The sequence below is a fragment of the Patulibacter minatonensis DSM 18081 genome, assembly GCF_000519325.1.
GTDB classification, from domain to species: domain Bacteria; phylum Actinomycetota; class Thermoleophilia; order Solirubrobacterales; family Solirubrobacteraceae; genus Patulibacter; species Patulibacter minatonensis.
Window position 1 is genome coordinate 3,019,234 of sequence record NZ_KI912613.1, and the last position, 228,469, is coordinate 3,247,702.

Below are 228,469 nucleotides of genomic sequence, written 5' to 3' on the forward strand. Positions count from 1 at the left end.
CCGGGTGTACGCCCTGCGGCGGGCCGGGCGACCGTCGTGTCGGGGTCGGCACGTTCCCGGCACCCGTCGGGCGCGGTCCGGCACCGTCCCGACGCGGAGGTGGCGCGCCGCCGTGGTCGCAGGCGCCGTGCCGCCGGGCGGATTTGGGGTACCCTCCCCGTCTCGCCGTCCGATCCCGTGCCGCCGGATCCGGAGCCGAGGACCCCCGAGAGACGAAGCCGGTCCCCATCAGGGCCGTCGGGAACCAAAGCAACCGCGAAGGACCACCATGGCTGTTCAGACCGCATCGACGATCGACCGCGTCACGGAGCTGCTCGGCGACGACGCCGACACGCTCCTGGGCCACAAGTCCACGACGATCGACGCCTCGCAGCTGCACCTGCCGGGCCCGGACTTCGTCGACCGCATCTACTCCGCGACGGACCGCAACAACCGCACGCTGGTCAACCTGCAGCGCCTGTTCGACTCGGGTCGCCTCGGCGGCACCGGCTACGTGTCGATCCTGCCGGTCGACCAGGGCATCGAGCACTCCGGCGCCGCGTCCTTCGCGCCGAACCCGGCGTACTTCGACCCGGCGAACATCGTCGAGCTCGCGGTCGAGGGCGGCTGCAACGCCGTCGCGTCCACGCTCGGCGTCCTCGGCTCCGTCTCGCGCACCTACGCGCACAAGATCCCGTTCGTGGTGAAGCTCAACCACAACGAGTCGCTGACGCTGCCCGAGACCTACGACCAGATCCAGTTCTCGTCGGTCCAGCGCGCGTACGACCTCGGCGCGGCCGCCGTCGGCGCGACGATCTACTTCGGCTCCCCCGAGTCGGACCGCCAGATCGTCGAGATCGGCAAGGCGTTCGAGGAGGCCCACCAGCTCGGCCTCGCGACGATCCTCTGGTGCTACACGCGCAACTCGGCCTTCAAGGCCGACGGCGTCGACTACCACACGGCCGCGGACCTCACGGGCCAGGCCAACCATCTCGGCGTCACGATCGAGGCCGACATCATCAAGCAGAAGCTGCCGGAGCTCAACGGCGGCTTCAACGCCATCAAGGTCGGCAAGACGCACCCGCTCGTCTACTCCGAGCTGACGACCGACCACCCGATCGACCTGACCCGCTACCAGCTGGCCAACTGCTACATGGGCCGGGCGCCGCTCATCAACTCCGGCGGCGCCTCCGCCGGCGAGAGCGACCTCGCCGAGGCCGTCAAGACGGCCGTCATCAACAAGCGCGCCGGCGGCGCGGGCCTGATCTCGGGCCGCAAGGCGTTCCAGCGCCCGCTCGCCGACGGCGTCGCGCTGCTCCAGGCGATCCAGGACGTGTACCTGGATCCGCAGATCACGATCGCCTAGCGGGCCGATCGCATGTGCTCCGGGGCCCTCCGACGGCGCAACCCGTCGCCGGATCCGGCCCCGGGGCGCGGGTCGCGCAGAATCCTTCGAGGTTCTCCGCACCCCCGACCCGCCGTCGGCCTACAATCGATCTGATGGCGGGCCAGGCAGAGCTGTTCACGGTGTGCAGCAGCTGCGGGCAGCAGGTCTCGACGTTCGTGACCGAGTGCCCGTACTGCGGCACCCGCCTGCGCCAGCGCGCCCCGCGCCTGGACCGCAAGGACGGCGACCTCGAGGCGCTGCTCCGGCTCCCGACGCACGAGCCGGACCGCACGCTGCAGGGCGACGACGGGGACGACGACGTCGTCATCCCGCTGAAGAAGCGCCGCAAGCCGCTCGGCGGTCGGGTCCCGAAGTCGTCCACGACGAAGCCCCGGAAGACCCCGAAGCTCAGGGCGCCGAAGCGCAAGGCGCCGAAGCGGCAGAGCACGTACGCCACCGAGGGCAAGGCGTACGCCACCTTCACGATCGTCGTCCTGGCACTGATCACCCTCCCGCTGGAGTCGATCCTCGAGCTCAACGACCTCGCGCTCTACGGCGACTCGCCCGTCTGGCGCTCCTTCACCGCCGCCCTCACGTACGACAACGTCTGGAACGCCCTGGCGGTCCTGACGACGTTCGGGGTCTTCGGCTGGCTGTGGGAACGGCGGGCCGGGTGGACCGGCACCGCGGTGGTGCTGGTCGCGTTCCTCGGGGCGGGCGTCGGCGGCCTGCTCGTCGACCGCGCCGCGGACGGGGACGTCATCGCCTTCGGCGGGGCGGGCTCCGCGATCGCGCTGGCGACCGCCTGGATCGTCTGCGAGATCCGCGACCGCCGGGCCGGCCAGTCGCTCGACGGCGACCTCCTGGGCGCCGCGACCCTGCTCGCGGTCCCGATCGCCACGACGGCGCTGACGGCCGACACGGTCCCGACGTCGATCGCCGTCGGGCTCGCCGTCGGTGGCGTCCTCGGCCTGGCGCTCTCGCTCGCGAAGAAGTAGCCGGGCTCCTGGGGGCGGGGGCGCCCGGCGGGCGCCCGTATGCTCAGGGACGTGTCCGAACGCCCCTACACCGCGGAGCAGGTGGACGTCGCCGTCCGCGAGATCAGCGAGCCCGGCCGGCTCCGACGCGCCGAGGAGATCGTCACCCACGCGGTGCCGAACCTGCAGCGCATCATCGACGGGGCCCTGCACGACGGGGGCTGGTTCAGCCAGGGCCACGAGCAGCAGGTGGGGCAGGCCGCGGCCGAGCCCGACCCGCAGCTCCGCGAGGCCCGGCTGCACGCCCTGGTCGCCGACGAGTCGCGCCTGGCGATGCTCGTCGGGGTGACCGTCGGGTTCGCCCTCGCCCGCGAGCTCGCGGCGCCGGGGACCGCGGCCGCCGAGGCCGATCCCGCCGACGACGCCTGACCCGACTCCGCGAGCCCCGGTCGGGGAGCCGATCGGGCGCGGCTCGCCCCGCTTCACCGGGTACCGGTCCGCAGGACCGGGCACCGTCCCGAACACCACCGACAAGGAGCACCCCCGATGACCACCCTGACCTTCCTCGGCCAGTCCGCGATCCTCCTGGAGAACGGCGGCTTCAACGTGCTCGTCGACCCGTTCCTCGAGGGCAACCCGAAGGCGACCGCGTCGCCCGACGACGTCCCCGCCGACCTGATCCTCCTCACGCACGGCCACGGCGACCACCTCGGCGACACCGTCCGGATCGCCAAGCGCACCGGCGCGCCGGTCGTCGCCGTCGTCGAGGTCGCCAACGAGCTGGCGGGGGAGGGGCTCGACGTCGTCGACCTCAACCTCGGCGGCACGCACGAGTTCGACGGCGGCTGGGCCCGCCTCGTCCCCGCGTGGCACACCGGCCTGACGCCGAACGGCACCCCGCACACCCCGGGCGGCCTCGTCATCAACCTCGGCGGGAAGACCGTCTACCACCTCGGCGACACCGCGCTCTTCAGCGACCTGGCGCTCCCGTCCAAGCGGGACGCGATCGATCTGGCGCTGATCCCGATCGGCGGCCACTACACGATGGACCGCCACGACGCCGTCGAGGCCGCGCGCCTCGTGGCGGCCTCGCACGTGGTCCCGGTGCACTACGACACCTTCCCGCCGATCGAGGCCGACGCGGAGGCGTTCAAGAAGGACGTCGAGGACGCCGGCATCGCCAAGGTGACCGTCCTCCCGGTCGACGGCACGCTCGAGGTCTAGGCTTCGCGGATGCCCTCCACCGCCATCGTTCTCGTCCAGGCCGATCGCCGGTTCCTCGGGGACCTGGGGGAGCGCCTGGCGGACCTCGACGGCGTCGCGGAGGCCTACTCGGTGACGGGCGACTGGGACTTCGTCGCGATCGTCCGGCTGGCCGACGCCGAGCAGCTGGCGAAGGTCGTCACCACCGGGATCGCCCGCGAGGAGGGCGTCGAGCGCACGCAGACGCTGATGGCGTTCGAGGCGTTCTCCCGGCACGACCTCGACGCGTTCTTCGACGTCGGCGGCTGACCCGGCCCGGCGTCGCCGGCGTCGGCGGCGCCCCGCCGGCGTCGTCGTCCGGCGGACCCGGGCGGCGGCTCGTCCCGGGGGCGGGGTCGGTACGCTCGCCTGCGTGCCGATCGCGCGCCCCGAGTACGGACCGTCCCTGAAGGACGTCGCCGGACCGCGATTCCGTGCCCTCAGCCGGGGTCGCAGGCGTCTCGTCTACGCGCTCCCGGTCGTCGTCGCGCTCCTGGTGATCGCGGTCCTGATCATCCGCGCGACCCCGCTGACCCAGGCCGTGATCCGCGGGCCGCTGACGTTCAACACCCGGTACGACGACCGCATCGCGCGCGTCGCGGCCGGTCCCGGCGAGCTCCTCCACCTCCGCACGAAGCCCGGTCCCGGTCGCGGCGAGGAGAACCTCGTGTTCCGCGACGCCGGCCCGCCGCCGACGCGGTCCGAGCCCGCCGGCGGTCCGGTGGCCCAGCTCGCGCTCCGCATGGTCCCGCTGGTGCGCGAGATGCGGGCGTCGCTCACGGGCTTCCAGGTCCGCTCGAAGGGGCGCGTGAAGATCGGCCGGGACTACGCCGGCTGGCTCGTGCGGTACCAGTTCCGCCGCAAGGTCGACGGCGCCCCGGCGTCCGCGCCCGCCCGCACGTTCTTCGGCGTCCGCGTGCTGCTGCTCCCCGACGTGCCCGGCACGACGGAGCGCGTCCTCGACATGTCGCTCCAGAGTCAGACGTCGCAGGTCGTCAGCAACATCGCCGAGGCCGGCGGCAACGGCCCGATGCGCACGCCGTTCTACGGTGTGGCGTTCGGCACCGAGAAGCCCTGACCGGGCGCTACGGGGTCGTGGTGCTCGGGAGCGTCTCGACCGGCAGCTGACCGTTCGCGCCCGGCGTGGGGGCCGGTGCGGGCGGGGCCGGGGTGGTGGCCGTCGGCGTGGGCGCCGGCCTGACGGGCTGCTTCTTGCCGGGCTTCTTCGCGCCCGGCTTCTTCGACCCGGGCTTCGACGGCGACGTGGTGGTCGACGGGGTCGTCCCCGTGCCGGGCGTCGTCGTGGTCGACGGGAGGGTCACCGTCTCCTCGCCCGTGTCCGCCGGGACCGTCGTGGTCGTCGCCGGCGGCGCGGTGGTCGTCGGGGCGGTGCTGGGGACGGTGGTCGGCAGCGTCGCCGTCCCGATCACCGTCGTGGTCTCCGTCGACGAGGTGGTCGTCGACGTGGTGGTCCGCGGCTTGGCCTTCGTCTCCGTCGTCGTGGAGGCGGTGGTCGTCCCCGCCGGGGCGCCGGACGCGGCGACGGCGGCGGGAAGGCCGCCCGTCCTGGTCGGCGGCGCCTTGGGGGTCGGCGTCGACACGCGCACGCTCGGGGCGGCGACGGGGGCGGCGGCCCGTGTGGCGGCCCGGACGTTGATCGACGCGCCCGCCGTGTCGTAGCGGCTGCGGGCCGAGTCGACCTCGACGGCGCCGGCGGTGACGATCGCGGCGGCGGCCAGGCCGGCCGCCGTCTTCGAGGCGATCGCGCTGACGCCGGTGGTGAGGACGCCGCCGGTGACGGACGTCGCGGCGACGCTCGAGACGGCCGCGCCACCGGAGGCGCCGGCGCCGGCCGTGGCGTGCGCGAGCAGCTTCTTGGCGAGCACGAGCGGCCCGATCGGGAAGATCGCCTGCAGGGTGCGGTTGTTCGCCTTCAGGTGCGTCTGGAACGCGGCGCAGCGCTCGCACTCCTTGACGTGCCGGCGGACCGGCGGGGAGACCCGGGCGAGCGACTCGGCGACGTGGCCGAGCTCCTCGCGGACCTCCTCGCACGTCAGGTTGCGGGCCTCGGAGGCCTCGGCGAGCGCGACGCGGGCCCGGACCAGGAGCGACTTGACGCTGGGCACCGTGGTGTCCATCGCCTCGGCGATCTGGTCGTAGGAGAGCGCGTCGATCTCGCGCAGGAGCAGCGCCGTGCGCTGGGTCTCGGGCAGTGCGCGGACGTCGCCCAGGAGCTCGCGGAACTCCTCGCGGCGGTGCGCGGTGTCGGCCGCGGAGATGCCGTGGTCGGCGACGCGATCGTCGAGCGTGTCGACGCCGATCGGCTGGATCTTCCGCAGGTGGTTCAGGCACCGGTTGCGCGCGATCCGGTACAGCCATGGCCGCACGTTGATCGTCCGGTCGTCGCCGATGATCGCGTTGAACGCGTTGGCGAAGACCTCCTGCAGGACGTCCTCGGCGTCCTCGCGGGAGCCCAGCATGTGCCGGCAGAACGCCAGCAGTCGTGACTGGTACCGCTGGACGAGCGTCTCGTACGCCGCCTGGTTGCCGCGACGGGTGAGCGTCACGAGGCGCTCGTCGCCCTGCAGGCGCAGGAGCGTCGAGGGGCCGCGGAGGGCGGGGGCGGTGTCGAGTGCGGAGACTTCCATGGCGATCGGGACGTGGGGAGACGTCCTCTCGGATGGTGGAACACGACGGATCCCCGGGAGTTGCGCCGCAGCCCCGCGAATTCGTCGTGATTGCACGTCCGACGTCCCAGGACGGTAGCCGCCGTGGCTAAAGCGCCCGCAAACGCGCCGGGTCGTCGGCGCGCCGGCCGGGGCCGGTCGATGCGCGGCCGGCGGCGGGCGGGGCATCGCGGCGCGCCGCCGTCGTGTGACCGCGGACCCCGGGCGGGATGCCCACGCCTGGGACACTTCGGGGGTGGTCCGCCGTCCACTCCACGAGCTGCACCGTCGCCTGGGCGAGCGCTACCCCGCCGTCGCCGTGCTGCTCGTGCTCGTCCAGGCGCACGTCGTGGTCCTGGCCTCGATCCTGATCCTGATGCGGTTCCTGACGCTGCCCACCGGCGGGTGGCTCGTCCTGATCGGCACCTCGCAGCTCCTGACCCTCGCCGAGAACGTGCTGGTGATGGCGACGGCGTGGTTCCACCTCCGGCCCCTGCGGGCGTGGGAGCAGCACGGCGAGGGTGCGGCCGAGCAGGGCCTCGCGACCTCGGAGCGCGCGACCGAGGCGTGGCGTGCGCTCACCCGCCTGCCGCTGCGGCTCGTCGGCGTCGGGGCCGCGGGCCGGACGTTGGTCTGGGCCCTCGTCATGATCGTGGCGATCTGCCTGGTCGCCGACCTGCAGGTCTGGCCCAGCGGGATCGTCCTCGTCCTCGCCGCCACGGTGGTCCTCCTCGCGGGCGTGCTGATCCGCTACCTCGAGCTCGAGCTCGTCCTGCGACCGGTCGTCGAGGCCGTGGCCCGGGGGCTGGACGACGACGCCGTGCTCGACCGGTCGCTCTCGCTGCGCTGGCGCCTGATGGTCGGCGTGCCGCTGATCACCGTCGTCACCGGCGGGGTGGTCGCGAGCTTCAGCACGAGCAACCGGGGGCTGTCGGACTTCGGCGTCGGCATCGCGATCGCGCTCGCGTCGTCGGCGACGATCGCCCTGATCCTCGCGGCGCTGCTCGTCCGCAGCTTCGTGGCGCCCCTCGACGAGCTGCGGGCCACGACGACCGCGATCGCCGACGGCGACCTCGACCGGCCCGCCGCGATCCTCGCCGGCGACGAGATCGGGCGGCTCGCCCGGCAGGTCAACATCGGCCTCCGCGGCCTCCGCGAGCGCGACCGGCTGCACGAGGCGTTCGGCACCTACGTGGACCCGGCGATCGCCTCCCGCGTGCTGGACGAGGGCCCGCAGCTCGTGAGCTCGGTCGTCGAGGTCACCGTCGCGTTCATCGACATCCGGGGGTTCACGGCCTTCGCCGAGGGATCGACGCCGACGGAGGTCTTCGGGGTCCTCAACGAGTTCTACGGCGTCGTCGTGCCGGTCGTGGAGCGCTACGGCGGACACGCCAACACGTTCCAGGGCGACGGCCTCCTCGCCGTCTTCGGCGCGCCCACGGAGCTCGAGGACCACGCCGACAAGGCGGTCACGGCGTCGATCGAGGTCGCCCGGGCCGTCCGCCAGCACTTCGCCGGCGACCTGCGCCTGGGCATCGGCGTGAACTCCGGCCCGGTCGTCGCCGGCACCATCGGGGGCGGCAGCCGCGCCGCGTTCACCGTCATCGGCGACCCCGTCAACACCGCCAGCCGCGTGGAGCAGATCACGCGGCAGACCGGCGACGTCATCCTCTTCACGGAGGAGACCCGGCGCCGACTGAAGCGCGACCACGGCACGATCTCCGCGCGTCCGCCCGCACCGGTGCGCGGCAAGCGGATCCCCGTGCGGCTCCACGCACCCCTGCTCGGTGGGCGCGTCGAGGATCCGCTCCCGACGCTCGAGGACGGCCTCGGGCGCCTGCTGGACCGCCCGGACGACCTGCCGCCCGGCCGCTGAGGAGGCCTCCCCGGGTCAGAACCGCCCGGTCGCGGCGGCGATGATCGCGCCGCGGAGGATGTCGTGCTCGCTGACCTCGCACTCGTCGACGCCGAAGGCCCGGAGGACGACGGACAGGAGCACGCACCCGGCGACGATCGTCGGCGCGCGGTCCGGGTGGAGCCCCCGGACGCCGCGACGCTCCTCGTCGGTCATCTGCGCCAGACGGGCGGTCAGCTCGTCGACCTCGGCGAGCGTCAGGCGGTACCCGTGGGTGCTCGCGGGGTCGTAGGCGTCGAGCTCGAGCAGCATCGCGGCGCAGGACGTCGGGGTGCCCGCGACGGCGATCACGGTGCCCACGCGGCCACGGACGTCGGCGGGCAGCGCGCCCGCGACGATCGCCCGGCCGTCCTCCGCCAGGGCGTGCAGCTCGTCGGTCTCCGGCGGGTCGTGGTGCAGGTGCCGCTCGCCCTGGCGCACGACCCCGGCCTGGGTGGAGACCGCGAAGTCCGGCTCGTGCCCGACGCGCCCGACGATCATCTCGGTGCTGCCGCCGCCGATGTCGATCACCGCGACGGGACGCTCCTCGGCGGACCGCCCGCTCGTCGCCCCGAGGAAGCTCAGGGCGGCCTCGCGCTCCCCGGCGATCGTGCGGGCGTCGATCCCCGTCGCGCGGACCCGGTCGGTGAGGTCCGCGCCGTTCTCCGCGTCCCGCACGGCGCTGGTGAGGACCCCGACGGTGCGCTGCACGCCGTGCTCGTCGAGGAGCCCCCGGACGACCTCGAGCTCGTCGAGGACGCGGGTCACCGCCGCGTCGTCCAGGCGGCCGGTGCGGTCGACGCCGTGCCCCAGGCGGGTCACGGTCGCGCGGTGGACGATCTCGGTGAGCGTCCCGTCGTCGTCGATGTCCGCGATCAGCAGGCGGGTGGAGTTCGACCCCAGGTCGACCGCGGCGAGGCGCATCGCGCCAATGTACCCGCGTGGGGCCGCTCGACAGGCATCGCGGCCGCTGCCACCATCCGGTCATGGCGACGCTCTACACCTGCCCGGCCAAGACCGCGAGCCCCTTCATGCACCCATGCGGCCGGGCCGCGAAGGCGCTCACGACCCACGGCCACGCGTTCGAGGTCGAGGCGGTGGCGGGGTTCAAGGCGCTCCCGTGGACGCGTCGCGGGAAGCGCGACGCGATCCGCGAGATCTCCGGCCAGGAGGACGTCCCGGTGTACGTCGCCGACGACGGCACGGTCGTCTCCGGCAACCGGGCGATCGTCGCCTGGGCCGCCGAGCACCCGGCGGGCTGAGGGCCTCGCGTCGGGGCCCGCCCGCGGCCCGCGACGGCGTCCGACGGTGTTCCGGTCACACGCATCGGGTGGGTCCCGTGTGGTGTGACCCCGTCGGGGGAGAGGCGCTGCTCGAAGGGGAGAACCGCGGGTAGGAACGACCGGCCGGTCGGGGGGGAGACGGTCCGCATGGCACCTGACAGCCGCGGTTACCGCCGGTAGGATGACCCCCGCCGACCCCACCTCCCCGGCACCAGCGATGACCAAGCCCTCCCTCCCCTCCTCACTCCCCAAGTCCGCCAAGACGGCCCGCAAGGCCGTCGTCAAGGCCGGTGCCAAGGCCGGCAAGGCGGCGGGACGCGCGGGTCGGCAGGCGTCCCGCGGGCAGGCCCGGCCGCGGGCCGCGCACCTGGGGCCCGAGCGGCGTCGCCCGATGATCCTCGACGCCGCGTTCGACGTCTTCCTCGAGAAGGGCTACGAGGGCGCGTCGATGGAGGAGATCGCGCGCCGCGCCGGCGTCAGCAAGCCGGTCGTCTACAGCTCCTTCGCCGGGAAGGACGCGCTCTTCGGAGAGCTCCTGCGGCGCGAGGAGGAGCGGATCCTCGCCGCCATCGGCCAGGCGATCCCGACGGAGCTCGACGAGGACGACCTCGAGCCCCTGATCACGGAGGCCGTCTGCGCGTTCCTGCAGGCCGTCGTCGAGTCGCCCGAGTCGTTCAAGGTGGTGTTCCTCGGCGCCGGAGGGTCCGACGCGAACATCACCCGTCGCGTCCAGCGCGGCCGCGAGCGCCAGATCGACCAGATCTCCGCGCTCGCGCAGGCGTGGATCGAGCGGCAGGGCATCCCGAACGCCGAGGAGCAGGGGCGACTGCACGGCTACATGTTCGTCGGCATGGCCGAGAACGCCGCCCGCGCGCTGGTCGCCGAGCCGGACCGCTGGACGCCGCGCCAGCTCGCCGTCCAGATCGCGACGATGATCATGAGCACGTACCGGCAGCTGCCCTCGTCCGGGCGGTCCTAGCCCGGACCGGGCAGCGGTCAGGACCGCGGCGGCAGGCGCCGGATCACGCCGAGCCCGCGCTCGATCCAGACCGCGAGACCGTCGTCCGTGGCGACGTCGTCGCCACGCGCCCGCACCCAGTTGTGGGTCGGACGCCCCCGCATCACGACGGTCGACACGCCGGGGAGGTCCAGCAGGGCGTCGGACTCCTCGGGGTCGACGCGCACCATGATCCCGCCCTCTCGACTGGCGGCCAGGCCATGTGTCCGTCCACGAGGAACGCGAGCCCACCGAACATCCGGCGCTCGACGACGTCGGCCTCGGACGACAGCGCGGTGCGGATCCGGTCGGCGAGGTCCTCGTCGTACGCCACGGGCGCACCCTAGACCGCGCCGCACGGCCCGGCAACGGCACGCGACGTGGCGACGACCGGCGACGGCGCCCCACGGCCCGGCGTGCGTCCTCGGGCACCGCGCGGCCGACCGCCGGCGATCGGGGGCGCGGACGCCGTATGGACGTTCGGTGGAGATCGGCCGCCTGCGGAACCCGCGCCTGCGACCCTGCCCCGGCCCATGCGCCGCCCACGCCTCCTCGCCCTGCCCGTCACGACCCTCGCGCTGCTCGCGCTCCCGGCGGTCGCCGCCGCCGACGCCGTCGTCCCGGACGACCAGATCGTGCAGGGCAGCGCCTGCGTCGGCCTCGACTGCGTCGACAACGAGTCGTTCGGCTTCGACACCCTGCGCCTGAAGGAGAACAACACCCAGATCGGCTTCGACGACACGAGCTCGACCCCGGGCTTCCCCGCCAACGACTGGCACCTGATCGCGAACGACTCCTCGTCCGGCGGGCGGAACGTCTTCAAGCTCGAGGACACGACGGCGGGACAGGTCCCGTTCGCCGTGATGGCGGGAGCGGGCACGAACGCCCTGTTCGTCGGAGCGACCGGCAACACGGGCCTCGGGACCGACAGCCCGGCGTCGAAGCTCGACGTCCGCGGCACCGCACGCGCGAGCGAGAGCCTGCTCCAGGGCGCCGACCCGGCGAAGGCCACGGGGGCTACCGCTGCCGACGGTCAGGCGCTGCTCGCCGGGCTCCGGACGCTGCCGCTGACCACGCAGCGGTACACGTCGGACGCCGGGAACCTGCTGCATCTCTGGCCCACCGCCCACGACTTCACCGCCGCGTTCGGCCTCGGCGCCGACGATGGCACGATCGCACCCGGCGACATGGCCGGCGTCGCGCTCGCGGCCGTGCAGGAGCTCGACGCCCGCGTGTCGGCCCTCCCCGGCGGGACTCCGGGGGCCGCCGGCGCGAAGGGCGATACCGGGGCCAAGGGCGACGCCGGGGCGACCGGGGCCCAGGGCGAGGTCGGCGCCGCGGGCGCGGCCGGTGCCGCGGGGACCACGGCGTCCACCGCGGTGCTCCTGAAGCGCGTGAAGGCGCTCGAGCACGCGAACGAGCGCCTGACGACGCGCCTGACGGTGCTGCGGCGGAGCGGGAAGCGGACCACCGCGCGGGCCTCCGCCCGCGTGAAGGTCGTCGAGCGCCGGTCGAGCGCCCGGTACCGGAAGCTCGCCTCCCGGGTCGCGGCCCTCGAGCGCCTCGCCGAGGACGCCGCGAAGTAGCGTCCGCCCGGCCGCCGGCCCCGACCCGCGCGTCAGCGAAACGGGCAAGTCGCTATCTTTCTGTGTCCGCCGCGGGGTGGAGCAGTCAGGTAGCTCGTCGGGCTCATAACCCGAAGGTCGCAGGTTCGAATCCTGCCCCCGCTACTCCGGAAAAGCGCCTCATTGCAGGCGCTTTTCCTGTTTCTGGGGTGTGAGACGCAGTCTCAACAACTCGGGAGTAGCCAGCGGGAGTAGCCAACTGCTCCCGAAACCTGCAGGGCGTAGCCATCACGCGCCCGGAGCGGGCGGAAGCGCGACAGTCCGAGGCCGAGCGACCACCGGTCACTCGACCACGGGCCCGAGTGACCACCGCGGGCGAGCTCATGAGTCCCGGGTGAGCGGGGAGGGGTCACTTGTGACCCTTGGTTTTGTAGGGCCGCCTGGCCTAGAACGTCGCTGTGGCCGAGCGAAGCCTCACTCGCGACGACGTACTCACCGCCGACGAGGTTGCGGCCATGCTGCACTGCTCGCGCCGACACGTCTACAACCTCGCCCGCCGTCGTGAACTCCCCGGTGCACGCCAGATCGGCAGGAGCCTCGTGGTCGTCCGACCCGTTCTGGAGACGTGGCTGCGGACCGGTCGGCGAAGTGATGGCTGAGCCAGGTCGCGGCCTTCGGTGGACGAGACCGTCGGGGTGCGCCACAATTGTGGCCATGAGCACGGAACCACTTCGTAGCGTGCGGGACCACCTCTCGGAGGTCGTCGACCGCGTCGAGCGCCACCACGAGCGCGTCACCATCACCCGCAACGGGCATGACGCCGCAGTCATCATCAGCCCGGAGGACCTCGCTCAGCTCGAAGAGACCATCTCGGTCCTCAACGACCCCGAGGCCCTGGCAGACATCCGCGAGGCCGACGCGGCGTACGAGCGTGGTGACGTCCTACGCGGAGTCGATGCGGTCCGCGCGCTGAAGCGGTGAGCGCGGGGGAGGACTACGAGCTCGTCCTGACGCCGCCCGCACGGCGGGCACTCACCGACGACCTGCCCGAGGCGGTCGCCGCCGCCGTGATCGACCTCCTCACGACCGCGATCGTGCGGGAGCCGCGCCGGATCGGCAAGCCGCTGCGCGGCCAGCTCGTCGGCGTATGGTCCGCCAGGCGCGGGACGTACCGGATCCTCTATCGCGTGGTCGACGAGGAGCGGGAGGTCGTCGTGCTGCGGATCGAACACCGACGCGACGTCTACCGGCCGCGCTGAAAAGGGTCCGCCTCCCGGGTCGATCGGCTCACAGGTCGACGTCGGCCGGACCCGGTGGTCGAAACGCGGGGTGGCGAGACGCTACGCTGCCGACGTCCGGCCATCCTGGTGTGCCGGACGGGACAACGGTCGTGGACCCGGGACGGTCCACGACCACACCACACACGCCTGCGAGCGCCTCCGGAATCTCCGGGGGCGTTCGTGGTCCGGGAAGGCCCGAGGATCGGGTCGCCGACGTTCGTCCCCGGCCTCGACCGGTCTCGGGACCCTCGACCGCGGGTGGTGACCGGTGGGCATCACCTCGCCCGAAGTTTCGGGACAGCCTTCCTCCGCTGGAGCCGCTCGGGCTCCGGAAGACGAACCCTGGTGCGCGGAAGTCGTGCAGATCAAGGCAGCGGTGGTGCGTGAGGCCGACGGTCCGTTCGTCATCGAGGACGTCGAGCTCGACGAGCCCGGGCCGGGGGAGGTCCGCGTCGAGATCCACGCAGTCGGCCTCTGCCACACCGACATCGCGATCCAGAAGCAGTGGATGCCCGTCCCGCTCCCGCCCGTCCTCGGCCACGAGGGCTCGGGGATCGTGGAGTCCGTGGGCGAGGGCGTCACGAAGCCGGCGGTCGGCGACCGGGTCGCCCTGACCTACGGATCGTGCGGGGCGTGTTCCGCGTGCTCGGCGGACCGTCCTGCCTACTGCTACGAGTTCGCGCCGCGCAACGTGTCGGGCGGCCGGGCCGACGGGACGAACGCGCTGCACGGCGTCAACGGGTTCTTCTTCTCCCAGTCCTCGTTCGCCACGTACGCCGTGGCGACGGAGCGCAACACGGTCAAGCTCGACGACGATGACGACCTGCTGATCGCCGGCCCCCTCGGATGCGGGTTCCAGACGGGCGCGGGAACAGTGCTCAACGAGCTGCGCATGGAGGCGGGCCAGAGCGTGACGGTCTTCGGGGCAGGCGCCGTGGGCCTGTCGGCGATCATGGCACGATGTACGACTTCGCCGACATCGATCAGGCGGTCCAGGACGCCGAGGAGGGAACGACGATCAAGGCGATCCTCCGCGTGAAGTCGTCCTGCGCCCGACGGCTTCGACCGTGCCGCAGGCGGAACGATCCGACCGCGGCACCGGACCCGCCCCGATCCGGCTCCACGTCGCTCCTGCGGTGGGAATCCACGACGCGAGCGATGCCGATGTGTGATCGGGGTTGCACTCCCTCTGCACGCCGGATCTACTGTCGTCATGGATCTCCGTCACCTGCGGTTCTTCCTCGCGGTCGTCGACGAAGGCGGGTTCCGCCGGGCCTCCCACGCGCTCTACGTCGGACAGCCGGCCGTGTCGCGGACCCTGCGGCAGCTCGAGCACGAGATGGGCGTGTCGCTCTTCAACCGGAGCGCCCGCGGCATCGAGCTGACGGACGCAGGCGTGGAACTCGTCGAGCACGCGCGTCTCGTCGTGGCGACCGCCGACCTGGCGCGCGACGCGATGCGCAAGCACGCAGCGCGGCGGTCGGTGCTGCGGATCGGGGCAGGTCCGCTCTGCGCGGGTGAACTCACCGACCCGATCGTCCGGCGGTTCCTCCACAGCCACCCCGATCTCGAGGTGACCGTGGACGGCGTCGCCTTCCGGGACCAGATCGGGGACGTCCTCGCCGGCGACACCGACGTCGCGATCGTGCGGGGGCCGATCGTCCACCCGGACCTCGACGTGACCCCGATCGCGACCGAGCCCCGATCCCTGATGGTCGGACTGGACCACGACTTCGCCGGCGATGAGGAGGTCGACATCGAGGACGTCCTCCTGCACCCGACGGCCCCGCTCGACGCGCCCGCGGACTGGGCCCCCTTCTGGCAGCTGGACGAGCGTCGGGGCCGCCCGAACCACCTCCGGGGCGCGGATCCCGCGACGTCCATCCGCGCGTTGCGGCACACCGTCGCGGGGGGATCGAGCGTCATCACCGTCCCCGACTCCATGCGGCGCCTCGCACCGAGCCCGCTCACGGCGTACGTCCGTGTCAGGAACCTCGAGCCGTCGACGATCGCGATCGTCCGGCGACGTCGCGATCGTCGCGACGTCACGACGGAGTTCGTCGACCAGGCCGCCGAGACCGCCGAGCGGCACATCGATCTCCTCAAGGGCGCCGAGGTGGTCCGATGAGCACCCGCGAATCCACCGCGATCGATCATGCACTGTCGCTCCCGTCGCTCTCCGCGGCATTCGTCGAAAAGGCGCGTTCGAACCCGGACGCGACCGCGCTCTCGATGTACGGGACGGACGAGCGCCTGACCTGGCGCGAGTGGCACGACCGCGGCGTCGCCGTCGCCGGTGGACTCGCCGCCCTCGGCCTCGAGCGCGGTGACCGCGTCGGGATCCTGCTCGGGACCCGCCCGGAGTTCAACATCGTCGACGTCGGCGCGCTGCTCCTCGGTGCGATCCCGTTCTCGATCTACACCACGTCGGCCGTCGGGCAGATGCGGGAGATCATCGACAACGCCGCTCCGCGCGTCCTGATCACGGACGCCTCGCTCGTCGGCAAGGCCCGCGAGATCGTCGCGGCCGGCGACACCACGATCGAACGCGTGATCGTCGTCGAAGATGACGCCGTGCAGGGCGACGAGCTGTCGCTCGCGGGCCTCGAGCGCCTGGCCACCGGCGACTTCGACGTCGAGGCCTCGGTCGCGGCGACGACCCGCGAGGACATCGGCACGCTCGTCTACACCTCCGGCACGACCGGGGCGCCGAAGGGCGTGCAGTTCCGGCACGGCGGCATGATGGACTGCCTCGACTCGATCCGGCAGCGCTTCTCGACCGACGAGAACGACCGCGCCATCGCCTACCTGCCGATGGCGCACATCGCCGAGCGGATCTTCGGCCACTACGCCGCGTTCGTGTACGGCTACGAGGTCACGTCGCTCGCCGACCTGACGAAGCTCGGCCCGGCGCTCCACAGCGTTCAGCCGACCCGCTTCTTCGGCGTCCCGCGCATCTACGAGAAGCTCCTCGCCGCGGTCCACCGCTTCGCCAGCGAGTCCGACGACCGCGAGGTCCTCAAGGCCGCGTGGGACCGGCGGCTCGCCCGCGTCCGCGAGGGCCACGGATGGATCGCGGTCGACGACGACGACGCGAAGGACCTCGAGACCCTGAAGCCGCTCGCGGCGCTCACGGGCCTCTCGAACGCGCACTTCCTCGCCGTGGCCGGGGCTCCGAGCTCGCTGAGCATGCTCGAGGAGCTCACCGCGCTCGGCATCGCGATCAACGAGTTCTACGGCTCGTCCGAGGCGATCATCGTCTCGTGCAGCCCGCCGGAGGACATCCGCCTGGGCACCGCCGGCAAGGCGCTCGCCGGCGCGACGTTCGCGCTCGCCGAGGACGGCGAGGTCCTGATCAAGGGCCCGACGATCACCCCCGGGTACTTCCGCGACCCGGAGCGCACGGCCGAGGCGTTCGACGACGACGGCTGGTTCCTCACCGGCGACATCGCCGAGATCGACGACGACGGCTACATCCGGATCGTCGACCGCAAGAAGGCGCTGATCATCAACAGCGCCGGCAAGAACATGTCGCCCGCGAACATCGAGCAGGCGATCAAGGGCGGCCAGCCCCTGATCTCCCAGATCTTCGCGATCGGCGATCGGCGTCCGTACAACGTCGGGCTGGTCGTGCTCGATCGCGACGGCCTCGCCGTCTTCGCGAAGGCGAACGGGCTGGACCCCGAGGAGGACTTCACGACGCTCAGCCAGCGCCCCGAGGTCGTCGAGGCGGTCGAGGCCGCCGTCGAGGCCGGCAACCAGAAGCTGTCGCGGGTCGAGCAGCTGAAGAAGGTCCGGGTCCTCGACCACGACTGGCTTCCCGGCGGACCGCAGCTGACGCCGACCAACAAGGTCAAGCGGCGTGAGGTCGCGGAGCAGTACGCCGACATCACCGACGAGCTCTACGCCTGAGTCCCTCGCCCGCCCGGGCGCCTCGCGGTGCGATGGGCGGGCACCCGAAGTCCCCACCAACCGCCCGCGGCGTCCCGCGGGCAAGAGAGGTCACGTCCGATGCCGAAGGTCATCTACGAGAAGCGCGGCGAGATCGCGTACATCACGCTGAACCGCCCCGAGAAGCACAACGCCATCGACACCGAGACCGACGAGCTGCTGCACGAGGCCTGGACGTCGTTCCGCGACGACGACGAGGTCCGGCTCGCGATCCTCACGGGCTCCGGGGAGAAGACGTTCTGCGCGGGCGCGGACCTCAACGACCACGTCGATGGCTGGCTCGACCGGGGCCCCGACCTCGCCAAGAGCGTCATGGACAAGGGCTTCGCCGGCGGCATCACCCGCGGGCTGCACCACACGAACAAGCCGATCATCGCTGCGCTGAACGGCTGGGTCATCGGCGGCGGCATCGAGCTCGCCCTCGCCTGCGACATCCGGGTCGCGGTGGACGACGCCCAGTTCGGCTTCTTCCACGTCCGTCGTGGCATGCACTTCGCCGACGGTGGCATCGTGCGCCTCGTGAACACCTGCGGCGTCGGTATCGCCATGGAGCTCGAGCTCATGGGCGAGCCGATCTCCGCCCAGCGGGCGCTGGAGTGCCACCTCGTCAACCGGCTCGTCCCGCGCGATCAGCTGATGGCGACCGTCGAGGAGATGGCGTCGAAGATCCTGCGCAACCCACGGATGGCCGTCGAGTCCGCGAAGGAGACGATCCTCGAGGTCGTCGGCCGGCCGCTCGACGACCAGCTGAAGATCGAGTGCTTCAACGGCTACGCGACGATGGTCAACCCCGAGATCCACGACCGCAAGGACCAGTTCCTGGCGCGGCAGGACCAGGACCGGGCCACCACGGCCTGAGGAGGCACCGTGGCGTACGTCATCGCACAGCCGTGCATCGGCACGAAGGACAACTCGTGCACCGAGGTCTGCCCGGTCGACTGCATCCACCCGACGCCGGACGAGCCCGACTACGACACGGTCGAGCAGCTCTACATCGATCCTGAGGAGTGCATCGACTGCGACGCGTGCGTCGAGGCGTGCCCGGTCGACGCGGTGTTCGCCGAGGATCAGATCCCGGACGAGTGGGCGTCGTTCGTCGACAAGGGCGTGCAGTTCTACGCCTCCCGCGACTGAGGTCGGGCCCGCTCAGGCGTAGAGCGCCTCGATCTCGGCCGCGTACCGGGCGACGATCCCGGGGCGCTTGAGCTTCGCGGTCGGGGTCAGCTCGTCGCCGCCCGGCGCCCAGTCGTGGTCGAGCACGTGCCAGCGCTTGAGCTGCTCGACCCGCGCCAGTCGTGCGTTCCCGGCCTCGACGGCGGCGTCGATCGCGGCCCGGACGGCCGGGTCGCCGGTGAGCTCCTCGAACGAGCGGTCGCCCAGACCGTGCTCGTGGGCGAAGCCGGCGACGCCGTCGCGGTCCAGCACGACGAGACCCACGACGTAGGACCGGCGGTCCCCGATCGCGACGACCTGCGAGATCAAGGGCTGCCCGCCCTTGATCGCCTGCTCGATGTTCGCGGGCGACATGTTCTTGCCCGACGCGTTGATGATCATCGTCTTCTTGCGGTCGACGATCCGCAGGTAGCCCTCGTCGTCGAGCGTCCCGACGTCGCCGGTGCGGAACCAGTCGTCCTCGTCGAACGCCTCGGCGGTCCGTTCCGGGTCGCGGAAGTACCCCGGCGTGATCGCCCCGCCCTTCAGGAGGATCTCGCCGTCGCCGGCCAGGCGGAGCTCGACCCCCGGCAGCGGTGTCCCGACGGTCCCGAAGCGCACGCGATCCGGCGGACTGCAGCTGATGATGATCGCCTCCGACGCGCCGTAGAACTCGTTGACCGGCAGACCGATCGCCGCGAGCTCCTCGAGCATGTCCGGCGAGCTCGGGGCCGTGGCGACGGCGGTGAACCGCGTCCGCTCGAGCCCCGTCAGCGACGCGAGGGGACGGAGGGTCTCGAGGTCCACCGCGTCCTGCGGTCCGCCGTCGACCGCGTCACCGCGCTGCTCCGCACGGACGACCTCGAGCCGGCGTCCGAGCGCGGCACGCAGCGCGTCCCGGTCCGGTGACTCCGCGACGTGGCGGTGCACGGCGGCGACGAGCTTCTCGTAGATCCGCGGCACGCCGAAGAACCGGGTCGGGCGGACGGCGTGCAGCGCCGCCCCGAGTCGCGACATGTCCGGCAGTGCCGTGACCTCGTAGCCGTAGATCAGCGCGGCGTAGAGCCCGAAGATCCGCTCCCCGATGTGGGCCATCGGGAGGTACGACACGGCGCGGTCGTCCTCGGAGACGGGGAACCGCTGCTCCATCCCGGCCAGGTTGTCAAGCATCGAGCCGTGGCGGAACTCGACGCCCTTGGGCGGACCCGTCGTGCCCGAGGTGTAGACGATCGTGCAGAGGTCCTCGCGTGCGGTCCCGGCCACCGCCGCGTCGAGGTCGAAGTCCGCGGCGCAGCGCTCCTCGAGCGCGGCGAGGGACAGCTGGCCGTCGCGGACAGCCTCGGGCTCGACGACGACCAGCGCCTCGATCGACGGGGTCGCGGCGGCGACCTCCCTGGCGCGATCGACCAGTGCCGCCTCGGTGATCAGCACACGCGGTTCGGCGTTCGCCGCGATCTCGACGAGCTGGACGGCGGGGGAGGTCGCGTAGAGCGAGAACGGGACCGCGCCAAGGAGCAGCGCCCCGATGTCGCAGACGTAGAAGTCCACGCACGTGGTCAGCAGCATGGCGACGCGATCCCCGCGCCGGACCCCGAGCGCCTCGAGGCCCCCGGCGACGCGCCGGGAGCGATCGAGCCACGCCTCGAACGTCAACGAGACGTCGCGCTCGAACGCGCGGAGCGCGACCCTGTCCGGCGTGCTCGCGGCGCGCGCGACGAACGCCGCGGCGATCGACGCGTGCTGGGTCGCGGGCGCCGAGGACGGTGAACGTGGCGCGGCGGGAGTCATGGCCCATTCAACCGCACGGCGGCCCGGGAAGGGCGCGCCGGGCGATTCCCATTCGTGATCACGAATGGAGCGGCCACGTGCATAGAGTGGACCGTGAGCTCCGGTCCCGGCCCTGTCCCCACCGAACCGGGACCCGGTAGTGTCGTCCTGCTCGGCGGCTCGGCCGGCGTCGGCCTCGAGGCCGCCTGCCAGTTCGCCGAGCGCGGCGCCACAGGGATCGTCCTGATGGGGCGGAGCGCCGAGCGCGGCGCGGCGGCGTGCGACACCGTGCGGCGGCGCGCACCGGAGGCCGACGTCTCGTTCGTCGCCGTCGACGCCACCGATCCCGTCGCCGTCGCGGAGGCCGCCGGCCAGGCGGAGGAGCGCCTCGGTGGCGTGGACGTGCTCGTCACGAGCGTCGGGCCGAGCAAGCCTCCGCGGCTCCTGCACACGATCCCGCTCGACGACGTCGCGCCGACCCTGGACGGGCTGATCCTCCCGCCGCTCCTGATGATGCAGGCGCTCCTGCCCGCGATGCGCGAACGTCGATCGGGAGCGATCGTCAACGTGGCGTCGGACGCGGCGAAGACGGCCACGCCGGGCGAGACCCTGATCGGTGCCTCGATGGCGGCGATCCTTATGTACTCGCGGGCGGCGGCCCTCGAGGTCAAGCGCGAGGGGGTGCGGATCAACGTCGTCACCCCGTCCCTGATCGCCAACACGCCCGGGGCCGACCTCATCGCCGCGGACCCCTTCTCCAACCGGATGTTCGAGAAGGCGGCGAAGCTGGCGCACCTGGGCGTCGCCGAGCCGGAGGACCTCGCGGACGCGATCCTGTTCCTGGCCGGGCCGGCGGCGAAGCGCATCACCGGTCAGGCGTTGAGCGTCAACGGCGGGATCAGCGTCGGATGAGCGTCGACCCCCCGGTCCGCTTCGAGCTCGAGGACGGTGTCGGGCACGTCGTGCTCGCCCGGCCGGACCGACGCAACGCGGTCGACGTCGAGGCCGCCGTCGCCCTGCGCGACGCCCTCGGCGCGTGCGCCGACACCCCCGGCGTGCGTGCGGTCCTCATCCGCGCGGAGGGCGAGCACTTCTCCGTCGGTGGGGACCTCGCGTTCCTCGCTCGGGACCCCGATCGCCTCGGCGTGGTGGTCCGCGAGATCCTGCCGCCGGTGCAGGAGGCGTCGGCGCGGGTCGCGGAGCTCCGCGTGCCGGTGGTCTGTGCGGCCCGGGGCGGCGCCGCCGGCGTCGCGCTCGGGCTCCTCTGGGGTGCGGACGTCGCGATCGTCGCCGACGACGTGCGGATCGCCACGGGCTTCGCCGCGGTCGGCCTCAGCGGCGACGGCGGCAGCTCCTGGCACCTTCCGCGGCTGTGCGGCCTCCGCCGCGCCCAGGAACTCCTCATGCAGAACCGCCGCATCGGCGCGGAGGAGGCCGTCGAGTGGGGGCTCGTCTCGCGCGCCGTACCGGCCGCCGACCTGGAGTCGACGGCCCGCGCCGCAGCGCTCGAGCTCGCCGCGGGGCCCACCGTCGCGCTCGGGCGCATGCGCGCGCTCCTCCGCTCGGGATCGCCGTCCCTCCGCGAGCACCTGGCGGCGGAGTCCGAGGCGATCCTGGCGTGCGCCGCGACCGACGATCTCCCGGCCGCCATCGTGGCCTTCTCCGGAGGCCGGGCGCCGGTCTTCACCGGCACCTGAGCGGCGCCGGCCGGGTGGGATGCGGCGCCGCATCCCGGCCGGACGCAGCCCGGCGGGAACGGCGATCGTCCGGCCGGCGGCCGCGACCTACGCGATCGCGCCGGGCAGCCGGACGCCGCCGAGGCGCAGCGCGCCGAGCGCCGAGCGGGCCATCAGCTGATCCTCGGGGGCCCCGATGATGTCGAGGCCGGTGAGGGTCCGCACCCGTCCGAAGCGGTGCCGGACCGTGTTCTCGTGGACGCCGCACGTCCGTGCCGTGACGCGGATGCTGGATCCGGAGACGAAGAACGTCTCGAGGGTCGCGAGCAGGTCGCGGATCGAGGGATCGTCCTCGAGCAGTGGACCGAGGAGGTCCTCGCCCAGCGCACGGGCGTCCGCGGCGTCGGTGAGGAGGAGGCGGGCCGGGCCGAGCTCGTAGGTCGTGACGGCGGTGATCGGCCGTCGGTCGTCGTCGACGTCCTGCAGTGCGGCGACCGAGGCCGCGAGCGACCGGGCCTGGGCCAGGCTCCGGCGCAGGGCGTGCAGGTCGCTGCAGGCGGTCGAGACGCCCACGGTCGCGCCGGCGGCACCGAGCTCCTCGAGGGTCCGGGCGAGCTCGTCGCGCACGGCGGTGGCACCCGCGGGCCCGTTGACGTCGGGGGGCAGGTCGACGAGCACCGCGACCGTCCCGTCCTCGAGCTCGGCGCTGGACGCCGGCCACGGCGCCGATGCGGCCGGGAGCTGCGGGTCGGCGTCCGCGGGCAGGCCCGTGATGACGGCCACCACGCGTGTCGCGTCGGCGCGGAACCCGGCACGGGCGGCCATCGCGGCGACGTCGTCCGGTGTGGGCCGCGTGCCGAGGAGCGTGGCGACGAGGAGGGTCTCGGCGTCGGTCCTGCTGGCCATCGCGCTCGGTGCCCGCCGGTCGGCCGCCTCGATCGCGGTCCCGGCGCGCGCGGCGATCAGGTGGTCGACGTGGCCGAGCTGCGTCGTGGTCTCGAGCAGGACGAGCTGGCACCGCTCGCCGGGCCGGGGCTCGAGGGGCACGACGACGCACCGGTGGGTCAGACCGCTCGCGAGGTCCGGCTCCAGGAGCCGCGCGCGTCCGACCGCGTCGTTCCGGACGGTCCGGGCGATGTGGCGTGCGGCCTCGCGCCCGAGGGCGACGACGGATCCCGCGTCCGGCGGTGCGGCCCGCGCCACGGCCGCGCCGGCGACGCCCAGGATCTCGGCCGGCCGACCGGCGACGTCGGCGATGACCGACAGGATCTCGTCGACGGTCCCGTCCCGGACCTCGCAGATCCGGTCCTCGGCGACGGCGAGACGGGCGAGCGACGCCCGCTCCCGGGCGAGCTCGTCGCGGCAGGCGGCCAGTTGGAGGATGCGCAGGGTCCGGTCCATCCAGCCGCCCACGAGGGTGGCGAACGCGACCACGGCCTCCTGCTGCGCCGGCGTGGGCGTCCGGCGCCGGTCCTCGTCGTCGAGGAACGCGAGACCGAGGACCCGTCCGTCGTGGAGCATCGGGACGGCCAGGATCGACCGGACCCGGAGGTCGCGCACGGCGCTCCGTGCCGTGCGTGGGTCGCGCGTGACGTCGGGGACCATCACCGGCCCCCGCGTCCGCAGCACGTCGGCCGTCAGCGTGTCCGACGGGCCGCCCATCGTGAGCCTGCGGAGCGGACGGTCGAGCGTCCGAGGGTGCCCGAGACGCCCGCGGAAGCGGCCTGTCCGCCGGTCCACGAGGAAGAGGCTGCACCGGCCGACACCGGCCAGGCGGGCCATCGCCGCTGCCGCGGGACGCAGCACCGCGTCGAGCTCGGTCGCGCCCGCGGCGGCCGCGAGGACCTCCCCGAACGCGCGGGCGGCGCGGACGTCCGGCCCGACGGGCGGGTGCTGGTCGTCCGCGTCCTCCCGCAGCGCGGGGGCGGAACGGTCGGGCCGCCCGGCCCCGGCCTGCGAGGTCGTCGCGGACGGTCGTCGCGTCCCGTTGCGGCCGGTTCCTCGCGGACGGCCGCCCTCGAGCGTGCCGGACGGCATGCTCGGCACCGCGTTCCCGCCCGCACCCCGAGGGACCGCGGTGTCGGGCGTCGCCATCAGCCCGCTGTGCGGCCGGAGAGCGCGGCGCGCCCCGCGTCGGTGAACTCGCGGACCATCGACGGGTCCGCGTAGTACGGGTCGCCGTCGCCGGTCTCGTACCGGCGGCGTCCGTACTCGAAGAGCACGGCGAGGCGCCACAGGGCGAACGCCCCGTACCAGGGCAGCTGCGAGACGTCGCGACCGGTCTTCTCGGCGTACCGCGCCGCGAGCTCGTCCGGGGACGGCCACCCGTCCTCCGTCGTGACCATGCAGAGCCGGGTCAGCGGATGCACCGGGGCGCCCGGGAACGCCCAGGTGCCCACGAGGTAGCCGACGTCGGCCAGCGGATCGCCGATCGTGGCCAGCTCCCAATCGAGGATCGCCGCGACGGGCTGCTCCTCGTCGGGCCGGACCATGAGGTTGCCGATGCGGTAGTCGCCGTGCACGATCGTCGACGGTCCGCTCTCGGGCATGGTCTCGCGCAGCTCGTTCCCGAGCTCCTCGAGCCCGTCGGGCTGGACGCCGCCGTCGATGAGCTTCCCGAGCCTCCGGAGTTGACGCTCGAGGTAGCCGTCGGCCTTGCCGTAGCCCTCGAGCCCCTGCGCACGCCAGTCGACGGCGTGGAGCGCCGCGAGCCCGTCGATGAGACCGTCGGCGACGTGCTTGCGCGTCTTCGGGTTCGCGTACGGCTCGGGGGTGTCGTCGGTCAGGACGACGCCGCCGACGTGCTCCATGACGTACATCGGCACGTCCGCGACCTCCGGCACGTCGTCGACGCCCAGGACCTTCGCGACGGGAACCCCGGTGTCCTCCAGCGCCTGCAGGACGCGGGCCTCGCGGAGCACGTCGTGCGCGCCGGGCGGCAGCGGGGGCGGGGGCGGGCGGCGCACGACGACGCGCCTGGTCCCGTCGCCGACGAGCAGCGTGATGTTCGAGTGACCGTCACCGATGCGATGCAGGTCCTCGATGGCGCCGTCGAGCAGACCGCGGGCGATCAGCCACTGCGCGAGCGCCTCCTGGTCCACGTCCGTGTTGGTCGGGGAGGCGCTCACGAGGACCTCAGACCGTCCAGGTGGCCGGCAGGTGGCGCATGTTGTTGAAGAGGTTCGAGAACCCCTCCATCGGCTCCTGCAGCTCGAAGTCGGGCAGCTGCGTGTAGACCTCGCGCAGCGCGCACTTCAGGAGCTGGCGGCCCAGGGCGTTGCCGAGGCAGAAGTGCAGGCCGCCGCCGCCGAAGGCGAGGTGCTTGTTCGGCTTGCGGGAGAGGTCGAGCGTGAACGGGTCCTCGAAGACGCCGTCGTCGTAGTTCGCCGACTCGTACCAGAGCACGACCTTGTCGCCGGCCTTGATGTCGGCCCCGCCGAGCGTGTAGTCCTCGAGCGCCGTGCGGCGGAAGTGGATGATCGGCGGGCGCCAGCGGAGGAGCTCCTCGACGGCGTTGTCGATGCGGCCCTCGAAGTCCTCGAGCAGCCACGCCTTCTGCTCGGGGTGGCGCTGCAGCTCCAGCAGGGAGTGGGCGATCGCGTGGCCGGTCGTGTCGTTCGACGCGCCGGAGAGCATCACGAAGAACGACGCGATGTCGGCGTCGGTCATCTTCTCGCCCTCGAACTCCGTCTGCGTCAGCCACGTGACGACGTCGTCGCCCGGCTCGGTGCGGCGCAGGGCGGCGAGCTCCATGGCGACGGCGCCGAGCGTCTGCGCGGCGAAGCCGAAGACCTCGATCGGGGCCATCGTCTCGGTGTACTCGGGGTCGTTCCACGAGCCGAGCATGTCCGCGGCGTGGACGGTCTTGTCGCGCATCGCGTCGTCGGTCACGCCGACGTAGTGCGCGAAGATCAGGCCCGGGAGGACCTTCGCCAGCTGCGGCACCATGTCCGCCTTGCCGTCCGGCTTGATGCCGGCGACGACGTCGTGGGCGTGCTGGCGGATCCAGCCCTCGATCTTCTTGATGCGCGCCGGGCTGAACGCGGACTGCACGATGCCGCGCAGCTCGGTGTGGCGGGGCGGGTCCTCGACGAGGAAGGACAGGGCGCCCTTGATGACCTCGACGGGCATGTCCTCCATGAACACGCCCTTGCCCGACTGGAAGTTCTTGCTGCGCGACGCCTCGACCACGTCGGCGTGGCGGGTGATGGCCCAGAAGCCGGCGAGGTTGGCCTCGGGCGGCAGCAGGAGGGACTCCGCCGGCGGGTGCCAGGAGACGGGGTCGTTCTCGCGCAGCCACTTGAACGCGGCGAGGCGCTCGTCACGCGAGCGCTCCCAGAACGCGAAGGTCTCGATGTCGGTGGGGACGGGGCTCTCGGCGGTACTCATCTCGGACTCCTGGATCAGGGCGATGGCCCTATTAAGCCCGCTGGAGCGACCGACGGTGATCACAAAGAGGCATCGGCCTCGGAATCCGCGGCGTCCTAGGCTTGCCCTGTGTCCTCGACGTCGCCTGCCCCGCCCGGAATCGGCATCAACATCCTGAGCCCGCGGCTCGCGGACCGGACGCCGGAGGACCGGCGCGCGGTCCTGCGGTCGATCGGAGAGTCGGGCATCGACCACATCCACATCGGCGACCACGTCAGCTTCCGCAACGGGACGGGCTGGGACGGCCTGATCTCGGCCGCGATGCACCTGCACCTCCAGGACCTCGTCCCGGTGCACCTCGGGGTGTACCAGCCGGTCCTGCGCCACCCGGTGCTCGTCGCCCGTGAGCTCTCGACGCTGATGGAGCTCGTGCCCGGACGCCTCGTGCTCGGCGTCGGCGTCGGCGGGGACGACCCGGCCGAGGTCCGGATGTGCGGCGTCAACCCGAAGACGCGCGGTCGTCGGATGGACGAGCACCTGCCGATCCTCCGTGCGCTCCTGGCCGGCGAGCGCGTCACGCACGACGGCGAGTTCTTCCAGCTCGACGACGTCTTCATCGGCCCGCCGCCGGACCCGGCGATCCCGATCCTCATCGGCGGCCGCTCGGACAAGGCGATCCAGCGCACCGGCCGTCTCGGCGAAGGCTGGCAGGGCATCTGGGTCTCCGCGGACCGCTTCGCGCAGACGATCGAGCAGGTGGAGCAGGCCGGTGCGGACGCCGGCCGCGGGGACGTCGCCTGGCGGCACCAGATGATCATCTGGTGCGGCCTGGGCAAGGACAAGGCGGCGATCCGCGAGTCGGTCGCCCACGAGATGAAGGCGATCTACGGGATCGACTACGAGAAGTTCGAGAAGTGGTCGCCGGCCGGCACGCCCGAGGACCTCGCGGAGTTCATCGCCCCGTACGTCGAGAAGGGCTGTCAGGACATCAGCCTCATCGCCCACGGCGAAGGCCTCGAGGAGACCATCGAGAGCGTCGCGCACGTCAAGAGGCTGCTCGCCGGGGTGCATGCATGAACCTCGACTACACGCCCGAGCAGCTCGCGTACCGCGAGGAGGTCCGGGCCTGGGTGGACGCCAACAGGGCGGACGCGCCGGCGCTGCACGGCCAGTGGACGGACACCGCCTGGATCGCCGGGCGCCGCGCCTGGCAGGGCGCGCTCGCCGACGGCGGGTACGCCGGGGTCACGTGGCCGCAGGAGTGGGGCGGCCAGGGCCGCAGCCCCGTCGACCAGGTGATCGTCGACGAGGAGCTCGTCCGCGGCGGCGTGCCGAACATCCTCGACTACATCGGGCTGGGCATGCTCGGGCCGTGCATCATGGCCCACGGCACGAGCGAGCAGAAGCAGCGCTACATCGGGCCGATGCTCCACGGCGACGAGATCTGGTGCCAGATGTTCTCGGAGCCCGCCGCCGGCTCCGACCTCGCCGCCCTGCGCACCTCGGCGAAGGCCCAGGACGACGGCACGTTCGTCCTCGACGGCCAGAAGGTCTGGACCACCAACGCGCAGTTCGCCGAGTTCGGCCTCTGCCTCGCCCGCACGAACCCGGACGTCGTCAAGCACAAGGGCCTGACGATGTTCGTCGTGCCGATGGACACCCCGGGCGTCTCGGTCGTCGGCCTGGAGCAGATCTCCGGCGACGCCGAGTTCAACGAGGTCTTCCTCGACGGTGTCGTCCTCGGCCCCGAGCACGTCGTCGGCGAGGTCGACGGCGGCTGGGCCTGCGCCCTGACCGTGCTCATGAACGAGCGCCTCTCGATCGGCCGCGACGTCACCGGCTTCCGCATGGACGTCGACCGCTTCCCGCCGCCGATCGCCGCCGACGCCCACGCGCGCCGCGACCCGGAGGTCCGCCACCGCCTCGGTGACGCGAGCGTCGACCTCCTCGCCGTCCGCTTCAACGGCCTGCGCGCGCTCACCGCGCTCCAGCAGGGCCAGGTGCCCGGTCCCGAGGCCGGGCTGGCGAAGCTCACGATGGTGGAAGCCGCCACGCGCGCCGCCGACCTCGTCGTCGATGTCCTCGGCCCGTCCGCGCTCGATCCGACGAGCGAGTGGTACCACGTGGTCTCGTACCTCCCGGGCTTCCGCTCCGCCGGCGGCACGGCCGAGATCGTCCGCAACACCGTCGGGGACCGCGTCCTCGGCCTGCCCCCCGAGCCGCGCTCGGACAAGGGCGTCCCGTTCTCCCAGACCCGCTCCGACGGTGCGGTGGAGGCCCGATGAATCTCGATCTGACCGACGAGCAGCGCCTCCTGCGCGGCTCCGCCCGCGACCTCCTGGCCGGGCGCGGGACGATCGCCGCGGCCCGCGAGGCGATCACGGACCCGACGAAGCTCCCCGATCTCTGGTCCGTCGCCGGGGAGATGGGCTGGGCCGGCCTGCTCGTGTCCGAGGACCACGACGGCGTCGGGCTCTCGGCCTTCGACGCGATGCTCGTGTTCACCGAGCTCGGCCGGGTCCTGGCCTCGGTCCCGCTGCTCGGTCATCTGACCGCGTCGGTGCTCGCCGACCGCGCGGACGGTGCGCTGGCCGCCGTGCTCGCGGACGGCACGCGTCGCGCTGCCTTCGTGGCGGCCCGTCCGCCCGGCGACGTCGTGGACGGCTGGACCGTGGAGCGCGAGACCGGCACCGGGCGCGTCCCGGCCCCGGTGCTGGCCGCCGACGGCACCCTCACCGGCGCCACCGCCTGGGTCCCCGACGCTCCCGGGGCCGACGTCCTGATCGTCGCCGCCACGCGCGAGGACGGCAGCCCCGTCGTCGTGGTCGTCGAGGCCGGCGACGCGTCGGTCCGCGAGGAGCGCACCTACGACGCGACCCGCAGCGTCGGGCACTTGACCTTCGACCACAGCTCGGCGCGCGAGCTCGACGGCCTCGGTGCCGGAGACCTCGCCGGCGCCTGGTACCTCGCGCAGTCGCTGCTGGCCGCAGAGGCGCTCGGCGCCGTGGAGACCGCGCTCGAGATGGCGGTGACGTATGCGAAGGACCGCATGACGTTCGGCCGGCAGATCGGCTCGTACCAGGCGGTCAAGCACCAGCTCGTCGACGTGCTGAAGGCGCGCGAGAACGCCTACTCGCTGATCGTCTACGCCGGTCTCGCGCACCAGGATCTCCCGGAGGAGCTGGCGCTGGCCGCCAGCGCCGCCCGCGCCGGGGCCGGCAAGGCGCTCGACCTGGCGTCGCGCACCTGCATCGCCGTCCACGGCGGGATCGGCGCGACCTGGGAGCACGACGCCCCGCTGATCTTCCGCCGGGCCCAGATCAGCCGCCGCCTGCTGGGCGGGACCGACGACGCGACCGACCGCGTCGCCGAGCGCGTCCTCGCCGGCGCCACGACGTAGCCCCGACCACCGACACCGAGGACCACCGATGAGCACCGCCACCGAACTCGACCTGACCTACGACACGCTCTACATCGGCGGCGAGTGGGTCGCACCGTCCGGGAACGACCGGATCACCGTCACGTCGCCGTCGACCCTGCAGACGATCGGCGTCGTGCCGGACGGGACGACGGCGGACATCGACCGCGCGGTCGCCGCCGCGCGCGCCGCGTTCGACGACCGCACGGGCTGGTCCTCGTGGGAGCCCGAGGAGCGGCAGGTCGTCCTCAACCGGTTCGCCGACGAGATGGACGCGCGGCTGGAGGACACGGCGGTCCGCACCTCGTCGCAGAACGGCATGCCGATCGCGATCGCCCGCCAGCTCGAGGGCGGCTTCCCCGGGATGCTCCTGCGCTACTACGCCGACGTCGCGGTGAAGCAGGAGCGCGAGGAGCACCGTCCCGGGCTTCTGGGCGGCACGTCCGTCGTCCGTCGCACACCGCTGGGTGTGGTCGGCGCGATCGTGCCATGGAACTTCCCGCAGGCCCTGACGTTCCTGAAGTTCGGTCCGTTGCTGGCCGCGGGCTGCACCGTCGTGCTGAAGCCGTCGCCCGAGACGGTCCTCGACGCCTACACGATCGCCGAGGCCGCCGAGGCCGCCGGCGTCCCCGCCGGCGTCGTGAACATCGTGCAGGGCGGCCGGGAGGTCGGTGCCTACCTCGTCGAGCATCCCGGCGTCCAGAAGGTCGCCTTCACCGGCTCGACGGTCGCCGGCCGCAAGATCGGTGAGGTCTGTGGGCGCCTGCTGAAGCCGGTCACCCTCGAGCTCGGCGGCAAGTCCGCCGCGATCGTTCTGGACGACGCCTCCCTCACGGACAAGATGGAGCAGCTCTTCGGCTGCATGCTCATCAACAACGGCCAGACCTGCTGGCTCAACAGCCGGATCCTGGCGCCGAAGTCGCGGTACGACGAGGTCGTGGACACGCTGTCCGCCCTCGCGAACGGCGTCACGATCGGGAACCCGCTGGACGACGGCACCCAGATCGGGCCGGTCGTGTCGCAGGTCCAGCGCGACAAGATCGAGGGCTACATCCAGAAGGGCAAGGACGGCGGCGCACGCGTCGCCGCCGGTGGTGGCCGTCCGGAGGGGCTCGACGGGTACTACGTCCAGCCGACCGTCTTCGCCGACGTCGACCCGAACTCGGTCATCGCACAGGAGGAGATCTTCGGGCCGGTCCTCTCCGTGATCCCGTACGACACCGTCGACGACGCCGTCGAGATCGCCAACGGCACGGAGTTCGGGCTCGGCGGAACCGTCTGGACCGAGGACAAGGAACGTGGTCTGGCGGTCGCCCGCCGGGTCCAGACGGGCACGATCGGGATCAACTTCTACGTCAACGACCCGGGCTCGCCGTTCGGGGGCGTGAAGGCCAGCGGCCTCGGCCGCGAGATGGGTCCGGAGGCCCTCGGGTACTACCAGGCGATCCAGACCGTCTACCTGGATCCGCCGAGCCTCGGATGATCATCGGTCGCCGCCCGGTCGTCCGTGGCTGATCCCCGCCCGGGCCGGACCGCCTCGCCCGCGGAGATGCTCGGCGGGCTGCTGGTGGACGGGTTCGGTCGGGTGGTGCGGGATCTGCGGGTGTCGGTGACGGACGTGTGCAACCTGCGGTGCACGTACTGCCTGCCGGAGTCGGGGATCTCGTGGCTGCCGAAGGACGAGCGCCTGGACGACGACGAGACGGTCCGCCTGGTCGAGGTGCTCGCGGGTCTGGGGGTCCGGACGGTCCGGATCACGGGTGGTGAGCCGCTGGCGCGGGCGCACCTGCCGGCCCTGGTCGAGCGGCTGGACGCGGTCGACGGGATCGAGGAGCTCTCGATGACCACCAACGGCGTGCTGCTGGCGCGGCACGCCGACGCGCTGGTGGCGGCGGGGGTGTCGCGGTTCAACGTGTCGATCGACTCCGTCGACCAGCGGCGGTTCGCCGAGCTGACGCGTCGCGACCGGCTGCCGGCGGTGCTGGAGGGCATCGCGGCGCTGGACCGTCACGACGTGCTCGTGAAGCTCAACGCGGTGGCGTTGAAGGGGATCACGGAGCACGAGTGCGTCGACCTCGTCGCGTTCGCCCGCGCGCGGGGCCTGCAGCTGCGGTTCATCGAGGTGATGCCGCTGGACGCCGACGGTGCGTGGACGGAGGACCACGTGTTGACGGGTGAGGAGGTCCGGGCGCTGATCCACGAGCGCTGGCCCGTCGACGCGCTCGAGCGCGAGCCCTCGTCGACGGCGCGGGTGTTCCGGTTCCGGGACGGTGGTGGCGAGGTCGGGTTCGTGTCGTCGGTGACGCAGTCGTTCTGTGGTGACTGCGACCGGTTGCGGTTGACGGCGGACGGGCAGCTCAGGACCTGTCTGTTCTCGCACGACGAGACGGACCTGCGCGGGGCGCTGCGGTCGGGGGCGTCGGACGCGGAGCTGGTGGCGATGATCCGGCGTGCGGTGGCGGGGAAGCAGTGGGGGCACGAGATGCACAAGCCGGGGTTCCGGCCGCCGGACCGCCCGATGAGCGCCATCGGCGGCTGACACGCACTGCGGAGAACCCGAGACCCGCGGAGCGCGTCCTGCGTCCATCCGCCGACCGATGCCGATCCGTGATCACCCTTGCGTGCCTCGTACGCGAGGCGTAGAACAGCCCATGGTCGAGAAGCGCGTGTGGTGCGGCATCTGCGAGGCGTCCTGCGGTCTGGTCGCCACCGTCGAGAACGACGAGATCGTGAAGATGCGGCCCGACCCGGACCACCCGCAGTCCAAGGGCTTCGCGTGTCCGAAGGGCATCCTCTTCCCCGAGGTCCTCAAGGATCCCGACCGCCTGCGCGACCCGATGAAGCGCCAGCCGGACGGCACGTTCGAGAAGGTCGGCTGGGACGAGGCGCTCGACGACATCGGCCGGCGACTGAAGACGATCATCGACGAGCACGGCACCGAGTCCGTCGGCTGCGGCCTGGGCAACGCCAACGCCTGGAACTACGGCGCGTTCCTGACGCTCTTCGGCATGGCCACGGCGCTGAAGACGAAGCACTACTACACGGCCTCGTCGATCGATATCAACGGCTACTGGGTCGTCAGCCAGCTGCTCTACGGCAACAACCTCACCAACCCGTTCCCCGACTTCGCACGCACCGACTTCGCGCTCGTCGTCGGCGCCAACCCCGTCGTCTCGCACGGCTCGATGGCGACGATCGGCAAGATCCGCGAGGCGATGCTCGACATCACCGAGCGCGGGGGCCGGGTCGTCGTGGTCGACCCGCGGCGGACCGAGACCGCGCGGCTCTTCGAGCACCAGCCGATCCTCCCGGAGGGCGACGTCTGGCTCATGCTCGGCCTGCTCCACACCATCGTCGACGAAGGGCTCGAGGACCGCGCGCGCATGACCGAGCAGGCCTCCGGGGTCGCGTTCGCCCTCGACCTGGTCCGCGACGTCGACATGGACCGCGTCGCCGCCGAGACCGGGATCGCGGCCGACGACGTCCGGCAGCTCGCCCGCGACTTCGCCGGTGCGCGGTCCGCCAACCTCTACGGTCGCTGCGGCGCGTCGCTCGGGCGCTTCGCCTCGCTGACGAAGTACCTGATGGACGTCATCAACGTCGCGACCGGGAACCTCGACCGGCCCGGCGGGATGGTCTTCGGCCGGCCGATGGTCGACCTCGAGTTCATGACGAAGATCCTCGGCGCCAGCGGCTACGACCGCTGGCGCACCCGCGTCGACGGCATCCCCGAGGTCATCGGCAGCTCCCCGTGGGCCACGTTCCCACGGGAGGTCGCGACGCCCGGGAAGGGCCAGTGCCGCGCGATGTTCTGCGTCGCGACGAACGCCGCGATGACCTCGCCCGACACGGAGGCGATGGAGGCCGCGTTCGAGAGCCTCGACCTCTTCGTCTCGCTCGACCCGTACATCACCGAGACGAACAAGCACGCGGACTACGTGCTGCCGCCGAAGATGCTCTACGAGCGCGAGGGCTTCCCCGTCTTCACCCAGTCCCACAACGCGGTCCCGCACGCGCAGTGGACCGAGGCGATCGTGTCCGGTCCACCGAACGTCCGCGACGACTGGCGGACCCTCGACGACATCTGCAAGCGCGTCGGGATCGTGCCGTCCGGCGCACCGGGTGCGCAGCTGATGGGCAAGATCGGCATCCGGCTCCCGCCTAGTCTGGGCGTCGACCTGTTCATGCGGATCGGCCCCGACGGCGACCTCTTCGGTCTCCGTCGCCGGGGGATCAGCCGCAAGAAGCTGATCGAGCGGGGTGGTCCGATCACGTTCTCCGACCACTGCCCGACCGGCGTGATCAGGAAGAAGATCCACCACAAGGACAAGCTCGTCCACCTCGAGCAGCCCATGTTCGCTGGCGAGCTCGAGCGGCTGAAGGCGATGCGGACCGCCGACCCCGAGCACCCGCTCCGGATCTTCTCGATCCGCGAGCTGCGGTCGCAGAACTCGTGGCTGCACAACGTCGACAAGCTCATGACGGGAAAGCGCTCCTGCCGCCTGCGGATGAACCCCGCCGACGCCGACGAGCGCGGGCTGCAGGACGGCGCCGAGGTCCGCATCACCTCGCGCTGGGGCGCGATCGAGGTGCCGGTCGAGGTCACCGACGAGGTCATGGCCGGCTCGGTCGGACTCAACCAGCACTGGGGCCACAAGGGTGGCTGGCGGCGCGCCAACGCCGCCGGCGGCGCCCGCTACAACGACCTCGTCCCGAACGATCCCGCGCTGATCGACAAGGTCTCCGGCAATGCCTGGATCAACGGGATCGGTGTCAGCGTCGTTCGCGCCCCGGCGGCGCCCGACGCGGCCGAGGCCGGGGGAGAGGTCGACGTCGTGCAGGTTCCGGCGAGCGTCGGGCAGGGCACCACGACCTGAGCGGACTCCGCGGACGGCGGTGAGCCGTCCGCGTCCTGGCATCCTTCGAACAGGACTGCCATGAACCTCGAGGATCTCCGCAAGCGCGCGAAGGACCGTCTGCGCGAAACCCGCAGGACCGACCCCGGTACGCGGCTGTCGCAGGCGCAGCGCGAGATCGCCCGGGAGCAGGGGTTCTCGAGCTGGCCGCGGATGAAGGCGTACGTCGACCGGCTGGCCGCGAACCCCGAGGTGCTCGAGCTCGCGTACCACGACGAGCCGGACTACTACGCCGAGCGCGCCGAAGGGCTCCTCGCCTCCGCGCTGGACGCCACGCCGCGCGCCGTCGCGGCGTTCGACCGGGCACGGATGCCCCTGAGCGTCGACGGTGCGCGAGCGGTCGTCGCACGGGCGCACGGATTCCCCAGCTGGCCGGCGCTGCGCCGCCACGTCCGCGGGCTGCGGACGTCGGGCGAGCCGTTCCACCGGGCGTGGGTCGCGATCGAGTCCCACGATCCGGACGGACTCCGGAGCGTGCTGGAGCGCTGGCCCGACGTCGCCCGCGCCGAGGGCACCAACGGCAACGACCTGGTGGCCATGGCGACCTCGACCTGCGACGAGCGCACGGTCGGGCTGCTGCTGGAGGCCGGGGCGGACCCGTCGCACCAGAACGCCCACGGCTGGACGGCGATGCACCAGGTCGGCTCCTCCAACGCGGTCCACCTCCTGCAGCTGCTCCTCGACGCGGGCGCCCGGACGGACCTCTCCGGTCGCGGCGACGGCGGGACCCCGTTGGTCGCGGCGCTGTTCTGGGGGCACCGCGAGATCGCCGACGCCGTGGTCGCCGCGCGGGGTGTCGAACCGGTCAACCTCCGCGCCGCCGCCGGAGCCGGCGATCTGGCCCTGGTGGAGCACCTTCTCGGGACGCCGGCGGCGGGCGAGCACCGGGGCTTCTACCGGCCGCACTCGGGATTCCCGGCCTGGCGACCGACGAACGACCCGCAGGAGGTCCTGGACGAGGCGCTGGCCTACGCCGCGCGCAGCGGCCGCGATCACGTGCTCGAGCCGCTGGTCGACGCCGGCGCCCGGGTCGACGCCGACGTCTATCGCGGCACCCCGCTGATCTGGGCCGCGTCGTGCGGGCGCGCCGGCGCCGTCCGCCGGCTCCTCGACCTCGGGGCGGACCCCATGGGCCTCGGGAGCTACGGCGGTGAGCGCCACGGCCGGGACGTCACGCCGCTGCACCTCGCCGGCGCCGGGGGCGACGAGGAGACCGTCCGCGTGCTGCTCGACGCCGGCGCACGGACGGACGTGCTGGACGGCCACGGGTACGGCACGCCCGCGAGCTGGGCGCGCCACGACGGACACGCGCAGCTCGCCGAGCTGATCGAGAGCGCCTGACGGATCGCGCGCCGAGACCGGGCGGTCCGGCGCCGAACGGTCAGCCGAGCCAGGCGGAGAGCTCGTCGAGCGCCTCGGGGAGGACGTAGTAGTAGGCCCAGAGGCCCTGGCGCTCGCTGTCGACGATGCCGGCGGCGCGGAGCCTCTTGAGGTGATGGGAGAGCGTCGGCTGCGCGATGTCGAAGAGCGGGACGAGCTCGCAGACGCAGACCTTGCCGGCGTGCCGGCGCAGGACGTCGACGAGCTGCATCCGGATCGGGTCGCCGAGCGCCTTGGCGACCTCGGCCAGGCGCGCGGCCTGCTCGCGGTCGATGTCCGGGAGCACGACGGGCTCGCAGCAGCGCTCGCCGGCGGCGCGCTTGGTCTTCGGTGCGAGCTGCAGATCGACCGTCATCGAGCCGACACGCTACCCGAAAGATCGACGAACATCGATTGCATAGATGCTCGTCGATGGATACGGTGCGCGGCCCATGAGCAACGTTCTCTTCGTCTGCCTCCAGAACGCCGGTCGCTCCCAGATGAGTCAGTCGCTCTTCGAGCGCGCCGCCGACGGCGCCCACGAGGGCCGGTCGGCCGGCACCACGCCGGCGGACCACGTCCATCCCGAGGTCGTCGAGGTCATGGGCGAGCTCGGCATCGATCTCCGCGACCGCACCCCGCAGCTGCTCACCCGCGAGACGGCCGAGTGGGCCGACGTCGTCGTCACGATGGGCTGCGGCGACGCGTGCCCGTTCGTGCCCGCAGTCCGCTACATCGACTGGGAGCTGCAGGACCCCTCGGGGCAGGACGTCGACCGCGTCCGGCGGACCCGCGACGAGATCGATCGGCGGGTCCGCGCCCTCCTCGACGAGCTCGACGCATGAGGTCGAGCGGCGGCGTCCCCACGACGCGACCCCGGCGACCAGCCGTCCGCCGAGGCGCGGAGACCCGCTGATGCTCGTCCTCGCGATCGCCATCTTCCTGGCGACCCTCGCGTTCGTGATCTGGCAGCCACGCGGCCTCCCGATCGGGTTCAGCGCGCTGGCCGGCGCCGCGGTCGCGATCGCGGTCGGCGTCGTCTCGTTCTCCGACGTCCCGACGGTCTGGGACATCGTCTGGAACGCGACGATCACGTTCGTCGCGGTGATCCTGATCTCGCTGATCCTCGACGAGGCCGGGTTCTTCGAGTGGGCGGCCCTGCACGTCGCCCGCTGGGGGAGGGGCGACGGCAAGCTCCTCTTCACCCTGATCATCGTGCTCGGCGCCGCGATCGCGTCCGTGTTCGCGAACGACGGTGCCGCGCTGATCCTCACGCCGATCGTCATCAACATGCTCGTCGCGCTGCGGTTCTCGCCCGCGGCGTCGCTCGCCTACGTCATGGCGTGCGGGTTCATCGCCGACGCAGGGTCGCTGCCCCTCGTGGTCTCGAACCTCGTCAACATCGTCGTCGCCGACTTCTTCGACATCACCTTCGGCCGCTACGCCCTCGTGATGGTCCCCGTCGCGATCGCCTCCCTCCTCGCGTCCCTGACCGTCCTGCGGCTGTGCTTCCGCAAGGCGATCCCCAGGACCTACGACATGGGCCTCCTCGGCGACCCGACCGCCGCGATCGAGGACCCGCTCGTGTTCCGCGCCGGCTGGGGCGTCCTCGGTGTCCTGCTCGTCGGGTACTTCGTCGCCGATCCCATCGGGGTCCCGATCGCCGCCGTCGCCGGCACGTGCGCGGTCGTCCTCGTCCTCGTCGCCGCCCGTCGGCCGACCACGCTCTTCGCGCGTCCCCGGAGCCCCGCCGACGCCGACGCCGACGCCGACGCCGTCGCCGACGTTGCCGCGGCCCCCGCAGTCCTCACCGCAGGCGGTAGCCGACCGACGCCCACGATCGACGTCGTCTCGATCGTGCGCGGCGCGCCCTGGCAGGTCGTCCTCTTCAGCCTCGGCATGTACCTCGTCGTCTACGGCATGCGCAACGAGGGCCTCACCGACGATCTCGGCGACCTGTTCCGCACGTTCTCCGACTCCGGGTCGTTCGGCGCCGCGTACGGCACCGGGTTCGTCGTCACCGGGATGTCGTCGGTCGCGAACAACATGCCGACCGTCCTCATCGCCTCGCTCGGCGTCGACGCCGCCGGGGCCTCCGGCCTGCCGCACCAGCTCATGGTCTACGCGACCGTCATCGGGGCGGACCTCGGCCCGAAGATCACCCCGATCGGCAGCCTCGCCACGCTCCTCTGGCTCCACGTCCTGGACCGCAAGGGCATCCGCATCGGCTGGGGCACCTACTTCCGCGTGGGCATCGTCCTCACCGTCCCCGTCGTCGCGATCACGCTCCTGACGCTCGTCGGGTGGCTCACGCTCATCGGGGCCTAGCCGACGGGCCGTCTTCTGCCTGCGCGGGCCGTCCCGGTGGGCGGCGGACGGTGGCGGCGGAGCCCTTCACACGATCTTGATGGCGGCGCGCGCGTCCCCACACGGGGTTGACGGCGGCGGGCGCACCGTGGATGAATGGATCTCCTCGCCGTCGGCATCGCAGTGGCGTTCTTCGCCGCGATGCTGCTCCTCATCGAAGGGCTGGACCACGCATGAGCGGTTCAGCCGTCCTCGGCCTCGTGGCGGCCGTGATCGTCGGGGCGTACCTGCTGTACGCCCTGCTGCGCGGGGAGGAGCTCTAGATGGCCTGGGTGCAGCTCGCGCTGCTCCTCGCCGTCGTCATCGCCATCACGCCGCTCCTGGGCGGCTACATGGCGAAGGTCTTCGCCGGCGACCGGGTCGTCCTCAGCCCGGTCCTCGGGCCGCTCGAGCGCACGCTGCTGCGGCTCATCAGGGTGCGTCGGGACGAGGACGGCCCGATCGGCCAGGACTGGAAGGCGTACGCGAAGAGCGTGCTCCTCTTCTCGCTCGGGTCGTGGCTCGTCCTCTACCTGCTCCTGCGCCTGCAGGGCTCGCTGCCGGCGAACGAGACGGACCTCGGCGCCGCGCCCTGGGACGTGTCGTTCAACACCGTCTCGTCGTTCGTGACCAACACGAACTGGCAGTACTACGCGGGGGAGACGACGCTGTCGAACCTCTCGCAGATGGTCGGGCTGACCGTCCAGAACTTCGTCTCGGCCGCCGTCGGCATCGTCGTCCTGATCGCCGTGGTCCGCGGCATCGCGGCTCGCTCCACCGATCCGGCGGACCGGCGCGCCGGCAGCCTCGGCAACTTCTGGGTCGACCTCGTGCGTGCCGTGGTCTACGTGCTGCTGCCGATCTCGATCGTGGGCGCGCTCGTCTTCGTCACCCAGGGCGCGCTGCAGACGCTCGGCGGGCCGACCGAGCTGGCGAACGTGACCGGCGGGACGCAGACGCTGTTCCGCGGCCCGGTCGCGTCGCAGGAGGCCATCAAGCTCCTGGGCACCAACGGCGGCGGCTTCTTCAACGTGAACTCCGCGATGCCGTTCGAGAACCCGACGGCCTTCGCGAACTTCTTCTCGATGGTCCTCGTGCTCGCGATCCCCGCGGCCCTGACCTCGACCTACGGGCGGATGGTCGGCAACCGCCGGCAGGGCTGGGCCGTGTTCGGCGCGATGGCGCTGATGTTCGTCGTCCTCGCCGTCGTCATCACCGTCGCCGAGCAGCACGGCTCCCCGGCGCAGCACGCCGCCGGGCTCGTGACGTCGTCGGGCGACGGGACGACCGGTGGCAACCTCGTCGGCAAGGAGCAGCGCTTCGGGATCGGCGGCTCCGGACTGTTCAACACCGTCACGACGGCGACGTCCACCGGGGCGGTGAACAGCTCGATGGAGTCGCTGACCGGGCTCGGCGGGCTCGTGCCGATGATCGGGATGGGGACCTCCGAGGTCATCTTCGGCGGGGTCGGCTCCGGCCTCTACGGGATGCTCCTCTTCATCATCCTCGCCGTCTTCATCGGCGGGCTGATGGTCGGTCGCACCCCCGAGCTCCACGGCAAGAAGATCGAGGCCCGCGAGATCAAGCTCGCGATGCTCGGCGCCCTCTACATGCCGTTCACGGTCCTCGTGACGACCGCGCTCGCGGTCGGGACGGACCACGGGAAGGTGTCGAACTACAACGGCGGTCCCCAGGGGTTCTCCGAGTCGTTCTACGCCTACCTCTCGCAGGGCAACAACAACGGCTCCGCGTTCGCCGGCTACACGGGCTACGTCCAACCGAACGGTGATCCGGACGGGTCGTTCGGCATCACGTTCGCCGACCTCCTCGGCGGCCTGGCGATGCTCTTCAACCGGTTCTTCCCGATCCTCGTCGTCCTCGCGATCGCCGGGTCGCTGGCCCGGAAGAAGGCCGCCCCGGCCGGCCCCGGCACCCTGCGCACCGACAGCCCGACCTTCGTGGTCCTCCTGATCGGCGTGATCGTCCTCGTCGGCGCCCTGACGTTCTTCCCGGCCTTCCTGCTCGGCCCCGTCGTGCAGTCGCTGACCGGCCACCTCTACTGATGCCGTCCCTGCCGCCCACCCCCAACCACCAGGAGCCCTGACCGCATGCGCAAGGACGCCATCACCTCCCTCCTCGCCGTCGTGGTCCTCACGGTCCTCCTCGGCGTGCTCTACCCCCTCGCCGTCACCGGGATCAGCCAGGTGACGATGAAGGACCGCGCCGACGGGTCCGTCCTCCACCGGGACGGCCGGGCCGTCGGCTCCACGCTCATCGGCCAGGACTTCCGCCGGCCGGCGAAGGACCCCGACGGCTCCGCGAGGAAGGACGCCGACGGCGAGCCCGTGCTCGTCGCCGACCCGCGGTACTTCCAGTCGCGCCCGTCGGTCACCGGGTACAAGCCGAACGCGACGGCCTTCTCCAACCGCGGCCCCAACGGGAAGGACACCAAGGAGGCCATCGACGTCAACGTCGCGGCGTACCTCGCGCTGGAGCGCCCGTACGACGCGGGCCTGACCGTGGCCCGGATCCCGGTCGACGCGGTCACCGACTCCGCATCGGGCGTCGACCCCCACATCTCGCAGGCCAACGCCCGCATCCAGGCGCGCCGCGTCGCGAAGGTCCGCGGCCTGCCGCTGCACCGCGTCCTCGACGCCGTCGACGACCACACCGCCGGCCGAGGGCTGGGCGTCCTCGGCGAGCCCGGGGTGAACGTCCTGGAGCTGAACCTCGCCCTGGACGGCCTGCGCGGCACCGCCGCCCGCGCCGGCGGCACCTCATCCAGCACGACCACCACCGAGGGCACCCGATGACCGAGCGCCGTGACCGCTCCCTGCTCGACCCGAGCATCCTCCGACCCGCACTGGTCCAGAGCCTCGTCAAGCTCGATCCGCGGGTGCAGGTCCGCAATCCCGTGATGTTCGTCGTCGAGCTGGGCGCCGTCGTCACGACGGCGATCTGGATCGGGCAGGCCACGGGGATCTCGGCGAACGACGGCGGCGCGGGGGCGGGGGGCGGGAACGGGGCCCAGCCCGCCTGGTTCGCGTTCGTCGTCGCGCTCTGGCTGTGGCTCACCGTCGTCTTCGCCAACGTCGCGGAGGCGCTGGCCGAGGGCCGCGGGAAGGCCCAGGCCGACGCCCTGCGCGCCATGCGCACCGAGACGAGCGCCCGCATGCGCGACGGCTCGGAGAAGGCGGCGGCGGACCTGCGCCCCGGCGACGTCGTGGTCGTCGAGGCGGGCGACGTGATCCCCGGCGACGGCACCGTGGTCGAGGGCATCGCGTCGGTCGACGAGTCGGCGATCACCGGCGAGTCCGCGCCGGTGATCCGGGAGGCCGGCGGCGACCGCAGCGCGGTGACCGGCGGCACGCGCGTCCTCTCCGACCGCATCCTCGTCGAGATCACGCAGGAGCCCGGCGGGTCCTTCCTCGACCGCATGATCGCGCTCGTCGAGGGTGCCGCACGGCGCAAGACGCCGAACGAGGTCGCCCTCGGGATCCTGCTCGCCGGTCTCTCGATCGTCTTCCTCATCGTCGTCGTGACGCTCCGGCCGTTCGTGACCTTCTCCGGCTCGACCGTGTCGGCGACGACCCTGATCGCCCTGCTCGTGGCGCTGATCCCGACGACGATCGGCGCGCTCCTGTCGGCCATCGGCATCGCCGGCATGGACCGCCTGGTCCGCCGCAACGTCCTCGCGCTGTCGGGCCGTGCGGTCGAGGCCTCCGGCGACGTCGACGTCCTCCTCCTCGACAAGACCGGCACGATCACGCTCGGCAACCGCCAGGCGACGGCGTTCCTGGCGATGCCGGGGGTGGGCATCGACGACCTGGCCGCCGCGGCACGCCTGGCGTCGCTGTCCGACGAGACCCCCGAGGGACGATCGATCGTCGTCCTCGCCGAGGAGCAGCACGGCCTCGCCGACGCGCCGTACCCGGACGGGACCATGGAGTTCGTGCCGTTCACGGCGCAGACCCGCATGAGCGGCGTCGACGTCGAGGCGCTCGACGGCGCGGTCCGGTCCCTGCGCAAGGGGGCCGGCGACGCCCTCGTCCGCTGGGTGGAGGACGCCGGCGGCGCCGTCCCGGACGACCTGCGGTCCACGCTCGACCACGTCTCGGGCGAGGGCGGCACCCCGCTGGCCGTGGCGGAGGGCGACCGCGTCCTGGGCGTCATCTACCTGAAGGACGTCGTCAAGCCGGGCATGCGCGAGCGCTTCGACCGCCTGCGGGCGATGGGCATCCGCACGATCATGGTCACGGGCGACAACCGCCTGACGGCGGCGAAGATCGGCGAGGAGGCCGGCGTCGACGACGTCCTCGCCGAGGCGACACCGGAGCGCAAGCTCGACCTCATCAAGGAGCAGCAGGCGGGGGGTCGGCTCGTCGCGATGACCGGCGACGGCACGAACGACGCCCCGGCGCTCGCCCAGGCCGACGTCGGGGTCGCGATGAACACGGGCACCCAGGCGGCCCGCGAGGCCGGGAACATGGTCGACCTCGACTCGAACCCGACGAAGCTCATCGAGATCGTCGAGGTCGGCAAGCAGCTCCTGATCACCCGTGGCGCGCTGACGACGTTCTCGATCGCCAACGACATCGCGAAGTACTTCGCGATCCTCCCGGCGATCTTCGCGGGCGTGTGGCTCGCGAACCCCGGTGACGGCGAGGGGCCGCTCGCGAAGCTCAACATCATGGACCTCGGGACCCCGGAGTCGGCGATCATCTCCGCGATCGTCTTCAACGCCGTGGTGATCCCCCTGCTGGTGCCGATCGCGCTGCGCGGCGTCCAGTACCGGCCGGTCGGGGCCAACGCGCTGCTGCGCCGCAACATGCTGGTCTACGGGCTCGGCGGCATCGTCGCCCCGTTCATCGGCATCAAGCTCATCGACCTCGTCGTCCACGGGCTGCTCGGCGCGTAGGCATGCGACCCCCGGACGAGCACGGCGGCGTCGGGCCCGGGGACCCGGGGGCCCGCACGTCCTCGTCCGGGTCCGGCCCGGACGCCGACCGGGGACGGCACACCGTCCTCCTCGGCATGGCGCCGGGCGTCGGGAAGACCTACCGCGCGCTGCAGGACCTGCGTCGTGCCCGGGACGCCGGCCGCGACGCGATCGTCGCGGTCGTCGAGACCCACGGCCGCGCCGAGACCGCGCTCCAGGTCGAGGGCCTCGAGGTCCTGCCCCGGCGCACGATCGAGCACCGCGGCATCGTCCAGCACGAGCTCGACCTCCCCGGACTCCTCGCCCGGGCCGCCGGCGGTCGGCTCCTCGCGCTCGTCGACGAGCTCGCGCACACCAACGCGCCGGGGACCGAGCACGCCAAGCGGTGGCAGGACGTCGACGACGCACTGGCCGCCGGGATCGACGTCGTCTCGACGGTGAACGTCCAGCACCTGGAGTCGCTGAACGACCAGATCATGGAGCTCACGGGCGTCCGGGTCCGGGAGACGGTCCCCGACCGCGTCCTCGTCGACGCGGACGACGTCGTCGTCGTCGACCTCCCGCCGGAGGCCCTGCTGCAGCGCCTCCGCGACGGGCAGATCTACCCCGTCGAGCGCGTCCCCGCGGCGCTGAACAACTTCTTCCGCGTCGAGCGGCTGACCGCGCTCCGCGAGACCGCGCTGCTGCAGGTCGCGGAGGAGGTCGGCGCCCGGCGGCTCTCCGCCCGGCCGGCCCGCGTCCGCGACGACGGCACGGGACCCGTCGGGACGCGGCACGACCACGCCGACCAGCAACGGCTGGGGGACGACGTCGTCGACGCGGTCCGGGAGCGCGTGCTCGTCCTGGTGTCGGCCAACGGCAGCGGGCAGCGCGTCCTCCGACGGGCGTGGCGCTCCGCGCGGCGCCTGCGCGCCCACGTGGACGTCCTCCACGTGCAGCGCCCGGGACGGGTTCCGACCGCCGCCGAGAAGGACCGGCTGAAGGGGCTGCGCAGCCTCTGCGGCCTGCTGGGCCTCGAGCTCCTCGTCGTCGAGGACGACGACATCGACGTCGCGGCGGCGCGCGTCGCCCGGGAGCGGGGGACCACCTACATCTTCGTCGGCGTCCCCCGCCCGCCCAGCGGCCTCCGCCGCGCGGCGGGCCTGCTGCCCCCGGCGTTGACGCGCACCGCCGATCCGCTGCCCGTCCGGCTCTGGCAGCGGCTCCCGGGCGTCGACGTCCGCATCGTCGCCGACCGCCGCGACCGACCCGAACACCCCGAACGGTGACCACGACCATGGACCTCCTCGCGTTCTCCTTCCTCTCCCTGCCGCCGCTCGCCGAGGCGGGCGCCGTCCTCGCGACCCTCGTGCTCGGCGGGGCCGTCGGCGCAGGCGTCGTCGCCTGGCTGACGCGCCGCCGCCGGGCGCGGGGCACCACCCCGCCGGGGCGGATCCTCCTGGCGCTCACCGGCGACGGGCTCCCGTGCGCCGCGATCGACGCCGCCGCCCGCCTGGCCAGGGCCGACCACGCCGTGGTCGTGCCCGCCGTCCTGCTGCCGACCCCCTACGGGCTCGCGCTCGACCGGCCGTCCCCGGACTCCGGCTCCGACGCCATGGATCTGCTCGAGGCCGTCGAGCGCCGTCTGACCAGCGCGGGGGTGCAGGTCGACGGGCGCGTCGTCCAGGGACGGACCCGCCGGCACGCCATCCGGCGGCTCGTCGAGCAGGAGCGCCACGACCGCCTGGTCGTCCCTGCCGGCGGGGCCGACGACGGAGGCCTGTCGGCCGACGACGTCGGATGGCTGCTCGGCCACGTCGACGGCGAGGTCCTGGTCCTCCGCGCCGACGCGCAGCACACCATGCCGGCGGCGATCTCACCGGCGCCGGTCGCCCGGCGCGGGCGGTCCGCCGCGACCTCCCGGCGGGCCCCGGCGTAGTGCCGTCGGCCGGGAGCCGGCCGACGAGCTCCCGGGTGCTCAGTGGAAGGGCGTGATCATGCCCAGGGCCGCGCACGCCGCGTCGGCGGCGTCGTGCATCGTCCGCTCCGTCGTGCCGCAGTACGCGCCGATCGCGTCGTCCGAGACGATCCGGGTGACGAGCCGCTCTCCGCGGCGGAGCACGGGGATGCCGGAGCGCAGGACGTTCTCGATGTCGGTCAGGCGGCCGGCCGCGGCGCGGATCTGCATCTTGTGGGCGCGCTGCGGGGCGGTGTCGCAGTGGCGCAGGTGATCGGCGTCGAGCAGGAGCGCGTGGATCCGGTCGGCGAGTGCGATCCGCTGGCGCGGGTCGAGCTCGCCGGGGACGCGGTCGACGGCCTGCACCCGCGGGCGGGGCTGCGTGAGCAGCAGGCGCTCGAGCGCGTCGTCGTCGTCGATGAGGAGCGGGGCGGTCGTGCTCATGGACCGAGGATGCGCCGGGGGTCGCACGGACCGGGTCGAGATCGGGCCGGTCGCTGTGAAGGACCCGTCAAGAGCGGTTCGGCCCGCCCCGGCACGCGTGCCGGCCCCGGAGCCTCAGTCGCCGGGCACGTACGGAGGCGCCTCGCCCCAGCCCCACCGCGGCACCGGGGCCTCCGGCGGCGGGGTCGCGCCGGGCCGGGAGTTCTGGACGGCGAGGCGCGAGCCCCACTCGACGTAGGCGAGGAAGGCCGAGCGGAACTCGGGGTCGTCGGGCAGGCCGGCGGCGTCGGCGGCCTGCCCGATCGCCTGGACCCAGCGGGCGCGCTGCGTCTCGGTGAGCCCGAGGCCCAGGTGCTTGCCGAGCATGTGCGGATAGCCGCCGTGGTGCTCGGTGTAGACCGGAGGGCCGCCGAAGACCTCGCCCAGCCACGCGGCGACGTGCCGGGCGTGGTGGGCGTCCATCCCGCGGAAGACGGGTTCGAGGATCGGGTCCGGATCGCCGAGGATGCGGTCGTAGAAGACCGTCGTCAGCCGCTCGAGCGCCTCGGCTCCGCCGGCCCAGGCGTACAACGTCGGCGGGGCGTCCATCGCCGCATCGTGGCGGCCGGTGGCCCGGGGCGCAACCACCTCGTCGAGGACCGTCCCCGCGCGGGCCGACGGCGGGCGCGGGAGGACCCGCGTCACCCTGCGGGGGCGCAGCGGGCGAACAGTCGCGCGACCTGCTCGGCGTCCGGTCCGACGTCGCCGGGCAGCGGCCGCCGGGCCAGGAACGTCCCGGCGGCCGGGCCGTCGAACGAGAAGGCGGAGAGGAAGAGGGTCGCGGCCCCGCCCCCGCCGGCGGGCGCCACCTCGACGCCGGGCACCCCGACCGACGTCGCGGTCGGGACGTCGTCACCACCGCAGACGGTGACCGGGTCCGCGCGCGGCGCCGGGCCGCGATCGAGGAGCACGAGGCGCCAGGTCGAGAAGTCGCCCTTGCGTCGCTGGGCCTCGATCAGCATCCACTCGCGTCCGCCGGCGCGGAACGAGGTGCGCCTGCCGTGGCTCGCGGGGAACCCTGCGTCGGTCAGGGTCGCGTCGAGCGCCTCGTCCGGCTCCGCCGTCCAGCGGCGGAACGCCCGCAGGGTGCCGACGCCCTGCCGGTCGATGCCCTTCGCCCCCGCGTTGAAGTGGAAGCGGAGCGTGATCGTCGAGGCGTCGGGCGAGCCCGCCCAGTCGACGTCCTCGATCGACGGGGTCCCCTCGTTGTTGGCCGAGAGCGTCGCCGGCAGCACCCGCTGGGTCGACCAGGTGTTGCTCAGGAGCCGCGCCCGGTCGGCGTAGGCACGCACGCGGATCCTGCTGATCGCGTTGCCCTTCACCACGCGGAGGTAGTCCTCGTAGGCCAGCAGGAACCCGCCGTCCGGTGTGCGCCGGAGGACCGGCATGTTGCCGCCGTCGGCGTCGAGCTGGGCGACGTTCCTCCAGTGCAGCAGGTCCTTCGAGGTCGCCACGCCGACCGCGAAGTCCGCGGGGCCCTTCCCGGTCTGCCAGTGGTAGACGCCGAGCCACCCGTCGCCCTCGGGGTCCGGGACGACGGAGAGGCCGGTCAGCTGGTGCCCCAGCTGGTCGGTGGCGTGGGTCCGGGTGCGCCTGCCGTCGTCCGACCCGCGGGGGAGCAGTACGACGACGAGGAGGACGATCGCGAGGAGCGCGACCGCACCGGCCGCGAGGAGCCGGGGGCGCGCCACGGCGGAGGACGATGACCGGTGGGGCGGACGTGGTCAACCGGGCCACGCCGATCGCCCCGGATCCGTCCCGCGGGCCGTCCGGGCACGTCCCGGCGCCCCGATCCCCCCGCAGCGCCTGCCGGCCACGCCGCCCGGGTACTGTGCGCCCGTGGCAAGAACGTCGACCTCATCGCACCCAGCCGTCGCCGTCCGCGGGCTCGAGCGGGCGTTCAAGGGCGGCATCAAGGCCGTCGACGGGCTCGACCTCGAGGTGCGGGAGGGGGAGATCTACGGGTTCCTCGGACCGAACGGCGCCGGCAAGACGACGACCGTCCGGATGCTCGTGACGCTCCTGCGACCGACGGCCGGGCAGGCCCTCGTCGCCGGCCACGACGTGGTCACCGAGGCCGACGCCGTGCGCCGGAACATCGGCGTGGCGCTCCAGGAGGCCGCGATCGACCCTCTGATGACCGGCCGCGAGCTGCTCCGCATGCAGGGGGCGCTCCACGGGATGCGCGGCGGCGAGGCCCGCCGACGCTCGGAGGACCTGCTCGAGCGGGTCGGCCTGACCGACGCCGGCGACCGTCGGGTCGGCCAGTACTCGGGCGGGATGCGCCGGCGGCTCGACCTGGCGATGGCGCTCGTCCACCGCCCCAAGGTGCTGTTCCTCGACGAGCCGACCACCGGCCTCGACCCGACGAGCCGGAACGCGCTGTGGCGCGAGGTCCGCGGCCTCAACGCCGACGGGACCACCGTCTTCCTGACGACGCAGTACCTGGAGGAGGCCGAGCAGCTCGCCGACCGCGTCGGCATCATCGCCGGCGGGTCGCTCGTCGCCGAGGGCACGCCCGGGGAGCTCAAGGCCCGCGTCGGCGAGCCCACGCTCAACGTCCACCTCGCGGAGGGCGCGGACGTCCCGGCCGCCCGCGAGGCGCTCGCCGCCGTCGGGCCGCTGGTCGAGAACCAGGACGGCGGGTGCGTCGCCATCCGGGCCGCCCGCGGGCAGGCCACCGTGCCGGTCGCCGTCCGCGTGCTCGACGACGCCGGGATCGCAGTCGAGTCGCTCGAGGTCGTCAGCCCGACGCTCGACGACGTCTTCGCCGCGGTCACCGGCTCGACGCTCGAGGGCGCCGCGCAGTCGCGCGATCCCGACGCGTCCGCGGAGGCCGTCGCGTGAGCGCCCGATCGAGCCGGTGTCCACGGCGCTCCATGGCGGTGTCCTCGTGATCGCGGTCGCGGCACGGGAGGCACGGGTCGTCGCCGCCCTCGGCCGACGGGCGCTGAGCGTCCAGTTCCGCCGCGCGCAGCTCCTGATGCCGACCTTCGTCCTGCCGCTCCTGCTGCTCGCGGTGATCGCCTCGGGCACCAGCGCCGGACGCAACCTGAAGGACTTCCCGGACGTCTCCTCCTACCTCGGCTTCGTCGTCGCGGGCACGCTGCTGCAGGGCGCGCTGCTCGCGGGGCTGACGGCCGGGATCGCCCTGGCGTCCGACATCGAGGGCGGGTTCTTCGACCGGCTGCTCGCGGCGCCGGTGCGCCGGTCGAGCCTCGTCTTCGGGCGGCTCGCGGGCACGCTCGGACTGGCGGTGCTGCAGATGACGTGGTTCCTGCTGGTCGCCCTCCTGTTCGGTGCCTCCTACCCCGGCGGGGTCCTCGGCGCGGCCGGGGCCGCGGTGCTCGCCGCGCTGACCGCCGTCGGCATCGGCGGCCTCGCGTGCGCGATCGCGATCCGCACCGGCTCGATGAACCTCATGCAGTCGATCTTCCCGCTCGTGTTCGTCCTCCTCTTCACGGCGCCGGCGTTCTTCCCGCGCGACCTCCTGACCCCGACGCTGCACGACCTCTCGGCGTACAACCCGCTGACGTACGTCGTCGAGGGTGCGCGCGGGCTGCTGCAGGACGACGCGGGCCTCGGCGACCCGTGGCTCGGGCTCGCGGCCGCGGTCGGGCTCGCGATCTTCTCGACGGCGCTCGCCACCCTCGCCCTCCGCGACCGGGCACGGCGCACGTGAGCTCCCGCACGAACTCGCCGGCCGGGCCGGTCGCGTGGGCGTTCTGGATGCGGTCCTTGGGCGAGGTCACGCGCGTGCGGGGCGCGCTGATCGGCACGTCCATCGCGCCGCTGATCTTCCTGCTCGGCACCAGCGGCCAGTTCGGCAAGCTCGTCGGGCTCCCGGGGTTCCCGACCGACTCCTACCTGTCGTGGATCGTCCCGCTGTGCTGCCTGCAGGGCGCAGGGTTCGCCGGGGCCGCCGCGGGCGCCAACCTCGCACGCGACATCGAGCAGGGGTGGTTCGACCGCCTGCTGGTCGCCCCGGTCGCCCGGCCGCTCCTGGTGCTCGGGCCGGTGCTCGGCGCGATCACCCGCTCGATGATCCCGGTGACGCTCGTGCTCGTCGTCGGGGTGCTGATCGGGGCCGACGTCACCGGCGGCGTCGGCGGCATCGTCGCGCTCTACGCGGCGTCGGCCGGATTCTGCACCGTCGCGGCGCTCTGGGGGATCGCGATGGCCGTGCACTTCCGCACGCAGCAGGCCGGTCCGCTGATGCAGATGGGCGTCTTCCTGGGGGTCTTCCTCTCGACCGCCTACACGCCGCAGCCCCTGCTCAAGGGGTGGCTGGAGGACGTCGCGCGGATCAACCCGGTCTCGCACGTCCTCGAGCTCGGCCGCCAGGCGACCGTCTCGGGGATCGACGCGAGCCTCGCCCACACGTGGCCCGGCCTCGCCTCGCTCGCGGGGATGGGCCTGGTCTTCGGCGCGCTCGCGCTCTTCGGGCTTCGCCGGATGGGTCGCTGACGGTCCGGGACATCGATCCCCACCCGAGGGCGTACGGTGGTAGCCTCCATGCGCTAACAGTGTGAGCCAGTTCGGCGACGAGGCCCCGTCGTCGCCGGGACGTGTGAGGAGTACCGATGAACCACCATCTGACCGGGGCGATGGTCCGCGCCCGCCACGACGATCTCGACCGGGCGGCGGACGCGAGGCTGCGCCGCACGGAGGCGCGGGAGGTCCGCGGGGCGGCGCCGCCGTCCGCCGTCCCGCGGGCCGGCGTCGCCGACCGTCCGGGCGTGCTGGAGCGCCTGCGGCTCCGCCGTCGTCGGGCGACGGACCCGGTCCGCGGCGCGGGGGTGGCCGCCGCGGGGGCGGTCTCGAGCGCGGTCGCCGCGGTGGGGGACGCCGCGGGCGCCGTGCCCGACGCGGTCGAGGGCGTCGTGGCGACCGTCTCCGCGGCGGTCGACGGCGCCGAGCGGGCGCCCGACGTCGCGACGTAGCGCGGCCGGCCTGGTGCCGCCGGAGGCGGCGTCCGCCCGGACGCGGTCTCCGGTCGGTCGCCCGCGGGCGGCGGCCTCCGGTCAGGCGCCCGTGCCCGCGAAGTAGTGCCCCGCGCCGAGGTCCGCGAGCAGCCCCGGCCCGGTCGGGTGCCAGTCGAGCAGGTCCTGCGTGCGGGAGGCGGAGACGACGTTGTCCATGCCGACGAACGGCGCGAGGAAGCCGAAGTGCCCGGCGTCCTCGGGGGCGATTCCCGCCGTCGGCAGGTCGAGCCCCCGCCCGATCGCCTCCGCGATCTCGCGGGTCGGGACCCCGGTGTCGTCGACCGCGTGCAGCCGGGTGCCGGCGGGGGCGGACTCGAGCGCCAGGCGGTAGATCCGCGCGGCGTCGAGGGTGTGGACGGCGGGCCAGCGGTTGGCGCCGTCCCCGAGGTACCCGGCCACGCCGGTGTCGCGGGCGATCCCGGTCAGCGTCGGGAGGAAGCCGTGGAGGTCGAGGTCGCTGTGGACGAGCGGCGGCAGCCGGACGACCGACGAGCGCACGCCGCGATCGGCCAGCGCCACCACGGCGTTCTCCGCATCGATCCGCGGTCCCGCCTCGCCCGCGTCCTCCTCGGTCCCGGCTCGGCCCGTGATCCCGGCGAACGCCAGCATCAGCGTCCCCGAGGTGCTGACGAACGGCTTGCCGGAACCCTCGAGCGCGTCGCCGACCGCGAGGATCGCCCGGAGGTCGGAGGCGACGGCGCCCTCGAAGTCGCCGGACTGCATCGCGTCGTGGCGGAACGCGAGGTGCAGCACGCCGTCAGCGGACGCGGCGGCGCCGCGCAGCCCGTCGAGATCGTCGAGGTCGCCGCGCAGCGCCGTGGCGCCGGCGGCGTCGAGCCGGGCGGCGGACGCGTCCGAGCGGGCGAGCCCGACGACCTCGTGGCCGGCGGCGAGCAGCTCGGGGACGACGGCGGAGCCGATGTGGCCGGACGCACCGGTGATGAAGACGCGCATGGGAGACCTCCTGGGGAACGGGAGCCGGTCGTGCTGTGGCCGACGGACCCGTGATGGCACTTGGTGTCATCACCGTAGCACCGATGGCACTCGGTGTCATCGGGTAGGCTCGCCGGGTGGCGCGATGGCAGCCAGACGCCTGCGGGCGGATCCAGGAGGCCGCGTACGCGCTCTACGCGGAGCGCGGCTACGACGCGACGACGATCAGCGACATCGCCGAGCGCGCCGGGCTGACGAAGCGCACGTACTTCCGGCACTTCCCGGACAAGCGCGAGGTCCTCTTCTGGGGGTCCGAGGCCCTGGAGGAGCTGTTCGTCGGCGGGGTGACGGACGCGCCGCCGTCGGCCTCGCCGCTCGCGGCGATCGGCATCGCGCTCGACGCGGTGGGGGAGATGTTCGCGGAGCGCCGCGAGTTCGCCACGGTGCGGCACGGGATCATCCAGGCGACGCCGGAGCTGCAGGAGCGCGAGCGGATCAAACTCGCCCGCCTGGCGGAGTCCGTGGCCGTCGCCCTCCGCGGCCGCGGGGTCGGCGACCCCGCGGCGATCCTCGCGGCCGAGGCCGGGATGGCCGTGTTCCACGTCGCCTTCGCGCGCTGGATCGCGGACGCCGACCGGTCGCTGCAGGACCTCGCGCGCGAGGCGCTGGCGGAGCTGCGGGCGATCGCGTCGGCCTGAGTCCGCGGCCCCCGGGACGGCCCGGGCCCGGCGCGGTGCCGCCGGCACCGGGCCGCCGGCACCGCGCCGGATCGCTCAGTCCGCGGCCCCCGCCGCGATCGGCGCGTCGGCCTTCGGGGACCGCGAGCCCGGTCGCCGGCGGGCCGGCGTCGTCGTCGCCGCGGCCGCCGCGTGGTCGGCGACGTCGACGGGATCGGCGGGGTCGGGCTCGCGGACCGGGAGCCGCAGCAGGTGGAAGCCCGCGCAGACGACGGCCAGGAACACGTAACCCAGGACGGCGTCGCCGTTCGTGAACACGTGGACCTTCTCCCCGTGGATCAGGCCGATCGACGACATCAGCGCGCCGAACAGCGCGTAGCCGGCGGCCCAGAGGAACTTCCGGTCGATGAGGAACACGGCGACGGCGCCGAGGATCATGCCCGCGAGGACGGCTCCCTCGCCGAGCGTCTTCAGCCCGTCGTAGACCAACCCGGCACCGGCGAGCGCCTGCGGGCCGACGTCGCCGGCGCTCGTTCCTGCCGCGGCCAGGGCGTTGTCGATCTGCCCGGCGCCCCAGGCCGCGATGTTCGGCACGAGCGCCAGGACGACGGCGGCGTAGTGCGCCTTCGGGACCTCGCGGAAGCTCTGCGCGCCGATCACGAGGCCGATGTAGAGGAGGACCGGGACGATCGCCGGCACCGGCAGGATCGCGTCGAGCAGCGGGAACAGCCCGAGCAGGCAGAACAGGAAGATCGCCACGCCCGTGACCAGGGAGTACGAGATTCGCCCGCCGGCCTGCTTCCACCCGGGCTGCCCGACGTAGACAGCGGGCGGGAACGGGCACCCGAGCGCCGAGCCGACGATCGCGCCGCTGCCGTCCGCGACCAGGATCGCGCGCAGGTTGTAGTCGTCGCCGGCGGTCGCCGCGCTCTCGACGTTGCTCATCGCCTCGGTGAAGTTGTAGATCCCGAGCGGGATCGCGGTGGCGAGCAGCGGCGAGATGTCCTTCAGCCCGTCGAACAGCCGGTCGAAGTTCAGCGACGGCAGGCCGACGGCGATCGAGCTCGCGGCGTCGGAGACCTTCGCGGTGTCCATGAAGCCGCCGGTCCACGCGATCGCGGAGCCGACGAGCAGCGCGGCCAGGCCGATCGGCATGTTGCCCGGCAACCGGACGCCCGAGACGAAGCCGACGAAGATGATCGCGAAGACCGGGAGCGCGACCCACAGGGTGCTCCACATGTTCGCCGCGGGGTTCATCGCGATGAACGTCACGGAGATCCCGGCGAGCGTCCCGAGCAGCGCGGCGCGCGGGGTGTACTTCCGCACGGCCGGCCCGACGAACGCCCCGATCAGGATGATGATCCCGATGATGAAGGCCCACGCGAGCCCGGCGGACCACGCCGCGATCGGGTCCTTCGTCGCGAGGTACGTCGGCAGCATCACGACGAACGTGACGATGAACATGTGGGGCACGCTCGGCCCGTAGGGCATCGCGGTCACGTCGTCGCGCCCGCTCTGCATCGCCATCCGGCGGGCGAGCCAGAAGTAGAACACGTTGCCGACGAGGAGGCCGATGCCGAGTCCCGGCAGGATCGTGCCGAAGACGTCGTCGGCCGGGATCTTCACGACGCCGGCGGCCAGGCCCGAGAGGACCAGGACGTTGACGAGCATGTTGATGCCGAACCCGAACGAGGCGTTCAGATCGCCGCGGGTCCAGAAGGGTGGCGCGGCGGAGGCCGCGGTGCTCGGGGTGCTCATGGTCAGACCTCGGTGGTGACGGGTTCGGGGCGGGCGGCCGACGGGGCGGACGCGGTGGCGGCGGCGTCCTGCGGGAGGGCGCCCGGGTCGATCGCAGGCAGGAGCTCGGCTGAGGTCGCCGTCCAGCCGAAGATCCCGTTCTGCGCGGCGATCATCCGGAGCGCGGTCTCGTGGAACTCGGGGACGTAGGAGCCGCAGCCGTCCTCGACGACGAGGCACTCGAAGCCGCGGTCGTTCGCCTCGCGCACGGTGGTGTGCACGCAGACCTCGGTGGTCACGCCGCAGACGAGCAGGTGCGTGATCCCCGCGGTGCGCAGCAGCAGCTCGAAGTCGGTGGCGTAGAACGCCCCCTTCCCGGGCTTGTCGAGGACCGGCTCCCCGGGGATCGGCGCGAGCGCGTCGACGAGGTCGTGGCCCTCCTCGCCGCGCACGAGGACGCGACCACGGGGTCCCTCGTCGCCGATCCTGAGCGTCGGGTTGCCGCGCAAGCGCTTCGACGCGGGCAGGTCGCCCAGGTCGGGGCGGTGCCCCTCGCGGGTGTGCACGACCGTCATCCCGGTGCGGCGTGCGGCGTGCAGCAGGGTCCGGACGGGGGCGACGACGCGGGTCAGCAGCGACACGTCGTTGCCGAGCGACTCCCCGAACCCGCCGGGCTCCAGGAAGTCCCGTTGCATGTCGATGATCACGAGGGCCGTCGAGGCCGGCGCGAAGCGGTAGGGGTACGGGCGGGCGTCGACCTCGCGGGTCGCGTCCGTCACCGTCGGTGTGTGGGAACCCGGGTCCATGCTGTGCCGTCCGTCCGTTGTATGCAATGCGGTCGACCGGACCGCAGCCGACGCCGTCAAGGTACTTCGGGTCCGGCGGGGTGATCGTTGGCCCGATGTCCCCAGAATCACCGGCGTGGACTGCCAGATGTCCAAGTGCTCGCATTGGATGTCTGACCGACGGGCCACCGGTCGGTGGTTGCACGCGGCGGTACGGTGGTCCGCATGTACACGGCATTGCATACACCTGACCCTGCGGTCCGCCGGCTCGCCGCCGCCCGACCGCTGCTCGTCGACGTCGTCCCCGCGCGCGAGCTCGTCCCGCACCTGGCCGCCGGCGGCGTCTCCCACGCCGGTCCGCCCATCGCGAGCACCGACATGTGCGCCCCGATGCGACGGGCCGTGGGCGTCGCGCTCGCGATCGAGGGCGTGGCCGCGACCCCGGAGGAGGCGCTCGAGCTCGTCGATGCCGGGCGGATCCCGCTGCGGACGAACCACGACCTCGGCGGGGTCGGCCCCATGAGCGGCGTCGTCACCGGGTCGATGCCGCTCCTCGTCGCGCGCGACGAGGCGACGGGCACGGTCGCCTGGTGCCCGCTGAACGAGGGCTCCGGCGCGGTCCTGCGGTACGGCGCCGACGGCGAGGAGGTCGTGCGGCGCCTGGAGTGGATGCGCGACGAGCTCGGTCCGGCGCTCGCGGCGGCCCTGCGCGCGCACGGCCCGCTCGACCTCGTCGACCTGCAGGAGCGCGCGCTCCTGCTCGGCGACGAGTGCCACCACCGCACCGACGCCGGGACGGCCCTGGTCGCCGACCTGCTCGGCCCGCATCTGCCGGAGGACGCCCGGGCGTTCGTCGCCGGCAACTCCCAGTTCTTCCTGAACCTCGCGATGGTCGCGGCGAAGCTGGCGACCGTGTGCGCCGAGGGTGTCCCCGGATCCGCGCTCGTCACCGCGATCGCCCGCAACGGCGTCGAGGTCGGCATCCGCCTCTCGGGCACGGGCGACGCGTGGTTCGTCGGGCCGGCGGCGCTGCCCGACCCCGCCCGGCTCGAGCCGGGCCACGGGCCGGCCGACATGAACCCGGACCTCGGGGACTCGGCGATCGTCGAGGTGTACGGGCTGGGGGCGCTGGCGATCGCGAGCTCGCCGCTGTCGGCACCGTCGGTCGGGCTGGACCCGGGGGAGATCGACGCGATCGACGCGCGGCTGCGCGGCATCGCGGCGGCGGACCATCCGCTGCTGCAGCTGCGGCGCACCGACGGCACCTCCGCACCGGCGATCCTCGGGGTCGACGCGCGCGCGGTCGTCGAGCTCGGGATCCGGCCGCCCGTCCACACGGGGATCGCGCACCGCCGCCCCGGCGTGGGGCAGATCGGTGGCGGCGTCACCCATCCGCCGGAGAACGCGTTCCACGCGGCGGTCGCGGCCCTCGACGGGGCGTCCGTGCCGGCGGCGACGTGACCCCGGAGCTCGGGAGATCCGGGCGCGGGATGGACTAGACTCGCCGCCGCACGTGGACGACGAGACGCCAGACCACGCAGGTCCGCGGCGGAGCTCCGGCCGCGGCACCGGCACGTCGGCGCCCCCGCACGCCGAGCGCGTCTACGAGGCCCTCCGCGACGAGCTCCTCCGCGGCGCGCGTCCGGCTGGCGAGCGCCTCGTCGAGCAACGGCTCGCGGAGCAGTACGAGACGAGTCGCACACCGGTGCGCGAGGCCCTCCGCCGGCTCGAGGGCGACGGGCACCTCGTGCGGGACCCCTCCGGCGGCCTGCGCCCGCGGGTGCCCGACGTCCGGTCGATGCAGGAGCTCTACGACGTGCGGCTCGCGCTCGAGGACCTGGTCGTCCGTCGCGCGACGACCGCCGGCGACCCCGCGGTCCTCGCGCGGCTGCGCGGGGAGTGGGAGGCCCTGCGGGACGAGCGGACCGCCGACCCGTCCGTCCCCCCGACGTCGTTCGTCGGGGCCGACGAGGCGTTCCACGCCGGGGTCGCCGAGGCCGGCGGCAACCGCCAGGCCCAGCGCTTCCTCGCCGAGATCACGGCCCGGATCCACGTCCTGCGCGTCCAGGGGTTCACCACCGAGGAGCGCGTCGACACCACGATCGCCGAGCACCTCGAGATCCTGGACGCGATCGACGCGGGCGACCCCGACGTCGCGGCGGCGTTCATGCGCTCGCACATCCAGCGCTACGGCCGCGTCGTCCGCCAGCAGGTGGGCGAGGCCCTGGCGCGGATGTTCGAGGCGCCCTGAGCGGACGCGCGCCACCACCCCGCACGACGGCGCCGGCGCCGTCGTGCGGGGGTCGATCCACCCCCGGGTGATCCTTTCCCCCCCCTATTCGTGACCAAATCCCCATCTAGGGGGGAGGTCGGGCGACGGCCGCCGCCATACGGTCTCCTCACAGTCGAATCGGTACGGACACGCCTCGCCCACGCGGGGCGCCGTCGGTGCCGGGAGCCAACGGAGAGGGACAGCTGTGAGCGACGAGAACGCGTTCAAGGACGCCGACGAGGTCTACAAGTACATCGGCGGCATGTTCGAGACGGCGACCAAGACCCCGGCGTTCATCGAGGAGACGCAGGGCGGGAACCTGGTCATCCTGATCAAGCAGACCAAGCCCGATGCGGCGATCCTCGTCGACTTCCCGAACCAGACCGTCGTCACCGGCGACGAGGCGCTCGCCGGCAAGTCGACCGTGCAGCTCCGGATGTCCTCGGACAACGCGAACAAGTTCTGGCAGGGCAAGCTGAACTTCACGCTCGCCATGGCGCAGCGCAAGGTGAAGCTCGACGGCAAGCGCTCCGTCGCGCTCAAGCTGCTGCCGCTCACCGAGGGCCTCTTCGACTCCTACAAGCAGACGCTGAAGGACGACGGCCGCGAGGACCTGCTCGTCGCCTGACGTCCGCGGCCGCCACCGCGGCCGTACCCCTGATCGTCCGTGCCCCACGTCACGGACGGTGTACCCACCCGCACCCGCACCCGCATCGACGAAGGACCACGAACCATGGCCTCCACCCAGACCGACGACTACCAGGCACCGACCTCCGACAAGTCCTTCGACGCCGCGCTGAGCGACGAGGACTTCGACACGCTCTTCGAGCAGGCCGAGGAGCTCTCCGAGTACTTCCGCGAGATCGGCCCGGAGTACGACAAGAAGAACACCTTCGCGTTCCCGACGATCGAGAAGTACAAGGCGACGGACCTCCTCGCGCTCTCGATCCCGAAGAAGTTCGGTGGCCACGGCGGCAGCCTCCTGCAGACGTCGAAGGTCGTCTCCGAGCTCTCCAAGGGCGACTCGGCGATCACCCTCGCGTACAACATGCACTACATCATGGTCGGCATCGCCGGCGGCCTGATGAGCGACGAGCAGAACGAGTACTGGCTCGGGCGCGTCGTGAAGAACAAGGAGATCATGTTCGGGCCGTTCTCCGAGAAGCGCGCCGGCTTCTCGGGCCTGGCGGACATGAAGGCCATCCCGCAGGAGGGTGGTGGCTGGAAGATCTACGGCACCAAGACGTGGGGCACGCTCTGCGACGCCGCGTCGATCATCACGACCAACGCGACGATCACGGACAAGGACGGCAACCTGCCGGACACGTTCGAGGAGCGCGTCGCCGCGGAGTCGTTCTTCATCGCCGACTTCGAGTTCGACAAGGACACGCTGCAGGGCGACGGCTTCCACGTCGAGCGCACCTGGGACTCCCTGGGCATGCACGCCACGGGCACGCACACGATCGTGTTCGACGGCTTCTTCGTCCCGGAGTCGGGCTTCATCTGCGAGTGGCGCTCGGGCGCCTTCGGCGTCCTCGAGTGGGCGTCCCTGATGTTCGCCTCGATCTACCTGGGCATGCAGTCGCGCGTCCTCGAGGAGTCGATCAAGGTCCTCTCGAAGAAGACCCTCGGCGCGGTCTTCGGCGCGACAGTCGCCTCCGACGTCAAGGTCTCCGGCGTCGGCCACATCATCGACGGCGTCGGTGACATGGCCTCCCGCTACGAGATCTGTCGCAGGACGCTCTACCGCACCTGCGAGGAGGTCACGCTCGGCCTCGACGACAACTGGCCGATGGAGCTCCGCTTCCCGTACATCGGGCTGGCCAAGACCTTCATCGCCGAGAACGTCATGGAGATGACGAAGCACGCGATGTCGATGGTCGGCGGCATGTCGTTCCGCCGCGGCATGATCTTCGAGCGCCTGTACCGCGACTCGGCCGCGTCGCTGTTCCAGCCGCTCAACGGCGACCAGGGCCGCACCTACATCGGCGAGTACCTGCTCGCTCCGGAGGAGCTCGAGGACTGAGCCCCGCCGCTCCGGCGGCACCGCAGGGCCCGACGGCCCCGTCCTCCTCGGAGGGCGGGGCCGTCGTCGTTCCTCAGCGGACCGTCACCGTGGCGCCGGAGGAACCCGGGGCACGCACCGCGGGTGCGGCGCGCGCCCCGTGGGTCAGACGCGGGGGCTGCGCCCGACGCCGGAGCCCACGCCGATGAGGATCGCGCCCTCGCCCGAGGCGTAGGCCTCCTCGCCGTGGTGCGTGAGGTCCATGCCGAGGGCCTCCTCGGACTCCGGCCCGCGGAGGGCCATGACGAGGCCGAGGCCCTTCAGCAGGAGGAACGTCACGCCGAACGCGTACGCCGGGCCGGCGAGGACGGCGACGACCTGCGACCAGAGCTGGCCCGCGTCGCCGTAGAGGAGGCCGTTGCCGGCACCGTCGTTCCAGCTCTGCTGCGCGACGAAGCCGATCGCGAGCGTGCCGGTCAGGCCGGCGACGCCGTGGGCGCTCAGCACGTCGAGGGTCTCGTCGACCCGCGTGCGGGGCCGCCAGAGGATCGCGAAGTAGCACGGGAACGCGGCGACGGCGCCGACCGCGAGGGCCCAGCCCGGGCTGACGTACCCGCCGGCGGGGGTGATCGCGACGCATCCGACGACGACCGCGGTGGCCGCGCCGATCGCCGTCGCCTGGCGTCCACGGACGAGGTCGATGAGGATCCAGACCACGAGCGTCGCGGCCGGCGCGAGCAGCGTGTTGACGAACGCCAGGACCCCGGGCTTGCCGATGCCGAAGCCGCTGCCGCCGTTGAAGCCGAACCAGCCGAACCACAGCAGGCCGGCGCCGACGAGCACGTACATGGCGTTGTGGGGGACGAGCGCCTGCCGGCCGTAGTCCTTGCGGGCGCGGACGACCAGCGCGGCCGCCAGCGCCGAGAACCCGGAGCCCATCTCGACGGCCACGCCGCCGGCGAAGTCGAGCGTCCCCTGCTGCATGAGCCAGCCGCCGCCGAACGCCCAGTGCGCGAGCACCGCGTAGACGAGGACGGACCACACGGCGGAGAAGAGCAGGAACGGCACGAACCGCATGCGCTCGACGACGGCACCGGCGACGAGGGCCACGGTGATGATGCAGAATGTCGCCTGGAAGGCGAAGAAGACGATCTCCGGGATCTTCGTGCCGGGGTGCGGTTCGAACGTGATGCCGCGCATGAACGCGTGGTCGAGTCCGCCGAGGAACTTGGCGGTGCCGTCGAACGCCAGCGAGTAGCCGACGACCGCCCAGGTGACCATCGCGACGCCGATCGCCGCGAGGCACATCATGAACGTGTTCAGCGTGTTCTTCTCGCGGACGAGGCCCGCGTAGAAGAGCCCCAGCGCCGGCGTCATCAGGAGGACGAGCGCCGTCGCGACGAGCATCCAGGCGGTGTCGCCCGTGTCGATGCCGGGCATCAGGTCGTCGGGCTCACGGCGTTGACGTCCCGCTCGCCGGTGCGGATGCGGACCGCCTCGGCGAGGTCGTGGACGAAGACCTTGCCGTCGCCGACCTCGCCGGTCCGCGCGGCGGCGCAGATCGCCTCGATCGTGCGCTCCACCGCGTCGTCGGAGACGGCGACCTCGAAGCGGACCTTGTCCTCGAGGCCCATCTTGACCTGGGTGCCCCGGTAGGTCTCGACGCGGTCGAGCTCTCCTCCGTGGCCCTGGATCCGGCTGATCGAGACGCCCCGGATCTCGGCGCGGTACAGCGCCTCGAGCACGTCGTTGGTCTTCTCCGGCCGGACGATGCCGATCACGAGTTTCACGCGCGGGACACTAGCTCCCGAGCGCGGCGTCCGGCGGTCCGGCGTCGGCTCCGGCGGACGGCGTCGACCCGGTCGTGGCGCGTCGCCGCTACTCGCCGGTCGTGACGCTCGGGGCCAGCAGAGGGGTGGACACCAGGAGCTCCTTGAGCTGCGCGACGTGCCGGTCGAGCATCGGGCCGTCGCCCTGGATCACCCACTTCAGCAGCATCCCCCGCAGGATCGCGAAGACGAACTCGGAGGCCGTGTCGAGGTCGACGTCCGAGAGCTCCCGCGCCTGCGGGTGGTGGTCGAGGAGGAAGTTCCGGATCAGGCTGACGTACAGGGCGTCGAGCTCGTCGAGGGCCTCGCTCGTGGCGGCGACGCGCTGTCCGCCGGTCAGCGCGAAGTACGCGGGGACGAGCGCCGGCTCCGCGGTCACGGCGGTCCAGAGGGCGTCGACCCACGCGGACGCCGCGTCCTCGGGCGACGCGTCGTCGTCGGCGGCCTCGGTCAGGTTGCGGGCGATCCGCTCGCCGATGCGCTGGACGACGCGCGTCAGCAGGCCGTCCCGCGACCCGAAGTAGTAGGCGATCATCCGCTTGGCCATCCCGGCCTCGTCGGCGATGCGGCCCACGGACGCGCGCCCCACGCCGTCCCGCGCGAGGACCCGCGTGGCGGCCTCGAGGAGCCGGGCGGCGCCGGCCTCGCCCTTGGTCGTCGAGCCGGGTGATGCGTGGACGGGCACGGGCGCCAGCCTAGATCATCCGTCCCGCGCCCTAGCGGCCTGATGCGGCGCGGCGCGTCCGTGACCGCGGACACGGAGGATCCGTCCGCACCGCGATCTACATTGCACGCAATGCGCAGGAACGGCGAACGACTCCGCGTCGGCGACCGCGTCCACCTCCCGCACCGGGAGGTCCACGGCGTCGTGGTCGAGGACCTCGGCCGGCAGGTCGCCCGCATGTTCCGCGACGGCGTGCTCGAGGTCCACGAGGTCGCGCGCTTCTGCGTGCGGCTCGACTGCGGCCGACGGGTCGTCGTCAACGACCGCGCGGGGCAGGTCGTGCGGGTGCCGCAGCCGCGTCCGCTGGGGACGCCCGCCCCGGCGCGCTGACGGTCCGCGTCCGGGCGCGGTTCAGCCGAGCACGCCCGCGACGTGCAGGACGACGGCGGCGACCACGACCAGCCAGCCGGCGCCCATGCCGACGGTGACGCGCTCGATCGGCGTCCACTTCCGCGGGTGTCTCATGCGAGGGGATACGACGCGGGGGCCGCAGGAGACGCCCACGACCCCGCCGCTCACCGCGGGATCTCGGCGTAGAGGTCCGCGTGGGCGTCGCGGACGACGTGCTTCTGGACCTTGCCCGTGGACGTCTTCGGCAGGGCGTCGACGACGACCACGGCCTTCGGCACCTTGTAGGCGTCCAGGTGCTCGCGCATCGCCGTCCGGATCGCCTCGGGGTCGAGCTCGGCGCCGGGCGACGGGACGACGAACGCGGTGATCGCCTCGCTCCAGTGCGCGTGGGGGAGCCCGACGACCACGGCCTCCGACACCCCGGGTTCCGCGGCGTAGAGCGCCTTCTCGACCTCGATCGACGCCACGTTCTCGCCGCCGGACTTGATGACGTCCTTCGAGCGGTCCGTGAACCACAGGAGGCCCTCGTCGTCGAGGCGCCCGACGTCGCCGGAGTGGAACCAGCCGTGCGCGAACGCGGCCTCGGTGGCCTCCGCGTTGCCGAGGTAGCCGGTCATCGTGTGCGGGCCGCGGTAGACGATCTCGCCGGTCTCCCCCCGCGGGAGGATCGTGCCGTCCTCGCCCATGATCTCGACGTGGACGTTGGCGACCGGCGTGCCCGCCGCGCCGGGGTGCGAGAGCTGGTGCTCCGGGCGGAAGATCGTGGTGGTCGGGCTCATCTCGGTCTGCCCGAAGAGGAGGTAGAAGCCGCAGCCGAAGACGTCGAGGCAGCGCCTCAGCGTCTCCTGCGGCATCGGCGCCATCGCGTAGAGCGCGCGGCGCAGCGTCGAGAGGTCGCGGTCCCCGACCGTCGGGTGGTCGAGCATCGCCCGGTACATCATCGGCAGGCCGAAGATCTGCGTCAGGCCCTCCGCCTCGATCAGCCCGAGGAGGACCTCGGCGTCGAAGCCGCGCAGGACGTGCAGCGACGCGCCGACCATCACCGCCGTCGTGCAGTGGCAGTTCAGCTGCGCCGTGTGGAACATCGGCATCATCGCGGCGAAGCGGTCGTCGCCCCGGAACTGGCCCTCGATCGCCATCGTCATCGACTCGAGGTACACCGCGGCGTGGTTGCCGATCACGCCCTTCGGGGCCGAGGTCGTCCCGCTCGTGTAGAGGTAGGTCAGCGGGTCGCGGTCGCCGATCAGGTGCTCGGGCTCGGCCGCGTCGTCGTGCGCGGCGAGCGCCGTGAAGGGCTCGGTCGGGCGCTCCGCCACGTCGCCGGCGTGGTCCCCGACGACGACCACGCGGGTGACGTCGTCGGCGTCCGCGAGCGACGGGGCGATCACGTCGATGAGCCCGGCCTCGACGACGAGCGCCTTCGCCGCCGAGTCCGCGAGGACGTGGGCGACCTCGTGCGGCCGCCAGCCGAGGTTGATCGGCACGCAGACCAGGCCGGTCTTCGCGCACGCGTAGTAGGTGACGAGGAACTCGGTGCTGTTGCCCGACGCCAGCGCGACCGCGTCGCCGTGCTCCAGGCCGCGCGCCGACAGGGCGTTGGCCACGCGGTTGACGAGCGCGTTGAGCTCCACGTACGTCAGGCGTCGGTCGCCCTCGACGACGGCCTCGGCGGACGGGGTCCGCGACGCGCTGCGGGTGAGGCTGTCCCCGACGTTGATGCGGTGGATCAGGTTGTCGGTCAGCGGGTCGACGGGCATGGGGCACTCCGGGACGGGGGTCGGACCGATCATAGGCAGGGCGGCGCGCCACGCGGGACCGGTGCGAGCGCCGGTAGCGTCCGGGGCATGAGCACCTCCGAGAAGCCCGTCGTCGAGATCCCCGACGGCTCCCCGTCCTTCCAGCTCGAGCTCGAGGACCTCGTCGTCGGCGACGGCGCCGAGGCCCAGGCCGGCCACACCGTCGAGGTCCACTACGTGGGCGTCGCGTGGTCCGACAAGCAGCAGTTCGACGCGTCCTGGGACCGCGGGCAGACCTTCAAGTTCGGCCTCGGCAAGGGCATGGTCATCCAGGGCTGGGACCAGGGCGTCGCCGGCATGAAGATCGGCGGCCGCCGCCGCATCACGATCCCGCCGATGCTCGGCTACGGCAAGCGTGGCGCGCCGGGCGCGATCAAGCCCGACGAGACGCTGGTCTTCGTCGTGGATCTCATCGGCGTCCGTTAGGGAGGGGGCCGGGCCCCTCCCCGAGCGTTCCGGGGCCGGAGCGTGTCGGACTTCGGCGGGGCTCGGGGCACCCGGAGGGGGCCGGGCCACAGATGCGGCCCATTATCGGCAGCTGCGGACCGGACCATGAGTCTCGCCCGGCCTCTTCGTCGCCGGGTGCGAGCGGCCGTCCGACATGCGTCCACCGACCGCAGCGGGGACGCCCTCCGAGCGGTTACGGTGCACACCCCGCGTCGCCTCGCGGGCGAGAACGAGGAGCACCATGCGCAGAGGTTTGTTCGTCGCGGGCGTCACGGCCGGCGTCCTGGGGGCCGGTGGAGCAGCGACCGCTTCCGCGACCCCGTTGCCGATCACGGTGGACTTCACGGCCGGCACCGTGAAGGTGGGCGATCTCGCGAAGACCACCCAGACGGAGACGTCGCACCTCGTCGGGACGATCGAGACCGACACGCTCGTCGCGACCTTCCCGGCCTCGGGCGTCACGTTCGGGAAGACGACGGTGGGCACTCTGAGCGTCACGCCGAAGGCCACCGGGACGATCACGGGCCGCCCGAACGCCGCCACAGGCACGCTGGACCTCAGCGGCACCGTCTCGTACGCGATCCAGGGCGACCTCGGGGCGTGCACGATCGCGCCGACGGCGCCGATCACCCTTGCCGGGTCGGGCATCAAGCCGGCCGACGGTGCCTACGGTGCCGCCGGCTCGGGCTCGAACGCGGTCGTCGGGATCCCGAGCGCCGGATGCGTGCCGTACCTCGCGTCGGCCGGCCCGCTGACGTCCACCGCGTTGTCCTATTCCGGCAAGCTCGCGATCCCGGGCGTCATCCCAACGCCGAGCTCGGTCGCCGTGATCACCCCGCCGTCGACCCCGTCGACCCCCGCCACGCCGACGACGCCCACCCCGGCGGCGAAGGGCGCGCTGAGCCTCACCGTCTCCAAGCCCGCCACCGTCAGGCGCGGGAAGAGCACCGTCACGAAGGTCGTGCTCACGAACACCGGTGCGGGGACCGCTCGCTCGGTGACGGTGAAGCTCGCCGCCTCCGGCAAGGGCGTGACGCCGCGCTCGAAGACCGCCACGTACGCGACGATTGCTGCGGGCAAGTCCCGCACGATCAACGTCCGCCTGCGGACCACGAAGAAGACGGCGAAGAGCTCGGCGATCAACGTCACGGCGAAGGGCGCCGGTGGGCTGTCTGCCTCGAAGTCCACCACGCTGCGCCTGCGCTGAGCGGTCTCCGACGGGCCGGCGAATGTCGTCCCGCATGCCCCGTGCGCCGGCGGACGTCGCCCGTCGCAGAGGAGCCCACCCCGTCCGAGGTGATCCGGCAGGGCTCGTCGCGAGGGCCCCGATGTGGAACACGTCGTCCCGCATCGAGCAACCGGTCGGTCGGTCTCGACGTATCACCGTGGATGCCCCCGAACCAGGCCCCCGCCGACACCGCCGCCCGCAGCCTCGCCCACTGGAGCGAGGACGGCCGGCGCACCATGGAGGCCTTCTACGCCCTGGCGCGACTCGACTACCGCCTGCTGGCCGCCGAGCTCGACTACCCGGCGCTGCTCCGCGGTGTCGCCGACCGGGCCGGCGACCGCCCCCTAACGCTCCTGGACGTCGCCTGCGGCTCGGGCAAGTTCCCCGAGACCCTGCTGTCCGACACCGGTGTCGCGTCGCTCGCCGACGAGGGCCTGCGGATCGACTACGACCTGCTCGACCCCGCGCCCTTCTCGATCGTGGAGGCGGCCGCCGTCCTGCGCCCGCCGTTCCAAGAAGCCGCCCGGCACGAGGTGACGCTCGAGGGCCTCGACCCCGCCGTCGGCCCGTTCGACGTCGTCTGGGCCACCCACGCGCTCTACGCCCTCGAGCCCGCGCGCATCGAGGATGCCGCCCGGCGCTTCGTCGCCGCCCTCGCGCCCCACGGCGTCGGGCTGCTCGCCCAGGGCACCCACGACGGCCACTACCTCGCGTTCTACCGCGCCTTCCTCGAGGGCGTCCGGGGAGGGCAGGGCACGGAGTACGTCTCGTGCGAGCGGTTCACCGACGCGCTGCGCGAGGCCGGCGCGGGGGCCACCCACGAGGTCGACGTCCGCCGGCTCTCCTACGAGCACGTCGTGGCCGACGACGACCGCGACGTCCTCGAGGGGTTCCTTCAGCGCTGCGCCTTCGACGACACCGTCTCGCTCGAGGAGATGCGCGCCGCGCCGGTCCTCGGCGACTACCTCGCCTCCTGCCACGACGCCGACGCCGGCGTCCACCGCTTCCGCCAGGAGGTCGACCTCGTCCTCCTCACCCCGAACGACGGGACGTCCGCATGAGCACGCAGGACAGCCGCATCCTCACCGCCGAGCACGCCCGCGAGTCCGGGGTCGACAAGCCCTGGGAGGAGAGCAACGGCGCCTGGTGGGACTGGTACCTGTCGCTCGCCGCCGACGACGGCACGCCGCAGGAGCTCGTCGAGGTTGACCCGCCCGCGGCCGTCGACCCGCTGCCGCTCGCCGAGCTCGAGGAGGAGCTCCGGACGCCCTACGCCCTGACGGACGCGCAGCGCGACGGGTTCCGCCGGAACGGCTACGCGAAGCTCCAGCGGGTCCTCAGCCCGGGAGCGCTGGCGGCCGGCCGGCTCGAGGTCGAGCGGCTCGCCGCCGCGGGCGACGGCCCCGGCGCCTCGGGCTTCCTGAGCCTCGACATGATGTGGCAGGGCGACTCCGAGGTGCTTCGCCTGTTCGCGCTCTCGCCGCGTCTCGGCCGCCTCGCCGCCGACCTGCTCGGCGTCGACGACGCCCGGATCTACCACGACAACGTCCTGTCGAAGCAGCCCGGCTGTGGACGGACGCCGTGGCACTTCGATGCCCACCACTTCCCGATCGCGTCGAAGGACATCGTCACGAGCTGGATCCCGCTGCAGGCGATCCCGGCCCCGATGGGCCCCTTGGCGTTCGCCGCCGGCGCGGAGACCTGGCGGGTCGCGGAGGGCGTCGACTTCGACAGCGCCGGCGACTCCTACGACCGCGGCGTGGCCGAGGCGTTCGCCGCCGAGGGCGTCGAGGTCGACGACACGCCCTTCGAGCTCGGCGAGGTCTCCTTCCACCACGCCTGGTGCTTCCACTTCGCACGCGGCAACCGCACGACCCAGCCGCGCCAGGTGATGGCGACGACGTACTTCGCCGACGGCGCGAAGCTCGTCGACCAGCCGACGATGGTCTCCGGCGACTACGAGCAGTTCCTCCCCGGCGCACGTCCCGGTGAGCGGATCGACACGCCGCTGAACCCGATCGTGTCGCGGTGACCCCGGTGGCGGACGGCACGGACGGGGTCTCCCCGTCCCCGCAAGCCGGCACGGGGACGACCGCCGTGGCCACCGCCGCGGCGGGCGGCACGCCGGTGGCGGAGCCCGGCGTCGCCTACTGGCGCGACCGGGCACGCGAGCTCGGCGCCCGCGCCGTCGTCAACCTCGACCACCCCGCCGAGGACGACCTCGACGCCGTCTCCGCCGGGCACCGCGCGGCGCTCTACCCGCTGTTCTCGAAAGCCCTCCACGGCTCGGAGCGCTCCGTCCTCGACCTCGGCTGCGGCGTCGGGCGGTTCACGTCCGACCTCGCGGCGCTGGTCGGCGGCCGTGCGATCGGGGTGGACCCGGTGGCCGAGCTCCTCGCGATGGCGCCCGCCGACGAGCGCGTCGACTATCGCCTGCTGGAGGGCGACACCCTCCCGCTGGCCGACGACGAGGTCGACGTGGTCTTCACGTCGCTCGTCCTCGGCGGGATCCCGGGGGAGGCGCTGACGCGGACGGTCGCCGAGCTGCACCGGGTGCTGCGGCCCGGCGGTCTCGTGTTCCTGTCGGAGTCGGTGGCCGACCGTCCCGAGCCCGGGCACTGGGCGGCCCGGACGCCGGCCGACTACGTGGTGCTGGTGCCGTGGGCGGGGCTCCGCGAGATCGGGCGCTTCGACGACGCGGGCGACGGGATCGCCGTGCTGGCGGGGCGCGCGGAGTGACGTCGCGGCCGGGGGCGTAGGGCTTCGACGCGGGACCCGTCGGTCACGGCGGCCGCGTCCGTCGCCCGTGCCGCGGCAGGGCCGTCCGGTTCTGCCTGCCGCGCACACATGGTCCCACGGGCGTCTGTCACAGTCCTAATTCGCCGCGCTGCGTCGCGGTCCGTGATCGGAGCCACCGGCTCCCGTCGTACCCAAGGTTTCGACCTCCGTGGGACAGGGCATCACCCGGAGCGCCACAACGCGCCTCCGAAAATGCCGGATCTTCGTGGACGAGACCGCTCTTCCCCGAAGGACCACATGAGCGCATCCGCTCCGGACGGCCAGGCCGTCACCGCTGCACCCACGACCGAGGTCACGGTCGACCCGACCGACGCCGTCGTCGCCCCGGAGTCGTCCGTGGCCGTCGCCGAGCGCGACGAGGACACCACCGTCGCCGTCGACGACGCGGCCACCGTCGCCGCCGACCCGACGGCCGACGCCGCCGACCACGTCGCCGACACCGCGGTCGCCGCGCCCGTCGCCGACGCCGCCCCGGCCGAGGCGACCCCCGTCGCCGTGTCGGAGCCCACCCCCGAGTCGGCGGCCGCCGACGCCCAGGAGCCGCTCACCACCGGCTCGAAGCCCGATCCGCGGACGCGCGATCGCCCGAAGCAGGAGACGCCCGTGAGCACCGACGAGACCACCGTCACCTTCGCCGACCTCGAGCTGCACCCGGAGCTCCTGAAGGCCCTGACCGGCCTGGGGTACGAGGAGCCGACCCCGATCCAGCGCGAGACGATCCGTCCGCTGATCGAGGGCAAGGACGTCCTCGGTCAGGCCGCGACCGGCACCGGCAAGACCGCCGCGTTCGCGCTGCCGATGCTCCACACGTTCGGGCACTCCAGCCAGAGCAAGGCCCCGCGCGGCCTCGTCCTCGTCCCGACCCGCGAGCTCGCCACCCAGGTCGCCGAGGCCTTCTGGTCCTACGGCAAGGGCCTCGGCATCAAGGTCCTCGCGGTCTACGGCGGCGAGCCGATCGTCAAGCAGCTGAAGACGCTGCACCGCGGCGTCGACGTCGTCGTCGCGACCCCGGGCCGCGCGAAGGACCTCATCGACCGCGGGGCCCTTCAGCTCGGCGAGATCCGGATGGTCGTCCTCGACGAGGCCGACGAGATGCTCGACATGGGCTTCCAGGACGACATCGAGACGATCCTCGGCGCCACGCCGAACGAGCGCCAGACCGTCCTCTTCTCCGCCACGATGCCCTCGCGCATCGACCGCCTCGCGCGAAAGCACCAGAACGGCGCCGTCCGCATCCAGGTCGCACGCGAGACCACGCCCGACGGCGAGGCCCCGAAGGTCCGCCAGGCCGCCTACGTCGTCGCGCGGCACCACAAGGCCACGGCCCTCTGCCGCGTGCTGGACCAGGAGCAGCCGAAGGCGGCCATCGTCTTCTGCCGCACGCGCGCCGAGGTCGACGAGGTCGCCCAGACGCTGAACGGCCGCGGCTACACCGCCGAGGCCCTGCACGGCGGCATGGACCAGACCCAGCGCTCGCGCACGATCGACCGCCTGAAGAACGGCTCGACGCAGCTGATCGTCGCCACCGACGTCGCGGCCCGCGGCCTCGACATCGACAACCTCACGCACGTCGTCAACTACGACGTCCCGTCCGCCCCCGAGGCGTACGTCCACCGGATCGGCCGCGTCGGCCGTGCGGGCCGCGAGGGCGTCGCGATCACGTTTGCCCAGCCGCGCGAGCACCGCAACCTGAAGAACATCGAGCGGCTCACGCGCCAGCAGATCACCATCGCGCACGTGCCGACGGTCGCCGACCTCCGGGCCAAGCGGCTCGACGAGACGAAGACGGCGCTGCGCGAGAGCCTCGCCCAGCCCGGCGACCTCACCGAGCTGCGAGCCGTGATCGACTCGCTGTCCGGCGAGTTCGACGTCGCCGACGTCGCCGCCGCCGCCCTGAAGCTCGCCCACGCCGCGCTCAGCGGCCCCGTGGACGAGGAGGACATCCCGCAGGTCGCCGCCGGCAGGTCGAAGGAGCACCGCGGCAGCGGGTTCCGCGAGGGCTCGCGTCGCGACCCGCGCGGAGAGGGGGGCTCGGGCAACCGCCGCGAGCGCCGCGGCTCCGGCGTCGGCACGACGCGCATCTTCGTCGGCGCCGGCCGCGAGGCCCGCATGCGCCCGCAGGACCTCGTGGGCGCGATCGCCGGCGAGTCGCAGCTCTCGGGCCGCGACATCGGCGCGATCCAGATCAACGAGCGGTTCTCGCTCGTCGAGGTCCCGGACGCCGCCGCCGATGGCGTCATCGAGGCGCTCCGCGCGACGACGATCAAGGGCCGCAAGCCCAAGATCCGCCGCGAGGTCTGATCGGCCGGCGGGCCACGCGGGCCGCCCCCGCGTGGTCCGCCGAGGGTCAAGACGGTTGGTGCGTACAATCGATCGGCGGGGTCTGGCGACCGGCCGGTCCTGTGCCTTTCCACGGGGGACGGTGCCGCAGGCGACGTCGCCGATCGGTGAGGATCACCACCATGCGCGTGTCCATCGTCCCATCACCACGTCCCTGAAGTGCGTCGTATCGTCCGAGACTCCTGGGCGTGGCGCGGCGGCCTCGCCGCCGACGAGGTGACCTACGAGCCGGTGCTCGCCGACGCGACGGCCGGACCGCTGACCGGGCCGCCCGTCGAGCACTGGCCGGTGCTCACGTCCCAGCTCGAGGCGGCGTGGAGCATCCCCGACGCCGAGCGGCTCGGGATCCACACGCTCGCCGGCCCGGCGGCCGCGCACCTCGCGCTGACGGCCCGGACGGGCGGCGTCCACGCGACGCTCCCCGCGCGGCTGCCGGAGCTCGTCCCGGTCTTCGAGGAGATCCGTGGGGGCGACGACGCGGTCCCCGTGTGGGACGAGGCGCTGGACCTGCTCGAGGCCGGCGGGGTGATCGAGCGCACCGCGACGCGACTGGCGCTGCTGCGCCCACCCGCGCCGTCGGTCGAGCGGATGGTCCTGATGCGCGACGTCCTGGACGACCACGAGCACCGGCATCCCGACGATCCGGTGACGAACCGCCTGCTCCGGGCGGTCTGGAAGCAGACCTACGCCGGCATCGGGGTCGCCGGGTTCCGCGGCCTCTCCGCGGCCGGGCGCCTGCGGGTCGTGGTCCGCGAGCCCGCCGCGGACGAGCCCCCGCCGGACCCGTTCTTCGAGGTCGGGCAGGCGTCCCTGCCGGAGTTCCGCAACGAGCCCGGCGCCGTCCTCGACCACGGCTTCCCCGAGCGGTCGTGGGTCGCGCTCGCCCAGATCGTCCCGGGGCCGCAGGGCACCTCCTCGCCGCTCTGGGGCACCGCCCCGGAGGTCCTCGCCGTCCTGCTCGGCGCCGGCCGCGGGTTCAACGCGGTCCGGCGGGCCCTGCGGGGCACGGTCGTCTGGCTGCTGCTCGCGCGGTGGTCCGGCGGACGCACGGGGCTCGTCGAGACGTCGACCTCGACGGTGGCCCGCGCACTGGCCGAGGTGCTCGGGCTGAAGACCGACGCCGACCACCGCAAGCTCTCTCGGGCGCTGCTCGCGGATCTCGAGCGCACCGGGCTCGCGCGGTCGGTCGACGGGCCGGTGCAGGGCGTCGAGCTGCTGTCGGTGCCCGCACCGGACCGCGCGACGGTCCGCCACGCGCTGGCGCAATGGATGGCGTGGCGGGTCTCGGCGGCGTCCGAGGAGCCGCTCGAGGGCACGCTGCGGATCTCGGCCGAGCACCGCGAGCGGTTCGTCCGCGGTCCGTGGGCCGAGGCCTTCACGGAGCGCCGGATCTCGGCGCTCGTCGTGCCGGGCGACCCGGAGCATGGCGGGCCGTCGCCGGCGCGTCCGCTCGCCGCCGGCGTCGGCTGATCGGCGGCTACCCGCCGCGCCCGAGTCGCTCGCGGTCCCGTCGTTCGAGCTCCCGGCGCTCCCGCCGGGACCGCTTCGGCCCCCGCTCGACGTTGGAGCCGCCCATGACGGACACGAGGTGCAGGTGCAGCGTCGGGCCGCCCGGGTCCGGCTGCGCGTGCCCGACCCGGACGTCGTTGCCGCCCATGAACCCGAAGTCGGAGACGACGACGTTCATGTGCTCCGGCACCCGGATCTCGGCGCCGCCCATGACGCAGACGACGCGCAGGTGCACGTCCTGGTCGTCGAACTCCACGTGCGTGAGGTCGAGCTCGCTGCCGCCCATGAGCGAGAGCGAGGTGCAGCGCCGGCCCAGGCGCCACACGCCGGCGCGCTCGACCCCGCTCATGATCGCCACCAGCCAGCGGGAACCCCCGTCGCCGCCGCGGACGGCGACGCGGCCCGGAGCGGGGTCCGCGCCCGCGGCGACGCTGTGCGTCCCGGCCGGGACGAGGTCGGCGACCAGCGCGTCGAGGTCGTCGCGCGTGACCGCGGCGTAGGCGGCGTCGAGGCGCCCGTCGAGCTCGTCGACGGTCAGCCGCCCGTCGCCGCCGGCGTCGCGCAGCACGGTGGCCGTGCGTTCGCGGTCCGCGTCCGACGCCCGGAGGGCCGGGGACGACCGGTGCGCGGGCGGGGTGGGGGCGCCGGGGGTCTCCCGGTCCTCCGGGGGAGCGGGGGCGGGGTCCGGCTCGGGGGCGGCCATGCGCAGGACGCTACCGCCGGGCGGTCCCCGGATCGACCGCGGGTCCGGCCGGGGCGCATCGTCCCCCGCCGGTCCTCGGCCACGGTCCGCCCGGTCCTGCGGCGCGTGTGCCGTGCGTCCGGTTCTGGACATCGGGCACGATCCTGCCCACGCGATGGACACATGCGCTATGTTCTGTCCAAGCACTTGACATCCAGTGCGTCGTTGTACAAAGGAGGAGCACGATGGGTACCGCAGCGATCCCCGGACCCCACGGCGCCGCAGGCGACGGGGCCGACGACCACCACGACCACGGGCACAGCCATGGGGGCGGCGACGCTCCCGAGGTCACGCCCGCGTCCTGGACCGACGGCAAGCGCTACGCGTGGCTGCTCGGGCTGATCGTCCCGATCTCGCCGTTCATCGCCTACGGGCTCGTCGAGGCCACCGGTCTCGGCGTCCTCTGGTGGCTCGGGCCGCTCCTCGTGTTCGCGCTGATGCCGGTCCTCGACACCCTGATCGGCACCGACGCCGAGAACCCGCCGGACCGCGTCCTGGCCTGGCTGGAGCAGGACCGCTACTACCGCTGGTGCACGTACCTCTACGTGCCGCTCCAGTACGCCTCGCTCGTGTTCGCGTGCGTCATGTGGGCGTCGGGCGACCTCTCCGTCGTCGAGTCGATCGGCCTGGCCGCGACCGTCGGCTGCGTCTCGGGCTTCGCGATCAATGCCGCCCACGAGCTCGGGCACAAGCGCGACGCCGCCGAGAAGTGGCTGTCGAAGATCGCCCTGGCGCAGACCGGCTACGGCCACTTCTTCGTCGAGCACAACCGCGGCCACCACGTCCGCGTCGCCACGCCGGAGGACCCCGCCAGCTCGCGCCTCGGTCAGAGCTTCTGGGTCTTCCTCCCGCGCACCGTCTACGGCAGCGCGACGTCGTCCTGGCACCTCGAGCGCGAGCGGTTCCGCCGGCTCGGCACGAGTCCGTGGACGTTCCGGAACGACCTGCTCAACGCCTGGGCGATGACCGTCGTCGGCTTCGTCGTGCTCGTCGCCGCGTTCGGCGTCGACGTCGTGCCGTACCTGCTGCTGCAGGGCGTCATCGGGTTCTCGCTGCTCGAGATCGTCAACTACCTCGAGCACTACGGGCTCGTCCGACAGCAGAAGGAGGACGGCCGGTACGAGCGCACGCGTCCCGAGCACTCGTGGAACAGCAACAACGTCGCCTCGAACGTCTTCCTCTTCCACCTCCAGCGCCACAGCGACCACCACGCGCACCCGACCCGCCGCTACCAGGCATTGCGCCACTTCGAGGAGGCCCCGCAGCTGCCCTCCGGCTACGCGACGATGATCCTGCTGGCGCTCTTCCCGCCGATCTGGCGCCGCGTCATGGACCACCGCGTCCTCGCGCACTACGGCGGCGACGTCACCCGCGCGAACATCCACCCGCGCCGCCGGGGGCACGTCCTCGCGAAGTACGGCCCCGGCACGAAGCCGGCCGAGGAGGGCGCCCGCGTCTTCGCCGTCCGCGAGGCCGCCGACGAGCGCGCCCGACTGCAGGCCGAGGCCGAGGCCGCGGCGGCCGCCGCCCAGGCCGAGGTCGTCGCCGACGCCTACTCGTGCCCGATCTGCGACTACGTGTACGAGGTCGCCGCCGGCGACCCCCGCAACGGCGTCCCGGCGGGCACCGCGTGGAGCGGCGTCCCGGACGACTGGAACTGCCCGGAGTGCGGCGTGCGCGACAAGGCCGACTTCGTCCCCGTCACCGACGGCCGCACCGCCGTGGCCGCCGGCGGGGCATCGCGGACGCAGGACGACTAGCGTCGTGCGCTCCGTGCTGCACCCCGACCCCCGGACCACCTCCACCGACGCCCGCACGACCGACGAGCCGACCTTCGCGGACGCGTCGCGGTCGCTACTGCGCCGGACGCTGCTCGAGGCCGCGCGCGACCTCGCCGCGGACCGGCCCTGGCGGTCGGTCACGATGGCCGCGATCGCGTCGCGGGCCGGCGTCTCCCGGCAGACGGTCTACAACGAGTTCGGATCCCGCCCGCAGCTCACCGAGGCGCTCGTCATGCACGAGCTCGAGGAGTTCCTGGCGGCGATCGAGGGTGCGATCCGGAGCCGCGCGGACGACCCCGCCGCGGCGCTCACGGCCGCGCTCGGCGTGTTCCTCCAGGCGGCGGCCGAGGACGCGCTCGTCGCCGCCGTGATCCGGGAGGACGGCCGGGACGACCTGCTCCCGCTCGTGACCTCCGAGGGGCGTCCGCTGCTCGAGTTCGGTGGCGCCCGGCTCGCGTCGATCATGCGCGAGACCTGGCCCGTCCTCCCCGGACCGGAGGCCGCGTTCCTGGCCGGCACCGTGATGCGGCTCGGTCTCAGCTACGTCGTCCTGCCGGTGCCGGACGACGAGCGGGACGCCACCGCGTCCGGGGTCGCCGAGCTCGTCCGCCCGTACGTCGCGATGCTCCTGGAGCGCCACGGTGCCTGAGTCCCGCGAGATCCGCCGGTCCGTCGTCCGCACCTCCGACGGCGTCGGCCTCGCCGTCCGCGAGCACGGCGACCCCGCGGACCCGACCGTCGTCCTCGTCCACGGCTACCCGGACACCCAGGAGCTGTGGACCGCCGTCGTCGACCTGCTCGCGGACGACCACCACGTCGTCACCTACGACGTCCGCGGCGCGGGGGAGAGCACGGCGCCCGGCGGGCTCTCCGGCTACGCGATGACCCGCCTCTCCGACGACCTGCTCGCGGTCGTCGAGTCGACCACGACGGACGACCGGGGCGTGCACCTCGTCGGGCACGACTGGGGCTCGATCCAGAGCTGGGAGTCCGCCGCACGGCCGGCGACCGCCGCGCGACTCCGGTCCTTCACGGCGATCGCGGGCCCGAGCCTCGACCTCACGGCGCACAAGGCCCGGAAGGGCGGTCCCGTCGACGGGCTCCGGCAGCTCGTGAAGTCCTGGTACATCCTCGCGTTCCACCTACCGCTCGCCGCGCCGCTGGCCTGGCGCGCCGGCCTCGGTCGCCGCTGGGCGCGGACGTTCCAGCGGACGGAGGGCACGCCCCCGCCGGCGGGCCATCCGGCGCCCACGATCACGACCGATGGCGTCCAGGGCATCGGGCTCTACCGTCGCAACATGCTCGACCGGCTCCTGCGGCCCCGGTACGACCGGGTCGAGGTCCCGCTCGTCCAGGTCGGCATCACGCTCCGCGACGCCTTCATCGACCCGGCGACGTACGACGACCTGCCGGGCCGGATGCCGGAGCTGTGGGTCCGCCGCGCCGCCGCGACGCACTGGATCCCGGTGCTGCGCCCGGACGTCGTCGCCGGGTGGATCCGCGACGCGGTGGACGCGACCGAACGTGGCGGCGACGCCCCGACCGACGCCGAGATCCACCGGGAGGGCGACCCGCCCGCGGCCGACCGGCGGCCACGGACGGCGACGCGCTGAAGCGCCGATCCCGCCGCGCGCTCCGTCGCCCGACGGGCCGCCACGCCCCGCCGGGGCCGACGGCGTACGCTCCTACCGCCGGTAGGGCCGCGCGGGTACGATCGACGCGACCCGGCACCGGCGGAGGATCGCGCCGCGGATGAGGACGAGCATGCAGCCAGAAGCCACGCCACCCACGACTCCCGGGGCGCTGCCTAGGCCGGCCCGCACGAGCACCCGGGCGGACGCATGAGGCTCCTCCCGAGGGCCGTCGCGCGCCGGACGAACCACATCACGTCGGTCGCCCAGAACGCGATGGAGGTGCTGCTCCTCGGCGGACTGGAGACCGGCGACGAGCCCGCGCCGTTCGAGGTCGTGACCGAGCAACGCGTCTACCGCCTGCGCCGGTACTTCGCCGAGACCCTGGCAGCGGACGCCGATCGTCCCGTCGTCCTGCTGGTCCCGCCGATGATGCTGGCGACGGAGATCTACGACGTCTCGCCCACGTCGAGCGCGGTCACCGAGCTCGAGCGCCAGGGCATGGCGCCGTGGGTCGTCGACTTCGGCGCCCCGGAGCACGAGGAGGGCGGCCTCGAGCGCACCCTGACCGACCACGTGCTCGCGGTCTCCGACGCCATCGACCGGATCCGCGCGATCACCGGCCGCGACGTCCACCTGACGGGCTACAGCCAGGGCGGCATGTTCTGCTATCAGGCGGCGGCGTTCCGGCGCAGCGAGGGGATCGCCAGCCTCGTCACGTTCGGCAGTCCCGTGGACTTCACGACGCTCCCGCTCGGGATCCCGGAGCGCTTCGCGTCGAGCGCCGCCAACGTGCTCGCCGACCACGTGTTCGCCGAGCGTGCGCTGCCCGGCTGGGCGAGCGCGGCGGCCTTCCGCGCGCTCGATCCGATCAAGACGATGCGTCAGCGCGTCGACTTCCTGCGGCGGCTCGGCGACCGGGAGGGGCTGCTCCCGCGCGAGGGCCAGCGGCGCTTCCTGCAGGGCGAGGGCTTCGTCGCGTGGTCCGGGCCCGCGATCGCCGAGGTGCTGCGGCAGTTCGTCGCGCACAACCGGATGATCTCCGGCGGGTTCGTGATCGAGGACCGCCTCGTCACGCTGGCCGACCTCACGTGCCCGATCCTCGCGTTCACCGGTGACTTCGACACGATCGCCCGCCCCGAGTCCGTGCGGGCGATCCAGCGCGCGACGCCGCGGACGACCTCCTGGGAGGTCTCGGTCCCGACCGGGCACTTCGGGATGGTCGTCGGGTCCTCGGCGGGGGAGACGACGTGGCCGACCGTCGGCCGCTGGACCCGCTGGGTCGAGGCCGGGGACGACGCCGTCGCCCCGCCGCCCGAGAACATGGCGCGGATCGTCGACGACGCCCCGCGCGAGCTGCCGTCCGGCCCGACGATCGGGGCCAGCGTCGAGCTCGCCGCCACGACCGGGGCCGGCGTCGCCCGCTCCGTCGTGCGCAGCGCCCGCCGCTCCGGCCGCAACATGCTGGGGCTCGCCAACGAGGCCGCCGCGCAGCTCCCGCGGATCTTCCGGCTGGAGCAGATCCAGCCGAGCACGCGCATGTCGCTCGGACTGCTGCTGGACGAGCAGGCGCGCCGGGCGCCCGACGGCGTGCTCTTCCTCTTCGAGGACCGCGCGATCACGCACGCCGCGGCGAAGCACCGCATCGACTCGATCGTCCGCGGCCTGATCAGCCTCGGGGTGCGCCAGGGCCAGCACATCGGGCTCGTGATGGAGACCCGGCCGTCCGGGCTCGCGGCCGTCGCGGCGCTCAGCCGCCTCGGCGCGGTCGCGGTCCTGATGCGCCCCGACGGCGACCTCGCCCGCGAGGCCGAGCTCGGGCAGGTCGAGGCCGTCATCGCCGACCCGGAGCTCGCGGCCGGCGCGGCCGAGGCGCTCGGCGTCGACGTCTTCGTCCTCGGCGGTGGTGCCGACCCGCGCGACCTCGGGCCGGGCGTCACCGACATGGAGCGCATCGACCCCGACGCCGTCCAGGTGCCCGCGTGGTACCGGCCGAACGCGGGGCGCGCCGTCGACGTCGCCTTCGTCGTCTTCTCCGGCGAGGGGCGCAGCACCCGCGCCAAGCGGATCACGAACCACCGCTGGGCGCTCTCCGCGTTCGGCACGGCGACCGCCGCGTCGCTCTCGCCGACCGACACGGTCTACGCGGTCACGCCGCTCCACCACCCGTCGGGGCTCCTCACGTCCGTCGGCGGCGCGGTCGCCTCCGGCGCCCGGATCGCGCTGGCCCGCGACTTCGACACCACGACGTTCTGGGACGAGGTCCGGCGCTACGGCGTGACGGTGGTCTCGTACACGTGGACGCTGCTCCACGACCTTGTCGAAGCACCGTCGCACCCCGCCGAGGCCCACAACCCCGTCCGGCTGTTCATCGGCTCCGGCATGCCGCGCGGCCTGTGGCTGCGGGTCCTCGACCGCTTCGGGTCGGGCGGCGGGTCGGGCGCGCGGGCGCGCGTCCTCGAGTTCTACGCCTCGACCGAGGGCGACGCCGTGCTCGCGAACGTGTCGTCGCGGCCGGGATCCAAGGGCCGCAGGCTGCCGGGCAGCGCCGAGATCCGGCTCGCCCGGTGGGACGCCGAGGCCGGTACCCTGCTCGAGGGCGCGGACGGCTTCGTCCTGCCCGCGGAGGACGGCGAGGTCGGCATGCTCCTGGCCCGCGTCCGCAGCGCCGTCGAGGTCGCCCCGGGCGCCCCGCTGCGCGGCGTCTTCGCGCGGGGGGACGCCTGGCACGTGACCGGGGACCTCTTCCGCGCCGACGAGCGCGGCGACCTCTGGCTCGTCGACCACGCCCAGGCCGCGATCCACACGGCCGGCGGCATCGTCTACGCGTTCCCGATCCACGACGCGCTCGGCGGCGTGCCGGCCGTCGACCTGTCCGTCGTCTACGGCGTGGACGGCCCCGGCGGCACCGTCCTCGCGATCACCGTCGTGACGGTCCGGGACGGCCACGAGCTTCGCCCGTCCGACCTGACGGCGGCGCTCTCGACGCTCGAGGCCGGGTGCCGTCCCGACGTCGTGCACGTCGTCGACGAGATCCCGGTCACGACGTGGTACCGGCCGATGACGGGGGACCTCCGGGCCGCGGGCGTGCCGAAGGTCCGGCGGCCGGCCCGCGCCTGGGCGCTGGACCGCACGACCGACGCGTACGTGCCGTTGACGGCGGCGGTCCGCAAGCGGCTCGCGTCGCCGGCCCCGGTGGCCTGACGCTGGACGCGTGCGAAGATCCCGCGCGTGTCCGACCGACCAGCACACGCGCCCCGCCTCCGGACCGTCGCCCGGGGGGACAGCGCCCGGGTCACGCCGCTCGAGCTCTTCTTCGACCTCGTCTTCGTCCTCGCGCTGACGCAGTGCACCGCGCTGATGGCCCACGACCCGTCGTGGGAGGGCATCGCGCGGGGGCTCCTCGTCCTGGCGGTGCTGTGGTGGGCGTGGGTCGGCTACTCGTGGCTGACGAGCGTGATCGACCCGGAGGAGGGGGCGGTCCGGATCGTGATGTTCGCCGCGATGGCGGCGTTCCTGATCGCCGCGCTGTGCATCCCGAAGACGTTCGAGGACCTCGGCCTGCTGTTCGCGGGGTCGATCCTCGTGGTCCGCGCGCTGCAGATCGTGCTGTTCGTGCTCGCCAGCCGCGACGATCCCGACCTGCGCTCCTCGGTGATCGGCCTGGCGGCGAGCACGGCCGTGGGCGTCGGCCTGATCGCGGCGGCGTCGGCCGCGGACGGGTTCCTGCAGGGCGCGCTGTTCGCCCTGGCGATCGTGCTCGACATGGGCGGGCCGTTCTTCTTCGGGATCGCCGGGTGGAAGCTCGTCCCCGGCCACTTCGCCGAGCGCCACGCCCTGATCGTGATCATCGCCCTCGGGGAGTCGATCGTCGCGATCGGCATCGGGGCGGAGGAGCACGTCGACGCCGGGGTCGTGTTCGCGGCGGTTCTCGGCGTCGCGATCGCCGCGGCCCTGTGGTGGATGTACTTCGACGTCGTCGCGCTCGTCGCGGAGCGGCGGCTGGAGCAGGCCGAGGTCGGGCGGGAGCAGAACGGGATCGCCCGCGACTCGTTCTCGTACCTCCACCTGCCGATGGTCGCGGGCATCGTGCTGCTCGCGCTGGGCCTGAAGAAGTCGCTGGGCCACGTCGGGGACCACCTGTACGTCGAGCCCGCGGCCGCGCTGCTCGGCGGGGTCGCGCTCTACACGCTCGCCCACGTGGCGTTCCGCTGGCGCAACCTGGGGCGCTTCAGCGTCCACCGGCTGATCGCCGCGGTCGTCGTCGTGGCGTTCCTCCCCGTGGCCACCCACGTCCCGGCGACCGCCACCCTGGCGTACGTGCTCGCCGTCCTCGTCGCGCTGATCGTCTACGAGACGATCCGCTTCGCGGAGCTCCGGGACCGCCTGCGGCACCAGGCCGCGGGCGCCCACGGGGTGGACTGAGCCCGCCGCGGGCGCCCACGGGGTGGACTGAGCCCGCGGCCGCCCGGGGCGGTCGCGTCCCCGCGCCGGGCTCAGGCGGGGTCGGGCGCGAGGTTCCGGGTCTCCACCGGCTCCTCTGGCGGCGTCTCGAGGCCCCGGGCGATGAGCGCCGGTCCCGGGATCGCCTTCACGCTCCAGGCCGAGAGCGGCTCGCCGCACCTGTCGCACATGAGGTGGACGTCGGGATGCCCGCCGCAGCGCTTGTGGACGATCACGCGGGGCGGCCCCTCCGGCTCGGGGTAGTGCTCGTCGCCCCACTGGCGGAGGTGCTCGATGACCGTCCACAGCCCGAGGCCCTTCTCGGTCAGCACGTACTCGAACCGCGGCGGGCGGTCCTGGTACGGCCGGCGCTCCAGGACGCCCTCGTCCACGAGGCGACGCAGGCGCGCGGTGAGCACGCTGCGCGTGACGCCGGTGTGCGACTGCAGGTCGTCGAACCGCCGCACGCCGAGCATCACGCTGCGGACCAGCAGCAGCGTCCAGCGCTCGCCGACCACCTCCAGCGACCGTGCGACGGAGCAGACCTGGGTGTCGTAGTCCCGATGCAGCACATGTCCACCGTAACACGGTCCAGTGATGCGACCTGCGGACTCCCACCCACTACACCGGGTACAGTGCATCGCATGAAACAACTTATGCAACCCGCGTCCCCGCCGGCGCCCGGGCGCGTCCTCCTGATCGTCGCGTCGGCGGTCTTCCTCGCGAGCCTCGACCTGTTCATCGTGAACATCGCCTTCCCGGACATCGAGGACGCGTTCTCGGGCAGCTCGGTCTCGGGCCTCTCCTGGGTGCTGAACGGCTACGCGATCGTGTTCGCGGCGCTGCTCGTCCCCGCCGGACGACTCGCGGACCGGTTCGGGCGGCGCCGGGCGTTCCTGCTCGGTCTCGGGGTCTTCGTGGGGGCGTCGGCGGCCTGCGGCCTGGCGTGGTCGGTGCCGTCCCTCGTGGGATTCCGCGTCCTGCAGGCGGCCGGCGCGGCGCTCCTGATGCCGAGCTCCCTCGCGCTCCTCCTCGACGCGTTCCCGGCGGAGCGGCGCGCGAAGGCGATCGGCGCGTGGGCCGGCGTCGGTGGTGTCGCGGCCGCCCTCGGGCCGCCGCTCGGTGGCGTGCTGGTGACGCTGTCGTGGCGCTGGGTCTTCCTCGTCAACCTGCCGGTGGGGGTGGCGGCGATCGTCGCCGGTCGCCGCGTCCTGCGCGAGTCGCGCGACGAGTCCGACCTCCGGCTCCCCGACGCCCTCGGCGCGGCCCTCCTGATCGCCGGCGTCAGCGCGCTGTCGTGGGCGCTCGTCGACGCGCCCGACGTCGGCTGGGGCAGCACGAGGACCGTCCTCCTGCTGGCGGCCGGTGCCGCCCTGCTCGTCGGCGTCGTGCTCCGGTCCAGGAGCCTCGACCGCGCGCACGCGCCGATCCTGGACCTCGAGCTCTTCGGCGCCCGGGCGTTCTCGCTGGCGTCGCTCTCGGCGTTCCTGTTCTCGGTCGCGTTCGCCGCGATGCTGCTCGGGAACGTCCTCTTCCTGACGGGGCCGTGGGACGAGTCGGTGCTCGTCGCCGGGCTCTCGCTCGCACCGGGGCCGATGCTGGCGGCCGTGGTCGCGGTGACGTCGGGCCGCCTCTCGGCCCGGATCGGTCAGGGGCCGACTGCCGTGCTCGGGAACCTCGTCTTCGGCGTCGGCGTGCTCTGGTTCCTCTGGCGCGCGGAGCTCCGCCCGGACTACGTCGGCGCGATCCTGCCCGGCATGGTGCTGACCGGCATCGGCGTCGGCCTGCTGCTCCCGAGCGTGTCCACGGCGGTCGCGTCGACGCTTCGGCCGTCGCGGTTGGCGAGCGGCTCGGCCGTGCTCACCGCGTCGCGGCAGCTCGGGTCGGTGCTCGGCGTCGCGGGACTCGTGGCCGTCTACGGCGCGCACGCGGGCCCCGACCCGCTCGACGCGTTCCGGGCCGGGTGGATCTTCATGGCGCTCGCCTGCGTCGTGGGCGCGGTCGCCGCAGCGGGGATCGGTGCCGCCCACCCGCGCGCCGCCCCGGCGCAGGACGGTGCGGCGCCGGCGGTCGCGCAGTCCTAACGGCCGGACGCACGACGGGCGCGACGGGCGACCGTCGCGCCCGTGGCGCGGAGCATGTGACGGGCGGCGTGGCCGCCCGCGGGTGGCGGTCCGCCGACGCGCGGCGGACCGGGCTCCGACCGGGCTCAGCGGCCGCCGCGGCCGCCCTGGCCCTGGCGCCCGCCGGACCGGCCGCCGCGGCCACCGGAGCCGCCGCGACCGCCGCCGGAGCCCTCGCCACCGCGGGAGCGGCCGCCGAAGCCGCCGCCCTGGTGGTCCGAACGGCTCTGGCCGTGACGCCCGTTGCGGCCGCCCTGGCCGCCGCGGCCCTCGCCGCGCGGCTCGCGCGGCTGACGGGAGCCCTGCTTGCGCTGGACGCCCGGGCCCTTCTCGCCGGGGGCGCCGACGCGCATGCCGGCGGCCTCGAGCTGCGGGCCGAGGTTCAGGTCACGGGCCATGACGCCCATGTCGAGCCGCTCCTCCGGCTCGACGAACGTGACGCCGATGCCGGTCTTGCCCGCGCGGCCGGTGCGGCCGACGCGGTGCGTGTAGGTCTCCATGTCGACCGGGATGTCGTACTGGATGACGTGCGTGACGTCCTCGACGTCGAGGCCGCGCGCCGCGACGTCCGTGGCGACGAGGGTCGTGACCTCGCCCTCCTCGAAGGCGGCCAGGGCCTTGCGCCGCTGCGCCTGCGAGCGGTTGCCGTGCAGCGCGACCGAGGGCACCTTGGCCTGGGCGAGCTTGCGGACGAGCTTGTCGGCGCCGAACTTCGTCTTCACGAAGACGACGGCGAGGCCGCGGTCGCGGTCCTTGAGCTGGTCGACGAGGTGGTCGACCTTGTCGTCGCGCGTGACCTGGCGGAAGCGGTGCTCGATCTTGCCCTGGTCCTTCTTCTCGTGCTCGTACTCGATGAGCAGCGGCTGCTTCGTGTACGCGCGGGCGATCTCGCCGACGCGGCCGTCGAGCGTCGCGGAGAGGAAGAGCGTCTGGCGCTCCGTGCGGCACTGGGAGACGATGCGCTTGACGGCGGGCTGGAAGCCCATGTCGAGCATGCGGTCGGCCTCGTCGAGGACGAGCATCTTCACGTCGGCCAGCGAGACCGCGCGGCGCTGGAGGAGGTCCTCCAGGCGGCCCGGGGTCGCCACGAGGATGTGCGAGCGCGTGGCCAGGCGGGCCTGCTTCTCGATGCCGGCGCCGCCGAACACGGCGGTGATGGCGAGCGCGCGGGAGTGCGCGATCTCGCGGATCTCGTCGACGATCTGCGTCGCGAGCTCGCGCGTCGGGACGAGGACCAGCGCGCTCGGGCGGGGATCCTCGGCCTCGATGCCCTCGACGAGTGCGACGCCGAAGGCGATCGTCTTGCCGGAGCCGGTGGGGGAGGCCACGAGCACGTCGCGGCCGGAGAGGGCGTCCGGGAGCACGAGCTCCTGGATGGCGAAGGGGGACTCCATGCCGCGGTCCGCGAGTGCGGTGGCGACGGCGTTGGACACGCCGAGGTCGGCGAAGGTCTGGGACATGATGCTCCTCTGAGAGGACGTGGCGAGCTGCGATGCCGGCCGGTGGGAGCGCTCAGCTACCGGCCGCGACCGTGCCCGTCCACGAAGGGGGAGCGGGGCGTCGCGCGTGGAGAGAACGCGGGAACAGGTGGGTTCGGGAGCGACGCGGAGGAGCGGACTCCGTCGGCGTCGGCGCACGAGCGCACTGGACAAGAGACTACATGGCGGGCCCCTCGACTGCGTGAGGGGGGACACGGCGATGCGCCGGGAATCCCGCGAGGTGCAGGGACGACGCGGAGGACCTCGGCGCATCCCCGGCGCGCTTCGTTACGGTCGACCGCGTGAGTCTCCTCTCGACAACCGCACCGATCCTGGCGCAGTCGTCCACGAAGTCGGCCGCCGCCGTCCAGGCCGCCGCCGACCGCAAGCTGGACCGCGCCGAGAAGGCCTGCGGCGAGGCCGGCAGCTGGCAGGGCGACCTCTGCAGGCACATCTACGACGGCTCGACGGGCCAGCCGTGGAACAAGCTGGCCGCCGACGTCGTCCACTGGCTGACGACGAGCTTCCTCGACATCCTCGTCATCTTCGTCGTGGCCTGGATCGTCAACCGCGTCGCGCGCCGGATGCTCGTCAAGGTGGGCCGCGCCGGCACGGGCGGCCGCCTGACCCGTGGCTTCTCGAAGGTGAAGAAGCTGACGCCGAGCGTCCTGCAGGAGACCCAGGAGATCGGGGTCCGGGGCGAGCAGCGCCGCGAGGCCGTGCTCGGGATCCTCAAGAGCATCGTCAGCGGCCTGATCTACGCCACCGCCATCTTCATGGCGCTCGGCAAGGTCGGGATCGACCTCGGGCCGCTGCTCGCCGGTGCGGGCGTCGTCGGCGTGGCGCTCGGCTTCGGCGCGCAGACGCTGGTCGGCGACTTCCTGTCCGGGATCTTCATCCTCGTCGAGGACCAGTACGGGGTCGGTGACGAGGTGACGTTCCGCCCGAAGTCCGCGTCGGGCGAGCCCGTCGTCGGCGTCGTGGAGGCGCTCAGCCTCCGCAACACGCGGCTGCGGGCCATCAACGGCACCGTGTGGCACGTCCCCAACGGCGAGATGCGCGCGGTCGGCAACACCAGCCAGCACTGGTCGCGCGCCGTGCTCGACGTCCCGGTCGCCCACGGGGTCGACATCCAGCGCGCCAAGGAGGTCATCGCGCGGGCCGCCGAGTCGGTCCGCGAGAACGACCCGGCGATCCTTGAGCCGCCGGCGGTCTGGGGCGTGCAGTCGATGAGCCCGAACGGGATCACGATCCGCCTGGTGATCAAGACGACCCCGTCGCAGCAGTGGCGCGTGACCCGCACCGTGCGCGAGGCGCTGATCGCGGCGTTCGACAAGGAGGGCATCGAGATGCCCGTCGCCGAGTCGCCCACCGGCGTGGACATGCCCGCCACCTGACCGACCCCCGGGGCCGCGCGGGCGACCGGCGCCGCACCCGGCCCGTGCGGGGGAAACCGCGTGCGGCCCTGCACGCACGGTTGCCCCGTGGGGCCGGACGCGGCGTAGCATCACGGGGACGTGATCGCCCCGGACCACCGACGCGATCCACCGCCTCCGGCGGCGGCCCGGAGCCACGCCGACCGGTGGAGGATCGCGGTCGTCGGCGTCGCCGTCCTCGTGGTGGTCGCGGTGGTCGCCGCGGCGCTCGGCCACGACGGTGGCACCGGCCTCGTGGAGAGCCCCGTCCTGCGGCTCGCCGAGGCGCTCCTCCTCGCAGCGGCGCTCGTCGGGGTCCTCGGTCGCCGGACAGGCCCTGCGACGACCGCCGGGCGTGCCGCCCGGCTCGCCGTCGCCGTCGTCGGCGTCGGCATGCTCGCGGTGCTCGCGGCGTTCGTCGTCGATCCAGGGACGGGCGGCCGGCTCTACGGCCCGTTCCCCACCGACGTGCTCCAGATGACCCTGGCCCCGCTCGTGGCCGGCGTGCTGCTGACGCTCGGCCGCCCCGTGCAGAACCGCGCGCAGGCGCTGCGGATCGTGATGGACGGCGCGGCGATCGCGTGCTCGACGATCGTGCTGGGCTGGTACGTCGCCGTCCGGCCGCTCCGCGACGTCGCGCTCGGCTCCGACCTGACCGCGACGGGCGCGATGGCCTACATCGTCCTCGACGCCGTGGCGTTCGCCCTGGGGCTCCTCGTGCTGTCGCGGGCGTCCGCCGACCTGCGGCGGACCGTCGCCGTCGCGGTCGTCGGGCTCGCGGTCCTGCTGTTCGCCGACGTCGCCCGCATCGCGCACTACCTCCCGGGACCGCAGGGGTCGAGCGTCCTCAGCGAGCTCGGCGTGATCGCCGCGCTCGCGTGCTTCGCGGTCGCCGTCGTGCTGCCGCGCCGCGCTCCCGCCGGCGGGCGCGAGGTCGTGACCGAGGGCTGGCCGTGGTGGCTCACGATGCCGTACACGTTCCTCATCCCCGTCGCGGTCGTGCTGATCGTGGCGGCCCGCCGCGGCGACGCCGACGAGCCGATGGTCGTGGGCGCGGCGGCGATCATCATCGTGCTCGGCTTCCGGCACGTCGTGGCGGTCCGCGAGAACGAGCAGCTCAACGGCCGGCTCCGGCGCTCGGTGCAGCAGCTCGCCCACCGGGCGGAGCACGACGAGCTCACGGGGCTCCTGAACCGCAGTGGCCTGATCGACCGGCTCGACCGGCTGCGGGCCTCGCACGACGAGGACGCCGGCCGGCCGCTCGCGCTGCTGTTCATCGACGTCGACCGCTTCAAGGGCATCAACGACACGCTCGGTCACACGGTCGGCGACGCGGTGCTGCACGCGATCGGCGGGCGGCTCGAGGAGCTGGTGACGGGGACGGGCGGGATGGCCGCGCGGTTCGCGGGCGACGAGTTCGTGCTCCTCTTCCCGGGCATGGCGACGGAGGACGAGGCGCTGCGGATCGCGCAGGACGCCCTCGACGCCGTCGAGCGCCCGATCGCCCTGGCGGACGGCGGCGAGGTCGTCGTGACGGCATCGGCGGGCGTCGCGATCAGCCCCCGCCTGATCGACGGCGAGACGATCGTCCGCGAGGCGGACCTCGCGATGTTCGAGGCGAAGTCCGGCGGCCGCGCCCGGGTCGAGCTGTTCGAGGAGGACCTCCGGGCGCGCAGCCACGACCGGATGGAGATCGAGCAGGAGATGCGCCGCGCCCTGACCGACTGCGCAGGCTCGTTCGAGGTCCACCTGCAGCCGCTGGCGCTGCTGGACGAGGACCGCCTGTGGGGCGCGGAGGCCCTGATCCGCTGGCGCCACCCCGACCACGGGATGATCCTCCCCGGACGGTTCCTGCCGGTGGCGGAGGAGAGCGGGATGATCATCGCGCTCGGCGAGCACATCCTCGCCGAGTCGTGCGCGGCGGCGGCCGCGATCCCGGGGCTCATCGTCTCGGTCAACCTCTCCCCGCGCCAGATCCACGATCCGCTGCTCGTCGCGACGGTGCGTGAGCAGCTCGCGCTCCAGGGCCTGCCGCCGACGCGGCTCTGCCTGGAGGTCACGGAGGACGTCCTCGTGGACGCGCGGACGATCTCGGTGCTCGAGGACCTCCAGGGGCTCGGGGTCCGGGTGGCGATCGACGACTTCGGCGTCGGGGCGTCGTCGCTGCGCCAGCTCCGCCGGATCCCGGGCGCCGTCGTCAAGATCGATCGGTCGTTCACGGAGCGGCTCGACGGCGACCAGGGCGGCGACGACCGCGTGATGATCAAGGCGCTGGTGTCGATCGCCGAGCAGCTCGAGCTCGAGATCGTCGCCGAGGGCATCGAGCGGCAGGCGCAGCTCGAGATCGTCCGCGACCTCGGGGTCACGATCGGGCAGGGGTGGCACCTCGGGGTGCCCCAGCGCTCCGCCGCCTTCGTCACCGCCCGCGGCGGCCGACCGCTCGTCCGGCGGACCCGGCGCTGACGAGATAGCGTCGGTGCCATGACGAGCACCGACAGCACGGACGTCCTGATCATCGGAGGCGGGGTCGCCGGCGCGGCGGCCGCCAAGACGCTCCGCGAGGGCGGCTTCGAGGGCCGGATCGTGCTCGTCACGCGCGAGCTCGACGCCCCGTACCACCGGCCCCCGGGCTCGAAGGAGCACCTGCGCGGCGAGGCGTCCCACGACGACGCGCTGGTCGTCCCCGCGGCGTGGTGGACGGAGCACGACGTCGACCTGCGGCTCCGCACGAGCGTCCTGTCGCTCGACACCGACGAGAAGGTCGCGAAGCTCCAGACGAAGGAGCTCCTGTCCTACGACCGGGCGCTGGTCGCGACCGGCGCGATGGTCCGGCGCCTGAAAGCGGAGGGCACGGGGCACCACGGCATCCACTACCTGCGGTCGCTCCGCAACGCCGACGCGATCCGCGAGGACCTCGCCGAGGTCGGGAAGGACGCGAAGGTCGTGCTCGTCGGCGGCAGCTACATCGGGACCGAGGTCGCCGCGAGCCTCGCGTCCGAGGGCTACGCCGTGACCGTCCTGATGCAGGAGGACGAGCCGCTCGAGCGGTCGTTCGGCGCGGAGGTCGGCGCCTGGGTCCGGGCGCGCCTGACGCAGCACGGCGTCGAGGTCCGCGGCGGCGTCGAGGTCGAGGCGTTCACGGGCGAGGACCCGGAGGACGGCAAGAGCCGCGTCACCGCCGTCCGCCTCGCCGACGGCAGCACCGTCGACGCGTCCGTCGTGGTCGTGGGCGTCGGCGCGACGCCGGACGTGATGCTCGCGAAGAAGGCCGGGCTGGAGCTCGGGGAGTCCGGCGGCGCGATCGCCGACGACCGCCTGCGCTCGTCGGCCGAGGGCGTCTGGCTCGCGGGCGACGTCTGCGAGTACGCGTCGTCGCTCCACGGCGGCCGGGTGCGGATCGAGCACGAGGACGTCGCCGAGCAGCAGGGCGCGTTCGTCGCCCGCCAGTGGCTGGGCGAGGACGAGCCGTACGCGGTGGTCCCGTACTTCTTCAGCGATCTCTCCGACTGGCTCTCGCTCGAGTCGGTGTCGGTCACGCACGGCAGGCCGTTCGACGGCACCCGGATCGAGGGCAGCCTCGACGACGACGCGTTCGCCGTCTGGCTGCTCGACGGCGACCGCGCCGTCGGCTACGCGTCGTTCAACGGGGCCGGCGACCTCGACGCCGCCCGCGAGGTCCTGCGGTCCGGCGGGCCGGTGCCGTCGGCCTGAGTCCGGCCCGGGAACGACGACGGGCCCCGTCGGGGCCCGTCGCGAAGCTCGGGATCGGCGGCCTGCCGGCCGCCGGGCGCTCAGACGTCGACGACGACCTTGTCCGGGTCCTCGGGGCGCGCGCCGCGCTCGTACTCGAGGTTCTCCTTGCGCTCGCCGGCGACCTGGGCGATCGCGTACATGACGGGGATCACGGCGAAGGCCGGGATGATGATGCCCCACAGGACGATCAACCAGATCGTGAACGTGGACGCGCTGGTGCTGGCGAGCAGGGTCATGACCGGTGCAGCATATCCGACGGTCCCGGCGTCGGCCACGCCGCCCTTTCCTACTGCGCTGGTAGGGTTTGAGGCCGTGATCTTCACGACCAAGGCCGAGTACGGCGTCCGGCTCATGGTGCGGCTGGGCGAGCTGCCGGGCGACGAGCCCGTCTCCCTGAAGACCGTCGCCGAGACGGAGCGCCTCCCGCTCGCCTACCTCGAGCGGATCGTGGCCCTGCTGCGCAAGGCGGAGCTCGTCACGAGCACCCGCGGCGCGCACGGCGGCTACCGGCTGGCGCGGCCGGCGTCCGAGATCCGGATGGACGAGGTCATCATCGCCCTCGAGGGCGCGGTGGCCCCGATGTCGTGCTTCGTCGACGACCGCGAGGGCGAGCGCGATCCGGACCGCGTGCTCTGCTCGCACCTCGACGACAGCGGGTCGGGGTGCGCGACCAAGCTCCTCTGGACCCGCGTGCAGGGCGGCGTGTTCCGCGCCCTCCAGCAGACGACGCTCGCGGAGCTCGTGTCGTTCCAGTCCCCCGGTGACGCCGACCACGACCGCACCGGTCCTGCGCCGGTGCTCTCCGTCCGTCCGCCGGCCGCCACCGTCTGACGTCCCTCCGGCCGGCCTCCTCACGGGTCGGCGGAGCACGGTGCGTCGCCCCGGCGCCGCACCACGAACACCCACCCCTCCACCCCAACACCCGGAAGACCGATGGCTGACCTCGAGATCAAGAACCTGCACGCCCGAGTCGCGGACGGCGAGAAGCAGATCCTCAAGGGTCTGAACCTGACCGTGAACCGCGGGGAGATCCACGCCCTGATGGGCCCGAACGGCTCGGGCAAGTCCACGCTGGCCAACGTGATCATGGGCAACCCGCAGCTCGAGGTCACCGAGGGCCAGATCCTCTGGAAGGGCGAGGACATCACCGAGCTCGACCCGGACGTCCGGGCGCGCAAGGGCCTCTTCATGGCCTTCCAGTACCCCGTCGCGATCCCGGGCGTGACGATCGTGAAGTACCTGCGGATGGTCCTGAACGCGCACCGCGAGGAGCGCGGCGAGTCCGAGATCAAGCTCAAGGACTTCCGGCAGCTCGTGCAGGGCGAGATGGAGCGCGTCAACGTGCCGAAGGAGTTCGGCTCGCGCTACCTCAACGACGGGTTCTCCGGTGGCGAGAAGAAGCGCCTCGAGATGCTCCAGCTCGCCCTGCAGCGGCCCGAGGTGGCGATCCTCGACGAGACCGACTCCGGCCTCGACGTCGACGCGCTGAACATCGTGTCGCAGGCGGTCAACGCGGTGAAGGCGGAGTCCGAGCTCGGCGCGCTGATCATCACGCACTACCAGCGGATCCTGCACCTGATCAAGCCGGACCGCGTGTCGATCCTCGTCGACGGCCGGATCGTCAAGGAGGGCGGCCCCGAGCTCGTCGAGCAGATCGAGACCGAGGGCTACAAGGCCATCCGCGCCGAGGCCGAGGCGCTGGGCGCCGACGTCTCGACCGTCGCCTGATCCACGCCTGACCTGTGAGCCCCGCCCCGCGACGCTCGGGGTGGGGCCCGTACTCCCTACGGGTGCCCCGAGCCCGGTCGTCGTCCTGTGAGACCCGCCCCGCGACGCTCGGGGTGGGGCCCGTACTGTTCCCCGGGTGACCACCGGGATGCACACGTGGGAAGCCGCGATCCTCGGGGCGGTCGAGGGGCTCACCGAGTTCCTCCCCGTCTCCTCGACCGGGCATCTCACGATCACCGAGAAGCTCATGGGCTACTCGATCGACGACCCGGACGTCACGGCGTTCACGGCGATCATCCAGATCGGCGCGGTGCTGGCGACGGTGATCTACCTCCGCGCCGACATCATCCGGCTGCTCTCCGCGTTCTTCCGCGGCGTCGCGAGCCCCGAGCAGCGGCAGACGCGCGACTTCCGGTTCGCGATCTACGTCCTGGCCGGCTCGATCCCGATCGGGATCATCGGCCTGGCGTTCAAGGACCAGATCGAGACGACCCTGCGCTCCCTGTGGTTCGTCGGCTTCGCCCTGATCCTCTTCTCGGGCGTCATGTACTGGGCCGACAAGGTCGGCACCCAGCGTCGTCAGGAGGGCGACATCACCCTGCGCGACACGCTGACCATCGGCATCGCCCAGTGCCTCGCGCTGATTCCGGGCATCTCCCGCTCCGGCGCCACGATGTCGACCGGCCTGCTGCTCGGCATCGACCGGGTCGCCGTCACGAAGCTCTCGTTCTTCCTCGCGATCCCTGCGCTGGCCGGCGCGACGGTCCTCCAGTCGGTGTCGGAGTTCGACAACATCGCGGACGGCGTCGGCTGGGGTCCGACGCTCCTGGCCACGGCGGTCTCGTTCGTCGTCGGCTACGCGGCGGTCGCCTGGCTCCTGAAGTTCATCTCCAGCCACGGGCTGGGCATCTTCATCAAGTACCGCGTCGCGCTCGGCACCGTCGTGCTGATCCTGGTCGGCACCGGGGCGCTCAGCCCGACCTGAGCGTCCCCGGACCGCCTGTCCCCCGACCGCCGGCCGACGACGGGAGCGAGGTCCCCCTCGTCCGTTCACCGCTTCGCGGCTCGGACGCCGGACACGGGGTCGACGGTCCCGGTCGTCCGGGAGCCTGCTCCTCGCCTCCCGTTCGCGGCGCACCACCAGCCACAGGACCGCCAGCGTCCCGGCCAGCAACAGACCGTTCTGCGCGAGCTTGGCGCCGATCGGCACCCCGTCGGGGACGGGGGCGAGGAAGCCGACGAGGGTGCGGCCGACGAGCGCCCCGCCCGCCAGCGCACCGATCTCGCGAGCGCCCCAGCTCCGGGTGGTCGCGCGACGGCGCGCGAGGAGCGCCGCCGCGACGAGCGCCGGGGCCAGGACCGCGACGCCGGGCCACGTCCACGGCACCATGTCGAGGAGGCCCACGCCCGCGAGGCCCGCCAGGACGAGCCACCGCGACCGCGATCGCCGGTGGCCGCGAGGGACGACCGGCCGGCCGGCCCGCGAGAACGCGAGGGCGACGAGCGCGGCGACGACCCCGAGGACGACGACCGTCTGCGTCGCCGTCGGACGCGAGTCGTAGATCCGGACCCCGTCCGCGCGGATGAAGGCCGCGGCGACGAGCCAGAGCCCCACCGTCACCGCGACGCCGCAACGCCCGAGCAGGGGCCGGCCCCGGTGCCGCGGCGCGAGGGTCGCGAGCAGGGCGAGCGGTGCGCCGATGCTCATGACGACGTGGCCGACCGTCCAGGTGAGGGCGGTGTAGGCGCTGACCCCGAGCGGCGCGATCAGCGTGCCCTGCCGCATCTCGTCCCAGTAGTCGACGTCGTCGCGGTGCGCGCCGAACAGCGCGAGGTCGACGACGCCGCTCATGAGCAGACCGAAGCCGCCGGCGAGCAGCAGGATCCCCGTCCATCCGAGTCCCCGGCGCGCGGCGACCTCGCGGATCAGCAGGGCGGCGCCGCCGTAGAGGGGCGCGAGGATCAGCAGGGAACCGGCCATCACGGGGAGATCGCCCGTCGAGGGCAGGTAGGCCTGTAGGTACTCGGCACAGATGGGGGCGCCGACGACGAGGAGCAGCACCGCGCATCGGCGCTCGCGGAAGGGGACCATGCGGCCACCGTAGCAGTTAATGGAGTGCGCACTCTAGTTATGATGGGGTCGATCCATGGCCCGCCCCGTCGACCCCGAGCGCCACCTCCGGCGCCGCCTGCACATCATCGACGCGGCCCTCACGCGCTTCGCCGCCGACGGCTTCGACGGGGCCTCCACCGCGGCGATCTGTCGCACCGCCGGGATCGGCTCGGGCACGTTCTTCCACTACTTCCCGACGAAGGTCGACGTGCTCCTGGCGATCCTCGAGCTCGGCACCGACGAGGCCTCGGCGTTCTTCCGCACCCAGGACGGACGCGACGACCCGGTCGAGGTCCTGCTGGCCTACGTCGATCACGAGGCCGACAGCCTCCGCGACGAGCGGGCCGGCGGCTTCGTCCGCGCGGTCGGCGCCGTCGCGACCCACGAGCGCGTCGCCGTCGCCCTGGCCCGACACCAGGAGGTCGTCCGGGACGCCCTGGCGCCGTGGGTGCAGCGTGCCCGGGACGCCGGGGCGATCCGCACCGACCTCCCGGCGGCCCAGACCATCCGCTGGGTGCTCGCCCTGATCGACGGCTTCGCCACGCAGACCGCCGAGGGCCCGGGGTTCGACGCCCGCGCCGAGAGCGCGGTCCTGCTCGACACGGTCCGGCGGTTCCTCCGGCCGGCCGACGGGGGGTGAGGGGTGGCACGGACGACCGCGTGCGGGGCGTCCGAGGGATTCCCGTCCGCAGGAGTAGGGTTTGGCGCGATGTCCGACGTCGCCGCCTCCACCGCACCCGCCACGCTCGACGTCACCGCGGTCCGGGCGCAGTTCCCGTACCTCGAGCGTCCCGAGGGGATCGTCTACCTCGACAGCGGCGCGTCGGCCCAGAAGCCGCGGCCGGTGCTCGACGCGATGTACGACTTCGGGGGCTCGCACTACGCCAACGTCCACCGCGGCGTGCACCGCCTCGCCGTCGAGGCCGACCGCGGATACGACGCGGCGCGGGCCACGATCGCCGCCTTCGTCGGGTCGACGCCGAAGGAGACGATCGTCGTCAAGAGCGTCACCGAGGCGATCAACCTCGTGGCGCAGACCTGGGGTGCGACGAACGTGGGGGAGGGCGACGAGATCGTCATCACCCAGATGGAGCACCACGCGAACCTCGTGCCGTGGCAGCAGCTCGCCATCCGCAAGGGCGCGACCCTGCGGTACCTCGAGGTCGACGGGGAGGGCCGCATCGACCTGGGCCAGCTCGACGGGTTCCTCGCCTCCGGGCGCGTGAAGCTCGTCGCCGTCGCGCACGTCTCCAACGTCCTGGGGACCCGCAACCCGGTCGCCGAGATCGTCCGGCGGTCGCACGCCGCACGGGCCCGGGTCATGGTCGACGGGGCCCAGGCCGTCCCGCAGGAGCCCGTCGACGTCACCGCGCTCGGCGCGGACTTCTACGGCTGGACCGGCCACAAGCTCTACGGCCCCACCGGCATCGGCGTACTGCACGTCCGACGCGACCTGCTCGCCGACATGCCGCCGTTCCTCACGGGTGGCGACATGATCAACATCGTCGACTTCCACGAGACGAGCTGGGCGGGCGGCATCCAGCGCTTCGAGGCCGGGACGCCGCCGATCGTCGAGGCCGTCGGCCTCGCCGCCGCGTGCGACTGGGTCGACTCGATCGGCGGGCCGGCCGCGGTCCTCGCCCACGAGGAGTCGATCACGGCCTACGCCCTGCGGCGACTCGCCGAGGTCGAGGGCCTGCGGGTCGTCGGTCCGCCGGAGGCCCGGGACCGCGGGGCGCTGACCTCGTTCGCCCTCGACGGGCTGCATCCGCACGACGTCGCCGAGATCCTCGCCCGCAACGAGGTCTGCGTCCGCGCCGGCCAGCACTGCGCCGAGCCGCTGCACCGCGCGATCGGCATCCCGGCGACGACCCGCGCGAGCTTCGGTGTCACGACCACGCGCGAGGAGATCGACGCGCTGATCGACGCGCTGGCCGAAGCGCGCCGCATCTTCAGTTGAGCGGCGCCAGGCGTCCGCGGACCTCGGTCCACGAACGCCCGGTATCGACTCAACGGCGGAGCCCCGGCACGTCGACCTGGATCAGCTCCGTGTCGTCGGCCTTGCCCGGCTGGCGGCCGGCGTCGAACGGGAAGTTGTTGTCGTTGGCGACGAGGACGCGGTCGCCGCCGATCGGCAGCACCGACTCGACGGAGACGAACGGGAACTTGAACGGCTGGCCCAGACCGAAGGTCCCCGGGGTCTCCTGCGTCACGCCCGGGTTCCTCAGGTCCAGCAGGTCCGCGACCTGCCGCTTGACCAGGGCGCCCGAGGCGTCGGTGCGCCGGAGGTCGACGACGTAGAGCCGCTTGACGACGGCCTGCGGGCCGCCGAAGTTGTCGCGCTCCAGCACGAGCAGCCGGTTCTTGTCCAGCGCCTGGGCGTCGGCGACGAACGTGTCGGCGCGCTCGGTCCGGTAGACCCAGGTGCGGCCCGTGTAGCGCGAGCGCCGCGCGTCGAACTCGTGGACGACGTGGCGGGTCTGGTCGGCCTCGGTGGTCAGCGCCTTCTCGGTGATCGGCAGGAGCGTCCGGCCGTCGGGCAGCGCGGCGGTGGCCTCGAAGCCCCCGCTGGCCGGCAGGTTCGGCGTCTCGCCGGCCGCCAGGTCGGGGCTCTGCGGGCTCTTCACGCCCGGCAGCGGCACCGGGGCCTCGAGGACCTTGCCGGTGCGGTCGACGTGCAGCAGGTACGGGCCGAACTCGTCGCCGATCCACAGGCTGCCGCGGTCGCCGCGCTGGATCGACTCGACGTCGAAGTCGGCGCCGGTCAGGCGGCGGTCCGCGCGGGTCAGCGGGAACGGCACCTTGTGGTCCGTGTCGCGGAGGGCGAGCGTCTCCTTCACCGCGACGCTGCCGGTGCCGCCCCGGGCGGTGTGCCAGCTCGGCCGGACGCGGTGGACCGCGAGCAGGAAGTCGGCGGAGTTCGTCTTCGCGCCGAACCCGTTGTCGGGGAGGCCCAGGACGTCGCCGTCGCGCTCGGCGAGCACGCCGGAGAACCCGGGGACCGGCTGGCCGGGGAACGGCGGGGTGACGCCGTTGATCGTGGCGGTGCCGAGCGCGGCGCCGGACGGCCCGCCCGGCAGGTACGTGGTGGCCGGCAGCGCCGCGCGGGCGATCAGCGTCGGCACGGCCGGCGGCTTGGGCGGCTTCGGCCCGCCGGGGCGGCCGTGGGCGTCGGCGGCGGCCGGCGCGGCGAGCACCGCGGCGGTCGCGAGGAGGGGGAGGATCGGGCGTGGGGAGCGCATCCGCGCCAGCCTGTCGCGGCCCGGGCGTGACGGTGTCACGCGTCCGTGAAGTGGGCGGGCGGCCGCTCAGCGCACCCAGAGGTACCGGTGCTCCGGGCGCCCGGAGCTGCCGTACCGCATCGAGAGCTCGGCGCGCCCCTCGCCGACGAGGTGCTCGAGGTACCGCCGCGCGGTGACGCGGGAGACGCCGGTGCTCGCGGCGACGTCGACGGCGGAGCACTCACCGTCGGCACCCTGCAGCGCTCCGGCGACGAGGTCGTAGGTCGGGCGCGAGAGGCCCTTCGGCAGCGCCGGTGCCGCCGACCCGCGGAGTCCTGCGAGCAGGGCGTCGACGCCGTCCTGGTCGGCCTCGCGGGCGCCGCCGGTCACCGCGCTCCGGAACGCCGCGTAGCGCTCGAGCTTGTCGGCGAACGCCGCGTACGCGAACGGCTTGACGAGGTACTGCACGACGCCCGAGCCGATCGCCCGGTGGACCGTCGCGACGTCCCGCGCGGCCGTGACCGCGATGACGTCGGGCCGCGGGCCGGCCGCGGCCTGGATCCGCCGGCAGACCTCGAGGCCGTGGAGGTCGGGCAGGTAGAGGTCGAGCAGGACGAGGTCGATCCCGCCCCGGGCGACGGCCTCGAGCGCCTCCGCTCCGCGGTGGGCGACGCCGACCGCGGCGAACCCCGGGGTCCGGTCGACGAACCCGCGATGGACGTCGGCGACGTGCGCGTCGTCGTCGACGACGAGGACCCGGACCGTCACCGGGCCCCCGCCCCGTCGGGGGCCGCGTGCCGGACCGGCAGGAGCGCGCGGACCAGCGCGCCGCCGCCCGGCCGGGGCTCGGCCGCGACGGTCCCGCCGAGGCGCTCGGCGGCCCCCGCGACGAGCGCCAGGCCGACCCCGCGGCCGCCGGGCCCCGACCGCTTCGTCGAGAACCCGGCCGCGAAGAGCCGGTCGTGGTCGCCGGCCGGGAGCCCGGCCCCGTCGTCGTCGACCTCGATCACGAGCTCGCCGTCGACGACGCCCAGGACGAGGCCGACGTGGCCGCGGGCGCCGGACGCGGCTCCCGTGGCGTGCGACGGCGTGCGGTGATCGTCCGCCCCGTCCGACACCGTGCCGCCGCCGTCCGCGCCGTCCGCCGCCGCGTCGATCGCGTTGTCGAGCAGGTTGCCGACGATGGTCACGAGGTCCGCGGCCGGGATCCCCGTCGCCGGGACGCGGCCGTCCTCGTCGACGCGGAGCGCCACGCCGCGCTCGCGCGCGACGGCGACCTTGCCGAGCACGAGGGCCACGAGCGCCGGCTCGTCGATCCGGGCCTCGAGGTCGCGCAGGAGGTCGGACGCGAAGGCGGCCTCGTCGCTGCCGAAGCGGACCGCCTCGTCGGCGCGCCCGAGCTCGACGAGCCCGACGATCGTGTGCATCCGGTAGGCGGCCTCGTGGGCCTGCGCGCGCAGGGCGTCGGTCATGCCGCGGACGGCGTCGAGCTCGCGGCCGAGCGCCTCGAGCTCCGTGCGGTCGCGCAGGACGGTCACGTCCCCGGTGCGCCGTCCGCCGACGACGGTCGGCGTGCGCGAGACCACGAGGACGCGGCCGCCGACGGCGAGCGTCGCGTCCCGGATCGTCCCGTCGGACGTCAGCAGGTCCGCCGCGCCCGCAGGGAGCCCGAGGTCCGCGACCCGGCGTCCCTCGGCGTCGGCGGGGAGCCCGAGCAGCCCGCGCGCCTCGTCGTTGACGAGCGTCAGGCGGCCCTCGGCGTCGGACACGAGGACGCCCTCGCCGATCGCGTGGAGCGTCGCGTCGTGGTGGCGGTAGAGCGCCGTGATCCGCTCCGGCTCGAGCCCCAGCGTCTGGCGCTTGATGCGTCGCGCGAGGAGGAGGGACAGCGTCCCGCCGATCGCGAACGTCGCGAGCGCGAGGAGCAGGAGTCCCGGGACCTGCTTGCCGGCCAGGGCCCCGATCCGGTCGAGCGTCACGCCGACGGCGACGAGCCCGACGATCCGGCCGCTCGCGTCGCGGAGCGGCGCGACCGTGCGGACCGACGGCCCGAGCGTCCCGCGGTAGCGCTCGGTGAACTCGCGGCCGGCGAGCGCCGGGGCGATCCGGCCGACGAACGGCTTGCCGATCAGCGACGCCGTCGGGTGCGTGATGCGGGTGCGGTCGGGGCGCATGACGGTGATGAACGACATGCCGCTGCCCCGCCGCATCCGCTCGACGAGCGGCTGCAGGGTGCGGGTCGGGTCGGGGCGGGTGAGCGCGCGGGGCACGGTCGGGTCGATGGCGAGGATCCGGGCGATCGCGCGCGTCTCGTCCCGGTGCTGGTCGTACGTGCGGTCGCGGGCGGTGAGGAGCGCGACGACCGCGCCGACGGCGACCACGACCGCGACGACCACGAGCTGCAGGCCGAGCAGCCGGGTCGCGAGGCTCCGGTCGGTCAGGAGGCGCCGCGGCACCGGCTCATGCTTCCACGCCCGGCGCCGCTCCGGGCGGCACCGGTCGTCGCCGCGCCGCGCAGCACGTCGCGACCCCGCCTCAGGCGACGCCGCCGCCGACGAGGTCGGGGGTCCGGCTCCCGACGGGCGACGGGCGCCGCTCCGGGTCCCCGGCGACCGGGGCCGGCGGGCCGGCGGGTGCCGTGCCGTGGGCCGGGACGTCGCCGGCGACGGGCTCGGCGTCCTCGACCGGCGCGACGTACGGCAGCTCCCCGGCGAGCACCTTGCGGGCCCGCTCCTCGTCGAAGAGCCCCTCGGACCGCGCGACGACGATCGAGGCGACGCTGTTGCCCACGACGTTCGTCAGGGCGCGGCACTCGGACATGAACTTGTCGATGCCGAAGATCAGCATGATCCCGGCGACCGGCACGGTGCCCAGCGACGAGAGCGTCGCGGCGAGCACGATGAACCCGGAGCCCGTGACGCCGGCCGCGCCCTTGGAGGTCAGGAGGAGGATCCCGACGAGCCCGAGCTGGGCGCCGAGCGACAGCGTGATGTCCTGCGCCTGGGCGACGAAGAGCGCGGCGAGCGTCAGGTAGATCGCGGTCCCGTCGAGGTTGAACGAGTAGCCGGTGGGGACCGTGAGGCCGACGACCTGCTTGGACGCCCCGAGGTGCTCGAGCTTGCGCATGACGTTCGGCAGCACCGACTCCGACGAGCTCGTGCCGAGCACGATCAGCAGCTCGTCCTTCATGTACCGCAGGAGCTTGAAGATGTTCACCCCGTTCTTCCAGGCGATGCCGCCGAGGACGACGAGGACGAAGAAGAGGGACGTCCCGTAGAAGATGAGGATGAGCTTCAGGAGGCTCGTCAGCGCGTCGGTGCCGTACTCGCCGACCGTGTAGGCCATCGCGCCGAACGCGCCGATCGGGGCCGCGTACATGACGAGGCCGACGATCTTGAAGAAGACCTGGGCGATCGTGTCCACGCCCGCGGCGATCGGCTTGCCCTTCGCGCCCATGAGGTTCAGCGCGACGCCGAAGAGGATCGCGAAGAACAGGACCTGGAGGATCTCGCCCTCGGCGAAGGCCCCGACGACGCTCGACGGGATCATGTGGGTGATCACCTCGTACCAGCGCTGCGACTCGCCCTGGCCGATGTAGCCGGAGACCGCCTCGCTGACCTGGATCTTCGACGGGTCCGCGTGGACGCCGACGCCGGGCTGCAGGACGTTCATGACGACGAGCCCGAGCACGAGCGCGATCGTCGTGACGACCTCGAAGTAGAGGAGCGACTTGCCCCCGATGCGGCCGACCTTCCGCAGCGAGTCGAGCGAGCCGATGCCCGCGACCACCGTGCAGAAGATGATCGGCGCGATCACCATCTTGATGAGGCTCACGAAGGACGAGCCGACCGGCTCGAGGCTCGCGGCGAAGCCGGGCGCCAGCGCGCCCAGGATCCCGCCGGCGAGGATGCCGACGAGCACCCAGAAGTAGAGCCGTCTCGTCCAGGGCTTCCGGGCGGTCGGCGTGGCGGTCGTGTGCGGTACGGGGGTCGTCGTCATGTCCGTGGCTCTCTCGAGGGATCCGGATGCCACGACGGACGTCGTGGCGCTGATCGAGGAACCTAGGACGGTCTGTGACCCCGGTCACGCTTGTGGTCGTTGTGGTCGTAGGCGGCGTTGCGGTCGCGACCGGAAGACCGGGCGCGTCGCCCCACCTGCGACGATGTAGGGGTCATGGACGAGCTGTACCGCGAGAACATCCTCGACCACTACAAGCGCCCGCGGAACTGGGGCGTGCTCGATCCCGCGGACCTCGAGTTCGAGGACAAGAACCCCTCCTGCGGCGACCAGCTGAAGGTGATGATGCGCGTCGACGACGACGGCATCGTCACCGACGTGAAGTTCGACGGCCACGGCTGCGCGATCTCCCAGTCCTCGGCGTCGATGGCCTCCGAGGAGCTCGTCGGCAAGTCGGTGGACGAGCTGCGCGCGCTGGACCAGGACTTCATCCTCGACCTGCTCGGCATCGACATCTCGGCGACGCGCATCAAGTGCGCGCTGCTCTCCCTGAAGATCATCAAGTCCGCCGCGATCGGCGCCTCGGTGGACTGGGAGGACGACACCGAGGCCGTGCCGCCCCCGAGCGGCACGGGCCCCGCCGCCGGGTTCTAGTCCGCGGCGCCCATCGACGCCCGGCCGGTCGGCCGCGCCGCCGCACGCGCGCGCTCCCCGGAGGGCCGGAGGAACGCGACCGTCGCGACGGCCGCGAAGACCATCAGCAGCATCATCACGTGGAACGCGGCGGTGAAGCCGTCGGTCGCGGCCAGCGCCGGCGCCGTGCCGCGGGCGAGCTCGTCGCCCGTGCGGGTCGTCGCGATCGTCACCATCGCCGCGATCCCGATCGCCGCGCCGATCTGCTGGCCGGTCGTCAGCATCGCCGACGCCAGGCCGCCGTCGCGGTCCTCGGCGCCGCCGGTCGCGATCTCCATCACGACGACGAACGCGGTCCCGACGCCGTAGGCCGTGAGGACGAGGCTCGGCGCGAGGTGGCCGACGTACGAGCTCTCCGGCGTCAGCGTGCTCATCAGGTACAGGCCGACGGCGGCCAGCAGCATGCCGCCCGCCACCGGCAGCCGCGGGTCGACCCGCGTCAGGAACCGGCCGGTGACGACCGACGCGAGCCCCATCGACACGCTGAACGGCAGGAACGACAGCCCGGTCTGCAGCGCGCCGTAGCCGAGCACGCGCTGCATGAAGAGCGTCTGGAAGAAGAACATCGCCATCAGCCCGCCGGCGGCGAGCAGCACCAGGCCGTTGGCGATCATCGGCTGCCGGCGACGCAGCAGGGTGCGGGGGAGCAGCGGCGAGGCCGACCGGGCCTCGGAGACCGCGAACAGCGCGGCGAGCACCAGGACGCCGCCGAACCCCGCGAGCGTCCGGGCGGACGTCCAGCCGGCGCCGTCGGTCTCGACGACGGTGAAGACCAGGAGCAGGAGCGACGCCGTGCCGAGCAGGGCGCCGAGCACGTTCGGGGCCGTGCGCGCCGCGGACAGGTCGTCCTTCGGGATCACGCGCGGCACGAGCGCGAGGGCGATCGCCGCGACGGGGAGGTTGATGAGGAAGACCCAGCGCCAGTCCAGGGCCTCGGTGATCGCGCCGCCGGCGAGCAGGCCGGTCGCCGCGCCCAGGCCGATCAGGCTCGCCCACGCGGCCAGCGCCCGGCTGCGCCCGGGGCCCTCGGCGTAGGTCGCCAGCAGGATCGCCAGGGCGGCGGGGGAGAGCATCGCGGCGGCCAGGCCCTGCACGGCGCGGGCGCCCACGAGGACCTCGGGCGACCACGCGGCGCCGCAGACGGCGGAGGCGGCGGCGAACGCGGCGAGGCTGACCGTGAACATCCGGCGCGCCCCGACGCGGTCGGCGATGCGCCCGCCGATCAGGAGGAACCCGCCGAACGTCAGGAAGTACGCGTTGACGACCCACGAGAGGTCGCGCTCGGAGAACCCGAGGTCCTCGCCGACGGTCGGCAGCGCGACGTTCACGATCGTGTCGTCGAGGATCAGCATGAACTGCGCGACGCACGCGAGCAGCAGGATCACCACGGGTGCCACGGCGCGGGTGGTGGGGGTGGGCGAGGACATCGTGGGCTCCGGGAGGCGGGGGTTCTACAGTTGTAGAAGAGAATTCTTCTACAGTTGTAGAAGAACCGTCTCCGGTCGTCAAGACCCGCTGCGATACTCGCCCTGTGGCCCGCAGATCCGACCAGCCCGACCGCCGCGACCTGCTGCTCGACGAGACGATCACGCTCGTCGTCGAGGGCGGGCTCTCCGCGGTCACGCACCGCGCCGTCGAGCGGGCGGCTGGCGTCCCGCACGGCTCGGTCACCTACCACTTCGGCACGCGCGACGACCTGATCGACGCGCTCGTCGACCGCATGGTCGCCGTCTGCTCCGCCCAGGTCGCCGAGATCGCCCGGCAGGTGACGATGGCGCTCGCCGGCCCGGCGGGTCGCGCGAGCGCCGCGGGGCTCGACGTGGACGCGGTGACCGACGCCCTGATCCGGTGGATGGACGAGTCGCGGAACCTGCAGCTCGCCCGTCTCGAGCTCGAGCTCGCCGCCGCCCGCGACGCGCGGCTCCGCGCCCGCATGACCGAGGCCGCGCTCGTCTTCTGGCGGATGTGCGAGCCGATCGTGCTGGCGATGGGGTCGGCCGACCCCGAGCTCGACGGCCGGGCGATGGGTGCGGCCGTCGACGGATTCCTGCTGGACCACCTCTCCCACGACCCGCCGGACCCCGCCGTGGTGCGTGCCGGTGTCCGTCAGCTGCTCCGTTCGTGGGCCCCGGATCCCGGTCCCTGACGAATGTTCGTTGAAAACCCCCGAAACCCGACGGGATTAAAACACTTAAACCCCGACCGATTTGCTACCTTTCGATGCGTGAGCACCGCGACCGACCTGCACCAGCACGCATGGCCGGAGCCGTTCCTCGCCGCGCTTTCGGCGCGCACGGATGGCCCCCGGACCCGCGTCGACGCCGACGGCAGCTGGAACCTGCTGCTGCCGGGCGAGCCGGACTGCGTCCTGGGCGAGAAGGAGATCGACCTCCACCGTCGCGAGGGCGCGCTGTTCGCTGCGGACCTCGACCGGGCGCTCCTGGTGCCGCCGCTCGCGATCGGCATCGACGGGCTGCCCGCCGACGACGCGCGGGCGCTCCTGACGGCGTGGCACGAGGGCGTGCTCGCCCACGGCGGCCCGTTCGGCGTGTGGGCGTCGGTGCCGTCGCAGGACCCGCGGCCGTCCGACCTGCGGGCCGCGCTCGACCGCGGCGCGATCGGGCTGGCCGTGCCGGCCGCCGCGCTCGCGGACGCCGATGCCCTGGAGCGGTTCGGACCGGTCCTCGAGGAGCTCGCCCGCGCCGACCGGCCGCTCTTCGTGCACCCGGGCGCACCCGCGAACGGCGCCGTCAGCGGTCGCCCGGACGACGCCGCCTGGTGGCCCGCGCTCGGCGACTACACCGGGCAGCTGCTGCGCGCCTGGGCCACGTGGCTCGACCGCGGGCACCGCGACCACCCGACGCTGCGGGTCGCGTTCGCCGCGCTCGCGGGCGGCGGCGCGCTGATGCTCGAGCGCCTCGCGGCCCGTGGCGGCCCGGTCGACCTGGCCCGCTCGGAGCACATCGCCTACGAGACCTCGTCGTTCGGCCCGCGGACGATCGCGGCCGCCGCCCAGTCCGTCGGCGCCGACCGCCTCGCCTTCGGGAGCGACCGGCCCGTCGTCGCGCCGGAGGAGCAGCACGTCCCGCGCGTCGCCGGCGTCGACGCCCGGCGTCTCGCGACGGTCGCGGCCGCCCGCCTGCTCGGCGAGCCGGTCCCGTCGGCGGAGCAGGACGCCGACGTCGTCGCGGCGCCATCCGTCGTCGCGGTGGCGGCATGAGCGTCGTCGCACGGCCGGCCGAGGAGTTCGAGGGCACCTACCCCGTCCGCCGCGGAACGCTGTCGAGCGGCGAGCTCGCCGAGTTGGCGCGGACCATCGCGGACGACCCGTCCCGGTGGGAGGACGCGGTCCGCCACGACCCCGACCAGCGCACCTACGCCCTGCTGCACGAGGACGACGACGTCACGATCTGGCTGATCTGCTGGAGCGCCGGGCACGACACCGGCTTCCACGACCACGACGTCTCGAGCGCCGGCGTCGCCGTCGCGTCGGGCACGGTCGTCGACGAGCGGCTGACCGCGTTCGGCGACCCGATCCGGCGCGAGCTCGACCCGCGTCACGGCGCGACCATCGAGCCGACGGAGATCCACCGCATGCGCCACGGCGGCGGCGGCCCGGCGGTCTCGATCCACGCGTACTCCCCGCCGCTCCTGCGGACCGGCGCGTACGAGATCGCGGCGGACGGGCAGCTGCTGCGCCACGCCCAGCCGGGCGAGGACGCGCTCGTGCCGGCCGGCGGCGAGTAGGCGCACCGGGCCGCTCCGGGTAGGCTCGCCGCCGGTGAGCACCCCGCCCCGGATCCACCACCTCGACTGCGGCACGATGTGCCCGCACGGCCTCGTCGCCCTGGGGCTCGCGCCACGCGACCCCGGGCACCTGGTGGCCCACTGCCTCCTGATCGAGGCACCAGACGGGCTGGTCCTCGTCGACACGGGCTACGGCACGGGCGACGTCGCGACGCCCCGCCGCCTCGGGCCCGCCCGGCACCTCCTCGGGGCCCGCCTGGACCCCGAGCAGACCGCGGTGGCGCGGGTCCGCGCACTGGGGCTCGACCCCGCGGACGTCCGCCACGTGCTGATCACCCACCTGGACCTCGACCACGCCGGCGGCCTCGGCGACTTCCCGAACGCGACGGTCCACCTGCACGCCCCGGAGCTCGAGGCCGCCCGCGCGCGCCGGGGGGACGCGAAGCTCCGCTACCGGCCCGCCCACTGGGCGCACGGGCCGCGCTGGGCCCCGCACGCGACTGGGGACGGCGACCCGTGGCGCGGCTTCGAGCGGGCGCGGCTGCTCGAGGACGTCGGCGTCGAGATCGCCCTCGTGCCCCTGCCCGGCCACTCGGCGGGCCACGCCGGCTACGCGATCGACACGGGGGCCGGCTGGATGCTGCACGCCGGCGACGCCTTCCTCCACCCCGACGAGATCGCGTCGCCCCCGCGGCGCAGCCGGGGCCTGCGCGCCTACCACCGGATCAACAGCGACGACCACCGCCTGCTGCGGGAGAACGCGGGCCGCCTCGGGGAGCTCGCGCGGGACCACGGGGCCGACGTCGACGTCTTCTGCTCGCACGACGCGGTGGCGCTGCGGCGGCGCCAGGGCGCCTGAAGCGGGGCGTCCCGGGCGCCCTTAGGGCGCCCTAGTTTGTAATCCCTTCAATTGCGGGGAGAGATCGGGGCCCGGTCGCGATACAATCCCGTCCATCGGCATCGGACATGACCGCGGAGCGCGACGTGCGCCCCGAAGCCGTCCGATCCACGATCGCCCGCCGCCCTTCCTGTGCCCCTGATCGACGTCTGCCCGCTGAACGAGCTCCCCGTAGGGGGGCGCGTCACGCTGGAGCACGACGACGTCGAGGTGCTGGTCGTCAACTGCGGCGGCACGATCCTGGCGATGGAGGACCGGTGCAGCCACGACGACGGCGACATGTCGGACGGCGAGCTGGACCCTGAGGCGTGCACCATCGAGTGCCCACGCCACGGCTCCGTGTTCGACCTCCGCACCGGCCGACCGAACACCCTTCCGGCGTACCAGCCGGTTGACACCTTCCCCGTCGTGATCGACGGGGACACGATCAAGTTGGAGATGGACTGACATGCCCACGCCTCCCGAGACCACCGGCTCCCTCCTGAACGAGGAGGAGTCCTCGCTCGTCGACCTGAACGCTGACTACACGGCGAAGTACGGCTTCCACGACGCCGAGAACTACCTCTACAAGGCGCCGAAGGGCATCAACCGCGAGATCGTCGAGAAGATCTCGGAGTTCAAGCAGGAGCCGCAGTGGATGCGCGACTTCCGCCTGAAGGCGCTGGACTACTTCCTCGCCCGTGAGCAGCCGACCTGGGGCAGCCCGATGCTGGCCGAGGTCGACTACGACGACATCCACTACTTCGTGCGCGCCTCCGAGCGCTCCGAGCGCTCCTGGGACGACGTCCCCGAGGACGTCAAGAAGACGTTCGACCGCCTGGGCATCCCGGAGGCCGAGCGCAAGTTCCTCTCCGGCGTCGGCGCGCAGTACGAGTCCGAGGTCGTCTACCACCAGGTGAACGAGGAGCTCGAGAAGCAGGGCGTCATCTTCACCGACATGGACACCGCGCTCCGCGAGCACCCGGAGCTCGTCCGCGAGTACTTCGCCACGGTGATCCCGCCGAACGACAACAAGCTCGCCGCGCTCAACAGCGCCGTGTGGTCGGGCGGCTCGTTCGTCTACGTCCCGCCGGGCGTGCACGTCGAGATGCCGCTGCAGGCCTACTTCCGCATCAACACGGAGAACATGGGCCAGTTCGAGCGGACGATCATCCTGGCCGACGAGGGCTCCTACGTGCACTACGTCGAGGGCTGCACCGCCCCGACGTACTCGAGCTCGTCGCTGCACTCCGCCGTGGTGGAGCTCATCGCCAAGCCGGGCGCCCGCATCCGCTACACGACCGTGCAGAACTGGTCGAACAACGTCTTCAACCTCGTGACGAAGCGCGCGATCGCCGAGAAGGACGCGACGGTCGAGTGGGTCGACTGCAACCTCGGCTCCAAGCTGACGATGAAGTACCCGGCCGTCTACCTGATGGGCGAGCGGGCGCACGGCGAGGTCCTCTCCATCGCGTTCGCCGGCAACGGCCAGCACCAGGACGCCGGCGCCAAGATCGTGCACGCCGCGCCGAACACGACGTCGAACATCTTCGCCAAGTCGATCTCCAAGGACGGCGGGCGCTCCAGCTACCGCGGACTGCTCGAGGTCGGCAAGGGCGCCTACGGCTCCAAGTCGAAGGTCGTCTGCGACGCCCTGCTGCTCGACGACAAGTCGCGCACCGACACGTGGCCGACGATCCGCATCGACGAGGACCAGGTCGACATCGGCCACGAGGCCACGGTCTCGAAGGTCGGCGACGAGCAGCTCTTCTACCTCCAGTCCCACGGGATCGACGAGGAGGAGGCCGCGAAGCTCATCGTCAACGGCTTCATCGAGCCGATCGTCAAGGAGCTCCCGATGGAGTACGCGGTCGAGATGAACCGGCTCATCGAGCTCCAGATGGAAGGCAGCATCGGGTGAGCACGACCACCGCGCCCGCCCCCGTCTGGCTCTCCGCGCTGCGCTCCGGCGCCGCCGAGGAGCTCCCCAACATCGCGATGCCGCACTTCCGCGGCACGCCGGGGTGGGAGTTCACCGAGATCCCCGAGCTCGACCTCGACGCGTTCCCGACGGCGCAGACCGCCGACGCGTCGATCGTGTCCACGGTCGTCGACGACGCCCCGCGCGTCTTCGACCACCTGCCCGAGGGCACGATCCGCCTGACGCAGGTCGACCACGCCGTGGTGCGCGAGTCCGCGGCGCTGCCGGACCCGACGGCCGCGGGCAAGCAGGCCATCGTCCTGCCGCTCGAGACCGCCGCCGCCGAGCACCCCGACCTCGTCGAGCGGTACCTCGGGAGGATCGAGACCGCGCGCACCCCGTTCACGGCCCGCAACGACCGCGACTGGGTCGGCGGGTTCTTCGTGTACGTCCCGCGCGGTGTCACGCTCGACGCCCCGGTGCTCCTGACCCTGATCCAGGACCAGGCGGGTCGCAGCGTCGCCCCGCGCACCCTGATCGTGCTCGAGGACGGCGCGTCGGCCGAGGTCTGGTCGCAGACCACGTCGAGCTCCCCCGAGCTCGAGGCGCTCGTCAACGGCGTCGTCGAGATCCACGTCGGCGCGAACGCCCGGCTGCGCTTCGTCGACGTCCAGGACCTCTCGGAGAAGTCGTGGATCTTCGGCGCCCAGCGCGCCACGATCGATCGCGACGGCTGGGTCGACTGGATCACGCTCGGTCTCGGCTCCGCGAAGGGCAAGGTCTTCCAGGAGACCTCGCTCGACGGCGCCGGCGCCCACGGCCGCGTGACCGGCGGCTACGCCACGCACGGCAAGCAGCACCTCGACTTCGACACGCTGCAGACGCACATGGCGCCGAACACGACGTCGGACCTCGCGTTCCGCGGCGTCCTGGCGGAGAAGAGCTCCACCGTCTGGCGCGGCATGATCAAGGTCGACGAGAAGGGCCAGCAGACCGACGCCTTCCAGGAGTCGCGCAACCTACTGCTGGGCCGCAAGTCGCACGCGGACAACATCCCGGGCCTCGAGATCGCGGCCAACGACGTCCGCTGCACCCACGCCGCGGCGATCGCCCAGATCGACCCCGAGCAGCTGTTCTACCTCCGCTCGCGCGGCCTCGGCCTGAACGCCGCCCGGCGCCTCGTGATCGAGGGCTTCCTCGCCGAGCTCGTCACGCGGTTCGAGGAGGGTCCGGTGCGCGAGGCGCTCGGCGAGATCCTGCAGCGCCGCATGGACGCCGTCCTCGGCTGACGGCCCTGGCGTCGCCCCCTGCGGGCGACGCCGCGATCGAGCTGCGCGGCGGACCGGTCGGTCTGCCAGCATGGCTCGCGTGTCACGGGTCACGCACGCAGCCGTCCGCGCACCCCGGCCGGGGCGCCGATCACGCTCCGGGTCGACGCTCGGCGCCGCGGTGCTCACGGCCGCCCTCGGCGGCGCGCTCCTCGCCCCGACGGCGGGTGCCGCGCCCCGGCTGAAGACCGACGGGAAACCCCGGGCCGGGTCGTCGAAGACCGGCGCCGTCTGGGCCGAGCGGGCCCGGGCCGCCGCCGGCGACGTCCCCGGGCCGTTCGTGGCCTCCGACGCCCTGAAGGTCGCGGCGGCGCCGGACGGCAGCCGGATGCTCGAGACCGCCTCCGGTCGCCGCGTCCTGCTGCGTGGCGCGAACGTCAACGGACTCGTCGACTACGGCGGCGTGCACGGCGCGGTCGGCATCACGTCGGTCGACGGCGAGCAGGCCCGCGCCGTCGGGCTGAACGTCGTGCGGCTCGCCGTCTCGTGGTCGCGGATCATGCCCGCGCCGAACAGCGTCGACCAGGCGTACGTCGAGCAGGTCCGGTCGGCCGCGCGGGTCTTCGCGGACCGTGGCATCTACGTCCTCATCGACATGCACCAGGACCGCTACGCGGCGAACCTCGGGCAGCCCACCGCGACGGAGTCCGACGGCGCGCCGCGCTGGGCGGTCGACACGCAGGGCGCCAGCTGCGACTTCGCGGCGAGCACCCTCATGGGGTACGCCAGCTACTACACGACGGCGTGCGCGGCGAAGGCCGCCGAGGGCCTGTTCCAGAACCGCACCGTCGCGGGTCGCCCGCTGCAGGACGCCTACGGCGACGCGGTCACCGCGATGGCCGGCGTCGGCAAGACGCTGGGCCCTGCGTTCGCCGGCATCGAGCTCTACAACGAGCCGCGGAGCGAGGACCCGTCGCTGCCCGACGCCTGGGTCTCGCGGGAGCTCTGGCCGATGTACACGAAGCTCATCGGCCGCCTCCGGGGCGCCGGGATGCAGGCCCCGATCTGGTTCGACAGCGTCGGCGCCCTCGCGTCCCGGTTCAGCGACGACGGCAACCTCGTCTACGCGCCGCACCTCTACACCGACGTCTTCGGGCGGTTCCCCGACGACGGCACCGCGGAGCGGCAGCGGACCGACTACGCCAAGGAGGTCGCCCGCGCCCGGACGTTCGGCGCCGCGATGGTCGTCGGCGAGTACCCCGGCGCCCGCGGCGGCGTCTGGGAGGCCTACCGCCAGACCGGGCTCCAGGCGCAGGACAAGGCCCTCATCGGCGGCATCATGTGGGTCTGGAAGCAGCACCCGACCAAGGACTACGGCTGGGGGCTGCTGCAGCCCTCCGGTGCCCTGCAGCCCGAGGGGCAGGTCGTCTTCGACCTCGGACGGCCTCGGATGGTCACGTCCGCCCCGACGGTCGTGAGCCAGGGCTACGACGGGACGACGATGACGCTCGTCACCCGCGGCGCCGGGATCGTGGAGCTGTGGAACGGCGTCGCGTCGGGCGCCGCCGCCGGCCGTGGTCGCGCTCCCGTCCTGACGGTCGACGGCGCCCGTCCGACCGCGCGGATGACGGTCAAGGCGCGGACGCTCCGGGCGACGCTGCCGTCCGGTCCCGTCGGCGGGCAGCGGATCCGGCTGCGGCTCCCTGCCGGCGAGCACACGCTGCGGCTGAAGCCCTGACGCGGCCGATCGGGGACCGCACCGGGCGGTCCCCGTGCGAAGGTGGTCGGGTGGCCCTCGTCGACGACCCCACCGCCCGCGCGCTCCTCGACGCCTCCGACGCGGTCGCGTCGATCGCGGGCGACCTGATCGGGCCCCTCGTGGCCGTGTCGTCGCCCTCCGGCGACGCCCCCGCGTTCGAGCGGTGCGTCGACCTCGTGCTGGCCGCGCTGCCGGACGACGCCGAGGTCGAGCGGATCCCGTGCTCGACCGCCGGCAGCGCCCCCGACCTGCTCGCCCGCGTCCGGGGGACCGGCACCGCGCGGGTCGTGCTGCTCGGGCACCTCGACACCGTGATCCCGCACGACCGGCACCGGCCGGTCGAGCAGGACGGCGACCGCTGGACGGGGTCGGGCACCTTCGACATGAAGGGCGGCGACGCCCTCGCGATCGGCCTCCTCGACGCCGTGGCCCGGACGCCGGGCGCACGCGACCTGTTCGCGGAGGTCGCGCTGCTGCTCGTCGCGGACGAGGAGTGGCGCACCGAGGACTTCGCCCACGGCCCGCGCTTCCGGGACTGGGACGCCTGCCTCTGCTTCGAGGGCGGCGAGCGGACCGCCACGGGCGACGAGGCGGTCGTCGTCCGCCGCAAGGCCGCCGCCGCGATCGCCGTCACGGGCGCCGGGGTCTCCGCCCACGCGGGCTCGAGGCCAGGCGACGGCCGGAACGCGCTCCTGGCCCTCGCCGAGGTCGCCCGGCGCGCCGCCGCGTCGCACGAGCCGTCGGGCCCCGAGCTCCTGAGCGTCGTGCCGACGATGATGCGGAGCGGGACCGCGCTGAACGTCGTGCCGGACGACGGCGAGCTGATCATCGACGTCCGTGCGGCCGAGATCGCGTCGCTGGAGCGCGTGCTCGCGAGCCTGCCGGACGACGTCGACGGGGTCGGCATCTCCTCGCGGTTCAGCCGGGTGTGGCCGGGCATGGACCACCGCGCGGCGGCGGCCCCGGTGCTCGATCGCGCCGCGGCGCTGCTGGGTCGCCCGATCGCGGCGTCGAGCCGCGGCGGTGCGTCGGACGCCAGTCACCTGGCGTCGTGGACCCGCGTCGCGATCGACGGCCTGGGCCCCCTCGGCGGCGGCGCCCACGCCGTCGACGAGCACGTCGACGCGGGCACGCTGCGGGAGCGCGCTGCGGTCGCACTGGCCGTCCTGGCGGGCGTTCTCGTCTCCTGAACGACCACGGATCCGGCGGCCGTTAGAGTCGCGGACGTGACCGATTCCGCACGTCGTCCCGGGTCCGCCGACGAGGAGCTCCTGAGCGCCGAATGGGCGCAGGTCGAGACCGAGCTCACCGATCCCCAACGGATCGACCGGATCGCCGCCGAGCTCGACATGGCGTTCGGGCAGCTCGCCGACGTCCGTCGCGGGATCACCGTCTTCGGCTCCGCCCGGCTGGGCGAAGGCACCCCGCAGTACGAGCTGGCCCGCGAGCTCGCGCGGCGGCTCGCGACCGAGGCCCGCGCCGCCGTCATCACGGGCGGCGGACCGGGGATCATGGAGGCCGCCAACCGCGGGGCGCACGAGGGGGAGGCCCGCTCGATCGGCCTGCTGATCGACCTGCCGTTCGAGACGGGCAGCAACCCGTACGTCGAGCTCGCGGTGCCGTTCCACTACTTCTTCACGCGCAAGGTCTCGTTCGTCCGGTACTCCGACGCGTTCGTCGCGATGCCCGGCGGGTTCGGCACGCTCGACGAGCTGTTCGAGGTGCTCTGCCTCGTGCAGACCAAGAAGATCCGCTGGTACCCGGTGGTCCTCGTCGGCACGGACTACTGGGGCGGGCTCGTCGACTGGATCCGCGAGCGCGTCCTCGCCGAGGGCCTGATCTCACCCGGCGACGAGGACCTGATCACGTGCACCGACGACCTCGACGAGGTCGTCCGGATCTGCACCGAGGCCTGCGACCTGCGGTCCGGGCCGGTCAACGCCGCCTAGGAGCAGAGGCCGGGAGGACGGACCAGACGGAAGTCAGACCGACGTCCCGCCGGCCGTCGTCCGGTCGGCCGGGGCGCCGTCGGCGGGCGCCGGCTCGAGCTGCTCCCAGCCCGGCCACGCGAACGGCTGCGCGTCCGACCGCAGGCGCGTCGTGCACGCCGCCGCCGCTGCCGGGTCGACGGCGAGCGCCCGGAGGAACGCGCCCCGCGGCGCGCCGTCCGCGGTCCGGCCGTGGACGAGCCGCAGGACGCCCGGCTCGTCCAGCGCCGGCAGACGGCGCCCGTCCGCGGGCACCGGGCCCACCGCGACGGGCGCCCCGGCGTCGGTCAGCGCGCCGTGCAGCGACACGTAGGTGCGGAGGTCCCGGCACGGGCTGCCGTCCGCCCACGTCGCGCGTGCGCCGCGGAGCCGCCCGAGCGCGTAGTTGCGCCCGAGGCTCTCGCTGGCGTTGACCACGCCGAGCTCCTCGTCGGTCAGGAGCAGCGCCCACGCCCGCAGCACCGTCCCGGGGGAGGGCGCGATCGTGGCGGGCACGTAGCCCGCGTGCACGTGCGCCGACCACACCGCGTCGACGTCGTGGAGGGCGAGCGCGAGGACCGGCACCGCGACGCCGCGGTCCGGCGCGGACCGGAACTTGCGGGCCAGGGTCTCCGGCGCGGGGTTCGACCCGTAGCCGAGGACGGCGTGGCGCGGGACGTCGGCGGCCCCGGCGGCGTCGCGGACCCCGGACCACGTGGTCGTCCGCCCGCCGTCCCGGAGCAGCGTCCCGGGGCCCCACGGCGCCGCGGGGTCGACGAGCGGCAGGTCGCCCGCCCGGGTGTGGACGTACGACCCCGCCGGCTGGGCGAAGGGGTACCGGGCGGCGCGCTCCTCCGGAGGCTCGGCCGGACCGGCGGTGCTCAATGGTCGGCGACGGTCCCGCCGGCCGGGACGAGCGGGTGCCCGGCGCGGTCCCAGTCGAGGATGCCGCCACGCAGCGACCACGCGTCGTACCCGGCGTCGCGCAGCGCCTGGGCCGCGATCCCGGACCGCCCGCCGATGCGGCACTGCACGACGATCGTCGCCTGCCGGTCGAGCTCGCCGATCCGTGCGCCGAGCTCGCCCAGGGGCACGTGGAGCGCCCCCTCGATGCGGCCGGCGTCCCACTCGTAGCCCTCGCGGACGTCCACCAGCAGGACGCTGTCGCGCTCGAGCTCGGCGGCGAGCTGCGCGGCGTCGACCTCGAGGCCGGGCTGGTCGAACACGGGGGAGGGCATGCCCGCACGCTACCGTGCCGCCCGGCCCCCGACCGACGGTCGGGCGGTGCTCCTCCGTGCCCGCCCGTCGCGCGCGGCCCGCGCAGATTGCGGGACCTCTAGAATGCTGGTATGGAGCCGACCTCGACCCCCGCAGACGTGGACGCCGTGCTGGTCTCCCGCCTCCGCGGAGCCGGGTTGCGGGTCACGCCCCAGCGCCTCGCGCTGCACCGGCTGATCGCCTCGAGCAACCGGCACCTGACGGCCGAGGCCCTGCTGCGCGAGGCCGCGCAGGAGCTCCCGGGCCTCGCCCTGCCGACGGTCTACTCGACGCTCGAGCTCTTCGCCGAGCTCGGGGTCGTCCGCCGCGTCGCCGCGCCCGGCGCCGCGCGGTACGACACCGACCCGACGCCGCACGACCACTTCACGTGCGTGCGCTGCGGGCAGCTCTACGACCTCGACACCAGCGCCGGTCGCGCCGCCGCACGCCGTGCGGCCGAGGGCGCGGGCCATCGCGTCGAGAACGCGACGGTCGTCGTCAGCGGCGTCTGCGCCGGCTGCCTCGCCTGACGCCTCCGTCGCGGTCCGCCGGTCCGCCGTGGCGCGGGACGCACGAGGACCTCGCCCCATCGCGGACGGGGTGCACCGGTGTCCCGCCACACCGGGCCCGATGTGTCCGCGTCATAGGATCGAGCCATGTCCGAGCTCGGGTCCGACCTCTACGACATCCCGGAGGAGTTCCGGGACCTGCGGGCGGCGATCCGCCAGATCGCCGAGGAGCAGATCGCACCCGGCGCCGCGGAGCGCGACGACAAGGCCGAGTACGCCTGGGACGTCAAGAAGCTCCTCGGCGAGCAGGACATCCTCGGCCTCGCCGTCCCTGAGGAGTACGGGGGCAACGCGATGGGCACGCTCATGCTCCAGATCGCGGTCGAGGAGATCGCCCGGGTCGACGCGTCCTGTGCCCTGATCCTCATGGTGCAGGAGCTCGGCTCGCTCCCGATCCGCCTGTTCGGGTCCGAGGAGCTCAAGCAGCGGTTCCTGCCGAAGGTCGCCACCGGCGAGTGCATCCCGGCGTTCGCGCTGTCCGAGCCCGAGGCCGGGTCCGACCCGTCGTCGATGAAGACCCACGCCGTCCGGGACGGCGACGAGTGGGTCATCAACGGCTCGAAGAACTGGATCACGAACACCTCGGTGGCCGACGTCTACGTCGTGTTCGCGAAGACCGACCCCGAGTCCGGGCGCATCACCGCGTTCGCCGTCGAGTCCGACCGGGAGGGCTTCTCCTACGGGCCGCTCGAGCACAAGATGGGGATCCGCAGCTCCCCGACCGGCTCCCCGGTCTTCGACGACGTCCGCGTCCCGCACGAGAACGTGATCGGCGAGGTCGGCCGCGGCATGTCGGTCGCGCTGGGCACCCTCGAACGCACCCGCCTCGGCGCCGCCGCGCAGGCGGTCGGCATCGCCCAGGGCTCCATCGACTACGCGGCCTCCTACGCCAAGGAGCGCATCGCGTTCGGCCGCCCGATCGCCGAGTTCCAGGGCCTGCAGTGGAAGCTCGCCGACGCCGAGACGAAGGTCGCGGCCGCACGCGAGCTCCTCTACAAGGCGTGCGCGGTGTCGGACCGGACCGACCGCGACGGCGGCTTCGGGAAGTGGAGCTCGATGGCGAAGCTCTTCGCGTCGGACACCGCGATGGGGGTCACCGTCGACATGCTGCAGATCCTCGGCGGCTACGGGTACGTCAAGGACTACCCGATGGAGCGCTTCATGCGCGACGCGAAGATCACGCAGATCTACGAGGGCGCGAACGAGATCCAGCGCGTCGTGATCTCCCGCGCGATGCTGGGCTGATGACGACCAGCGGGCTCCGTCCGGGCGTCCGCGGACGTCCGATCCCCAGTCCGTACCGGTCCGCCCCGCGCGTGGCGTAGATTGGGCGCATGAACGCTCGTACGCCACTCGTCGTCGCCGTGGTCGGCGTCTGCCTGGCGTCGACGCTCACGTACCTCCTCATGGGCGACTGGACGAGCCAGCCGCTCGTGAAGGTCGTCCAGCAGGTCGGGGTCGTCGCGACCGTCGTCGGCGTCATCGTCGGCGTGCTGGCGCTGATCACCGGACGGCTCGCCGACTACCGCGAGCCCGCGACCGACGAGGAGTTCGAGAAGGTCGTCGCGCGGTCCGAGTACCTGGCGGCCCAGGGCCTCGCGGTCGAGCCCGACGAGGACGAGTTCCTGGCCAAGGACCCGTACGACGACACCGACTTCGCCGAGCTCGTCCGGGACGCCCTGGACGACCTGCCCGACCTCCTGATCGGCGTGCTGCAGGGCAACGTCGCGGTCGTGATCTCCGATGACGGCCGCAAACACCACGCGTACGGGCTCTACATGGGCGACGGCGCCACGCGGGACGACCACTCCGACCGCATCATGATCTTCCGCGACACCCTGCGCCGCGACTTCGGGCACGACGCGGACCTCCTGCGCGAGCAGGTCACGATCACCGTCCGGCACGAGCTCGCCCACCACGTCGGCTTCGACGAGCTCGGCGTCCGCGACCTCGGGCTCTAGCCCGGCCGGCCCCGCCGGCGCTCAGTCCGCCCCGGGGTCGCCGCCCTGCCCCAGCGCCGCGAGCTGGTCGGCGGAGGCGTCGATCGCGTCGGCGAGCGCCGCCAGCGCCCGGGCCCCGGCCGCCCGGTCCTCAGGCGCGACCGTCTCGGCGATCCCCCGCCGCCACGAGAGCACCTTCGCCCGGCGCCCGCCGGCCAGCGCGCGGCCCTCGTCGGTGAGCGCCAGCCGGACGACCCGGCCGTCCGCCGGATCCCGTGACCGGACGACGAGCCCCTGCGCCTCCAGCTTGCGCACCATCGTCGTCGCCGTCGGCGCCGCGGTCCCCGCGATCTCGGCGAGCGTCCCGACCGGCAGCGGCTCCCCGGCGTCGAGCAGCGGCTCCACGAGCAGGTACTGCGGCATCGAGAGCGGGCCCAGGTGCTGGTTGCCGTGCCCGCGGACCCGGCGGAGGGCGCGGGTCAGCCGCCGGAGCTGGAGCTCGAGCTCCCGCCGGCCGGCGGTCGCCGCGTCGACGTCGTCGGGGAGCGCAGGAACGTCGTCGGCGGCGGTCATCGGTCCCGCGGATGATGGCGGGTCGGCAGGCCGACCGCCCCCGTCCGCATCTGCCGGGGACGCGGGCGCGTAGGTTGCGGGAGATGGACCGCCTCCGCCTCCCCGTCCTCCGCAGTGGCGCCTGCGCGCTCGTGGCCGCCGCCGGGCTCGCGGTCGCGGGGTGCGGTGGGGACGACGGGGGAACGACGAGCACCGTCGCCTCCACCCCGCGGACCACGAGCACGGCCACGACGACGGAGGCGACGACCGGCGGGACGACGACCACCACCCCGTCGCCCGGCGGCACGACCACGCGGCGCGACCCGTCGCCGGAGCCGGAGGCCCCGCTGACGGAGAAGCAGGCGTTCCCGGACCTCGTGCCGCTGCGGAAGGTGCCGCAGGCGGGAGACCGGAGCCCCGACGCGCGGACGGTGGCGATCGCCGAGCGCTGGTTCGCGGCGATCCGGCGCGGCAGGGCCGGCGAGGCCGCCGACCTGATGGCCGACGGGACGCGCTACTCGAACGTCTACACCGCGCAGCTCTCCGACCGTGCCGCGCGGCTCGCGGTGTCGGACGACCTGCCGTGCGGGGCCGTGCCCACCGAGGTCGCGGGCGCGCGGGGCGGCTACGTCGTCCTCACCCTCAAGCTCGTGGACAAGGCCGGCGAGCCGCCGTGCGACGGTGCCGGCGCGCCGGTCGCGGTGTCCCTGCACGTCACGGACGGGAAGATCGACGACTGGGTCCGGGTCGTGGCTGCCGACGCCCCGATCAACAAGGGCGCCCCGGCGTAGCCCGGACCGACGCCGCCGGGGCCCTCCGCGGTCGCCGTCGCCCGGGCACCGGACGCCGGAGTGCCGCTCGCCACCCGTCCGTCGTGGCACCCCGATCGTCGGGTGCCTCCGACGCCGGGAGGGTCGGCGGTGCCCCCGGCGGCCATAGGGTCGGTCCATGCGCATCGGGATCCTGACCGCCGGCGGCGGCGGTCCCGGCCTCAACGCCGTCATCCGCGCCGCCGGGCGCAAGCTCCTGCGCGAGGGCCACCAGCCGGTCGGCCTGCTGCGCGGCTACCGCGGACTCGCCTACGGGGACCATCGCGAGCTCGACCACGACGCGCTCTCCGGGCTGCTGCCGCTCGGCGGGACGATCCTCTCGACGTCGAGCTACGACCCGTTCCGCCACGACGACGGCCCGCAGCTCGTGCGGGAGGCGATGGCGCGTGGCGACGTCGACGGCGTGATCGCCATCGGCGGCGAGCACACGATGGAGATCACGGCCCAGCTGCACGCCGAGCTCGGCGTCCCCGTCGTCGGGGTGCCGAAGACGATCGACAACGACATCGTCGGCACCGACCGCACCTTCGGCTTCGACACGGCCGTGCACGTCGCCGCCGAGGCGATCGACCGCCTCCACTCGACCGCCCAGTCCCACGACCGCGTGATAGTCGTCGAGGTCATGGGCCGCAACGCCGGGTGGATCGCCGTCACGGCCGCGATCGCCGGCGGTGCCGACGGGGTGCTCGTGCCCGAGGTCGACGTCCCGGTGGAGAAGATCGCCGCCACCATCCGCCAGCGCCACGACCGCGGCAAGGACTTCTCGATCATCGTCGTCTCCGAGGGCGCCCGGCTCGCCTTCGAGGACGGCCGCAGCCACAAGGTCGTCGCGAACGCCGAGACCGACGAGTACGGCTACGAGCGCCTCGGCGGCATCGGGAACGCCCTGGCCGCCGAGCTCGAACAGATCACCGGCTACGAGACCCGCACCGTCGTCCTCGGCCACATCCAGCGCGGCGGCACGCCGACGGCCACCGACCGCGTGCTCGCCACCCGCTACGGCGTCGCCGCGGCCGAGACCGTGCTCGCCGGGACGTTCGGCACGATGGTCGCGCTCCGCGGCGCCGAGATCGAGCCGATCCCGCTCACCGACGTCGTGGGCGTCAAGGGCATCGACCTCCGGCTGCTGGAGCTCGCCGAGGTCTTCTTCTAGACGAGGGAGGGGAGCGGGCCCCGGTCCGGACGTCGCGGAGCCCTGCCGCGCCGGGCTGCGGCGAGGTCCGGACCACCCGCAGGGCGCCGGGGCACGCCGACCCGCGAGGTGCGACCATCGGCGGCGATGCGGATCGTCACCGTCGTGGGCAACCGCCCCCAGTTCGTGAAGGCCGCCGCCGTGTCGCGGCGGCTGCGCGAGCGGCACGAGGAGGTCCTGATCCACACGGGCCAGCACCACGACGACGCGCTGTCGGCCGTGTTCTTCCGCGAGCTCGACCTCCCCGCCCCCGACCACGAGCTGCGTCTCGGCGGCGGGACGAACCTGCAGCAGACGTCGCGGATGATCGCCGAGCTCGAGGCGCTGATCGTGGGGGCGGGGGAGGCCGGCGTGGTCGACGCCGTGCTCGTCTACGGCGACACGAACACGACCCTGGCCGGGGCGCTCGTCGCCGCCGACCTCGGGATCCCGATCGCGCACGTCGAGGCCGGCATGCGCTCCTTCGACCGCCGGATGCCCGAGGAGCGCAACCGCATCGTCACCGACCACCTCGCGCAGCTGCTGCTCGTGCCGACGGAGACCGCGACCCGCAACCTCGAGCGCGAGGGCCTCGCCGACCTCACCGTCGACGTCGGCGACGTGATGACCGACGTCACCCTGCTCGTCCACCCGAAGGCCCGCGAGCGGGCGGACGCCTGGCTCGCCGAGCGCGACCTCGAGCCCGGCGGCTACCTGCTGGCGACCGCCCACCGCGCCGGCAACGTCGACGACCCCGAGCGCCTGACCGCGCTCGTCGACGTCCTGACCGCGGCCGCGACCACGGAGCGCCCGCTCGTCCTCCCGCTGCACCCGCGCACCGCCGCCCGACTGACCGAGCACGGCCTCGACGAGCGGCTGCGCGGCGCGCCCGGGGTCCGGCTCGTCGATCCCGTCGGACCGCTGGACTTCGCGACGCTCCTCGTGGGCGCCGCGGCGGTCCTCACCGACTCCGGCGGCGTGCAGAAGGAGGCCTACCTCGCGGGGGTCCGCTGCGTCACACTGCGCGACACGACGGAGTGGGGCGAGACCGTCACGGCCGGCTGGAACGCCCTCGTGGACCTGAACGCCCGCGCGGCGGTCGACGCGATCGACGTGCCGCTGCCCCCCGTCCGCCCCGACGTCTTCGGCGACGGGCAGGCGGGGGAGCGGGTCGTCGTCGCGCTCGAGCGCGCGTTCGCCTGAACGGATCGGCTCCCGCCGTGGCGTCGGGCGGAGGAGGCAGGCCCGGACCGCGCCCGCGCCGTCCGGGACGGTCCTACTTCGGCGCCATCCGGATCGCGCCGTCCAGGCGGATCGTCTCGCCGTTGAGCATCGTCTGCTCGACGATGTGCGCGACGGTCGACGCGTACTCGTCCGGGCGGCCGAGCCGGGGCGGGAACGGCACCTGGGCGCCGAGCGACGCCCGGGCCTCCTCCGGGAGCGCCCCGAGGAGCGGGGTGTCCATGAGGCCCGGGGCGATCGTCACGCACCGGATGCCGTAGCGCGAGAGATCGCGCGCGACGGGCAGGGTCATGCCGACGATCGCGCCCTTCGAGGCGGAGTAGGAGACCTGGCCGATCTGGCCGTCGAACGCGGCGACCGACGCCGTGTTGATCAGCACGCCGCGCTCGCCCTCGGCGTCGGGCTCGTTCTGCTCCATCGCCTCGGCCGAGAAGCGGATGGCGTTGAACGTGCCGAAGAGGTTGATCCGCATCACCGTCTCGAAGGGCTGCATCGGGTGCGGGCCCTTCTTGTGGTGGAACACCTGCTGCGGCCAGCCCGTGCCGGCGCACGAGACCGTCGCACGGAGCGGGGCCTGCCCGGCGGCCGCGGCGACCGCGGCCTTGACGGCGTCCTCGTCGGTGACGTCGGTCTTCACGAACAGGGCGCGCTCGCCGAGCTCGGCGACGAGCGCCTCGCCCTTGTCCTCCTGGACGTCGGCGATCGTCACGAACGCCCCGTCGGCGTGGAGCCGGCGGGTCGTGGCGGCGCCGAGGCCCGAGGCCCCGCCGGTGATGAGGGCGCTGTTGCCCTTGAGGTCAGCCATGGGGCCACCCTAGCCGTGCGACTGGCCGGCCGGCCAGGCGGACGGCGCACGCATCCGGTGGTTCCCACGAACCCTCGGCGCGGCGCTCAGGCGTTCCAGCGCACGAGCGCCGGCCGGCCGCGCTCGGCGCCGAGCACCGAGACCGTCGCCGTGCCGAGGACGAGGTGCGCGCCGAACCCGGCCGGCTGCTGCAGCCACCGCGCGGCGAGGATCCGCAGCAGGTGCCCGTGTGCGACGACGAGCACCGCGGCGCCCGGCGTGTCGTGCGCCTGTCGATCCTCGCCGGCGGTCGCCCGACGTCCCGCGGCCACCGCGCGGACGATCGCGCGGTCCGCCCGCGTGCCGACCTCGTTGATCGTCTCCGCGCCGTCGACGACGCTCGTCCACGAGTTCCACCCGGGGTCGGTCTCGCGCATCGCCGCGGTGGTGATCCCCTCGGCCGCGCCGTAGTCGCGCTCCTGCAGGTCGTCGTCGAGCTGCGCCACCGACCCCGGCAGCGCGAGCTCCAGCGTCTCGCGGGCCCGCGACAGCGGGGAGCACCGGATCGCCGCGAAGCGCTGCGAGCCGAGGTGCTCGCCGAGCGCCGCCGCCTGCTCGCGGCCCTTCGCCGTCAAGGGCAGATCGGTGCGGCCGGTGTGCCGACCGTCGCGGGCCCACTCGGTCTCGCCGTGGCGGACGAGCCAGAGCCGGACCGTGGTGGCCTCGGCCGAGCCCGCCTCGGCGCCGGGGGTACCGTCCGGACCCGGGGCGTGCGGCGGCGGAACCTGCGGTGCCGACATCAGACGCCGGAGCCCGTCGACGCCGCACCGCGGCGTGCTGCCGTCGACCTCGACATCAGGCGCCCGCGCCCGGCGTCGCCGCTCCGAGGGGTGCTGCCTCCCGCACCGACATCAGTCCGTGAACGCCCCGTCCGACCTGGCCTCCGCGAGCGCGGCCTCGTCGGCGATCACGGTCAGCGTCTCCGGCCGCAGCAGGCTGGCGGGGGCGTCGGGACCGACGGTGCGCAGGGTGCGCGACAGGGCCTCGGCCTTGCCCTCGCCGGTCACGAGCAGCAGGATCCGTCCCGCGGCGCGCAGGGCCGGCACCGTCAGCGACACGCGCTCCGGCGGCGGCTTCTTCATGTCGAGGACCGCGACGGTGACGCCGTCGGCCTCGAGCGACGGGTGACCGGGCTCGAGCGACGCGGTGTGGCCGTCCTCGCCGAGGCCGAGCAGGACGACGTCGAGCGGGGCGGCGCCGAGCTCGTTGGCGTACGCGCGGGCGCGGTCGCCGGGGGAGCCGTTCTCGTCCAGCCGGTGCAGGACGTGCCCGCGGTCGGTGCCGAGGGCCTCGTCGATCAGCCGCGCGTTGGAGTCGTCGTCGCCGTACGGGACGCACCGCTCGTCGGCGAGGAAGACGTCGACCGACGGCCAGTCGTCGATCAGCGTCGCCAGGCGCTCGTAGGCGCCGACGGGCGTGCCGCCGCCGGACAGCGCGAGCCGCACGCGCGCCGCGGCCTCCGCCCGGACCGCGGTGATCGCGTCCGACAGCGCCCGCGCCGTCACGTCCTTCGCGGCCTCGGCGTCGGCGACCGGGACGACCCGGAACCCGTTCTGCGCGGTCAGGTCGGTCGGACGGGGCGCGGCGTCGGCCATCAGCGGGCCTCGAGAATCGTCGGGAAGATCGACATACGTCCCATCCCTACCCGGTTCACAGCGGCTGACGGTGCGATCGGCGGTGCGGCGTGCGGCCGGCCGGCTGCACCGGGAGGATCGGCGGATCGAGGTGCACCAGGGGACGGACGACCGGCACGCCGGCGACGAGCTCGAGCTCCTCGTCCTCGTGCACGATGGTGACCGGGGTGAGACCCGACTCGTCGCCTCCGTCCTCCACGGAGGTGAGCGAATACGTCGCGCGTCCCGGTTCGATGACGACACGGATGCGCTGACCGCGGAAGATGACCGGGAACGCGACCCGGGTGAGGCCGTCCGGAATGCGGGGCCGGAAGGCCAGACGGCCCCCGATGTCCCGGAACCCGCCGAGGCCGAACATCACGGCGCCGAGCACTCCGCCGAGGGAGGCGATGTGCAGGCCCTCCGCGGCGTCGCCCTTGAGGTCGTGGAGGTCGGTGAACGCCCCCTCCGCCAGGTAGTCGTAGGCGAGGTCGACGTGCCCGACCTCCGCCGCGACGATCGACTGGACGCCGGCGGAGAGCGAAGAGTCGCGGACGGTCAGGCCCTCGTAGTAGGCGAAGTTCTGCTCCTTCTCTTCCGCGGTGAAGACGTCGCCGCGGACGAACAACGCCATCACGAGGTCGGGCTGCTTGACGACCTGCTTGCGGTAGAGCTGGAAGTACGGGAAGTGCAGGAGGAGCGGGTAGCGCTCCTGGTCCGTCCCCTCGAAGTCCCAGCGCTCCTGCAACAGGAAGTCCTGGTCCTGCGGGTGGATGCCCAGCCGCTCGTCGAACGGCACGTGCATCATCGCCGCGGCGACGCGCCAGCTCGCGACCTCCTCCGGGTTGACCCCGAGGCTGTGGGACACGTCGAGGTGCGCCTCCGCCGCGTCGGCCGCGGCCGTGAGGTTCAGCTGCGCCATCAGGTTCGTGTAGACGTTGTTGTTGACGATCGCGGTGTACTCGTCCGGACCCGTCACGCCATCGATGCGAAACTCGCCGTCCGTACCGTGGTGGCCGAGACTCGACCAGAGCCGGGCCGTCTCGACGAGGAGCTCGAGTCCGTGGGCCCGCTCGAAGGCCACGTCGCCCGTCGCGAACACGTAGCGCTGGACGGCGTGGGCGATGCTGGCGTTGACGTGGAAGGCGGCGATGCCGGCCGGCCAGTACCCGGAACACTCCTCGCCATGGATCGTGCGCCACGGGAACGCGGCGCCCCGCAGCCCGAGCTGCGCGGCGCGGTCCCGCGCCTGCCGCAGCGTCGCGGCCCGCCACATCAGCTGATCACGCACCAGTGCGGGCTTCGTGTACGTCAGCGGCGGGAGCATGAAGCTCTCGGTGTCCCAGAAGGCATGCCCGTCGTACCCGGTCCCGGTCAGACCCTTCGCGCCGACGGCGCGCGTCTCGGCGCGCGCGCTGGCCTGGAGGAGCTGGTACTTCGCGAAGCGGATCGCCTGTTGGAGCTCGGGATCGCCGTCGATCTGGAAGTCTGCGACACGCCAGTACCGGTCGAGGTAGTCCCGTTGCGCCGCCGCCAGGCCCGCGAATCCTGCGCCGATGGCGTTCTCCAGGCTCGCGTCCACCTGGTCCCGCAGCCAGTCCATCGACTGTCGGCCCGACCAGTGGTACGCCAGGAACTTGACGATCCGCAACGGCTCGCCGGGCTTCAGGAGCGCCGAGATCGTCACGCGCCCGAGGTCCTCGTCGATCTGCAGCAGCGTCTTCGGCGTGCCGTACGTCCGGTCGATGACGTGGTCCATGCCGGCCGCGAGTGCCAGTCCGGACCGACGGGTGCGGTGCCCGAGGACCACGCGTAGGTCGTGCCCCGTGTGCAGTTCGCTCTCGAGGACGGTGCCGAGAGCCGCGGCCTTCCGGGGGTCCATCGTCTCTGCCTCCTGGACCTGGTTGGCCAGGAGGTTCGACTGGAGGGCGATCCGCACATCCTCGTCGACGGCCTCGACCTCGTACTCGATGGCCGCGACGCTCCGTTGGGTGAAGGACACGAGCCGCCGGCTCTTCACCCGGACCGACCGCCCCGCCTGCGACCGCCACGTGACGTTGCGCTCGAGGATGCCCGTGCGGAAGTCGAGGAACCGGTCGTGCTGCTGCAGCCACCCGCGGTGGACGTCGAACGGCTCGTCCTCGACGAGGAGGCGGATCAGCTTGCCGTCCGTCACGTTGATGATCGACTGGCCGTCCTCCGCGAAGCCGAAGCCGCGCTCGCCGTAGCTCAGGGGGTACAGCTCGTGGAAGCCGCCCAGGTAGGTGCCGGACTGCCCGCGGGGCTCACCTTCGTCCAGATTGCCACGCAGGCCCAGATGTCCGTTCGACAGCGCGAAGATCGACTCCATCGCCGGCAGACGGTCGAGGTCGAGTCCGTGCTCCTGGATGCCCCAGGGCTCGAGAAGGGAGTGCTGGTGATCGGTCACGAGTGACCTCCGATCGTCAGGTTCAGGTCGGTGAGGCGGGACACGACGAGATCGGCCCCGGCAGCGCGGAGGGCATCGGCGTGGTCGGGCGCGTGACGGTTCACGCCGATGACCATGCCGAAGGCGCCGTCCCGACCGGCAGTGACACCGGACACGGCGTCCTCCACGACGGCGGCACGGGCGTGGTCGACGGACAGGTCGGCGGCGGCAGCGAGGTAGCTGTCGGGTGCGGGCTTCCCGCGGAGCCCGCGCGGTACCAGGTCGGCCCCCGACACCACGACGTCGAAGAGCCCGCGCGTGCCCGAGAGCTCCAGGATTCGTTCGGCGTTGGCGCTCGACGACACGAGGGCGGTTCGGACACCCGCGCCGCGGATCGCCTCGAGCGTCGTTCGCGCGTCGGGGTAGACGACGATGCCTCCGGCGTCGATGCTCTCACGCAGCAGCGCGTTCTTCCGATCGCCGAGGGCGACGATGCGCTCCTCCTCGGTCCCGTCGCCCGGGGGGGCGATCCCCCGGGACGCCAGGAAGCTGCGGATGCCGTCGAGGCGGGGGCGGCCGTCGACGTGGCGTTCGTAGTCCATCCGGGTGTCGAAGGGCACGAACGCCGGACCTCCTCCGGAGGCGGTCGTCCGCAGGACGTCGTCGAACATCGACTTCCACGCGGCGGCGTGGAGCCGCGCGGTGTCCGTCAGGACACCGTCCATGTCGAACAGGTAGGCGTCGATCTCGCCGAGATCTCGGGGTCCGGCCATGTCAGTCTCCGTCGCTCGCGCGGGGGAGCTCGCCCTCGGGACGAGGGACGAGCCGCGGCTGTTCGTGGTGGGGGGAGGAGGGGACGTCCGGTGCGCCGACGCCGCGGTCCGAGTCCTCGGGTTCCGGGACCGGAGGGGCGGAGGGGAGGGTGGTCGTGTCGATCGCGAGCCGGGGGGGCGCCGCGCTGCGGTCGAGGCCCTGGTCCCACTCCCGGCCCGCGGTGGTGCGCAGGATGAACCGTGGTGTGAGGAACACCGTCCGCCGGCTCGCGGCGAGCCTGCCCCGACGTTCCTGCGTCAAGAGCATCGCGGCTTGGACCCCGAGCTCCTCGGCGAGGATGTCGACGGTCGCGTCGACAGCGTGCCACGCGACGACCGGAACCTGGCCGGAGTCGTCGGGCGTGCCGTTGCAGCCGACGATGAACATCCTCGCCCGGAGTTCTGGGGCCTCTTGCAACGTCAGCATGTGCAGGGCCATCGCGTTCTCGTCGTCGGCACAGTAGACGGCCGTCACCCCGGCGCGGCCCCGGACGTCCTCGAGCGTTTCGCGGCAGCGTTGTGCGTCCGGCGTCCAGGAGTCGATCGGCCGGAGCGTGCACCGCCCGAGTTGCCCCGCCCGGGCGACTTCGTAGAGGATGTTCCTGCTGCGCTCCTCACCCGGGTAGCTCGACTCCGGTCCGTTCCAGAGGATGCAGCTCCGCGAGCTGTCCGCCGCGAGCCAGCGTCCGAGGAACTCTCCGATGACGAGCCCGCTCGCGTCGAACTTGGGCGAGACGAACCGGGGCGGCTCGACCCCGATGTCGCGGAAGACGTGGTTCGGCGGCTTGGTGTCCGCGACGACTACGAACGTCCCGTCGCGGATCAGGCGGGCGACGACGTTCCACAACGCTGGGGAGTTGCCCGCCGGGATGAGGATCAGGGCGTCGAGGTCCTGCTCCTCGGCGCGCTCGAGCTGGCGGATCTGCCAGTCCAGAGCGCCGTCCGCGGACTGCGTCCCGGTGTTGCGGAACTCGGTCTTCCAGCTCCGCGGGTCGATGTTCAGGTGGCGCTCCACGCCTCGGCCGATGGCCTTCCCGAACTGGTGGGCCCGGTAGTCGAGGAGCAGGACCTCGCGGGTGCGGCCCTCCCTGGACCGGACCTCCGCGCCCCAGGCGAGCACCATCGCGAGGACCAGGCCGACGACCATCGAGTTGGTGCCCGAGTCGACGCCTGCGACGGCGAGGATGGTGAAGAGGACGAGGCCGACGCCGGACGTCGCCCCGAACAGGAGGAAGAGGCTCAACCGCCGCTCCCGCACGCGGGACGCGCCGCTCGTCCGCCATTGCGCCAGGCCGACGCCGATGCGGCGCAGCGAGACGCCGGGTGGACGCCCCGCCCCATCTTCGGGTGTCGAACGTTTCACGAGCACGAGAGCAGCCTCCGGGCTGTGGCGAGGGCGCCGATGTAGCCGTCGTCCGGGACGAGGGTACGACGGAGCGCCCTCCCGAGCACCCCGGCCTCCCCGCGGGAGGCCCCGAGGACGGTCCACTGACGTTCGGTGGACGAGTGCTCCAGGGCGGCGGAGTACACGTCGGTGCGGGCGGCGCGCAGCCCCCCGCGGCCGCGGTCCAGCGCGAACGACGCGCCGTCCCGGGTGGTGAGCGTGGCGCCGGCCAGCCCCTGGACGCCGACGTCGGCGGGGCTGAGCCGCAGGCCGACCTCGTCCCCCGTCGCGTCGCGCGTGCGGCCGTGCTCGGGGACCCACCCCAGGCGGTCGCCGAGCCAGCCGAGGAACAGCCACGCGGCGGCCTCCGACCCGGGCTGGTGGCGGACCTGCACGTCGGAGATCCGCCACAGCTCGGGACGTCGTTGCACGGGCTCGAAGTGCGCGGCGAGCCGCTGCCGCCACGGCGTGGCGCGCAGCCACGACAGGTCGACGATCGAGAGCGCGTGCTCGTCGATCAGGTGCTGCGCGTCGTTCAGTCCGCTCGGCACGTCCGCGGCGTCGCCGGAGTCGAGCAGCACCGTCTGGCCGAGCTCGCCGAGCGCCTCGACCGCGACGTGGTGCCCGTGCGGGGCCCAGAGGAGCGTCGGGACGTCGGTCATCACCATCGGGTCGACGATCGACGCCAGCCGCGTGAGGTGCCGTTCGGCGATGTCGACGGTGACCTGCTCGGTGGACGACTCCTCGGTGGTGCCCTCCTCGACGGTGGCGACCGTGACCCGGGCGCTCAGGCGCGCGCGCCGGACGTGGACGCGGACGAGGATCGTGCGGGACGGGGCGTTGCGGCCGACGCCGTCCAGGCGCCGCGCGACCTCGCCGGTGAAGGCGGCGTCGACGACCACGACGAGGTTCAGCGCCCGCGCGGGCAACGCGCTGCGCCGCCGCCGGAAGCGCTCGTGCTCGAGCGCGCGCATCGCCTCCTCGACGGCGCCGGGGTCGACGTCGTCCTGCTGCCAGACGGTGTGCTCGACGGCGGTGGCGGAGCCGGGGACGGGCGGCGCCGCGCCGGTGCTCTCGGCGCCCGCCATCAGATGGCCCGCCAGCGGTCGCCCGGGAGCAGGATCCGCCGAGCGGTCCGCGGCCCGGACGACCCGGCGGGGTACTCGTCCGGCGGCGCGGAGCTGCGGCCCCAGGCGGTCAGGATCGGGTCCATCACCGTCCACTGGGCCTCGACCTCGTCGGCACGCGTGAACAGCGTCGCGTCGCCGCGCATGGCGTCGGTGATCAGCCGCTCGTACGCCTCAGGGGACGCCGACAGGAACGCGGTGCCGTACGAGAAGTCCATCGTCACCGGCCGCAGGTTCATGCCGGAGCCCGGGACCTTCGCGGCGAGCTTGATCGAGACGTGCTCGTCCGGCTGGATCGAGAAGACGATCTGGTTGGGCTCGACGACCGCCCCGTCGAACGCGTTGTGCGGGACGGGCTTCAGCGTCACCGCGATCTCGGTCAGCTTGCGCGAGATCCGCTTGCCGGTCCGGATGTAGAACGGGACGCCCGCCCAGCGCCAGGTGTCGACCTCGAGCCGGAGCGCGACGAACGTCTCGGTCGTCGACGTCTCGGGGACGTCGGGCTCCTCGAGGTAGCCGCGGACCTCCTCGCCGCCGATCGACCCCGGGCCGTAGCGGCCGCGGACGGCGATCTCCTCGATGCGGTCGGGGTCGATCGGGGTGATCGCCCGCAGCACCTTGACCTTCTCGGTGCGGATGTCGTCCGCGGTGAAGGTCGTCGGGGGCTCCATCGCGAGGTTGCAGAGCAGCTGGAGGAGGTGGTTCTGGACGAGGTCCCGCAGCGCACCCGAGGTGTCGTAGTAGCCGGCCCGACCGCCGACGCCGACGGACTCGCCCGCGGTGATCTGCACGGACTGGATGTGGTTGCGGTTCCAGATCGGCTCGAACAGGCCGTTCGCGAAGCGCAGCGCCAGGAGGTTCTGGACCGTCTCCTTCCCGAGGTAGTGGTCGATCCGGTAGACCTGCTCCTCGCGCAGGACCTTGAGGATGCGGGCGTTGAGGGCGAGGGCCTCCGCCTTCGTCGTGCCGAACGGCTTCTCGACGATCACGCGGACGTCGGAGCCCGAGCGGTCCGACAGGCCGTGGACGCCCAGCTGCTCGATGATCGTCCCGAAGAACCGCGGGGCCGTCGAGAGGTAGAAGATCCGGTTCAGCCGCTGCCCCGCGCGGTCGTCGAGGGCCTTCAGCCGCGGGGCGAGCTCCGCGTAGGCGGCGTCCTCCTCGAAGCCGCCGGAGACGAACGAGATCGTCGACAGGAACGTCTCCAGCACGAGCTCGTCGCACGGACGGCGCGAGTTCCTCGTGACGGCCTCGCGGACGAGCTCGCGGTACTGCTCGTCCGTCAGGTCGTCCATCGCGACCGCGACGAGCCCGAACCGCTCCGGCAGCGCCCCGTCGTGCGCCAGGTTGTAGAGCGCCGGCAGGAGCTTGAGCTTCGACAGGTTCCCGGTGCCGCCGAAGATCACGAGGACCGACGACGGCGGGGGCAGCTGGTCGAGGCCCTCGCCGAGGGGGTTGTCGTCGGGCGGGGAGGCGGGCGTCATGCGGGCGGGGCGGCCGAGCCGGAGCGCTCAGTCGTTCCGCTTGACGGCGTGGCCGCCGAACTGGTTCCGGAGCGCGGCGAGCACCTTGGAGCCGTAGTCGTCCTCGGTCCGGGACGCGAACCGGGAGTACAGCGACGCGGTGATGACCGGGAGCGGCACGCTCTCGTCGAGCGCGGCCTCGATCGTCCAGCGGCCCTCGCCGGAGTCGTCGACCCACGGCTGCAGGGCGTCGAGCCCGGTGCCCTCCTGCTCGAACGCGCGGGCGGAGAGCTCGTTGAGCCACGACCGCACGACGGAGCCCTGCTCCCAGAGGTGCGCCACGCGGGCGAGGTCGAGCTCCGGGTTGTTCTTGTGCAGGAGCGCGAAGCCCTCGGCGAACGCCTGCATCATCCCGTATTCGATGCCGTTGTGGACCATCTTCACGTAGTGGCCCGAGCCGGAGCCGCCGACGTGCTCCCAGCCGCGCTCGCCGATCACGTGGCGCGACTTCTCGGACGTCTCGGGCGCCAGCGAGTCGAGCACGGGGGAGAGCGTCTCGACGGCCTCCGACGGGCCGCCGACCATCATGCAGTAGCCGACGTCGAGGCCCCACACGCCGCCGGAGGTGCCGACGTCCAGGTAGTGGATGCCCGCGCCGGAGAGCTCCTCGGCGCGCGCGGCGTCCTCGCTCCAGCGGCTGTTCCCGCCGTCGATGATGACGTCGCCCTTCGACAGGAGCTTCCCGAGCGCCTGGACGGTCGAGATCGTCGGGTCGCCGTGCGGGACCATGACCCACACGTGGCGCGGGGCCTCCAGCCCGGCGACGAGGTCCTCCAGCGAGGAGACGGCGCGCGCGCCGGTCTCCTCCGCCAGGGATGCGGCGAGGTCGGCGTCGCGGTCGTATGCGACGACGTCGTGGTCGTCGCGGCGGAGGCGGCGGACCATGTTGCCACCCATCTTGCCGAGTCCGACGAAGGCGATCTGCATCAGGAGTCCTCCTTGATGGCGGTGGTGAGGTCGGCGAGGCTCGTGAGCCAGTCGCTGCCCAGGCTGACCCGCAGCACGGGCCGGTCGTGGGCGCCGAGGGTGCGCAGGTCGCCCTGCGACTGGGCGTGGAAGAGCGTGCGGAACGACGTCGTCGGGTTCGTCGGCTCGTCGTCGGACGCGGGCGCCGGGATCGTGCGCTCGGCCCGCGGGTCGTGCTCGAGGATCAGGTACCGGCCGACGGCCGGCCCGCCCTTGTGGAGCTGCCCGGTGGAGTGCAGGTAGCGCGGCCCGAAGCCGGTCGTGATCGCGGCGTCGGTGCGGCCGGCGAGCGCGGTGCGCAGGCGCCCGACCTCGGACGCCGCCGAGGCGCTCGGGGGCAGGTACGCCAGGATCGCCAGGTACTCGGGCGCGGCGAGCCCGTCGACGAACGCGAGCACCGCCTCCGGGTCGACGTCGTCGGCGCCCGGGATCGGGGTGCCCGCGGCGACCTCGGCGAGGACCTCCTTCGTGGCGTCCTTCGCCGCCTGCACGTCGGGCTGGTCGAACGGGTTGATCCCGAGGCCCCAGCCGACGACCGCGGTGGCGACCTCCGCGATCGCGAAGGCCGCGCCCAGGGCCTCGTCGCCCTCGACGACGAGTTCCAGCACGGGGACCCCGGCGTCCGTGGACTCGGTGATCGCGGCCTCGAGGTCCGCGTCCTCGCCGCTGCCGCGCAGGACGAGGAGCTGGCGGTCCTTCGCGACGGTCGGCAGGCGCCCGAGGTCGGCGGCAGGGTCGTCGACGACCGGCAGGACGCCGTGCCCGTGCTTGCCCGTCGACTCGGCGACGAGCTGCTCGAGCCACAGCCCGAACGAGCCGAGCCGCTCGTCCTGGACGCGGAGCGCGAGCTTGTCGCGTCCGGTCTTCGCGAGCGCCGAGATCGCGGCGCCCAGGCGGACGGCCGGGTTCTCGTCGACCGGGGCGTGCGAGGACTCGATCGCCCGTGCGCCGCCGTGCAGCAGCGCGCCGAGGTCGGCCCCGGTGAGGGCGGCCGGGACGGTCCCGAACGGCGAGAGCGCGCTGTAGCGCCCGCCGATCTCGGGATCGCCGTGGAAGATCGCGCGGAAGCCGTGGACCTGCGCGATCGCCTCGAGCCCCGACCCGGGGTCCGTGACCGCGACGAACGCCTTCCCGTCGGGGTTCAGCGACCAGTAGTGCCGGAACAGCGACAGCGTCTCGAGCGTGCCGCCGGACTTCGTCGAGACGAGGACGAGGGTCCGCTCGGGCTCGATCGCGGCGTCGACGGTCGCGACCGCGTCGGGGTCCGTCGAGTCGAGCATCCGCAGGCGCAGCCGGCCGTTCTGCGGGCCGCTCCAGTGCCAGACGACCTCCGGGGCCAGCGACGAGCCGCCCATGCCGACGAGGACGACGTCGGTGTAGCCCTCCGACGCGACGGTGGCGGCGAGGTCCTCGAGCGTCGTCCGGTCCTCGAGGCCGTGCCCCGGTGCGTCGAGCCACCCCAGGCGGTCGGCGACCTCGGCCTGCCCGGCGGGACCCCAGAGCGTGTCGTCGCGGTCCCGGAGGCGCTCCGGCACGCGCTCCTCGGCGGCGCGCCGGACCTCGGCGTCGACGGCCTGGCGCTGGTCGTCGGTGAGTCGCCAGCGGAGGGCGGGGGGCGTCGGGTCGCTCATCGGGACGGGACCTCCTCGAGTCGGGCAAGCAGTGCGGCGCCGCGGAGCCCGGCCTGGGGGCCGTGAACGGCGACGCGGATCTCGGTCTCGGTGCCGAGACCGGGGAGCAGGAGCCGGTGGGCGGCCTCGCGGGCGGGGCCCACCAGGAGCTCGCCGGCGCGGGACACGCCCCCGCCGACGACGACGGCCTCGGGCTCCAGCAGCGTGATGACCGCGGCGATGCCGACCCCGAGGCGCTCGCCGAGGATCCGCAGGCCGTCGATCGCCTGCTCGTCGCCCCGCTCGGCGGCGTCGGTCAGCGCGGGACCGTCGGCGAAGCCGCGCTCGCGGGCCAGCCGATCGAGCGCCCGGCCGCTGGCCCAGTGCTCGAGCGAGCTGGGCAGCGGAGCGTCGCCGGCGGCCGGCGCGCCGGCGGTCAGGTCGGCACCGACCGTCAGGTGGCCGAGCTCGAACGCCGAGGTGCGCGCGCCGTGCAGGGGCCGACCGTCGAGCACGGCGCCGCCACCGATGCCGGTCCCGACGGTCACGCAGACGAGCGAGCGGTGCAGGAGCTGCAGGTCCTCGTCCCAGGCCTCCGACAGGGCGGCGAGGTTGGCGTCGTTGTCCACGTGGACGGGAACGCCGAGGCGATCCGCGAGCTCGTCGCGCAGCGCGACGTCGCGGAACGCCGCGATGTTCACGCTCGAGACGACGCGGCCGTCGGAGATCCGCACGACCGACGGGACGCCGATCCCGACGCCGTCGACGGGGCCGAGCTCCCCGACGAGCCGCACGATCTGCGCGAGCAGGGCTTCGGGCTCGTCGACCGCGGTCGGTTCGAGCCCCCGGGGGGTGAGTGTGGTGCCGTCGAGCAGGCCGACGGCGACCTTCGTGCCTCCGACGTCGACTCCCGCGGTACGGGCCGTGCGATCCATCCCGGCGAGGTTCGCACATCACCGACGCCCTTCCGGTGTCCGCGGGTGAAGATCCCCGACGACCGGCGTTGGACGCTCGCGCAGGACCCGGCCCCGGCGGACGCGCTTGCCGCGCCCGGCGAGCGGGAGCGCGCCGGACGGGTCCGGCGACCGGACGACAACCTTTCCGCGCGGTCGCGCGTACTCTGCGGTGATGGTGTCACGCACGGTGCCCGACCGGATCCTCCTGACCGGTGCCACCGGTTCGATCGGGGGACGACTGCTGCCCGGCCTGCTCGGGGACCGGCAGGGCGGCGCGGCGATCCGCGCGCTCGTGCGCGACCCGGCGCGCGCACGGCTGCCCGAGGGCGTCGAGACCGCGAAGGGCGACGTCTTCGCCGGCGAGGGTCTCGACGCCGCGCTCGAGGGCGTCGACGTCGCCTACTACCTGATCCACGCGATGGGCCGCGGCAACAAGGGCGACTTCGCCGACCTCGACCGCCGCGGCGCCTGGGCCTTCGGCGAGGCGGCGGAGCGGGCCGGGGTCCGTCGCATCGTCTACCTGGGCGGCCTCGGCGGGAAGCAGGCGGAGGAGTCGCACCACCTCCAGAGCCGGGCCGAGGTCGCGAAGATCCTGGCCCGCCACGTCCCCGAGCCCGTGCACGCCCGCGCGGCGATGGTGATCGCCCCCGACAGCCAGTCGTTCGTGATCCTCAAGCACCTCGTCGACCGGCTGCCGGTGATGGTGTGCCCGAAGTGGGTCTCCACGCGCAGCCAGCCGATCGCCGCGCGCGACGTGACCGCCGCGCTGCTCGCGCTGAGCACCGTCGACGACGTGCCGGGCGAGGTCCAGCTCGGCGGCGCCGAGGTCCTCACGTACCGCGAGATGATGCTGCGGACGGCCGACGCGCTGGAGCGCCGCCGTCCGCCGATGGTCCCGGTGCCGTTCATGACGCCGCGGCTGTCGTCGCTCTGGGTCAGCCTCTTCGGCGGGGTCGAGTACCCGCTCGTCCGACCGCTGGTCGAGGGCCTCCGCGCGGAGATGATCGTCACCGCCCCGCCGCCGGACGGGGTCAACGACGCACCGCTCGGCTTCGACGCCGCGGTCGCCGAGGCGCTCGCGGACGACTGATCGGGCCGCCGGGCGTGCCCTGCGCGTCCGTGGCTGCTTGACTCCATCCCGATGCCGTTCGTCCCCCTCGTCGCGGTCGTGATGATGTTCACGACCTGGCTGGCGCTGAAGATCGTCCGGGCCCGGCTGCGGGCGCAGGAGCGGCGGGAGAACATCACGGTCGGCCGGCTCGTCAACCACACGGGTCTCGACGCCGCCACCGGCGCGGTGTACTCGATCCAGACGGCGTCGATCACGACCCCGACGGAGCGGCTCGACAGCATGTGGTCGACCGAGGACCTCGAGCGCCTCGCGCGGTCCTACTGGCTGTACATGGAGAAGTTCTCGCTCGGCCTGGTGCGGGTGCACTACGACGACCGTGGGCGCTACGTCTGCTTCCTGACCCGGCACCTGCCGCTCCTGGGCTTCAAGGAGCCGGAGTACGAGTTCGGGGAGACCCTCGGCGTCGTGCGCTGGCCGATCGACCGCGGACTCCTGATCTCGCGCAAGGGGCGGGGGAGGGGCTACCTCGAGATCGAGGTGCACCGGCGCGACGGCGTCGGGACCGACGAGACGCCGCTCAGCCGGGCGTACGTCGAACTCGAGGTCTCCGGCTTCTACCCGACCATGAACTCGGGGCTCGCCTACCTCGTCTACAAGCACACGCAGTCGCGGTACCACGTGCTCCTCGCGTACGGCTTCATGCGCTCGCTGGCCCGCGCGGACCTGGCGCCGTCGAAGACCGGGCGGTTCGCCCGGGCGGTCGAGGGCGGCGGGGGCGGCGGATCGCCGGAGCCGATGCCGCGGGCGGGGACGGGACGCGCGCCGACGGACATGACCGAGGACGAGGCGTCCTCGGGCAAGACCCCGCGCGGCGCGGCCGGCTGACCGGCCGGTCCGGGGCCGGCACGTCCGAGGGTGCGCCGAGCCCGGTCGACGACCGCCGCGATCCGCCCCGGACGCTCGGGGCGGGGGCCGCACGGCCTCCCTAGGAGATGCCGTAGCCGGGCATGTCCGCCAGCTTCAGGCGGCGGTGCCGGGCGTGGACGCGGCGGACGGTGTCCGAGCCGGCGCGCATGACGACGGACTCGGTCGTCGCGCCACCGCGCGGCGTGCGGCGCACGCCCTGGAGCAGCTCGCCGTCGGTGACGCCGGTGGCGGAGAACATGCACTGGTCGGCGTTGACCAGCGTGTCCTGCGTGAGCTGCTGGTCGAGGTCGTACCCGCCGGCGACCGCTGCCTGGCGCTCGGCCGCGTTGCGCGGGTAGAGCCGGCCGACGAGGGCGCCGCCGAGGCACTTGATCGCGGCGGCGGAGATCACGCCCTCCGGCGTGCCGCCGATGCCCCACAGCAGGTCGACGGCGGACTCGTCCATGACGGCGAGCAGCGAGCCCGCGACGTCGCCGTCGGAGATCAGGCGGACCTTGCCGCCGGCCTCGCGGATGGCCTCGATCTGCTCCTGGTGGCGCGGACGGTCGAGCACGACCGTCAGGACCTCGGAGACGTTCTTCTTGCGACGCTCGGCGACGAGGCCGATCGTCTCGACGACCGGGCGGTCCAGGTCGAGGAGGTCGGCGATGTCGCGGTCGCCGGCGAGCTTCTCCATGTAGACGCACGGGCCCGGGTCGAACATCGACCCGCGGGGGGCGATGGCGATGACGGCGAGCGCGTTGGGCTGCCCCTTGGCGGTCAGCGTCGTGCCCTCGAGCGGGTCGACGGCGATGTCGACCTGCGGGCCCTCGCCGTTGCCGACCGACTCGCCGTTGTAGAGCATCGGCGCCTCGTCCTTCTCGCCCTCGCCGATGACGACGACGCCGTCCATCGCGACGGACTCGAGCACGTGGCGCATGCCGTCGACGGCGGCCTGGTCGGCGGCGATCTTGTCGCCGCGCCCGGCCAGACGGGAGGCCGCGAGCGCGGCCGCCTCCGTCGTGCGGACGAGCTCCATGGCGAGGGTGCGGTCGGGCGTGGTGGTCATGCGCTCTTCGTCGTCAGAGGTTGGTGCCCGTCCAGCTCGTCCCGTCGTCGACGGGGGCCGGACCGGCACGGCGATCCGGGCAGCTTAGGCCGTCACCGGCGGCCGGGGCGGGCCGGGGCGACCGGGACCCGCGGGTCCCGCCCGCCGACGGGCCCCGCTCAGCGCTGCGCGGGGGCGCTCGACGGCGTCTTGACGACCGGGAGGTCGTCGCGCTGCACGAACGAGACCGGGTTGACCCCGTCGACGCCGATCTGGTCGGCGACGTTCTTCGTCAGGTCGAAGTCGGCGTCGTTCGCGAACGGGCCGCGGTCGATCACCGGGGCGACGACGGTCTTGCCGCCGCGGCGGATCTCGACCTGGGTGCCGCACGGGAGCGTGCGGTTGGCGACCCCGACGGTGTCGGCCTGGAGCGTGACGCCGCAGGCGGTCTTCTTCCCGTAGAAGCCGGGGCCGTACCAGGTGGCCTTCGCGCGGCCGAGCACCGCGATGCGGACGCTCGGGGCGTCGGCGTCGGAGGTCGCGCGGGTGCTCGCCGCGGACGCCGCCTTCGCGTTGGACTCGGGCGCGAGGACCACGCGCAGCTCGTGCACGCGGGTGGCGCTCGTCTTCCACGTGACGGCGAACCGGCCGGTGGACCGGATCCGCGCGCCGGTGGCGCGCTGCCAGCGACCGGCGGGCGTCTTGCGCTCCACGTTCACGCTGCGGCCGGCCAGGTCGGTCCCGAAGGCGCCGCTGACGCGCACGGGACGCTTCGGGTCCTTCGTCGGCAGCGCGGACCACGTGCCCGCGCCGGCGAGCTCGGCGGACGCGCGGGTCGGCGTCGGGCCCTCGTCGGCGGGGGCGGCCGGGGCCGTCGGGGTCGCCGGGGCGGCCGTGGAGGTCGTCGCGGCGTCGAGGCCACCCGTCGGGGTGTCGGCGGCCATCACGGCAGATGGGAGTGCGAGCAGCGACACGACGCCTGCGAGGGCGGTGCGCCGCACGGAAAAGGGTGCGATCACGTCATCCAGTTGGTTCTCGTTCCGTGCCTACGGGGTGAGCTGTCGGGCTCGCGCTGAACGAGTGCGCTACGGACCAGAAACCGGTCCGATTCGCCCCGACGAGCGGCCTCTTCAGGCTGCTCGCAGTGGGTCCCCCGCCGCGGGTCGAACAGGTCGTCCCGCGCTCGGCGTCGCGAAGTATGGCACAGGACGCCGGGGCGTCATAACGCCGTCGGCCGTCCTTCCGGGGAGCGGTGCGGGGCGGCCGAGGCCGTCCCGCACGCGGCGGCGTCAGCTCCGGCCGAGCCGCTTCAGGACGCCGCGGACCAGCTTCTCGCCGGTCTTCGCGGCCTCTCCGGCGAGCTCCACGCCCTGCTTCGTGGCGCCGCCGACGAGCCCGGCGACGCTGAGCCCGCCGCCGGTGCGGGCGTCGTCCGCGGACTCGGGCGTCGCCCATCCCGAGCGCGGTGCGGGGGCGGTGGCGACGGGGGGCGTCGTCTCCTCGTCCGTCGCGGGCGTGCGGCGGGTCCCGCGGGCGGCCGACGTCCCGGACGACGCGGTCGCGGGGACGCGCTTCGGCTTGGCGGCGGTGGCCTTGGGCTTGGCCGGGATGGTCTTCGCCGTGGTGGCCTTGGGCTTGGCCGGGGTGGTCTTCGCCGTGGTGGCCTTGGGCTTGGCCGGGGTGGTCTTCGCCGTGGTGGCCTTGGGCTTGGCCGGGGTGGTCTTCGCCGTGGTGGCCTTGGGCTTGGCCGGGGTGGTCTTCGCCGTGGTGGCCTTTGGCTTCGCCGTCGTGGTCTTCGCGGAAGCGGCCCGGGGCTTCGCCGGCGCCTTCGCCTTCGACGCGGCAGACCCGGTCCCGGCCGCACGGGTCTTCGCCGCCGCGGACCGCGGGCCGGCGGTGGCGCTCCCGCTCCCGGCGTCCTCCGCGTCCGCGGCGGTCCGCCGGGTGCTGCGCCGGCCCGGACGGGTGGAGGGCAGGTTGCCCATCACGTTCTCTCCGGGTGCCTGCTCGTCGGGGCCGTCCGTGTCCGCCATCGTGCCCGGATGGTGGCGCATCGGGCCGTCGGACCGCTCCGCGAGTGCGATACGGCACACGACCGCCCGATCGGGTGCGAATCCGTCTGCAGGGGTGCACCTTTTCGCAGTTGCGGGTGTATTGGAGATCGAGGACGCCGCACCCGGTGTCGCTCCCGCGTCGCACGCGGGATGGTGGGTATCGGGCGTGGTAGACTCCCGGAACGCTGTCGGTAGCCTGGGCCGCTTGCGCCTTTCACCTGATTCGGCCGACGCACTCCTCTTCCTAATGCATTTTCCGTCCCGCCCTCGCCCGGCGGGACGCCGATGGGACGCCTCATATATGTCTGCAGTCGAACTCCAGGAACTCGAAGAGGTCAAGACGCTGGTCCACCGCGGCCAGACGCTCGGGGTGCTCACCCACGCGGAGGTCAAGAAGGCCATCGCTGAGCTCGACTTCGACGACTCCGACGTCGAGGAGCTCAACACCTACCTCGAGAAGATCGAGATCGAGCTCGTCGACGAGATCGATCCCGCGCAGGCCGACCAGGTCGAGCGCGCCCCCGAGAAGCGCACCCGCAAGAAGCGCGTCGCGACGCCGCTGGACCTGCGGCCCGACATGACGACGGACAGCCTCCAGCTGTTCCTGAAGGACATCGGCAAGGTCCGCCTCCTGACCGCGGCGGAGGAGGTCGACCTCGCCAAGCGCATCGAGCGCGGCGATCTCGACGCGAAGCAGAAGATGGTCGAGTCGAACCTCCGCCTCGTCGTCTCGATCGCGAAGAACTACCGCAACCAGGGCCTGCCGTTCCTCGACCTGATCCAGGAGGGCACGCTGGGCCTCGTCCGCGCGGCGGAGAAGTTCGACTACCGCAAGGGCTTCAAGTTCTCCACGTACGCCACGTGGTGGATCCGTCAGGCGATCGCCCGCGCCCTGGCCGACAAGGCCCGGACGATCCGCATCCCGGTCCACGTCGTCGAGAAGCTCAACAAGATCGGCCGCGCCGAGCGCAAGCTCGTCACGGAGCTCGGTCGCGAGCCCACCCCGGAGGAGATCGCCGAGGTCACCGGCATCGACCCCGAGGAGGTCGAGTCGATCAAGCGCTCCGCCCAGGCCCCGGTCTCGCTGGAGAAGCCGGTCGGTGACGAGGAGGAGTCCGAGTTCGGCCAGTTCATCGCCGACGAGCGTGCGGAGTCCCCGTACGAGCGCGCGGCGGAGATCCTCACGAAGGAGCACCTCCGCGAGGCCCTCGAGAACCTGAGCTACCGCGAGCGCCGCGTCCTCGAGCTCCGCTACGGGCTCGGCGGCGAGAAGCCGTGCACGCTGGACGAGGTGGGCCACCGCTTCAACGTCACGCGCGAGCGGATCCGCCAGATCGAGAACCAGTCGCTGAAGAAGCTGCAGAGCCTCGCGGAGGCCCAGAAGCTGCGGGACGTGGCGTAGCCACGCCGTAGTCGCGACACGTCGAGGGGCGCCGAGAGGCGCCCTTCGTCGTTCCCGGGGTCGGCGAAACGTCCACGACGTCCGTCCGGGCTGGCGGACGCCGGCGGGCGCGCCGATCCGGACCCCATGTCCCTCGATCTCCGTGCCTGCCTGACCGCCCTCGTCGCGGGCGGCGGATCCGACCTGCACCTGAAGGTCGGCCGGCCGCCCCTCGGACGCTTCGACGGGGTCCTGCGCCCGATCCTCCCCGGTCAGGAGCCGGCGACGGCGGAGGACACCGAGGAGGCGCTGCGGCACATGCTCAAGGACGAGGAGAGCGCCCGCGTCTTCGCCGAGGAGCACGAGCTCGACCTCGCCCACCACGAGCAGGGCGTCGCCCGGCTCCGCGTCAACGCGTTCCGGCAGCGCGGCCTGGTCTCCATCGTCTGCCGCGTCGTCCCCGACGCCCCGTCGTCGCTGTCGGACCTCGGGCTCCCGCCCGCGATCGCGGAGCTCGCCGACGAGGAGCGCGGGCTCGTGCTCGTCACCGGCATCACCGGCTCCGGCAAGTCGACGACCCTCGCCGGGATGATCGATCGGATCAACCGGGCCAAGCCGTGTCACGTCGTCACGATCGAGGACCCGATCGAGATGCTGCACCAGGACCGCGTCGCGGTCATCAACCAGCGCGAGGTCGGCAGCGACACCGGGTCGTTCGGCCAGGCGCTGCGCCGCGTCCTGCGCCAGGACCCGGACGTCATCCTCATCGGCGAGCTCCGCGACGAGGAGACCGTCCGCGCCGCGCTGTCGGCCGCCGAAACCGGCCACCTCGTCCTCTCGACCGTCCACACGATCGACGCCGCCGAGGCCGTCGGGCGCCTCGTCGGGTTCTTCCCGCCCCACCAGCACACCCAGATCCGCGAGATGCTCGCCACGACGCTGCAAGGCGTCGTCTCGCAGCGCCTCGTGCCGCTCGCCGAGGGCAAGGGGCGCATGGCGGTCTGCGAGATCCTCCGCGCCACCGGGCTCGTGAAGGACATCCTCCGCGACGCCGGCCGCACCGGCGAGCTCAACGCCGTGATCGCCGAGGGCGCGCACTACGGGATGCAGACCTTCGACCAGGCGCTCTGCCGCTTCGTCCTCGACGGCGTCGTCGACCGGGCCGACGCGATGCGCGCCGCCGCCCGGCCGCACGACCTCGACCTGCTGCTGCGGGCCGACGGACGGGCCGGCACCTCGATGGCGGACGTCGCCGACCAGGCCCGCCGCGGCGCCCGCGACACGGGCACCGATCCGCTCGTCCCCGCGCTGCCCGTCGTCTAGGGGTCCGCGGGTGCGACGCAGCGGGGCGGGCCGCTTCATTCGGTAAAGTGTCGGCATGGCCGTCGATCCCACCTGCCCGGTGTGTCGCACCGCGGACATCGTCTGCGGCAAATGGACGCTGCTCCTCGTGCGTGACCTCGCCGAGGGCAACACGCGGTTCTGCGAGCTCGAGCGCTCGCTGACCGGGATCAGCCCCCGCACCCTCTCGCTCCGCCTGCGCGGGCTCGAGGAGGAGGGCATCGTCGCGCGCCGCACGTACTCCGAGGTGCCGCCGCGCGTCGAGTACGCGCTGACCGACAAGGGCCGCGCGCTGCTGCCGATCATCGAGGGCATGCGCGAGTACGGGACCCGGTGGCTCGGCGCCGCCGACGGCTGCGCCGACGACGTCGCCGCGGACCCGGCGATCGTCGTCCTCGGCGCCTGACCCCGGCCGGGGACCGCTGGGCCGGACGTTGCACGCCCGGTTCTTCGTCGCCCGACCGGAACTCTTGCGGCACTGTGTGGTTTCCACCTCCGATGCCGCCGACGATCGACCCCCACGACCACACCGGCGCGACGCCACCCGCGTCCGGGGCCGACGCGCGCCCCTCGTCCGCGCTGACCCGTCGCACCGTCGTCCGCGGCGGCGCCGTGGTCGGGGCGGCCGTCGTCCTCGGCGGCACCGCCGGAACGGGCACGGCGGCCGCGTCGTCGGCCCCGGGGCGTCTCGTGGTCCGACGCTCCGCGCTCGGGCCCGGACGGACGACCGGCGCGATCCGGGCGCCGCACCGCTTCGATCTGCTCGGCGCGCCCGTCGGCGTCGTCGACGGGATCGGGCTGCAGGTCCGCGCGCGTCCGCGCGGGGGCCGCTGGAGCGGCTGGCGGTCGCTCAGCGGGCACGACGGGCACGCCCCGGACGGCCGCCGTGCGGCCATGAGCGACCCGCTCTGGTTCGGGGACGCCGTCGAGGTCGAGTTGCGGTCGCGGCGACGCCCGGCGAAGGACGTGCGGCTGGACCTCGTCGCGGTGTCTCCCGGCGCCAAGCGCTCCGCGGGCGCCGCGAGCACCCGCGCGGCGACCGCCGGCGGGGCGCTGGGCGCGCGTCGTGCGGCGAGCACGCGCGCGGCGGGGGCGCCGGCCACCACCCGCGCGGTCCCGACGATCATCCCGCGCGCCGCGTGGGCGTCGGGCCTGAAGACGCGCAGCGCCCCGACCTTCGGCTCGGTGCAGCTCGCGTTCGTGCACCACACCGTCAACGGCAACACGTACTCCGAGGACGAGAGCGCCGGGATCGTCCGGGCGATCTTCGAGTACCACGTCCAGTCCAACGGCTGGAACGACATCGGCTACAACTTCCTCGTCGACCGCTTCGGCCAGATCTTCGAGGGCCGCGCCGGCGGCATCGACCAGCCGGTGATCGGGGCCCAGGCGATCGGCTGGAACTCCGTCTCCACCGGCATCGCGATCATCGGCACGTTCGAGGGTCAGCCCGCGCCCCCGGCCGCCCTGAACGCCGTCGCGTCGATCATCGGCTGGAAGCTCCCGCTCCACGGCGCGCCGACCGCCGGGACGATCTCGCTGGTCTCGTCGGGCGGGTCCGGCAACCGGTACAAGAAGGGTGCGACGGTCGCGCTGAACCGCATCAGCGGGCACCAGGACGGCTGCTCCACCGACTGCCCCGGCACGAGCCTCTACGGTCAGCTGCCGGCGCTCCGCAGCACCGTCGGCGGCGTCGCGGCCGCGCCGATCGACGTGCCGACGCTGACGATCCAGGCGCCACCGGAGGCCGTCCGGTACGGCCAGACGGCCACGGTCGTCGGGCGCCTGACGTCCCACGGGTCCGGTGTCGGTGCTGCGATGGTCGTCGTCGAGAAGAAGAGCCCGACCGGGAAGTGGACCGCGATGACGCAGGTCCCGACGGACGCCGACGGCAACTGGAGCGCCGGTCTCGTGATCCGCGCGGCCAGCGCCGTGCGGGCACGGGCGAACGGGGCGACCTCGCCGTCGGTGACCCCGGCGCTCGACCCCGCCCTCGCGCTCAACCAGCCGACGAAGCACCCGCGCACCGGACGGGACCTCGCCGTCCGCGGGAAGGCCCGGGGCGTCGACACCGTCTCGATCGTGCTCAAGCGGAAGCAGAACGGCCGGTACATCACCGCCGCCCGCCGCACCGCGAAGGTCAAGAACGGGGCGTACTCGGGCAGCGTGCCCGTCCGCCGCTCCGGCCTGCACTACGTGACGGTCGAGGTGAAGAGCGCCGGGCGGACCTGGCGCTCCGAGAAGCGGTCGCTGCGCTCGCGCGCCTGAGCCGCGGCCGGGGCTCCTGCTGCCGGTCCTCGGTCGGGCGCGGGACCCGACCGGACCCCCGCGACGATCAGTCCGGGATCGTGGCGTCCGCCGCCCGGCACGCCGCACAGCGGCCGTGCAGCACGACGTCGTGGCCGGTGACCTCGAAGCCCGCACCGGCGCTCAGCCGGTGGATCGCGTCCTCGAGGCCGTCGTCGGTGAAGGGGACGACCGCGCCGCAGACGCGGCAGACCAGGTGGTGGTGATGGTGGTCGGGGGCGAGCCGCTCGTAGCGCGCGATGCCCTGGCCGACCTCGATCCGCTGGACGAGGTGCAGCTGCTCCAGCTCGTCGAGGACGCGGTAGATGCTGGCGCGCCCGATCGTGCGCTCGCTGGCGCGGAGCTCGTCCTCGATCTCCAGCACCGTGCGGGCGCACCGCTGCTCGTCGAGCAGGTCCAGGAGCGCCGTGCGCGCACCGCCGCGCCGATAGCCGGCGTCCGTCAGGCGCTCCTCGGCGCGACGGCGCCAGGCGGTTCCCGAGTCCGTCGTGCTCATCCCCACCCACCATATCGGGGCACGGTCGCGCCGCCGACGCCGTACCCCGGCCGTGGCGGGCCCGGTCGCGCCGGCGGTGCACGACCTCGTGCAGCCGCGAGGACCGCCGGGACCCGGGGAGAAGGCGGCGGCATGCGTCACCCCCAGCTGCACGCAGCGCTCCGCACCGCCGGTCTCCACGCCGCCCGCGAGCTCGCGGAGCGGGTGCAGGACGGCGACGAGGTCCCGTTCGAGCTCCTCGAGCACGCCCGGCGTGCGCGGTCCGGCGCGTCCGGACCGACCCTCTACTCCTACCGGCCGCTCGTCGGGCTCTACATCGAGCGCCACGCGGCCGCGATCGCCTCGCTCCCCGCCGTCGCGGAGGCCCAGCACACCATGGTCGCCGCGTGGGGGGTCGAGGCCTACCTGCAGGCCCGGGGCGTCGAGCGCCCGCCCGCCGACCCGCACGACCGCGCCGCCCTGGCGGTCCGGCAGTTCCTCGAGCGCCTGTTCGAGGACACCCCCGACTTCGCCGTCCAGGAGGAGCACTTCGACCGCGCGTTCGCGGAGCTCGAGTCCGTGCTGACCGCCGACGCGACCGAGACGGTCGTGGTGATCCCGCTCGTCGGCGTGGACCCCGCGATGGCGACGGTGGCGATCACCCGCGGCGTCGCGCTCCAGCGCCCCGAGGCGCTGAAGGGCGAGGTCCCCGACGCCGCGCTCACCGGCCCGGACGGCCGCCCGGCCGACGCCGTGGCCACCCTGCGCTGGTCCGCACGCCCGGGGTCCGCGGAGACCCCCCGCCGTGCCCGGGAGGCGTCCCGGCGCCTGATCACCGCGCTGCGGCTCCACGTCGTCGGTGCGACGCCGTCCGCCGGGCCCCTCGTGTGGCTCCGGCCCGCCGGGGCGCCGTGGCGCGCCATGGCGGTCGGCGGCACGTTCGCGTCGCGCGGCGTCGCGCCGCTCGACGCCGAGGACGTGCCGGACCTCCGCACCTTCGTCGACCTCGTCGCGCGGCGCCTGCCCAAGAGCGGCGAGGTCGCGTGGGCGCTCCGGCGCTGGACGCTGGCGCTGGACCGCGACCGGCCCGAGGAGACGCTGACCGACCTGCTGCTGGCCGCCCGCGCCCTGCTGGAGCCCGAGGGACCGCGGTCCGGGCGGCTCGCCGGCCGCCTGGCGGCCCTGTGCGCGGTCGGGGACGAGCGCATGGCCCTCACGCGTCGCCTGTCGCGCCTGGCGCTGCAGGAGCAGGAGGTCGTCGCCGGCAGCCGGCGCATCGACCGCGACCTGCCCGAGCGCGTCGACGAGCTCTCCGACTGCCTGCGCGCCGTGCTGCGCGACTGCGTCGTCGGGCACCTGCGTGGCGACCTGGTGGAGCTCGCCGAGGAGATCCTCGACGGCGTCGTCGACGAGGCGCACACCGACCGCACCGGGTGGCCGTCGGAGCGCAGCGCGGGGACCGGGCCGCTCGGGGAGCCGTCGTTCGTGTCGACCGACGACGACCCGTTCGGCGTGCGCGCGGAGGAGGACGAGGCGACGGCGGACGACGACGTGGAGATCACCGCGGAGGACGACCTCGAGCCGACGGCCGACGACGACGTCGAGGTCACCGCCGAGGACGACGTCGCGGCGACGGCGGAGGGCCCGGTGGTCGTCGTCGACCTCCCGCCGACCGGCGATCCGGCGGTGGCGGTCGAGGCGGTGCCCGACGACGCGACGATCGCGGCCTCGGGCGGCGTCCGCGGCGAGCAGCTCGACACGGACCCCGGGGCGGTCGCCCACGGTACGGGGGGCGGCACGGAGCCGTCCGATGCCGGCGGCGGGTCGACCCAGGACGACCTCGGATCCGGGACGGTGCCCGAGTTCCGGCCGGCGTTCCCCGCCGCGATCCGCCCGTTCGACCCGACCGGCGAGATCCGGGCGTCGCGCCGTGCGCCGGCGGCCGAGCAGCTGTGGCTCGACGTGACGTGGGACGAGCCGCAGATGGCCGACCCGACGCAGGACGACGACGACTCCACCGGGCCCTGGCCCGTCAGCGAGGCCAGCTGACGCGAGGAACCCGGGCATCGCGCGGGGCGGCCGCCCCCGGCCGTCAGCCCCCGACGAGACGGTCGCGGACGGCCGCCAGCGCGGGCAGGTCGAAGACCTCGCCGTCCAGGGCCGCCACGACCGCCGGCCGCGGATCGCCGACCGCGGCCGCGAGCTCCGCGGCCGCCGCGTGGTCGCGCGCCGCCCGCGCCCGGTGCTCGTCCCAGGTCCGGCCGACCTTGCCGGCCAGCGCGGCGCCGAGCACGCCGTCCAGCTCGGCGGTGACGGCGTCTCCGTCGCGCGCGTCGTCGCGGGTGACGGTTTCGACGCGGTTGACGACGAGCCCGGTGAACGGCATCCCGACCGTCCGCAGGTGCTCGCGGAAGAAGCGGGCCTCGGCGCTCGGCAGCGGTCCGGGACCGCTGACGACGACGAACCGGGTCCGGTCGTCCCGCAGGATCGCGCGGACGGCGACGGCCCGCGCGCCGAACCCGTCCGTGAGCGGCCCGAGCGCGTCGAAGAACGTCGCGAGGTCGCGGACGACGTCGACCCCCGTCAGGCGGGTCAGCGCCGAGAGCGCGAGCCCGGTGCCGCGGCGGGCGATGCGCGCCGCGATGCCGGTCCTCCCCTGCCCGAGGAGCGCCTGGACCGCGCGGCCCTCGAGGAAGCCGGCGATGCGGTCCGGTGCGTCGAGGAAGTCCAGCGCGTTGCGCGACGGGGGCGTGTCGAGCACGACGACGTCGAACCGCTCGTCGGCGACGAGGTCGTGGAGCCGGGCCACGGCGGTGAACTCGTGGCTGCCGCCCGCGGCCCCCGAGATCTGGCGGTAGAGCGGGTTCGTGAGGACCCGCTCGCGCGTCGCGAGGTCCGGGCTGAGCTCCGCGATCAGGCCGTCGAACGTGCGCTGCGGGTCGAGCATGCACGCCCACAGCTCGCCCGGGGGCGCGACGCCGAGCGTGGCGAGGCGGTCGGCGTCGACGCGCTCCGGGTCGTTCGTCAGGGAGCCGAGCCCGAGGGCGTCGGCGAGCCTGCGGGCGGGGTCGATCGTCACGACCGCCACCCGGGCGCCCCGCGACCGGCCAGGGCGAGGCCGAGCGCCGCCGCGGTCGTCGTCTTCCCGACGCCGCCCGGCCCGGCGCACACGACCACGCGGGCGTCGGCGAGCCGCTCGATCAGCGGGGCGATCATCGGACGTCCCCGGAGGCGGCGCTGCGTGCCCGACGCAGTCCCTGGTCCAGGCGGTCCGCGAGCGCCGCGACGTCGTCGGGCCCCAGGCGCAGCACCGGGGCGGCGGGGAGCGTCACGACCGGCCGCCGGAACCCGCGGCGGAAGCGGAGGAGCTGTCGCTGCTGGTCGTGGGCGCGACGGGCGTGCGCGTCGGCGGCGGCGATCGCGGCGTCGTGCGGCGCTCCCGCGGCCAGCGCGTCGCGCTCGGCGCCGGAGAACCGGTCGGGCAGGACGCCGTTGACGACGCCCAGCGCGACGGGCACGCCGACGCGTCCGCCGAGGGTGTCCTCCAGCTCCAGCGCCTCGCTGACCGGGAGCTCCTCCGCCGTGGCGACCACCACGACGGCCGTCTGCGCGGGGTCCGCCAGCGTGGCCGCGATCGTCGCGCCCTGGCGGGCCACGGGGCCGACGCGGGCGGTGCGCGCGAACTGGTCGGGCGCGCCGAGCATCGTCGTCGCGTGGCCCGACGCGGGTGCGTCGAGGATGCAGAGGTCGTACGGTCGCGCGCCAGGGGTCCGCCGGACGGGCTGCGCGAGCTCCCACACCTTCCCGAGCGCCAGGAGCTCCCGGAGGCCCGGGGTCGCGGCCGTCAGGCCCGTGAAGACCTTCCCGGAGCCGAGGAGATCAGCGATCGCGGCGATCGGGAGCTGGTCGCGGAGGTACTCCCGCAGCGCGGCCTCCGGCGAGATCGACACGTGGTGCAGCGACCCGGCGGCGCCGGCCACCGGGACCGCGCGCTCGACGAACAGGTCGCCGTCCTCCTCCGTCCGGTCGCCGCCGGCGCGCAGCGGGTCCGCGGGCGGGAGCAGCGTCTCGAGCACGTCGCCGCGGCGGCCGACCTCGGCGATCACGGCGCGCCGGCCCGCCCGGGCGGCGAGGACGCCGAGGGCCGCCGCGACGGTCGACTTGCCCACCCCGCCCTTGCCGGTCACGACGACGAGGCGCCGCTGGAGGAGGTCGTCGGGCATCCGCCGCCGATCCTATGGCGTCGCGCGGGCGGGCCGGTCCGCGGCCCGGCGGAACTTCGACGACCGGGAAGGAACGCCGGGGGACGGGGCGAATCAGGTCATCGCAGGACGTCCCCGACGCCCGGCCTCCCACCGTGTCCCAGGACCAGATGCCACACCACGTCTCGCGCGCCGCCTTCGGGTCGGCCCTGGACCGCGCTCCCGCGGCCCCGCGGCACGCCGTGGTGCAGGCCGATCCGCCGGCCGCGCCGGCGCCGACCGCCGGTCCGACCGTGATCGTCATGGCGAACCAGAAGGGCGGCGTCGCGAAGACGACGACGACCCTGAACCTCGCCGTCGCGCTCAAGGAGCAGGGCCACCGCGTCCTGGCGGTCGACCTGGACCCGCAGGGGAACCTGACGATGTCGCAGGGCCTCGACCCGGACCAGGTGGTCCCGTCGATGTACCACGTGCTCGTCCAGGGCCACCCGATCGCCGAGGTCACCCACGCGCGGGAGATCGACGTCGCCGCGGCCTCGATCGACCTGGCCTCGGCCGAGGTCGCGATGGCCCCGATGATCGGCCGCGAGCGTGCCCTCGAGCGTGCGCTGCGCGCCGTCCGGGACGACTACGACTACGTCTGCATCGACACGCCGCCCTCGCTCGGGCTGCTGACGATCAACGCCCTCTGCGCCGCGTCGAAGGTGATCGTGCCCGTCCAGGCCGAGTACCTCTCGCTGCGCGGGCTGGCCCAGCTGCGCCAGACCGTCGACATGGTCCGAGAGCAGCTGAACCCGGGCCTGCAGATCCAGGGGATCCTCCCGACCCTCCTGGACACCCGCACCGTGCACGCCAAGGAAGCGCTGGAGATGCTCGAGGAGCACTTCGGCGCCGAGATGTTCGTGACCCGCGTGCGGAAGACCATCCGTTTCGCCGAGGCCCCCGTCAAGGGGATGTCGGTGCTCCGCTACGACCCTGACAGTACGGCCGCCCAGGCCTACCGCGACCTTGCTCAAGAGGTGCTCCGCTCATGACCCCGCAGAACCCGAACCGCTCCAGCCTCCGCGAGGGCCCGCTGGCCGACCTCTTCCGCCGCACCGACGAGGCTCCGCAGTCCTCGCCGGCCCCGGCGTCGCAGGCGGCCCATGACTCCCGCTACCCGCAGCGCGTGGGCCTCGACGCCGACCCGGCCCAGATCCTGGGCCTCGCCGACGTCGAGCCGACCCGCGAGGAGCTCGAGGGTCCGTACGTCGACCACGTCGCGCAGACCGCGGCGACCGTCGAGGCGTGGGGCGAGCGCAACCAGCCGATCCACAACGCCTACGGCCCGGTCATCCGCGTCGTCGGCGTGGGCGGCGGTGGCACCAACGCCGTCAACCGCATGGTCGAGGCCGGCATCACCGGCGTCGAGTTCATCGCGATCAACACCGACGCGCAGTCGCTGCTCGACTCCGCCGCGGACGCGACGATCCACATCGGCCAGGCCTCGACGCGCGGTCTCGGCGCCGGCGCGAACCCGGGCGTCGGCCGCACCGCCGCCATGGAGGAGTACGACGAGATCAAGACGACGCTCCGCGGCGCGGACATGGTCTTCATCGCCGCCGGCGAGGGCGGCGGCACCGGCACCGGCGCCGCCCCGATCGTGGCGCGCATCGCCCGCGAGCTCGGCGCGCTGACCGTCGGCATCGTCACCAAGCCGTTCGCCTTCGAGGGCAAGCGTCGCGCCGAGTCGGCCGAGGTCGGCATCCGCGAGCTGTCGGAGGAGGTCGACACCCTCATCGTCGTCCCGAACAACCGCTTGCTGTCGGTGCTCGAGCGCAACACGTCGATGGTCGACGCCTTCCGCGTCGCCGACGACGTCCTGCGCCAGGGCGTCCAGGGCATCTCGGAACTGGTCACGGTCCCGGGCCTCATCAACCTCGACTTCGCGGACGTCCGCACGATCATGCAGGACCGCGGCGCCGCCCTCCTGGGCATCGGCCACGGCACCGGCGAGTCCCGCGCGGTCCAGGCCGCCGAGCGCGCCGTCAGTTCCCCGCTGCTCGAGACCTCCATGGACGGCGCCAAGGCCATCCTGCTGTCCGTCGTCGGCGGCGGCGACCTCTCGCTGTGGGAGATCAACGAGGCCGCCGAGGCCATCGGCGCGGCCGCGCACCCCGACGCGAACATCATCTTCGGCGCGCAGGTCGACGAGAAGATGGGCGACGAGGTGTGGGTCACCGTCGTCGCCACCGGCTACGACCACCAGCCGCACCTGCACGCGGCCGACGTCGAGCCGACGACCGTGCGCCGGCAGACGCCGCGCGAGCGGGCCGAGGAGCGCGACGCCGGTCGGGAGCCCGTGCGCGCCACCCGCGAGCCGGTCTCGGCCTCGCGCGGCGGCATCGCCCCGCGCCCCGCCCGACGCCAGGAGGCGGCGCAGCCGTCGACGCGCGGCGGTGGCGGTGGCGGCGGCTGGGGCGTCCCGGAGTTCGCACCCCGCCACCGGTAGCGGGGCAGGGGACCGGGCCCAGGCCCGGGCGTCGCGGGTCCGGGCCACGCCCGGGTCCCGGGTGCTCGGGCCACCCGGACGACATCCCCGGGCCGGGCGCGCGGAGCACCTGGCACGGCGCCCCTGAGCGGGCACCGACGGCCGCCGAGAGGCGGCCGTCCGTCGTTCTGGGACCATCCGCCGATGGCTCCGTCCCGCGGCACCGTCGCCGCCGGCCACCCGCGGTCCGCCGAGATCGCCGCCGCCGTCCTGCGCGAGGGCGGGACCGCTGCCGACGCGACCGTCGCCGGCACGTTCGCCTCCTGGGTCTGCGAGCCGCTCCTGACCGGCCCTGCCGCGGGCGGGCACCTCCTCGCCGTTCCGCCCGACGGACCCGCTCTGGCGATCGACGCGTTCTGCCAGGTCCCGGGCCGGCGCCCCGCGGACGCCGGCGAGCGCGAGCGCACCGCCCGCGACCCGCTCGACGGGCTCCACGCCGTCGAGGTCGACTTCGGGGACGCCCACCAGGTCTTCCACGTCGGCGGCGCGTCGGTCGCGGCCTTCGGGCTGCTGGACGGCCTGGTCCGGCTGCACGAGCGGTGGGGGCGACTGCCGCTCGCCGACCTGGCGGCCCCCGCGGCGGCGATGGCGCGCGAGGGGGTCGTCCTGAACCGCCAGCAGGCGTTCGTCGCCGACCTCCTGCACGGGATCCTCGTGTCGTCGCCCGAGTCCGCGGCGCTCTGGGCCCCGGGGGACCTGCTCCTGCGGGAGGGCGACCTGCTCCGCGACCCGGAGCTCGGCGACACGATCGAGCGGCTCGGCGCCGAGGGCGTGGCGCCGCTGCGGGACGGCGATCTCGCCGCGGCGTGCGTCGACTGGGCCGCGCGGCACGGCGGCGTTCTGACCCGAGCCGACCTCGCCGGCTACCGGGCCGTCGAACGCGCCCCGATCCGGCTGCCGTACCGGGACCGCACCGTCCTGACGGTCCCACCGCCGTCGGCGGGCGGCGTGCTGCTCGCGCTGGCGCTCGCGCGGCTGGATCGCGATGCGGCGCGCGCCGGCGGCGTGCGCGCGCCGGTGGCCGTCGGACGACACGCAGAGGACGCGGAGGGCCCGAGCCCCGCCGAGCTCGTCGCCGCGATGGCCGACGCCGACGCCGAGCGCACGGACGCCTTCGAGCAGGGCCTCGTCCGCGAGGGCTTCGCCGACGAGCTGCTGCGGCTCCGCCTCGGCTCGACGACGCACCTGTCCGTGATCGACGCCGACGGCCTGAGCTGCGCGATCACGACGACCAACGGCGAGGGCTCCGGCGTGATCGTGCCCGGGACCGGGATCCACCTGAACAACATCATGGGCGAGGAGGACCTCAACCCGCGGCTGCGCGGGGGCGAGGGCTCCGTGGCGCGCGACCTGGCGCCGTTCCCGCCGGGCCGGCGGATGCCGTCGATGATGGCCCCGACCGCGGTGCTCGGTCCGGGCGGCCCCGCCGCCGCCGGCGGGCCGACGATCGGGACCGTCGAGGCGATCCTCGGCTCCGCCGGCTCGGCCCGGATCCGCTCCGCCCTCCTGCAGACCGTGGTCGGACTGGTCGACCGTGGGCTCGGGCCGGTGGGCGCGGTCGAGGCCCCGCGCATCCACGTCGAGGAGGGCGTCGTCTACGCCGAGCCGGGTCTGCTGGGCGCGGTCGGCGACTGGACCGGGGGCCGGACCGCCGTCGAGTTCCGGGCGCAGAACCTGTACTTCGGCGGCGTCCAGCTCGTCGCGCGCGACCCGGCGACCGGCGTGCTCACGGGTGCGGCGGACCCGCGGCGGGGCGGGGCGGTCGCCGTCGCCTGACTCGGGCCGGGCGCCGCACCGGCGGGACGTCCGCACCCGGGTCGCTCCGGACCTGCGCCCTGGCGGTGGACTCCGGGAACCGCCACTCGCCTCGTGACTGTGGTCGAGCCACAGTGTCGGCCGGCCGCCCGCGGGCGAGACTGGGCCATGCCCAACGCCGACTACGTGATCGTGGGAGCCGGCTCCGCCGGCTGCGTCCTCGCCAACCGCCTGAGCGAGGACCCGGAGGTCCAGGTCCTCGTGCTCGAGGCCGGCGGGAAGGATGGGAGCGTCAACGTCAAGATCCCGGCCGCGTTCCCGAACCTGTTCCACACGGGGGCGGACTGGGACTACGCGACGGAGCCCGAGCCGCACGTCGACGGTCGGCGCATGTACGTGCCGCGCGGGAAGCTGCTCGGCGGCTCGAGCTCGATGAACGCCATGCTCTACGTCCGCGGCCGGCCGCTGGACTTCGACCTCTGGGAGGACCAGGGCGCGCCCGGCTGGGGCTGGGACGACGTGCTTCCGTACTTCAAGCGGGCCGAGAACAACGCCGGCGGCGCGTCCGAGTTCCACGGGGTCGGCGGCCCGGTCGAGGTCGCCGACCAGCGTTCCCCGCGGCCGCTCGGCACGGACATCCTCGAGTCGTGCGTCGCCGCCGGCATCCCGCGGGCCACCGACTACAACGGCCCCGAGCAGGACGGCGTCGCACCGTTCCAGGTGTTCCAGAAGAACGGTCGACGCTGGAGCTCCGCGGACGCCTACCTGAAGCCCGCGATGAAGCGCCCGAACGTCGAGGTGATCACGGGCGCGCTCGTCCTCGGGCTCGAGCTCGACGGGGACCGCGTCACGGGCGTGCGCTACTCCCGGAAGGGCCAGGAGTCCGTCGCGCACGCGACCCGCGAGGTCGTCCTCTCCGCCGGCGCGATCAACTCCCCGCAGATCCTGCAGCTCTCCGGGATCGGCGATCCCGAGGACCTCGCCGCCGTCGGGATCGAGGTCCGCCACGAGCTGCCGGGCGTCGGGAGGAACCTCCAGGACCACCCGTTCCTCGGCGCCCTCTACGAGGTGAACGACCCCGACACGCTCTACCAGGCCGACAAGCCGAAGCACCTGCTCGAGTGGGCGATGAAGCGCACCGGCAAGCTGACCTCGACCGTCGCGGAGGTCAACGCGTTCGTGCGGACCCGCCCCGGTCTCCCGGCGGCGGACATCCAGTTCCACATGGGTGCCGCGTACTACGAGGACCACGGCTTCGAGACCTTCGACGGGCACGCGATCGTGCTCGGGCCGGTCCTCGTCTCGCCGCAGGCCCGAGGCAAGGTGTGGCTCGCGTCGAAGGACCCGACCGCGAAGCCGCGGATCCTCACGAACTCGCTCGAGCACCCCGACGATCTGCGCTCGCTCGTCGCCGCCATGAAGCTCGCCCGCGAGATCGCCGCCCAGGAGCCGCTGCGGTCGAAGATCGTCCGTGAGATCAAGCCCGGGCGCGACATCGTCTCGGACGAGGACCTCGAGGACGACATCCGCAAGCGCCTGATGCTCATCTACCACCCCGTCGGCACCTGCCGGATGAGCGACACCGCCGAGCACGCCGTCGTCGACTCGGAGCTCCGCGTCCACGGTCTCAAGGGCCTGCGCGTCGCCGATGCCTCGATCATGCCCGTCATCACCGGCGGCAACACGAACGCGCCGACGATGATGATCGGCGAGCGCGCCGCCGACCTCATCCGCGGCCGGGTCGGGATCACCGCCGGCGCCGCCTCGTGACCGCGCTCCTCGACGGCCTGCCCACCGCCACCGGACGCTCGCGTCCCGACGTCGACGTCGGGACGCTCATCGTCGGCGGCGGCTTCAGCGGCATCGCGATGGCCGTCGGCCTGCGGCAGGCCGGACAGGACGACTGGCTGCTCGTCGAGCAGGCGGACGAGCTCGGCGGCGTCTGGCGCGACAACGTGTACCCCGGTGCCGCGTGCGACGTGCCGTCGTACCTCTACTCGCTCTCCACCGACCAGCGGAAGGACTGGGACCGTCCGTGCCCGCGGCAGGAGGACATCCGCACGTACCTCCACGACGTCGCCCGGCACCACCGGCTGACCGAGCGCGTGCGGACCGGCGTGACGGTCGACCGGGCGTCGTGGGACGAGGCGACCGCGCGCTGGACCGTCGAGTTCGCCGGTGGCGAGCGGGTGACGTGCGCCGCGCTGGCGATGGCGTGCGGCCAGCTCTCGAAGCCGGCCTACCCGTCGATCCCGGGACGCGAGGACTTCGCCGGCGACAGCTTCCACTCCGCCCGCTGGGACCACGACGTCCCGCTGAAGGGGCGTCGCGTCGCCGTCGTCGGCACCGGGGCGAGCGCCGCGCAGTTCGTCCCGCCCGTCGCCGAGGAGGCCGGGCACCTCGACGTCTACCAGCGCACCGCGAACTGGATGCTGCCGCGGCGCAACCGGCCCTACGCGCCGTGGGCCCGCCGGATGATCCAGCACGTCCCCGGCCTGCAGGCGCTCCGCCGCACCGCGATGTGGACGTTCATGGAGTCCGGGATCGCGGCGCAGACGCGGATCCCGCCGCTCCGGCTGTCGCTCCGCGCGTGGTCCACGTGGCACATGCGGAACCAGGTGAAGGACCCGGCGCTGCGGGCGAAGCTCATCCCGGACTACCCGATCGGCTGCAAGCGCGTGCTCTTCAGCTCGTCGTTCCTCCCGGCGCTCGTCCGCGACGACGTCGAGGTCGTCGTCGATCCGATCGTGCGGGTCACGCCGACGGGCGTCGTCGCCCGCGACGCCGACGGCACCGAGACGGAGCGCCCGGTCGACGTCCTGATCTGGGGGACGGGCTTCAAGGCCCAGGAGTTCGTCGCGCCCATCGAGGTCGACGCGACCGACGTCGGCGGCACCACGCGGCGGCTGGCCGACGAGTGGCGGGACGGCGCGGCGGCGCACCTCGGGATCACCGTCGCCGGCTTCCCGAACCTCTTCCTCCTCTACGGCCCGAACACGAACCTCGGCTTCGGCTCGATCGTCGTGATGATCGAGGCGCAGGTCGGGTACGTCCTCGACGCGCTGCGGAAGCTGCGGACGAGCGGGATCGCCGCGCTGGCGCTCCGCGGCGACGTCCAGCGCGTGTCGACGGACGACGTGCAGGACCGGCTGCGCCGCTCGGTGTGGTCGAGTTGCGATTCCTGGTACCGCCAGGGGAAGGACGGACGCATCGTGAACAACTGGCCCGGCCAGATGGTCGAGTACCGGCGCCACACGCGCGAGGTCGACCTCGACGAGTACGAGCCGATCGGCCGGGCCGAGGAGCTCGTCCGCGGGGCCGACGTCGCGGTGGCCGGCCGATGAGCACCACCGACCGCGCGGCCGCGGCGACCGGGACCGGGACCATGCAGGCACCGGAGATCCACCACCACCGCGAGGGCGCCGGCGAGCCGCTCGTCCTGATCCACGGGATCGGGCACCACTGGCAGGCGTGGGCGCCGGTGATCCCGGAGCTCGCTCGCGAGTTCGACGTCCTCGCCTGCGACTCGCCCGGCTTCGGGCGCTCGCCCGGGCTGCCGGAGGACGTGCCGCGGACGATCCCCGCCTACGCCGACGCGTTCGCCGCCTGGATCGCCGAGCGCGGTCTCGACCGCCCGCACGTCGCCGGCAACTCGATGGGTGGCGCGATCGCCCTGGAGCTCGCCCGGCGCGGCGTCGTCCGCTCGGCCCACGCGGTGTCGCCCGCGGGCTTCTGGTCGGCCGGGGAGCGCCGGTACGCGCAGGCGTCGCTCGCGCTCCTGGCCGGGCTCCCGAAGGTGTCGCGCCCGGCCGTGTCGCGGCTGATCCGCACGCGGGCCGGTCGGACCGCGCTGGCCGGGACGCTCTACGGACGGCCGTGGCAGGTGCCCGCCGACGAGGCCGAGGCCACCCTCCGGGACGCGTGGGGCGCGCCGGCTTTCGACGCCGCGCTGCGCGGCTTCGACGCCTACGACTTCGCGGACGGCGACGGCCTGCCGGACGACGTCCCCGTCACCGTGTCGTGGGGCTCGCGCGACCTGCTGCTCCCGTACCGGTCTCAGTCCGCGCGCGCCCGCTCGGCCCTGCCGCAGGCCCGCCACGTGACGCTCCACGGCTGCGGGCACGTGCCGTTCACGGACGATCCGGGCGTCTGCGCGGCGGTCATCCGCAAGGCCGCGGGGCGGCGCTGACCGGCGCCTGGCGGCTGATCGGCGGCGGGCGTCCCGCCCCGACCGGCCGGCCGGACGCGGTCAGAGCGCGAGCTTGAAGCCGACGTGGGTCGGCTCGAACCCCATGGCGGCGTAGAATCGGTGGGCGTCGGGGCGGAACGTCCCGCTGGTCAGTTGGACGAGGCCGCAACCGCGCTCCCGTGCCCGCCGGATCGCGTGCTCGATGAGCGCGCGGCCCACGCCCCGGCGCTGCTCGGACGACGCCACGTGCATCGTCTCCAGCTGCGCCCGCTCGCCGTCGCGGGCGAACTCGGGCAGGAACGACAGCTGGACGACGCCCACGACCGTCCCGTCGCGGTCCGCGACGACGAGGTCGTGGTCGTCCGCGCCGACGATGCGGCGGAAGCCGGCGCGCTGGCCGTCCGTCGGCCAGGTCCCGGGGACGCGGCCGCGCGTGATCTCGTCCGCGCCGATCAGCGCCAGGACGGCCTCCTCGTCGGCGAGCGTCGCCGACCGGATCGCGACGTCGTCGTCGGCCTCGACCGGAGCGTCCGGGGAAGGCGATCCGCCGGCGTGCTGCGCCGACGCACCGGTGGCGTCGGCCGGCACCTCAGCCGAAGCGGACGACGCCGTTGCTCGCCCCGCGCACCTCGGCGAGGTCCGCGAACTCGAGCCGCTTGAGCGCCGCCCGCAGGAGGGCCAGGAGCTGCCGCAGCCGCGCGTTCTCCGACCGCGCCTCGAGCAGCTGCTGCTTGGCGTCGGGAGCGAACTCGACGGAGGCCGCGAGGTCGTACGAGCTGGCGGCGACGAGCTCCGCGGGGGAGACCTCGTGGTCCGTCGCCTGGTTGGCGAGCGACGCGTACGCCTGGCGCACCGCGGCGGCGGCGTCGTGGTCGAGGGTCTCCTGCTCGTCCTGCAGGAACTCGACCTGCGCCGAGGCGTAGGAGTGCCGGTGGTGCTCCTCGACCACCCGGAACGGGCGCGTGCCGCGGGTCACGACGTCCAGGCGCCCGTCCTCGAACCGCTGGAGCACCTCGGTGACGCGCATCGCGCAGCCCACGGAGCGGGGACCGTCCTCGTCCACGAGCACGATCCCGAACTCGCGGTCCTCGTCGATGCAACGGGCACCGAGCTCCTTATAGCGCTCCTCGAACAGGTGCAGCGGCACCTGCTCGCCCGGGAGCGCCACCAGTCCGAGGGGGAACAGCGGCAGGTCCGGATCGGCGTCGTCCATGCCACCTCATGCTACGCCGGTCCGACCCGTGTTTCGACCCGATCGTGCGGGACCGCGAGCGTCCGGGCGCGCCTACGGGTACGTAGACCCGACATGGCCACCACCGAGATCGTCTGGTTCCGGCGGGACCTCCGCGTCCGCGACCACCCCGCCCTGCGGGGTGCCACCACCGACGCGGAGCGCGTCGTTCCGGTGTTCGTCGTCGATCCGACGATCACCGGCGGCTCGGCGGCCAGCGGACCGCGGGCGCACTTCCTGGCGGGGTGCCTGAAGGAGCTCGACGCCGCCCTGCGGGAGCGCGGGGGACGCCTGGTCGTCCGGCACGGCGACCCGGCCGACGTGCTGGTCGCGCTGGCGGAGGAGGTCGACGCCGGCGCGGTGCGGTGGACGAGCGACGCCAGCCCGCACGCGCGGCGCCGCGACGCGCGGGTGACCGACGCCCTGGAGGCCGTCGGCGTCCGGGCCGTCCCGTCGCCCGGGCAGTACGTCGCCGATCCGTCGGAGCCCCGGACCGGGCAGGGGAAGCCCTACACCGTGTTCAGTCCGTTCCACCGCGTGTGGGAGCACCAGGACCGCCGCCGGGTCCTCGACGCCCCGCGCACCCTGACCGTGCCGCAGGTCGCGGGGGACGGCCTCCCGTCGCCGGACGACGTGGGCGCCGGGGGCCTCCCGGACGTCCCCGAGCCGTTCGCGGAGCCGGGGGAGGAGGCGGGGCTGAAGGCCGCCCGCGGTTGGCTCGACGGTCCGATCCAGGACTACGACGACCTCCACGACGTCCTCGCCGGCAAGGAGGGGTCGAGCCGCGCGGCGGGCGGCACGAGCGGCCTGTCGGCCCACCTGCGGTGGGGCACGATCTCACCGCGGTGGCTGGAGGCGCGGGCGCGGAAGCTCTCCGGCGAGGGTCCCGCGGCGTTCGTGCGCCAGCTCGCGTGGCGCGACTTCTACGCCCACGTCTACCTCTTCCACCCGGAGGACCGTCGCCGCGCGCACCAGGCGCGGTTCCGGGACCTCACCTGGGAGCCCGACGAGGAGGCGCTCGAGGCCTGGAAGGCCGGGCGCACGGGCTACCCGCTCGTCGACGCCGGGATGCGGCAGCTCGCGGCGACCGGCTGGATGCACAACCGCGCGCGGCTCGTGGTCGGCTCGTTCCTGACGAAGGACCTCCACGTCGACTGGACCGCGGGCGAGCGGCACTTCTACGCGCTGCTGCAGGACGGCGAGCCGACCCAGAACGACGGCAACTGGCAGTGGGTGACGTCGATCGGCGTGGACCCGAAGCCGTACTTCCAGCGGATGTTCAACCCGACCCGGCAGCTCGTCCGCTTCGACCCCCGCGGCCGCTACGTGCGGCGGTGGGTGCCGGAGCTCGCGCACGTGCCGGACGAGCGGATCGCCGAGCCCTGGAAGATGGGGCCGATCGAGCAGCAGGAGGCCGGGTGCGTGATCGGCGAGGACTACCCGGCGCCGATCGTCGACCACGCCGAGGAGCGCGAGCGGGCGGCGGCGCGCTACCGGGCGGCGGGCGAGAGCTGAGGGTCGCGGGTCGCGGGGTCCGGGGGCTCCAGGTGGGGCGCGAGCCCGCGCAGCCCCGCGTCGAGCGTCCCTGGCGCCGCGAGCTCCAGGCGCAGGGCCTCCGCGTGGCCGGCGAAGCGTCGCTCCGGGTAGTCGCCGGCCGTCCCGCGGGTGCGGAGGAACGCCCAGTCGCTCGACTGCAGCGCGAGCAGCTCGCGCCACGCGCGCGGCGTCGCCCGAGGTCCGGCGGCCAGCACGTCGAGCTCCAGCCGGCGGGCCTCCCAGGCCAGCTCGGCGACGCCGGGGCCGCTCCAGGTGGAGAGGTCCCGCGGGGTGCCCCACGTCGTGGTGCGCCGCGCCGGGGCGGGGAGCGGCGGAGGACCTGCGCGCCGGGCTGCTGCTGCGGCGTCGTCGGCGTGGACGATCCGCAGGCCGCGGGCGGCGGCCTCGTCGAGCACCGCCTCCAGCCAGCCGACGCCCTCGATCCACCAGTGCCCGAGGAACTCGGTGTCGAGCGCGACGGTCGCCAGGCCGCCGTCGGCCACCCGGGCGATCGCCGCGTCGACGAACGTGGCGGCGTCGACCCGGGCGCGGCGGCCGGCACGGGCGGGGTCCCACGCGTGCCCGTCGTTGCTCCACGGCTGCAGGTGGAAGGTCGTGCGCCGGTGGGTGTCGCGGTACGGCGCCGCGGCCGGCATCGCGCCGTCCGACCAGACGAGGTCCATCAGCGCGCGGTCGATCGGCAGGAGCATCGTGCCCGCCGCGGTCGCGTAGGGCGTCAGGTGGGCGGGGGACCCGTGGCCGAGCGGGTCGGTGAGGTCGACGCACGTGGTCCGCACCCCGTGGTCGACGAGCGCGCCGTCCAGGCGCGGGTCGTAGGCGCACTCCGGGAGCCACAGGCCGCCGGCCCACGGACCGCGGCGCCTGCGGTGTGCGTCGATGCCCGCCCGGAGCTGGGTCGCCACACCCCCCGGGGACGCCAGGAGCGGCAGGACGGCGTGGGTCGCGCTCGACGTCCACGACGCGTGGCGGAGCAGCGTCCCGGCGACCTCGGCGGCGTCCGCGGTCCGGCGCCGCGCGGTCCGGTAGTGCTCCCGGAGGGCCCGCAGCGACCGGGCCTCGTCCTCGTGCCCGCCGGCGAGGAAGCCGTCGATCTCCCGGCCGTAGACGTCCTCGCGGGTGTCGTCGAGGAAGGTCCGGAAGCGGTCGACGACGCCGGGCGCGAGCAGCTGGTCGGCGAGGACCGGGGTCACCGAGACCGTCAGGGCCCGGGCGCCCGCGTGCCGGTCGAGGAGCTCCCCGAGCGGCAGGTAGCAGGTGGCGGCGGCCTCCCAGAGCCACTCCTCGCCGAACGGCCAGGTGTCGAACCCCTCGACGTACGGCAGGTGCGTGTGCAGGACGATCGCGAGCGCGCCCGGACCGCCGCCGTCGCCGGGGCCGGCGCTGCTCACGGCCGGAGCACGGCCACGAAGTCGAGCGCCTCGTCCAGGTCCGCCCCGTCGTCCTCGGACCGCAGGACGAAGTCCGACGCCGCGATCGCGGGGGTGAAGCGGTCGTAGAACGGCTTCGTGATCCGCAGGCCCTTGTGGATGCGGTCCCACGCGGCGTGCTCGAGCGCCCAGGCGTGGAGCTTCAGCTTGCGCGCGTGGTAGAGCCCGAGGAGCTCGACGGACCCGAAGTGGCGCTCCAGGAGCTCGCGGTACTCGCCGGCGCGGTACTCCTTGACGTGCCACGGGTTCTCCGACTTCTCGGCGCCGGGGGGCGCGAGGGTCAGGAGGTTCGGGGTCGAGACGTACGCCTCGCCGCCCGGGCGGAGCAGGCCCCTGAACCGCTCGAGGATCGCGTCGGGGTCCTGGACGTGCTCGATCGTCTGCAGGAAGACGAGGACGTCGCACGGCTCGTCGAACGTCTCGACCAGCGTGCGGACGAAGCGGGTGCGGTCGTCGGTGTAGCGCAGCCGGGCGTGCTCGAAGGCCTCGGGGTTGGCGTCGACGCCGACCGCCTCGGCGGCCACGCGGCCGAGCACGGCGGTGCCGTAGCCCTCGCCGCACGCCAGGTCGACGACCTGCTGCGGGCCGCCGCCGGTCGGGCCCGCGACGGTGCGCTCCTCGACCCGCGCCGCGATCCACTCGTAGACGACGAGGTGCCGCCGGTACCAGTAGTTCTCCTCCGGCACGTCGGGCAGCGTCCGCTCGCCCGTCAGCGACAGCGGGGGCACGCCCTCGGGCTGGTCCCGCTGGACGTACAGGGGCGGCGCGTCGCTCATCGGCCCGGGAATCTACGGGACGGCCGTCGCCCGCCGCCGCGCCCGTCCCCGGGGCGGGCGCGTAGACTGCGGCGGCCCATGAGTCCCTTTCCTACCACTGGTAGTGCCGCGGCCGAGCCGGAGGTCGCCGAGCAGATCCGCGACGTCAACACCCGGTACCACGACGGCGCCGCCGCGCAGTACGACGCGAAGTGGGGCATCGACTGGGGCGAGGTCGGCGCCGACCAGATCCGTCAGAAGCTCGAGAAGCTCCTCGGCCGCCCCCTGCCGACGTTCGGCCGCTCGCTCGAGATCGGCGCCGGGACCGGCTACTTCACGCTCCACATGCTGAAGGCGGGGATCGTCCGGGAGGCCGTCGCCACCGACATCTCGCCGGGCATGATCGCGGTGCTCGACGAGAACGCCCGCACGCTTGGGCTGCAGGTCGAGTCGCTCGTCGCCGACGCCGAGAAGCTGCCCTTCGACGACGCGTCCTTCGACCTCGTCCTCGGCCACGCGGTCCTGCACCACATCCCGGACCTGGCCGCCGCCTTCGCGGAGTTCCACCGCGTCCTGCGCCCCGGCGGCGTCATCCTCTTCGCGGGCGAGCCGTCCCGCACGGGCGACCGGATCGCCGTCGTGCCCAAGCGCGCCGCGCACCGCGTGTCGCCGCTCTGGCGCCGGGCGATCAAGGCCCGCCCGGCCGAGCACGGCCACGACGACGGCGGCGCCGAGAACCACGCGCTCGAGTCCCAGGTCGACGTCCACGCCTTCGTGCCGGCCGAGCTGCGCGCCCCGATCGACGCCGCGGGCTTCGAGAAGGTCGACGTGCGGGGCGAGGAGCTGGCGGCCAACTGGTTCGGCTGGTTCAACCGCGGCCTCGAGGCCTCCGCGCGCGACGAGGACGTCCCGTGGGGCTGGAAGATGTACGCCTTCAAGGGCTACCTCTTCTTCCAGAAGGTCGACCGCCGGCTGCTCGAGGGGCGGCTGCCGGCGGGGATCTTCTACAACCTCATGGTCACGGCGCGGAAGCGCGGCTGACGGGCCGGGCCGGACGCGCGCGGGCCCGGCGAAGCGCCGGGCCCGTGTGTGGTCCTCTCGGTGCGGACCGCCGTCCCGTCCGCGCCGGCGGGGACTCAGCCGGCCGGGTCCTTGGCGCTGGTCCCGTAGGAATCGGGGGCGATCAGGTTCGGCAGCGGGTTGGCGCCCATGCCGTCGCGGTCGCAGTCGCTCCCGCCGTCGGACCGGCTGTCGCAGCTGAGATCCGACGCGATGTCGAGGGCCGCGATTCCTCCGCCCGGATCCACGATGCCGGTGTTGATCTTGTCGACGAACTTCGCGTCGATCGACCGGTCGAAGGCCCAGTGGTGGATCTTGCGCAGGAAGATCGTCTTCGCGCCCGATCCGCCGGCCTTCGGGTAGTAGTACGCCTCGGTGGCGGGGTAGCCGTTGCCGTCGGTGTGGACCTTGAAGCTGCCGTCGGAGTTCTGCTTGATCGTGACCTTCACGTCGACGCTCCAGGCACCGATCCCGATCGAGTTCGTGACGGAGTTCAGCAGGGAGACCTTCGCGTACACGGTGTCGGTCTTGGCGGAGCCGTAGATCGACGCGGTGTTGTCGTACCGCGCGTGGAAGTCGGTGCTGGTCACGTACTTCTCGGCGGACTTGTTGGTGATCGGCAGCGCGGCGTGCGTCGAGCCACCCTGGAGTCCCTCGGGGAGCGGGTACTTGTGCGGCCAGTAGAAGCCGCCGGTGATGCGCGACGGACCCGGCAGGTCCTTGTACTTCAGTCCCCAGAAGTTCTTCGGGAACGAGTCCGCGATGTGCGTCGGGTCCACGTTCAGCGAGACCTCGCCGGTCTCGGTGTCCCAGAACAACGACGCCCGGGACGGCACGCCCGACGACGGCACGCTGTTCCAGCCGCGGCCGTCGCCCTTCAACAGCCGGCCACCGGCCTGGCTGTTCGGGATGAAGAAGCGGAACATCACCACGCCGGCCTTCCCGGTCTTCGCCGGGGTGCGCTCGACGATGCGCTTCGTGTCGGCCGGGAGCGGCCCGAAGCCCGTGCTGCGCGCCAGGTCCCAGAGGCCGCTGACCTCCGGGGTCGACGGCGGCGTCGGCGGCTGCGGCGTGGTCGGCGGCTGCTGGCCCGGACCGCACTTCGGCACGCCCTTCAGCGCACCGTCGGTGTACGTCTTCAGCAGCTGGTCGGGGACGTAGTAGCTCCCGACCTTGTCCCAGAGCTTCGAGCCGTACGCCATCTGCCCGGTCGTCTGGCAGGTGATCCGGACCCAGCTGCCCTTCTTGACGTAGTTCACCTTCGCGCGCGGCTCGAGCTGCGGCGCGGTGCGGCCGTCGATGTCGGCCTTCGCGAGGTAGGCGTTGGTCGCTTTCCACGGCTCGAGCGACGTGACGTGGGCGGCTGAGGCCGCGGCGGGCGCCAGCAGCGACGCGGCACCGACGGCGGCGGTGATGCCGAGGCCGATGGTGCGGCGGGCGGTCCGGCGACGGGGCGCCTGGAGTGGGGTGGACGGAGTGACGGACACGGGGTGGCTCCTCGGGGAAGGACGACCGGGGAGGCCGTCTGGTGGAGCCAGGCTGACAGCGCAGACCTCCGACGGAGCGGCCTCCTCAGGAACCTCTCACGGGTCGTGAGACGCTCGTGAGAGCCGGTGTCTGCACGACGCCGGAAGTCGTCCGGTGGGTATGAGGAGCGGCCCCGCGTCGGGGTCGTCAGTCCGCGCCCGCGGAGCCCGGTTCGCGGGCGTCCTCGGGCACGGGCAGGCCGTACCGGCGGGCGTGCTCGCGGATCAGGCGGCGCCGGTCGGCGTCCGGCAGCGGGACGTCGTGCGGATCGGCCCAGACCATCCGCTCGGGGGCGTCGCGCATCCGGACGACCCGGGCGGGGACGCCGGCCGCGACCGCGTTGGTCGGCACGTCCTTCGTGACGACGGCATAGGTGCCGATCACCGCGTTGTCCCCGACCGTGGCGCCGCGCAGCACGGACGCGCCGTACCCCACCCAGACGTTGTGGCCGACCGTCACCGGTCGCGTGTAGATGCCCTGGGCGCGGATCGGGGCGTCGGTCCAGGCGACGGAGTGGTCGAAGTCGATGAACATCGAGCGGTCGGCGATGATGCACTCGCGGCCGATCGAGATCCGCTCGTAGGTGGAGAGCGTGCACTCCTGGCCGATGACGCTCTTGCTGCCGATCACGATCTCGCCCTCGTGGCAGCGGACCTTCGTGTCGTCGCCGATCCAGCTCCAGCGGCCCAGGCGGACGACGGCGTCCGGCCCGAGCTCGAAGTGCACGCCCGAGCAGATGAACGCCGGCCCGTCGAACTGGATCCGCTCCCGGTACTTCAGCTTCAGCCGCAGGGCCCGCGCGAAGAGGATCCAGTAGCGCCAGCCGAGCATCCGGTGCGTCCGGGCGTGCCGCAGCAGGTGCAGCAGGCCGCCGCGGGCGGGGGCCGGCGGCCGGCGGATGTCGGGCGCCGGACCGGGGCCCGCGCGGTCCGGCCCGTGGTCGGTCCCGGGCGCCGCGGCCGTCTCCGGCACGTCCTCGTGCCCGGACGTGGGCTCCTCAGGAGCGTCGCCGGCGCGGCGGGCGGGGGTGGAGTCGGTCGCCACGGACCAAGCCTAGGCCCGCGACGTCCGGCGCGTCGTCCGAGCCCGGGGTGCGTCCGTCACGCGGTCGCTCACCGCCGGATCTCCGGGAGGACGCGCGCGGCGCCGGCCCACGGCAGCGCCCCGCGCTGCGGGTCGGTGGCCGCGCCGCCGTCCAGGACGCCCGCCCCGAGCAGCCAGAGGGTGCCGACGAGCGTCAGCGCCGCCAGGCCGGCCCCCGCGCGCGGCACGCGCTGCCAGGCCCAGCCGACGGTCGCGGCCACCACCGGCAGCGCCGCCGCGGCCCCGGCCCCGCCGAGCCAGTTCGTCGCCGGCCAGGGCGAGAGGATCGCGTAGGGCACGGTGGCGGCGACGAGGACGAGGAGCAGGAAGAGCACGCTGACCTCGACGTGGATCTCGTCGGCGAAGACGCGGAACAGCCGCGACCGCCGCCAGTGGACGAGGCGCCAGACGGCGACGCCGACGAGCCCGAGCACGGGCGCCCACCGCAGCAGCCCGAAGTCGCGGTCGACGAGGAGCCCGACGGGCGAGACGACGATCCGCCGGGCGACGTCCCACGCCCCGTCGAAGAACATCGGCAGCGACCAGCCGACCTGCGGGGCCCACGGCGTCGGTCCCCCGTAGATGCGGTCGTTGACCGTCAGCAGGATGAACGCCGAGAGCAGGAGGACCTCGAGCGCGAGGTACCCCATGAGTCCCCGGCGCCGGCGACGCATCCAGCGGGTCAGCGCCGCGGCGACCACGAGGGCCGCGGGGGCGAGGGGCAGCCAGATCCACGGGACCAGCGCGCAGAGGGTCGCGCACGCCAGCGCCGCGCCCGTCCGGGGGTGGTCGCGGACGGCGAGCGCCGCGGAGACCGCCCCGGTCAGGAGCAGCGCGGTCGGCGCGGTCGGCCCGATCTGCGTGGCACCGAGGACGATCGGGGGCGACAGCGCGACGACCACCACGCCGCGGGTCGCCCACGGGTCCGGGACGATCCGACGGGCCAGGCCGAGGGCCAGCACGAACGCCGCGGCGAGGAGTCCGGCGCACCAGAGCTGCACGGCGAGCGGTCCGCCGATCCCGGTGGTGCGGCCGACCCAGTAGGCCGGGGCGAGCACGGCGCCGAGGCCCAGGCCGCTCGGCTCGACGAAGCCGCCGGGGGCGAGTGGCGGACCCTCGCGGCCGCGCTCGTCCCGCCGCACGGCGACGTTGTTGGCGAGGGCCGCCCCGGGGCGCACCCCGGCGATGCCGCCCCAGTGCTCGTAGGGCCGGGCGATGTACTCGTCGAGGAGGTCGATGTCCCGGTCGGTGACGATCGAGTGGGCGACGAGCAGCCGGTGCGCCTCCGTCTGCGACAGGTCGCGTCCCGGTGCCGCGGGGAGCGTCAGGCCCGCCGCGTAGACGGCGACCAGGCCGGCCCACAGCAGGAGCAGGCGGAGGGGACGGGGGAGGGTCGAGATCACGGCGGGCGTGCCGCCCGTGGGCCCGGGGGCAGGCCCGCACGCTAGCGGTCCGCCCCCGTCCGGACGCCGCGCCCGCGCCGCGGGCCGCGGCTCAGCCGGCGACCCGCCGGGCGGTCTCGGTCAGCAGCCGCACGCCCCAGCCGCTCGGGCCCTTCGCGAGGTACTTGCGCGGCAGGTCGTGCGAGAGCGCGGCCATGTCGACGTGCGCCCACGGCGCGTCGCCGGTGAAGCGCTCGAGGAACGCGGCCCCCTGGATCGGGTGCGCGACGCGGCCGCCGCTGTTGGTCAGGTCGGCGAGGCGGCTCTTCAGGAGCTCGCGGTGGGCGTCCTCGAGCGGCAGGCGCCACACGCGCTCGCCGGTCGCCTCGCCCGCGGCAGTGACCTCCGCGAGCCAGTCGTCGTCGCGGCCCATCAGGCCGGCGTGCGAGGTCCCGAGCGCGGTGACGACGCCGCCGGTCAGCGTGGCGATGTCGACGAGGCGCTCCGCGCCGAGCTCCAGCGCGTACGTCAGGCCGTCGGCGAGGACGAGCCGGCCCTCGGCGTCGGTGTTCGTGATCTCGACCGTCGTGCCGTTCTTCGCCGTGAAGACGTCGTCGGGCTTCATCGCCGAGCCGTTGACGAGGTTCTCCGTGGAGCAGACCACGGCGAGGACGCGGACGGGGAGCCGCAGACGGGCGATCGCCTCCATCGCGCCCAGCACCGCCGCGCCGCCGGACATGTCGAAGCGCATCGTCCGCATCGAGAGCGGCGGCTTCAGCGAGTAGCCGCCGGTGTCGTGCGTGACGGCCTTGCCGACGAGTCCGAGCAGCGGCCCGGCGGCCCCGGGGCCCTCGTAGCGGAGGGTGATCAGCGCCGGGGGCTCGTCGCTGCCGTGCGACACCGCGGAGAAGAGGCCCATGCCCCGGCGGCGCAGCGCGCCGATCCCGACCTCCGCCGTCGCGGTCAGGCCGTCGAGCTCGTCGCCGATCGCCAGCGCGCGCGCGACGAGCGCCCGCGGGGTCAGGTGGTTCGACGGCAGCTGCTGGAGCACGCGGGCGCCGTTCTGGGCGGACCCGACCGCCGCGCCGGCGGTGACCGCCGCGCCCGCGTCGTCGTCCGGCACGCCGCCGCCGGGGCCCGCGATCCGCACGGCCGGCGTGTCGTCGGGGGCGGGCTCGGGATCGGGGTCGGACGCGGGCCGGCCGACGACCTTGGCCGGCTCGTGGAGCGCGAGCGCCGCCGCCGTGGCGACCGGACCCGCGCTGTCCGCGTCGTCCAGGACGACCACGACCGACCGTGCGCGGAGCCCGCGCGCGTGACGGACCGCGGCACCGGCCGCCGACCTGAGGTCCTCCGCCGTCGGCGCGTCGCCCACGCCCGCCAGCACCCAACGCGTCCCGTCGTCGCCGTGGGTGTGCGCCACGGACCCGGCCGCGCTGCGGGCCTCCCCGCTCTCGACGAGCCGGCCGAGCGCCGCCGGGGCGTCGTCCGGCGCACCGAGGGGGCCGTCCGGCCCGAGCAGCACGACGACGGCGTCCGCCTTCGGGTCCTCGTCGCGGAGGGCGGAGACGGGGGGACGCGGTGCGGTGTCGGTCACCCGCAGAACCCTACGGCCCCCGCCGACCCCTGCCGGGCCCCGGACGTCCGGGCGCACGCGCTGGAGGACCGCACACCCCGCCGTCCCGCCGTCCGGTGGAGGTCCGCATACACTTCCTACCCTCCGTAGGCACGCCCGTGTCCACGAGCGGCAGAGAGAGGACCTCGCACCATGGCCAAGACCGTCATCCTGGGCACCGCCCGCACCCCCGTCGGGAAGCTCGGCGGAGGACTGTCCACCGTCAAGCCCGTCGAGCTCGGCGCCGTCGCGATCAAGGGCGCGCTCGAGCGCGCCGGCGTCGCGCCGGACGAGATCGTCCACGTCGTGATGGGCCACGTGATCCAGGCCGGTCAGGGCCAGATCACCGCCCGCCAGGCGCAGATCGCGGCGGGGATCCCGAACACGGTCCCGTCCGAGACGATCAACAAGGTCTGCACGTCGAGCATCCGCTCGGCCGCGACCGTCGACCTCCACGTCCGCGCCGGCGAGTACGCCGGCCCCGCGATCGCGGGCGGCATGGAGTCGATGTCCCTGGCGCCGTACCTCCTCCCGAAGGCCCGCACCGGGTACCGGATGGGGCACGCCGAGTTCCTCGACTCGATGGTCCTCGACGGCCTGACGAACTCCTTCACGCACCGCCAGATGTTCGACGAGACCTCCGAGGTCGCGACCGAGCACGGCTGGACGCGCGAGCAGCTCGACGAGTGGGCCGCCGGCTCGCAGGACAAGGCGATCGCCGCCCAGGACGCCGGCCGGCACGCCGACGAGATCGTCCCGGTGACGATCAAGGGCCGCAAGGGCGACACCGTCGTCGACACCGACGAGGGCCCGCGCCGTGGCACCACCGTCGAGGTCCTCGCCAAGCTCCCCGGCCTCGTCAAGGGCGGCACGCACACCGCCGGCAACTCGCCGGGCGTCAACGACGGCGCCGCCGCGCTCGTCCTGGCCTCCGACGAGTGGGCCGCCGCGAACGGCAAGACCGTCCTCGGCGAGATCGTCTCCTTCGGCCAGGCCGCCGGCGACTTCCCGAACCTGCTCACGACGCCGGGCAAGGCGTCCTTCCAGGCCCTCGAGAAGGCCGGCCTCAAGCCGTCCGACGTCGACGTCTGGGAGATCAACGAGGCCTTCTCCTCGGTCGCGCTGAACACCATCAAGGACCTCGGCATCGACGCCGCGAAGGTCAACGTCAACGGCGGCGCCGTCGCCCTCGGCCACCCGCTCGGCGCCTCCGGCGCCCGCATCATCGGCTCGATGCTCCTCGAGCTCGGCCGTCGCGGCGGCGGCTACGGCATCGCCACCGCGTGCTCCGGCACCGGCCAGGGCGACGCCATCCTCATCAAGGTCGGCTGACCGGGGGCGGTTCGCCGGGCGGGTGCCCGGCGAACCGCCCCGCCGTGCCTCGGCGACGTCGCTGCCGTGCCCCGCGACGACCGCCGAACGGCGTTGTGCCCGCCCGCGCCGGGCCGTAGGGTCCGGCGCATGGCGGAGTCCCGCGGCCTCAACGACGCCCTCCGCGACGCGCTGGAGCGCGAGCCCGGCAACGACGACCTCCGGCGACACCTCGCCGAGCAGGAGCTCCTCTCGGGCGACGCGCCCGCCGCCCTCGAGCACTGCCGGCGCCTGCTCGGGTCCGATCCCGGCGACCCCGGACTGCTCGACCTCGCCGCCCGCGCCGCGAAGGCCGCCGGCGACGACGTCGCGGCCGAGCGCTACGCCGCCGCCCTCGGGCCCCGGCCGCCCGCACCCACGGCCCCCGGCGCGGACCGCGGCCCGGGCGACTCCCGGACCCCGCCGCCCCGTCGCGCGCGCAACCCCGTCGCCGGAGACTGGGACGACGACGAGGACGACGAGGACGACGACGGATGGCTCGACGTCGAGCGCTCCGTCGTCCGCCTCGAGGACGTCGGCGGGATGGAGCAGGTCAAGCGCCGCCTGCAGCTGAGCTTCCTCGGGCCGCTCGCCAACCCCGAGCTGCGCGCGAGCTACGGCGCCCAGCTCCGCGGCGGCCTGCTCCTCTGGGGCCCTCCGGGCTGCGGCAAGACCCTGATCGCCCGCGCGCTCGCGGGCGAGCTGGGCGCGAGCTTCGTCTCCCTCGGCATCAGCGACGTCCTCGACATGTGGGTCGGGAGGTCGGAGCAGAACCTCCGCGAGGCGTTCGACCACGCGCGCCGCACCTCGCCGTGCGTCGTCTTCCTCGACGAGCTCGACGCGCTGGGACAGAAGCGCAGCCAGCTCCGGCACTCCGGGGTCCGCACGACCGTCAACCAGCTGCTCTCGGAGCTCGACGGCGCCGAGCGCGACAACGACGGCCTCTTCGTCCTCGGCGCCACGAACCACCCGTGGGACGTCGACACCGCGCTCCGGCGGCCGGGCCGCTTCGACCGCTCCGTCCTGGTCCTGCCGCCCGACGAGCCGGCGCGCGCGGCGATCCTCCACGGCGCCCTCGCGTCGCGGCCGACGGCGAAGGACGTCAACGTCGACGAGATCGTCGCCCGCACCGCCCTGTTCTCCGGTGCCGATCTCGTCCGCCTCGTCGACGACGCGACCGAGCGCGCGATGGAGCGGGCCGTCCGCTCCGGCAAGGTCGACCCGGTCACGCGCTCCGACCTGCGCGCCGCGACGAAGGAGTCCCGGCCGTCGACGACCTCCTGGTTCGACGTCGCCAAGAGCTACGCCACCTTCGCCGACGAGGGCGGCGAGTACGACGAGCTCCTCGACTACCTGAAGCGGCACAAGCGGTGACGGGCGATCCGGAGCTCGTGGGCGGCCGGGTCGACCCGGCCGCGGACGCCCTGCAGCGGAGTTCCGCGCTCACGGCCGTCGGGCGGCACGCGGAGGCCGAGGCCCAGCTCCTCGGCGCGCTGTCGGACCTGCCCGACGACCCGCTGCTCCGGACCGAGCTCGCGCGCGTCCTGCTCCTCCAGGGGCGCGGGAAGGACGCGCTCCCGCACGCGGAGCGCGCCGTGGCCGCCGCCCCGGAGTTCGCCTATGCCCACGCGATCCGGGCGCTCGTGCTGTCCACGGACCTGCGCCGCAAGCGCGAGGCGGTCGACGCCGCCCGCGAGGCGGTCCGGATCGACCCGGAGGACCCGTTCTGCCACCTCACGCTCGCCCGCGCGTGCCTGCGCTCGCGGTGGTTCCCCGAGGGCCTCGACGCGGCCGACCGCGCCGTCCGGCTGGATCCGGAGCGCTCCGACGCCCACAGCGTCCGCGGGGCGGCGCTCCTGGCGCTGGACCGCGACGCCGAGGCCGAGGCGGCCTACCGCGAGGCGCTCCGCCTGGACCCGGGCGACGCGGACGCCCTGAACGACCTCGCGATCGCCGTCCGCGCACAGGGCAAGGAGCGCGGCGCGGAGGCGCGGGGGCTCTTCGAGGACGCCGCGCGCGCCGATCCGGAGGACGCCGTCGCCCGCGGCAACCTGGCCTCCGACGCCCGGAGCTGGGTCAACGGGCGGTGGGGCTGGGCGGTCGTCGCGTTCGCCGTCTTCCGCGCCCTCGGCACGCTGACGGGCGACACCGAGGACCGCACGTCGGTCGCGATCGTCTGGGCGGCGATCGCCGCCGGCGTCACGGTGTTCCTGCTCGTCCGCGCCGCCCGGCGCCGGGCGGCCCTGAGCCCGGCCGCGCGCCGGCTCCTCGACGACCAGTCGTGGACCGACCGCGTCCAGCTCTCGCGCTGGCGGCCCATCTGGTGGTTCATCCCCGCGCCGGTCTGGCTCGGGATCTCGGTCGTCCTCGCGGCGGTCGCGGTCGTGGGGTTGACCGGCGCGCCGCGCTCGGACGGGCTCTGGTTCCTGCTCGCCCTGGCGATCGCCGTCGGCATCGGCACCGGGCGCCGGACGTGGCGCCTGCACGGGGAGCCGCGGTGGGCCCGGCGCCCGGCGGCCCGCGACCCGGAGGCGTAGGGCGGACGGTCCCGGCGCCGCCCGTCGCCGTCCCGGACGACCGGCCCACCCGTCGGGCCGGCCGACGCCGGACGGCCGTCGCACCGGGGGGGGAGCGCGGCCGTCGCACCGCCGGAGGGCTCGGCCGCGCGGGCGATCGGCGCCACGCCGCCTTGACCGGCCCCTGAGGACCCGCGGGTAGGGTGCGCGCTGTGTCCGACGCCCCGACCCCCGTCGCCCAGCCCGTGACCGACGCCTCGACCCCCGTCGCCGTGCCGCCGGGCGACGGCGACCCCGGCTCCCGCGCCGCCGTCTTCTTCGACCTCGACAAGACGCTCGTCGCCGGATCGTCGGGCTTCTACTGGGCCCGCGCCGCAGCCGCCCAGGGCCTGATCTCCCGCCGCCGGCTGGCCGCCGACGGCTGGGAGAACCTGAAGTTCCGCATGCGCGGGTCGACCGACGAGTCGACCCAGCGGGTCTGGGAGCGCGCCGGCGCCTTCATCGCCGGCCAGCGGGTCCGCGACTTCGACCGCCTCGCCCCGCGGGTCCTCGCCGGCCTGCTCCCGCGGCTGTACCCGAGCATGCTCGCCCTCGCGTGGGAGCACCAGGACGCCGGGCGCCCGGTCTACATCGTCACCGCGTCGACGCAGGAGACGGCGGACATGGTGGCCCGCGTCGTCGCGTTCGACGGCGGCATCGGCGCACCGCTCGAGCAGCGCGACGGGCGCTACACGGGCCGGCTGTCGGGCCCGATGACCTACCGCGAGGGCAAGGTCGCGGCCATCGAGGCCCTGGCCGCACGCGAGGGGTTCGACCTCGCCGCGTCGTGGGCGTACTCCGACAGCGAGTCGGACCTCCCGATGCTGCGCGCCGTCGGTCACCCCGTCGCCGTGAACCCGGACCGCGAGCTCGCCCGCGTGGCCGCCGACGAGGGGTGGGAGGTCATCCGGCTGGAGCGCCTGTCGAGCCACGTGCGGACCGTCGTCGCCCTGGCGGCGCTCGGGACCCTGGGCGGCCTCGGCCGGGCCGCGACGGCCGGCCGGTCCCGGGCGGCGCGGGCGCGCACCGGCGGCTGACGACCGCTCCGCGAGCGGTCCTCCGCTCGCCGCGCGTCGACGTCCGCGCGTCGGTTCCTCCCCGGGCGTCCAGACCCGCGATCCCCGTCGGGGAGGGCGATCGCGGGCCAACGCTTCGCACGCGCCGTCTCTTCGGATACGCTTCGGCGCTCCATAACCCATTGCCGAGTCCCCGCCGCACGTCGACGGGGAACGGGGGACCCATTGATCGCCTTCGGGCGGTCGGGGGCGAATCGCCGGAGTGATCCGGCGTAGCGCAGTCTCAGAGCGCGAGCCCGTCAGCTAACCCCGTAGGCGCGAGAGACGAAGGACGGTCCCCGTGAGCCAGACTCGCGAACAGGACTCCAGCCTGCGCTGGAGTCGCAGCCTGCGTGCGTCGCAGGCCCGCCGCGCCGCTGCGGCACGCATGCGCCGGTGGAGCCGGCGTCGCCGGATCACCGCCACGACGCTGGTCGTCGGCGTGCTCGGCTTCGGTGGCGTCGCCGCCGCCCAGCAGGCCACGAGCAGCGGCTCGGCATCGACCGGGTCGGCGCAGGTCGCCGCCGGCGGCGTGACCGCGGCACAGAAGAAGCTCGGCGTCACCGCGGACGGCATCGTCGGCCCGCAGACCCGCAAGGCGCTGAAGTCGTGGCAGCGACGGAACGGCCTCGAGGCCGACGGCGTCCTCGGGCCCCGGACGCTGAAGGCGATGGGCGTCTCGGCCCAGGCCGGCTCCCGGTCCGCGACGACGAAGGACGCGGCCGCGGTCGGCTCCGCGCCCAACGCGACGCTCGCCAAGATCGCCCAGTGCGAGTCCGGTGGCGACCCGACGGCGATCTCGCCGAGCGGCCAGTACCGCGGCAAGTACCAGTTCGACCGCCAGACGTGGGCGGCCAACGGCGGCTCCGGCGACCCGGCGGCCGCCTCCGAGGCGACCCAGGACCGCATCGCCGCGAAGCTGCTCGCGGACCGGGGCACGGCGCCCTGGCCCGTCTGCGGGAAGTAGCGAGCGCCTCCCGCGGACGGTCCGCCCGTCCGCGGGACGAAGCGAGCGCCCCCGATCGGCCCGTCGGTCGGGGGCGTCCCTCCCGAGGACCCACCGCGGTGTGATTGGGTTCCGGCGTGCCCGAACCCCTGCGCAGAGACCCGATCGGCGAGGCGCGGCGCCACTGGACGGAGCGCTGGGGCTCCGAGCCCGCCCGTCCGATGGCCGCGGTCACGTCCGTCATGCGCGTCCAGCAGATCCTGCTCGCGCAGCTGAACGCGGTGCTCCGCGACCACCGGCTGACGTTCCCGCGCTACGAGGCGCTGATGCTCCTGTCGTTCACGCGCGAGGGTGCGCTGCCGCTGGGGAAGCTCGGCGAGCGGCTCCAGGTGCACCGGACGAGCGTGACCAACATCGTCGACAAGCTCGAGATCGACGGGTTCGTCCGCCGCGTCCCGCACGAGAGCGACCGGCGGGCGACGCTCGCCGAGATCACGGACGAGGGCCGGTCCGTGGCGCAGGCGGCGACGCTCGACATGAACGCCGCGGCGTTCTCGCTCGAGGCGCTCGGTGCCGACGACCAGGAGCGGCTGACCGACCTCCTCGAGGCCGTCCGCCGGGGCGCCGGGGACTTCGAGAGCTGACGCCGCGGGAAGCCGCCCGCCGCCCCTGTCGCGCACCACGATCGCAGGTCCGTGACGGGGCGCACAGCCCGTCCCCGATCGTGACCCGGCCGGCCGGCCCCGGAGACCCCCGCCCGGAAGCGGACCGGCGTCCGCGTGTGAAAGGGTCACCTACATGAGCACGCTCACGTCCCCCGCCGCGACCGTCGGCCCACGCACCGTCCTCGCCGATCTCGTCCCCGGGACCCGGGTCCGCGACGGCGTCCTGATCACCTTCGGCGCGCTGTTCACCGGTCTGATGGCGCAGATCACGATCCCGATGACGCCGGTGCCGATGACGGGCCAGACGCTCGCCGTCGGGCTCGTCGGCGCCACGCTGGGCATGCGTCGCGGCACCGCCTCGATGCTCCTCTACGTCCTGCTCGGGTTCGCGCTCCCCGTCTACGCCGACGGCGGCTCGGGCGTCGAGACCCTCTGGGGCGCGAGCGGCGGCTACCTGCTCGGCTTCGTCCTCGCGACGGCGCTGATCGGCCGTCTCGCGGAGGCCGGCGCCGACAAGAAGGTGCATCTCGCCTTCGCCGCGTTCGTGCTCGCCCAGCTCCTCGTCTTCGTCCCGGGCGTCGTGGTGCTTCAGGCCGTGACGGACATGAGCTGGGGCGACGCGATCCACCACGGATTCACCGTCTTCATCGTCGGCGGGCTCGTGAAGGCCGCGGTCGGCGGGGCGCTGCTGCCCGCCGCCTGGAAGGCCGTCCGCCGCTACGAGGGCTGACGCAGCCCCGTCGGACCACGCGCGGGCCCCGGCCCGTGGGCGGACCGTCCCGGTCGGTCTCCACCTCACGCCGGCCGGTCGGCGACCACCGTGATCGGCGGACCCGCCAGCCACGACCCCGGCGCCTGCTGCCACAACAGCCGGAGCCGGTCCCCCGGATCCGGGACCGCTGCACCCGACCGCACCGCCACGCCCTGCGGGTCGGTACGCAGCGGGCCGCTGAAGACGTCGCCGTCGCCGGGGCCCCCGCACCCGGGCCGCGGCGTGCCGCACGCGCGGAGCGCGACCGGGCGCCAGGTCTCGTCCTCGTCGTCCCACCGCTGGATCGCGACGGTCTGCGGGCCGACGCCGCGGCGCACCTGGGCGAAGACCCACAGCCGGCGCGACGCTCCCGACCCGACGATCCGCGGCCAGAACGGCAGCGCCAGCGCCCCGGCAGCCGGCTTCGGGGCGCCGTGCGTGTCGAGGACGCCGCTCTGCCAGTCGCGGTAGCGGCGACGGTCGTCCTCCGAGAGCCCCGTCTCGGCCGGATCGATGTCCCGGATCAGGAACTGCGCGGCGCTGACGACGCCCGGGGAGCGCCAGGCGAGATAGCCGCTCCAGCCGACGAACCGCGCCTGGTCGGCGCGCGTGAACGGCTGGTACGGATCGTCCTCGCGCGCCTCGTAGCCGTACTCCGTGAGCCACACCGGGGCCGGGACGCCCGGGGCGCCGTCCAGCACGATCCGCCGCGCGTCCCGCAGCCGTCGCAGCAGCGACTGGAGCTTCGCCTGGTCCGCGAGCTGCACCCGGTCGCGGCCGACCGCCGGGGTCCCGGGGGTCACGTAGCGGGTGTACGGGTGGAACGCGAGCCCGTCGGCGGTGACGGGCCGGAAGTCCCGGCACGCGCCGTCGGTGACCGGCCGCAGCGCGTCGTCGACGCAGGCCAGCCGGCGGAGGAACCGCAGGGGAGGGACCCCGGCCTCTCCGTCGCGTCCGCCGATCGACGTCAGGTTGCCGAGGAGGACCGTCGCGCCGGGGGACGCCTCCCGGATCGCGGGCGCCGCCGCCTCGTGCATCGCGCGGTAGACGTCGGCCGACGCGGCGTCGAACCTCGTGCCCTCTCGGCGCCACTGGGGCGACAGGAACGCCGGGTGGTTCGGCTCGTTCCAGGTGGCGTAGAGGTCGACGCGGGGGAGGGGCCGTCCGTCGGACCCGGTCGCCGACCCGTCGTAGCGCCGGGCCACCGCCGTCGCGAACGCACGGAACTCCGCCGGGTCGGGGCGGAGCCGGGGCCGGTCGCGGTCCGGCGACGCCGGGTCGACGGCCCACCGGGGTGCCCAGAACGCGACGTCGACCAGCACCCGGAGTCCGGCGCGCCGCGCCTCGCGGACGGCGACGTCGAGGTGGTCCCACGCACCCGGGGCGTACGTCGAGGGCACGCCGGCGCGGAAGGCGCCGCCGGGCTTCGTCGTCGACCGCGGATCGGGTGCGATCCGCGACCAGCTCGCGGTGAGACGGACGACCCCGACCCCGAGGTCGCGGGCCACCCCGAGGTCGCGGCGGACGCGATCGGGTGTCCGGTTCAGGAGCTCGGCGTCGTCCTGCACGACGAGCGGCACGGCGGAGCCGGGCTGCGCCCGTGCGGTCGGCGCGACGACGGCCGGGAGGATCGCCGCCAGTGCCGCGCCGGCGGCGACGGCCACGCGCCCGACGGTGCGACGGCGGCTCCCCGGAGCGCCGCGGACCCCGTCCGTGCGGCCGCTCGAAGGGACGCCCGCGGCGGGGACGCCCGCGACCCCGGCGGATGCGACGGCGGCGCGGGGGTAGTCACCGGACGTGCGCACCGTCACAGCATCCCGCGCGCCCGCACCGACCGCGCCGACCGGCGCGACGCGCTGCTCGCGGCCCGCGGCGTGCCGTCCCACGGTACGCCGCTCCAACGGCCGCGGCGGGGCGCCGGACGTGGCGCGATCCCGGCGGGATAGGATCGCGCCGACGCGCGGCGGCACCGACTCTCGCAACCGGCATCGTCCCCTGGGGCGTACCGTCGACCGAGGGACACGGCGGGGACCGGACGCGTGGTGCACGCTGACATCGAGCCCCGCCACCGCTCGCGAAGTTACCGCCGGTCGGAAAATAGGAGGACGTCCGAGTATCTCTCGGGAATCCCCGCTACACTCCGACCGCCCGTTGGCCCCCAAGGAGGCTCACAAAGTGACAAAGATCGTCGTCCTGGTGAAAGAGGTCCCGGACGCGGCCGTTCAGAAGCAGGTCGACTCGTCCACCGGTCGTCTCGACCGCAGTGGCGAGAAGACGCTGAACCCGTTCGACACCCACGCCATCGAAGCCGCGCTGCAGCTCAAGGAGAGCGGCGCGCTCGACGTCGACGAGGTCGTGGCCGTCACGGTCGGCCCGTCGAGCGCCGTCAAGGCGCTGCACAAGGCCGTCTCGCTCGGCGCGGATCGCTCGATCCACCTGACCGACGACGCCCTCGTCGGCTCCGACGTGGTCGGCACGGGGTACGCCCTGGCCGAGCTCATCAAGCGCGAGAGCCCCGACCTGGTCCTCGCGGGTCAGCAGTCGGACGACGGCCAGTCCTACGCCGTCGGCGCCGCCGTCGCCGAGTACCTGGGGTGGCCCGGCCTCACCCAGGTCATCAAGCTCGACGTCGACGGGCAGACGCTCACCTGCGAGCGCCAGGCCGAGTACGGCTACGACACCGTCAAGGTGACGCTCCCGGCCGTGATCTCGGTCGGCGACGCCATCAACGAGCCGCGCTACCCGTCGCTGAAGGCGATCATGGGCGCAAAGAAGAAGCCGCTCGAGTCGCTGTCGCTCGGCGACGCCGAGATCGACGCCTCGAAGGTCGGCGAGGCCGGCCGCAAGGCCGTCTGGACCGGCTCGCAGGAGCCGCCCGCGAAGGCCGCCGGCGAGCTGATCGAGGACGAGGACACCGCCGAGACGGTCGAGAAGATCGTCGCCTGGCTCGACGACAGGAAGCTGATCTGATGACGAACATCCTGGTCTACGCGCTGCACCACGAGGGCGCGATCAACAAGAACTCCCTCGGCGCCGTCTCCAAGGCCGCCGAGCTGGCCTCCGAGCTCGGCGGCGAGGCCCACGCGGTCTTCGTCGGCGAGGACGTCTCCGACGACACCGCGGGCTCCATCGGCACCTACGGTGCCACCAAGGCGTTCCGCGTGAAGGCGCCGGCCGGCGTCTCGCAGCCGGTCGTCGACGCGCTCGACGCGGTCCTCGAGTCCGGGGACTACGGCTACGTCATCTTCGGCGGCGGCCTCCTCGGCTTCGAGGCCGGCGCCGGCCTCGCCGCCCGTCGTGGCGGCGGCATCGGCGTCGAGATCACGGGTCTGAAGGTCGCCGACGGCAAGGTCGTCGCCGAGCGCCCGATCCTCGGCGACACGCAGATCTCCGACATCTCGTTCGAGGGTCTCGGCGTCATCGCCGCGCGCCTGAACGCGTTCGAGCCGAAGGAGTCCGGCTCCCCGGTCTCCGTCGAGGACGTCGACGTGACGCTCTCCGACGCGGCCGGCAAGCTCGAGGTCGTCACGCGCGGCGAGCAGCGCGGCGCCGACGTCAACATCGAGGACGCGCAGGTCCTGATCACCGGTGGCCGCGGCCTCGGCTCGGCGGAGAACTTCTCCGTCGCCGAGGGCCTGGCCGAGGCGTTCGGCGGCTCCGCCGCCGTCGCGGCGACCCGCGCGGCCGTCGACGCCGGCTGGTTCCCCTACGCCGGGCAGATCGGCCAGACGGGCAAGACCGTCGCGCCGAAGCTGTACCTCGGTCTCGGGGTCTCGGGCGCGATCCAGCACAAGGTGGGCATGCAGTCCTCCGACGCGATCGTCGCCATCAACAAGGACGGCAACGCCCCGATCTTCGAGTTCGCGGATCTCGGCGTCGTCGGCGACCTGCACTCGATCGTCCCGGCGCTCGCCGAGGCGATCAAGGCCAAGAAGGGCTGAGGACTCCGGCATGGCTGCTTCCCACAACGGCGGCGTCGCTCCGTCGCAGTTCCCGCCCCCGGTCGACGTCGTCGAGGAGTTCGTCGCCGCGCCGACGGACCCCGAGGACGAGCGCATCGAGGTCGGGGTCGCCATCGTGGGTGGCGGCCCTGCCGGCCTGGCGTGCGCCAACAGGCTGCTCCAGCTCCTCGCCGAGGACCCGGAGCTCCTGGAGTCGCTCGGCGAGGTCCCCGTCGCGGTCGTCGAGAAGGGCAAGGTGTGCGGCGCGCACAACATGTCCGGCGCCGTGATGAAGCCGGGCCCGTTCAAGACGCTCTTCCCGGACGTCGACCTGAACGACATGTCCTGGGCCTACACCGAGGCGGAGGACGACGGCGCCGTGTGGCTGCGCAACGAGAAGAAGTCCTTCTCGTTCCCGACCACGCCCCCGAACTTCAAGAACAAGGGCAACTGGGTCATCTCGATCTCCCAGATGTGCCGCTGGCTCGCCGAGCAGGCCGAGGACGCCGGCGCGTACATCCTCACGGAGACCGCCGCGTCGAAGCTCCTCGTCGAGGGCGACGACGTGGTCGGCATCCGTACCGGCGACAAGGGCCGGGGCAAGGACGGCTCCGAGAACAAGAACTTCGAGCCCGGCATGGACATGACGGCCAAGGCGACCGTCCTGGCCGAGGGCACCTGGGGCCACCTGACCGGCGCCGCCGTCAAGCGCTTCGACCTCGCCGCCGGCAAGGACCCGGCGATCTGGGAGATCGGCGCCAAGGAGGTCTGGAAGGTCAAGAAGCCCTTCAAGAAGGTCATCCACACCTTCGGCTGGCCCGCCCGCCCGAAGAAGAAGCTGGCCGAGGCCGGCGGTGGCTGGATCTACCCCCTGGGCGACGACCAGGTCTCCATCGGCTACGTCATCCCGCTCCACACGCCGGACGCCACGGCGTCGGTCCACGACCTGCTGCAGGCCTTCAAGGCCCACCCGTACGTCCGCGAGATCCTCGAGGGCGGCGAGCGCACCGCCTGGGGCGCGAAGGCCATCCAGGCCGGCGGCCTGAAGTCGATGCCGAAGCTCTCGACGCCCGGTGCGGTCATCGCCGGCGAGTGCGCCTCGATGGTCGACATGGCCCGCCTGAAGGGCGTCCACATGGCGATCGAGGCGGGGCGCCTCGCCGCCGAGTCGATCTTCGAGCAGCTCAAGGCCGGGTCGAACGACTTCTCGTCGTACGAGACCGCGATCGAGGAGTCGCTCGTCGGCAAGACGCTCGCCGAGGTCCAGAACAACCGGCCGCTGCTCGACTCGCACTCGCTGCTCGTCGGCGCCGGCCTCTCCGGCCTGGACTTCATCACGAAGGGCAAGCTGCCGCCGGGCAAGGGGCCCGAGCTGCATCGCGACGCCGAGGTCGAGGTCTCGATCCCGGCCAAGCCGCTGAAGGACCGCTACCCGCAGCCCGACGGCAAGTACTTCTTCGACAAGCTCTCGTCGGTCTTCATCACCGGCAACGCGACGCGCGACGACGCGCCGAGCCACATCCGGATCGAGAAGCACGTCAAGCGCGACGTTGCAGAGGCCTGGGCCTGGATGTGCCCGGCCGGCGTGTACGAGATCGAGGACGACCAGCCCAAGGAGGGCTACGTCGACGTCACGGTCAACTACACGAACTGCGTGCAGTGCGGCGCGATCACCGCCCGCGGTGGTCGCCTGACGCCCCCCGAGGGCGGCGACGGCCCGTCGTACCAGGCCACCTGAGGAGGACCCGGTCGGCCGCCGTCCGGCGGCACCGGCAGGGCAGGATCGCCGAGGGGCCCGCAACTTGCGGGCCCCTCGCGCGTTTGTAGGGGTGCGACCGTGCGCCATGATGGGCACGCGTCCTCCGCACCCCCGATCCGGACCCCGCCTTGCCCGCTCCACTCACCGGTCCCCGCCGGTCACGTCGTCTGCTCCCCCTCACGGGGCTCGCACTGCTGCTCGCCGCGCCCGTCGGCGCGTCGGCCGCGACCACCGTGCCGGCCGGTGCCGTCGCGGTGTCCCGGGGCGTCTGCACGACCTCCGCGACCGACGCCTCCGCGCGCGCGGCGACGTTCACCGTCCGGATGAAGGACGTGCCGCCGAGCTCGTCCTACGGCTTCTCCGTCCGGCTCGAGGAGCGTCTGCCCGGGGCGAAGTGGAAGGCGCTGAAGGGCGCGTCGGTGCCGACGGGCTTCGGCGACTTCGTGACCGCGAAGTCGGGCGCGCCGAGCCTGAGCCGGCGCTTCAACGTGCAAGGCCTCCACGCGGGCAGCAGCTACCGCCTGCGGGCGACCTACCGGTGGTCCACCGGCGGCGCGTCCCGCGCGGTGCGCAGGACGAGCCGTGCGTGCGTCGTGAAGGACCTGCGGCCCCACGTCGGGCTGACCGGCGACTTCGGGTGGCTCCCCAGCACCGCCGGCGGCGAGGTCGCGTACCGGATCGGACTGCGCGCGGACGGCCTCGACGCCCTCAAGGGCGTCGACGTGCCCGTCGTCGTCCGGCAGGGTCAGACGGTGCTCGCCACCGGGGTCCTCCATCCCGCCGCGGCGACCGAGAACGTCCTGCTCCCGGGCAAGCGGTGCACCCAGGGCGTGCCGGTGATGGTGCAGATCGATCCCGACGGGCTCGTCGACGCGCGCCCGGACACCGACGGGCAGCTCACCGCCTCCTGCGCTCCGGTGACCCGATGACGCGGCGTCGTCACGGTCCCACGGCGGCGAGAGCGCACCGTGCCCACCGCCCGGTGGCTGCTAGGGTTCCCCGGCCATGAAGACTGAGATCCACCCCGAGTACGCCCCCGTGGTCTTCCGTGACGCCGGTGCCGGCGCCACGTTCATCACCCGTTCGACCGTCAAGAGCGACAAGACGATCGAGATCGACGGGACGACCTACCCGGTGATCGACGTCGAGCTCTCGTCGGCCTCGCACCCGTTCTACACGGGCAAGCAGAAGATCGTCGACACCGCCGGTCGCGTCGAGCGCTTCAAGCGCCGCGCCGCCAAGCGCCAGGCCGACGAGGCTGCGCAGGCTCCCACGGAGTCGTAGTGCCCGGGCGCTCCGCCCGCACCCGGCCGTTCGACCAGGACGGCCCCGCGGAGCGCCTCCCGCCCCCGACCCGGACATCCGTGGGATCTCCCGGTCGGAGGCTCAGGTCCGGTGGACCTCCCGTCGACGGGCGCCGTATGGAAGCGCCCGTCCGGACCCCCCGCGCCGCCCCCGAACGCGAGCGACCGACCAGGTCGCCCGAAGACGGCGGACGCCCTCCGCGGCGCCGCGAGCGCGGCGGGGAGTACGCCGACCAGCAAGACGCGCCCGTCGGCGGTCAGGCCGTCATCGAGGGCGTGATGATGCGCGGCGTCCGCCACTGGGCCGTCGCGATCCGCAAGCCGCTCCCGGAGCAGTTCGTCGACGGCTCCGTCCCGACGGGCGAGGCCTCGCGCGGCGACATCGACGTCGAGGTCTTCCCGTTCTCCTCGATCCTCGCGCGGAAGAAGATCCTCCGGACCCCCGTCCTGCGCGGCATGGTCGCGCTCGTCGAGTCCTTGAAGATCGGCTTCCGCGCCCTGCAGATGGCCGCGAACGCCCAGCAGGCGGACGACGAGCCGGAGATCGGGCGCGGCGAGTGGATCATCGCGGCGCTCGGCGGGATCGGCCTCGCCGTCGGCCTGTTCTTCCTGACGCCGGTCGGCATCACCAGCCTGATCAAGGACCAGCTCGGCAGCGGCTGGCTCTTCTGGACCGTCGAGGGGGTCCTGCGGACGGCGATCTTCCTCGGCTACCTCGTGCTCGTCACGCGCCTGGCGGACCTCAGACGGGTCTTCGAGTACCACGGGGCCGAGCACAAGACGATCGCCTGCTACGAGGCCGGGCTCCCGCTGACGCCGGAGAACGCGCAACGGTTCAGCCGTCTGCACCCGCGGTGCGGGACGAGCTTCATGCTCATCGTGATGATCGTCGCGATCTTCGTCTTCGCGCCGCTCGGGCTGCTCGACTGGTATTGGATGATGGCCAGCCGGATCATCGGGATCCCGATCGTCATCGGCCTCTCGTTCGAGGCGATCAAGTTCGCCGGCAAGCACCGCGGCAACGGCGTCGTCGGCTTCCTCATGTGGCCGGGACTCCAGCTGCAGCGCCTGACGACGAAGGAGCCCGACCACGACCAGCTGGCCGTGGCGATCGCCGCGATGCAGGCCGTGCTGGACCGCGAGGACCCGCGCACCGCGACCCGCCGCGAGCGCGCGGGCATCGAGGTCGCCGCCTAGACCCGCGTGGCGTCCTCCTCGCCACCGGGCGTAAGCTCGGTGGTCGTGATCGAGGCGCTGGTGGAACAGATCGAGGCCCGGTTCGCCGAGCTCGAGGCACAGATCGTCGATCCCGACGTCATCGGCGACCGCCGGCGCTACGCCGAGGTCGGACGCGAGTACCGCCGCATGACGAACGCCAACGCGCTCGCCGGCCAGTGGCGTCACGCGGTCGACGACGCCGCCGGCGCCCGCGAGATGCTCGCCGACGACGAGGACCCCGAGATCCGCGAGATGCTCGACGCCGCGAAGCTGCGGATCACCGAGCTCGAGGAGGAGATCCGCGTCGCGATGGTCGACCCGGACCCCAACGACGACAAGGACGTCATCGTCGAGATCCAGGGCGGCGCCGGCGGCGAGGAGGGCGGCCTGTTCGCGGGAGACGTCCACCGCATGCTCGTGAAGTACGCCGAGCGCCGCGGCTTCAAGACCGAGTCGCTGTCGGTCTCCGACGGCAAGTACACCTTCGCCGTCAAGGGCGAGGGCGCGTTCTCCGTCTTCAAGTGGGAGGCCGGGACCCACCGCGTCCAGCGCGTGCCCGCCACCGAGACGCAGGGCCGCATCCACACCTCCACGTGCACCGTCGCCGTGCTCCCCGAGGCCGAGGACGTCGACATCCACATCGAGCAGAGCGACCTCCAGATCGACGTCTACCGCTCGTCCGGCCCGGGCGGCCAGTCGGTGAACACCACGGACTCTGCCGTGCGGATCACGCACAAGCCCTCGGGCGTCGTCGTCTCGATGCAGGACGAGAAGTCGCAGCTCCAGAACCGCGAGAAGGCGCTCCGCGTTCTCCGCGCCCGCCTCTACGAGCACGCCGTCGCCGAGCAGCAGGCCGAGCAGTCCGCCGCCCGCTCCGCCCAGGTCGGCACCGGCGACCGCGCGGAGAAGATCCGCACGTACAACTTCGGCGAGGGTCGCGTCACCGACCACCGCATCAAGCTCACGAAGTACGCGCTCGAAGCGATCCTCGAGGGCGAGCTCGAGGAGTTCACCGGCGGTCTGCAGGCGGACGAGAAGCGCCGACTGCTCGAAGAGCTCGCCGCCTCCGGCGCGTGATCGACGGGACCGTCGGGGTCGCCGTCCGGCGCCTGACCGCCCGGTTCGCCGCGGTCGGCCTCGACTCGCCGCGCCTGGACGCGGAGCTGCTGGTCGCGGACGCGATCGGCGCGGACCGCGCGCGGCTCTTCCTGTCGCCGGACCGGCCGCTCACCGCCGAGCAGGTGGCCGCGATCGCCGCGCACGAGGAGGGCCGGGCGGTCCGCCGCGCCTCGGTCGCGCACCTGCTGGGCGTGCGCGGGTTCCGGAACCTCGACCTGCGCGTCGACGGCCGTGTCCTGATCCCGCGGCCGGAGACCGAGCTGCTCGTCGAGCTCGGGCTGGAGCTGCCCGACGGCGCGACCGTCGTCGACGTCGGGACGGGCAGCGGCGCGATCGCCCTGGCCCTGGCCGACGAGCGCCCCGACCTCGTGGTCCATGCGACCGACGTCTCGGAGGACGCGCTCGTGGTCGCCCGCGAGAACGCGCGGGTCCTCCGCTCCCCGGTCGTCTTCCACCACGGCGATCTCCTCGACGGCGTCCCCGCGCTGCCGGGCGACGTCGCCGTGCTCTCGAACCCGCCGTACGTCCCCGACGGGGACCTCGCGGGCCTCGCGCCGGAGGTCGCCGACCACGACCCGCACCTCGCGCTGTTCGGGGGCCCCGACGGGCTCGACGTCGTCCGCCGGCTGCTGCCCGCCGCCCGCGCGTTCGGCGCCACGCTCGTCGGGGTGGAGATCGGGATCGGCCAGGCCGACGCCACCGCGGCGCTCGCCCGGGCGGCCGGATTCCCGGACACGGAGGTCCGGGACGACCTCGCCGGCATCGGCCGGATCGTGGTCGGGCGCGCGCCGGACCGCTGCTAGCCTCGCCCGCGTGCAGCTCCCCACCGTCCTGCGTCGCGCGACCCCCACGAGGCTGAAGCACGACGTCCGCCTGCGGGCCGCGTTCGTCGGACGCGGCCTGATCCCGCCGCGCTCGATGCATTCGGAGGAGGAGGCCGCGCTGCTGCTGCGGCGCTCCGCGGGCAAGGCCGTCGTCGTGGAGCTCGGCGTGTACGAGGGCGGCTCCGCCGCGCTGCTGGCCGAGCGCCTGCGCTCCGGCACCGCCCTGCACCTCGTCGACCCGTTCGGCGCGCACGACACCGCGCTCCCGCCCGGCTGGGGCGCGCTCGAGGACGCGACGAAGAAGGTCGTCGCCCGCGCCGCCCGCACCGGTGCCGCCGACGGCGGGGCCCCGGCCGTCCACTGGCACGTCGCGCTGAGCCAGGACCTCGCGCCGCGGTGGACCACCCCGATCGACGTGCTCTTCATCGACGGCGACCACTCCGAGGAGGGCTGCCGGCGCGACTGGGACGGCTTCCACGAGCACGTCGCCGCCGACGGGGTCGTCCTCTTCCACGACTCGCGTCTCGGGGTCCCGGGCGGCCGCGGGCTGCCCGGCCCGACCGCCGTCGTCCAGCGGCTCTTCCACGGGGCCGACGCCGTCGCGGGCTGGGAGGTCGTCGAGGAGGTCGACCGCACGACCGTGGTCGCCCGCACCGCCTCGTGAGCACCGTCCTCCCGCGGTCGGGCCCGGTCGCGTGAGCACTGAGCAGCTGCCGCTGGACCCCGCGGCGATCACGGCGCTCACCGCCGAGACGACCCGCGGGGGCGTGGTCCTGTTCCCCGCCGAGGGGGTCTACGGCCTCGCGGCCGACCCGAACGACCCCGACGCCGTGCGCGCGCTCGCGACGCTGAAGGGCCGCGACCCCCGCAAGCCGTCCGCGGTGCTGCACTGGACCCTCGACGCCGCGCTGGCGGCCGTCGACGGCGCGGGGGAGGACGTCCTCCACGCGATGCGGTGCCTGCTGCCCGGCCCCGTCGGCGTGCTCGTCCCCAACCCCGCACGCCGCTACGCGCTCGCGCTGGGCGACGACCCGACGACGCTCGGGCTCCGCGTCCCCCTGCTGGCCGCGGCCGTCGACGCGCCCGCGGTCGTGCAGACGAGCGCCAACCGCGCGGGCGGCCCGGATCCCGCGCAGATCGAGGACGTCCCGGACGACATCCGCGACGCCTGCGCGCTCGTCCTGGACCGCGGGCGACGCTCGGGGCGTCCGTCGACGATCGTCGACCTGCGCGGGCTCGCGACGGGCGACGGCTGGAGCGTCGTCCGCGAGGGTGCGGTGCCCCGGGCGGAGATCGGGCGCCTGCTCGACGGGACCGGCGCACCCCGCTGAGACGACGGGCCCGGGCGAGCGCCCTCTACGATCCGCCCATGCGGATCGCCGTCGCCTCCGACCACGCCGGGTTCACCCTCAAGGAGCACGTCAAGGCCGCGCTGTCCGCGCAGGGCCACGACGTCCTCGACGCCGGCACCACGTCCGACGCGTCGACCGACTACCCCGAGTACGCCGCCAAGGCCGCCCGTCAGGTCGCGGCCGGGGACGCGGACCGCGGCGTCGTCGTCTGCGGCTCCGGCAACGGCGTCACGATCACCGCGAACAAGATCGCCGGGATCCGGGCCGTCAACGCCCACGACGCCGCCGAGGCGACGATGGCCCGGCAGCACAACGGCATCAACGTCCTCGGGCTGTCGCAGGCCCGCCTCGACGGCGCCGCCGCCGAGGAGATCGTCGCCGCCTTCCTGAGCACCGAGTTCGAGGGCGGCCGCCACGAGCGCCGCATCGGCGAGATCGCGGACGTCGAGGGCGGGGGCGACGGCACGGCCCCCGCCTCGACGGAGATCCCGCCGGTCGCACCGACCCACTGATCGAAGGGTCCTCGACGTCGGACGCCGCGCCACCCACCCGGGGGCGACGGCACGGCCCCGGTGGAGACGGACGTCCCGCCGATCGCACCGACGCACTGATCGAAGGGTCCTCGACGTCGGACGCCGCGCCACCCACCCGGGGGCGACGGCACGGCCCCCGCCTCGACGGAGATCCCGCCGATCGCACCGACCCACTGACGCGCACAGAGGTCCACCGGCGGGACCGGTAGCCTCCCTCTTCGTCGCGACTGGCGCCACGGGTGGAACCGACCACCGGGGAGCGACGAGGCAGCACCGCCGCGCGCCTGGGCACCCGAACCGCACGTTCCCGAAGGAGACGCCCGTGTCCGAACTGCCCAACGACTACTTCAACGCCTCGCTGGCGGAGGTCGATCCGGAGGTCGCGGCCTCGGTCGCCGACGAGCTCCGGCGCCAGCAGGACACGCTGGAGATGATCGCGTCGGAGAACTTCGTCCCCCAGTCGGTGCTGGAGGCCCAGGGCTCGGTCCTCACGAACAAGTACGCGGAGGGCTACCCCGGCCGCCGGTACTACGGCGGCTGCGAGCACGTCGACGTGATCGAGCAGCTCGCGATCGACCGGGCGAAGGAGCTGTTCGGGGCCGAGCACGCCAACGTGCAGCCCCACGCAGGCGCGCAGGCCAACAACGCCGTCTACCACGCGCTGCTGCAGCCGGGCGACCGCGTGATGGGCCTGTCGCTCTCCCACGGCGGGCACCTGAGCCACGGCATGAAGCTCAACGTGTCCGGGAGGCTCTACGACATCGTCGCGTACGAGGTCGACAAGGACACCTCGCTCGTCGACATGGACGAGGTCGCCCGGATCGCCCGCGAGACGAAGCCGAAGATGATCATCGCCGGCTGGTCGGCGTACCCGCGGCACCTCGACTTCGCGCGCTTCCGGGAGATCGCCGACGAGGTCGGCGCGTACCTCTGGGTCGACATGGCGCACTTCGCCGGGCTCGTCGCCGCCGGCCTGCACCCCAGCCCCGTCCCGCACGCCCACGTCGTGACCACCACGGTCCACAAGACCCTCGGCGGCCCCCGCTCGGGGATCATCCTCTGCAAGCAGGAGTTCCAGAAGAAGATCGACCAGGCGATCTTCCCCGGCCAGCAGGGCGGCCCGCTGGAGCACGTGATCGCCGCCAAGGCCGTCGCGCTGAAGATCGCCGCGTCGGACGCCTTCAAGGAGCGCCAGCAGCGCACCATCGACGGCGCACGCGTCGTCGCCGAGGAGCTGCTCGCCGCCGGTGGCGGCCTGAACGTCCTGACCGGCGGCACCGACGTGCACCTGACCCTCGTCGACCTGCGCGAGACCGAGCTGGACGGTCAGCAGGCCGAGGACCGCCTGCACGAGGTCGGCATCACGGTCAACCGCAACGCGGTGCCCTTCGACCCGCGCCCGCCGATGGTCACGAGCGGCCTGCGCGTCGGCACCTCCGCCCTCGCCACGCGCGGTCTCGACGTCGACGCGTTCCGGGAGGTCGGCAAGGTCATCGGCCAGGCGCTGCAGGGCGACGACGCCGCGTTCGCCGCCGCGAAGGACGACCTCGCCGCCCGCATCACCGCCGTCGCCGCGGCGTACCCGCTGTACACGCACCTCGGCTGAGCACGCGGAGCGCGCCGCACCCGCCCGGACCACGGGCGGGTGGGGCCGCCCCCGCGTCTAGAGTGCCTCCCGGATGAACTGGCGCGATCCCATCGTGGGGCTCCTGATCGCCTTCGCGGTCAGCGCGGCGCTCACCCCCGTGGTCGCACGCGCCGCGGTCGTGTTGGGCGCGATCGACCGGCCCCGGGGCCGTGGGCTCGCCGCCGGCGGCACGCCGCTGCTGGGCGGTCTGGCGATCCTGATCGCCGTCGTCGTCGCGGTGGTCCTCGACATGCCGGACGCCGCGCCCCAGGCCCACAACCTGCGGGCGATCCTGCTCGGCGCCGTCCTGATCTCGGTGATCGGCGCCGTCGACGACCGCTTCGACCTCCCGTGGGCGGTGAAGCTCGTCGGGCAGGTCGCGGCGGCCTGGATCCCGGTGTCGCAGGGGGTGCAGGTCACGAACATCACGTTCCCGTTCGTCGGCGCGGTGCAGTTCTCGTCGGTGCCGAGCTGGTCCCTGACGATCCTCGGCTTCGTCGTCCTGATGAACGTCGTCAACTTCTCCGACGGCATCGACGGGCTCGCGGCGGGCATCGCGGCGATCGGGGCGCTCGCGCTCGGCATCGTCGCCGCCGACCTGATGAAGGACCACGCCGCGCTGCTCGCCGCCGCGACGGCCGGCGCGGCGCTCGGGTTCCTCGTCCACAACTTCCATCCCGCCAGGGTCTTCATGGGGGACACCGGGGCGATGCTGCTCGGCTACCTGTTGGCGGCGGTCGCCGTCGAGGGCGCGGTGAAGACCCAGGTCGTCCTGGCGCTGGTCGTGCCGTTCCTCGTGCTCGCGCTGCCGGTGCTGGACACGACCTTCGTGGTGCTCAAGCGCCTGAAGTCCGGTGTCCCGATCTACAACGCCGACCAGGAGCACTTCCACCACCGGCTCAGCCGGCTCGGGTTCAGCCCGCGGCGGATCGTCGTCTATCTGTACCTGTGGGCCGGGTCGCTCGCGGGCCTCGCCGTCGCGCTGCGCTTCGTCCCGTACTCCGACAACCGCGGCCACTTCGACGCCGCGTGGACGACCGTGATGGGTCTGATCCTCGTGGCATGCCTCGCGGTGTCGGTCTACCTCGTCATCGTCCTCGAGATCCTGAAGCTCCGCCGGATCGACGCGCTGCGCCTGCGCCGCGCGCGGCCGGACATCACGGAGGACGAGATCGACGCCGACGTCGCGCGCGCGCTCGAGACCGGCGAGTTCTCGGCGATCACCGGCGAGCACAACCCGGTGGGCTGAGCACCGGCCGGGCCGGCTCAGGGCTCGGCGGTGACCCCGGGGTCGAGGCGCCCGTAGATCGCCCGCAGCCACATGGACGAGATCGCGTCGACCAGCGTCGTCGTGTCGAAGTCCTCGTCGCGCACCAGCTGCTGGTAGAGCGAGCGCTCGACGCTCCAGACCAGCGCGAAGGCCGTCGGCCGGGCCGGGAACGCCGGGGCGTTCCCCGCGGCCTGCTCGGTGACGATGCGGTCCTCGGTCGCGTCGACGAACCGGCCGATCAGCGTACGCCAGTGGTCGGCGACGTCGCGCTCGTAGGTCCCGACCTCGACCATCGCCCGCAGCAGCGGCCCGTGCTCGACGAACAGCGCCGAAACGTCCCGGATCGAGGTGCGCAGCGCCTCGTGGCTGATGCCGGTCCCCGACCACCAGAGCTCCGCGGCCCCGTAGAGCTCGTCGGCGACCGTCGCCGTCAGGCGCTCGAGGACCTCGCGCTTGTCGCGGAAGTAGAAGTAGAAGGACGTGCGCGAGATCCCGGCCCGGCCCGCGATCCGCTCGACCCCGAGCTCGGCGTAGGTCTCGCCCTCGGCCAGGAGCTCCTCCATCGCGCGGAGCACGTCCCGCTGGATCCGCTCGCGCTTGGGGGTGCTCTCGGTCCTCCTGGGGGGCGGTGCCACGCGCCGAGCGTACCCGTCAACGGAGGGGCGCCCGGTGTCCCGGAGTCCGACGGGGTGGGGGGACGGCCAGGCATCGCCGGGCGGCGGGCGCTACAACATGCCCGTGGAGCAATGGATCTGTGAACCCTGCGGTTTCATCTACGACCCCGAGGAGGGGGACCCCGACGGCGGCATCCCGCCCGGAACCGCGTTCGAGGACATCCCCGACGACTGGTCGTGCCCGGTGTGCGGCGCCCAGAAGGACGAGTTCGAGAAGCTCGAGGACTAGCGCGGCCGCAGGACCGCCCGGCGGGCGCACGGGGGACGCGCAGCCTCGTCCACCGGTCACGACGAGGCGCGTCGGCGCTCGTTTAGGATCGACGGGGTGCTCGAAGAGCTCCTGCTCCTCGCCGGTCTCCTGCTCGTCGCAGGACTCGCGGCCTCCCTCTTCGCGGGGCGACTACGCGTCCCGGCCCTCGTCGTCTTCCTCCTGCTCGGCATGCTCGCCGGGCCGGACGAGCTCGGCATCATCGAGACTCGCGACGCGGAGCTGATCCGCGACGTCGGGCTCGTCTCCCTCGTCCTCATCCTCTTCGAGGGCGGGCTGGCCTCCGGACTCCGGGAGATCCGGCCCGTCTTCGGCACCGCGGCGCTGCTCGCGACGGTCGGCGTGCTGATCACGACGACGGTGGTCGGCACGGTCGCGTTCATCACGCTGGACGTCAACTTCGAGCAGGGGCTCCTCCTCGGCGCGATCGTCGCGTCCACCGACGGCGCGGCGATCTTCGCGCTGCTGCGCGGGTCGACGCTCCGCAAGCGCCTGGCGCGGACCCTCGAGGGCGAGGCCGGGATGAACGACCCGGTCACCGCGCTCCTCGTGATCGGCCTGATCGACCTCAGCAAGGGGGAGGGGTCGGTCCTCGACATCTTCGTGACGATGGCCTCCGAGCTCGCGATCGACGCGATCGTGGGCACCGCGATCGGCCTGCTCGCCGTCCAGGCGTTCCAGCGCGCCCGGCTGGCGTCCGAGGGGCTCTACCCGGTGGCCTCGCTCGCGACGGCGATCCTGGCCTACGCCGTGGCGACGAACCTGCACGGCTCCGGACTCCTGTCGGCCTACGTCGCGGGACTCATCCTCGGGTCCTTCCCGATCCAGGGCAAGCGGTCGATCACGGCCTTCCACGATGGCATCGCGTGGGTCGCCCAGCTCGGCATGTTCCTGGCGCTCGGCCTGCTCGTGAACCCGCACTCGCTGGGCGACGTCTGGGTGGAGTCGCTGGTGATCACGGCCGCGCTGCTGTTCCTCGGCCGGCCGATCTCGGTGATGGCGATCCTCACCCCGATGCGGTTCACGATGCGCGAGCAGATCGCGGTGTCGTGGGCCGGGCTGCGCGGTGCGGTGCCGATCGTGTTCGCGACGTTCCCCGTGATCGCCGGCGTCCCGCGCGCGGACGAGTTCCTCTCGATCGTCTTCTTCGTCGTGGTGCTCACCACGATCCTGCAGGGCGTCACGTTCGAGGGGCTCGCCGTGCGGCTGGGCGTCACGACGACCGAGCCGGCGATCGACCGGCCGCTGGTCGAGGTGATGGCGGTCCGGGAGCTCGGGGCCGAGGTCGTCGAGGTCCACGTGCGGCAGGGCGACGCCATGGTCGGCGCCCGCGTGAAGGACCTCGGCCTGCCGCGGGACGCGCTGGTCAACGTCCTGGTGCGCGGCGACGAGGCGCTGCTGCCCCGGGGCTCCACCACCCTCGAGAGCGACGACCGCCTCCACCTGCTCGTGCGCCGCGAGGTCGCCGGCCAGATCCCCGGGCTGATCGAGCGCTGGCGTGCCGGGCCCGTCGGCCCGGTGGCCCGCCCCGCCCGCCGCCACACCGCGATCCGGCCGATCTTCCGCGCGGGCCCGTGGGACGCCCGGGACGGCGACCCCGCCGAGCCGCCGACCATCGCCGGCATCGAGGTCGTCGAGCGGGTCCGCCTGCGCCGCGACCGGCCCGGCGCCCTCGTGGTCCTCGCCGACGGCCGGTACGGCGTCTCGGGCTCGATCGCGATCGTCGGATCGCGGCAGGCGGTCCAGGGCGCCGCCCGGCGCAAGCTCGAAGGGGCCCCGGACGACGCCGAGGCCGGCTGGTGGCAGGAGGTCGTCGGCGCCTGCGCCTTCTGACACGAGGATCGTCCCGGACCCTCCGCCGGGCGGGTGCGGCGTCGCTCGCCGGTCGCGGGCGACGACCGCGGACCCGCCGGACACCCGTCACACACGGGCGATACGAGGACTTCCGCGTATGCGGCCGTCGCAGGGCGCGGTGAGCGGCGGCGCGCCACCATCGTATCCGCGGGCACCACCGCTCGTGACGCCTCGCACAAGCCCTAGCACAAGGCGGCACGAAACCCCGAAAACCCGCTTGAAACCGGGCGACACGGCCCCAGGGACTTGTATATGGTGGGGCTCCGCCGCCGAACCCCTCCTCATCGCAGCACCGCTGTGGTCCGAGAGGGGAATCCTGCGTGGTCGATCCCGTCGACCGCAGCAGATCGGCGGACTGCACCTCATGGCGCACCCAACCCACACCAGCGATTCCCGCGATGCCGACTCCCGACCGACCCCCAGCGGGCGGAGCCGTGGCGGGGATGACCATCCTCACCGCGATGGTGCTCGGACTCGCGGTCTTCGGCGCGCTCGGCGCGCTGCTCGGATCGCTGGGGCTCGGGTTGATGGTGGGCGCGTTCTTCGGGCTCTTCGGCGGGACCGCCGCAGTGATCGCCCGGTTCCGATGACCCTCGGGCCGGCCATCCACGCATGCTGAACGTCCGCCTGCTCGACATCGCCGTCGTGATCGCTGCACTACCGATCGTGCTGCTGCTCGGCGCCCCGGCCGTCGGCTGCCTCGTCGCCACGATCGTCTGGATCGTCCAGCGCATCGTCGCCGGCGTCGTCGAGGGCAAGGCCCGCGAGCAGGACGACCCGCGCGCGGCGCTCAAGCTCAACTTCGTCGCGATGATGGCGCGCGTCTGGCTGATCTGCCTGGCGATCGTCCTCTGCGGCGTCGCGGTCGACCGCCGCGACGGCGCCGCGGCCGCGGCGACGATGCTCGTCGCCTTCACGGTCTACCTGGCCGTCACCCTCCTCACCCGCACCACCGACAGGAAGTCTGTCCACGCATGAGCACTCGCGCGAAGGTCCGCATCTCCCTCGGGGTCTACGTCCTTCTGATCATCGCCGCCGTCGCGGCGTTCGGTGCGACGAAGAACGCCGACTCGTCGTTCGAGCCGGCCAACGAGTTCAAGGTCGACAAGTGGATCGATCTCGGTCCCCTGTCGATCAACAAGGCCGTCCTCTACATCGTCATCGCGGGCTTCCTCACGGTGTTCACGATGATGTGGGTCGCCAAGCGGATGCAGGCCAAGCCCAACCGCACGCAGACGGTCGTCGAGCTGATCTACACCTCGATGCGCGACAACGTCACGGGGGCCAACATGGACTCCCGAATGGCGACGCGGTGGTTCCCCTTCATCGCCACCATCTTCCTCTTCATCTGGTACTCGAACCTGATCGGGTACATCCCGCTGCCGACGAACACGGAGCACAAGTTCGACGTGTTCGGGCTGCAGGTCCCGCACTTCGCGCTCTACGCGGCGACCGCCAACCTCGGCGTCCCGCTGATGATCGCGATCCTCGTGTTCGTCTTCTACACGGGTGAGGGCATCAAGAAGAAGGGCCTCTTCGGCTACCTCGGCAGCCTCGTGCCCGCCGGCGTCACCGGTCCGATGGCCGTCTTCATCTGGTTCCTGGAGTTCCTCTCGAACTTCATGCGCCTGATCTCGCTCTCCGTACGTCTTTTCGCCAACATCCTCGCCGGCCACCTGATCATCCTCTTCATGAGCGGTGGTCTGGCCGTCCTCCTCGGCATCCACGCGGTCGGCATCATCGCCCTTCCCGCGGGCATCCTGCTCTATCTCTTCGAGATCGGGCTGGTCGCCACCCTGCAGGCCTTCATCTTCGCCACTCTCACGGCCATCTACCTCGGTGGCGCCGTGTCCGAGTCCCACTGAGTCACCTAAAAGGAGCAGTACCGTGGACCTCACGATCATCACGCAGCTTGCGGCCGTCGACGACGCGTCCGACGCCGGCAAGGCCATCGCCCTCGCCCTCGGCGGCGGCCTCGGCGCCGCCGGCGCCGGCATCGGCATCGGCTACCTCTTCGGCAGCGTCGTGCAGGCGCTCGTGCGCCAGCCGGAGCTCAAGGACGAGATCACCAGCATCCAGTGGCTCGGCTTCGCCCTCACGGAGGCCGTGTTCTTCTACGGCCTCGTCGCGGGCCTCCTGGCCTTCTTCCTGTAGGCCGCGATGAGTCTGCTCCTGCAAACCATCACGCCGCTCGCTGAAGCGGCCGCTGGTGCCGAGGACGAGAACAAGAGCTTCCTGGTCTCCCCGGATGCGGGGGCGATGATCTGGACGCTGATCGTCTTCGTCATCGCCTGGATCGTCCTGGCGAAGGTGGCGTTCCCCAAGATCGGGGAGGCCCTGGACAAGCGCCAGGCCGCCATCAACGAGTCGATCGAAGCCGCCGAGCGCGACCGCGCCGAGGCCGAGAAGCTGGCTGCCGAGAACCGGCAGAACCTGCTCGAGGCCCGGACGCACGCCGAGGACATCCTGACGCGTGCCCGCAAGAGCGCCGACGCCCACGAGGCCAAGGCCCGCGACGAGGCGAAGACCAAGGGCGAGGAGATCCTCGACCAGGCGCGCAAGGACATCGAGGCCGAGACGCGGCGCGCGATCAGCGAGATCCGCACCGAGGTCGCCGACCTCACGATCCAGGCGACCGCCAAGGTCACCGGCAAGACGCTCGACGGGGACGACCAGCGTCGCCTCATCGAGGAAGCACTCGACGGGCTCGACTTCTCCGCGCTGAGCGGCGAGCGGAGGTAGCACCATGGACCAGATCTCCCGCGTGTACGGCCGGTCGCTGTTCGAGGTCGCCCAGGAGCGCGACGTGGTCTCCGAGGTGCGCGAGCAGCTCGGTCAGATCGTCGAAGCCCTCTCGGAGAGCCGCGAGCTGCAGCTGTTCCTCGCGTCCCCGCAGTTCTCCTCCGAGGAGAAGCGGGACGGGTTGCGCCGGGCGATCGACGGCGCCGACCCCATCGTCGCCAACCTCCTCGACGTCATGGTCGAGAATCAGCGGCTGTCGCTGCTGTCGGAGGTCCGCACCGAGTTCGATGCTCGGTACGACGACCTCCACAAGGTCCTGCCCGTCCGGATCTCGACCGCGGTCGAGCTGGACGAGGAGACCACCGCCCGGATCGGCCGTCAGGTCGGCGAGGGAACGGGCCGCGAGGTCCAGCTCACCACCGAGGTCGATCCGGACCTCATCGGCGGCATCGTGCTGCGCGTCGGGAACCAGATCCTCGACGCCTCCATCCGTCAACGACTCGAAAACCTGCGTCGACAGGTGGCGACGGCGTAGTCCGCCGTCGTCGATCGCCACTTCCGTAGGAGCCCTGCACCATGCAGATCAAGCCTGATGAGATCACCAGCATCCTCAAGAGCCGCATCGAGGGTCTCGATGCCGGCGCCGCGTCGCTGACCGAGGTCGGCACGGTCCTGTCCGTCGCGGACGGCATCGCCCGCATCCACGGGCTGGACAACGCCGGCTCGTTCGAGATGCTCGACCTGCCGCACGGCGTCACCGGCCTCGCCCTGAACCTCGACGCGGACTCCGTCGGCGCCGTGCTGTTCGGCGACTGGCAGAAGGTCGTCGAGGGCGACACCGTCAAGCGCACCGGCAACCAGCTGCAGATCCCGGTCGGCGACGCGCTGCTCGGCCGCATCGTCTCGCCGCTCGGTCAGCCGCTCGACGGCAAGGGCCCGGTCGAGACGACCGAGACCCGCCCGCTCGAGTTCAAGGCCCCGGGCATCATCTCCCGCAAGCCGGTCACCGAGCCGCTGCAGACGGGCATCAAGGCGATCGACGCGATGATCCCGATCGGCCGTGGCCAGCGCGAGCTGATCATCGGCGACCGCCAGACGGGCAAGACGTCCGTCGCGATCGACGCGATCATCAACAACAAGGACTCCGGCGTCATCTCGGTGTACGTCGCCATCGGTCAGCGCATGGCCTCGGTCGTGCAGATCGCCCAGACGCTCGCCGAGAACAACGCCCTGGACTCGACGATCATCGTCGCCGCGTCCGCCGACGAGGCCGCGCCGATCAAGTTCGTCGCGCCGTACGCCGGTGCCGCGATGGCCGAGCACTTCCTCTACAACGGCGGACACACGCTCGCCGTGTACGACGACCTGACGAAGCACGCGTTCGCGTACCGCCAGATGTCGCTGCTGCTCCGCCGCCCGCCGGGCCGCGAGGCGTACCCGGGCGACGTCTTCTACCTGCACTCGCGCCTGCTCGAGCGCTCGGTGAAGCTGTCCGACAAGCTCGGCGGCGGGTCGATGACGGCGCTGCCGATCATCGAGACGCAGGCCGGCGACGTGTCGGCCTACATCCCGACGAACGTCATCTCGATCACCGACGGCCAGATCTTCCTCGAGCCGAAGCTCTTCTACTCGGGCGTCCGCCCGGCCATCAACGTCGGCATCTCGGTGTCGCGCGTGGGCTCCTCGGCGCAGACGAAGCCGATGAAGAAGGTCCAGGGCGGCCTGAAGCTCGCGCTGTCGCAGTACCGCGAGCTCGAGGCCTTCGCGCAGTTCGGCTCCGACCTCGACGCCGACACCCGGGCGACGCTGTCGCGCGGTGAGCGCCTCGTGAAGACGCTGAACCAGGGCGAGCGCTCGCCGCTGACCGTGGCCGAGCAGGTCCTCCAGATCTTCGCGGCCACCAACGGCTTCGTCGACCGCATCACGGCCGACCGCGTCGAGGAGTACCAGTCGCGCCTCGTCGAGGCCGCCGCCGGCTCGATCGCCGACGTCCTCGAGAAGATCAACGGCGGTGACTGGTCCGACGAGGTCCAGGCCTCCGTCAAGGACTTCGTCGGCAAGTTCACCGAGCAGGACTTCGGCTACGAGCTCGACGAGGACGGCGAGCCGCTCGAGACGGCGACCGCCTGATGCGCGGTCTGTCCCGACGGACCGAGAGGAGCTAGTCGATGGCGCAGAGCGACGTCAAGGCCCGCATCGGGTCCGTCCAGAACATCCGCAAGATCACGCGGGCGATGGAGATGGTCTCGGCCGCGCGCCTGCGCAAGGCCGAGGACCGCGCCTCGTCGCTGCGGCCGTACGCCGACGCCCTGCGCCGCATGACCCGTCAGGCCGCCGCGGCGGCCGGCGCGGGCGAGCTGCAGTCGCAGCCCGTGCTGCGCACGCACGAGCAGGAGAACACGGTCGGCCTGGTGCTCGTCACCGCCGACCGCGGCCTGGCCGGCGCGTTCAACTCGCAGATCCTCCGTGCCGGCCTGAATCGCGCGGCGGAGCTCGAGTCCGAGGGCAAGAAGGTCGTCTTCTACGCGAGCGGTCGGCGCGGCGTGTCGTCCCTGACGTTCCGCAATAAGGAGCTGACGGGCCAGTACACCGGCTTCACCGACGCACCCAAGGCGAGCAACGCGAGCGACATCGCCGACGACCTGGTCGCCGGCTTCGTCGACGACAAGATCGACCGCGTCGAGGTCTTCTACAACAGCTACGTGTCGCCGCTGGTGCAGGAGGTCCGTCAGGAGACCCTGCTCCCGCTGGCCGCCGCGAGCGTGGTCGGGGACGACGACGCCGCCGAGGAGCCCGAGGAGGAGACCACGGGCCCGAAGGCGATGGTCGAGTACGAGCCCGACGACCCCGCGGAGCTCCTGGCCGAGCTCGTGCCCGAGTTCGTGCAGGTCTCGCTCCTGCGCGCCCTCCTGGAGTCCGCCGCCTCGGAGCACGGTGCCCGCATGACCGCCATGCGCAACGCCTCCGAGAACGCGGCCGACGTGATCAAGAACCTGACGCTCGCGATGAACCGCGCCCGTCAGGCCGACATCACGCAGGAGATCATGGAGATCGTCGCCGGCGCGGAGGCCCTGAACTGATGTTCGCCCTCACCGCCGGCCGCAGCACCCCGACCGCGCTCGTCGCCGAGCCCGTCGGCCCGTCCACCACCCCCGCTCGCACCGAGTAAGAGGAACAACTCATGGAAGCCGCAACCGCTACCAACACCGGTCGGGTCGAGCAGATCCAGGGCGTCGTCATCGAGGCGGTGTTCCCGGACAAGCTGCCCGAGATCAACTTCGCCATCGAGACGACGATGCCGGACGGCTCGACGCTCGTGCTCGAGGTCCAGCAGCACCTCGGTGACGACCGCGTCCGCGCCGTCGCCATGGACTCCACCGACGGCCTGGCCCGTGGGGTCGAGGTCCGCGACCTCGGCGGCCCGATCTCGGTGCCCGTCGGCAAGGCCGTCCTCGGCCGCATCTTCAACGTCCTCGGCGAGACCATCGACGAGGGCCCGGACCTCGACGAGCACGAGCTCTGGGGCATCCACCGTCCCGCGCCGAAGGTCGAGGACCTGACGCCGACGACCGAGATGTTCGAGACCGGCATCAAGGTCATCGACCTCCTCGCCCCGTACGCCAAGGGCGGCAAGATCGGCCTGTTCGGCGGCGCCGGCGTCGGCAAGACCGTCCTCATCCAGGAGCTCATCAACAACCTGGCGCAGGAGCACGGCGGTCTGTCCGCCTTCTGCGGCGTCGGCGAGCGCTCCCGCGAGGGCACCGACCTCTACCTGGAGATGCAGGAGTCGGGCGTCATCGACAAGACGATGCTCGTCTTCGGCCAGATGAACGAGCCGCCCGGAGCCCGCATGCGCGTGGCCCTGACGGGTCTGACGATGGCGGAGTACTTCCGTGAGCAGGGCGGCCAGGACGTGCTGCTCTTCATCGACAACATCTTCCGCTTCGTCCAGGCCGGCTCCGAGGTCTCGGCGCTCCTGGGTCGCATGCCGTCGCAGGTCGGCTACCAGCCGACGCTCGAGTCCGAGATGGGTCAGCTCCAGGAGCGGATCACCTCGACCCGCCAGGGCTCGGTCACGTCCGTGCAGGCCGTCTACGTGCCTGCCGACGACTTGACCGACCCGGCGCCGGCCTCGGTGTTCGCGCACCTGAACGCCACGACGTCGCTGTCGCGTGCGATCTCGGAGAAGGGGATCTACCCGGCCGTCGACCCGCTCGACTCGTCGTCGACGATCCTGAAGCCCGAGGTCGTGGGCCAGGAGCACTACGACATCGCGAACCAGGTCAAGGAGATCCTGCAGCGCTACAAGGAGCTCCAGGACATCATCGCGATCCTCGGCATCGACGAGCTCGGCGAGGAGGACAAGATCCTCGTGCAGCGCGCCCGCAAGATCGAGCGCTTCCTGTCGCAGCCGTTCCACGTCGCCGAGCAGTTCACCGGTTCCCCGGGCCAGTACGTGCCGATCGCCGAGACGGTGCGGTCGTTCAAGGAGCTCCTCGAGGGCAAGCACGACGACCTGCCCGAGTCCGCCTTCCTCCTCAAGGGCTCGATCGACGACGTCGTCGAGGCCGCGAAGAAGGGCTGATCCCCGTGGCGTACGAGCCCTTCAAGGCCGACGTCCTCTCGCCCGGGGGCCAGGTGTTCTCGGGCGAGGTGCAGCAGATCTCGACCCGCACGGTGTCGGGCGAGCTCGGCGTGCTCCGCAAGCACCAGCCGCTGCTCGGTCGCCTCGAGGCCGGCGAGCTGCGCCTGTACCTCCCGAACGACGGCGAGGTCAAGCGCCTCGTCCAGACCGGCGGCTACATCCAGGTCGCCGGCGACGGCGGCGTGCTGTTGCTGGTCGACGAGGCGTACCCGATCGAGGACTACGACCGCGCGCAGGTCGAGGCCGACCAGCAGAAGGCTGCCGAGCGGCTCGAGAAGGCCGAGGCCGGCACCGAGCAGCACCGCCTGGCGCTCGCCGGCAAGAAGCGGGCCGACGCGCTCGTGAAGCTCGGCGACAAGCTCGACAAGCGCTGAAGGCCGGCCCCTCGGGGCCGGCTCCGAGGGCCCGGCACCACCGGGACCGCAGGACGACGAAGGGCCCGGATCTCGCCGATCCGGGCCCTTCGTCGTTCCCCGGCCGCCGCGTGGCGGGCCGCCTGGGGTGGTCCCGTGCGCCGCGCGGGTGGCGCGGGGGAGCGGTGGTCCTCCCGGGGCGGGAGGACCGCGGTCGGTCTAGAAGCCGCCGTTGTAGTTGTAGATCAGGATGGTGAACATCCCGGCGAACGCGACGACCGCCGAGACGGCGAAGCCCACGGTGCTGTTGACGAGGCTGATGTTCTCGTCCTCGTGGTCCTCGCTGGGGTGCTCGATGTCGCTCATCCGGTCCTCCGTCGTCGTGAGGGGCCATCTTCGCACGTGGGGCGCCCGCGGGGAACGTCGCCGCCCGGGGTCTCCTCCGCCCGGGGTGCGGCGGTGCCGGACGCCGCGGACGACGGCGCGATGAGGGGACGCCTATCCTGCCGTGGATGGACGAACGGCTGCTCACGGAGCGGCTGGTCGGGTACGACACCTCGAAGTCGGCGGGCCTCCGGGCCGCCGGGGGGTTCGTCAAGGGCTGGCTGGAGTCACACGGCATCGACGCGTGGGAGCGCGATCACGACGGGCTGCCCGTCCTGCTGGCGCAGATCGGGTCCGACGATCCCGTCGCGCCGACGGTGATCCTGCACGGCCACCTCGACGTCGTCCCCGCGCACGACGAGCAGTTCACGCCGACGATCGACGGGGACCGGCTCTACGGCCGCGGCTCGTACGACATGAAGGGCGGGCTCTCGGCGATGCTCTGCGCCTTCCGCGACGCCGCCCGCGAGATCCGCGAGCTCGGCACGGAGACCCCGATGTCGGACGTCCGGGTGCACCTGGTGGTCGTGCCCGACGAGGAGAGCGAGCAGGTCGACCGCCGCTCGACCGACGCCCTGGTCAAGGACGGCACGCTCCGCGGGGACTTCGCGATCACGGGCGAGCCCACGCAGCTCGACGTCGGCGTGCAGGCCAAGGGCGTCCTCGCCATGCGGCTGGCCGTCCACGGCGTCTCGGCCCACGGGTCGACCCCGTGGCTCGGCGACAACGCCGCGCTCAAGGCGTTCGACGTCTTCCGCCGGATCGAGACCCTGCCGTTCAGCCGGCAGAGCAGCGACCTCTACGACCGGCCGTCGATCAACCTGGCCAGGATCCACGGCGGCGACGCCTTCAACATGGTTCCCGACCGGTGCGAGATCACCGTCGACATCCGCTTCGTGCCCGGGCAGGACCCGAAGGAGATCTTCCGCCAGATCGGCGCGATCCCCGACGTCGAGGTGTTGACGGTCCTCGAGCGGGCTCCCTCGATCGTGTCGCGGAGGAACCCGTACGTGGTGGCGCTGCGGGCGGCCGTCGCGAGCACGGGCGAGGGCGCCGGGATGGCGGTCGGTCGCGACGGCGCCTCCGACGCGTTCGCGTTCCTCGAGGCCGGGATCCCCGCCGTCGAGTTCGGGCCCAGCGGCAACGGCCACCACGGTCCCGAGGAGTGGGTGTCGATCGACTCGCTGGACCGCTACCGCAAGGCCCTGGTCGAGTTCCTCCGGTCGGTCCCGGACGCGGTCCGCGTGGACCGGTCTGCGGCCGGCACCGCCGACTGATCCGGGCGTCCGGACGGCGTTCGCCGCGCCAGGGGATCGACGTCGTGGGGCGGCGCACCACCGGACAAGCGCGCGCACCCTCCGGCCGCTCGGTGTGCACCGTCACACGCCGTGTGGGCCGTCGCCTCGGGCACGGTCCGCGCCGGGCTCGCGGCACGGGCGACGGGCCGACCCGCGGTGTACCCTCACGGGTCTATGCCCACAGCGCGTGAGCCCATCGGTGTGATCGGTACCGGATACGTCGGGTTGGTGACGGCGGCCGGATTCGCGGAGCTCGGCAGCGATGTCGTGTGCGTCGACATCGATGCGGAGAAGATCGCCCGCCTGGAGCGGGGGGAGATCCCGATCTACGAGCCCGGTCTGGCCGAGCTCGTGGCGAAGAACCGCTCGCGGTTGACGTTCACGACGGACATCTCGCAGGCGCTGTCCCGCGCGAGGATCCTGTTCGTGGCGGTCGGGACGCCGCCGACGTACTCCGGCGACGCCGATCTCTCCGCGGTCCACGCCGTCGTCGGTGCGATGCCGGCGTCGGACTCGCACGCGCTGGTGATGAAGTCGACCGTCCCGGTGGGGACGGGCAAGGCGATCAAGCGCGAGTTCGAGGCGCAGGGCAAGGCCGGGTTCCGGTACGTGTCGTGTCCGGAGTTCCTCAAGGAGGGCACGGCGGTCGCCGACTTCCTGCGGCCGGACCGCGTCGTCGTCGGGGACGACGGCGACTGGGCGGGCGACGCGGTCGTCGAGCTGTACCGGCCGCTGTTGAACAGCGAGTACGGCGGGCAGGGTCCTGCGGCCCCGTTGGGTGAGCTGGTGCGGACCGACATCGCGTCGGCGGAGATGGTGAAGCTCGCGTCCAACGCGTTTTTGGCGACGAAGATCTCGTTCATCAACGAGATCGCGAACGTGTGCGAGGAGACCGGTGCGGACGTCGTCGAGGTCGCCAAGGGGATGGGTCTGGACGAGCGGATCGGCCCGAAGTTCCTGAACGCCGGGATCGGGTTCGGTGGCTCGTGCTTCCCGAAGGACGTGACGGCGCTGAAGCAGCTGGCCGGCAACTCGGGGTACCACTTCCAGCTGCTGAACTCGGTGATCGAGGTCAACGAGCTGCAGAAGCGTCGCGTGATCGGCAAGCTCGAGAAGCACCTCGGGACGCTGGTGGGCAAGCGGATCGCGCTGCTGGGTCTGGCGTTCAAGCCGAACACCGACGACATGCGCGAGGCGTCGTCGCTGGTGCTCGCCGCGCGGTTGCAGGCGGCGGGCGCGTCGGTCGTGGCGCACGATCCGATCTCGGCGGAGGTCGCGCGGCCGATGCTGCGCGGCGTCGAGCTGGCGGACGACGCGCTGTCGGCGGCGAAGGACGCCGACGCGGTCGTGCTCGTGACCGAGTGGCAGGAGTTCCGGGATCTCGACTTCCCGGCGCTGATCGACGTGATGGCCGGTGACGTGCTCGTCGACGGCCGCAACGCGCTCGACGGCGCCGCTGCCGCTGCGGCCGGGTTCCGCTACGAGGGCATGGGCCGCCCGGCCCACCGACCCGCGGCCCAGCCGGCCGCACCCGTTCACCAGAGCTGAGGATGACCTCCACCCAGGCCGTCATCCTCGTCGGGGGCAAGGGCACCCGGCTCCGGCCACTGACGTCCAACCGGCCGAAGCCGATCGTCCCGCTCGTCGACCGGCCGTTCATGGCCTACATGCTCGAGTGGGTCGCGTCGCACGGCGTCACCGACGTGATCATGTGCTGCGGCTTCCTGGCCGACTCGATGGTCGAGGAGATCGGCGACGGGTCCCGGTTCGGGCTGCACATCACCTGGGTGGTGGAGCCGTCGCCGCGCGGCACGGCCGGGGCGCTCTGGTACGCGAAGCCGCACCTGCGCGACGAGCGGTTCCTGATGCTCAACGGCGACGTCCTCACCGACATGGACCTCACCGCCCAGGTCGAAGCACACGTCCGCACCGGGGCGGTCGGCACGCTCGCCCTGGTCCCCGTGGAGGACCCGAGCGCCTACGGCCTGGTCCGCCTGCACCCCGACGACGCGGTCCGCGGGTTCCTCGAGAAGCCGACCCCGGAGCAGATCGACACCGACCTGATCTCCGCCGGCGCCTACGTCCTGGAGCCGTCCGTCTTCGACCTGATCCCGCAGGACCGGCTCGTGTCGATCGAGCGCGAGGTCTGGCCGCGGCTCGTCGGCAATGGCCTCTACGGCAGCGTCCACCGCGGGCGCTACTGGATGGACATCGGGACGCCCACGCGGTACCTCGAGGGCACCCGCGACATCCTCTCCGGCCGCGTGCTGACGCAGGTCGCCCGGCGGCTCGAGGACGGGCCCGTCGACCCGTCCGCCACCGTCGGCGACGGGTCCGTCGTCGACCGCACCGCGCTGATCGACCGCGGTGCCACGATCGGGCCGCGCGTCACCGTCGGCTCGGGGTCGTACGTCGGCCCCGGGGCGACGGTGGGGGAGGAGGCGATCCTCGAGAACGCGGTCGTCCTCGCCGGCGCGCGGGTCGGGGCGAAGGCCCGGCTGCGCGACTGCATCGTCGGCGTCGGCGCGGTGCTCGGGGACGGCGTCGTGCTGTCCGACGCCGCGATGGTCGGGGACGGCGCCACGGTCGCCGACGGCAACGTGCTGACGCACGGGGTCCGCATCGGCCCGGGGGCCTCGATCGCTCCTTCCACCGTCTGGTTCTGAGCCGCCGGGAACGCGGCGCGTCCCCGCTCGCAGGGCAGTTCCGGCACACGCCCGGGACCTCTGCGATGCTGCGGGTGATGACCGAGACCGCATCCCCTTCCGTCCTCGACGCCGCGACGGTCGCGGCCGTCGATCCGACCGACCAGGTCGCCGACACGCTCGCGATGGGCGACCACCTGCGCGACGCGATGTGGAAGGCCGAATCCGCCGGCCTGGGCTCCTGGGACAGCCGCGGGGGCCTCGTCGTCGCCGGCATGGGCGGCTCCGCCATCGGCGGCATCCTCGCCCGCGCGGCCCTCGCGGACCAGGCGGGCCGGCCGATCCTCTCGGCGAAGGGGTACGAGCTCCCGCCGTGGACGACGGACGACACGACGGTCCTCTGCGCGAGCTACAGCGGGGACACCGAGGAGACGCTCGCCTGCTTCGAGGCGGCCGGCGTCATCGGTGCACGCCGCGTGGTCGTGACCTCCGGCGGCGAGCTCGGGCGCCTCGCCCGCGAGGAGGGCGTGCCGGTGATCCCGGTCGCCGGTGGGCTGCAGCCCCGCGCCGCCGTCGGCTACATGCTCGTGGCCGTCCTGGAGACCGCGGCCGCCTGCGGCGCCGGCCCCTCGCTCCGCGCCGAGCTCGACGTCGCGGCGGACGCGCTCGACAGCCTCGCCGGGGAGTGGGGCCCGGGCGGTCCGGACGACGGCGAGGCCAAGACCCTCGCCCGCGCCCTGCACGGGACGGTGCCCGTGATCACCGGGATGGGGCTCACGTCGCCGGTGGCGTACCGCTGGAAGTGCCAGATCAACGAGAACGCCGAGGTCCCGGCGTTCTGGGGCGAGCTCCCGGAGATCGACCACAACGAGATCGTCGGCTGGAGCGCCGCCGCGAGCGTCGGCAAGCTGTCGGCGATCCTGCTCGAGGACTGCGACGCCCACCCGCGCCTCGTCCGGCGGGCCGAGCTCACCGCCGAGCTGATCCGCGACCAGTCGGCCGGCGTCCACCGCATCCAGTCCCGCGGCGAGACCGCCGTCGAGCGCGTGCTGTCGCTCGTGCTTCTGGGCGATCTCGTCTCGCTCTACCTCGCCGTGCTGCGCGGCACGGACCCCGAGCCGGTCGACGTGATCCAGCGCCTGAAGGCGCGCCTCGCCGAGGACGACTGACCCCGGCCCCGCCGGTCCGCGGATCCGCGCTCCGGCGGGTCGCGGGCGCCTCCGGGTCGTGGCACGCCCGGAGGCCAGAGATGGGCCCCGTCGATTGTGAGATCTGCGGAACCGCGCCTTCGGGGCGTGCGGTAGCGTTGCCGAGGTGCTGCCCGCCATGGTCCTCGCCGCCGGTCTCGGAACCCGACTCCGGCCTCTCACGTTCGAGCTGCCGAAGCCGATGGTCCCGCTGCTGGACCGTCCGGCGATGGCCCACACGATCGACCTGCTGCACCACCACGGCATCGATCGGATCGTCGCGAACCTGCACTACTTCCCGGACACGATCCGCGACTACTTCGGCGACGAGCTGACGTACGTGCAGGAGGAGGAGCTCCTCGGCACCGCGGGCGGCGTCCGGAACGCCAAGGACTTCTTCGGCGACGAGCCGTTCCTCGTCCTCTCGGGCGACGCGCTGACCGACCTCGACGTGCAGAAGCTCGTCGACCGTCACGAGGCCGCCGGCGGCGTCGCGACGCTGTGCGTGAAGCGGGTCACCGAGACGAGCGAGTACGGCGTCGTCCTCACGGACTCCGACGGCCGCATCACCGGGTTCCAGGAGAAGCCGGACCCGGCGGAGGCCCTCTCGGACCTCGCCAACTGCGGGATGTACCTGTTCTCGCCGGAGATCTTCGACTACTTCCCCGACCGACCGTTCGTCGACTGGGCCAACGACGTGTTCCCGGCGCTCCTCGCCGGCGACGTCCCGTTCCACGTCTACGAGATGGACGAGTACTGGAACGACGTCGGCGCGCTCGACGAGCTGCGCAACGGCACCTTCGACGCCCTCAGCGGCGCGCTCCACCTCGAGGCCCTCCCGGACGCCGGGCCGGACGCCGTCATGGTCGGCAGCGGGTCGTCGCTCGACGCGGCGGACCTCGTCGAGGGCCCGATCTGGGTCGGGCGCGACGTGCAGATCGGCGCAGGCGTGCGGCTGCAGGGTCCACTCGTCCTCGGCGACGGCGTCGTCGTCGAGGACGGCGCCGCGATCAAGCGCTCGATCGTGCTCCCGGGCACGCGGATCGCGGCGAACACCATCCTGATCGAGGCGATCACCGGCTCGACCGGGATCGTCGCGTCGCTCCGCCCGCGCGCGGACACCCGCCTCTCCGCCTCGTAGGCGGGCGGCGCCAGGCGTCCGTGGACGCTTCGGATCTCGGCACGGGCGACGCTCGGCAGTGCGGGTGCACAGCTCTCTCGTCGCCCGCACCGACCTCCTCGGTCTACGAACTCCTGGCATCCACCCGCACCGCCGAACGGGTCCGAGCACGTGGACTGGCTTCAGATCCGCATGAAGCCCGTGTCGGCGGCGCGCCGGGCGGCCTCGGCGTCGGCGTCGACCTCGGGCTCCGCGTCGGGCGCGGTGCCCTCGCGGCGGTCCATCAGACGTTCCTCGCGGCGGGCCTGGACCTCGGCCTCGCGCAGCCCGCGCATGAACAGGACGCCGAACGCGACGCCCATGATCAGGACCTGTTCGGTCGCCATCAGGGCGCCGGACATCATCTGGTCCGTGGTCGGGGCGAGGCCCCACCACGTCGGCTGCTCGTCGTAGAACGAGTAGAGCGCCTTCGGTGCGAAGGTCAGCGCCATGCCCAGCAGGCCGACCGTGACCTTCGTGACGCCCATGTAGGCCATCGGACCCATGCTCGTCATCCGGTCGCGCGAGGGGATCGGGCGGAGCAGGTGCCACCAGTAGAGGAAGCCGACGCTCGTGAAGGTCATGTGCTCGAGCAGGTGGATCGAGTCGTGACGGCTGGCGGCGTCGTAGAGGACCGGGGCGTGCCAGATCCACATCCCGAGCGTGTAGCCGACGAGGCCGAACCACGGCTTGGCGAGGAAGCCGACCCGCTGCTCGATCCACTGGACCCGTCGCGTGATCGGGCGCATCAGCACGCGGTTGAGCCCGAACAGCAGGAACAGCGGGAACACGTCCAGCAGCAGCAGGTGCTGGATCATGTGGAAGATGAACAGGTGGTCGCCCAGCCCGTCGATCGGGTTGCCCTGGGCGATCACGAGCGTCAGCCCGCCGCAGACGAACGAGACGAGGCGCCACACCGGGGCGTGCGCGCGGTCGGGCGAGCGGCGCACGGCGATCCACCGGCGGACGTAGACCGCCCAGAGGATCGACGCGAGGATCAGCGGCGGGAGCTCGACGCCCCACGTGATTGGCGGAGACACGACTGAGAAGTGTTGCACTCCGACCCTTCTCCCGACCCACCCCTCGCGCGGACGATCCGGGGGTGTCGCGCGCCGCCGATCTGCTCACCTGCCTCGTCGTCCCGGAGCGGTGCCTACACTGCCGGGGGCCCGCGGAGCGGCCCGGCGCCATGCTCTGCCACGCGTGCCACGGGGCGCTCCCGTGGCTCCCGGTCGACGGCTGTCGCAGGTGCGGGCTCCCGCGCCCCTGCCCGCGTGGACGCTGCCCGTCGCGCTCGGCACCGTTCGCGGCCGCGTGGGCACCGCTGTCGTACGAGGGGCCCGCACGGACCCTCGCGCTGCTCGGGAAGGACCGGGCCGCCCGCCGCGTCGCGCCGTGGTTCGCCGCGGCGATGGTCGCGCGCGTGCCCGCGACCGTGACCGACGGCGTCGCCGCGGTCGTCCCGGTCCCACCGGATCCGCGACGTCTGCGACGGCGGGGCGAGGACCACGCGGCGCTGCTCGCCGCGGCCGTCGCGGCGGCGCTCGGCGTGCCCCGGCTCCCGCTGCTCGGCCGCGAGCGGTCGGGACCGGCCCAGCACCACCGCACGCGGGCGGAGCGCCTGCGCATCGCCGCACCCGTCCTGCTGGCGGTGCCGCCCGACCGCGTCCTGCTCGTCGACGACGTCCACACCACCGGTGCGACCGCGCGGGCCGCCGCCGCCGCGCTCCGCGGCGGCGGCGCCCGGCGGGTCACCGTGCTGACGGCGCTGAGGACGCTCCGGTGAGTGGACCGGGGGACGGTGCGACCACGCGCCCCGCCTCGGCCGGGCCCGGCCGTGTGGAGCCCCGGCCGCGGAGCGACTACCGTGCACCGCAGCGATGAAGCAACAGCTGCGCCCCCTCTTCGACCGCGTGGTCATCAAGGAGCTCGAGCCCGACCGGGTCCGCCGGTCCGGTCTGGTGGTCCCTCCCGGCTCCCACGAGCCCCCGCCGCAGCACGGCATCGTCCTCCGCGTCGGTCCCGGGCTCGACTGGTGGCAGCAGGCCGGGGTGCGGATGCCCGTCCAGCCGGGGGACCACGTGGTGTTCCCCGCGGCGGCGGGCACGTGGATCGACGTCGAGGAGGAGCGCCTCCTGGTCTGCCGCGTCGGTGAGCTCCTCGGGGCGCTGGACGTCGCCGACGCCGACGACGGTCCGGGCGTCGACCTGGACCTCGGGGCGGACTCGGACGCCGACTGACCGGGCGCCGCCCGGCCGGGCGCCGCCCGTTCGCCGTCCCTCGGGGCCGTCGGGGCGGTCCGCCCGGTCGCCGGCGCAGGTCCCGCCGCGCGAGCGGGCGACCGCTGCGGTGGGCGATGTGGGGCACTCCGGTGCGCCGCCGTCGTCGGTCGGCGGGCCGCAGATCGACCGGTCCGCGGCCCGGTACGGGACCCGCCGGGACGCGCATCGCCCGTGGCGCGCTGGCGCTAGCACGGTCCGACCGGGACGGCCAGCGCCGCGCGTCCATATCAGGCCGGATGTCGACGTGTCGGCTGCCCTTGCGTCGCACGGTCGGGTGCTGTTACTTTCGCGTTACCGCTGGATTCCAACCCCAAAAAGGAGCGCCATGCGGATCGAAGTGAAGGGTCGCAACTACCCGGTCACTGAGGAGATGCGCGACTGTGTCGCGCGTCGCTTCCGGAAGGTCGATGCCCAGGTCTCGGAGTTCGCCGAGCTGGAGATCGAGCTGTCGGAGGCCCGGAACCCCGCGATCGCGGAGCCGTTCCAGGCCTCGGCGACGCTGCGACTCAAGGGGGTGACGCTCCGATCCCACGACGCCAGTCGCGACATGAAGCACGCGATCCACCTCATTGAGGAAGAGCTGACGCGCCAGGTGAAGCGTCAGAACGTGAAGAAGCGGCACCGCCGCGACGCCCGCCGCACCGTGCAGGCCCGCCGCGCCGACGCGGGGGCCGCACCCCCCGCCTGAGCTCCGACGCCCCGGCGCGAACGCCCTCGGCACCCCCTCGCGGGGCGTGCCGGGGGCGTTTCGTCGTTCGGGGGCACCGACGGGATCCGCAGCGCGGGACGCGCCGACGACGGCACCGGGCCCGCGCCCGCGGGGGAGCCGGTCGGGCAACGGAAGGCCGCTGGTACGCTGGCTGCATGGGGATTCTTTCGCGCGCGCTGAGCATCGGCGAGGGCAAGCTGCTGCGCGAGTACGAGAAGCGCGTCGCGCGCATCACGGCCTTCGAGCCCGAGCTCGAGCTGGCGGACGACGCCGAGCTCCTGGAGCGCTTCACGGGCCTCCGCGAGGAGGCGAAGAACGGCCGCAGCCTCGACGACCTGCTGCCCGAGACCTTCGCGGTCGTGCGGGAGCAGTCCAAGCGCACGCTCGGGATGCGGCACTTCGACGTGCAGCTGATCGGCGGGCAGGTCCTCCACGGCGGGTCGATCGCCGAGATGCGCACCGGCGAGGGCAAGACCCTCACCGCGACCCTGGCGGTCGTCCTGAACGCGCTGCCGGGCCACGGCGTCCACCTCGTCACGGTCAACGACTACCTCGCCGCCCGCGACGCGGAGTGGATGGGCCGGCTCTACAACGCGCTGGGCCTGTCGATCGGCGTGCTGCAGAACCAGCAGTCGTACGAGGACAAGCGCGCCGCCTACGCGTCGGACATCACGTACGGCACGAACTCCGAGTTCGGCTTCGACTACCTGCGCGACAACATGGCGCAGTCGCTGGAGGAGAAGGTCCAGCACGGCGGCCGCATCGGCGACGACGGCAAGCCCGTCGCGATGCACAACTTCGCGATCGTCGACGAGGTCGACAACATCCTCATCGACGAGGCGCGGACCCCGCTGATCATCTCCGGCGCGCCCGAGAAGGCCGCCGACCTCTACGTCACGTTCGCGAAGCTCGCGAAGACCATGACGACGGGCAAGAAGCCCGAGGGCATGGATCCGAAGACGAAGAAGGAGTACGTCGCCGACTACGACTTCGAGTTCGACGAGAAGCACAAGACCGTCGCGGTCACCGAGCGGGGCGTCGAGAAGGCCGAGCGGTTCCTCGGTATCGACCACCTGTACCGGGCCGAGAACGGGCACCTCGTCAACCACCTGAACCAGTCGCTGAAGGCCGAGTCCCTCTACAAGCGCGACAAGGACTACGCCGTCATCGACGGCGAGGTCGCGATCATCGACGAGCACACCGGCCGCATCCTCGAGGGCCGCCGCTGGTCCGAGGGCCTGCACCAGGCCGTCGAGGCGAAGGAGAGCGTGGCGATCCAGGAGGAGAACCAGACGCTCGCCACCGTCACGCTGCAGAACTTCTTCCGCATGTACAAGAAGCTCGGCGGCATGACCGGCACGGCCATGACCGAGGCCACCGAGTTCCAGAAGATCTACAAGCTCGGCGTGATCCCGGTCCCGACGAACCAGCCGGTCGCCCGCATCGACCGCAACGACGACGTCTACAAGACGAAGGACGGCAAGTGGTCCGCCGTCACGCGCGAGGTCGTCGAGCGCCACCACAACCAGCAGCCCGTCCTCGTCGGCACCGTGTCCGTCGAGGTCTCCGAGCTTCTCTCGGGCCTCTTCCAGAAGGCGGGCATCCCGCACACGGTCCTGAACGCCAAGCCCGAGTTCGCGGCCATCGAGGGCGAGACGGTCGCCGAGGCCGGCCGCCCGGGCGCGGTCACGATCGCCACGAACATGGCCGGCCGCGGCGTGGACATCAAGCTCGGCGGCGACGCCGAGCACCTCGTCCGCAAGCAGCTGCGCCAGAAGGGCCTGACCCCCGGCGACGAGGGCTACGACGAGGCGTTCACCGAGGCGCTGCCCGCGATGCAGGAGCGCTGCGCCGCGGACCGCGAGATCGTCACCGAGGCCGGCGGCCTCTTCATCTGCGGCACCGAGCGCCACGAGTCGCGCCGCATCGACAACCAGCTCCGCGGCCGGGCGGGCCGCCAGGGCGACCCGGGCGAGTCCCGGTTCTTCCTCTCCGCCCAGGACGACCTCGTCCGGATCTTCGCGGGCGACCGCATCTACAAGATCCTCGACCGCTTCCAGGCCGTCGACGACGACGGCCACGAGCTGCCGATCTCCGCCGGCATGCTGACGAAGCAGATCGAGAAGGCGCAGCGCACCGTCGAGGAGCGCAACTTCCTGATCCGCAAGCGCGTCCTCGAGTACGACGACGTCTCCAACGAGCAGCGCCGCGTCGTCTACGCCTACCGGGACCAGATCCTCGAGGGGCGCGACATGTCGACCGACGCGCACGAGGAGATCGGCAACGTCATCGGTCGCGCGCTCGACGAGTACCTGCCGTCGCACGACTTCGAGTCGTGGGACGTCGACGGGCTCCTCGACGCCCTCCGGGCGATCTGGCCCGTCGGGCTCGACCGCGACGACCTCGACCCCGACAGCACCGACCGCGACGAGCTGCAGCACCAGCTCCACGAGGACGCGATCGCCGCCTACGCCGCTCGCGAGGAGGAGCTCGGCTCCGAGCTGATGCGCCAGGTCGAGCGCTACCTGCTGCTGTCGATCATCGACCAGCGCTGGCGCGAGCACCTGTACGACATGGACTACCTGCGCGAGGGCATCCACCTCCGCGGCTACGCCCAGATCGAGCCGATCGTCGCGTACAAGAACGAGGGCTACGACCTCTTCCAGGACCTCATGGCGTCGATCTGGGGCGACTTCTCCCAGATGGTCTTCAACGTCGAGATCGAGGTCGAGGAGCAGATCGCCGACCCGGCCGCCCCCGGCCAGGGCCGCCCCGCGCAGTCCTACGACTACTTCGGCGGCACCGGCGGGCAGGCCACGTCGCTCGAGGAGCTCGCGGGCGACGTCGACTCCGCCGCGCTCGCGACCTACGGCGCCGCCGAGGACGACGCGGAGGCCGCCGCGCCCGTCGTCCAGCAGCGCGTCGTCTCCGACCAGGACCAGCTCGGGCGCAACGAGCTCTGCTGGTGCGGGTCGGGGCGCAAGTACAAGAAGTGCCACGGCGCGAACGCCTGACCTGAGGCGAATGCTCCCGGGCACGCCCGGGGGGCGTCCGGCCGTCGCCGGATCCGGCGCCGCCCTGCGTCGGGATGCCGGTCCTCGCACCCCAGCCCCCGCTGCGCACCGGTGGGACGACCGCAATGCGATCGACCGGCTCGGCGGCGAGGTCCGCCGCGACGTCGACATCAACGGGCTGCTACGGACCGACGTCGCGCTGGAGAACGCGCCGGAGCGTCGCGCGGAGCTCGGCGGGGGACGCGTGCCGATCACCGTCACCCGCGACCGGGGCTGACCGCCGACCGGCCGGACAACGGACCACCGTCGCCCGGGACCGACGCCCCGGGGGCGGGCGCGGGGCGCACCGGCGCTAGAGTCGGGGGTGATGGCCGTCCCCGAAGACACCCCCGAACGCCTCACCGTCGCCCGTCGGCGGTTCGTCGACCTCGAGCCGCACCTCCGGCCCGAGGAGCTGCGCGCGCGGGTCGCCGAGCTGGAGGAGGAGATGGCCGAGGCCGGGTTCTGGGACGACCAGGACCACGCCACGAAGATCAACTCGGAGTACGCCCGGGCGTCGGCGAAGCTCGGCGTCCACGACGGCCTGAAGCAGGACCTCGAGGACCTCGACGAGATGCTCGAGATGGCCGAGGAGGACGACGAGATGGCGGCCGAGCTCGCCGGGCAGCTCGACTCGGTGCAGAAGCGCCTCGACGGCCTCGAGGAGGAGCGGCTCTTCACCGGCGACTACGACGCGGGCGACGCGCTGATCACGATCAACTCCGGCGCGGGCGGCACCGACGCCCAGGACTGGGCCGAGATGGTCCTGCGCATGGAGATGAAGTGGGCGGAGAGCCGCGGCTTCAAGGTCGACGTGCTCGAGGTCTCCGAGGGGGCGCAGGCCGGCATCACGTCCGCGACCTTCCGCGCCGCCGGCGACCACGCCTACGGGCTCTTCGGCGCCGAGCGGGGCGTCCACCGCCTGGTGCGGATCTCGCCCTTCGACTCGCAGGGCCGCCGACAGACCGCCTTCGCCGGCCTCGAGGTCGCCCCGGTGGTCGACGAGGTCGGCGACATCGACGTCCGCGACGAGGACCTCCGCGTCGACACGTACCGCGCGTCGGGCGCCGGCGGGCAGCACGTCAACAAGACCGACTCGGCCGTGCGCCTGACGCACCTGCCGACGGGCATCGTCGTCGCGTGTCAGCAGGAGCGCTCGCAGACCGCCAACAAGGTGATGGCGATGAAGATGCTCTACGGCAAGATCGTGGAGCAGGCCGAGCGCGAGCGGGCCGAGGAGATCGCCAAGGAGAAGGGCGAGTCGCAGGACGTCGGCTGGGGCTCCCAGATCCGCTCCTACGTCCTCAACCCGTACACGATGGTCAAGGACCTCCGGACGGGCGTGGAGACCGGCAACGTGCAGCTCGTCCTCGACGGGGCGCTCGACGAGTTCGTCCGCGCGTGGCTCCTGCAGCAGGCCGGCCAGGCGGAGGCCGGGGCGCAGAGCGACGCCACCGCGTAGGGCCGCGCGGGGAGCGGTCCGGCCGCGCATCGCGTCGCCGTCCGGACCTCGAACCGAACGGGTCGGGACTGAGTTGGCCAGCCAGCCAGTTCTCCGGGTAGCATGTGGCACCTCCTACGCCGGGCGTGTGTCCGCGGCGTGGGGTCCACCGAACCCTGGAGCCCCCCGATGGCCATCGACTTCACCTTCACCGACGAGCAGCAGGCCTACCGCGACGCGTTGCGCGAGACCTTCAAGCGCGAGGCGGGGACGTCGGAGCAGCTCGAGCAGCTGACGGACGGGCACACGACCCACCACAGCTTCGACCTGTCGAAGAAGCTCGGCTCGGCGGGCCTGCTCGGACCGAGCCTCGAGGAGGAGTACGGCGGCGCCGGGACCGGCATCGTCGAGGAGATGATCCTGCTGGAGGAGGTCACCCGCAGGCAGGCGCCGCTCGGCGCCTACCCCGTGTCGCTGATCGTCGCCGGCGCGACCCAGAAGTTCGGTACGCCCGAGCAGAAGGCGCTCGTCCTCGGCAACATCGCGTCGGGCGGCGTCGAGGCGATCGCGATGTCCGAGCCCGAGGCCGGGTCCGACGTCGCGGCACTGACGACCACCGCCGAGAAGGTCGACGGCGGGTGGAAGCTCAACGGCGTCAAGGTCTGGATCTCCAACGCGCACATCGCGGACCGCATCCTCATCGTCTGCCGCGACAAGGCCTCGGACGGCAAGAAGCACGAGGGTCTCTGCATGATCTGGATCGACCCGAAGGCCGAGGGCGTGAAGATCGACGGGATCGACACGATCAACGGGTACCGCGAGGTCAACTACGTCTACCTCGACGAGGTCTTCGCGCCCGACGACGCGCTCCTGGGGGAGGCAGGGAACGGTTGGATCCAGCTGATGTCCGGGCTGAACGTCGAGCGGCTGATCATCGGCGGGATCGCCCTCGGGCAGGCCAAGCTCGCCCTCGACGAGGCCCTCAGCTACTCCAAGGACCGCAAGCAGTTCGGGCGCTCCATCAGCTCGTTCCAGGTCCAGCAGCACCGCCTCGTCGACGTGGCGACGGAGATCGAGCTGGCGCACCTCCTGATCTACAAGGTCGCCGCCGACGTCGACCGCGACCCGAAGGCGCTGTTCCCGAAGGAGGCGTCGATGGCGAAGGTCTGGGCCACCGAGACGGCCGAGCGCGCCGTCAACGCCTCGTTCAAGATCCACGGCGGCTACGGCTACGCGACGGAGTACCCGATCGCCCGCCAGGTCGCCCACTCGCTCGTCGCCACGACCTTCGGCGGCACGAACGACATCCAGCGCAACATCATCGCCAAGGTCATGGGCCTCTGAGGGACGGAGCCGGCCCGGGAGCACGGTCGGGTCGCGGCCCCCGCAGGGCTGGACGGACCGACGACGGCAGAGCGGGTCGGGGACTGGTCCCGCCCGCTCCGGGCCTATCCTCGGAGGACGATGGTGACCCTCGACACGACGGCCGCGCTGGACGACCTGATCGCCCGGGCGCTGGCCGAGGACCTCGGTGACGCCGGCGACGTCACGGCCCAGGCCACGGTGCCGGCCGACCTCCGCGGACGCGCGACCGTCCGGCAGAAGGCGCCGGGGGTGATCGCCGGGCTCGACGCGTTCGAGCGCGTCCTGCGCGCCGTCGATCCGGGGCTCAGCTACGAGCCGCTGACCGACGAGGGCGTCTGGCGCGAGGACGGCCCGGTCCTCGTCGCCGAGGGCTCGGCCCGCTCGATCCTCGCCGCGGAACGCACGGCCCTGAACATCGTCGGCCGGCTCTCCGGCGTGGCGACGATGACGCGCCGCTACGCCGACGCCGTGGCGGGCACGTCCGCGACGATCCTCGACACCCGGAAGACGACTCCCGGGATGCGCCTGCTCGAGAAGCGGGCCGTCGCCACCGGGGGCGGCGCGAACCACCGGATCGGCCTCTACGACGAGATCCTGATCAAGGAGAACCACGCGGCCATGGCCGGCGGCGTGGGGGAGGCCGTGCGCGCCGCGCACGCCCACCGCCCCGACCTGCCGCTCGTCGTCGAGTGCCAGGACCTCGCCGAGGTGAAGGTCGCCCTGCACGTCGCGGGGGACCTGGGCCTCGGGCGCTTCCGGATCCTGCTCGACAACATGCCCCACGCCGACATGCGCAAGGCGGTCGCGATGTCCGCGGGCAGCGTGCCGCTCGAGGCGTCCGGCAACGTCACCCTCGAGACGGTCGGGGCCATCGCGGCGACCGGCGTAGACTTCATCTCGTCGGGTGCCCTCACGCACTCGGCACCCGTCCTGGACCTCTCCCTGATCCTGGAGCCCCGCACATGAGCCTCTCGCTGCCCATGGCCGACGACCCCGTCCGCGCCGGTGTCCCGGCGCTCCCCGCGGAGGACCTGAAGGCCCTCTCCGAGGAGATCCGCGCCCTCGCGAAGGAGAAGGGCGCGGTCATCCTGGCCCACAACTACCAGCTGCCGGAGGTCCAGGACGTCGCCGACGTCGTGGGCGACTCGCTCGGCCTCTCGATCGAGGCGGCGAAGACCGACGCGCAGCTGATCGTCTTCTGCGGCGTGCACTTCATGGCGGAGTCCGCCTCGGTGCTGTCGCCCGAGAAGACCGTCCTGATCCCGGACGTCGACGCCGGCTGTTCGCTCGCCGACTCGATCACGCCCGAGCAGCTGAAGGGCTGGCAGGAGAAGCACCCCGGCGCGATCACCGTGATGTACGTGAACACGACCGCAGAGGTCAAGGCGCTCACGGACTACTGCGTGACGTCGAGCAACGCCGTGCCGGTCGTCGAGCGGATCTATCGCGACCACGGCGAGGACACCGAGATCCTCTTCGGGCCGGACATGTTCCTGGGCTCGTTCGTCGAGAAGCAGGTCCCGCACAAGCCGGGCACGTTCCACGTCTGGGACGGCGAGTGCCACGTCCACGCCGGGATCCGCCCGTCGGACATCGACCGCGTGCGCGGCGAGCACCCCGACGCCGAGTTCCTGATCCACCCCGAGTGTGGCTGCTCGACCCAGGCGATGGAGTACGTCGCGGCGGGCGACGTCGACTCGACGGGGGTCCACATGCTCTCGACCGGCGGGATGCTGGACTACGCGCACGCCGAGGAGGCCAAGGGTCCCGGCGCGGACGGCAAGCGGCGCACGACGATCGTGGCGACCGAGACCGGCATGCTGCACCCGCTGCGGATGGCCGCCCCGGACGTCGACTTCGTCGCGGCGAACGTCAACGCTTCGTGCGGCTACATGAAGATGATCACGCTGGAGAAGCTGCGCAACACCCTGCGCGACGGGACCGGCGTGGTGAAGGTCCCGGACGAGATCGCGAAGCGCGCGCAGCTGCCGATCGAGCGGATGATCCAGGTCGGCCGCGACGCGAACGCCCCGCTCGGCGGCGAGTAGCGCGCCGGTAGCGGCGGCGCGCCCGGTCGCGCACGCGCGCGACCGGACGGGGGTAGTCGTGCGGCATGAGCACGCCGCACGACCAGACCGCCCTCCTCGTCATGGACCTCCAGTCGGGGATCGCCGACGGGTTCGAGGGCACCGGCCTGATCGAGCGGGTGGCCGCGGCCACCGACGCGGCCCGCGCGGCGGGGATGCCGGTGATCTTCGTCAAGGTCGAGTTCCGCGACGGCGCCCCGGAGGTCTCGACGCACAACCGGATGTTCGGGGCGATGCTGCGCGAGGGCCGGATCCCGACCGGTGTCGACCTGCACCCGGCGCTCGGCGTCCGGGACGACGAGATCGTCGTGACGAAGCGCCGGGTCTCGGCCTTCGCGGGCAGCGACCTCGACGTCGTCCTGCGCGCGAAGGGCATCGGGCACCTCGTGCTCGCCGGCATCTCGACCAGCGGCGTGGTGCTCTCGACGCTCCGGCAGGCGGCGGACCTGGACCTCGGCCTCGTCGTCCTGGCCGACGGCTGCGGCGACCGCGACGACGAGGTCCACCGCGTCCTGACCGAGAAGGTCTTTCCCCGTCAAGCGCGCGTCACCGACGTCGCGACCTGGACGGCGGACCTGGGCAAGCGGGGCTGACGCCTCCGGGTGGGGCCCGGCCCGTCCGGGTGCCCCGAGCCTCGCCGCAGTCCTGCGAGCCCCGAACCCGAGATGCTCGGGGTGGGGCCCGGCCCGTCCGGGTGCCCCGGGCCTCGCCGCAGTCCTGCGAGCCCCGAACCCGAGACGCTCGGGGTGGGGCCCGGCCCGTCTCCCTACGCCCAGTCGAAGTCCTTGGCCTCGTGCGGGCCGACGCACGCGACGGCGGCGACGGTCGGGTCGATCGAGCGGGCGACCTCGCGGACCTCGTCGAGGGTGACGGCGTCCATCTCGGCGATCGTGCGGTCGGCGTCGAAGGACTCGTCGTGCACGATCGACTGGCTGGCGGCCTGGCGGGCGACGGCACCGCTGTTCTCGAACGCGAGGACGAGGCGGCCGGCGGTGTAGGCGCGAGCGCGGTCGACCTCCTCGGCGGTGGGGCCGTCGTCGTGGAGCTCGCGGACGATCTCGCGCATGCGGGCGTACGCCTCGAGGGTCTTCGTCGAGTCGAGGCCGGCGGAGAGCTGGAGCTGCGTGATGTCGCCGAGGGACCAGGCGGAGGCGGAGACCGAGTAGGCGAGGCCGCGCTGCTCGCGGATCTCGTCGAACAGGCGCGAGCCCATCGAGCCGCCGAGCAGGGTGCCGTAGATCGAGAGGGCGGCGCGGACCTTCGGGTCGCTCGCGTCGAGGTCGGGGCGGTAGGAGACCCGCAGGTGCGACTGGTTGGTGTCGCGGGTCTCGATGACGCGGTCGACGCTCGGCGCCGGGGCGTCCTCGACGGGGCCGGGCTCGGCGACGTCGGGGAAGCGGCCGAAGAGCTCGTTCAGCCGCCCGTCGGACGGCAGGTGGTCGAGCGCGCCGACGAGGAACGCGCCGCCCTTCGCGCCGGCCCAGCGCCGGTCGCGGAACGCCACGACCTGGTCGCGGGTGAACGTCTTCAGGTGCTCCTCCGGGCCGAGGACCGAGCGGCCGAGCGGGTGGTCGCCGAACGTCGCCTTGTCGAGCAGCATCTCGGCCAGCGCGGAGGGCTGGTCGTTGTAGCGCGCGATCTCCTGGATGACGACGCCGCGCTCCTTGTCGAGCTCCTCGGCGTCGAGCAGCGGACGGCCGGAGAAGTCGGTGAGGAGGTCGAGCGCCTCGTCGGCGGACTCGGCGCGCACGGTGATGTGGAACGCGACCATCGAGTGCGACGTGAACGCGTTCAGCACGCCGCCCATGCGCTCGGCGGTCTCGTTGACCTTGCGGTAGTGGTCGAACGTCTCGCCGCCCTTGAACACGAGGTGCTCGAGGAAGTGGGCGATGCCGTTCTCCTCCGGACGCTCGGAGCGTGCCCCGGCGTCGAAGGCGACCAGCGCGGTGAGGGTGCGCGTTCCCGGGAGCGCGATCCGGTGGATCGGCAGGCCGTTGGGAGCGACTGAGGCGTTCTGCGGCATCCGGACGACGCTATCGCGTACGGCCGGCGACCTCGCACTGAACGGCCGCATCCGTGATCGGCCGCGCTGCGTTCTTGGAGGTGGACCCTCTCCGCCGGCGACCGCCGCCGTACGAGCGTCCCCGGCGGCCGCGCCGGAACGCGGACCCCACTCCGGAGACTCCCGCTCAGATGCTGCTCCTCATCCTCTTCGGTTTCGTGGCGGGCGCGGCGACCGCGGTCTCCCCGTGCGTCCTGCCCGTCCTGCCGATCGTGCTGGCGGGTGGGGCGTCGGGGGGCCGCCGCCGACCGCTGGGGATCGTCGTCGGCCTGGTCGCGACGTTCACGATCTCGGTCGTCGTCCTCGCGTACGTCATCTCGGCGCTCGGGCTCCCGGACAACGTGAACCGGTACATCGCGATCGTGACCCTGGTGCTCGTCGGGATCGTCCTGCTCGTCCCGCCGCTGTCGGTGGCGGTCGAGGGATGGATCAGCCGGATCGCGCCCGCGCCGAAGCAGCGGATCGGCGAGGGCTTCGGCACCGGCGTCGTCCTCGGTGCCGGGCTGGGGTTCGTGTACCTCCCGTGCGCCGGGCCGATCCTGACCGGGGTCATCACGGCGTCGTCGTCGCAGTCGTTCGACGTCGAGCGGCTCCTGATCGCGCTGGCCTACGGCGCGGGGAGCGGCCTCGTCCTCTACGCGATCATGCTCGGCGGTCGGCGCCTGACGCGTCCGCTCGCCAAGCGGACCGGCTCCTTCCAGATGGCCATGGGCGGCATCATGGTGCTCGTCGCGCTGGCGATGATCACGAACTACGACCGGGACTTCACGAACTCGATCGGGAAGAACCTGCCGCAGGCGCTCGTGACGCCGACGCAGGGGCTCGAGAAGTCCTCGGCGGTGCAGAGCCGCCTGCGGGGACTCCGCGGGGAGGGGTCCCTCCAGAAGGCCGCGCGCAAGGAGCTCGTCGACGGGCTCGACCCGACCGACCTGCCGATCCTCGGCCGCGTCCCCCCGATCACCGGCACGCAGCAGTGGTTCAACACCGACGGGAAGCCGCTGACGTTCGCCGGGCTGGAGCGGCAGCGCAAGGTCGTCCTCGTCGACTTCTGGACCTACACCTGCATCAACTGCCTGCGGACGATCCCAGCGCTGAACAGCCTCTACCGGAAGTACGAGAAGGACGGCCTCCAGATCATCGGCATCCACTCGCCGGAGTTCCCGTTCGAGAAGAGCGCCACGAGCGTGAAGCGGGCGATCGCGCGAGAGAAGATCAAGTACCCGGTCGTCCAAGACAACGACCTGAAGACGTGGGACGCGTTCCAGAACCAGGCGTGGCCCGCGCAGTACCTCGTCGACTCCGGCGGGAACGTCCGGTACACGAGCGAGGGGGAGGGCCACGACGACACGACGGAGAAGGCGATCCGGACGCTGCTCGACGAGGCCGGCCGCACCCCCGGCGGGCGGAGCGGGGACCTCGGTGCGATCGAGGCGTCGACGAAGGTCGGGACGCCCGAGTCGTACCTCGGGAACGACCGGTCCGAGAACATCGTCGGTGGGAAGACGGGGACCGGCACCAGGACGTACGGGGAGCCCCCGGCGAAGCTGCCGAGGAACGGGATCGCGTTCGGCGGGGCGTGGACCTTCGCGGGCGACCACGCGACCGCCCGGTCGGGTTCTCGCCTGGCCCTCGACTTCACGTCGGAGCACGTCTACCTCGTGCTGCGCTCCAGGACGAAGGACGCCCCCGTCGGCGTGTCGCTGGACGGCGCTCCCGTCCCCGCGAAGCGCGCCGGGGCGGACGTCCGGGACGGGACGGTGAAGGTCGGCACCCAGCGGCTGTACGAGCTGCTCGACCTGCGTCGGGCGGGCCACCACCGGCTCGACCTCACGCTGCCTCCGGGCGTCGAGGCGTACGCGTTCACGTTCGGGTAGGCGGCGGCGCGCAAGGCGCGTTGCACTGCACGTCGGCATGCAGGAATCGGAGGGGTCCGGTGCAACTCTCCGTCCTGTATGGCTGCTCCGAGCTCCAACTCCGCCCGCCACCGCGAGGCCCGCGAGAAGGCGCGTCGCCTGGCCGCGGCCGACGACCGTCCCCGCGAGGGGGCGTCGTACGCGTCCGGCGCGCGCCCGTCGCACCCGAACGCCGTCATCGAGTTCCGCGGCGTCACGAAGAAGTACGACTCCAGCCACGCCGGCGTCACCGACGCCTCGTTCTCGGTGCACCGCGGCGACTTCCTGTTCCTCGTCGGCCAGACGGGCGCGGGCAAGTCCACGCTGATGAAGCTCCTGCTGAAGGAGATGGAGCCCGACTCCGGCGTGATCCGCGTCGCAGGCCGCGACCTCTCCGACATCACGCGGAAGAAGGTGCCGTTCTACCGGCGCAACCTCGGCGTGGTCTTCCAGGACTTCAAGCTCCTGCCGAACCGCACGGTGCACGACAACGTCGCCTACGCGCTCCAGGTCACCGGTGCCTCGCGCAAGCAGATCCGCACGCAGGTGCCGGACATCCTGCGCCTGACGGGTCTCTCGACGAAGCTCCACCACTACCCGCACCAGCTCTCCGGCGGCGAGCAGCAGCGCGTCTCCGTGGCGCGCGCGTTCGTCAACCACCCGCCGCTCCTGCTCGCCGACGAGCCGACCGGCAACCTCGACCCCGACACGACGATCGGGATCATGCAGCTGCTCTACCGGATCAACAAGACCGGGACGACGGTCGTCGTCGCGACGCACGACGAGGGCATGGTCAACCGGATGCGCCGCCGCGTCATCGAGCTGTCGGCCGGCCGCATCATCCGCGACGAGGTCGCCGGCGGCTACGGCGGCCAGCCGATGGGCGAGTCCACGGCCGAGTTCGGCGCCCTGCTCCGCGACGAGCCCGCGCCGGCCCCGCAGCGCCGCCAGCGCCGCGGCGACGCCCCCACCGACCTGTTCGACGAGGCGTTCTCGGACTGAGGCCCCGCCTCCGCCCGCAGAAGCTCGCCCCACCGAGGACCCACATGAACCGCGTCTCCTTCTTCCTCAAGGAAGCCCTCCGCTCGATCGGGCGCAACCCGATCCCGAGCTTCGCCGCGCTGATGGCGGTCCTGATCACCACGCTGGTGCTCGGGATCTTCATCCCAGCCGTGCAGCTCGCCAACGGCGCCGCCGCCGACGTCCGCGACCGCATCCAGGTCAACGTCTTCATGAAGACGAACGCGACGAAGGCCGACAACGACCGCGTGCAGGCCCTGATCGCCAAGACCGAGCACGTCAAGGCCGTCAAGTTCGTCTCCAAGGCCCAGGCGTACGAGGAGCAGAAGAAGCTGAACCCGGCGGCCTACGGCCTGCTCGGCAAGGTCAACCCGCTGCCCGACACGTTCCGCATCACCCCCGACGACGCGAAGAACGGCGCCGGCATCGTCGCCGCGCTGAAGAAGCCGGGCGTCAGCGGCAAGGCGACGTACGTCGACTCGAAGATCGGCAGCACCAAGGAGTCGAAGAACGAGGCCGGGAAGATCGTGAAGATCACCGGCGCGGTGAAGCTCTCGCTCGGGCTGCTCGGCGGGCTGCTCGTGATCGCGTCGATCCTGCTGATCTCGAACACCATCCGCCTCTCCCTGTTCGCGAGACGACGAGAGGTCGAGGTGATGAAGCTCGTCGGTGCCACCGACTCCTTCATCCGCTGGCCGTTCGTGCTCGAGGGCCTGATCCTCGGCGCGGTCGGCGGGCTCGTGGCGATCGTCCTGCTCGGCCTGGCGAAGCTCACGATCCTCAACCAGCTCGAGGGGATCGCGACGCTGATCTCGCGGCCCGACATGATCCAGTTCGGTCCGCTGATCGCGCTGCTGGTCGTCGCGTCGATCGGTGTCGCCGCCGCGGGATCCGGGCTCTCGCTCCGCCGCTTCCTGCGGGTCTGAGGGAGTGCTGCGACGGGGCTCCGCCCCGTCGCCGTGCGGGCCTTGACACGCGCGTTACACCGGAGCGGCATGCTGTGCGTGTGTCATCCGTCTCCGTCTACACCCGCATCCTCGTCGCGGCGTGCTCCGTCGTCGCCGCGTTCGTCGTCTTCGCGGGCATCTTCACCATCGGCGCCGCCTTCGGGAGCAACCACCCGGACAAGCTGCCCGGCGTCGTCAAGGACGTCGCCGGGATCGACCAGAAGGGCCCGAGCGCCGTCAACGAGGCGCTCGCCGTCATCCGGCGCCAGTACTACAAGGACCCGGGGAACCGGGAGCTCGTCGACGACGCGATCGACGGCATGGTCAAGGGCCTCGACGACCGCTTCTCGCAGTACCTGGACCCCAAGGCGTACACGCAGTTCCTGCAGACCCAGGACAACAGCTTCGACGGCATCGGCGTCGTCGTCTCGCAGAACCCGCGGGGGCTCCTGATCGTCAAGGTCTACGACGGGGCTCCGGCGAAGGCCGCCGGGCTCAAGGTCGGCGACATCATCACCGACGCCGGCGGCCACCCGCTCAAGGGCCTGACGTCCGAGCGCGCGTCGAGCTTCGTCCGCGGCAAGGCCGGGACGTCCGTGAAGCTCGAGGTCGCGCGCAAGGAGGGCAAGAAGGAGAAGTCGCTCACGATCACCTCCGAGCGCAAGCCCGTGAAGGTGCCGATCGTCGACTCCGCCATGAAGACCGAGGGGAGGACGAAGATCGCCGTCGTCCGGCTCGCGCAGTTCACCAACGGCTCGGCCGAGCAGGTCGCGGAGGCGTTCGCCAAGCTGCAGAAGAAGGGCGCCACGCGCTTCGTCCTGGACCTGCGGGCGAACCCCGGCGGGCTGGTCAACGAGGCCCAGGGGCTCGCCAGCCAGTTCCTCACGAAGGGCAACGTGGTGACGCTCAAGGGCCGCACCACCGGCGACAGGCCGTTCCCGGTCATCGAGGGCGGCGCGTTCCCGAAGATCCCGATGGTCGTCCTCGTCGACCGCAACTCGGCGTCCGCCGCGGAGATCGTCACCGGCGCGCTGCAGGACGACGGCCGCGCGACCGTCGTCGGGACGCGCACGTTCGGCAAGGGCGTCTTCCAGCAGGTCGAGCCGCTCGACAGCGGCGGCGCGCTGGACATCACGGCCGGCCAGTTCTTCACGCCCAAGGGCCGGAACCTCGGCGACAAGAAGACCCAGTCGGGCAACGGCACCGCGCCCGGCAAGGGGCTCTCCCCGGACATCCAGGCGAAGGACGACCCGAAGACGACGAACAAGGACGAGGGCCTCGATCGGGCGCTGGCCGAGGCTGCGAAGCTGAAGGGGTGAGCGGCAAGCGCAAGGGGCCCAAGGGGCGCAGCAAGGGGCGGGGCCCGGGCCCGAGCTCCAAGCGCCCGAAGGACCCGCGCGGCAGCCGGACGGAGGACGGGGGCGGTCCTGACCGTCCCGGGAAGCCGTCGGCGTCCGCCGGCGCCCGGGGGCGGGGCTCCTCCGGCGCGGTTGCACCACCCAACCGCGCGGCGCGCAGGGCCGCACTGCAGCGCGAGCGCTCCGCCGCCCCGGGGCCGGAGCGCGGCGGCCCGGAGCTGACCCGCACCGGGCAGCCCGCCCTGCCCCGGGACGTCTGGCGCGACGAGTCGCGCATCGCGCCGGTCGTCGGCGTCCTGCGGCGGCGTGGGAAGACGTTCGTCGCCGAGCCGCTGTTCGACCGCGGCCGCCTGATCACCGTCGAGAAGGGCGCCCGGGAGCTCGGCGAGGGGCACATCGGCCTGTTCGCACCGGCCGGCGGTGGGCGACGCGGCGTGCGCGGCCACCGGGTCGTCCGCGACCTCGGGACCCCCGACGTCGCACGCGACGTGCTGGAGGCGCTGCTCCTCGACCACGGACTGCCGCGGAGGGTCGCGCGCGAGGTCGGCATGGAGGCCGAGGGCGTCGCCGGCGAGCTTGGCCCGGCGACCCGGTGGGCGGACGGTCCGCCGCGGCGCGACCTGCGCGACGTCCCGACGTTCACGATCGACCCCGCGACCGCGAAGGACTTCGACGACGCGATCAGCGCCGAGGCCGTCGGCGACGACGGGGCGCGCATCCAGGTCCACATCGCCGACGTCTCCGCGTTCGTCCGTCCGGGTGGCGCGATCGACGGCGACGCCCGCTGGCGCGGCACCAGCGTCTACGTCCCCGGGACGGTCGAGCCGATGCTGCCCCCGGCGCTGTCGAACGACGCGTGCTCGCTCGTGCCCGGCGTCGACCGGCTCGCGGTGACCGTGCAGTTCGACGTGCGCGACGGCACCGTCGGTCGCGCCGAGGTCTCCCGTTCGATCATCCGCTCCGACGCCCGGCTCACCTACGAGGAGGTCGACGACGTCTTCGCCGGGACGGCGCGCGCCACGGACCCGTGGGCGACGCCGCTGGACGTCGCTCGGCGCGTCGCGCTCGCCCTGCAGGACCGCCGCGAGCAGACGACCAACGCCCTCGAGCTCGACACCGGCGAGCCGCGCTTCACCTTCGACGACGCCGGGCATCCGACCGGGATCGTCGTCGACCGCGCGACGGAGTCCCACCGCCTGATCGAGCACCTGATGGTGACCGCCAACGAGCAGGTCGCCAAGCTCCTCACAGAGTCGCGCACGCCGACGCTGCACCGCGTCCACGGGCTGCCGCAGCCGTCGGCGGTCGAGAAGCTCGCCGAGCAGCTCGGATCGCTGGGCGTCGCGATCCCCGCGTCTCTGGGCACCGCGGACGGCGGCGCCCGCGGCATCGCCACGCGGAAGGACGCCGCGGCCGCGGTCGCGGAGCTCTCGCGCAGCGTCGACGCCCACGTCCGCCGCGCCGGGCACGGCCGCGCCGGCCTGTCGTTCCTCGTGCTCCGCGCGCTCCAGCAGGCCCGGTACGAGCCCAAGGGCCTCGGGCACGCCGGCCTCGGGCTGGAGCACTACTGCCATTTCACCTCGCCGATCCGGCGGTACCCCGACCTGGTCGCGCACCGGGCGGTGCTGTCGCTCGTCGGTGCGGGGGAGGAGGCCCCGGCGGGATCCTCGGGACGGTTGGAGGAGCTCGGCGTCTGGTGCTCCGCCACCGAGCGCGAGGCGATGCAGATCGAGCGCAGCGCCGACGCGATCACGCGGGCCTTCCTGCTCGAGCGGCTCCTCTTCGAGCACGGCGTCGATCGCACCTTCCAGGGCGAGGTCACCGGGCTGGTGGGCGGGGGCGCGTTCGTCCGCTTCGGGGGCGAGGGGCTGCCCGACGAGGCGTTCGAGGGCTTCGTCCCGGTCCGCCGGATCGGCGACGACTCGTGGGACCTCAACGAGGCCGGAACGATCCTCGGCGGTGCGCGCTCCGGGGCGACGCTCCGGCTGGGAGACCCGCTCGACGTCGCGGTGGAGCGGGTCGAGCCGGTGCGCGGACGGGCGACGCTCCTGCCCGTGCGGTGAGGGGTCGGGCGACGGGGCCCCTTCCGGTGCGGTGAGGACGCGGGTGCTGCCCTGCTCGCGAGGTGCGGGCCGGAGGGCGGGCTCGAACCCGTGGCCCGTCCGGCGGCGGGCCCGGATCCGGCGAGCCCGGGCCGGACGCCCGCGTAGCCTCGGGCGCGTGGGGCGCAGGGCACCGACCATCACGATCACCTTCGTCAAGGGCGACGGGCAGCGGTACCGGTCGATCGTGAGGCGGCGCGACGGTGTCGTCGTGGAGCTCGACGGGGGTGGGTACAACCAGGTCGGCGGTCCCGCCCGGCGGATACCCCACGACCTGGCGCACGCCGTCGTCGAGGACGCCCTCGGCCTCGACTCCGGGCTCTGGGGCGTGATCGTCGCGGGCGGGATGTTCGCCCACA

General features: G+C 73.3%; 210 protein-coding genes, 1 tRNA gene, 1 pseudogene and 3 riboswitches (1 of these 215 cut by a window edge). Of the genes and pseudogenes, 151 read left to right on the forward strand and 61 right to left on the reverse strand.

Annotated elements, in window-relative coordinates:
• Positions 1-268 precede the first annotated feature (268 nt).
• From PATMI_RS0113925 to PATMI_RS0113950, 6 genes are all read left to right on the forward strand, one after another.
• Entirely contained in the window at positions 269-1,345 is a 1,077-nt protein-coding gene (locus PATMI_RS0113925; protein ID WP_026911331.1) for a class I fructose-bisphosphate aldolase, read from the forward strand.
• 134 nt (positions 1,346-1,479) lie between these two features.
• Positions 1,480-2,364 carry a rhomboid family intramembrane serine protease gene (locus PATMI_RS0113930; protein WP_026911332.1) on the forward strand — a complete coding sequence of 295 codons (885 nt, stop codon included), beginning with the start codon at positions 1,480-1,482 and terminating at the stop codon, positions 2,362-2,364.
• Positions 2,365-2,415: 51 nt separating this feature from the next.
• The gene (locus PATMI_RS0113935) at positions 2,416-2,772 is read left to right on the forward strand and encodes a hypothetical protein (RefSeq protein ID WP_026911333.1); all 357 of its coding nucleotides are present in this window, start codon (positions 2,416-2,418) and stop codon (positions 2,770-2,772) included.
• 117 nt (positions 2,773-2,889) lie between these two features.
• The gene (locus tag PATMI_RS0113940; RefSeq protein ID WP_026911334.1) at positions 2,890-3,567 is read left to right on the forward strand and encodes a metal-dependent hydrolase; all 678 of its coding nucleotides are present in this window, start codon (positions 2,890-2,892) and stop codon (positions 3,565-3,567) included.
• A gap of 9 nt (positions 3,568-3,576) precedes the next feature.
• Positions 3,577-3,855: an Lrp/AsnC family transcriptional regulator gene (locus tag PATMI_RS0113945; RefSeq protein ID WP_026911335.1), complete on the forward strand. Its 279-nt coding sequence runs from the start codon at positions 3,577-3,579 to the stop codon at positions 3,853-3,855.
• A gap of 103 nt (positions 3,856-3,958) precedes the next feature.
• On the forward strand, positions 3,959-4,663 hold the full coding sequence (locus PATMI_RS0113950) for a hypothetical protein (protein WP_026911336.1): 705 nt from the start codon (positions 3,959-3,961) through the stop codon (positions 4,661-4,663).
• 7 nt (positions 4,664-4,670) lie between these two features.
• Here PATMI_RS0113950 and PATMI_RS34655 read toward each other — a convergent pair whose 3' ends face one another.
• On the reverse strand, positions 4,671-6,233 hold the full coding sequence (locus tag PATMI_RS34655) for an RNA polymerase sigma factor (protein ID WP_051471626.1): 1,563 nt from the start codon (positions 6,231-6,233) through the stop codon (positions 4,671-4,673).
• 274 nt (positions 6,234-6,507) lie between these two features.
• On the opposite strand from PATMI_RS34655, the gene PATMI_RS34660 reads away from it, so the two are divergent.
• Positions 6,508-8,127 (forward strand): adenylate/guanylate cyclase domain-containing protein, encoded by a 1,620-nt coding sequence (locus PATMI_RS34660; protein WP_051471628.1) that lies wholly within the window; start codon positions 6,508-6,510, stop codon positions 8,125-8,127.
• Positions 8,128-8,142: 15 nt separating this feature from the next.
• On the opposite strand, the gene PATMI_RS0113965 is transcribed toward PATMI_RS34660, so the two are convergent.
• The gene (locus PATMI_RS0113965) at positions 8,143-9,069 is read right to left on the reverse strand and encodes a Ppx/GppA phosphatase family protein (protein ID WP_026911337.1); all 927 of its coding nucleotides are present in this window, start codon (positions 9,067-9,069) and stop codon (positions 8,143-8,145) included.
• A 62-nt stretch (positions 9,070-9,131) separates the two neighbouring features.
• Here PATMI_RS0113965 and PATMI_RS0113970 point away from each other — a divergent pair, with 62 nt between their 5' ends.
• Complete coding sequence (locus PATMI_RS0113970; RefSeq protein WP_026911338.1) at positions 9,132-9,407, forward strand: glutathione S-transferase N-terminal domain-containing protein; 276 nt, start codon at positions 9,132-9,134, stop codon at positions 9,405-9,407.
• A gap of 202 nt (positions 9,408-9,609) precedes the next feature.
• Positions 9,610-10,407 (forward strand): TetR/AcrR family transcriptional regulator, encoded by a 798-nt coding sequence (locus tag PATMI_RS34665; protein ID WP_084269947.1) that lies wholly within the window; start codon positions 9,610-9,612, stop codon positions 10,405-10,407.
• 17 nt (positions 10,408-10,424) lie between these two features.
• Here the strand turns inward: PATMI_RS34665 and PATMI_RS38710 are convergent.
• Positions 10,425-10,759: pseudogene (locus PATMI_RS38710) on the reverse strand (TfoX/Sxy family protein).
• Between the two features lie 199 nt (positions 10,760-10,958).
• Between PATMI_RS38710 and PATMI_RS34670 the strand changes: the two are divergent.
• The 10 genes from PATMI_RS34670 (at position 10,959) to PATMI_RS0114025 (ending at position 18,355) form a co-directional block, all read left to right on the forward strand.
• Positions 10,959-12,011: a hypothetical protein gene (locus PATMI_RS34670; protein ID WP_051471631.1), complete on the forward strand. Its 1,053-nt coding sequence runs from the start codon at positions 10,959-10,961 to the stop codon at positions 12,009-12,011.
• A gap of 70 nt (positions 12,012-12,081) precedes the next feature.
• Positions 12,082-12,155 (forward strand) — tRNA-Met (locus PATMI_RS0113990).
• A 293-nt stretch (positions 12,156-12,448) separates the two neighbouring features.
• Positions 12,449-12,649, forward strand: coding sequence for a helix-turn-helix domain-containing protein (locus PATMI_RS38780; protein ID WP_084269948.1), 201 nt, complete (start codon positions 12,449-12,451; stop codon positions 12,647-12,649).
• Between the two features lie 55 nt (positions 12,650-12,704).
• The gene (locus PATMI_RS0113995; RefSeq protein ID WP_026911339.1) at positions 12,705-12,971 is read left to right on the forward strand and encodes a type II toxin-antitoxin system Phd/YefM family antitoxin; all 267 of its coding nucleotides are present in this window, start codon (positions 12,705-12,707) and stop codon (positions 12,969-12,971) included.
• Positions 12,968-13,249 (forward strand): type II toxin-antitoxin system RelE family toxin, encoded by a 282-nt coding sequence (locus PATMI_RS0114000; protein ID WP_036725859.1) that lies wholly within the window; start codon positions 12,968-12,970, stop codon positions 13,247-13,249. The genes PATMI_RS0113995 and PATMI_RS0114000 overlap by 4 nt, the downstream gene beginning before the upstream one ends.
• Before the next feature lie 400 nt (positions 13,250-13,649).
• Positions 13,650-14,309 carry an alcohol dehydrogenase catalytic domain-containing protein gene (locus PATMI_RS30135; protein WP_211241738.1) on the forward strand — a complete coding sequence of 220 codons (660 nt, stop codon included), beginning with the start codon at positions 13,650-13,652 and terminating at the stop codon, positions 14,307-14,309.
• Positions 14,310-14,483: 174 nt separating this feature from the next.
• Positions 14,484-15,398: a LysR family transcriptional regulator gene (locus PATMI_RS34675; RefSeq protein ID WP_051471635.1), complete on the forward strand. Its 915-nt coding sequence runs from the start codon at positions 14,484-14,486 to the stop codon at positions 15,396-15,398.
• Positions 15,395-17,182 carry an AMP-dependent synthetase/ligase gene (locus PATMI_RS0114015; protein ID WP_026911341.1) on the forward strand — a complete coding sequence of 596 codons (1,788 nt, stop codon included), beginning with the start codon at positions 15,395-15,397 and terminating at the stop codon, positions 17,180-17,182. Before PATMI_RS34675 ends, PATMI_RS0114015 begins: the two co-directional genes overlap by 4 nt.
• Before the next feature lie 99 nt (positions 17,183-17,281).
• Complete coding sequence (locus tag PATMI_RS30145; RefSeq protein ID WP_036725861.1) at positions 17,282-18,079, forward strand: enoyl-CoA hydratase/isomerase family protein; 798 nt, start codon at positions 17,282-17,284, stop codon at positions 18,077-18,079.
• Between the two features lie 9 nt (positions 18,080-18,088).
• Positions 18,089-18,355, forward strand: a complete 267-nt coding sequence (locus tag PATMI_RS0114025; RefSeq protein ID WP_026911342.1) for a 4Fe-4S dicluster domain-containing protein — start codon at positions 18,089-18,091, stop codon at positions 18,353-18,355.
• Positions 18,356-18,367: 12 nt separating this feature from the next.
• Here PATMI_RS0114025 and PATMI_RS0114030 read toward each other — a convergent pair whose 3' ends face one another.
• Complete coding sequence (locus PATMI_RS0114030) at positions 18,368-20,161, reverse strand: AMP-dependent synthetase/ligase (protein WP_026911343.1); 1,794 nt, start codon at positions 20,159-20,161, stop codon at positions 18,368-18,370.
• A gap of 93 nt (positions 20,162-20,254) precedes the next feature.
• On the opposite strand from PATMI_RS0114030, the gene PATMI_RS0114035 reads away from it, so the two are divergent.
• Complete coding sequence (locus PATMI_RS0114035; RefSeq protein ID WP_051471637.1) at positions 20,255-21,052, forward strand: SDR family NAD(P)-dependent oxidoreductase; 798 nt, start codon at positions 20,255-20,257, stop codon at positions 21,050-21,052.
• The gene (locus PATMI_RS0114040; protein ID WP_026911345.1) at positions 21,049-21,837 is read left to right on the forward strand and encodes an enoyl-CoA hydratase/isomerase family protein; all 789 of its coding nucleotides are present in this window, start codon (positions 21,049-21,051) and stop codon (positions 21,835-21,837) included. The genes PATMI_RS0114035 and PATMI_RS0114040 overlap by 4 nt, the downstream gene beginning before the upstream one ends.
• An 87-nt stretch (positions 21,838-21,924) precedes the next feature.
• Here PATMI_RS0114040 and PATMI_RS0114045 read toward each other — a convergent pair whose 3' ends face one another.
• Genes PATMI_RS0114045 through PATMI_RS0114055 form a run of 3 tightly spaced genes read right to left on the reverse strand, consistent with a single transcriptional unit; the run spans position 21,925 to position 26,205 of the window.
• Entirely contained in the window at positions 21,925-23,910 is a 1,986-nt protein-coding gene (locus PATMI_RS0114045; RefSeq protein WP_026911346.1) for a GAF domain-containing protein, read from the reverse strand.
• Complete coding sequence (locus tag PATMI_RS0114050; protein WP_211241739.1) at positions 23,910-24,944, reverse strand: phosphotransferase family protein; 1,035 nt, start codon at positions 24,942-24,944, stop codon at positions 23,910-23,912. The genes PATMI_RS0114045 and PATMI_RS0114050 overlap by 1 nt, the downstream gene beginning before the upstream one ends.
• A 7-nt stretch (positions 24,945-24,951) precedes the next feature.
• Entirely contained in the window at positions 24,952-26,205 is a 1,254-nt protein-coding gene (locus tag PATMI_RS0114055; protein ID WP_026911348.1) for a cytochrome P450, read from the reverse strand.
• A 108-nt stretch (positions 26,206-26,313) separates the two neighbouring features.
• On the opposite strand from PATMI_RS0114055, the gene PATMI_RS0114060 reads away from it, so the two are divergent.
• The 7 genes from PATMI_RS0114060 to PATMI_RS30155 all read left to right on the forward strand — a co-directional run bounded on the left by PATMI_RS0114060 (position 26,314) and on the right by PATMI_RS30155 (position 35,859).
• A complete protein-coding gene (locus PATMI_RS0114060; protein WP_051471639.1) occupies positions 26,314-27,261 on the forward strand; it encodes an LLM class flavin-dependent oxidoreductase in 948 nt (315 codons plus the stop codon).
• On the forward strand, positions 27,258-28,469 hold the full coding sequence (locus PATMI_RS0114065) for an acyl-CoA dehydrogenase family protein (protein ID WP_026911350.1): 1,212 nt from the start codon (positions 27,258-27,260) through the stop codon (positions 28,467-28,469). The genes PATMI_RS0114060 and PATMI_RS0114065 overlap by 4 nt, the downstream gene beginning before the upstream one ends.
• A complete protein-coding gene (locus PATMI_RS0114070; protein WP_026911351.1) occupies positions 28,466-29,584 on the forward strand; it encodes an acyl-CoA dehydrogenase family protein in 1,119 nt (372 codons plus the stop codon). Before PATMI_RS0114065 ends, PATMI_RS0114070 begins: the two co-directional genes overlap by 4 nt.
• A gap of 28 nt (positions 29,585-29,612) precedes the next feature.
• Positions 29,613-31,085: an aldehyde dehydrogenase gene (locus PATMI_RS0114075; RefSeq protein WP_036725866.1), complete on the forward strand. Its 1,473-nt coding sequence runs from the start codon at positions 29,613-29,615 to the stop codon at positions 31,083-31,085.
• Positions 31,086-31,151: 66 nt separating this feature from the next.
• Entirely contained in the window at positions 31,152-32,141 is a 990-nt protein-coding gene (moaA, locus tag PATMI_RS0114080) for a GTP 3',8-cyclase MoaA (RefSeq protein WP_026911353.1), read from the forward strand.
• A 112-nt stretch (positions 32,142-32,253) separates the two neighbouring features.
• On the forward strand, positions 32,254-34,479 hold the full coding sequence (locus tag PATMI_RS30150; RefSeq protein ID WP_084269950.1) for a molybdopterin-dependent oxidoreductase: 2,226 nt from the start codon (positions 32,254-32,256) through the stop codon (positions 34,477-34,479).
• Positions 34,480-34,539: 60 nt separating this feature from the next.
• Complete coding sequence (locus tag PATMI_RS30155; RefSeq protein ID WP_084269951.1) at positions 34,540-35,859, forward strand: ankyrin repeat domain-containing protein; 1,320 nt, start codon at positions 34,540-34,542, stop codon at positions 35,857-35,859.
• Between the two features lie 40 nt (positions 35,860-35,899).
• On the opposite strand, the gene PATMI_RS0114095 is transcribed toward PATMI_RS30155, so the two are convergent.
• Complete coding sequence (locus tag PATMI_RS0114095; protein WP_026911354.1) at positions 35,900-36,253, reverse strand: ArsR/SmtB family transcription factor; 354 nt, start codon at positions 36,251-36,253, stop codon at positions 35,900-35,902.
• A gap of 76 nt (positions 36,254-36,329) precedes the next feature.
• On the opposite strand from PATMI_RS0114095, the gene PATMI_RS0114100 reads away from it, so the two are divergent.
• The 7 genes from PATMI_RS0114100 to PATMI_RS0114140 all read left to right on the forward strand — a co-directional run bounded on the left by PATMI_RS0114100 (position 36,330) and on the right by PATMI_RS0114140 (position 45,080).
• The gene (locus PATMI_RS0114100; protein WP_026911355.1) at positions 36,330-36,722 is read left to right on the forward strand and encodes an arsenate-mycothiol transferase ArsC; all 393 of its coding nucleotides are present in this window, start codon (positions 36,330-36,332) and stop codon (positions 36,720-36,722) included.
• 70 nt (positions 36,723-36,792) lie between these two features.
• Entirely contained in the window at positions 36,793-38,205 is a 1,413-nt protein-coding gene (locus PATMI_RS0114105) for an arsenic transporter (RefSeq protein WP_026911356.1), read from the forward strand.
• A 302-nt stretch (positions 38,206-38,507) separates the two neighbouring features.
• On the forward strand, positions 38,508-40,286 hold the full coding sequence (gene kdpA / locus PATMI_RS0114120) for a potassium-transporting ATPase subunit KdpA (protein ID WP_026911357.1): 1,779 nt from the start codon (positions 38,508-38,510) through the stop codon (positions 40,284-40,286).
• 45 nt (positions 40,287-40,331) lie between these two features.
• Entirely contained in the window at positions 40,332-41,036 is a 705-nt protein-coding gene (locus PATMI_RS30160) for a potassium-transporting ATPase subunit C (RefSeq protein WP_051471641.1), read from the forward strand.
• Positions 41,033-43,141 carry a potassium-transporting ATPase subunit KdpB gene (gene kdpB / locus PATMI_RS0114130; RefSeq protein ID WP_026911358.1) on the forward strand — a complete coding sequence of 703 codons (2,109 nt, stop codon included), beginning with the start codon at positions 41,033-41,035 and terminating at the stop codon, positions 43,139-43,141. The genes PATMI_RS30160 and kdpB overlap by 4 nt, the downstream gene beginning before the upstream one ends.
• A 2-nt stretch (positions 43,142-43,143) precedes the next feature.
• Complete coding sequence (locus PATMI_RS30165) at positions 43,144-44,430, forward strand: histidine kinase (protein WP_084269952.1); 1,287 nt, start codon at positions 43,144-43,146, stop codon at positions 44,428-44,430.
• Entirely contained in the window at positions 44,427-45,080 is a 654-nt protein-coding gene (locus PATMI_RS0114140) for a hypothetical protein (RefSeq protein ID WP_157260773.1), read from the forward strand. Before PATMI_RS30165 ends, PATMI_RS0114140 begins: the two co-directional genes overlap by 4 nt.
• A gap of 39 nt (positions 45,081-45,119) precedes the next feature.
• On the opposite strand, the gene PATMI_RS0114145 is transcribed toward PATMI_RS0114140, so the two are convergent.
• From PATMI_RS0114145 to PATMI_RS0114155, 3 genes are all read right to left on the reverse strand, one after another.
• A complete protein-coding gene (locus PATMI_RS0114145; protein ID WP_026911360.1) occupies positions 45,120-45,542 on the reverse strand; it encodes a hypothetical protein in 423 nt (140 codons plus the stop codon).
• Between the two features lie 114 nt (positions 45,543-45,656).
• On the reverse strand, positions 45,657-46,130 hold the full coding sequence (locus PATMI_RS0114150) for a group II truncated hemoglobin (RefSeq protein WP_026911361.1): 474 nt from the start codon (positions 46,128-46,130) through the stop codon (positions 45,657-45,659).
• 92 nt (positions 46,131-46,222) lie between these two features.
• Positions 46,223-47,272 (reverse strand): hypothetical protein, encoded by a 1,050-nt coding sequence (locus PATMI_RS0114155; RefSeq protein ID WP_026911362.1) that lies wholly within the window; start codon positions 47,270-47,272, stop codon positions 46,223-46,225.
• Positions 47,273-47,420: 148 nt separating this feature from the next.
• Between PATMI_RS0114155 and PATMI_RS30170 the strand changes: the two genes are divergently transcribed.
• The 4 genes from PATMI_RS30170 to PATMI_RS0114175 all read left to right on the forward strand — a co-directional run bounded on the left by PATMI_RS30170 (position 47,421) and on the right by PATMI_RS0114175 (position 50,524).
• A complete protein-coding gene (locus tag PATMI_RS30170; RefSeq protein WP_036725870.1) occupies positions 47,421-48,428 on the forward strand; it encodes a daunorubicin resistance protein DrrA family ABC transporter ATP-binding protein in 1,008 nt (335 codons plus the stop codon).
• Between the two features lie 16 nt (positions 48,429-48,444).
• Positions 48,445-49,263 (forward strand): ABC transporter permease, encoded by an 819-nt coding sequence (locus PATMI_RS0114165; RefSeq protein ID WP_026911363.1) that lies wholly within the window; start codon positions 48,445-48,447, stop codon positions 49,261-49,263.
• The gene (locus PATMI_RS0114170; RefSeq protein WP_026911364.1) at positions 49,260-50,048 is read left to right on the forward strand and encodes an ABC transporter permease; all 789 of its coding nucleotides are present in this window, start codon (positions 49,260-49,262) and stop codon (positions 50,046-50,048) included. The genes PATMI_RS0114165 and PATMI_RS0114170 overlap by 4 nt, the downstream gene beginning before the upstream one ends.
• 116 nt (positions 50,049-50,164) lie before the next feature.
• Positions 50,165-50,524: a hypothetical protein gene (locus PATMI_RS0114175; RefSeq protein WP_157260774.1), complete on the forward strand. Its 360-nt coding sequence runs from the start codon at positions 50,165-50,167 to the stop codon at positions 50,522-50,524.
• 81 nt (positions 50,525-50,605) lie between these two features.
• Here the strand turns inward: PATMI_RS0114175 and PATMI_RS0114180 are convergent, their stop codons facing one another.
• On the reverse strand, positions 50,606-51,520 hold the full coding sequence (locus PATMI_RS0114180; RefSeq protein WP_026911366.1) for an SDR family oxidoreductase: 915 nt from the start codon (positions 51,518-51,520) through the stop codon (positions 50,606-50,608).
• A gap of 116 nt (positions 51,521-51,636) precedes the next feature.
• Between PATMI_RS0114180 and PATMI_RS0114185 the strand changes: the two genes are divergently transcribed.
• Positions 51,637-52,197, forward strand: coding sequence for a TetR/AcrR family transcriptional regulator (locus tag PATMI_RS0114185; RefSeq protein ID WP_026911367.1), 561 nt, complete (start codon positions 51,637-51,639; stop codon positions 52,195-52,197).
• Positions 52,198-52,272: 75 nt separating this feature from the next.
• Here the strand turns inward: PATMI_RS0114185 and PATMI_RS30175 are convergent, their stop codons facing one another.
• Positions 52,273-53,934: a regulator gene (locus tag PATMI_RS30175; RefSeq protein ID WP_084269954.1), complete on the reverse strand. Its 1,662-nt coding sequence runs from the start codon at positions 53,932-53,934 to the stop codon at positions 52,273-52,275.
• A 2-nt stretch (positions 53,935-53,936) separates the two neighbouring features.
• Positions 53,937-54,719, reverse strand: coding sequence for a cysteine hydrolase family protein (locus PATMI_RS0114195; RefSeq protein ID WP_157260775.1), 783 nt, complete (start codon positions 54,717-54,719; stop codon positions 53,937-53,939).
• 204 nt (positions 54,720-54,923) lie between these two features.
• On the opposite strand from PATMI_RS0114195, the gene PATMI_RS0114200 reads away from it, so the two are divergent.
• The 4 genes from PATMI_RS0114200 to PATMI_RS0114215 all read left to right on the forward strand — a co-directional run bounded on the left by PATMI_RS0114200 (position 54,924) and on the right by PATMI_RS0114215 (position 58,996).
• Complete coding sequence (locus tag PATMI_RS0114200; RefSeq protein WP_026911369.1) at positions 54,924-56,159, forward strand: YlbE family protein; 1,236 nt, start codon at positions 54,924-54,926, stop codon at positions 56,157-56,159.
• A 52-nt stretch (positions 56,160-56,211) separates the two neighbouring features.
• Complete coding sequence (locus tag PATMI_RS30180) at positions 56,212-56,949, forward strand: GntR family transcriptional regulator (protein WP_051471644.1); 738 nt, start codon at positions 56,212-56,214, stop codon at positions 56,947-56,949.
• Between the two features lie 226 nt (positions 56,950-57,175).
• A complete protein-coding gene (locus PATMI_RS0114210) occupies positions 57,176-57,598 on the forward strand; it encodes an SCP2 sterol-binding domain-containing protein (protein ID WP_026911370.1) in 423 nt (140 codons plus the stop codon).
• Positions 57,599-57,703: 105 nt separating this feature from the next.
• Positions 57,704-58,996, forward strand: coding sequence for an acyl-CoA dehydrogenase family protein (locus PATMI_RS0114215; RefSeq protein WP_084269956.1), 1,293 nt, complete (start codon positions 57,704-57,706; stop codon positions 58,994-58,996).
• A 144-nt stretch (positions 58,997-59,140) separates the two neighbouring features.
• On the opposite strand, the gene PATMI_RS0114220 is transcribed toward PATMI_RS0114215, so the two are convergent.
• From PATMI_RS0114220 to PATMI_RS34680, 3 genes are all read right to left on the reverse strand, one after another.
• Positions 59,141-60,415 carry an ammonium transporter gene (locus PATMI_RS0114220; RefSeq protein WP_036725874.1) on the reverse strand — a complete coding sequence of 425 codons (1,275 nt, stop codon included), beginning with the start codon at positions 60,413-60,415 and terminating at the stop codon, positions 59,141-59,143.
• Positions 60,415-60,765, reverse strand: coding sequence for a P-II family nitrogen regulator (locus tag PATMI_RS0114225; RefSeq protein WP_026911373.1), 351 nt, complete (start codon positions 60,763-60,765; stop codon positions 60,415-60,417). The genes PATMI_RS0114220 and PATMI_RS0114225 overlap by 1 nt, the downstream gene beginning before the upstream one ends.
• 88 nt (positions 60,766-60,853) lie before the next feature.
• Entirely contained in the window at positions 60,854-61,489 is a 636-nt protein-coding gene (locus PATMI_RS34680; RefSeq protein WP_051471646.1) for a TetR/AcrR family transcriptional regulator, read from the reverse strand.
• Positions 61,490-61,600: 111 nt separating this feature from the next.
• Here PATMI_RS34680 and PATMI_RS0114235 point away from each other — a divergent pair, with 111 nt between their 5' ends.
• A complete protein-coding gene (locus tag PATMI_RS0114235; RefSeq protein WP_026911374.1) occupies positions 61,601-61,858 on the forward strand; it encodes a hypothetical protein in 258 nt (85 codons plus the stop codon).
• A gap of 185 nt (positions 61,859-62,043) precedes the next feature.
• On the opposite strand, the gene PATMI_RS0114245 is transcribed toward PATMI_RS0114235, so the two are convergent.
• Positions 62,044-63,636, reverse strand: a complete 1,593-nt coding sequence (locus PATMI_RS0114245) for a long-chain-fatty-acid--CoA ligase (protein ID WP_026911375.1) — start codon at positions 63,634-63,636, stop codon at positions 62,044-62,046.
• 87 nt (positions 63,637-63,723) lie between these two features.
• On the opposite strand from PATMI_RS0114245, the gene PATMI_RS0114250 reads away from it, so the two are divergent.
• The 7 genes from PATMI_RS0114250 (at position 63,724) to PATMI_RS0114280 (ending at position 71,959) form a co-directional block, all read left to right on the forward strand.
• Entirely contained in the window at positions 63,724-64,101 is a 378-nt protein-coding gene (locus PATMI_RS0114250; protein ID WP_026911376.1) for an FKBP-type peptidyl-prolyl cis-trans isomerase, read from the forward strand.
• A 262-nt stretch (positions 64,102-64,363) separates the two neighbouring features.
• Positions 64,364-65,329 carry a CARDB domain-containing protein gene (locus tag PATMI_RS0114255; RefSeq protein WP_169738375.1) on the forward strand — a complete coding sequence of 322 codons (966 nt, stop codon included), beginning with the start codon at positions 64,364-64,366 and terminating at the stop codon, positions 65,327-65,329.
• Positions 65,330-65,511: 182 nt separating this feature from the next.
• Positions 65,512-66,411, forward strand: coding sequence for a methyltransferase (locus PATMI_RS0114260; protein ID WP_026911378.1), 900 nt, complete (start codon positions 65,512-65,514; stop codon positions 66,409-66,411).
• Positions 66,408-67,382 carry a phytanoyl-CoA dioxygenase family protein gene (locus tag PATMI_RS30190; protein WP_051471648.1) on the forward strand — a complete coding sequence of 325 codons (975 nt, stop codon included), beginning with the start codon at positions 66,408-66,410 and terminating at the stop codon, positions 67,380-67,382. Before PATMI_RS0114260 ends, PATMI_RS30190 begins: the two co-directional genes overlap by 4 nt.
• Entirely contained in the window at positions 67,379-68,089 is a 711-nt protein-coding gene (locus tag PATMI_RS0114270) for a class I SAM-dependent methyltransferase (protein WP_026911379.1), read from the forward strand. Before PATMI_RS30190 ends, PATMI_RS0114270 begins: the two co-directional genes overlap by 4 nt.
• A gap of 297 nt (positions 68,090-68,386) precedes the next feature.
• On the forward strand, positions 68,387-70,450 hold the full coding sequence (locus PATMI_RS0114275; RefSeq protein WP_157260777.1) for a DEAD/DEAH box helicase: 2,064 nt from the start codon (positions 68,387-68,389) through the stop codon (positions 70,448-70,450).
• 198 nt (positions 70,451-70,648) lie between these two features.
• Positions 70,649-71,959: a hypothetical protein gene (locus PATMI_RS0114280; protein WP_026911381.1), complete on the forward strand. Its 1,311-nt coding sequence runs from the start codon at positions 70,649-70,651 to the stop codon at positions 71,957-71,959.
• A 7-nt stretch (positions 71,960-71,966) separates the two neighbouring features.
• Here PATMI_RS0114280 and PATMI_RS30195 read toward each other — a convergent pair whose 3' ends face one another.
• Positions 71,967-72,701: a DUF1707 SHOCT-like domain-containing protein gene (locus PATMI_RS30195; protein WP_051471650.1), complete on the reverse strand. Its 735-nt coding sequence runs from the start codon at positions 72,699-72,701 to the stop codon at positions 71,967-71,969.
• Between the two features lie 224 nt (positions 72,702-72,925).
• Here PATMI_RS30195 and PATMI_RS38715 point away from each other — a divergent pair, with 224 nt between their 5' ends.
• From PATMI_RS38715 to PATMI_RS0114315, 5 genes are all read left to right on the forward strand, one after another.
• Positions 72,926-74,500 carry a fatty acid desaturase gene (locus PATMI_RS38715; RefSeq protein WP_051471652.1) on the forward strand — a complete coding sequence of 525 codons (1,575 nt, stop codon included), beginning with the start codon at positions 72,926-72,928 and terminating at the stop codon, positions 74,498-74,500.
• A gap of 13 nt (positions 74,501-74,513) precedes the next feature.
• The gene (locus PATMI_RS30205) at positions 74,514-75,170 is read left to right on the forward strand and encodes a TetR/AcrR family transcriptional regulator (protein ID WP_211241740.1); all 657 of its coding nucleotides are present in this window, start codon (positions 74,514-74,516) and stop codon (positions 75,168-75,170) included.
• Entirely contained in the window at positions 75,163-76,134 is a 972-nt protein-coding gene (locus PATMI_RS30210; protein WP_051471656.1) for an alpha/beta fold hydrolase, read from the forward strand. Before PATMI_RS30205 ends, PATMI_RS30210 begins: the two co-directional genes overlap by 8 nt.
• A 228-nt stretch (positions 76,135-76,362) precedes the next feature.
• On the forward strand, positions 76,363-79,356 hold the full coding sequence (locus PATMI_RS30215; protein WP_051471658.1) for an alpha/beta fold hydrolase: 2,994 nt from the start codon (positions 76,363-76,365) through the stop codon (positions 79,354-79,356).
• Between the two features lie 27 nt (positions 79,357-79,383).
• Complete coding sequence (locus PATMI_RS0114315; RefSeq protein ID WP_026911382.1) at positions 79,384-80,577, forward strand: low temperature requirement protein A; 1,194 nt, start codon at positions 79,384-79,386, stop codon at positions 80,575-80,577.
• A gap of 71 nt (positions 80,578-80,648) precedes the next feature.
• On the opposite strand, the gene PATMI_RS30220 is transcribed toward PATMI_RS0114315, so the two are convergent.
• The gene (locus PATMI_RS30220; RefSeq protein WP_051471659.1) at positions 80,649-81,167 is read right to left on the reverse strand and encodes a winged helix-turn-helix transcriptional regulator; all 519 of its coding nucleotides are present in this window, start codon (positions 81,165-81,167) and stop codon (positions 80,649-80,651) included.
• 72 nt (positions 81,168-81,239) lie between these two features.
• Between PATMI_RS30220 and PATMI_RS30225 the strand changes: the two genes are divergently transcribed.
• Positions 81,240-82,679, forward strand: a complete 1,440-nt coding sequence (locus tag PATMI_RS30225) for an MFS transporter (protein WP_036725877.1) — start codon at positions 81,240-81,242, stop codon at positions 82,677-82,679.
• A 125-nt stretch (positions 82,680-82,804) separates the two neighbouring features.
• Here PATMI_RS30225 and PATMI_RS30230 read toward each other — a convergent pair whose 3' ends face one another.
• Positions 82,805-84,178 carry a DEAD/DEAH box helicase gene (locus PATMI_RS30230; RefSeq protein ID WP_051471663.1) on the reverse strand — a complete coding sequence of 458 codons (1,374 nt, stop codon included), beginning with the start codon at positions 84,176-84,178 and terminating at the stop codon, positions 82,805-82,807.
• A 320-nt stretch (positions 84,179-84,498) separates the two neighbouring features.
• Here PATMI_RS30230 and PATMI_RS30235 point away from each other — a divergent pair, with 320 nt between their 5' ends.
• The 3 genes from PATMI_RS30235 (at position 84,499) to PATMI_RS30245 (ending at position 89,322) form a co-directional block, all read left to right on the forward strand.
• Positions 84,499-85,593, forward strand: coding sequence for a mechanosensitive ion channel family protein (locus tag PATMI_RS30235; protein WP_051471665.1), 1,095 nt, complete (start codon positions 84,499-84,501; stop codon positions 85,591-85,593).
• A 120-nt stretch (positions 85,594-85,713) separates the two neighbouring features.
• Positions 85,714-88,074, forward strand: coding sequence for a putative bifunctional diguanylate cyclase/phosphodiesterase (locus PATMI_RS30240; RefSeq protein WP_036725880.1), 2,361 nt, complete (start codon positions 85,714-85,716; stop codon positions 88,072-88,074).
• Positions 88,075-88,092: 18 nt separating this feature from the next.
• On the forward strand, positions 88,093-89,322 hold the full coding sequence (locus PATMI_RS30245) for an NAD(P)/FAD-dependent oxidoreductase (protein ID WP_051471668.1): 1,230 nt from the start codon (positions 88,093-88,095) through the stop codon (positions 89,320-89,322).
• An 80-nt stretch (positions 89,323-89,402) separates the two neighbouring features.
• On the opposite strand, the gene PATMI_RS0114350 is transcribed toward PATMI_RS30245, so the two are convergent.
• Positions 89,403-89,600 carry a hypothetical protein gene (locus PATMI_RS0114350; protein WP_026911383.1) on the reverse strand — a complete coding sequence of 66 codons (198 nt, stop codon included), beginning with the start codon at positions 89,598-89,600 and terminating at the stop codon, positions 89,403-89,405.
• Positions 89,601-89,676: 76 nt separating this feature from the next.
• On the opposite strand from PATMI_RS0114350, the gene PATMI_RS0114355 reads away from it, so the two are divergent.
• From PATMI_RS0114355 to PATMI_RS0114380, 6 genes are all read left to right on the forward strand, one after another.
• Entirely contained in the window at positions 89,677-90,195 is a 519-nt protein-coding gene (locus PATMI_RS0114355; RefSeq protein WP_026911384.1) for an RrF2 family transcriptional regulator, read from the forward strand.
• A gap of 102 nt (positions 90,196-90,297) precedes the next feature.
• The gene (gene sufC / locus PATMI_RS0114360) at positions 90,298-91,092 is read left to right on the forward strand and encodes a Fe-S cluster assembly ATPase SufC (protein ID WP_026911385.1); all 795 of its coding nucleotides are present in this window, start codon (positions 90,298-90,300) and stop codon (positions 91,090-91,092) included.
• A gap of 148 nt (positions 91,093-91,240) precedes the next feature.
• Positions 91,241-92,077, forward strand: coding sequence for an undecaprenyl-diphosphate phosphatase (locus PATMI_RS0114365; protein WP_026911386.1), 837 nt, complete (start codon positions 91,241-91,243; stop codon positions 92,075-92,077).
• A 465-nt stretch (positions 92,078-92,542) separates the two neighbouring features.
• Complete coding sequence (locus PATMI_RS0114370) at positions 92,543-93,112, forward strand: hypothetical protein (protein ID WP_026911387.1); 570 nt, start codon at positions 92,543-92,545, stop codon at positions 93,110-93,112.
• A gap of 127 nt (positions 93,113-93,239) precedes the next feature.
• Positions 93,240-93,845 carry a TetR/AcrR family transcriptional regulator gene (locus PATMI_RS0114375; RefSeq protein WP_026911388.1) on the forward strand — a complete coding sequence of 202 codons (606 nt, stop codon included), beginning with the start codon at positions 93,240-93,242 and terminating at the stop codon, positions 93,843-93,845.
• Positions 93,846-93,914: 69 nt separating this feature from the next.
• Positions 93,915-95,165: an aminotransferase class V-fold PLP-dependent enzyme gene (locus tag PATMI_RS0114380; RefSeq protein ID WP_026911389.1), complete on the forward strand. Its 1,251-nt coding sequence runs from the start codon at positions 93,915-93,917 to the stop codon at positions 95,163-95,165.
• A 49-nt stretch (positions 95,166-95,214) separates the two neighbouring features.
• Here the strand turns inward: PATMI_RS0114380 and PATMI_RS30250 are convergent, their stop codons facing one another.
• From PATMI_RS30250 to dctA, 4 genes are all read right to left on the reverse strand, one after another.
• Positions 95,215-96,447, reverse strand: a complete 1,233-nt coding sequence (locus tag PATMI_RS30250) for an esterase-like activity of phytase family protein (protein WP_036725883.1) — start codon at positions 96,445-96,447, stop codon at positions 95,215-95,217.
• A gap of 66 nt (positions 96,448-96,513) precedes the next feature.
• Entirely contained in the window at positions 96,514-97,194 is a 681-nt protein-coding gene (locus PATMI_RS0114390) for a response regulator (RefSeq protein WP_026911390.1), read from the reverse strand.
• Positions 97,191-98,882: an ATP-binding protein gene (locus tag PATMI_RS0114395; RefSeq protein ID WP_026911391.1), complete on the reverse strand. Its 1,692-nt coding sequence runs from the start codon at positions 98,880-98,882 to the stop codon at positions 97,191-97,193. Before PATMI_RS0114395 ends, PATMI_RS0114390 begins: the two co-directional genes overlap by 4 nt.
• Before the next feature lie 79 nt (positions 98,883-98,961).
• Positions 98,962-100,425 carry a C4-dicarboxylate transporter DctA gene (dctA, locus tag PATMI_RS30255; RefSeq protein WP_084269961.1) on the reverse strand — a complete coding sequence of 488 codons (1,464 nt, stop codon included), beginning with the start codon at positions 100,423-100,425 and terminating at the stop codon, positions 98,962-98,964.
• Between the two features lie 174 nt (positions 100,426-100,599).
• Between dctA and sufU the strand changes: the two genes are divergently transcribed.
• A complete protein-coding gene (gene sufU, locus PATMI_RS0114405) occupies positions 100,600-101,037 on the forward strand; it encodes a Fe-S cluster assembly sulfur transfer protein SufU (RefSeq protein WP_026911392.1) in 438 nt (145 codons plus the stop codon).
• Here sufU and PATMI_RS0114410 read toward each other — a convergent pair.
• A complete protein-coding gene (locus PATMI_RS0114410) occupies positions 101,034-102,503 on the reverse strand; it encodes an MFS transporter (RefSeq protein ID WP_245604171.1) in 1,470 nt (489 codons plus the stop codon). The two genes, sufU and PATMI_RS0114410, sit on opposite strands and share 4 nt — an antisense overlap.
• A 104-nt stretch (positions 102,504-102,607) precedes the next feature.
• On the opposite strand from PATMI_RS0114410, the gene PATMI_RS30260 reads away from it, so the two are divergent.
• The 10 genes from PATMI_RS30260 (at position 102,608) to PATMI_RS30275 (ending at position 112,597) form a co-directional block, all read left to right on the forward strand.
• Positions 102,608-103,222: a TetR/AcrR family transcriptional regulator gene (locus PATMI_RS30260; protein WP_051471670.1), complete on the forward strand. Its 615-nt coding sequence runs from the start codon at positions 102,608-102,610 to the stop codon at positions 103,220-103,222.
• Between the two features lie 78 nt (positions 103,223-103,300).
• Positions 103,301-104,296 (forward strand): amidohydrolase family protein, encoded by a 996-nt coding sequence (locus PATMI_RS30265; protein ID WP_051471672.1) that lies wholly within the window; start codon positions 103,301-103,303, stop codon positions 104,294-104,296.
• The gene (locus PATMI_RS30270) at positions 104,293-104,823 is read left to right on the forward strand and encodes a cysteine dioxygenase (protein ID WP_051471674.1); all 531 of its coding nucleotides are present in this window, start codon (positions 104,293-104,295) and stop codon (positions 104,821-104,823) included. The genes PATMI_RS30265 and PATMI_RS30270 overlap by 4 nt, the downstream gene beginning before the upstream one ends.
• 34 nt (positions 104,824-104,857) lie before the next feature.
• Positions 104,858-105,682 (forward strand): MBL fold metallo-hydrolase, encoded by an 825-nt coding sequence (locus PATMI_RS0114430; RefSeq protein WP_026911394.1) that lies wholly within the window; start codon positions 104,858-104,860, stop codon positions 105,680-105,682.
• Positions 105,683-105,853: 171 nt separating this feature from the next.
• Complete coding sequence (locus PATMI_RS0114435; RefSeq protein ID WP_026911395.1) at positions 105,854-106,168, forward strand: Rieske (2Fe-2S) protein; 315 nt, start codon at positions 105,854-105,856, stop codon at positions 106,166-106,168.
• A gap of 1 nt (position 106,169) precedes the next feature.
• The gene (gene sufB / locus PATMI_RS0114440) at positions 106,170-107,621 is read left to right on the forward strand and encodes a Fe-S cluster assembly protein SufB (protein ID WP_051471676.1); all 1,452 of its coding nucleotides are present in this window, start codon (positions 106,170-106,172) and stop codon (positions 107,619-107,621) included.
• Entirely contained in the window at positions 107,618-108,910 is a 1,293-nt protein-coding gene (gene sufD / locus PATMI_RS0114445; protein ID WP_026911397.1) for a Fe-S cluster assembly protein SufD, read from the forward strand. Before sufB ends, sufD begins: the two co-directional genes overlap by 4 nt.
• Before the next feature lie 79 nt (positions 108,911-108,989).
• Positions 108,990-110,627 (forward strand): glycoside hydrolase family 5 protein, encoded by a 1,638-nt coding sequence (locus PATMI_RS0114450; RefSeq protein ID WP_157260780.1) that lies wholly within the window; start codon positions 108,990-108,992, stop codon positions 110,625-110,627.
• Positions 110,628-110,677: 50 nt separating this feature from the next.
• A complete protein-coding gene (locus tag PATMI_RS0114455; RefSeq protein WP_026911399.1) occupies positions 110,678-111,838 on the forward strand; it encodes a M20/M25/M40 family metallo-hydrolase in 1,161 nt (386 codons plus the stop codon).
• A gap of 36 nt (positions 111,839-111,874) precedes the next feature.
• Positions 111,875-112,597 (forward strand): LOG family protein, encoded by a 723-nt coding sequence (locus PATMI_RS30275; protein WP_036725888.1) that lies wholly within the window; start codon positions 111,875-111,877, stop codon positions 112,595-112,597.
• 33 nt (positions 112,598-112,630) lie between these two features.
• Here PATMI_RS30275 and PATMI_RS36740 read toward each other — a convergent pair whose 3' ends face one another.
• Together PATMI_RS36740 and PATMI_RS0114470 are read right to left on the reverse strand one after the other, a co-directional pair.
• On the reverse strand, positions 112,631-113,500 hold the full coding sequence (locus tag PATMI_RS36740) for a hypothetical protein (RefSeq protein WP_026911400.1): 870 nt from the start codon (positions 113,498-113,500) through the stop codon (positions 112,631-112,633).
• Positions 113,497-113,853, reverse strand: a complete 357-nt coding sequence (locus tag PATMI_RS0114470; protein WP_036725891.1) for a rhodanese-like domain-containing protein — start codon at positions 113,851-113,853, stop codon at positions 113,497-113,499. Before PATMI_RS0114470 ends, PATMI_RS36740 begins: the two co-directional genes overlap by 4 nt.
• Before the next feature lie 111 nt (positions 113,854-113,964).
• Here PATMI_RS0114470 and PATMI_RS30280 point away from each other — a divergent pair, with 111 nt between their 5' ends.
• From PATMI_RS30280 to PATMI_RS34685, 3 genes are all read left to right on the forward strand, one after another.
• A complete protein-coding gene (locus PATMI_RS30280) occupies positions 113,965-114,402 on the forward strand; it encodes a Fur family transcriptional regulator (RefSeq protein WP_051471678.1) in 438 nt (145 codons plus the stop codon).
• Between the two features lie 126 nt (positions 114,403-114,528).
• A complete protein-coding gene (locus PATMI_RS0114480) occupies positions 114,529-115,686 on the forward strand; it encodes an acyl-CoA dehydrogenase family protein (protein ID WP_026911402.1) in 1,158 nt (385 codons plus the stop codon).
• An 89-nt stretch (positions 115,687-115,775) separates the two neighbouring features.
• Positions 115,776-116,402, forward strand: a complete 627-nt coding sequence (locus PATMI_RS34685) for a metallopeptidase family protein (RefSeq protein WP_051471680.1) — start codon at positions 115,776-115,778, stop codon at positions 116,400-116,402.
• A 21-nt stretch (positions 116,403-116,423) separates the two neighbouring features.
• Here PATMI_RS34685 and PATMI_RS34690 read toward each other — a convergent pair whose 3' ends face one another.
• Positions 116,424-116,954, reverse strand: a complete 531-nt coding sequence (locus PATMI_RS34690; protein WP_051471682.1) for a MarR family winged helix-turn-helix transcriptional regulator — start codon at positions 116,952-116,954, stop codon at positions 116,424-116,426.
• Positions 116,955-117,037: 83 nt separating this feature from the next.
• Between PATMI_RS34690 and PATMI_RS36745 the strand changes: the two genes are divergently transcribed.
• The 3 genes from PATMI_RS36745 to wecB all read left to right on the forward strand — a co-directional run bounded on the left by PATMI_RS36745 (position 117,038) and on the right by wecB (position 120,137).
• Positions 117,038-117,724 carry a hypothetical protein gene (locus PATMI_RS36745; protein ID WP_026911404.1) on the forward strand — a complete coding sequence of 229 codons (687 nt, stop codon included), beginning with the start codon at positions 117,038-117,040 and terminating at the stop codon, positions 117,722-117,724.
• A 157-nt stretch (positions 117,725-117,881) separates the two neighbouring features.
• Positions 117,882-118,916 carry a 6-phosphofructokinase gene (locus PATMI_RS0114500; protein WP_026911405.1) on the forward strand — a complete coding sequence of 345 codons (1,035 nt, stop codon included), beginning with the start codon at positions 117,882-117,884 and terminating at the stop codon, positions 118,914-118,916.
• A gap of 126 nt (positions 118,917-119,042) precedes the next feature.
• Entirely contained in the window at positions 119,043-120,137 is a 1,095-nt protein-coding gene (wecB, locus tag PATMI_RS0114505) for a non-hydrolyzing UDP-N-acetylglucosamine 2-epimerase (RefSeq protein WP_026911406.1), read from the forward strand.
• A 73-nt stretch (positions 120,138-120,210) separates the two neighbouring features.
• Here wecB and PATMI_RS0114510 read toward each other — a convergent pair whose 3' ends face one another.
• From PATMI_RS0114510 to PATMI_RS0114560, 11 genes are all read right to left on the reverse strand, one after another.
• A complete protein-coding gene (locus PATMI_RS0114510) occupies positions 120,211-120,981 on the reverse strand; it encodes an SDR family NAD(P)-dependent oxidoreductase (protein ID WP_026911407.1) in 771 nt (256 codons plus the stop codon).
• An 86-nt stretch (positions 120,982-121,067) separates the two neighbouring features.
• Complete coding sequence (locus tag PATMI_RS30295) at positions 121,068-121,760, reverse strand: histidine phosphatase family protein (protein WP_084269965.1); 693 nt, start codon at positions 121,758-121,760, stop codon at positions 121,068-121,070.
• 111 nt (positions 121,761-121,871) lie between these two features.
• On the reverse strand, positions 121,872-122,615 hold the full coding sequence (gene pgl, locus PATMI_RS30300; RefSeq protein ID WP_051471684.1) for a 6-phosphogluconolactonase: 744 nt from the start codon (positions 122,613-122,615) through the stop codon (positions 121,872-121,874).
• Positions 122,616-122,670: 55 nt separating this feature from the next.
• A complete protein-coding gene (locus PATMI_RS0114525; protein ID WP_026911408.1) occupies positions 122,671-125,061 on the reverse strand; it encodes a glycoside hydrolase family 65 protein in 2,391 nt (796 codons plus the stop codon).
• Positions 125,058-125,813 carry an HAD family hydrolase gene (locus PATMI_RS0114530; protein WP_026911409.1) on the reverse strand — a complete coding sequence of 252 codons (756 nt, stop codon included), beginning with the start codon at positions 125,811-125,813 and terminating at the stop codon, positions 125,058-125,060. The genes PATMI_RS0114525 and PATMI_RS0114530 overlap by 4 nt, the downstream gene beginning before the upstream one ends.
• A gap of 1 nt (position 125,814) precedes the next feature.
• Complete coding sequence (locus PATMI_RS0114535; RefSeq protein ID WP_157260781.1) at positions 125,815-127,221, reverse strand: type 1 periplasmic-binding domain-containing protein; 1,407 nt, start codon at positions 127,219-127,221, stop codon at positions 125,815-125,817.
• Positions 127,212-128,324, reverse strand: coding sequence for a glucose-6-phosphate dehydrogenase assembly protein OpcA (locus PATMI_RS0114540; RefSeq protein ID WP_026911411.1), 1,113 nt, complete (start codon positions 128,322-128,324; stop codon positions 127,212-127,214). The genes PATMI_RS0114535 and PATMI_RS0114540 overlap by 10 nt, the downstream gene beginning before the upstream one ends.
• Positions 128,324-129,847, reverse strand: a complete 1,524-nt coding sequence (gene zwf / locus PATMI_RS0114545; protein ID WP_026911412.1) for a glucose-6-phosphate dehydrogenase — start codon at positions 129,845-129,847, stop codon at positions 128,324-128,326. Before zwf ends, PATMI_RS0114540 begins: the two co-directional genes overlap by 1 nt.
• 27 nt (positions 129,848-129,874) lie before the next feature.
• Positions 129,875-130,813 carry a phosphogluconate dehydrogenase (NAD(+)-dependent, decarboxylating) gene (gene gnd / locus PATMI_RS0114550; RefSeq protein ID WP_026911413.1) on the reverse strand — a complete coding sequence of 313 codons (939 nt, stop codon included), beginning with the start codon at positions 130,811-130,813 and terminating at the stop codon, positions 129,875-129,877.
• The gene (locus PATMI_RS30305) at positions 130,813-132,483 is read right to left on the reverse strand and encodes a hypothetical protein (RefSeq protein ID WP_051471685.1); all 1,671 of its coding nucleotides are present in this window, start codon (positions 132,481-132,483) and stop codon (positions 130,813-130,815) included. The genes gnd and PATMI_RS30305 overlap by 1 nt, the downstream gene beginning before the upstream one ends.
• Complete coding sequence (locus PATMI_RS0114560) at positions 132,480-133,397, reverse strand: ROK family protein (protein ID WP_026911414.1); 918 nt, start codon at positions 133,395-133,397, stop codon at positions 132,480-132,482. Before PATMI_RS0114560 ends, PATMI_RS30305 begins: the two co-directional genes overlap by 4 nt.
• Positions 133,398-133,590: 193 nt before the next feature.
• On the opposite strand from PATMI_RS0114560, the gene PATMI_RS30310 reads away from it, so the two are divergent.
• Together PATMI_RS30310 and PATMI_RS0114570 are read left to right on the forward strand one after the other, a co-directional pair.
• Complete coding sequence (locus tag PATMI_RS30310) at positions 133,591-134,508, forward strand: NAD(P)H-binding protein (RefSeq protein WP_051471688.1); 918 nt, start codon at positions 133,591-133,593, stop codon at positions 134,506-134,508.
• A 51-nt stretch (positions 134,509-134,559) separates the two neighbouring features.
• Complete coding sequence (locus PATMI_RS0114570) at positions 134,560-135,375, forward strand: hypothetical protein (protein WP_026911415.1); 816 nt, start codon at positions 134,560-134,562, stop codon at positions 135,373-135,375.
• A gap of 100 nt (positions 135,376-135,475) precedes the next feature.
• Here PATMI_RS0114570 and glpX read toward each other — a convergent pair whose 3' ends face one another.
• The 3 genes from glpX to PATMI_RS34705 form a co-directional block, all read right to left on the reverse strand.
• Entirely contained in the window at positions 135,476-136,465 is a 990-nt protein-coding gene (gene glpX / locus PATMI_RS0114575) for a class II fructose-bisphosphatase (RefSeq protein ID WP_026911416.1), read from the reverse strand.
• Positions 136,466-136,623: 158 nt separating this feature from the next.
• Positions 136,624-137,445 (reverse strand): septal ring lytic transglycosylase RlpA family protein, encoded by an 822-nt coding sequence (locus PATMI_RS34700; protein WP_051471690.1) that lies wholly within the window; start codon positions 137,443-137,445, stop codon positions 136,624-136,626.
• A 28-nt stretch (positions 137,446-137,473) separates the two neighbouring features.
• Positions 137,474-137,643: riboswitch (cyclic di-AMP (ydaO/yuaA leader) on the reverse strand.
• A 90-nt stretch (positions 137,644-137,733) separates the two neighbouring features.
• Positions 137,734-138,477 (reverse strand): hypothetical protein, encoded by a 744-nt coding sequence (locus PATMI_RS34705; RefSeq protein WP_026911417.1) that lies wholly within the window; start codon positions 138,475-138,477, stop codon positions 137,734-137,736.
• A gap of 322 nt (positions 138,478-138,799) precedes the next feature.
• Between PATMI_RS34705 and PATMI_RS0114590 the strand changes: the two genes are divergently transcribed.
• From PATMI_RS0114590 to PATMI_RS34710, 4 genes are all read left to right on the forward strand, one after another.
• Positions 138,800-139,900: a sigma-70 family RNA polymerase sigma factor gene (locus PATMI_RS0114590; protein ID WP_026911418.1), complete on the forward strand. Its 1,101-nt coding sequence runs from the start codon at positions 138,800-138,802 to the stop codon at positions 139,898-139,900.
• Between the two features lie 126 nt (positions 139,901-140,026).
• A complete protein-coding gene (locus PATMI_RS0114595; protein WP_026911419.1) occupies positions 140,027-141,202 on the forward strand; it encodes a type IV pilus twitching motility protein PilT in 1,176 nt (391 codons plus the stop codon).
• Between the two features lie 55 nt (positions 141,203-141,257).
• The gene (locus tag PATMI_RS30325; protein ID WP_036725897.1) at positions 141,258-141,626 is read left to right on the forward strand and encodes a winged helix-turn-helix transcriptional regulator; all 369 of its coding nucleotides are present in this window, start codon (positions 141,258-141,260) and stop codon (positions 141,624-141,626) included.
• 92 nt (positions 141,627-141,718) lie between these two features.
• On the forward strand, positions 141,719-143,488 hold the full coding sequence (locus PATMI_RS34710; RefSeq protein ID WP_051471692.1) for an N-acetylmuramoyl-L-alanine amidase: 1,770 nt from the start codon (positions 141,719-141,721) through the stop codon (positions 143,486-143,488).
• A gap of 67 nt (positions 143,489-143,555) precedes the next feature.
• Here PATMI_RS34710 and PATMI_RS0114610 read toward each other — a convergent pair whose 3' ends face one another.
• Positions 143,556-144,023, reverse strand: coding sequence for a Fur family transcriptional regulator (locus tag PATMI_RS0114610; protein WP_026911420.1), 468 nt, complete (start codon positions 144,021-144,023; stop codon positions 143,556-143,558).
• 132 nt (positions 144,024-144,155) lie between these two features.
• On the opposite strand from PATMI_RS0114610, the gene PATMI_RS0114615 reads away from it, so the two are divergent.
• Positions 144,156-146,051 (forward strand): serine/threonine-protein kinase, encoded by a 1,896-nt coding sequence (locus PATMI_RS0114615; RefSeq protein WP_026911421.1) that lies wholly within the window; start codon positions 144,156-144,158, stop codon positions 146,049-146,051.
• A gap of 43 nt (positions 146,052-146,094) precedes the next feature.
• Here the strand turns inward: PATMI_RS0114615 and PATMI_RS30335 are convergent, their stop codons facing one another.
• The 3 genes from PATMI_RS30335 to PATMI_RS30340 are packed head-to-tail and all read right to left on the reverse strand — an operon-like array spanning position 146,095 to position 148,225.
• Entirely contained in the window at positions 146,095-147,081 is a 987-nt protein-coding gene (locus PATMI_RS30335; protein ID WP_169738376.1) for an ArsA family ATPase, read from the reverse strand.
• The gene (locus PATMI_RS37520) at positions 147,078-147,218 is read right to left on the reverse strand and encodes a nucleotide-binding protein (protein WP_169738377.1); all 141 of its coding nucleotides are present in this window, start codon (positions 147,216-147,218) and stop codon (positions 147,078-147,080) included. Before PATMI_RS37520 ends, PATMI_RS30335 begins: the two co-directional genes overlap by 4 nt.
• Complete coding sequence (locus PATMI_RS30340) at positions 147,215-148,225, reverse strand: ArsA-related P-loop ATPase (RefSeq protein ID WP_051471696.1); 1,011 nt, start codon at positions 148,223-148,225, stop codon at positions 147,215-147,217. The genes PATMI_RS37520 and PATMI_RS30340 overlap by 4 nt, the downstream gene beginning before the upstream one ends.
• A 149-nt stretch (positions 148,226-148,374) precedes the next feature.
• Between PATMI_RS30340 and PATMI_RS30345 the strand changes: the two genes are divergently transcribed.
• From PATMI_RS30345 to PATMI_RS0114655, 6 genes are all read left to right on the forward strand, one after another.
• On the forward strand, positions 148,375-149,238 hold the full coding sequence (locus PATMI_RS30345; protein ID WP_084269967.1) for a ParA family protein: 864 nt from the start codon (positions 148,375-148,377) through the stop codon (positions 149,236-149,238).
• Positions 149,235-150,695: a cell division protein FtsZ gene (ftsZ, locus tag PATMI_RS30350; RefSeq protein ID WP_084269968.1), complete on the forward strand. Its 1,461-nt coding sequence runs from the start codon at positions 149,235-149,237 to the stop codon at positions 150,693-150,695. Before PATMI_RS30345 ends, ftsZ begins: the two co-directional genes overlap by 4 nt.
• Before the next feature lie 183 nt (positions 150,696-150,878).
• On the forward strand, positions 150,879-152,510 hold the full coding sequence (locus PATMI_RS0114640) for a gamma-glutamyltransferase (protein ID WP_026911422.1): 1,632 nt from the start codon (positions 150,879-150,881) through the stop codon (positions 152,508-152,510).
• Between the two features lie 147 nt (positions 152,511-152,657).
• On the forward strand, positions 152,658-154,259 hold the full coding sequence (locus PATMI_RS0114645; protein ID WP_026911423.1) for a GMC family oxidoreductase: 1,602 nt from the start codon (positions 152,658-152,660) through the stop codon (positions 154,257-154,259).
• The gene (locus PATMI_RS0114650; protein WP_211241741.1) at positions 154,256-155,833 is read left to right on the forward strand and encodes a flavin-containing monooxygenase; all 1,578 of its coding nucleotides are present in this window, start codon (positions 154,256-154,258) and stop codon (positions 155,831-155,833) included. Before PATMI_RS0114645 ends, PATMI_RS0114650 begins: the two co-directional genes overlap by 4 nt.
• Positions 155,830-156,678, forward strand: a complete 849-nt coding sequence (locus tag PATMI_RS0114655) for an alpha/beta fold hydrolase (RefSeq protein ID WP_026911425.1) — start codon at positions 155,830-155,832, stop codon at positions 156,676-156,678. The genes PATMI_RS0114650 and PATMI_RS0114655 overlap by 4 nt, the downstream gene beginning before the upstream one ends.
• 60 nt (positions 156,679-156,738) lie before the next feature.
• Here PATMI_RS0114655 and PATMI_RS0114660 read toward each other — a convergent pair whose 3' ends face one another.
• Both PATMI_RS0114660 and PATMI_RS0114665 read right to left on the reverse strand, forming a co-directional pair.
• A complete protein-coding gene (locus PATMI_RS0114660; protein WP_051471698.1) occupies positions 156,739-157,266 on the reverse strand; it encodes a GNAT family N-acetyltransferase in 528 nt (175 codons plus the stop codon).
• Between the two features lies 1 nt (position 157,267).
• Positions 157,268-157,891, reverse strand: a complete 624-nt coding sequence (locus PATMI_RS0114665) for an LON peptidase substrate-binding domain-containing protein (RefSeq protein ID WP_026911427.1) — start codon at positions 157,889-157,891, stop codon at positions 157,268-157,270.
• Between the two features lie 93 nt (positions 157,892-157,984).
• Between PATMI_RS0114665 and PATMI_RS30355 the strand changes: the two genes are divergently transcribed.
• Positions 157,985-159,424 carry a cryptochrome/photolyase family protein gene (locus PATMI_RS30355; protein WP_036725902.1) on the forward strand — a complete coding sequence of 480 codons (1,440 nt, stop codon included), beginning with the start codon at positions 157,985-157,987 and terminating at the stop codon, positions 159,422-159,424.
• On the opposite strand, the gene PATMI_RS0114675 is transcribed toward PATMI_RS30355, so the two are convergent.
• Both PATMI_RS0114675 and PATMI_RS0114680 read right to left on the reverse strand, forming a co-directional pair.
• Positions 159,400-160,854, reverse strand: coding sequence for a 1,4-alpha-glucan branching protein domain-containing protein (locus tag PATMI_RS0114675; protein ID WP_026911428.1), 1,455 nt, complete (start codon positions 160,852-160,854; stop codon positions 159,400-159,402). The genes PATMI_RS30355 and PATMI_RS0114675 overlap by 25 nt on opposite strands.
• Positions 160,851-161,669 carry a class I SAM-dependent methyltransferase gene (locus PATMI_RS0114680; protein ID WP_026911429.1) on the reverse strand — a complete coding sequence of 273 codons (819 nt, stop codon included), beginning with the start codon at positions 161,667-161,669 and terminating at the stop codon, positions 160,851-160,853. Before PATMI_RS0114680 ends, PATMI_RS0114675 begins: the two co-directional genes overlap by 4 nt.
• 78 nt (positions 161,670-161,747) lie before the next feature.
• Here PATMI_RS0114680 and PATMI_RS0114685 point away from each other — a divergent pair, with 78 nt between their 5' ends.
• Positions 161,748-162,689: a class I SAM-dependent methyltransferase gene (locus PATMI_RS0114685; protein WP_026911430.1), complete on the forward strand. Its 942-nt coding sequence runs from the start codon at positions 161,748-161,750 to the stop codon at positions 162,687-162,689.
• 95 nt (positions 162,690-162,784) lie between these two features.
• On the opposite strand, the gene PATMI_RS0114690 is transcribed toward PATMI_RS0114685, so the two are convergent.
• The 4 genes from PATMI_RS0114690 to PATMI_RS30365 form a co-directional block, all read right to left on the reverse strand.
• On the reverse strand, positions 162,785-164,194 hold the full coding sequence (locus tag PATMI_RS0114690; RefSeq protein WP_026911431.1) for a hypothetical protein: 1,410 nt from the start codon (positions 164,192-164,194) through the stop codon (positions 162,785-162,787).
• 187 nt (positions 164,195-164,381) lie between these two features.
• Positions 164,382-165,278, reverse strand: coding sequence for an acyltransferase (locus PATMI_RS30360; RefSeq protein ID WP_245604172.1), 897 nt, complete (start codon positions 165,276-165,278; stop codon positions 164,382-164,384).
• 68 nt (positions 165,279-165,346) lie between these two features.
• Positions 165,347-166,720 carry a hypothetical protein gene (locus PATMI_RS0114700; RefSeq protein ID WP_026911432.1) on the reverse strand — a complete coding sequence of 458 codons (1,374 nt, stop codon included), beginning with the start codon at positions 166,718-166,720 and terminating at the stop codon, positions 165,347-165,349.
• Between the two features lie 91 nt (positions 166,721-166,811).
• Positions 166,812-168,296 carry a leucyl aminopeptidase family protein gene (locus tag PATMI_RS30365; protein WP_051471699.1) on the reverse strand — a complete coding sequence of 495 codons (1,485 nt, stop codon included), beginning with the start codon at positions 168,294-168,296 and terminating at the stop codon, positions 166,812-166,814.
• A 171-nt stretch (positions 168,297-168,467) separates the two neighbouring features.
• Between PATMI_RS30365 and PATMI_RS0114710 the strand changes: the two genes are divergently transcribed.
• The 7 genes from PATMI_RS0114710 (at position 168,468) to PATMI_RS0114740 (ending at position 175,615) form a co-directional block, all read left to right on the forward strand.
• Positions 168,468-169,646: an acetyl-CoA C-acyltransferase gene (locus PATMI_RS0114710; protein WP_026911433.1), complete on the forward strand. Its 1,179-nt coding sequence runs from the start codon at positions 168,468-168,470 to the stop codon at positions 169,644-169,646.
• 129 nt (positions 169,647-169,775) lie between these two features.
• Positions 169,776-171,038 carry an ATP-binding protein gene (locus PATMI_RS0114715; RefSeq protein ID WP_026911434.1) on the forward strand — a complete coding sequence of 421 codons (1,263 nt, stop codon included), beginning with the start codon at positions 169,776-169,778 and terminating at the stop codon, positions 171,036-171,038.
• Positions 171,035-172,201, forward strand: a complete 1,167-nt coding sequence (locus PATMI_RS34715) for a tetratricopeptide repeat protein (protein ID WP_051471701.1) — start codon at positions 171,035-171,037, stop codon at positions 172,199-172,201. Before PATMI_RS0114715 ends, PATMI_RS34715 begins: the two co-directional genes overlap by 4 nt.
• 191 nt (positions 172,202-172,392) lie before the next feature.
• A complete protein-coding gene (locus tag PATMI_RS30375; RefSeq protein WP_245604173.1) occupies positions 172,393-173,256 on the forward strand; it encodes an HAD family hydrolase in 864 nt (287 codons plus the stop codon).
• 152 nt (positions 173,257-173,408) lie between these two features.
• Positions 173,409-173,564: riboswitch (cyclic di-AMP (ydaO/yuaA leader) on the forward strand.
• 11 nt (positions 173,565-173,575) lie between these two features.
• Positions 173,576-174,241, forward strand: coding sequence for a transglycosylase family protein (locus PATMI_RS34720; RefSeq protein ID WP_157260783.1), 666 nt, complete (start codon positions 173,576-173,578; stop codon positions 174,239-174,241).
• A gap of 116 nt (positions 174,242-174,357) precedes the next feature.
• Positions 174,358-174,864, forward strand: coding sequence for a MarR family winged helix-turn-helix transcriptional regulator (locus PATMI_RS0114735; protein ID WP_026911436.1), 507 nt, complete (start codon positions 174,358-174,360; stop codon positions 174,862-174,864).
• Positions 174,865-175,018: 154 nt separating this feature from the next.
• Positions 175,019-175,615, forward strand: a complete 597-nt coding sequence (locus PATMI_RS0114740; RefSeq protein ID WP_026911437.1) for a biotin transporter BioY — start codon at positions 175,019-175,021, stop codon at positions 175,613-175,615.
• A 65-nt stretch (positions 175,616-175,680) separates the two neighbouring features.
• Here PATMI_RS0114740 and PATMI_RS0114745 read toward each other — a convergent pair whose 3' ends face one another.
• A complete protein-coding gene (locus PATMI_RS0114745) occupies positions 175,681-177,300 on the reverse strand; it encodes a glycoside hydrolase 5 family protein (protein ID WP_157260784.1) in 1,620 nt (539 codons plus the stop codon).
• 511 nt (positions 177,301-177,811) lie between these two features.
• On the opposite strand from PATMI_RS0114745, the gene PATMI_RS0114750 reads away from it, so the two are divergent.
• The 13 genes from PATMI_RS0114750 (at position 177,812) to PATMI_RS30395 (ending at position 190,562) form a co-directional block, all read left to right on the forward strand.
• Positions 177,812-178,606 carry an electron transfer flavoprotein subunit beta/FixA family protein gene (locus tag PATMI_RS0114750; protein WP_051471703.1) on the forward strand — a complete coding sequence of 265 codons (795 nt, stop codon included), beginning with the start codon at positions 177,812-177,814 and terminating at the stop codon, positions 178,604-178,606.
• Entirely contained in the window at positions 178,606-179,577 is a 972-nt protein-coding gene (locus PATMI_RS0114755; protein ID WP_026911440.1) for an electron transfer flavoprotein subunit alpha/FixB family protein, read from the forward strand. Before PATMI_RS0114750 ends, PATMI_RS0114755 begins: the two co-directional genes overlap by 1 nt.
• 10 nt (positions 179,578-179,587) lie before the next feature.
• A complete protein-coding gene (locus PATMI_RS0114760; protein ID WP_026911441.1) occupies positions 179,588-181,315 on the forward strand; it encodes an electron transfer flavoprotein-ubiquinone oxidoreductase in 1,728 nt (575 codons plus the stop codon).
• Between the two features lie 149 nt (positions 181,316-181,464).
• Positions 181,465-182,265: a hypothetical protein gene (locus tag PATMI_RS0114765; protein WP_026911442.1), complete on the forward strand. Its 801-nt coding sequence runs from the start codon at positions 181,465-181,467 to the stop codon at positions 182,263-182,265.
• A gap of 76 nt (positions 182,266-182,341) precedes the next feature.
• Positions 182,342-182,620, forward strand: coding sequence for a type B 50S ribosomal protein L31 (locus PATMI_RS0114770; protein WP_026911443.1), 279 nt, complete (start codon positions 182,342-182,344; stop codon positions 182,618-182,620).
• Positions 182,621-182,757: 137 nt separating this feature from the next.
• Complete coding sequence (locus PATMI_RS30385) at positions 182,758-183,837, forward strand: DUF1385 domain-containing protein (RefSeq protein WP_051471705.1); 1,080 nt, start codon at positions 182,758-182,760, stop codon at positions 183,835-183,837.
• A 45-nt stretch (positions 183,838-183,882) separates the two neighbouring features.
• Positions 183,883-184,935: a peptide chain release factor 1 gene (gene prfA / locus PATMI_RS0114780; protein WP_026911444.1), complete on the forward strand. Its 1,053-nt coding sequence runs from the start codon at positions 183,883-183,885 to the stop codon at positions 184,933-184,935.
• Positions 184,932-185,780 carry a peptide chain release factor N(5)-glutamine methyltransferase gene (gene prmC, locus PATMI_RS0114785; protein WP_051471706.1) on the forward strand — a complete coding sequence of 283 codons (849 nt, stop codon included), beginning with the start codon at positions 184,932-184,934 and terminating at the stop codon, positions 185,778-185,780. Before prfA ends, prmC begins: the two co-directional genes overlap by 4 nt.
• A 10-nt stretch (positions 185,781-185,790) precedes the next feature.
• On the forward strand, positions 185,791-186,465 hold the full coding sequence (locus PATMI_RS0114790) for a class I SAM-dependent methyltransferase (RefSeq protein ID WP_026911446.1): 675 nt from the start codon (positions 185,791-185,793) through the stop codon (positions 186,463-186,465).
• 31 nt (positions 186,466-186,496) lie between these two features.
• Positions 186,497-187,132, forward strand: a complete 636-nt coding sequence (locus PATMI_RS30390; protein WP_051471708.1) for an L-threonylcarbamoyladenylate synthase — start codon at positions 186,497-186,499, stop codon at positions 187,130-187,132.
• Between the two features lie 38 nt (positions 187,133-187,170).
• On the forward strand, positions 187,171-187,665 hold the full coding sequence (gene rpiB, locus PATMI_RS0114800; protein ID WP_026911447.1) for a ribose 5-phosphate isomerase B: 495 nt from the start codon (positions 187,171-187,173) through the stop codon (positions 187,663-187,665).
• Between the two features lie 234 nt (positions 187,666-187,899).
• A riboswitch (ZMP/ZTP riboswitch) is annotated at positions 187,900-187,983 on the forward strand.
• A 25-nt stretch (positions 187,984-188,008) separates the two neighbouring features.
• Complete coding sequence (gene glyA, locus PATMI_RS0114805; protein ID WP_084269971.1) at positions 188,009-189,292, forward strand: serine hydroxymethyltransferase; 1,284 nt, start codon at positions 188,009-188,011, stop codon at positions 189,290-189,292.
• 73 nt (positions 189,293-189,365) lie between these two features.
• Positions 189,366-190,562 (forward strand): glycosyltransferase family 4 protein, encoded by a 1,197-nt coding sequence (locus PATMI_RS30395; protein ID WP_051471710.1) that lies wholly within the window; start codon positions 189,366-189,368, stop codon positions 190,560-190,562.
• Positions 190,563-190,579: 17 nt separating this feature from the next.
• Here the strand turns inward: PATMI_RS30395 and PATMI_RS0114815 are convergent, their stop codons facing one another.
• Complete coding sequence (locus PATMI_RS0114815) at positions 190,580-191,218, reverse strand: TetR/AcrR family transcriptional regulator (protein ID WP_026911449.1); 639 nt, start codon at positions 191,216-191,218, stop codon at positions 190,580-190,582.
• A 97-nt stretch (positions 191,219-191,315) separates the two neighbouring features.
• Here PATMI_RS0114815 and rd point away from each other — a divergent pair, with 97 nt between their 5' ends.
• From rd to atpC, 12 genes are all read left to right on the forward strand, one after another.
• Positions 191,316-191,486 carry a rubredoxin gene (rd, locus tag PATMI_RS0114820; RefSeq protein WP_211241815.1) on the forward strand — a complete coding sequence of 57 codons (171 nt, stop codon included), beginning with the start codon at positions 191,316-191,318 and terminating at the stop codon, positions 191,484-191,486.
• Positions 191,487-191,582: 96 nt separating this feature from the next.
• Positions 191,583-193,358, forward strand: a complete 1,776-nt coding sequence (locus PATMI_RS0114825; RefSeq protein WP_026911451.1) for a potassium/proton antiporter — start codon at positions 191,583-191,585, stop codon at positions 193,356-193,358.
• 464 nt (positions 193,359-193,822) lie between these two features.
• On the forward strand, positions 193,823-193,969 hold the full coding sequence (locus PATMI_RS36750) for a hypothetical protein (protein WP_157260785.1): 147 nt from the start codon (positions 193,823-193,825) through the stop codon (positions 193,967-193,969).
• A gap of 22 nt (positions 193,970-193,991) precedes the next feature.
• A complete protein-coding gene (locus PATMI_RS0114835; protein WP_026911452.1) occupies positions 193,992-194,357 on the forward strand; it encodes a hypothetical protein in 366 nt (121 codons plus the stop codon).
• On the forward strand, positions 194,354-195,244 hold the full coding sequence (gene atpB, locus PATMI_RS0114840) for a F0F1 ATP synthase subunit A (RefSeq protein ID WP_026911453.1): 891 nt from the start codon (positions 194,354-194,356) through the stop codon (positions 195,242-195,244). Before PATMI_RS0114835 ends, atpB begins: the two co-directional genes overlap by 4 nt.
• A gap of 22 nt (positions 195,245-195,266) precedes the next feature.
• Complete coding sequence (locus tag PATMI_RS0114845) at positions 195,267-195,533, forward strand: ATP synthase subunit c family protein (RefSeq protein WP_051471712.1); 267 nt, start codon at positions 195,267-195,269, stop codon at positions 195,531-195,533.
• Between the two features lie 6 nt (positions 195,534-195,539).
• The gene (gene atpF, locus PATMI_RS0114850) at positions 195,540-196,121 is read left to right on the forward strand and encodes a F0F1 ATP synthase subunit B (protein ID WP_026911455.1); all 582 of its coding nucleotides are present in this window, start codon (positions 195,540-195,542) and stop codon (positions 196,119-196,121) included.
• A 4-nt stretch (positions 196,122-196,125) separates the two neighbouring features.
• Positions 196,126-196,656: an ATP synthase F1 subunit delta gene (gene atpH, locus PATMI_RS0114855; RefSeq protein WP_026911456.1), complete on the forward strand. Its 531-nt coding sequence runs from the start codon at positions 196,126-196,128 to the stop codon at positions 196,654-196,656.
• Between the two features lie 41 nt (positions 196,657-196,697).
• A complete protein-coding gene (gene atpA / locus PATMI_RS30400) occupies positions 196,698-198,251 on the forward strand; it encodes a F0F1 ATP synthase subunit alpha (protein WP_036725913.1) in 1,554 nt (517 codons plus the stop codon).
• Positions 198,252-198,289: 38 nt separating this feature from the next.
• Complete coding sequence (gene atpG, locus PATMI_RS0114865; protein ID WP_026911457.1) at positions 198,290-199,201, forward strand: ATP synthase F1 subunit gamma; 912 nt, start codon at positions 198,290-198,292, stop codon at positions 199,199-199,201.
• A 101-nt stretch (positions 199,202-199,302) separates the two neighbouring features.
• The gene (gene atpD / locus PATMI_RS0114875; RefSeq protein WP_026911458.1) at positions 199,303-200,706 is read left to right on the forward strand and encodes a F0F1 ATP synthase subunit beta; all 1,404 of its coding nucleotides are present in this window, start codon (positions 199,303-199,305) and stop codon (positions 200,704-200,706) included.
• A 5-nt stretch (positions 200,707-200,711) separates the two neighbouring features.
• A complete protein-coding gene (gene atpC, locus PATMI_RS0114880; protein WP_026911459.1) occupies positions 200,712-201,140 on the forward strand; it encodes an ATP synthase F1 subunit epsilon in 429 nt (142 codons plus the stop codon).
• A gap of 198 nt (positions 201,141-201,338) precedes the next feature.
• Here atpC and PATMI_RS36755 read toward each other — a convergent pair whose 3' ends face one another.
• Entirely contained in the window at positions 201,339-201,485 is a 147-nt protein-coding gene (locus tag PATMI_RS36755; RefSeq protein ID WP_157260786.1) for a hypothetical protein, read from the reverse strand.
• Positions 201,486-201,631: 146 nt separating this feature from the next.
• Here PATMI_RS36755 and PATMI_RS30405 point away from each other — a divergent pair, with 146 nt between their 5' ends.
• The 5 genes from PATMI_RS30405 to PATMI_RS0114910 all read left to right on the forward strand — a co-directional run bounded on the left by PATMI_RS30405 (position 201,632) and on the right by PATMI_RS0114910 (position 207,774).
• Complete coding sequence (locus PATMI_RS30405; protein WP_036725916.1) at positions 201,632-202,780, forward strand: M20 family metallopeptidase; 1,149 nt, start codon at positions 201,632-201,634, stop codon at positions 202,778-202,780.
• 195 nt (positions 202,781-202,975) lie between these two features.
• Positions 202,976-204,349, forward strand: a complete 1,374-nt coding sequence (locus PATMI_RS0114895; protein WP_026911460.1) for a UDP-glucose dehydrogenase family protein — start codon at positions 202,976-202,978, stop codon at positions 204,347-204,349.
• A gap of 2 nt (positions 204,350-204,351) precedes the next feature.
• Positions 204,352-205,467 (forward strand): nucleotidyltransferase family protein, encoded by a 1,116-nt coding sequence (locus PATMI_RS0114900; RefSeq protein ID WP_026911461.1) that lies wholly within the window; start codon positions 204,352-204,354, stop codon positions 205,465-205,467.
• Positions 205,468-205,544: 77 nt separating this feature from the next.
• The gene (locus PATMI_RS0114905; protein ID WP_036725918.1) at positions 205,545-206,615 is read left to right on the forward strand and encodes a bifunctional phosphoglucose/phosphomannose isomerase; all 1,071 of its coding nucleotides are present in this window, start codon (positions 205,545-205,547) and stop codon (positions 206,613-206,615) included.
• 145 nt (positions 206,616-206,760) lie between these two features.
• Positions 206,761-207,774 (forward strand): nucleotidyltransferase family protein, encoded by a 1,014-nt coding sequence (locus tag PATMI_RS0114910; RefSeq protein ID WP_245604174.1) that lies wholly within the window; start codon positions 206,761-206,763, stop codon positions 207,772-207,774.
• Positions 207,775-207,935: 161 nt separating this feature from the next.
• Here the strand turns inward: PATMI_RS0114910 and PATMI_RS30410 are convergent, their stop codons facing one another.
• Positions 207,936-208,832, reverse strand: coding sequence for a cytochrome c oxidase assembly protein (locus PATMI_RS30410; RefSeq protein ID WP_245604175.1), 897 nt, complete (start codon positions 208,830-208,832; stop codon positions 207,936-207,938).
• Between the two features lie 62 nt (positions 208,833-208,894).
• Between PATMI_RS30410 and PATMI_RS30415 the strand changes: the two genes are divergently transcribed.
• The 9 genes from PATMI_RS30415 to PATMI_RS0114965 all read left to right on the forward strand — a co-directional run bounded on the left by PATMI_RS30415 (position 208,895) and on the right by PATMI_RS0114965 (position 219,322).
• The gene (locus PATMI_RS30415) at positions 208,895-209,578 is read left to right on the forward strand and encodes a hypothetical protein (RefSeq protein ID WP_051471715.1); all 684 of its coding nucleotides are present in this window, start codon (positions 208,895-208,897) and stop codon (positions 209,576-209,578) included.
• A 94-nt stretch (positions 209,579-209,672) separates the two neighbouring features.
• On the forward strand, positions 209,673-210,032 hold the full coding sequence (locus tag PATMI_RS30420) for a co-chaperone GroES (protein WP_051471717.1): 360 nt from the start codon (positions 209,673-209,675) through the stop codon (positions 210,030-210,032).
• 367 nt (positions 210,033-210,399) lie between these two features.
• Positions 210,400-210,762, forward strand: coding sequence for a ribosome hibernation-promoting factor, HPF/YfiA family (gene hpf / locus PATMI_RS0114930; protein ID WP_026911464.1), 363 nt, complete (start codon positions 210,400-210,402; stop codon positions 210,760-210,762).
• A 176-nt stretch (positions 210,763-210,938) separates the two neighbouring features.
• Complete coding sequence (secA, locus tag PATMI_RS0114935; protein ID WP_026911465.1) at positions 210,939-213,797, forward strand: preprotein translocase subunit SecA; 2,859 nt, start codon at positions 210,939-210,941, stop codon at positions 213,795-213,797.
• A 367-nt stretch (positions 213,798-214,164) separates the two neighbouring features.
• Positions 214,165-215,298 carry a peptide chain release factor 2 gene (gene prfB / locus PATMI_RS0114945; protein WP_051471719.1) on the forward strand — a complete coding sequence of 378 codons (1,134 nt, stop codon included), beginning with the start codon at positions 214,165-214,167 and terminating at the stop codon, positions 215,296-215,298.
• Positions 215,299-215,466: 168 nt separating this feature from the next.
• Positions 215,467-216,621 carry an acyl-CoA dehydrogenase family protein gene (locus PATMI_RS0114950; protein ID WP_026911468.1) on the forward strand — a complete coding sequence of 385 codons (1,155 nt, stop codon included), beginning with the start codon at positions 215,467-215,469 and terminating at the stop codon, positions 216,619-216,621.
• A gap of 120 nt (positions 216,622-216,741) precedes the next feature.
• Positions 216,742-217,608, forward strand: coding sequence for a carboxylating nicotinate-nucleotide diphosphorylase (gene nadC, locus PATMI_RS0114955; protein WP_036725922.1), 867 nt, complete (start codon positions 216,742-216,744; stop codon positions 217,606-217,608).
• 14 nt (positions 217,609-217,622) lie between these two features.
• Positions 217,623-218,690: a quinolinate synthase NadA gene (nadA, locus tag PATMI_RS0114960; RefSeq protein ID WP_051471721.1), complete on the forward strand. Its 1,068-nt coding sequence runs from the start codon at positions 217,623-217,625 to the stop codon at positions 218,688-218,690.
• Between the two features lie 65 nt (positions 218,691-218,755).
• Positions 218,756-219,322: a cysteine hydrolase family protein gene (locus tag PATMI_RS0114965; RefSeq protein ID WP_026911471.1), complete on the forward strand. Its 567-nt coding sequence runs from the start codon at positions 218,756-218,758 to the stop codon at positions 219,320-219,322.
• A gap of 173 nt (positions 219,323-219,495) precedes the next feature.
• On the opposite strand, the gene PATMI_RS0114970 is transcribed toward PATMI_RS0114965, so the two are convergent.
• Complete coding sequence (locus tag PATMI_RS0114970; protein ID WP_026911472.1) at positions 219,496-220,752, reverse strand: M16 family metallopeptidase; 1,257 nt, start codon at positions 220,750-220,752, stop codon at positions 219,496-219,498.
• Positions 220,753-220,922: 170 nt separating this feature from the next.
• On the opposite strand from PATMI_RS0114970, the gene PATMI_RS0114975 reads away from it, so the two are divergent.
• The 6 genes from PATMI_RS0114975 to PATMI_RS0115000 all read left to right on the forward strand — a co-directional run.
• Positions 220,923-222,665, forward strand: coding sequence for a redoxin domain-containing protein (locus PATMI_RS0114975; RefSeq protein ID WP_026911473.1), 1,743 nt, complete (start codon positions 220,923-220,925; stop codon positions 222,663-222,665).
• Between the two features lie 78 nt (positions 222,666-222,743).
• Positions 222,744-223,685, forward strand: coding sequence for a cell division ATP-binding protein FtsE (gene ftsE, locus PATMI_RS30425; RefSeq protein WP_084269973.1), 942 nt, complete (start codon positions 222,744-222,746; stop codon positions 223,683-223,685).
• A gap of 44 nt (positions 223,686-223,729) precedes the next feature.
• Positions 223,730-224,629, forward strand: a complete 900-nt coding sequence (locus tag PATMI_RS0114985) for a permease-like cell division protein FtsX (protein WP_026911474.1) — start codon at positions 223,730-223,732, stop codon at positions 224,627-224,629.
• An 80-nt stretch (positions 224,630-224,709) separates the two neighbouring features.
• Positions 224,710-225,969, forward strand: coding sequence for a S41 family peptidase (locus tag PATMI_RS0114990; protein WP_026911475.1), 1,260 nt, complete (start codon positions 224,710-224,712; stop codon positions 225,967-225,969).
• Positions 225,966-228,071, forward strand: coding sequence for a ribonuclease R family protein (locus PATMI_RS0114995; RefSeq protein WP_245604176.1), 2,106 nt, complete (start codon positions 225,966-225,968; stop codon positions 228,069-228,071). Before PATMI_RS0114990 ends, PATMI_RS0114995 begins: the two co-directional genes overlap by 4 nt.
• Positions 228,072-228,228: 157 nt before the next feature.
• Positions 228,229-228,469: the beginning of a hypothetical protein gene (locus PATMI_RS0115000; protein WP_245604177.1), read on the forward strand. Its footprint extends 314 nt past the window's final position; the window shows 241 of its 555 coding nt (coding positions 1-241); its start codon is at positions 228,229-228,231; its stop codon lies off the right edge, out of view.

Coding starts and splice junctions, on each gene's coding strand:
- PATMI_RS30225 (WP_036725877.1), top strand. CDS start 81,240: ATGAAACAACTTATGCAACCCGCGTCCCCGCCGGCGCCCGGGCGCGTC.
- PATMI_RS38715 (WP_051471652.1), top strand. CDS start 72,926: ATGGGTACCGCAGCGATCCCCGGACCCCACGGCGCCGCAGGCGACGGG.
- PATMI_RS0114180 (WP_026911366.1), bottom strand. CDS start 51,520: ATGCGCGTCTTCATCACCGGTGCGTCCGGCCACATCGGCTCCGCCGTC.
- sufB (WP_051471676.1), top strand. CDS start 106,170: ATGCCCACGCCTCCCGAGACCACCGGCTCCCTCCTGAACGAGGAGGAG.
- PATMI_RS30340 (WP_051471696.1), bottom strand. CDS start 148,225: ATGCCCGACGACCTCCTCCAGCGGCGCCTCGTCGTCGTGACCGGCAAG.
- PATMI_RS0114770 (WP_026911443.1), top strand. CDS start 182,342: ATGAAGACTGAGATCCACCCCGAGTACGCCCCCGTGGTCTTCCGTGAC.
- PATMI_RS30230 (WP_051471663.1), bottom strand. CDS start 84,178: ATGTCCCAGACCTTCGCCGACCTCGGCGTGTCCAACGCCGTCGCCACC.
- PATMI_RS36745 (WP_026911404.1), top strand. CDS start 117,038: ATGGACCGCCTCCGCCTCCCCGTCCTCCGCAGTGGCGCCTGCGCGCTC.
- PATMI_RS0114590 (WP_026911418.1), top strand. CDS start 138,800: ATGTCTGCAGTCGAACTCCAGGAACTCGAAGAGGTCAAGACGCTGGTC.
- PATMI_RS30175 (WP_084269954.1), bottom strand. CDS start 53,934: ATGAGCACCCCGAGCACCGCGGCCTCCGCCGCGCCACCCTTCTGGACC.
- PATMI_RS34710 (WP_051471692.1), top strand. CDS start 141,719: ATGCCGCCGACGATCGACCCCCACGACCACACCGGCGCGACGCCACCC.
- PATMI_RS37520 (WP_169738377.1), bottom strand. CDS start 147,218: ATGATCGCCCCGCTGATCGAGCGGCTCGCCGACGCCCGCGTGGTCGTG.
- PATMI_RS0114070 (WP_026911351.1), top strand. CDS start 28,466: ATGAATCTCGATCTGACCGACGAGCAGCGCCTCCTGCGCGGCTCCGCC.
- PATMI_RS30395 (WP_051471710.1), top strand. CDS start 189,366: ATGAACTGGCGCGATCCCATCGTGGGGCTCCTGATCGCCTTCGCGGTC.
- PATMI_RS0113940 (WP_026911334.1), top strand. CDS start 2,890: ATGACCACCCTGACCTTCCTCGGCCAGTCCGCGATCCTCCTGGAGAAC.
- PATMI_RS34685 (WP_051471680.1), top strand. CDS start 115,776: ATGAACGCTCGTACGCCACTCGTCGTCGCCGTGGTCGGCGTCTGCCTG.
- PATMI_RS0114510 (WP_026911407.1), bottom strand. CDS start 120,981: ATGGCTGACCTCAAGGGCAACAGCGCCCTCATCACCGGCGGGGCCTCG.
- PATMI_RS0114985 (WP_026911474.1), top strand. CDS start 223,730: ATGAACCGCGTCTCCTTCTTCCTCAAGGAAGCCCTCCGCTCGATCGGG.
- ftsZ (WP_084269968.1), top strand. CDS start 149,235: ATGACCCCGCAGAACCCGAACCGCTCCAGCCTCCGCGAGGGCCCGCTG.
- PATMI_RS34690 (WP_051471682.1), bottom strand. CDS start 116,954: ATGACCGCCGCCGACGACGTTCCTGCGCTCCCCGACGACGTCGACGCG.
- PATMI_RS30190 (WP_051471648.1), top strand. CDS start 66,408: ATGAGCACGCAGGACAGCCGCATCCTCACCGCCGAGCACGCCCGCGAG.
- PATMI_RS30385 (WP_051471705.1), top strand. CDS start 182,758: ATGGAAGCGCCCGTCCGGACCCCCCGCGCCGCCCCCGAACGCGAGCGA.
- secA (WP_026911465.1), top strand. CDS start 210,939: ATGGGGATTCTTTCGCGCGCGCTGAGCATCGGCGAGGGCAAGCTGCTG.
- PATMI_RS0114470 (WP_036725891.1), bottom strand. CDS start 113,853: ATGCCCTCCCCCGTGTTCGACCAGCCCGGCCTCGAGGTCGACGCCGCG.
- PATMI_RS0114055 (WP_026911348.1), bottom strand. CDS start 26,205: ATGAGTACCGCCGAGAGCCCCGTCCCCACCGACATCGAGACCTTCGCG.
- PATMI_RS0114760 (WP_026911441.1), top strand. CDS start 179,588: ATGGCTGCTTCCCACAACGGCGGCGTCGCTCCGTCGCAGTTCCCGCCC.
- PATMI_RS0114105 (WP_026911356.1), top strand. CDS start 36,793: ATGCTCGTCCTCGCGATCGCCATCTTCCTGGCGACCCTCGCGTTCGTG.
- PATMI_RS0114095 (WP_026911354.1), bottom strand. CDS start 36,253: ATGACGGTCGATCTGCAGCTCGCACCGAAGACCAAGCGCGCCGCCGGC.
- PATMI_RS0114245 (WP_026911375.1), bottom strand. CDS start 63,636: ATGCCCGTCGACCCGCTGACCGACAACCTGATCCACCGCATCAACGTC.
- PATMI_RS0114540 (WP_026911411.1), bottom strand. CDS start 128,324: ATGGCGGGCGCCGAGAGCACCGGCGCGGCGCCGCCCGTCCCCGGCTCC.
- PATMI_RS30405 (WP_036725916.1), top strand. CDS start 201,632: ATGGACGAACGGCTGCTCACGGAGCGGCTGGTCGGGTACGACACCTCG.
- PATMI_RS34665 (WP_084269947.1), top strand. CDS start 9,610: ATGACCCCCGCCGACCCCACCTCCCCGGCACCAGCGATGACCAAGCCC.
- glpX (WP_026911416.1), bottom strand. CDS start 136,465: ATGACCACCACGCCCGACCGCACCCTCGCCATGGAGCTCGTCCGCACG.
- kdpB (WP_026911358.1), top strand. CDS start 41,033: ATGACCGAGCGCCGTGACCGCTCCCTGCTCGACCCGAGCATCCTCCGA.
- PATMI_RS0114045 (WP_026911346.1), bottom strand. CDS start 23,910: ATGGCGACGCCCGACACCGCGGTCCCTCGGGGTGCGGGCGGGAACGCG.
- prfB (WP_051471719.1), top strand. CDS start 214,165: ATGGCCGTCCCCGAAGACACCCCCGAACGCCTCACCGTCGCCCGTCGG.
- rd (WP_211241815.1), top strand. CDS start 191,316: ATGCCCGTGGAGCAATGGATCTGTGAACCCTGCGGTTTCATCTACGAC.
- PATMI_RS0114905 (WP_036725918.1), top strand. CDS start 205,545: ATGACCGAGACCGCATCCCCTTCCGTCCTCGACGCCGCGACGGTCGCG.
- PATMI_RS0114200 (WP_026911369.1), top strand. CDS start 54,924: ATGTACACGGCATTGCATACACCTGACCCTGCGGTCCGCCGGCTCGCC.
- atpB (WP_026911453.1), top strand. CDS start 194,354: ATGAGCACTCGCGCGAAGGTCCGCATCTCCCTCGGGGTCTACGTCCTT.
- PATMI_RS0114900 (WP_026911461.1), top strand. CDS start 204,352: ATGACCTCCACCCAGGCCGTCATCCTCGTCGGGGGCAAGGGCACCCGG.
- PATMI_RS0114065 (WP_026911350.1), top strand. CDS start 27,258: ATGAACCTCGACTACACGCCCGAGCAGCTCGCGTACCGCGAGGAGGTC.
- PATMI_RS0114030 (WP_026911343.1), bottom strand. CDS start 20,161: ATGACTCCCGCCGCGCCACGTTCACCGTCCTCGGCGCCCGCGACCCAG.
- PATMI_RS0114975 (WP_026911473.1), top strand. CDS start 220,923: ATGCTGCTCCTCATCCTCTTCGGTTTCGTGGCGGGCGCGGCGACCGCG.
- PATMI_RS30325 (WP_036725897.1), top strand. CDS start 141,258: ATGGCCGTCGATCCCACCTGCCCGGTGTGTCGCACCGCGGACATCGTC.
- PATMI_RS30295 (WP_084269965.1), bottom strand. CDS start 121,760: ATGTCGGCACCGCAGGTTCCGCCGCCGCACGCCCCGGGTCCGGACGGT.
- PATMI_RS0114015 (WP_026911341.1), top strand. CDS start 15,395: ATGAGCACCCGCGAATCCACCGCGATCGATCATGCACTGTCGCTCCCG.
- PATMI_RS0114175 (WP_157260774.1), top strand. CDS start 50,165: ATGAACCACCATCTGACCGGGGCGATGGTCCGCGCCCGCCACGACGAT.
- PATMI_RS30215 (WP_051471658.1), top strand. CDS start 76,363: ATGAGGCTCCTCCCGAGGGCCGTCGCGCGCCGGACGAACCACATCACG.
- PATMI_RS0114275 (WP_157260777.1), top strand. CDS start 68,387: ATGAGCGCATCCGCTCCGGACGGCCAGGCCGTCACCGCTGCACCCACG.
- PATMI_RS30245 (WP_051471668.1), top strand. CDS start 88,093: ATGACGAGCACCGACAGCACGGACGTCCTGATCATCGGAGGCGGGGTC.
- PATMI_RS0114220 (WP_036725874.1), bottom strand. CDS start 60,415: ATGCCCGGCATCGACACGGGCGACACCGCCTGGATGCTCGTCGCGACG.
- PATMI_RS0114040 (WP_026911345.1), top strand. CDS start 21,049: ATGAGCGTCGACCCCCCGGTCCGCTTCGAGCTCGAGGACGGTGTCGGG.
- PATMI_RS34705 (WP_026911417.1), bottom strand. CDS start 138,477: ATGGCGGACACGGACGGCCCCGACGAGCAGGCACCCGGAGAGAACGTG.
- sufU (WP_026911392.1), top strand. CDS start 100,600: ATGGACGAGCTGTACCGCGAGAACATCCTCGACCACTACAAGCGCCCG.
- PATMI_RS0114595 (WP_026911419.1), top strand. CDS start 140,027: ATGTCCCTCGATCTCCGTGCCTGCCTGACCGCCCTCGTCGCGGGCGGC.
- PATMI_RS0114195 (WP_157260775.1), bottom strand. CDS start 54,719: ATGGACCCGGGTTCCCACACACCGACGGTGACGGACGCGACCCGCGAG.
- PATMI_RS0114410 (WP_245604171.1), bottom strand. CDS start 102,503: ATGTCCTCGCCCACCCCCACCACCCGCGCCGTGGCACCCGTGGTGATC.
- PATMI_RS30195 (WP_051471650.1), bottom strand. CDS start 72,701: ATGGCCGCCCCCGAGCCGGACCCCGCCCCCGCTCCCCCGGAGGACCGG.
- PATMI_RS0114530 (WP_026911409.1), bottom strand. CDS start 125,813: ATGGCCGGACCCCGAGATCTCGGCGAGATCGACGCCTACCTGTTCGAC.
- PATMI_RS0114685 (WP_026911430.1), top strand. CDS start 161,748: ATGAGTCCCTTTCCTACCACTGGTAGTGCCGCGGCCGAGCCGGAGGTC.
- PATMI_RS30310 (WP_051471688.1), top strand. CDS start 133,591: ATGGTGTCACGCACGGTGCCCGACCGGATCCTCCTGACCGGTGCCACC.
- PATMI_RS0114215 (WP_084269956.1), top strand. CDS start 57,704: ATGGCCTCCACCCAGACCGACGACTACCAGGCACCGACCTCCGACAAG.
- nadC (WP_036725922.1), top strand. CDS start 216,742: ATGGTGACCCTCGACACGACGGCCGCGCTGGACGACCTGATCGCCCGG.
- PATMI_RS0114965 (WP_026911471.1), top strand. CDS start 218,756: ATGAGCACGCCGCACGACCAGACCGCCCTCCTCGTCATGGACCTCCAG.
- atpG (WP_026911457.1), top strand. CDS start 198,290: ATGGCGCAGAGCGACGTCAAGGCCCGCATCGGGTCCGTCCAGAACATC.
- PATMI_RS0114755 (WP_026911440.1), top strand. CDS start 178,606: ATGACGAACATCCTGGTCTACGCGCTGCACCACGAGGGCGCGATCAAC.
- PATMI_RS34670 (WP_051471631.1), top strand. CDS start 10,959: ATGCGCCGCCCACGCCTCCTCGCCCTGCCCGTCACGACCCTCGCGCTG.
- PATMI_RS0113970 (WP_026911338.1), top strand. CDS start 9,132: ATGGCGACGCTCTACACCTGCCCGGCCAAGACCGCGAGCCCCTTCATG.
- PATMI_RS0114610 (WP_026911420.1), bottom strand. CDS start 144,023: ATGAGCACGACGGACTCGGGAACCGCCTGGCGCCGTCGCGCCGAGGAG.
- PATMI_RS34655 (WP_051471626.1), bottom strand. CDS start 6,233: ATGGAAGTCTCCGCACTCGACACCGCCCCCGCCCTCCGCGGCCCCTCG.
- PATMI_RS34675 (WP_051471635.1), top strand. CDS start 14,484: ATGGATCTCCGTCACCTGCGGTTCTTCCTCGCGGTCGTCGACGAAGGC.
- PATMI_RS0114645 (WP_026911423.1), top strand. CDS start 152,658: ATGCCCAACGCCGACTACGTGATCGTGGGAGCCGGCTCCGCCGGCTGC.
- PATMI_RS0114665 (WP_026911427.1), bottom strand. CDS start 157,891: ATGGACGACGCCGATCCGGACCTGCCGCTGTTCCCCCTCGGACTGGTG.
- PATMI_RS0114150 (WP_026911361.1), bottom strand. CDS start 46,130: ATGGACGCCCCGCCGACGTTGTACGCCTGGGCCGGCGGAGCCGAGGCG.
- rpiB (WP_026911447.1), top strand. CDS start 187,171: ATGCGGATCGCCGTCGCCTCCGACCACGCCGGGTTCACCCTCAAGGAG.
- PATMI_RS0114715 (WP_026911434.1), top strand. CDS start 169,776: ATGGCGGAGTCCCGCGGCCTCAACGACGCCCTCCGCGACGCGCTGGAG.
- PATMI_RS30270 (WP_051471674.1), top strand. CDS start 104,293: ATGAGCGTCGTCGCACGGCCGGCCGAGGAGTTCGAGGGCACCTACCCC.
- PATMI_RS0114100 (WP_026911355.1), top strand. CDS start 36,330: ATGAGCAACGTTCTCTTCGTCTGCCTCCAGAACGCCGGTCGCTCCCAG.
- PATMI_RS0114235 (WP_026911374.1), top strand. CDS start 61,601: ATGCGCAGGAACGGCGAACGACTCCGCGTCGGCGACCGCGTCCACCTC.
- hpf (WP_026911464.1), top strand. CDS start 210,400: ATGCGGATCGAAGTGAAGGGTCGCAACTACCCGGTCACTGAGGAGATG.
- PATMI_RS0114570 (WP_026911415.1), top strand. CDS start 134,560: ATGCCGTTCGTCCCCCTCGTCGCGGTCGTGATGATGTTCACGACCTGG.
- PATMI_RS0114950 (WP_026911468.1), top strand. CDS start 215,467: ATGGCCATCGACTTCACCTTCACCGACGAGCAGCAGGCCTACCGCGAC.
- PATMI_RS0114350 (WP_026911383.1), bottom strand. CDS start 89,600: ATGACCCTGCTCGCCAGCACCAGCGCGTCCACGTTCACGATCTGGTTG.
- PATMI_RS36755 (WP_157260786.1), bottom strand. CDS start 201,485: ATGAGCGACATCGAGCACCCCAGCGAGGACCACGAGGACGAGAACATC.
- atpA (WP_036725913.1), top strand. CDS start 196,698: ATGCAGATCAAGCCTGATGAGATCACCAGCATCCTCAAGAGCCGCATC.
- PATMI_RS0114500 (WP_026911405.1), top strand. CDS start 117,882: ATGCGCATCGGGATCCTGACCGCCGGCGGCGGCGGTCCCGGCCTCAAC.
- sufC (WP_026911385.1), top strand. CDS start 90,298: ATGGCTGACCTCGAGATCAAGAACCTGCACGCCCGAGTCGCGGACGGC.
- PATMI_RS0114145 (WP_026911360.1), bottom strand. CDS start 45,542: ATGAGCACGACCGCCCCGCTCCTCATCGACGACGACGACGCGCTCGAG.
- dctA (WP_084269961.1), bottom strand. CDS start 100,425: ATGACGACGACCCCCGTACCGCACACGACCGCCACGCCGACCGCCCGG.
- PATMI_RS30355 (WP_036725902.1), top strand. CDS start 157,985: ATGGCCACCACCGAGATCGTCTGGTTCCGGCGGGACCTCCGCGTCCGC.
- PATMI_RS0114835 (WP_026911452.1), top strand. CDS start 193,992: ATGCTGAACGTCCGCCTGCTCGACATCGCCGTCGTGATCGCTGCACTA.
- PATMI_RS36750 (WP_157260785.1), top strand. CDS start 193,823: ATGACCATCCTCACCGCGATGGTGCTCGGACTCGCGGTCTTCGGCGCG.
- PATMI_RS0113995 (WP_026911339.1), top strand. CDS start 12,705: ATGAGCACGGAACCACTTCGTAGCGTGCGGGACCACCTCTCGGAGGTC.
- PATMI_RS0113965 (WP_026911337.1), bottom strand. CDS start 9,069: ATGCGCCTCGCCGCGGTCGACCTGGGGTCGAACTCCACCCGCCTGCTG.
- PATMI_RS30305 (WP_051471685.1), bottom strand. CDS start 132,483: ATGAGCGACCCGACGCCCCCCGCCCTCCGCTGGCGACTCACCGACGAC.
- PATMI_RS30420 (WP_051471717.1), top strand. CDS start 209,673: ATGAAGCAACAGCTGCGCCCCCTCTTCGACCGCGTGGTCATCAAGGAG.
- PATMI_RS30250 (WP_036725883.1), bottom strand. CDS start 96,447: ATGCGCTCCCCACGCCCGATCCTCCCCCTCCTCGCGACCGCCGCGGTG.
- PATMI_RS0114260 (WP_026911378.1), top strand. CDS start 65,512: ATGCCCCCGAACCAGGCCCCCGCCGACACCGCCGCCCGCAGCCTCGCC.
- PATMI_RS30345 (WP_084269967.1), top strand. CDS start 148,375: ATGCCACACCACGTCTCGCGCGCCGCCTTCGGGTCGGCCCTGGACCGC.
- PATMI_RS30160 (WP_051471641.1), top strand. CDS start 40,332: ATGCGCAAGGACGCCATCACCTCCCTCCTCGCCGTCGTGGTCCTCACG.
- PATMI_RS30150 (WP_084269950.1), top strand. CDS start 32,254: ATGGTCGAGAAGCGCGTGTGGTGCGGCATCTGCGAGGCGTCCTGCGGT.
- PATMI_RS0114640 (WP_026911422.1), top strand. CDS start 150,879: ATGGCTCCGTCCCGCGGCACCGTCGCCGCCGGCCACCCGCGGTCCGCC.
- PATMI_RS0114710 (WP_026911433.1), top strand. CDS start 168,468: ATGGCCAAGACCGTCATCCTGGGCACCGCCCGCACCCCCGTCGGGAAG.
- PATMI_RS0114655 (WP_026911425.1), top strand. CDS start 155,830: ATGAGCACCACCGACCGCGCGGCCGCGGCGACCGGGACCGGGACCATG.
- PATMI_RS0114615 (WP_026911421.1), top strand. CDS start 144,156: ATGCGTCACCCCCAGCTGCACGCAGCGCTCCGCACCGCCGGTCTCCAC.
- atpH (WP_026911456.1), top strand. CDS start 196,126: ATGGACCAGATCTCCCGCGTGTACGGCCGGTCGCTGTTCGAGGTCGCC.
- PATMI_RS0114740 (WP_026911437.1), top strand. CDS start 175,019: ATGAGCACGCTCACGTCCCCCGCCGCGACCGTCGGCCCACGCACCGTC.
- PATMI_RS30155 (WP_084269951.1), top strand. CDS start 34,540: ATGAACCTCGAGGATCTCCGCAAGCGCGCGAAGGACCGTCTGCGCGAA.
- PATMI_RS0113925 (WP_026911331.1), top strand. CDS start 269: ATGGCTGTTCAGACCGCATCGACGATCGACCGCGTCACGGAGCTGCTC.
- PATMI_RS0113945 (WP_026911335.1), top strand. CDS start 3,577: ATGCCCTCCACCGCCATCGTTCTCGTCCAGGCCGATCGCCGGTTCCTC.
- ftsE (WP_084269973.1), top strand. CDS start 222,744: ATGGCTGCTCCGAGCTCCAACTCCGCCCGCCACCGCGAGGCCCGCGAG.
- PATMI_RS30145 (WP_036725861.1), top strand. CDS start 17,282: ATGCCGAAGGTCATCTACGAGAAGCGCGGCGAGATCGCGTACATCACG.
- PATMI_RS0114375 (WP_026911388.1), top strand. CDS start 93,240: ATGGCCCGCCCCGTCGACCCCGAGCGCCACCTCCGGCGCCGCCTGCAC.
- moaA (WP_026911353.1), top strand. CDS start 31,152: ATGCTCGGCGGGCTGCTGGTGGACGGGTTCGGTCGGGTGGTGCGGGAT.
- PATMI_RS0113930 (WP_026911332.1), top strand. CDS start 1,480: ATGGCGGGCCAGGCAGAGCTGTTCACGGTGTGCAGCAGCTGCGGGCAG.
- PATMI_RS0114250 (WP_026911376.1), top strand. CDS start 63,724: ATGAGCACCTCCGAGAAGCCCGTCGTCGAGATCCCCGACGGCTCCCCG.
- zwf (WP_026911412.1), bottom strand. CDS start 129,847: ATGACGCCCGCCTCCCCGCCCGACGACAACCCCCTCGGCGAGGGCCTC.
- PATMI_RS30280 (WP_051471678.1), top strand. CDS start 113,965: ATGGAGCCGACCTCGACCCCCGCAGACGTGGACGCCGTGCTGGTCTCC.
- PATMI_RS0114560 (WP_026911414.1), bottom strand. CDS start 133,397: ATGGATCGCACGGCCCGTACCGCGGGAGTCGACGTCGGAGGCACGAAG.
- PATMI_RS0114380 (WP_026911389.1), top strand. CDS start 93,915: ATGTCCGACGTCGCCGCCTCCACCGCACCCGCCACGCTCGACGTCACC.
- PATMI_RS0114255 (WP_169738375.1), top strand. CDS start 64,364: ATGCGCAGAGGTTTGTTCGTCGCGGGCGTCACGGCCGGCGTCCTGGGG.
- kdpA (WP_026911357.1), top strand. CDS start 38,508: ATGGCCTGGGTGCAGCTCGCGCTGCTCCTCGCCGTCGTCATCGCCATC.
- PATMI_RS0114365 (WP_026911386.1), top strand. CDS start 91,241: ATGCACACGTGGGAAGCCGCGATCCTCGGGGCGGTCGAGGGGCTCACC.
- nadA (WP_051471721.1), top strand. CDS start 217,623: ATGGCCGACGACCCCGTCCGCGCCGGTGTCCCGGCGCTCCCCGCGGAG.
- PATMI_RS0114075 (WP_036725866.1), top strand. CDS start 29,613: ATGAGCACCGCCACCGAACTCGACCTGACCTACGACACGCTCTACATC.
- PATMI_RS0114680 (WP_026911429.1), bottom strand. CDS start 161,669: ATGAGCGACGCGCCGCCCCTGTACGTCCAGCGGGACCAGCCCGAGGGC.
- gnd (WP_026911413.1), bottom strand. CDS start 130,813: ATGCAGATCGCCTTCGTCGGACTCGGCAAGATGGGTGGCAACATGGTC.
- PATMI_RS0114480 (WP_026911402.1), top strand. CDS start 114,529: ATGTCCGAGCTCGGGTCCGACCTCTACGACATCCCGGAGGAGTTCCGG.
- atpF (WP_026911455.1), top strand. CDS start 195,540: ATGAGTCTGCTCCTGCAAACCATCACGCCGCTCGCTGAAGCGGCCGCT.
- pgl (WP_051471684.1), bottom strand. CDS start 122,615: ATGGCCGACGCCGCGCCCCGTCCGACCGACCTGACCGCGCAGAACGGG.
- PATMI_RS0114895 (WP_026911460.1), top strand. CDS start 202,976: ATGCCCACAGCGCGTGAGCCCATCGGTGTGATCGGTACCGGATACGTC.
- atpD (WP_026911458.1), top strand. CDS start 199,303: ATGGAAGCCGCAACCGCTACCAACACCGGTCGGGTCGAGCAGATCCAG.
- PATMI_RS0114970 (WP_026911472.1), bottom strand. CDS start 220,752: ATGCCGCAGAACGCCTCAGTCGCTCCCAACGGCCTGCCGATCCACCGG.
- wecB (WP_026911406.1), top strand. CDS start 119,043: ATGCGGATCGTCACCGTCGTGGGCAACCGCCCCCAGTTCGTGAAGGCC.
- PATMI_RS30165 (WP_084269952.1), top strand. CDS start 43,144: ATGCGACCCCCGGACGAGCACGGCGGCGTCGGGCCCGGGGACCCGGGG.